Consider the following 179,165-nt stretch of genomic DNA (forward strand, 5'->3'; position numbering starts at 1 on the left):
GACGCTTCCGCGGCGCACCGAGTTGGTCCGGCGGAGTCGGTGGACCAGCTGGCTACGGCCGAGTCCGGGTGGGCGAGCCGTGCCGAGACTCCCGCGGCGCACCGAGCCCCTCCGGCCGAGCAGGCCTCGTTCGCCGAAGCGGCGAGCCGGCCCAACCGAGCCGAAACCCACGCCGCCGATCCCACCCTCCGTCCCGCGGCGGCCCCCGTCGGCGGCTGGGACACCCCGGCCGATCGCACACGGCAAGCCGCCGAAAGCGCTCTCAAGCCGCCCGCCGCGCGGAACCTCACCGATGCCGGCCTGCCCACCCGGCGACCCGGGGCGCAGCTCGCTCCCGGCGCCGTCGTTCCTCGCGCGCGCGAACAGGCCGGCGGGACCTTCCGCGACGCCGCCGCCGTGCGCAGCAGTCTTTCGCGGCACTACCAAGGCATGCGCGCCGCCCGGATGGAAAGCGCCGCGCGTGCCGAACAATCCGGAAAGGACGAAGTGGATCCGCGATGACGGAACTGCACCCCCGGCGCTCCGCCACCCAGCAGGCGGCCCGCTCCCTCAGCGGGACGCTCCCCGCGCCGCCCGAACGGTCCGCGACGCTGAACTGGCTGGTCCACGGGTTCGTCCAGGACGTCTCGGGGGTCGCGCACGCCGTGCTCGTCTCCGCCGACGGCCTGCTCGTGGCGGCCGACGACACCCTGCCCCGGGAACGCGGCGACCAGCTCGCGGCCATCGCGGCCGGCCTGTCCAGCCTGTCCCTCGGCACCGCCGAGCTGTTCACCGCCGGCCGCGTCGTGCAGTCGGTGATCGAGATGGAGCAGGGGTTCCTGCTGCTGATGAGCGTCGGCGACGGCTCGAACCTCGTCGTGCTCGCCTCGACCGGCTGCGACATCGGGCTGGTCGGCTACGAGATGACGATGCTGGTCGAGCGGGTGGGGCAGAAGGTCGACGTGCCCGCGCGCGAGATACCGGTGGCCCAGGACCACCGGTGACCGACGATCCGCCCGGGGACGAGCCGCGCCGCAGCCCGGCGCTGGCCCGCCCCTACGCGTGGACCGACGGCCGGACCGCCCCGGCCGTCGAAATCGCCGTCGAAGCCCTGGTCGAGACCACCGCCGACGGCCGGGCCGAGGCCGTCTACCAGACGTCGAGCGCGCTGGCGGAGGTCCTCGAGCTGTGCGTCCGGCCGCGGTCGCTGATGGAGATCGCCGCCCTGCTGGCCCTGCCGCTCGGCGTGGTCCGCGTGCTCGTGTCGGACCTGATGCAGGACTACCTGGTGATCGTCCGCGACACGCTGTCGGACACGGCCACCTGGGACGAGCGCCACGACCTGATGGAACGCGTGCTGCACGGGCTGCGCGACCTGTAGAGAGGACTTCGCCATGGAGCATTTCGCGCTGGGGCACTGGCTGCTCGTGCTCGCGTACCTGACGTCGGTGGTCGGCTGCGCGCTGGGGCTGGCGTGCGCGGTCCAAGCCCGCCACGCGGCCGATCCCCGCCACCGCGTGCGGTGGCTGGTGCTGGCCGCCGTGTCGATCGGCGGCGTCGGCATCTGGCTGATGCACTTCGTGGCCATGCTCGGCTTCAGCACCCCGGGGATGCCGGTCCGCTACGACATCTTCCGCACGGTCCTGTCGGCGATCCTGTCGGTGGCGGCGGTGTTCGCGGGGCTCGTGGTGGTGGGCGGCCGCGCGAAGTTCGGCTGGTGGCGCCTGGCCCTCGGCGGTGTCATCACCGGCCTGGCGGTGAATGTCATGCACTACACGGGGATGTCGGCGCTGCGGGTGAAGGGCGACTTCGGCTACGACGGCGGCCTGGTGGCCCTCTCGGTGGTGATCGCGGTGGTGGCGGCGACCGCCGCGCTGTGGTTCGCCGTCTTCCTCGACCGCCTTTCGCTGCGGCTGCTGGCCGGCTTCGTGATGGGCGCGGCGGTGACGGGCATGCACTACACGGGCATGGCGGCGGTCCGGATGACGATGGACATGAGCGCCCCGGACCCGGCGGGCGCGGAGGTGTTCTCCTTCCTGTTCCCGGTCTTCGTGCTGGCGGCGATCGCGATGGCCGTGCCGCTGTGCGCGGTCCTGATGGCGCCGGCGGTCCCGGCGGAGACCGCCGAGACCGCCGTGGAAGACGCCGTCACGGTGTGAGCCGGCCCGCGGAGAACGTCCGCGGGCCGGCGATCTCACCTCCTCACAGGCTGCACAGCAGCGAGCAGGCCTTGGCCGACGACCAGTCCGTTGTGGACGGAGGTGTGCCCGGCGGGACGTTCACCGGTACGTAGGTCACCTTCGCCTTGTTGGTGATCGGGAACAGGTTCAGCAGCGCGTACGTGGCGCAGTACACCTGCTTCGTCTGGCCCGCCGCCAGTGCGAACGGCCCCGTCTGGCAGGTCGGCTCCACGGTGTCCACGACCTGCGCGGACGTGATCCCCACCGGACCCTGGTTCGTCACCGTGATCCGCCAGTACGCCGACGCCGCGAGCACCCCGAGCAGGCCCACCGGGGCCTGTTTCGCCCACGGACCGGCGCCGCCCGGGCCGCACTGGGCCGGGTGGATCGCCGTGCAGATCTCCTTTTCCACGGTCACCTTCGGGGTGCACGACGCGCCGGGAGCGACCGGGAGCGTCACCGTGTTGGAGCTGAACGAACCCGTCGAATCCGTGCCCGTCGCCGTGTTCGCCACCGACGTCACCGTGCAGTCCGCCGAGATCGTCGTGCGGAAGCACACCTGGGGTGCGTCGCCGGCGAAGTCGACCACCAGCGAACCGCTGAAGCCCGCCGCGCTGTGCAGCACCAGGGTCGTCGTCACGGTGATCGACGGGTGTGCCGCCACCGAGACGCCGGTGAGGTCGACCGAGCCGTCCGGGGCGAAGCCCGGGGTCGGCACCACCGCGCCGCCGGAGTCGACGACCGTCACCCGCGACGCCGCGAAGTCGACGTTCGCCGGGTCGACGCCCGTCAGCCGCGCGGACGTGTAGCCCTGGACGTGACTTCCGCCGTCACAGTAGAAATCACCCGGCCGCAGGGTTACCTGCCCGCCGGAGCGGACACACGGCGTGGCCCCGGTGATCGGGTCCATGGAGAACAGCACGCCCGCGTCGCCGAGGCCGATCAGGCAGCCCGACGGCGGGTCGTACGCGTAGCCGTAGTCCCGCGTCGCGCCGCCGTTCACCGAGGGGTGGGTGATCCGCGCGGGCAGCCCTGCGCACGCCGCCCCCGTCGTCCAGTCGTGGCACACCGCCGCACCCGCGATACCGCCGTTCCAGACCGGGAGGTAGCTGCGCAGGTGGCCGCTGGGGTCGGTGACGACCTCCGGGTTGAAGACGTACGTCCCGTTCGGCAGCGCGGCCGCGCCCGGTGGCGGGGCCAGCGCCGAGCCGTCGAGGGCGTAGCACGTCGTGACGTTGGTGCCGCCGGTCGTCGACGAGCACACCCCCACCGGGGCACCGGTCGTGCCGAACGCCGTGTAGGCGTTGTAGGTGAAGTTCCCCGCCGGTCCGGTCGGCCGCCAGGTGGCCCAGCCGGCGCACGCCGTGGCCGTCGCCGGGTCGAAGCAGCCCAGCGACGGCACCTGCGCGGTGCCGGGGTTCGACGACGACGCGAACACCTTGCCCGCCACGACGTCCAGCGCGCCGTAGACGTACGGGTTGCCGCTGATGGGCGGCGCGATCGGCGCGTACGGCTGGCCGCCGCAGGCGCTCTGCGTCGCGATGGTCCAGCAGGTCACCGCGCCGCTGCTGACCAGCCCGTACACGTTGCCGCCGGTTTCCACGAACCCGGTGATGCCGGTCACCGCGGGCGAACCGCCGATGGTGGCCAGCGGCCAGTACCCGCAGTTGGCCGAGGCGGCCATGTCGAGGCAGGCGACGCCGACGGAAGCCGCCGTGACGGCGGGGTAGTAGACCTTCGCGGGCGACGCGGGATCGCGGACGTACTGCTCGACCATGGTGGTGGCGATGTCCCCGGCCCCCAGCGTGCCGAGCGGGCCGGGCGCGGTGTTGAGCACCTTCGGCCACGGGCCGCCCGGGCACCGCGTGCCGGTGGCGAGCTCGGTGCAGACCACCTTCGGCGACGTGGCCCCCAGGTGGTGGTAGATGTTCCAGGCCTGCAGCGAGCCGCTCGGCGTGCGGTACAGGATCGGCGAAAAGCCGTCGCCGCCGGTCGCGGTGGTGACCGCCTGCACGGGCGGGGTGAGGGCGCCGGTCAGCTGGGTCGCGTCGGGGCCGACGGCGGGGTTCGTCGCGCGGACGGCGGTCACGCCGGACGCCGGTTCGGCGCCGGTGAACGTGCTGCCGTCGGTGGACCACTCCGGCGTCCAGCCGGGCGGGACGTGCAGCGAGCCGGACTGGTAGGCCTGGCCGGCGCCGACGGCGTCGGTGATGGCGGCGGCGCCGGTCGTGGTCGCGTGGTCTTCGTAGCCGACGACCCAGTTCGCGGTCGCGCCGTGGGCGGCCGGGGAACCGGTGCCCTGCACGGACTTCGTCAGCGCCGAGACCGCCGGGGCGGGGTCGGCGGCCGCGGGCAGCGGGACGACGGCGGCCGTCGCGAGCGCCAGGGGCAGGACCGCCCCCAGCATGCGTCTTCGCATGGTTGGTCCTCGATTCCGGAAAGGGGTGAAATGCGTCAGGAAACGTTTTCCTGGCCGAAGGAAAATCCTATGCCGCTTCGGCAGTGCGGTTGAAGCACTCTCACCCGGGCGCCGAAAAAGCGATGCGAACAGCGCAATTGCTGGGCCGTATGCCGTGGTGGGCACCTGCCGTGACGAGGGAGTTTCGGCGTGGTTGTCACCCGAACGCCGTCCGGCGTTCACTCGTTCGGGTAACGAGGGTCGGCTAAGAAACCCCGTTTTCCGACGGGTCGAAGATTTATTAACCGGATTCGGCGTCGAACCGGAGTTTCGACGTGATGCGGTAACGGTCGCCGCGGTAGACCGAGCGGGTCAGCTCGACTACCCGGCCCGTGGTGTCCCGGGTGAGCCGTTCGATGTGCAGGATCGGGGCGTACACCGCGATTTCGAGGAGCTCGGCCTGGCCGGGGTCGGTGACCGCGGGTTCGATCGTCTGCACCGCGTCCTGCACGGCGATGCCGAAGCGTTCCCGCAGCAGCCGGTAGAAGTTGCCCGCCTCCAGGTCGGCCGGGCGCAGGCCGGGGACCAGGGAAGCGGGCAGCGCCAGGCCTTCGATCGCGATCGGTTCGTCGTCGACGTACCGGACGCGCGTGACGCGCAGCACCGGCGTGCCCGGCTCGAGCTCCAGCTCCCCGGCCAGGGACCGCGGGGCGGGGGAGACCGCGAACGCGACCACCCGGCTGGTCCAGTGGCCTTCCGCCGGCGGCACCGCGAGCCCGGTCGCCAGTTCCTGGGTGACCTTGTGCGGGCTGGTGAACGTGCCCCGGCCGCGCTGGCGCACCAGCAGCCCGGTGCGGGTCAGCTCGTCGATGGCGGCCCGGACGGTCGGGCGCGAGACGCCCAGCTCGGCGGCGAGGTCCCGTTCGGAGGCGAGCCCGGTGCCGGGGCCGGCGTTCTCGATCACCTTCAGCAGGTGCCGCCGGACGCGGTCGCGCTTCACGGTGGGCGGCCGGTCGGCCGGGTCACCGGCTTCGTTGCGAGGGTTCCGGGTGGCGGAGCTCCCGGCCTGGGGCGGAGCCCCGGATGTCACAGCTTCGTTGCGGGGGTTCCGGGCGGTGGAGCCTCCGGCGTGGGGCGAGGCTCCGGATGTCACAGCTTCGTTGCGGGGGTTCCGGGTGGCGGAGCTCCCGGCCTGGGGCGAGGCTCCGGCTGGCCCGGCTTCTTTTCGGGGGTTCTGTGTAGCGGAGCCCCCGACCCGGGGCGAAGCCCCCGATGGCCCGGCTTCTTTCCGGGGGCTCCGGGCGGTGGAGCCCCCGGCCTGGGGCGCATCCCCGGATGGCACAGCGGTCAAGGCACCGTCTTCCCGGATACTCCGAGCGCGCCGGCGAACCGGACGCGCTCCTTCGGCAGGGCACCCAGCGCACGCAGCCGGTCGAGGTGGCCGGCCAGGCGCTGGCGGAAATCAGCATAACCGCGGCTCGGCGGCGACCACGCCCGCTCGGCCAGGGCGCACAGCCGCGGGAACGCCAGGTGCCGCACGTGCTCGGGCGTCGGTGCGTGCTCGGTCCACAGCTGGGCCTGGGTGCCGAGCACCCCGGGCGTCGTCCCGTCGCTGACCGGCAGCCCGCCCGCCAGGGGATCGAAGCGGTAGACGTCCTCCAGCGTCGTCACGGGCTCGCGCGGTGGCTCGCCGGGGTCCTCGCTCTGCCGGTAGTCGAAGTACGTCGACGTGTGCGGCGCCATCACGACCTGGTGGCCGCGGGCGACGGCGAGCGCGCCGTGGGCGGGGTCGCGCCACGCGGTGACGATCAGCTCCGCGGGCAGCCGTCCCGCGGCGTGGCCGGTCTCGTCCCAGCACACCGCCCGGCGGCCCAGCTCCGCGACGATGTCGTGCAGCCGGCCGAGGAACCACGGGTGGAGTTCGGCGGGACGCACCCCGAGGGCCGCCGCGGTGGCCTGTGCGTCCGGGCTGGTTTCCCACTGCGTGGTCGGGCATTCGTCGCCGCCGATGTGCAGGTACGGCGCCGGGAACACGCCGGCGACCTGCGTGAGGACGTCCCGGCAGAAGGCGAAGGCCTCGTCGTGGACGCCGAGGATGTCCGGGCTGATGCCCCATTCCGTCCACACCGGCAGGGCCACCGAAGGCCGGTTGCCCAGCGAAGGGTAGGCGGCCAGCGCCGCGCGCACGTGCCCGGGCAGGTCGATCTCCGGCACGATCCGCACGCCGCGTTCGGCGGCGAAGGCGACCAGGTCGCGCAGCTCCCGCTGGGTGTAGAACCCGCCGTGGGGGACGCCGTCGAAGACGCCGCTGCCCGCGGGCCCGACCATCGATTCGGCCCGCCAGGCCCCGACCTCGGTGAGCCGGGGCCGGCCGCCGATCTCGATCCGCCAGCCCTGGTCGTCGGTGAGGTGCAGGTGCAGGACGTTGAACTTGTGCAGCGCCAGGAGGTCGACGAACTCGCGCAGGAACGAAAGCGGCATGAAGTGCCGGGCGACGTCGAGCAGCACGCCGCGCCACGGCAGGCGGGGCGCGTCGCGGATCGTCAGGCACGGCAACCGCGGGTGCAGCTGGCGGATCGTCTGCACCCCGGCGAGCAGGCCCGCCTCCGTGGACGCGGTGAGCAGCGCGCGGCCGGGGGTGACCTCCAGGGTGTACTCCTCCGGCCCGAGTCCCGGTTTCCGCGCGAGCCGGATGACGGGGCCGTCGGGGACCAGCGGGAGCCCGGTGTACGCGGCGAGCAGCCGGGCCGGGCCGTGGGTGCCGGGACCCGCGAGGATCCCGGTGGGCACGCAGGAACCGGCGCGGCGGATCAGCCGTGCGGGGCGGGGGATGAGCATCAGCCCTTCACCGCGCCCGCGGTCATGCCCTCGACCAGGTGGCGCTGCACGAGCGCGAAGAAGATGACGACGGGCAGCGCGAACAGCGTCGACGCGGCGATGAGGCCGCCGTAGTCGGTGCCCGTGCTGGTGCTGAACGAAACCAGCCAGACCGGCAGCGTGTAGCCCGAGCTGTCCTTCATGATCACGTAGGCGAAGAGGAAGTCGTTCCACGCGGTGATGAAGGCGAACACGCTGGTCGCGATCAGCCCGGGCAGCACGAGCGGCAGCAGGACCGAACGCATGACCCGCGCGCGCGTCGCGCCGTCGACCATCGCCGCCTCCTCCAGTTCGACCGGGATGCCGTGCAGGAAGCCGCGCAGCGTCCAGATCGTGAACGGCAGCACGAGCGCCACGTAGGTCAGGATCAGCCCGGGCAGCGTGTCGAGCAGGTGCGCGCTCTTGAGGCCGAGGAACAGCGGGATGACCAGCGCGGGCACCGGCACCATCTGCAGCACCAGCACGCCGACGAGGAAGCTGCGGCGCCCGAAGAACCGGAAGCGCGTCAACGCCGTCGCGGCCAGGAAAGCGACCACAATGGACAGCAGGACGACCGCGGCGACGACCACGACGCTGTTGGCGAGGTCCTGGACGAACCCGGGCTTGGCCAGCGCGCCGGCGAAGTTGCCCAGCGTGACGTCGACGGGCAGGAACTCCGGCGTGGGCTGGAGGATCTTGCCCGCCGGCTTGAACGCCGTGAGCACCATCCAGTAGACCGGGAAGATCCACACGAGGCAGAACACCGCCGCGATCGCGTTGCGGCCGAACCGCCGGATCACAGGTCCTCCCCGGACCGGACGAGCCGCCGCACGTACGCGGCGGTCAGGCCGACCAGCAGCACGACCGAGACGACGGCGATCGCCGCGCCCTGGCCGAAGTCGTTGCGGCTGAAGGCACGCGTGAAGGTCCAGATGCCGAGCGTCGTGGTGCCGCCGCCCGGGCCGCCCTGGGTGAGGATCCAGATCTGGTTGAACACGGTGAAGTCCCAGATGATCGAGAGGATGGTGACCAGGCCGAGGATCGGCTGCAGGAACGGGACGGTGATCGTGCGGTGCACCCGCCACGGCCCGGCGCCGTCGAGTGCCGCGGCTTCGTAGTAGGAGCGCGGGATCTGCGAAAGTCCGGCGTGCAGGGTGAGCGCGGCGAACGGGACCGACTGCCACACGACCAGCAGCCAGACGAGGGTGAACGCCGACGCCGGGGTCGTGGTCCAGTCGTGCTGGGTGAGGTCCCCGAACCCGAGCCGGGTCAGCAGCCAGTTCACCACGCCGTAGCCGGGCTGGAAGAGCCACTGCCAGACCAGGGTGGACGCCACGTTCGGCAGGGCCCACGCCGCGATCAGGCAGAGGGTGACCGCCGTGCGCATCCGGCGGCCCAGGCCGCGCAGCAGCAACGCGACGCCGGACGCGATCACCAGCGTGCCGGCCACCAGCGCGGCGCAGAGCCCGAGGCTGCGCCCGAGGACCGGGAGCAGCTCGGGATCGGCGAGGACGCCGGCGTAGTTGTCCCAGCCGGCGAAGCGGGTCGTGCCGGTGAACAGCGACCGCAGCCCGTAGTCCTGCAGCGAAATGACGACCAGCCGGACGAGCGGGTAGCCGAGCACGAGCCCGAGCAGCGCGGCCGCGGGCAGGAGCAGGCCGTAGGGCAGCAGGGAGCGGCGGCGGGGCGCCGCCGTTCTTTCCCGGGTGGGTGCCTTCTCGAGCAGCACGGGGACTCCTTCGCGGAACAGGGGCGGGGTGGCCCGGCGGGGACGGCGGTCGGCCGGGCCACCCCGCCGGTCAGCGGGCGCCCAGCGCCTCGGTCAGGTGGGCGTCGAACTCCCGGGCCGCGTCGGCGATCGGCCGGCGTCCGGTGGCGATGTCGGCGAAGAACGTGTTGATGGACTTGTCGCTCTCGATGGTCGCCCAGCCGGGGGCGGCCGGAGTGGCGACGCTGGTCTTCGCCGCGGTGGCGAACGCGACGTCGATCGGCGGCAGCGCCGGCGTGATCCGGTCGATCAGCTCGGTCGAGATCGGTGTCCAGCCGTCGATGCCGGCGATGGCGTCCCGCTGCACGGCGGGGTCCGTCGCCGCTTTCAGGTAGGCCAGCGCGAGGTCGGAGTTGCGGCTCTTGGCGGCGACGACGAGGTCCGAGCCGCCGAGGAACACCGGCTGCGTCTTCCCGGGCGTGCCGCTCGGGAACGGGAACGTGCCCAGCCGGTCCTTCAGCTCCGGCTTGTTCTTGAGCACGGTGTTGACGCTCGTGTCGAGGATGGCCGCGGCCCCGCCGGCGGAGAAGATCGCGGCCTGGTCGGGGGCCTTGGTGTCGACGTTGCGGGACGCGGGGGAGGAGTAGGCGTTCTGGAAGTCCTTCCACGCCTGCAGGCCCTTGAGCGCTTCGGGGCTTTCCAGCGCACCGGTCCACTTCCCGTCCTTCTGCGTGGCCAGCTGCCCGCCGGCGTCCCAGACGAACTGCAGCGCGCCGAACCAGTACCGGCCGGGGAAGTGGAAGGCCGAGTAGTCCGGCGCCGGGTGCTTCGCCTTGATCTTGTCCAGGGCGGCGGTGAGCTCCGGCAGGGTCTTCGGCGGGTCGGTGACGCCGGCGTCGGCCCAGACCTGCTTGTCGTAGATCACCGCGCGGTTGCCGGCGAACAGCGGCGCGCCGTAGAGGTGTCCGTCCACAGTGGCCGGTCCGGCCAGGCCGGGCAGCCAGGTCTGGCCCGCGGCGAGCTCGCCGTGGTGCGGGGTGAGGTCGGTCAGCGCGCCGTTGGCGGCGAACAGCGGGACGTCGGTGTTGCCGATTTCGATGACGTCCGGCGTGCTGTCCTGGGCCAGTGCGGTGCTGATCTTCGTGTTGATGTTGTCCCATTCCTGGATCTGCACGGTGACGTGAGCGCCGGTGGCCTTCTCGAACGCGGCGCCGATCGCCGCGGCGGCCTTGTCGCTGAGGTCGCCGTTCATCAGCCAGACGGTCAGCGCGCCGCCGCGGGCGGCGGGAGCGGGGGTGTCGGTGCCGCAGGCGGTGGCGGTCGCGGCGGCGACGGCCAGTACGGCGGCGAGGATGCGTCTGCGCACGGGGAGCTCCTGGGTTCTCAGCAGTGGCCGAGGTCGCGCCACTGGGCGGTGAGGCCGGGCTCCGAACCCTGCGTCCACCAGTTCGCCTGCCAGAGGTGGGCGTTGTGCTTCACCCGCTGGCCCTCGAGGTACACGGTGCCCCAGTCCCATTCCGCCGCCGACGAACAGTTCGCGGGCTGGGTCGGCGTGGTGGGGGTCGTCGGTGTGGTGGGCGTGGTCGGCGTCGTGGTCGCCGGCGGGGTGGTCGGGGTCGTGCAGCCATTGACACTGTCCACATGGGACGTTCCGGCGGAGCGGTACTGCCCGGCCTGGGCGACGGCGTCGGCCGGGGAGACGACCTGGTTGCCGGCGTAGTAGGTCCAGTCGACCTGTTCGGTGTAGGCGCTGGTGCCGCTCGTGTGGCCGGCGGTGTCGATGAACCACATGTTGTAGTTGATCGACATCGGCGTGCGCGGGTACACCGGGTCGCCCTGCGCGTCGGTGGTGTGGTCCGCGGTGAGCACGCCGTCGATGTAGTACTTCACGTGCCCGCCGGAGACCTGCGTGACGATGTCGTGCCAGCCGGCGAAGCTGCGGTTCTGCGCGGTGGACGTGCGCAGGCCGTCCCACGTGGGGTTGTTCCAGTAGGTGTACCAGCTGGTCTGGTAGTTCGCGGTCGAGCCGCCCCAGCCGCCGTTGGGCAGGTACTCCGAGAAGTCCAGTTCGCTGTAGAGCGGGTCGCGGTCGTACCGCAGCGGGGAAATCGTGAAGTAGGTTTCGTTGACGTGGTCGCCGTCGGGGCCGCTGTCCGGCGCGTCGGTGAAGCGGACGCGGCTGGCGTACGTGCCTTCGAAGAAGCGCAGCTGGTTCTGGTACAGCTCCGCGTGGGTCGTGCCGGCGGCGCTGCCGTCGGTGGTGGCGGTGAGCTGGGCGACGCGCTCGCCGTTCACGGCCGGGAAGCTGATGTTGCTCGTGAGCCAGCGCGCGCCCGGGACCCCGGGGCTGCCGACGTCGTTGCGCGTGGTCCACCCGGCGCTGCCGAAGGCCCCGTCGGTGGGTGAGGCGTAGTGGAAGTCGTCGAAGAGCACACCGCAGCCGGCGGCGGCGGATGCCGGGCTGGCGTCGGCCCCGCCGGAGAGGACGAGGGCGGCCGTGGCCGCGGTGGCGAGGCTCGTCAGGGCTGCGGTGGTGGTCCGGATGCTGCTGCGGGACATGGGTCTCCTCCTGGGGATGCCGTACCGCGGGGAGCGCCGATTGGTCTAGACGAATCAGGTGGCCAGTACCTTCCTCCCTGACCATTGGTAAAGTCAAGGAGGCGGCAAAACTTACCTTTGGTAATTTTCCGCGGTCGTCAGCGAACCCAGTGGCGGTAGGCGCCGAGGTCCACGTTGCCGCCGCACACGACGGTCACCACGTGCCGCCCGGCGAAGCGGTCCCGGTCTTCGAGGATCGCCGCGATGCCCAGCGCGGCCGAGGGTTCGGCCACCAGGCCGGCGTGTTCGAGGAGCAGCCGCATCCCGGCGATGATCGACGCGTCGGTGACGAGGACGGCGTCGTGCGCGACGACGAGGAGGTCGGCCAGGACCTCCGGGATCGGCCGCCGCCCGGCGACGCCGTCGGCGATCGTGTTCGTCGGGCCGGTGGTGACGACGCGCCGGGCGTGCCAGGAGCGCGTCATCGCCGGAGCGCCCGCCGGCTGGACGCCGAGCACCTCGGTGCCGGGCGCCAGGGCCCGCACCACGTGCCCCACGCCGGTCGCGAGCGCCCCGCCGCCGAGGGCGAGCAGGACCGCGTCGAACGACGTGGCGGCGTCCACCAGCTCCAGGCCGATGGTCGCCGCGCCCTCGCAGGTTTCGAGGTCCAGGCTGTCTTCGACCAGCCGGATGCCCTCGCGGCGGGCGATGGCCGCCGCGCGCTCGCGGGCCAGTTCGTGGTCCCCGTCCACCAGTTCGAGCCGGGCGCCCAGCGCGCGGATGCGGTCGAGCTTGGCCGCCGTCGCGTGCCGGGACGCCACGACGGTGACGTCGAGCCCCCGGCCGCGCCCGGACCACGCGAGGGCCTGGCCGAGGTTGCCCGCGCTGGCGCACACCACCGCTCCCGCGAGCCCGCTTGCCACCACTTCGGTGCCGCGGCCCTTGAAACTCCGCACCGGATTCGCCGTCTCGAGCTTGATGCTCACCGCACACCCGAGCACCGGTTCCAGCGCCTCGCAGCGGTACAGCGGCGTGTCCAGGAAGACCGGATCGATCACCTCGCGGGCCGCCCGGATCCGGGCGAGGTCGAGGCGCGTTTCCGGCACGGCCGCAGCCTAGTGCGCGGGCTGGAACAGCTCCACGAGGTTTCCGGCCGGATCGGCCAGGAGGATCTGGCGCCCGCCGGGGCCGGACACCACTTCGGTGCGGAACGCCACTCCCGCGCCGGTCAGCCGGGCGATCTCCGCGTCGAGGTCGTCGAGCACCAGGTGGATGCGGTTGCGGCCGGCGGCGGAAGCGTCCGCGGGGGTGGCGCGCGCGCCGGAACTCGCCGGGCCGGACAGCAGCAGCCGCAGCGGGCCGCGGACGACGTCGGCGAACGCGGGCGCCGCACTCATCCGCACGGTGAAGCCCAGGTGCGTGGTGTAGAAGTCGAGGGCCGCCTGGACGTCGTCGACGACGTACCGGACGCCGGCGTACTGCTCGCTCATGGCCGGACCTCCTTGCCGGGCACGAGTTCCGGCAGCAGGTGCCGGACGCGTGTGTCGAGCTCCGCGGCCGTCTCCGAAAAGGAGCCCGGCTCGGGGATGCTCCAGTGGCGGCGCCGCGGGTGGTGCGGGAACTCGGGGCAGACCTCGCGGACCTTGTCGCACACCGTGATGACGTGGTCGAACCGCTGCCCGGCGACCGCGTCCAGGTGCCGCGGCCGCTGCCCGCCGACGTCGATGCCGAACTCCGCGAGCGCCCGGATCGCGCCGGGGTGCAGGGCGGCCTTCGGGTGGCTGCCCGCGCTGGTCACCGTCACCTCCCCGGCGCGCCGCCGTCTCAGCAGGGCTTCGGCGATCGGGGACCGGGCGCTGTTGCCGGTGCACAGGAACAGCACCGCCACCCGCCCCGGCGGCGGCGAGACTTCGGGGCGCAGCACGGGATCCAGTGTGGGATCGAGGGTGGGATGCAGGGCCGCGCCGGTCTCGGCGAGCGCGCCCGCGCAGCGGTCGAGATCGAGGTGGTAGTAGCTGTCCCGGCCGTCGAAGCTGCTCCGGGTGGCCGTGACGAGCCCGCCGTCCCGCAGCAGCCGCAGGTGGTAGGAGACCAGGTTCTGCGGCTCGCCGACGCGCTCCACCAGCTCCCGGACCCGCAGGTCGCCGCCGGCGAGCGCGGTCAGCAGCGACCACCGCAGCGGGTGGGCGGCGAGGCGGACGAACACGGGCGGCTCGGAGGCCATCCCCGGACAATACATCAACTGGATTTGATGGAAAAGCTCGTTGAGCGGATGAAGGAGCTCGGCGTTTTCGGGCTCGCCGTCCCCGAAGCCTGGGGCGGCACGCCGGTTTCGGCCCGGTGCTACGCCGAGGTCACCGAGGAGCTGGCGTGCGGGTGGATGAGCCTCGCCGGCGCGATTCCACGTGTCGCGGGATCTCCCGAAGCCGGGGTACAAAGGCGTCGAAAGCTGCGAACTGTCCTTTGCGGACTTCCGGGTGCCGGCCGGGCCGCGCCGGCGGATTCGCTGCGGTACGCCCAGGAACGCGAGACGTTCGGCAAGCCGATCTGGCAGCACCAGCCGGTCGGCAACCTCCTCGCCGACATGGCCACGAAGCTGGAGGCGGCCCGCCGGCCGGTCCACCACGCCGCCCGCCGCTACGACTCCGGTGAGCGCGCGGACCTCGAGGCGGGCATGGCGAAGCTCTTCGCCTCCGAGACGGCGATGGAGATCGCCCTGAACGCGGTCCGCGTCCACGGGGGCTACGGCTGTTCCACGGAGTTCGACGTCGAACGGTACTTCCGCGACGCGCCGCTGATGATCGTCGGCGAGGGCACCAACGAAATCCAGCGCACGGTGATCACCCGGCACCTGATCCGGCGCCACCGCCTCGGCTGAGCGGCGGAGCGAGCGTGGTGGGTCCGTGCCGACTTGGGGGGAGGGGAAGGCACGGCCCCACCACGCTCTGCCGGGCGACGCGAGGTGGCGCCGCGTTGCCCGGCTGGTCCGAAGTGCCCTGGCGGGTCCGGTTTTGTGCCGAGTGGACCGTCCAGGGCGGATTGCCGCACTGGGGACGCCAAGTACCGACGTGCACCCATTGCCGGCCCCAGGCGTGGGACATCAGGACCGTGGGCCGCCGGCACCGGGGACAGGTCTGCGGCGCCGAATCGATGGACACCTCGTCCTCCTCCGGGCGGTGGGTGGTCGCGAGGAAGAGGATCGTCCACAGGGGACGCCGAGCGGACCGGGGAAACTACCCGGATGGCTACGCGGGTTGCCCGGGCTGCCCCACCAGCCACGAAGCCACCTGGGTGCGCGAGGTGAGACCGAGCTTCACCAGGATGTTCTCGACGTGCCCTTCCACGGTCCGTCCGCTGAGGACCAGGGCGGCCGCGATCTCCTTGTTGCTCATCCCGCGCGCCACCAGCTCGGCGATCTCCCGCTGCCGCCGGGTCAGCCCGCCGGGTTCGGCTGTTTTGTCCGCCGCCCGCGTGGTGGGCCGCTCCCGCAGCGCGTACCGGACGACCTCGTCGAGGCCGGAGCCGGCGGCTTCGGCGAACGCCGCGTCGAAGGCTTCGTCGCCGAGCGCCGTGCGGGCCGGCGCGGCGCACCGCTCGTCGATCCCCTGGTACGGACTCATCTCGCCGACGCGGGCGCCGCTGAGGCGCCAGACCGCGTCGGCGCCGCCGAGCAGCCGGGCCACCCGCTCGTGCTCGCCTTCGGCGGAGTGGCACCACGCGAGCGCCTCGACGAGGAACGCGAGCAGCGTCCGGTCGGACAACCGCAGGGCGATGGCTTCGTGCAGCAGATCCGCGGCCTGCCGCGGCTCGTCCGCGTGCCAGCGGTGGAGCGCGACAGCCCACAGCGCGTAGCCGCGGGACCACTGGGCCTCGTGCCGCTCGGAGAGGGCGAGCGCCTCCTCCGCGGCGGCCGCGCCCCGCGGATCGCCGAGGAAGAACCGCGCGGCGGCCAGCAGGATCAGCGTGTCGAACACCAGCAGCGCGTCCCCGGCCGACCGGTACCCGGCCAGGGCCCGCTCCAGCAGTTCGGCCCCACCGGCCAGGTCGCCGGTGAAGAAGGTGGACATGCCGGCGCACTCCGCGTGGCCGGCGCGGAGCCGTTCGTCGTCGAACTCGCCGGCGAGTTCGCCCAGCTCCGCCAGGAGCTCCGCGTGCGGCGCGCCGGTCTGGATGGCCAGGAACGCCATCGCGTACAGCCCCCGCGCCCGGACCAGGGTGCGCTCGCCGCACAGTTCGAGGCCGCGCCGCAGGTAGCCGCAGCCCTCCGGGACGAGGCCGCCGCCGTACCAGAAGTTCCACAGCGACGCGGCGATGTCCAGCGCCTGGCTCGCCGGCCCGGGGCCGGACAAGCAGTGCTCCAGCACGGCCCGGAGGTTGGCGTGCTCGCGGCGCAGCCGGCCGAGCCACTCCGACTGCCGCGGGCCGAACCCCTCGGCCCGGTAGCGCCGCGCGAGGTCCGCGTAGTACCCGGCCAGCCGGGCCCGAACGCCGGCCTCGTCGCCGCCGGTGGCCAGCCGGGCGGCCCCGTATTCGCGGACGGTCTCCAGCATCCGGTACCAGGCGTGCCGCCCGAAGGTGCCGTTCTGGCGGCTGAGGACCGATTTGTCCACCAGGCCGGTCACGACGTCCAGCGCGCTGCCGCCGCCGTTCCCGGTGGGGGAGCAGACGTGCTCGGCGGCGTCGAGGTCGAAGCCGCCGGGGAACACCGAAGCCTGCGCCCACAGCCGCTGTTCCGCGGGGGTGCACAGCTCGAAGCTCCAGTCGATCGCCGCTTCGAGGGTCCGGCGGCGGGGCTGCACGGCGGCGGGCCGCGAAGTGAGCAGGCCGAGCCGGTCGTCGAGCCGCTCGAGGACCTGGTCGACCGCCAGCACGCGCACGCGGACGGCGGCCAGCTCGATGGCCAGCGGGATGCCCTCCAGCCGGCGGCAGATCCGGCGCACCGTCCCGCGGTTGTCCGGGGTGAGCTCGAAGCCGGGCGAGACGGCGGCCGCCCGATCGGCGAACAGCGTGACCGCTTCGACCGGGCCGCCGCCGGTGTCCTCGTCGCCGGGGACGGGCAGCGGCTCGACGTGCAATAGGTGCTCGCCCTCCACGTGCAGCGTGTGCCGGCTGGTGGCGACGACCCGGAGCCCGGCGGAGACCGCGAGCAGTTTCGCGACCAGCGTCGCGCACTCGTCGGCGACGTGTTCGCAGTTGTCCAGCACCAGCAGCAGCTGCTTGTCCTCGAGGTACTCGGCGAGCCCGGCGGCCTGGTCGCTCGTGCCGCGCAGGCCGAAGGCGGTCGCCACGGTGTTCGGCACCAGGTGCGGGTCACCCACGTCGGCCAGCTCGACCAGCCACACGCCGTCCGGGAACGCCCGCCGCACGTCGGCGGCGACCCGCAGCGCCAGCCGCGTCTTGCCGACCCCGCCGGCACCGGTCAGCGTGACCAGCCGGGCCGTGGCCAGCAGCCGTTTCGCTTCCCCGAGCTCGTGGCGCCGGCCGACGAAGCTGGTCAGCTCGGCCGGCAGGTTGCCGGCGCTTCGGCGGGAACGGGCACCCATGCGCCAGAGTCTAGGTCCGCTCCCTCGTGTCGTCCCTCCGATCACGCGTGATGCCCCGCCAATCACGCGTGCCGCCCCTTCGATCACGCGAGACACCCGAACCGACGAGTTTCGTCGTAGATATTGTTAACAATCTCATCGACGATTAGGGTGCCGGTATCGAGACCCGAAGCGACGAGGACCCACCTTGATCATCGACTGCCACGGCCACTACACCACCGCCCCGCCCGCTCTCGCGGGGTGGCGCGAGCGGCAGATCGCCGCGCTGGACGGCTCCGGTGCCCCGCCGGCCGCGGCCGGCCCGCGGATCAGTGACGACGAACTGCGCGAGACGATCGAGCCGAACCAGTTGCGGCTGATGGACGAACGCGGCATCGACCTGACGATCTTCTCGCCCCGAGCGTCCTTCATGGCCCACCACGTCGGCGGGTTCGAGACGTCGGCGGCGTGGGCGGCGATCTGCAACGAGCTCTGCCACCGCGTCAGCACGCTCTACCCGGAGCGGTTCGCCCCGGCCGCGATGCTGCCGCAGTCCCCGGGCGTCGACCCCGCGACCTGCCTCCCGGAGCTGACCCGCTGCGTCGAGGAGTACGGCGCCGTGGCGCTCAACCTCAACCCCGACCCGAGCGGCGGCCACTGGACGGCCCCGCCGCTCACCGACCGGTCGTGGTACCCCGTCTACGAGAAGATGGTGGAGTACGACGTCCCGGCGATGGTGCACGTCAGCACCAGCGTCAACCCCGCCTTCCACACCACCGGCGCGCACTACCTCAACGCCGACACGACCGCGTTCATGCAGCTCGTGCAGGGCGACCTGTTCACCGACTTCCCCACGCTGCGGCTGATCATCCCGCACGGCGGCGGCGCGGTGCCCTACCACTGGGGCCGGTTCCGCGGCCTGGCCATGGCGCTCGGCAAGCCGGAGCTGGAAGAGCACGTGCTGAACAACGTCTTCTTCGACACCTGCGTCTACCACCAGCCGGGCTCGGACCTGCTCTTCGACGTCATCCCGGCGCGCAACATCCTCTTCGCGTCGGAGATGATCGGCGCGGTCCGCAGCGTCGACCCGCGGACCGGGCACCACTTCGACGACACCCGCCGGTACGCCGAAGCCGCTCTGTCCGAAGAGGACTGGGCGGCCATCCGGGAGCACAACGCCCGCGCCGTCTACCCGCGGCTGGACGCGCTCCTGAAGGGGCAGGGCCGGTGACCGCGCCCAAGACGCCCGGCTGGCTGGACTGGTGCCCCGCACCGTCCACACCGGACTTCCGGCTGCCGCCCGGGGCGGTGGACGCCCACTGCCACGTGTTCGGCCCGCAGGCGCAATTCCCCTTCGCGTCCGGGCGGAAGTACACGCCGTGCGACGCGGGCAAGGACGCCCTGTTCGCCCTGCGAGACCACCTCGGCGTCGCCCGGAACGTCATCGTGCAGGCCACCTGCCACGGCGCGGACAACTCGGCGATGGTCGACGCCGTCCGGGCGTCGGGCGGCCGGGCGCGCGGGGTCGCGACCGTCCGGCCCGACGTCGGTGCCGCCGAACTGCGGGAGCTGCACGCGGCGGGGGTGCGGGGGGTGCGGTTCAACTTCGTCAAGCGGCTGGTCGACGCCTCGCCCCGCGAAGACCTGAGCGCGATCGCGAAGAAGATCGCCCCGCTCGGCTGGCACATCGTGCTCTACTTCGAGGCCGCCGACCTGCCCGAGCTGGAAACCTTCTTCGGCGGCTTGCCCGCGCCGCTGGTGATCGACCACCTCGGCCGCCCCGACGTGACCCAGCCGGTGGACGGCCCGGAGTTCCGCCGGTTCCTCGACTTCGCCGGGACCCACGACGTCTGGGTGAAGGTGAGCTGCCCCGAGCGGCTCACCGTGACCGGGCCCCCGGCGCTGGCGGGCGAGCGCCACGCCTACACCGACGTCGTGCCGTTCGCCCGCCGCGTCGTCGAGGAGTTCCCGGACCGGGTGCTGTGGGGCACCGACTGGCCGCACCCGAACCTGAAGCACCACATGCCCGACGACGGCCTGCTCGTCGACCACGTCCGCCACCTCGCGGACACCCCCGGACGGCAGCGGCAGCTGCTCGTCGACAACCCGATGCGCCTCTACTGGCCCGGCGAAACCGCCTGAACCCCCGAAGGGCATGCAATGCAGCACGCCAACGCGCTCAACCGGCTGAACCGCCTGCCGATTTCCCGGTTCCACAAGGTCACCCTGTTCGCCGTCTCGTTCGCCTACTTCTTCGAGTTCGCCGACATCAACAGCTTCGCCACCACCGCGCCCAAGCTGATCAAGCTGTGGGGCGTCACGGTCAACCAGGTCGCGTACGTGACTTCGCTGTCGTTCGTCGGCATGTTCTTCGGCTCGATCATCGCGAGCACGATCGCCGACCGCTGGGGCCGGAAGAACGCGCTCGTGCTGACGACCGTCTGGTTCGGCGTCTTCTCGTTCGCGGCGGTGTTCTCGTGGGACATCGTGTCGCTCGGCGTGTTCCGGGTCCTGACCTCGGCGGGCCTGTCCGCGATGACCGTGGTCGCGGTGATCTACGTCAACGAGCTGTACCCCGCGGCGAACCGGGGCAAGTACCAGGCCTACGCGATCGTGATCGGCATCTGCGGCACGCCGGTGACCAACCTGATCGCCAGCGTCGTGGTGCCCCTCGGCGACTGGGCGTGGCGGCTGGTCTACCTGTGGGGCGCGCTCGGGGTCCTGCTGGTGCTGTTCACCCGGCGGCTCAAGGAGTCGCCCCGCTGGTACGAAAGCCGCGGCGAGCACGGACGCGCCGACGCGGTGCTGCGGGAGATCGAGGCCCAGGTGGCGGCCGAGAAGGGCCCGCTGCCGGAGCCGGCGCCGCCGGTGGGAGAGGCGCCGGTGGCGAAGGCGCCGCTGAGGTTGTTGCTGCGCAAGAAGTACCTGCTGCCGACGCTGCTGCTCACCGTCCTGTGGGTGACGCAGACGATCGGGTTCTTCGGCTATTCGAGCTGGGCGCCGACGCTGCTGGCCAAGGAGGGCTTCAGCGTCGAGAAGTCCGTGTTCTACGTGGCGCTCACGACGGTCGGCGCGCCGCTGGGCTCGTACCTGGCGGCCCTGGTCACCGACCGCTTCGAACGCAAGTGGTGCCTGGTCGCGTTCGGCACGGTGATCGCGCTGTGCGGGCTGCTCTACGGGCTGACGTTCAACCCGGTCCTGATCGTGGTGTTCGGCTTCCTGGTCAACATGTTCGAGCGCGGCTACACGGCGCTGGGGTACGCGTATTCGCCGGAGCTGTTCGACACGCGCGGCCGCTCACTGGGCACCGGCGTGTCGTACGGCTTGGGCCGGCTCTCGAACGCGGCGGGCCCGCTCATCGTGGCCGGGCTGTACAACGGCAGCGGCTACCGGAGCGTGTTCTTCTTCATCGCGGGCACGTGGCTGGCCGGCGCGCTGGTGCTGGCGGCGTTCGGGCCGCGGACCCGGCAGGCGCGGCTCGACGGCGTCACCGCGGCGACGGCCGGCGCGTCAACGATCCGGTGAATCGGCGAGGTGCGCCAGCTGCTCACGCGCCGCGGCGGCGATGTCGGCCCGGACGCCGAGCTCGCCGAGCATCTCGGCGGCCGCCGCCATCTCGGCGGTGCGGCGGACGGCGTGCCGGTACGAGCCGTCGACCAGCCTGTCCACAGTGGACGCGTCCGCGGCGGTGAGCTCGGCGACGACGATCTGCCGCAGCCAGTCTTCGCAGCCGGCGGCGCGGGCGGCCTGCAGCGCCTCGACCACGGCGGCGGACATCCCCTTGAAGAAGACGCTGCGCAGCAGCTTGCGTTCGGCGGCGAGCCCGGCCTCGCCGGCCATCGTCTCGACGGCCGCGCCGAGCGGGTTCAGCGCCGCGGCGACCACGTCGGCGGCGGGCCCGGTGGCCAGCATCGGCACCCGCAGCCCCCGGCCGGGGACCGGGGCCATGATCGCCACGTCGGCGAAGGGAATCCGGTGCTCGGCGGCGAGGGCGGCGAGTTCGCGCTTGGTGCCGGGCGAAGCGGTGTTCAGGTCGGCCCAGGCGGCGCTCTCGGGCAGCCCGTCCAGGCCGGCTTCTAACGCCCGCCGGGCGGCCGACGCGCTGTTGACGCTCAGGACGAGGTCCGCGCCCCGGGCGGCGTCGGCCTCCGAGCCGGTGGGCACGACCCCGCCGGTCGCGGAAACCGCCGGGTCGTAGCCGCGCACGACGGCGCCGGCCGCCACCAGGTCGCGGGCCAGTGCGCCGCCCGCTTCGCCCAGGCCGAGGACGGCGATGGTTCCGGTCACAGCAAACTCCTCCTCGCCAGCTACGATCGAGTACACGATGTGCTCGACAAAATTGTCAACAAATGGAGCCGAGGCTATGACGGAGAGTGCGCCGGACCCGCAGCCGGGGGAGCGGTCCGCGGTGGCGGCCATCCGCGACGCCATCGTCCGCGGCGAGTTCGTGCCCAACCAGCGGCTGGTCGAGGCGGACCTGTCGGACCGGTTCGGGGCGAGCCGGGCGACGGTTCGGGCGGCGCTCATCGAGCTGACCAACGAGGGGCTCATCGAACGCGTGCAGAACCGCGGCGCCCGCGTGCGCGCGGTGTCGCTCGAGGAGGCTGTCGAGATCTCCGAAGTGCGCATGATGCTGGAGTCGCTGTGCGCGGCGAAGGCGGCGGAGCGCGTTTCGGACGCCGAGGTGGGCGAGCTGCGCGAACTGGGCGAGCGGATGCGGGCGGCCGTGGCGGGCGGGGACGTCGTCGGGTACTCGGGTCTCAACCAGCGGCTGCACCGCCGCATCCGCGAGATCAGCGGCCAGCGGACGGCCGCGCAGGTGCTGGAACGGCTTCGCGGGCAGAGCGTCCGGCACCAGTTCCGGCTGGCGATGCGCCCAGGCCGGCCGCAGGTCTCGCTCCCGGAGCACCTGGCGATCATCGACGCGATCTGCGCCCACCGGCCGGAGCAGGCGGCCGAGGCCGCCCGGGCCCATCTCGGCAGCGTGATCGAGGCGCTGAAGGCGGCCGACGCCGAGGTCTCGCCGCTTCACCCCTGACCTGCGGCGATCGAGGCCTCCTCAACCTGTGCGCCAAGATTGTTGACAATTTCGTCGCCCGAATCGTACGGTGAGGGCATGAACCCGGTCATCGTCACCGATCCGCCGCGCGCCGACCTCGACGAGGTGACGCGGCTGGCCGACTACGGCGTCGCCACCGTGCACGAGGCTCTCGGCCGCTCCGGCCTGCTTTCCGCCGGCCTCCGGCCGATCCAGGACGGCGCCCGCGTCGGCGGCACCGCCGTCACCGCCCTGTGCTGGCCCGGCGACAACCTGATGATCCACGCCGCCGTCGAGCAGTGCCGCGAAGGCGACCTCCTCGTCGTCACCACCACCTCGCCGTGCGGGGACGGCCTCTTCGGCGAGCTCTTCGCCACCGCGCTGCGCCGCCGCGGGGTGCGCGGGCTGGTCACCACCACCGGCGTCCGCGACGTCGCCGAGCTGCGCGCGCTCGGCTTTCCCGTCTGGTCGGCCGCGGTGAGCGCGCAGGGCACGGTCAAGGCGACCGCGGGCGCGGTCAACGTCCCCGTCGTCGTCGGCGGACAGCTCGTCCGCCCCGGTGACGCCGTCCTGGCCGACGACGACGGCGTCCTGCGCGTCCGCCGCGAAGACGTCCGAAGTGGACTCGAGAAGGCGCAAGCCAGGCTGGACAAGGAAGCCGCCGCCCGGGAAGCCTTCGCGAACGGCCAGCTCGGCCTGGACCGCTACGGCCTGCGCGAAAAACTCGAAGCGCTCGGCGTCCGGTACCTGACGGCCGAGGAGTACGCGAAGGAGCAGGCATGACCGGCGTGCGCTGCATGCTCATGCGCGGGGGCACGTCGAAGGGCGCCTACTTCCTCGCCGAAGACCTCCCGGCCGACCCGGCCGCCCGCGACGACCTGCTGCTGCGGATCATGGGCACGCCCGACCCGCGCCAGATCGACGGCCTCGGCGGCGCGCAGCCGGTCACCAGCAAGGTCGCCATCGTTTCGCCGGCGACCGACGACGGCCACGACGTCGACTACCTGTTCCTGCAGCTCGGCGTGGAGGAGGCGACCGTCTCCGATCGCCAGACGTGCGGCAACCTCCTCGCCGGCGTCGGGCAGTTCGCCGTCGAGCGCGGGCTCGTCCCCGCCGGGCCGGAGCGCACCACCGTCCGCGTGCGGCTGCTCAACACCGGCTCCATCGCGATCGCCGGCTTCCCCACCCCCGGCGGCGAAGTCGACTACCGCGGTGGCACGGCCATCTCCGGTGTGCCGGGCACCGCCGCCCCGGTCGAGCTCGACTTCACCGGCACCGAAGGGTCGACGTGCGGCAGCCTGCTGCCCACCGGCCACGTCCGCGACGACATCGGCGGCATCGCCGTCACCTGCGTGGACAACGGGATGCCGGTCGTTGTCGCGCGCGCCGAAGACCTCGGTGACGGGCCGGGCCTGAGCGAGCGGATCGACGCGCTGCGCATCGAGGCCGGGAAGCTGATGGGCCTCGGCGACGTCCGCGGCTCGTCCGTCCCGAAGACCACGCTGGTCGCCGCGCCTCGCGACGGCGGCGCCATCGCCACCCGTACCTTCATCCCGGTCAAGCCGCACCCGTCGATCGGGGTGCTCGGCGGCGTCAGCGTCGTGACGGCGTTGCTGCTCGACGGCGCCGTCGGCGCCGAGCTCCTCCGGAAGCCGCCGGCCGGCGAGCCGATCGAGATCGAGCACCCGAGCGGCAAGCTCGCCGTCGGCATCGAATTCGACACGACGGTCACCCCGCCCCGGATCCGCCGGTCCACAGTGGTCCGCACGGCCCGGAAGCTGTTCGACGGCACCGTTTTCCCCCGGTCCTGAGGAGTTCGGAACCCGAGCGCGGTCAGCGCGACTGCCAGCGGAAGAACCCGGCGCCCTGCGCGTAGGCGAGGTGCCCGCCGAGGGCGCCGCCGGCGCTCGTCACCGCCAGGCCGAGCGCGCCGAGAACCCGGCCGCGGGCCACCCGGCCGCGCGTGCGGGCGGTGTAGGAGGCGCCGAAGAGGGCGATCGCGACGGCGTTGCCCGTTGCGTGGGCGAGACCGACCCGGCGCTGCCGTTCATCGAGGTCGGCGTAGTCGAACAGGCCGAGGAGCACCGCCGCGGGCGCGGTCAGCAGACCGGTCGCGACCAGCCGGCGGGCGGCCTCCTCCTGGCCGGGCAGCAGGTCGAACACAGCCGAGCACACCCACGCGCCGATCGGCACGGTGACGGCGAGAGGGTGCAGCGGATGGCCCAGCCAGCGCCCGCGCAGCAGCCGGCCCGGGACGCTCGTGGCGGCCCGGCGCAACCGGTACGCAAGCGCGGTGGCGGGCACATCGAGCACTTCGGCATCCTCGACGGCCATCAGCGCCCGATGCGGCGGGGCAGGGGTCTCACGGTCGGCTCTCTGCATGCCGTCCCGGCTACCCGGCTGGGCGCGGTCCAACCGCCTGGGTGCGGGGTGGTCGGTTTGCTTGGGTCGGGTGTGGTCGGCCGAGCGGTCCGGCCGCCTCTGCCGGGCGGGGTCCTGCCGCCGCCGTGTGGCATGGTGGGTTCGCGCTCGTCGGGTGGGACCTGATCGGGTGGCCCAGCCGCCGCCCAGCCGGCCCTCTGCCCGCCGCAGTCCAACCGCCCCGCGCGGCGCGGTCGATTCGCCGGCTCCGCGTGCGGCCCGGCCGGGCGGCCCACCGCGACCACCGCCATGGTTCAGCCGGCCCACCGCCCCACCGGCCGTCGTTCAGCCGGCCGGGCGACCCAAACCGCCCCCACCCCGCCTCCGTCGATGGTGGCGGCCCCCGCCACGCGCTACCGTGAGCGTCTTGGGCAACGCTCTGCGTGACACAGTGAGGGCCGGCCCTGGGGGTGGGGATGGGTGTGACGCGGTCCGCGTTCGCGGTACGCGGCTTCCGGCTGCTCTGGCTCGCGGGCCTGCTCTCGGTCGCGGGTGACCAGCTGGCCCGGGTCGCCTTGTCGATACTCGTCTTCCAGCGCACCGGTTCCGCCGCACTGAGCGCCGCCACCTACGCCCTGTCGATGCTGCCCGCCCTCGTGTCCGGCGCGCTGCTGTCGTGGCTGGCCGACCGGTACCCGCGGCGCCGCGTCATGGTGGCCTGCGACGGGATCCGGGCGGGGCTGGTCGCCGTGATGGCCGTGCCCGCCGTGCCCTTGCCGCTGATGGCCGGGCTGCTCGTGCTCGTGCAACTGGCCGAAGCGCCGTTCTCCGCCGCCCAAGGCGCCGTCCTGCCCGAGCTGCTGGGCAGCCGGTACGAGGCGGGACAAACGGTTCACCAGGTCACCACGCAGCTGTGCCTGGTCCTCGGGTTCGCCGCGGCCGCGTTCGTGGTCACCGGGGTCGGCGCGCACGCCGCCCTGGCCGTCGACGCCGCCACCTTCGCCGCCTCCGGCCTGCTGATCCGGGCCGGGCTCGGGCGCCACCCGCCGCCCGCCGCCGCGGGACACGAGGCGACGTGGTGGCGGCGGATCGCCGCCGGCGCGGTGGCCGTCAGCCGGGATCGGACCCTGGGGACGCTCGTGTGGCTGGGCTGGCTGGCGTTGTTCACCGTCGTCCCCGAGGGGCTCGCCGTCCCGTTCGCGCAGCAGGCCGGGGTGGGCGGCGAATGGATCGGGGTGCTGCTCGCCGCGGAGCCGGCGGGCGCGGTCGTCGGCGCGCTGCTGCTGCGACGGGTCGCCCGGCCGGTGCGGGTGCGCGCGCTGGGCGTGCTGGCGGTCGGGACGGCGGCGCCGCTGGTGGCCTTCTGGGGCCGGCCGACCCTGGGCACGGCGCTGGCGCTGCTGTTCGTCTCCGGGCTGTGCTCGGCCTACCAGGTCACCGCGGGCGCGACGTTCGTCCAGCTGTCCCCGCCGCGGGTGCGCGGGCGGACCCTCGGGTTCGCCCGCACCGGCATGATCGCCGGGCAGGGGCTCGGGATCGTGGCCGGCGGCGTCCTCGCCCAGCTGGTCGGGCCGGCCGCGGCGATCGCCTGGGCGGGAACCGCGGGAGCGCTCGTCGCGCTCGCCGCGGCCGCGGCCTGGGCGCGCCGCCGGCCGGACGCCGTTTCGGCCGCCCTCCCGGCCGAGGCCTGAGTTCGTCACCAGCCTTTGTCGCTCATCGCGGGCTCCTTCCCGGTGGCAGGGGAGTGGGACTCGGTTCACCAGCCCTTGTCGCTCATCGGCTCGCCTTTCCGTGCGGTTCCTCCGGTGCCGGATACCCGGGAATCGTCTCAGCCGCCCGGTCGGGTCGCGATGGAGGGAAACACCTGACATCCGGCCGTGACGCGACTACCCTGGGCGATCGGGGCATCACCGGCGCGGGGGAGGCGCTGCGATGGGGGAAAACGTGGTCACCGGCGGGGGCCGGTCGCCATCGGGGTGGAAGCTGTGGTCGTTGCCGGGGCGGGTGCGGTTCCTCGTCCTGGGCGTGGACCTGCTGGCGTTCGGCGTGCTGGTGCTTTCGGCCCGCGCGGCGCCGACACCGGAGCAGTGGGTGACGGCGGGCTGGCTCGCGGCGGCAGCGTTGCCGCACCTGCACGCCTCCCACCTGATCGAACGGCGGCGGCGCGATCGCGAGGGCACGCCGTACGTCGACCTCTGCAGCGTCTGGATCTTCGCCGGGGCCATCGCGGTACCCCTGGTGCTCGAGCTGGTGCTGGTGGCGGTGATCTACGCCCACCGCTGGGTGCTGGTCAACCGGTTCGACGCGGTCCGGCCGCCGCACCGCACCGTGTACACCGCCGCCACGCTCGCGCTGGCCGCGGCCGCCGCGGCCACCGTGCTGCGCTGGAGCGGCGTCCATGAGCACCTCGCCGGCGGCGCGCGGCCCGGCTGGGCCGACCTGGCCGCCGTGGTCGCCGCGGCGGCGGTGCAGTGGGCGGTCAACACCGGGCTCGTCGGCACGGCCATCGCCTGGACGGTCGCCGTCGAGCACCCGCGCCGGCTGATCGGCAGCGCGTCGGACAACCTGCTGGAGGTCAGCCAGCTCGCGCTGGGCGTGTTCGTCGCGCTCGCCCTCCTCTGGTGGCCGCCGGCCGCGCTGCTGATGATCATCCCGACGTTCGCGCTGCACCAGTGCGTCCAGCTCGACCAGCTCAGGCTCGCCGCCCGCACCGACCAGCGCACCGGGCTGCTCAACGCGATCGCCTGGCACCAGCAGGCCGAGCTCGCGCTCGAGCGCACCCGCGGCCGGATCGGGGTGCTGATGATCGACCTCGACTGGTTCAAGCGCATCAACGACACCCACGGCCACCCGGTCGGCGACGACGTCCTCGCCGAGGTGGCCACCGTGCTCACCCGGACCGTCCGGCGCGGGGACACGGTCGGCCGGTACGGCGGGGAGGAGTTCGCGGTCCTGCTGCCCGACGTCGACGAGGCCGAGGTCCGCGCGATCGCCGAGCGGATCCGCGTCCGGATCCGGGCGCTGCGCATCACCGCGCCGACGGGCGAGGCGGTGACGCTGTCGGCGACGATCGGCGCGGCGCTGGACCCGTCCACGGCGCCGGGCGCCGGCCTCGACGAGATGATCCGCGCGGCCGACGACGCGCTGTACGCGGGCAAGAAGGCCGGCCGCGATCGGGTGGCGGTCGCCGGCTGCTGACACGCTCAGCTCGATTCGCGCACTTCCAGGTGGTGCGGCGCGACGATCGACCGTGGGGGTTCCGGGTCGGCCGCCTGCCGGGCCAGCCGGTCGAGGGCGAGTTCGGCGATCCGGTCCTTGTCCGGCGACACGGTCGTCAGGGCCGGCACGCTGTAGCGGCCGTCTTCGATGTCGTCGAACCCCACCAGGGCCACGGATTCGGGCACCGCGACACCACGGTCGGCGGCGGCCCGCACCGCGCCGAGCGCCAGTTCGTCGGTGAAGCAGAAGACGGCGTCGGGCGGCCGGGGCAGCTCCAGCAGGCCCAGCATCGCCCGGTGACCGTCGGCCCGGTGCAGGCGCCGCACCGGGACCTCGAGCTCCGGCTCGGCGGGCAGGCCCGCCTCGGCCAATGCCTGCCGGTAACCGGCGAGACGCTGCCGCGCGGTGGCGTTCAGCGAGCGCGGCTGGATGCCCAGCGCCGCGACGCGGCGGCGGCCCGAGGCCAGCAGGTGCCGGGTGGCCTCGCGCGCGGCGGCGACGTTGTCGATCGCGACGTGGTCGACGCCGGCGGTGCCGTCGTGCTCGCCGAGCAGCACCAGCGGGACGGTGTCGGTGCGCGCGGCCAGTTCCGCGGGGGCCACCGCCCACGGGCTGAACAGTACCCCGTCGACCAGCTGGCTGCGGCGGCCGTGCAGCAGCTCCTTCTCGCGCTCGGCGTCCCCGTCGGTCTGGTCGATGAGCACGGTCAGGCCCCGGGCACCGGCGATCCGGACCGTCCGCGCGGCGAGCTCGGCGAAGTACGGCGAGTCGATCTCGGGGATCACCAGCGCCACCAGCCCAGTCCGGCCGCGCCGCAGGGTGCGCGCGGCCAGGTTGGGCCGGTAGCCGAGCGCGTCGATGCTCGCCTGCACGCGTTCCCGGGTCGCCGGGGCCACGTACCGGAACCCGTTGACCACGTTGGACACCGTGCGCACCGAGACACCGGCGTGCTCGGCCACGTCGCGCAGTTTCGGGTTCACCGGCGCAGCGTACCTCTTGCAACGTGGCATGCCACGTTGCAAACTGAGCTGCCACGCCGTCGTGCTCGTCAGGAGGCCCGGATGACCGCGCACCAGACCGCCCCCGCCCCGCTGCCCGCCGCCGAACTCGCGGCGCTGACCGAGCGCCTCGGCTCGGACGGCATCATCGGCCTGCCCGGGGCGTTCCCCCGTGACTGGGTGCGGCGGCTCGGCGAAGACATCGACACGGCGTTCGCCGAGGCCCGCGCCCGCCCGGGCGGGGCCGTCGGCCGCGGGCCGAACCGCTTCTACGTCGAGATCCACCCGGAGCAGCTGCGCGGGTTCACCGAACTGGCCGGCCACCCGTGGATCACCGCCGTCGCCGAGGCGGTGCTGGGCCCGGCGTACCGGATCGTCGAAGTGGGCTTCGACGTCCCGCTCGAAGGCGCGGTGGACCAGCCCTGGCACCGGGACTTCCCGATGCCCGCCGAAACCGCGCGCGAAGGGCGGCTGACGTCGCTGGCGGTGAACGTGACCGCCGTCGACACCGAGCCGGACATGGGACCGTTCGAGATCGCGCCCGGCACCCACCGGGACGACGGCAGCGCGTTCGACCACGGCATGTTCCCGCCCCGGGAGGCCTGGCCGCGGTACCGCGAACTCGCGACCCGCAAGTTCCCGCGGATGGGCGACATTTCGATCCGGTCGTCCCTCACGGTCCACCGCGGCACCGCGAACCACTCCGCGAAGTCCCGCCCGGTTCTGGTGCTGGGCCTGGACGCGCCGGGGGCGGGCAACGACGCCCGCCACGACACGGCGGTCACCCGGGAATTCTGGGCGTCCCTGCCGGAATCCGTGCGCGCCCACCTGCACTGCCCGGTCGTCGACGTCCTGCGGCCGATCACCCAGAAGCACACGATCGAGGGCCTCGTGATGGGAGCTTGATGTTTGGCCGCCCCGGACGCGGGCACCTGGTGGCCATGGCTGATGCGGGAATCACCGAAATGACGGGCCGGGCCGGCGTCGTCGCGGCGCTGCGCCGCGTGCTGCTCGCCTTCGGGGTCGGCGGTGCGCTGGCGTGCCTCGCCTGGATGGCGTTGTGGCTGGCGATGCACGTCTAGAGCTGCCGGCTCCGGCCACGCGCGGTGCGTCGTGGCCGGAGCCTGGTCTCACTGGCAGGCTTCGCAGTCCGGGTCGTCGATGCGGCAGGCGGCGCCGTCGGTGAGCGGGAAGTCGAAGTCCTCCAGTTCGGGCACGGCGACGGACTCTTCCGGGGTGGTGGTGGCGGACATGGGCCCTCCCTTGTGGACGAACGGGTTCTCCTGGGTGTAGCGCCGAAGATCGCCGCGCATTCCGTGACGCGCACCACACCGGCGACGCCGCGGCCGCCGGGCGCGGCCGACGTCCCCGCACCTCGGAATCGTGTTTTGTGTCCGCGACGGCCCTCGTGGGTAGTCCTTCCCCGGACGATCACGGATTCGGCGGAAGGTGGCTGTCGTGCCGCAGTGGGTGGAGGCGGGGCTGTGGGGCCTCGTCGGCGGGGTCGCGCTGGTGCTCGGCGCCGCCGTGGCCTGGTGGGTGCGGGTGTCGCGGCGGGTCGTCGCCGGGATCATGGCCTTCGGGGCCGGGGTGCTCATCTCCGCGCTCGCGTTCGACCTCGTCGACGAAGCGCAGCGGGCCGGCGGGCTCTGGCCGACCGCCGGCGGCTTCCTCGGCGGCGCCGCCGTGTACGTCCTGATCAACGTGCTCCTCGCCCGGCGGGGTGCCCGGCACCGCAAGCGTTCCGGGGATCAGCAACCGTCCGAACAGGACACCGCGGGCAGCGGGGCCGCCATCGCCGTCGGTGCCCTGCTCGACGGGATCCCGGAATCCGTCGTGCTCGGCGTGTCACTGCTCGGTGGCGGGGGAGTCGGGGTCACCGTGCTCGCCGCCGTGTTCATTTCGAACGTCCCCGAAGGCCTGTCCAGCGCCGCCGGCATGAAGGCCGCCGGCCGCGGCGCCCGGTACGTCTTCGGCGTCTGGAGCGGTATCGCGATCGCCAGCGGGCTCGCGGCCCTGGTCGGCAACCTCCTGCTGCGGACCGCGTCCCCCGCGACCGTCGCCGCCATCACGGCGGTGGCCGCGGGCGCGATCCTCGCCATGATCGCCGACACCATGATCCCCGAGGCGTTCGAACGCACCGAGCTCTACACCGGCCTGCTCGCCACCATCGGCTTCCTCACCGCGTTCGTCATCGAGCACGCCGGCTGAGGGCGACCGCGACCACGACGCCCGCCGCGGTGAACAACGCGGTGGCCAGGGGACTCAGGAACTTCGACAGGCTCGGTGCGCTGCTCGGCCCGGCCAGCCACGCCGTCAGCGCGGCGGCGTAGACGGCGGCGAGGGCGGCGGCCCACCGGCGCCGCGCCCGCCGCCGCAGCGCACCGACCAGCACGACGGCGATGGGCACGCCCGACAGCAGCGCGAACTGGCCGGCCACCAGGACCGGGACGGACCAGGCCGCGACGAGGACGGCCTTCGAGGTGCGGGGCGGGGCGGTGATGGTCATCGACTTCCTCTCCTGGGGAAACGAAGCTCAGCGGGCTTCGGCGGTGGTCTTGAGGGCGGCGAGCCAGGCGTCGAGCCCGGGGGCCAGGTAGCGGATGGCGGTGGCGGGATCGGCCTCGATCTGCTCGCCCGTCCAGCTCTCCTCGGTGCGGACGAGCACGCCGCCCCGCACCGGCGTGAACGTCCAGACGTGCACGCCGCGGTCGATGCGCAGGCCGTCGCCGATCGCCGGGCCGGTCCAGCGGACGCACCGGCCCGGCTGCAGCTGCCCGACCGTCGAGGTGATGACCAGGGTGGTCGCCGGGGTCGTCGGGGTGGGCGGCGCCGGCGTGGTCCAGCGGAACCGCGAACCCGGCCGCAGCGGCCCGGCGTCGAGCCGCCGCGCGGTGGTGACGGCCGGCTGCCAGGCGGGCCAGCCCGCCACGTGGGTGTGCAGCTTCCAGACCGCGGCGGCCGGCGCCTTGATCAGCGTTTCGGTCCGGTAGTGGAGCTGCGCGGCCGGATCGATGCCCACGCCGCGGCAGCTCAGGGCCGTCGCCGGGGCGGCTCCGGCCGGGGCGGCGGTACCCACCAGCCCCGCGGTGACCGAAAGGGCGAGCAGGGTGGAGCGGAGCCGGGTGCCGATCACGGTGTCCTCCGGGTGGTTAGCGCTTGTTTGGATAGTTAGAAGCTATAACCAGCACCGCGTGAGTGTCAATAGGAAAAGTGATAGCCTCTAACGGTGATCAGCGAGAGCCCGCGAGAGCGTTATCGAGCCCAGGTGCGCGAGGAGATCAAGCGCCACGCGTGGGAGCAGATCGCCGCGGCCGGGGTGCCCGCGCTGTCGCTCAACGCGATCGCGAAGCAGCTGGGCATGAGCGGGCCCGCGCTGTACCGGTACTTCGCGAGCCGGGACGAGCTGATCACCGCCCTGATCCGGGACGCCTACCGCAGCCTCGCCGACACCGTCCGGGCCGCCCGCGACGCCGGGGCCGGCCTGCCCGGGCTGGCGGACACCATCCGCGACTGGGCGCGCGGCGATCCGCAGCGGTACTTCCTGATCTACGGCACGCCCGTGCCCGGCTACCACGCGCCGGGCGACACCACGGCGATCTCGTTCGAGGTCATGGCGGTGCTGATCGAAGCCTGCGCCGACGAGCCGGGCGAAGAGCCGGCGGGCGAGCCGCCGACGCCGTTCGACGCGCACCTCGAGACCCACCGCGAGTGGGCGGGCGGCCACCCCGCGCCGGCCGCCGCCCTGCACCGCGCGCTGTCCTTCTGGATCCGCCTGCACGGGGTGCTGTCCCTCGAGCTGGCGGGCCACTTCGCCGGCATGAAGTTCGACCCGGACCTGCTGATCACCGAGGAACTGGCCGCGCTGCGGGAGCGCTGACCGCCAGGGTCAGCCCGTTTGTTCGCGGATCCAGTCCGTCACGACGTCCACCCGGGCGATCGTCTCGGCACCGGGCTGCGGGCACGGCGGCCCGGTGTTGACGATGGCCACCAGCGTCCCGGTGCGGTCGTCGTCCGACACGAAGAACGGGCCGCCCGAGTCCTCGGGGCACGGGCCGTTTTCGACCGTGCGCTTGCCGACCGGCTGGGCCTCCAGGGTGGCCTGGCCGATGCCCGACACCGTGAACCGCCCGCGTTTGAGGTGATCGGACGGGCCCAGCACGGTCGCCGAGAGCGAACCCCACCCGGCGAACTCGAGCTGCTTCCCCACCGACGGCCGGCTCGTGGCCAGCGCCACCGGGACGATGTCGTCGATCGGGCGGCCGAGCTTGGCCACCGCCAGGTCGTTCACCGGCGACTGCCGGACGTCGACGACCTCGGTCGTGTACCCGCCGGGATCGGTGTCCTTCAGCCGGCCGACGGTGACGGTCATGGTGTACGGCGGCCGCCCGCCGATCCGGGCGTCCTTCAGGTCGTGGAAGCAGTGCCCGGCGGTGACGATCCACTGCGGCGCGACCAGCGCCCCGCTGCAGGCGCCGTTGCGCACCCCGCCGCCTGGGACGGGGATGTCGTCGGACGTCAGCTTCGCGTTGAACGGCAGGGTCGGGTTCGGTGCCGGCCGGGCGGACGTGGGCGCCGGCGCCGGGACCGGAGCCACGGCCGCGGTGTCGGGCAGGCTGTGCCCGCCGGCCGCCGCGGCCAGGATCGGGCCCGCGACCGTCACCCCGGTCGCGGCGTGGGCGAACGCGAGGCCGGCGCCGGTCAGCACCGCGACCGCCACCGCTCGTGCCCGGAACTGCCGTCGTCGATCCGAAGAGGTCCTCACACTTCAATGCACGGGTGGGAGCCCGGAATGGTTGCGAGAACCGGGCGGTACTTGCATCCGCGCCGGTCAGGCGCGTCGGCGGCGGGCCGGCTTCTTCGCCGCGATCGCCGGCCACAGCACCGAGACGACCGCTTCGGGGATTTCGTCCCGGCTCTCGCCGCGGTAGAAGGCGGCGAAGTAGCTGCCGAAGCACAGCGTCGCGATGGTGTGCTTGTCGATGTCGCCGGCGACCTCGCCGCTCTCCTGCAGCCGGGTCAGCATGTTTTCGACGAGCGTGACCCGCGGTTCGACGGCGTGCTCCCGGAGGATCCCGAGCAGCTCCGGTGTGCGGATCGCTTCGCCGGCGAAGTTGCCCATGAGCACCATCGCGTCCGGGTTGAAGTACGCGGGATCGAGCCGCCGGACGGCTTCGGTGAACGCCTCGCGCGGGGCCATTCCGGTCAGGTCGACGGTGTAGGAGTCGCGCTGCTTGCGGAAACCGTAGTCGAGCGCGTCGACGACGAGGTCGAACTTGGTGCGCCACCGCCGGTACAGCGTCGGACGGCTGACTCCCGCGTCCGTCGCGATGTCGCCGATGGTCATGAGGGAGTAGCCGTCGCGGACGAGGCGCTCGCGGGTGGCCAGGATGATCGCTTCGTCGAGCGCGGCGTCGCGGGGACGCCCGCCCGGCCGCGGCGCTTCCGGGTTCGTCTCGCGTGCCGGCGCCATGGGAAGAGCCTAATCGATCCGTTACGGCACGTCGTCGTAACGGACGGCCCGCCGGGACCCGGTGCGAGTCCCGGCGGGCCGGGCGGTCAGGGGCGCTGGCCCACCTCGTCGACGTAGGTCTTCACCGTCACCGCGCTGTCGGTCGTACCCAGGAACTGGTACGTGGTGGCGTCGAAGACCAGCACGATCGGCTTCGCTTTGGGGCCCGAACCGGGGGACACCGGGAATTCGATCCCGACGCCCGGGCGGCCGGCGCCGTCGGTGACGTGGTCCAGGGCCTTCAGGCCCGGCACCCTGGCCGCCGCCTCGAACAGCGCCGCGTAGGACGCCGGCTGGAGGACCTGCTCGTAGGCGAGGCCGTAGACGGCCTTGCCGATGTAGCCGGCCCGGCCTACGCGATCCTCCTCCTTGCCGTAGAGGTAGGCCAGCATCGCGTCGGCCGTCGTCGGCAGGTCCGTCCGGTAGACCGACCTGGGTGTGCAGTCCTCGAGCGTCCCCTCGAAGCGGGGGTCGTTCGTGCCGTACATCGGCGCCTTGCCGTTGCGGCAGCCCCCTTCCTTGATGCTGCCGATCAGGCTGTCACGGGTGCCGTCGACCGAGAGCCAGACCTCGCGGTTGGGGGGAATGGTGTATTCGGTCTTCACGTACAGGAACTGGTCGGGCCGGGGTGGCTTGGCCGGCTCCTTCAGCGCGGTGTTCGCCGCTGCGGTCAGCACCTTGACCGGGTCGGCGTGCGCCACGCCCGCCCCGACGCCGACCTGGTCGGCGGGGGTCAGGGCGACGACGGCGGTGATCGCCGCGGCCAGGCCGATCGAGGCGCCGGCGAGCCAGAACCAGCGGCGCGGCCGGTGCCGCCGCTCGCCGCGCGCGGCGGCCAGCAGCCGCTCGCGGGCCGGCGCGAGGTGCTCCGCCGGCGCGAAGCCGACGGTTTCCGCGCGGGTGCGGATCAGGTCCAGTTCATCCATGACCCGAGGTCTCCTTCACGAGGTCGAAGGCGCCGAGCTCGGCGCGGACGCGGCCGCGAGCCCGGTTGAGGCGGGATTTGACGGTGCCGACGGGAATGCCGAGTGCATCGGCGACGTCCTGGTAGGCCAGGCCTTCCGCGGCGACGAGCAGCAGGACGTCCCGCTCGCGGGGACGCAGGGCGGCCAGGGCCCGGTCGAGCCGCGTGGCGAGGGCCTGCGCGGTGACCTGGTCGGCGACCCGGTCGGCGTGCCCTTCGTCGGCGGCCGGCGGTCCGACGGCCAGCCGGAGCTTCAGCTCGCGCACTTCCGCCCGCCGCTGCCGGGAAATGAGGTTCGTGGCGATGCCGTAGAGCCACGGCCGGGCGTCGGACCGGGCCGGGTCGAACTTCGCCCGCTTGTCGAAGGCGATCAGGAACGTGTCGGCCAGGACGTCGTCGGCGGTCGCCGGGCCGAGGGGCCGGGCCACGTAGCGGTGGATGTGCCGCGAGTGGCGGTCGAAGATGACCGCGAACAGGCTCGGCTCGTGCCGCGACCGCGCGATCACGCTCGCGTCGTCGTCGGCATCGGTGTCTTCCGGGGTCATCGCCCGCCTTTCGATCCAGCCAGTGTCATGAGCTGTTCTCAGGCGGCGTGCGCCGGGTTCCGGAATCGGCGGGGATCAGCGAAGGAAGTGACGCAGGTCACTCAGGGGCAGCCGTCGGCGGCCTCTCCGGCCGCGAGCATGCGGCGGTTCGCCTCGCTCAAGCCGTCGGCCAGCGCGTGCAGCTGATCCGGGGTGAGGACGTCGATCAGCAGTTCGCGGACCAGCCCGACGTGTCCGGGCGCGGCCTGCTCGAGCAAGGTCATGCCGTCGTCGGTGAGCACGGCGTAGACCGCCCGCGGATCGCTTTCGCACGCGCGGCGGCGCACCAGGCCGGCCCGTTCCAGCTGGCCGATCTGGTAGGTGAGCCCGCTCTTGGAGTTCGAGACCGCGCAGGCGAGCTCGGCCATCCGCAGTTCGCGGTCGGGGGCCGCGCTGAGCCGAGCGAGGATCACGTACTGGAGGTGGGAGATTCCGGAATCCTGCTTGAGCTGCTGGTCCAGCCGCCGGTTGAGCAGCTCGTAGGTGCCGAGGAACGCGTTCCAGGCGCGCTTCTCCTCGGCGTTCAGCCACCGTGGACGACCCATGTCACAACGGTACCTGTTGTTCAAATTCGAACTCAAGGGGTACGGTCGGCTCAGAGTTCAAATTTGAACGAGCAACCTGGAGTCACCATGATCCCCGCCGCCACCGTCCGCACCCGCGTGCGGGTCCCGCTGCGCTTCGCCGACGGCTTCTCCGCTTCGGCCGACGTCGTCACCTTCGACGGCTTGGCGGACGGCGCCGAGCACCTCGCCCTGGTCTTCGGCGACCCGGTCCGGCCGCTGGTGCGCCTGCACTCGGAGTGTCTGACCGGCGACGTGTTCGGGTCCGCCCGCTGTGACTGCGGGCCGCAGCTGCGCGAGGCGGTGGAACGGATCGACGCGGCCGGCGGGGTCCTGCTCTACCTGCGTCAGGAGGGCCGGGGCATCGGTTTCTACGCCAAGCTGGACGCCTACGCCCTGCAGGACGCCGGGCTCGACACCTACCAGGCGAACACCGCGCTGGGCCTGCCCGAGGACGCCCGCGACTACACCGCGGCGGCCCAGATGCTCGCCACGCTGGGCCGCACCGAGGTGGACCTGCTCACCAACAACCCCGACAAGGTCCGGCAGCTGCGCGAGCGGGGCGTCACGGTCGCCGGGACGGTGCCCACCGGCGTCCACGCCACCCCGGACAACCTGCGGTACCTCGACGCCAAGGTCCGGCACACGAACCACACCCTGGCCCTGCCCGAACTGGCCGGCTGAGGGGGCGCCTCAGCGCCGGGAAGCCACGGTCGCCAGCTGCTCGGTGAGCTCGGCCAGCAGCTCGGTGGCCGCGTCGCCGAGCGCGGCCAGGTCGGCCAGGGTCGTTTCCTCCGTCGTCACGGGCACAGGTCCTCCTCCAGGGCGTCGGCGAACGCGGTGTGCACCCGGAGGTACTCGTCGCGGCCGACCGCCGTGTCGGCCCATTCGTGCCAGCGGATGTGCGCTTGGGCGACGTCGACCTGCGCGGCCGCCGCCACCGTGGCGGGGGACGTGCCGGCGAGGATCGCGTGGTGCATGAGCGACGGCGACGAGCGCCGGGCGAGCTCGGCCAAGGAGGCGAGGCGGGCGAGCTCCGCGAGCGTGTCGGACGTGACCGGCCGAGGGCGCGGCCGGGGGACCGGACGCGTGTTCCCGAGGTGGTCGGTCAAGACGCTGGTCATCAAATGACTCCCGAGGCGGAAACAGCTGAAGCAACCCGAACGGTGGACGTTTACCCCGGGCAGGCCGGGGTAAACGCCCGCACTCGTGATCTCCGTCTCACCGCATCGGGTGTCAGCTTGCCCGGACCGCTCCGCAGTGCCACGGGATCCGCTGCGGCCGCACGCTTTCCAGCGTCGGGACGACCGGGGCGATCGTGCCGTCGCGGCGGAACGTCAGCTTGTCGATCGTCGTCTCGCGGTGGGTGCCGTCGCCGCCCGGGATGCCGAAGCGGTGGTACGCGAGGTACCAGTCGTCGGTGCCCGGGACCTGCAGCATCGAGCTGTGCCCGGTGCCGAGGACACCCAGGTGGGCGTCCTTGCTCAGGAGCACGCCGCGGTTGGTGAACGGCCCGGCCGGGCTCGGCGCCGTGGCGTAGCCGACGCGGTAGTCCGGGCTGCGGGTGTCGTCGATGGACCAGCTGAGGTAGTACGTGCCCTTCCGCTCCACCATGAACAGCCCCTCGCGGAAGTCGGCCAGGCCGTCCAGCCGGGTGATCTTCGCCGGGTCGTAGGACACCATGTCGTCGTTCAGCGGGACGACGTAGGCGTTGCCGTTGCCCCAGTACAGGTACGGCTTTCCGGTGTGGTCGAGGAACACCGCCGGGTCGATCGCCTGGCCGCCGTCGGGGTTCTTGGCGATCAGCGGCTTGCCGGAGTCGACGAACGGGCCGGTCGGCGAGTCGCTCACCGCGACGCCGATCTTGGCCTCGGCGCAGAAGTAGAAGTAGTACTTCCCGCCGCGCTTCGCGATCGTCGGCGCCCAGGCGTTCTTGTCGGCCCAGCTGACGTCCTTGCCCAGGTCGAGGATGACGCCCTCGTCCTTCCAGTCGACGAGGTTCTTCGACGACCACGCCGAGAACTTCGTCCCGCTCCAGCCGTCGAACCCGTCGGTGGTCGGGTAGAGGTAGTAGGTGTCGCCGAACGCGACGATGTTCGGGTCGGCGTTGAAGCCGGGCAGGACGGGGCTGTGCACCTCGTGCGCCTCGACCGTCCACACGCGACGCTCGCCGCCGGCGCCGGTCACCGTGAACTGCTTCGGCGAGCCGAGGTCGACCGGCTTGTCCGGCTTGATGGTCGCGCCCGGCGCCAGCTCGAACTTCGGCGCGAGCCGGCGCAGGTCGGTGCCGGGCTTGACCGGCAGCACGACCGTCCCGGCGCCGGCGTCGATGACGGCCGGCGTCTTGAGCGCGTCGAGCTGCACCGAGCGGATCGCGGTGCTGTTCGACGGGAGCGTGGCGACGTCGAGCCCGGACAGCGCCCGGTTGTAGAGCCGCACGTCCTTCATCTTGCCGGTGAAGGTCTTGTCGCCGGCGTACACCGAGCGGCCGAGGTAGTTCGCCGCCGTGACGCCGCCGCCGAGGTCCGACGGCTTGATGGTGGCGTTCGCGTTGCGGCCCACTTCGACGCCGTCCAGGTAGAGCACCTCGACGCCGTTGCCGATGGTTAGCGTCACGTTCTTCCACACCCCTCGCGGCAGCCCGCCGCCGGAGTCCGCCCCCTGCTCGGTGGTCCAGTTGCCGGTCGCGATGGCGCCGCGGAAGCCACCGCTCGCCGTCCCGCCGGTGGTGAAGAGGTAGCCGTTGCCGGTGCCGTCCTTCGCCGTGTTGCCCAGGCCCCACAGGAAGTACGGCGTCTGCTGGTTCGGGTCGACCAGGACGTCGGCCGACACGGTCGCCGCGGCGGCGCCGGTGAGCAGGTTGTCCGGCAGCTGCACGTGGCCGTTCTTGCCGCCGAAGGCCAGCGCGCCGCCGGCCCAGGAGACGTCACCGGCGAGGGCGCCGTCGTACCCGTGCCCGGTGGTGTCGGTCGCGACCGTGCCCGACTTCGCGTCGAGCGGCCAGTGCGCGACCAAGCCCTTCGCGTCGGCCTTCACCGGTGCCGGGGGAGCACTCAGCCGGTCCATCTCGGCCTGGGTGACCGGCAGGACGGTGCCGTGGCGCGGCGAAGCGGGCAGGTGCGCGCCGGCCGACATCGTCCACTGGCCCGAATTCAGGTCGGTGGTCTCGAACGGGACGTAGCCGCGGCCGCCGAACTCGTCGATGAACAGGTACCACTTGTTCTCGGTGTTGGACTTGAACCCGGTCGGCCCTTCACCCGCGGACAGGCCGGGGCTGGTCGCGGTGGCCTTGCCGAGGCAGTCGGCGACGAAGCCGTAGTGCGGGTCGAGCAGGTCGGTGGCCTTCTCCTCGGTGATGAACTTGCTGCACGGCGTCGAGGAGGTGTTGTTGCGCTCGTCCTTGGTGAACCGGTAGTAGGTGTCCTGGTTCTTGATGACCGTCGAGTCGATCACCGAGTAGCCCGGGTCGATCCACACCTGCGGCGCGCTGAAGGTGCGGAAGTCGCGCGTGGTCGCGTACAGCATCCGGTTGTAGGTGTCCCCGGTGTGGTTCGGGTCGTTTTCCGCGTAGAGCTTCGACGCCCAGTAGACGACGTACGTCCCGCGTTTAACGTCCCAGAAGGCTTCCGGGGCCCACGTGTTGCCCGCGGTCGGCGGGGACACCTGGACGCTGCGCTGGCGCGACCAGTGCGCCAGGTCGGTCGACTCCCAGACCATGATCGACCGGCTGCCGGTGCGCTGGGCGGCGTCCCAGCCACGGCCGGCGTAGATCCGCAGGTCGGTGGCGAGCAGGTAGAACTTGTCGCCGTCGGGGGAGCGCAGGATGAACGGGTCGCGCACGCCCAGCTCGCCGAGGCTCGACTTGAGCACCGGCTGGCCGTTGTTGAGCTCGCTCCAGTTCAGCGGGTCGTTGCCCTTGCTGAGCGCGGAGTAGATCTGCTCGCCGTTGGAGGAGCCTTCGCCGGTGAAGTAGAAGAAGCTGTAGCCCGCCAGCGGTTGCGGGGCCGGCTTGGGGACCACGGTGGCGGTGAACCGCCGTGTGGAGCTCTCGCGGCCTTGGCTGACCTTCGCGGTCAGGACGACCTTCGCGGGGGCCGCCCCGGTCGCCGGCCGGGTGACCTCACCGGTCGGCGTGATCACCGACGGCGCGGACGACGTCCAGGTGACGCTCGTGCCGTCCGGGCCGCTCGCCGGCAGCGTGAGATTGCCGCGGACGTCGTCGAGGTCGGGCACGGAAAGCGTGCTCGCGGCGGCGCGGACGCCGGTGCCGGTGCCGGGGGACGGCGTCGCGCCGGCGCCGGCGCTGCCGAGGGGGACGAGTGCGGCCGCGACGGCCAGCACGACGCCGAAACGGCGCGGGGAGAACAACTTCATCGTTGTCGGTTCCTTCGGGGCACGTCGGGGACCAGAGCATGTTAACGTTAACATGCTCCGGGGTACGCTGACTCTAGGTCGGTGTGGTCCGGTGGTCAAGAGCCGGACGGCTGCTGCCCCAGCTGTTCGGCGATCGCCGTCCGTGGATACGGCGTCTTCCGGCTCTCGGTGTGGAGCGCGAAGTAGAAGTCGTTGACGATCGCGGCCAGCGGGGCGTACCGCTGGAGCAGCGAAGCCTGGTGCGGCACTTCCCCGGCGGCGCACGCGCGGACGAAGTCGTTGCGGGTGCGGGCATCCGGCCACGCGCGCAGCCCGCGGACGTGCCGGTTGACCAGGTGGGTCAGCACGTAGGCCCGGTCGTGGCCGTCGTGCTCGGCGAGGAACTCCGCTTCGGCGTCCGAAAGGTCGAACTCCGGGGCCACGGTCAGGCCGAAGTCCGTGAGGTGGAGCCGTTCGCCGTCGGTGACAATGTTGGCGAAGTGCGCGTCGAAGTGCTGGACGCCGCGCGAGGCCAGGAATCCGGTGATGTGCCGCAGCTCTTCCTCGAGCGGCAGGTCGTCGCCCGGCCATTCCGCCAGGCTGTGCGGCAGGTACTCGAGGAACAGCACGAGGTCGGTGGTGGCGCCGGTAAGCGCTTCCAGCCTTCGTCGCACGCCGGGGTCGCCGTGCCAGAACGCGACGTCGGCCTCGATGTCGGCCCGCGGTCGGGGCAGGCCGGGCCCGACCCGCCAGTGGTGCAGGAGCGGGAAGTTCGCACATTCCCCGCCGAGGACCCATGCGGTCGTCATGAGGTGCGCTTCCAGTTCGCGCCAGGCCCCGCCGCCCGCGGAGCCGACCCCGTAGTGCGACCACGGCGGAAGCCCGTAGAGGTCGGCCGTCGAGCGCGGGTTCGCCAGTTCGACGTCGGTGAGCGGGACCCGCTTGACGAACACGGGTTCGCCGCCGGCCCGCAGCAGCCAGGACGACCCGCCGATGCCGGTACCGAGCGGGCGGGCCGCGGCGAGGACGTCGTCGCCGGCTTCCGTCAGGGCGGCGGCGATCTTCTCGTGGCGAGCGAGCCGGGGCCTCATGCGCGCACCAGCGGCAGGTAGACCTCGTCGATGATCTCGACGAGCACGTCGTCGTCCACTGTGGTCAGTCCGCGGGTGAGGTATTCGTTGCGCAGCAGGACAAGTGCTACGGTGGCGACGCGCGGGTGCAGCGCGCCCGGCCGGGCCTCGCCCCGGGCCACCGCGCAGCCCACGAGCGTGACCCAGGCGGCGGCGCCCCCTTCGGCGGCCTGTTCGTGCAGCTGTTCGCGCAGTTCCGGTTCGTCGCCCACGCCGGTGAGGAGGCCCCGGAGGGCGCGCGCGGCCGGTGAGGTCTGGCCGCAGTTGATCGCCCGCAACAGGGTCAGCGCGTCTTCGCGGAGGTCGCCGGTGTCGGGCGGCTTGAGCGTTTCCTCGGCCAGGTGGCGGTAGGCGGCGACGCCGAGCGCGGCGCGGTTCGGCCAGCGGCGGTAGATCGCGTTCTTGTTGGTGCCGGCGCGCTGGGCGACGCCTTCCATGGTCAGGCCGGGGTAGCCGGATTCGGCGAGTTCGGCCGCCGCCGCGCGCAGGATCGCCTCTTCCAGTTCGGTACCCCGGCGCCGGGACTTCGGTGCGGCCACGAGCGTCAGCCTAGCCTATTAGGGTACGGTACGGTCCGTACCCTAACGACGGGAGTGAGCATGCGGGCCAAAGGCATCGGCTACGACACCGGCTTGGAGCTGGCCGGGCGGTTCAACCGGCCGTTCGAGCCGGACCTCGTGCGGCGGGAGCTGACGATCATCCGCGACGACCTGCACTGCACCGCGGTGCGGCTGATCGGCACCGACCTGGACCGGATCGAGTTCGCCGCTCGCGAGGCGGCCGCGCTGGGGCTGGAGGTGTGGTTTTCGCCGTTCCCGTGGGACCGCACCCCGGACGAGGTCCTGGGCCTCCTCGCCGACGGTGCGGCCCGGGCCGAACGCCTCCGCGAGGCGGGCGCCGCGATCGTGTTCGTCACCGGTGCCGAGCTGAGCCTGTTCTGCCACGGCTTCCTGCCGGGCGACAGCCTCACCGAGCGCCTGGAAAACGTGCTGGCCTCGCGGGAACTGCTCGTCGGGCTGCCGGACCGGGTGAATGCGTTCCTGGCCCGCGCGGCCGAAGCGGTCCGGGCCCGGTTCGGCGGCCGTGTCACGTACGCGGCGATTCCCTTGGAGCGCGTCGATTGGGCGCCGTTCGACATCGTGTCGGTGGACGCGCACCGCTCGAAGGAGGTCGAGCACCTCTACCGCGAGGGCGTCCGGAGCCTGGTCGCGGCCGGCAAGCCGGTGGCGATCACGGAGTTCGGCGTGACGCCGTACCGGGGCGCGGCCGACCTGGGGGCCCGGTGCGGCGAAATCCTCGAGTACGAAGGCGACGTCCCGGTCCGGCTGAAGGGCGACTACGTCCGGGACGAACAGGAGCAGGCCCGGTACCTGCGCGAACTGGTGGAGATCTTCGCGGCGGAGGGTGTCGACGCGGCGTTCGCCTGCACGTTCGTGTGCTACGGGCTGGTGCACCGGGCCGATCCCCGGACCGACCTGGACATGGCGAGCTGGGGCGTGGTGAAGGTGCTGGAGAACGGGACCGGCGAGACGTACCCGGACGTGCCCTGGGAACCGAAGGCGGCGTTCGGCGCCCTGGCCGACTGCTACGCCTGAGCCAGGAACTCCACCATCGCCGTCGGTTCCGGGCCGGTCACCGACCCGGGAGGATCACTCGGTGCCCGTGCCCGGCGAGCACCCCGCCGGGCCGAGCCGACCCGATAGCGATCTGATGAATTCCTGGCGAACCCGGGCGGCAACTGGGGAGACGTTGACAGAAAGCGCTGTCTCTTCTAGCTTCATAGCGCAAGACATCGGATGTCCAGCCCGGTTTCCGGGCCCGTCCGCCGACCGATGTGCACCCCTGCCGAACTCCTGGTCAGGAAGGACACACCGACGATGCCCGAATTCCCCCGCCGGACGGCGCTGCGCTCGCTCGCCGTCTCGGCTCTCGCCGTCCCGCTCATCCTGGGCACGGCCCTCCCCGCGCACGCGGCCCCGCTGTGGCACCCGGACCCCGCCACCGACGGCCTGAAGGCCTTCGAAGGCATCGAGGCCGACCGCGGCAACCACCACCCCGACCGCAAGTACGTCGTCGTCGAGGGTGACCACTACCGCTTCAACATCTGGAAGGACGACCGCGACACCACCGGCGGCGGCGACCGCCAGCGCACCGAGACCAAAGGCATGGTGCAGAACGGCACCACGCTGAAGATGCACAACGGCGAGACGTGGACCCTCTCCTACGAGATGTACATCCCCGCGTCCCTGCACGGCACCAGCAAGTTCACCCACATCTTCCAGACGAAGACGCCCTCGACCAACGGCGGCCCGTGGGTGACGCTCGACCTGACCCGCAGCGGCAGCAAGGAAATGCTCAACGCCCGCGCGTACGCCAACTCGGGTTCGCCGAGCATCGCGGCCACCGACCTGTCGCCGCTGCGGGACAAGTGGATCACCATCGAGTGGACGTTCACGCCGGGCTCGAAGGGCAAGGCGGGCTGCGTCATCCGCAACGGCACCGGGTCCGGCGCGCCGGTCGCCGCGCAGGGCAGCATGAGCAACGTGAACATCCCCGACCAGGGCGACTACGTCCGCCCCAAGTGGGGGATCTACCGGTCGGTCCAGAGCGCGTCGTCCGACATCCTCGACACCTACCTGCTGTTCCGGAACTACACGGCGGCCCGCAAGTAGGTGCGCGTTCGCGCGACCAGGGTGACACTGGCGGCATGAAGGTCGTCGGCGGGCAGCGCGGGGAGTACCGCTCGCCGACGACCGCACCGGCCACGCTGCGGCGCGGTCCGCTGCTGGTCACGGCCGTGTTCGCGGCTCTCGGCGGTGCGGTGATCCCGGCGGCCGCGCTGCCCGCGCTGTGGCGGGTCTGGCAGCTGTACGCGATGCTGTTCGGCGCGGTGGCCGCCGTCGGGATCGCCGCCGCCGTGGCCGCACTGGGCCGGCCGACCCGCAAGACCGCCCACTTCGGCGCGCTCGCGGCGTCCGGAGCGCTGGCCCTGTGGGTGGTCAGCCGTCCACTCGGGCTGCTGACGCGGTTCGACCCCTGGCAGCCGGCCGACACGGTCGCCGGCTTCACCGATTACGTGGCCGCGGGGCTGCAGGTCATCGCCGTGCTGGGGTTCCTCTTCGTGGCCCGGCGGCGGGCGCACCCGTGGCCGTCCGCGGCGCGGCGGGCGACGGCCTGGGTGGCGCTGTTCCCGGTGCTCGTGGCGGTGCTCGCGACCGGCGTGGCGGGCGCCGTCGCGGCCGCCGACAGCAGTACCGGGCCTGCCCCTTCGACGCTGCTCGACGCCGGCCCGGGCACGGTCGAATACTGCCGCCCGGACGGGGTCCCGCTGGCGATGGACGTCTACCGGCGGAGTGCGGGCGGCCCGCCGGCCCCGGTGGTGCTCTTCCTGCACGGCGGCGGGCTGGTCCTGGGCAACCGCAAGCCCACCGGCCCCGGGGCGCTGCTCGCCGGCTCCCGGTTCGGGCCGCTGCGGGACGAGCTGACGGCCCGCGGGTTCGCGGTCGCCGTGATCGACTTCCGGCTGGCGCCCGCGGCGCCCTGGCCGGCCGCGCTCGCCGACGCCCGGTGCGCGGTCCGGTTCCTCAAGGCCAACGCCGCCGCACTGGCCGTCGACCCGGCCCGGATCGCGGTGGCGGGCACCGGCACGGGCGGCACCCTGGCGTCGCTGCTCGGCGTCGCGCGTGGTCAGGACACCGGGCAGTACCGCGGCCAGGACAGCACGGTCCGCGCGGTGGCGGCCCTGTCGGCCTCGGCCGCGTTCGACCTCACCGGCCTGGATCCGCTCACCCGCGCGTCGGTGCTCATGGCGCTGGGCCGCTCGCCGGCGGCGCTGCGCGCGGCGAGCCCGCTGACCTACGCCGGCCCGGGCGCCCCGCCGTTCCTGCTCGGCAACGGCGGCCGGAACGCGGCCGAGTTCGCCGCCCGCCTGCGCGCGGCGGGGGTGCCGGTGACCGAGGGTGCGGTCTCCGAACGCGCGGTCGCGGAGTTCCTCGCCGCGGCCGTGGGTTGAGGGTTGCGCTGGAGCGCACTCCAGGTCCTAGCGTGGGGCCCACACCGACCACCACAGGAGCGCGTTTCATGGAACTCGGCTTCCACCTGCCCATCTTCGACATCGACGGCGGGACGTCCGCCATCGCCGGCGAGCTCGCCCGCGTGGGCACCGCGGCGGAGGAAGCGGGGGCGACCTGGCTGTCCTTCATGGACCACTACTTCCAGATCGAGCCGACCGGCCTGCCCGCCGAGTCGAACATGCTGGAGGGCTACACCACCCTCGGCTACCTCGCCGCGCACACGTCCCGGATCGACCTCGGCCTGCTGGTCACCGGCGTGACCTACCGGCACCCCGGGCTGCTGGCGAAGATCGTCACCACGCTCGACGTCCTCTCGGGCGGCCGGGCCGTCCTCGGCATCGGGGCGGCCTGGTACGAGCGCGAGCACCGGGGGATGGGCGTGCCGTTCCCGCCGATCGCCGAACGGTTCGAGCGGCTGGAGGAGACGCTGCGCATCTGCGGGCAGATGTGGGACCCGGCGGACAACGGCCCGTTCGAGGGCAAGTACTACCAGCTGGCCGAGACGCTGTGCTCGCCGCAGCCGATCCACCGCCCGAAGGTCCTCGTCGGCGGCGGCGGGGAACGCAAGACGCTGCGGCTGGTCGCCCAGTACGGCGACGCGTGCAACCTCTTCGGCTCCTCGCCCGAAGACGTCGCGCACAAGCTCGACGTGCTGCGCCGCCACTGCGACGACGTCGGGCGTGACTACGACACGATCCGCAAGACGATCCTGGCCAACAACCCGCGCCCGACGCCGGAAACCCGCGACGAGTTCGTCCGCTCGATGGAGGGCTACGCGAAACTCGGCGTGCAGAGGGCGATCGTCACCCCGACATCGGGTTCGCCCGCCGCGTGGATCGAGGGCATGGCCCCGGCGGTGCCGAAGCTGGCGGAACTCGGCTAGCCGGTCAGGATCCGCGCGGTGACCAGGTCCGGCCGCTGCAGCGGCAGGGCGTGCGTCGCGCGCGGCACGATTTCGACGTCGAACAGCGGGTTGAGCGCTTTCACCCGCTGTTCGACCTCGCGCGCGGAGTGGATCACGCTGCGCTCGCCCAGCACCAGCCGGACGGGGACGGTCACCGCGCGCAGCTGGTCGTCGGTGAACAGGTACTCCGGCGGGTGGTGCGCGCGGTACTTCAGGCCGCCGAACAGCAGCGGCCGGAGGGTGCGCCGCACCGCCGCGCGGGGGCGGGGGTCGAACCAGGTCGCGACCTCCCGTGCGCTCCAGAAGAAGAAGCGCCGGCCGATCGGCGCGAAGCCGGGCGGCTCGATGGCGACCACGCCGGCGATCCGGCCGGGGGCGCGGGCGGCCAGGGTGAGCGCAAGCCACCCGCCCCGCGAAACCCCGGCCAGCAGGAACTTTCCGGGCCCGAGCCCATCGAGGACGTCGGCCAGCCAGTCCGCGCACTCCGCGGCGGTGGGCATCGGCCGCGTCTGCCGCGAGCGCCCCGGTTCGCCGAGGGTGTCGACGGCGAAGACGCGGTGCCGCTCGGCCAGCTCGGCGACGTGCGGGTACCAGGACAGCGACGTTCCCATGAGGCCCGGCAGCAGCACGAGCGGTGGCCCGGCCGCGCCGCTCGCCCGGACGCGGGTCGGGCCATAACGCGTGCCGATGTCCAGGTCCCGCACCGGAACGGGCCAGCGTACGGCTATTTCGTCGTACGCGGCCAGATATCGCTCTTCGCTGCGGGCGTTCTTGAACTTGCCGATCATGAACCCTCCCCAGGTTTCATGGTGCGGACACGGTAACACACTCACGCTGCTCGCGTTTTGTCCATAGTGGACAGTTGAACTCCCGGTGAACCGCTCCGCCGTTTTGTTCGTGTGCCCTGGTGAGGTGGCGACCCGAGAGGAGGGGCTGATGCCCCACGTGCGCACGACAGGACGACACCGCAAACCCGCGACGATCGGACTAGCGGCACTGGTGGGCGTAGCCGGCGCAACGGCGGCGGCGATCGCGTTGACCAGCCCGGCGAGCAACGCGGCGACGGAGCAGTGCAGCGGCCTGGACACGGCGTTGCAGAACAACCTGACGTACATCGCGAGCCAGCGCACGGCCCCGGACGCCCGGTCGAAGGCCCGAATCGCGGACAGCCAGGCGGCGGCCGACCGGCTCGGCCAGCAGCGCAAGGCGGCGGGCTGCGCAAACCAGGTGGCGGCGAACGAAGTGGCGGCCCAGTGCGCGGCCATCGCGGCGGCCGGCGAGAACGCGATGGCGGAAGCCGCGGACAAGGCGGCCGGGAACAAGGCGGCCGGTCAGGACAAGGCGGCCGCCGGAAGCGGCAAGGCCCAGCACAAGGGCATGGCGGCGGGCAACGGTGCCGCTGACGAGAACGGGATGGCGGCGGGCAACGGTACCGCCGACGAGAACGGGGTGGCGGCGGAGAACGGCGCCGCCGACGAGAACGGCATGGCGGCCGGAAACGGCATGGCCGACCAGAACGGCATGGCGGCACAGAAGGGCGCGGCGGCCGGTAAGAAGGGCGCGGGCAAGAAGGCCGACGAGAACGGCATGGCCGGGCAGAAGGCCGCTGAGCAGGATGCTGCTGCCGTCCAGGCCTGTGAGGTGGTCCAGAAGTGCCTGGCCCAGGCCGCCGGTGCGGCCGATGCCAACGCCATGGCGAACCAGAACGGCAAGGCCGAGGAAAACGGCGCAGCCGCCCAGAACGGCATGGCGGATCACAACGGCATGGCTGCCCAGAATGGTATGGCCGATCAGAACGGCATGGCCGGCCAGAATGGCATGGCCGATCAGAACGGGATGGCCGCTCAGCAGGGCGCGGCCGATGAGAACGGCATGGCGGCGGAAAACGGCGCGGCCGACCAGAACGGCATGGCGGCGGAAAACGGCGCCGACGGCAAGGCCGCCAAGAAGGAAGCCGCCGGTCAGAAGGATGCGGCGAAGCAGAACGGCATGGCCGGTGAGCAGCAGGATGCCGGCCGGATCGTGCTCTCCGCGCAGGACTGCGCGGGCATCCTGACCTGCGTCGGCCAGGCCGCCGATCCCGCTGCCGCCGCGCAGCAGCAGGGGATGGCCGCCGAAGAGAGCCAGAAGGCCGAGAACCAGAAGGCTCAGGACCAGAAGGCCCAGGACCAGAAGGCCCAGGAAAAGCAGAAGGCCAAGAACGACAAGGCCGGCACCAAGGCCGACGAAAAGGCCGCTGCCGCCGGCGCGGCCGCGGTCAAATGCGTCGCCGCCGCGGTGACCGCGGCCGGGAAGGCGCCCGCGGGACGTTGAGCAGCACCGGACCCGGACCGGCGGCCTCACGCGCCCCGGTCCGGGCCCGGACCCGCGAAGCACCCCGACCGGCGAAAACCACCTCCTGCGAAACACCCGAACCGGTGACCGGCGGGAACTCCGGCCCGTCGCCAGTCGTTGACCGGACGGAGCGCAGTACTCTGGCGCTCGGAAAACGTCCGACGACAGCACGAGGCTTCAGTGACCACCGACCCGGCGGCCGAGGACCTGCGCGAGGCGGCCGACGAGCTCGCCGTCGCCGGGCAGCTCCCGCGATTCCTGCTGATGTACAAGTTCGCCATCGAAGAGCTGATGACGAAGCTGCGGATCCTCAGCGAGGAGTTCGACTTCGTCCACCAGCACGACCCGATCGAGCACATCACGAGCCGGGTGAAGCGGCCCGAAGCCATCAAAGAAAAGGTGCGCCGCCGCGGCCTGGGCGGCGACTGGGTCTCCGCCGCCGCCGCGCTCGACGACATCGCCGGCATTCGCGTCGTCTGCCCGTTCGTTTCCGACGTCTACGAGGTCGCGCGCATGCTCACCGCGCAGGACGACGTCGAACTGCTGCGCACCAAGGACTACATCACCCGCCCGAAGGCGAACGGCTACCGCAGCCTGCACCTCATCGTCCGCATCCCGGTCTTCCTGTCCGACCGGGTGGAAAAGGTCAAGGTCGAGGTGCAGCTGCGCACCATCGCCATGGACTTCTGGGCGGCGGTGGAGCACAAGCTCTCCTACAAGTACCGCGACAGCGTCCCGCCGGACTTCGCGGGCGAGCTCGCGGCGGCGGCCCGGACGGCCGCCGACCTCGACAGCCGGATGGCCGCTCTGCACGAACGGATCCGCTAGGGCTCGCCCAGGGCGTCGAGCATGATCCGCAGCCCGAATTCGAACTCCGCTTCGTGGTCGCACACCGCCAGGTAGGGCGCGGCCACGGACACCGCGGGCAGCCCGGACGCCGAAAGGTCCGCGAGCCGCTGGACGCTGCCGCCGAACGTCGGCGCGGCCTCGACCTCGCGCATCAGCGTGCCGGTGAGGAACGCCAGCACGGCCCGCAGCCCGTGCACCGCGCGGTCCGGCGGGTAGCCCGCCGCGAGCAGCGGGCCGAGCACCGCCTCCACCGGGGCCAGCGCCGTCATCGACGCGAGCCGGCGGGTCAGCACGAGCGGCGCCGCCCGCGGGTGATCGAGCATCGCGGCCCGGAAGCCGTGCGCCAGCGCCGACATCGTCCCCCGCAGGTCCGCATCCGGTGGCGGCGCGGGGATGGTGGCGAGCAGGAGCTCGGCGATCCCGTCCAGCAGCGCGTCCTTGCCGTCGACGTGGTTGTACAGGCTCATCGGGTCGACGCCGAGCCGGTGCGCCAGCTTGCGCATGCTCACCTCGGCCAAGCCCGCTTCGTCGACCAGGGCGAGCCCGGCGAGCAGGATCCGTTCGCGCGTCAAGACACCCTTCGGTGGCCGGCCACGCCGGCCGGTCACGGGGCGAGCACCGCGGGCAGGTTCTCGTAGCCCCGCAGGATGCGCGTCGTCCGCCGGCGGCCGCCGGGCAGCACGCGCAGGCCGGGGAACCGGTCGAAGATCGTGCGCAGGCCGATCTCGCCTTCCATGCGCGCCAGCGACGCACCCAGGCAGTGGTGGCGGCCGGCGCCGAACGACACGTGGTCGCGCGCGCCGGCCCGGGTGACGTCGAAGACGGCCGGATCGGTGAACACGCCGGGGTCGCGGTTGGCGCCCGCCAGCACAGTCGTGACCAGCGCCCCGCGGGGCAGCGGCACCCCGGCGACCTCGGTCGCGCGGGTGGCCAGCCGGCCGGTCAGCAGGACCGGCGGGTCGTACCGCAGCACCTCCTCGACGGCGTTGCCCCACAGCTCCGGCCGTTCGCGCAGCACGGCGAGCTGCCCGGGGTCGCCCGCGAGCAGCGCGATGCCGCTGCCGAGCAGGTTGACGGTCGTCTCGAAGCCGGCCGCCAGCACCAGGCCCGCGGTGGACTTCAGCTCCGTCTCGGTGAGGCCGACACCGTCGTCACGGGCCGCGACGAGCTTGCTGAACAGGTCTTTCCCGGGATTCCGGCGCAGGTGGGCGAGGTGCTCGCCGAGCCAGGTGTCGAACTCGGCCAGCGCCGTTTCGACGTGGCGGAACGTCCGCCAGCCGAGCCCGAGGTCGAGGCTGGGCGCCGCCGCCGCGCCCAAGGACAGCACCTTGCCGAGGTCGGACGGCGGCACGCCGAGGATCTCGCTGATGACCGTCACCGGCAGCAGGCCGCAGTAGGACTCGACGAGGTCGAGCGGGGCGCCGGGGTCCAGCCCGTCGAGCAGGCCGTCCGCGATCTCCTGCACCCGCCCGCGCAGCTGCTCGACCGCGCGCACGGTGAACACGCCGGTGACCAGCTTGCGGTAGCGGGTGTGCTCGGGCGGGTTGACGGCCAGCAGCGACGGCGGCCGCACCGGGTGCAGGTGCTCGCCGGCCGACCACTCGACCAGGCGGCCGAGCGCCGAGCCGTCCGAGCCGATGATGCCGACGCGGAAGTCCTCGCTGGCGAACACCTCCCGGACCGCGGCGTGCGTGGTGGTCATCCAGCCGAAGCGGGTGCGGGCGAGGGGGCCGGTGTCGCGGATCTCCTCGAACAGGCCGGTCAGGTCGCGGCCGTCGGCCGCGGCGACCACCATCCGCCCCTGGAGGTCCCCGCGCCGGGCCTCGCGGCGCAGCACGGTCCGGGGGAGCGCGTGGCCGAGGCCCCAGCGGACGACGGGTTTCGCGCGGGCCAGGGCTCCTTCGAGCACGGCTTCCCCCTTCGGTCGGCGTGCCTACAGTGTAGGTTATTGCCGCCCGCGCGCGGGGTCATCGCGATTGTCCGGACCTCTGCCCGACCGGCGCCAGGAGCACCCCCAGCGCGAGCAGTTCCGTCAGCGCCATCCCGCGTTCCACCAGGCCCAGCGGGATGAGCGTCCACCAGCGGCCGCCTTCCGCCGCGGCGACCACCACCGCGCCCAGGATCACCGCGAACCAGCCCAGCGACACGATCGCCAGCACACGCGCCGACCAACGGCGGAACGGCGCCGCCGGGAACGCCGTGCGCGCCGCGACCAGGACCGCCAGCGGCAGCGCCACGAACGCCACCACGCTGGCGATCCGGTGCAGCGTGCCGCCGAAGTCCGCGCGGGAGACCGTCGCCCAGTCCGGCTTGGGGAACGCCACGATGACCAGCAGCCCGACTGTCCACAGTGTTCCCAGGATGGCCGCGGGCACCGGGAGCCGCCGCTGGCCGCGCAGAACCGCCAGGCCGGCCGCCGAACCGAGGGCGACCAGGATCACCGCGAGGTCGAAGACCCACTTGTGATCGGACAACCCGTATTCGCTGATCGTGCGGCGGGTGACGCTGATCCGGTCGGTGGGCGGGATGACCTGCAGCAGCAGCACCAGGCCGGCGCCGAGCACCATGGCCGCGATACCCGTCAGCGAGACCGCGGCCGACAATCGTCGCGCAGGGACGGTGACCATGGACGCACAGTAGCCGACCAGGGGTTGAGCTCCCGGTGAAAGGCGCCGCCGCGTTGAACGTTGTACGACTTACGGCGGTGTCCGCGGCCGGATTTCCTCCATTATGGTCCTCCGCTACCGGTACGTCCGTGCGTGCCGGCCTCGGTCAAGGAGGTCGCTTCCTGTGGGGAATTCACCAAGACGGCTGGTGATGCTGGCTTCGGCCGTCGCGCTGGCCGGAACGTTCGTCGTATTGCCGTCCGGCACCGCGGGCGCGGCGCAGAACATCCTGCGCGCCGACAAGTCGGTCGCCCGCTCGTGCTTCGCGAAAGTGCTGCCCAAGGGCACCTCGGGCACCGATCGCCGCGAGCTGACGTCCACCGTGGACGGTCTCGTCCAGGCGCGGCTCAAGCCGGCGCAGGGCGCGGAGGGTGACTGGGACGTCGCCGTCTTCGACAAGGCCACCGGCGCGGTGGTCGCCGCTTCGGCGGCGTTGCGCACCCACGAACTCGCCGAGAGCTTCGTGAAGAAGGGGCAGGAACTCGTCGTCCAGGGCTGCCGTTACGGCGGCTCGGCCGGCCAGGCCCAGCTGGGTGTCGACTTCCTGGCGCTGACACCGCAGGGCACGCCGACCGGTACGGCCGCGGCGGCCCAGCGCGCGGAGCTCGTCCGCGTCGAGACGCCGACGCGCGCCGACAAGAACAAGCTGACCGGGCTCGGCCTCGACGTCACGGAGAAGGGTGACGCGACCGGGGTCGAGGTCGTCCTCGCCGGCGACGCCGACCGCAAAACGCTGAAGGACAGCGGCTTCAAGTCGAAGGTCATCGAGGCGGACCTGTCGGCCAAGTCCGTCCAGGACGCGAAGACCGACCGCCTGTACGCCGCGAAGACGGACGCTTCGGCGCTGCCGTCCGGGCGCACGAGCTACCGGCACCTCTACGAGTACAACTTCGAGATGAAGGAACTCGCGCGCAAGAACCCGAACCTGGTTTCGGCGTTCACCATGCCGGAGTCGACCTGGGAAGGCCGGGACGTCGTCGGCGTCGAAATCGCCACGGACGTCAAGAACCTGACCGACGGCAAGCCGGTGAACTTCACCATGGGCGTGCACCACGCCCGGGAGTGGCCGGCCGGCGAGCACGTGATGGAGTGGGCGTACGAGCTGGTCAACGGCTACGCGCACGACGCCGCCATCCGGTCCCTGGTGGGCAAGACGCGCAACATCGTCGTGCCGATCATCAACCCGGACGGTTTCGAGATCTCCCGCGAGGCCGAGCCCAAGGGCGACTTCACCCGGTTCGACTACGAGATGAAGCGCAAGAACTGCAACGTCAACGACTCGCCGCCGCAGTACGCGACCGGCGTCTGCAAGGCGAACCCGGGCGGCCGCCTGCGCGGCACCGACCCCAACCGCAACTACGGCGGCTTCTGGGGCGGCAACGGCGCCGAGGTGGCCTGGAGCGGCGACACCTTCCGCGGGTCCGCGCCGTTCAGCGAGCCCGAGGTGCGGAACGTGCGCTCCATCGTGTCCTCGCGCCAGGTGACGAACCTGCTGACGATGCACACCGTGGCCGCGCTGGTGCTGCGCCCGCCGGGCGTGGCGGACGTCCGCCCGCCGCTGGAGGAGCCGCAGTACAAGGCCCTCGGCGACAAGCTGGCCTCGCGCAACGGCTACACGAGCGAGCCGAGCTGGGCGCTCTACGACACGACCGGCACCACCGAGGACTGGTCGTACTGGGCCACCGGCGGCTGGGGCTTCACCATCGAGGTCGGCGGCAACGGCTTCCACGGCCCGTACGCCGACAACGTCGTGGCCGAGTACGAGGGCCTGGCCCCCGCGACCGGCGCCGGCAAGGGCGGCAACCGGCAGGCGTTCCTGGACATGCTGGGCAACGCGGCCGACCCGCAGCAGCACTCGACGCTGATCGGCTCGGCGCCGAAGAACTACCAGCTCAAGCTGCACAAGACGTTCCAGACGCCGACGTCGCCGGTGATCCAGCCCGACGGCTCCACCAAGCCGCCGATCTACATCACCGACGACCTGAACTCGAAGTTCACCGCCACCGGCGGGCGCTTCGCGTGGTCGGTCAACCCGTCGACGCGGCCGTACGTGGCCGGCCGGTACGGGCGCGACCCGCAGGGCCCGGCGCAGCAGGGCTTCGCGGTCACCAACCCGGCCGGGGTGCCGCCGATCAACCAGAACTACCCGGTGGACCCGGCGGGTGACTCGTTCACCTTCCACGTCGACGGCCTGCCGAAGGTCGACAACGGGAAGTTCAGCGTCAACATCAACTGGGCGAACACCACGACCGACTGGGACCTGTACATCTACGACTCGGCGGGCAACCTGGTCAGCTCGTCGGCGAACGGCGGCACGACGTCCGAGCACGCCGTGCTGTTCGACCCGCCGGCGGGCGACTACAAGGCCGTGGTGGTCAACTACGACCAGACCAACCCGGCCGCGGTCGACGACTGGGCCGGCGACGTGTCGTTCTCGTCGCCGATCCCGCCGACCTACGGGACGAAGGAGGCCTACCAGCTGACCTGCTCGGCCCCGAACGGCAAGCTCGTCGGCGTGGCGGACGTCTTCGCCGACCGCGGCCAGACGGTCGACGTCGGCGAGGTCTGCACCCGCTCCGCGCACGCACAGAAGCAGCGCGCTTCGGGCGGCGTCCGGTAGTTCGGTTCGGTTGTCGTTTCGGTTCGTTTCGTGAAGGCCTCCTCGCTCGCGCGGGGAGGCCTTCACGGCGTTAGGGCGAGGGTGAGGCCCAGGACGACGAGAACGCTGCCCACGACGCGGTTGAGGGCCGGTTCGGCGCGGGCGTACCACCGCTGGGTGACGGGGGAGGAGAACAGCAGGGCCACACTCAGGTGCCACCCGGCCGAGGCGGCGACGATCAGAGCGACGGCGGCGGCCCGCACGGCGGCGGGTTCGGTGGGCGGCAGGGTCGCGGTGAGAACGCTGCCGAAGAACGCGGCGGCCTTGGGGTTGGTGAGGTTGCTGACGACGCCGCGGCGGAAGGCACTGCCGCGGCGGGCCGGTGCACTTTCCTGGTTCGGTGGGGTGGGCGCCACCTCGTCCTGGTGCGGTGGCGCCACGGGATCGCTGGGACCGCCTGGCGCGCTGGGGCTGCCGCGGCTGCCGGGATCGTGGACCGCGCCGGACCCGCGGGCCTGCCACCACAGCCGCACACCCAGCCACGCCAGATAGCCGCCGCACGCCACGCGCAGGGCTGTCGCCAACCACGGCGTGCGGGCGAGCACCCCACCGAGTCCGAAGACGGCGACCGCGGCCAGCAGCCCGCCCGCGGCGACCACCCCGAGCGCGATCGCCACCGCCGCCCGGCGCGTCCCGGTGGCGGCGGTGTGCGCGATGAGGACGAAGTTGGGGCCGGGGGTGATCGCGGCCGGGAGGTAGGCCAGCAGGACGGTGCCGAGGGTCGCGGCGGGACTCACGCCGCGGGGCCGCCGTCGCCGGGGTGAAGCCGAAGGCGAGCACGCCAAGCCCCCGGAACTGTCGGTGCCCTCCGGTAGCGTGGAAATCGGGGGCTGCTCATGCCGCCCGACCGCCGCCGACCACCTGGTCGCGCATCGTCCGCAGCGTCTCGTGGTCCACTGTGGACGGATCGGCGGCCAGCCATTCGCCGATCTCGTGCAGGAACTCTTCCGGTGTCATCGGGGCGACCGCCAGCTCGCCCGGATCCGCCGTGGTCAGGTCGCCGCTGCGGCTCGGGTAGACGATCATCGCGCCGCGCAGCGCCACCCCCGGGAGCAGCTCGCGGTAGGCCGCCAGGCTCTCGGTCAACCGGCTGCCGCCGCCGCGGAACGGGCGGCCGTTGCGCAGCAGCCGGCCGTCCTCCGCCGTCTCGTAGTGGCCCGGCAGCCACAGCTTCGACTCGATCAGCACCAGCCGCTTCCCGCACAGCACCGCGTGGTCGACGTCGGCGAACACCGAGCCCGGCCAGGCGAGCCCGTGGAAGATGCGGGCGCCCGGCAGCCGGGTCAGGTACCCCTCGAGCAGGTCCGCGGTGAGCCGCTCGGCCAGCTCGTCGCGCTCGGTGCCGGGCGCGCCGAACACCGTGCGGCCGCCGAACTCCTCGGCGAACGCCTCGCGCGCCTTCGCGTCCCGCAGGTACCCGCGCGCGAGCCGCTGGACCAGCAACGCCGTGCCGGCGGTGAGCAGCAGCCAGACGATGAGCACCGGCGTGCTGAACCCGACGCCGGTGACCAGCGGCAGCAGCACGAGCACCATCCCGGCCACCGCGACGACCACCGGTGCGTGCCCCGGCTCGCGGCGGCGGCCGTGCCGCATGCGGGTGTCCTCGCCGGCGAAGTGCCACCAGCTCAGGTCCTCGGCGTCCAGCTCGGGCAGGTCGGGGACGAAGCCGGGCTCGTCGCCGAACCGCCGCCGGGGACGCGGCCGCACCGGCACCGGCACCACGGTCGCGCCGCCGGAGTCGTAGCGGGCGCGGGCCTTCGGGTCGCTCAGGACGTCGTAGGCCTCGCGGAGCAGCCGGAACGTGCCGACCGTGCCGCCGCCGTCCGGGTGCATGGTCTTGGCCAGCCGGCGGTAGGCCGCCTTGACGTCGGCCGCCGTGGCGTCGCGGCGGAGGCCGAGCACCTCGTAGTAGTCGACGTCGGGCACGCGGGTGGTCACCTCCGATGGCTGCGCGAAGACTTTATGGGGTCCGGTCGCGGGGCCTGTCACCGCCTCGGCGGCGCGCCGGAGTGATTGTCCTCGCTGCAGGTCAGGGCGGTGTGGGCGGTTTTGCCGGTGACGGCCCGGAAACGGCCCCTCCGGGGTGGTGCGGCCGGCGGGTCCGGTGACGGGGTCCCGCATGGCGGCGACGCCTTCGTCTTCGGTGGTCAGGCAGTGTCCATTGAGGACTGTTTGTCACCCGGAAGTGTTGCCGGGTCCGAGAAAGCGGGGTCTGCCGTGACTTTTCGTAGTTGGAGTCCACTCGAATGGCCGTGAACATGTGTTCGAATCCTCGGCTAGTCTTGAGTCATGTCCTCGACACCCCTCAGACGTGACGGGCCCACCGCCACCCCACCTCGGCAGCGGGCCCGTCACCCCCGTCAGCGCTCGCGCAGCAGGTACCGCTGCAGCTTGCCGCTGGCATTGCGCGGCAGTGCGTCGAGGAAGCGCACCCGGCGCGGGTACTTGTACGGCGCGGCAACGGCTTTGGCGTGCTCCTGCAGGGCGTGCACGACGTCCGGGCCCGGGGCGACGCCGGGCCGGAGCACGACGAAGGCCGTCACGACGGCGCCCCGATCCGGGTCGGGTGTGCCGACGACCGCGCACTCCTCGACGTCCGGGTGCGTCAGGAGCACCTCTTCGACCTCGGGAGCCGCGATGTTGTAACCGGAAGAGACGATCATGTCGTCGCTGCGCGCCACGAAGCGGAAGTAGCCGTCCGGCTCGCGGACGTAGGTGTCGCCCGTGATGTTCCAGCCGTCGCGGACGTAGCCGGTCTGCCGGGGATCGCCGAGGTAGCGGCAGCCGGTGGGGCCCTGGACGGCGAGCAGCCCGGGTGTGCCGTCCGGGACGGGCCGGCCGTCGGCGTCCAGGACGGCGGCGTGGAAGCCGGGGACGACCTTGCCGGTGCAGCCGGGGCGGACGTCGTCGCCGGCGGCGGAGATGAACACGTGCAGCATCTCCGTGCTGCCGATGCCGTCGATCAACGGTGACCCGACGACCTCGCGGTACCGCTCGGCCACGGCGGCGGGCAGTGCTTCCCCGGCGGAGACGGCGCGGCGGACCCCGGCCAGCAGGGGCCCGTCGCCGGCGCCGAGGATCGCGCGGTAGGCGGTCGGGGCGGTGAACAGCACCGTCACCGCCTGCTCGGCGACGATCGACGCCAGCTCCTTGGGCGTCGCGCGTTCCAGCAGGAGCACCGACGCGCCGGCGTGCAGCGGGAACACCAGGAGGCCGCCCAGGCCGAAGGTGAAGGCCAGGGGCGGGGTGCCGCAGAAGACGTCGTCCGGGGTGGGCCGGAGGACGTGCCGGGAGAACGTGTCGGCGATGGCGAGCAGGTCGCGGTGGAAGTGCATGGTGGCCTTCGGCGTCCCGGTCGTGCCGGAGGTGAAGGCGAGCAGGGCGACGTCGTCGGCGGCCGTCGGCACGTCGGCGAAGGTCGCCGGGTACCGGGCGCAGCGTTCGGCCAGTCCGGCGCGCCCCGTGCCGCCGGACCCCGTGCGGTAGGGCACCACGGGCAGCGTGAGCGGCAGCTCGCCGAGCAGGCGCTCGTCGCACAGGGCCACCGTGGGCTGTGCCCGGTCGGTGATCTTGTCCAGCTCACCGCGGCGCAGCATCGGCATGGTCGTGACGGCGACGGCTCCGGCCTTCAGGACGCCGAGCCAGCACGCCGCGAGCCACGGCGTGTTGGCGCCGCGCAGCAGCACGCGGTTGCCGGGCACGACACCGAGCTCGGCCGTGAGGACGTGCGCGATCCGGTTGGCGCGGGCGAGGACGTCGCCGTAGGTCCACGTCTCGTGCGGGGTGCGCAGGCAGGGGCGGTCCGGGCCGAGGCGGGCGGCGGTCTCGTCGAGCAACGCCGTCGCGGCGTTGAGGCGGTCCGGGTAGTGCAGCTCCGGCAGGTCGAACACCAGCCGCGGCCACTGGTCGCCGGGTGGCAGGCGGTCGCGGCAGAACGAGTCCGTGTGAGCGCTGGGAGAAAGCCTCATCGCCGCTCCTCGGTCTCGGCCGGCCCGCCACCAGGAACGTAGCACTCGTTGCGACCGTCGAGAAGACGCAATGTCGTATCGATGACGACGGCGACCAACCAGCAATTCGCCCCGGGTTCAGCCGGCGACGAGCTTGTCGAGTTCGGCGATGATCGCCGGGTAGGCGTCGGGGCAGCGGTCGACAAGCTTTTCGGCGACGTAGGCCCAGTCATCCTCGGTCAGCTGCTTCGCCAGCGCCTGCACCGGGGAGAGGCCCTGGGTGTCGATCATGGGGAAACGGCCGGGAACCACGAAGGTCGCCGTCTCGTACCGCCGGTCCTCCGTGATCGATGTCCACGTCGAAGCGTCCCGGCTGACCTGGGTCAGGCTCCGGATCCTGGTGGAACAGAGCTTCAGCACGCGTTCCACCTGGCCGGCCAGCAGCTTGGAGTCGCCGTCGAGGTCTTTCTCGATCGCTTGGGCGACGCCTCGAAGGCGGCCGAGCAAGGCGAGTGTGCGGGCGCGGTCGCCCCAGCCGGCCGTGACCGCGACCATCCCGAGCAAGCCGTTCATCGTTTCGTCGGCCTCGGCGAGCGCGCCGACGAGACGCCCGGCCTCGCTCAGCAACTCCCCGTCGCGCGTCTCCTGCGCCACCAGCAGGACTGCGCTCGCGCGGTCCCGAGGGTCCTCCGCGTTCCGTGCGACGGCTCGCGCGCGTTCCGGGAGGCCGGCGGACAGAGCCGCCCGGATCACGTCCAGCCGCGGCCGCAACTGCAGTGCCGGGTCGGCGATGCGGGACAGCGCCTGCTCGGCACGGTCGAGTTCGCCCGCCGCCACCGCGCCTTCGGTGATGGCCGCCCAGGCGGCCGCTCGTGCCCTGGAGTCGGTCATCCGGGCGGTTTGGTGCTCCGCACGGTCAAAGTCCCCGTGGTCGGCCATGGCCATGATCCAGAGCACGGAAATGCGCTGGTCTCTCTCGCCGACGAGTCCGCGAGCGACGTGCTCGGTCAGTTGGAGGACTTCGGCGCCTTCCTCCGCATTGCCGGTCCGGATGAGGGCTGCGGCCACGGCGAAGACCGCGTCGGAGTCATCGCCCCTCTCGGCGTACTCCCGTGTGATCGTCAAAGCGAGCTGTGGGTTCCCGGTCGCCGCGATCGCCGGGGCCACGGCGATCAGTGCCTTCCCGCGCCATACCGGGTCCGGCACCTTTTGGGCGATGTCGAGCGCCTCGGCCGCCAGGCGGGTCGTCGCGGCCCAGTCGTTCTTGCCGATCGACGAAGCGAGGTCCGCCAGCCTGGCGGACAGCAGCAGGGGCTCCGAGGTCATCCGAGCGATGGCTTCGGCACGGTGGCGGTCCCGCCGGGCCGTGATCCGGATGACCGCCCGCAGCCACTCCTCACGATTTTCCGCCTGCTCCACGGTGTCCAGGATCCGCAGTGCCCGCTCGTCGTCGCCGGTCCGGGCGATGTCGGCCGCCAGCGGGCCCGGAAAGGTGGACCGGCCGGCGAGGCGGTCCGCCGACAGCGTGGTTTCCACCTCCTCCACAAGCTCCTCGGCGCGGTCCCGCCGGCCGAGTTCGGCGGAGGCCACCGCCATCGCACCCAGTGCCTCGGCGCCTCCGTGCCGCGCATCGCCTGCGAACAGCTTCTCGGCTTCGGCCAGGAGGGCGCACGCCCTGTCCGGTGCTTCGGCGGCGGCATCGCCGGCCAGCAGCGCGAGTGCTTCCACGTGTTCGGCAAGGTCTTTCACAAGTGCTGCCACGCGGCGGGCGCGGTCGTGATCACCGGCCCGGCCCGCCGCGACGGCGAGCGACAGCACCGGACCGGCGCCGAAGAACTGGTTGAGCGCGGCTGCGTGTTCCTCCGCCCGGTCCAGCAGGCTCGCTACCTGGCGGGGGTGTCCGTCGGCGCGGCAAACCGCCGCGAGGGCGACCAAGGCTGCGATGCGGTCGAACGGATGCCGGATGGCTTCGAGCATGGCTTCCGCCCGGTCCGTCCGGCCGAGCTTGGCCCAGGCCGACGGCACGGCCGGTGGCACCCTGCTGTTACCCCGGAGCAGGTGCACGCGGTGGACCGCGAGCCGGGCCAGGGCGACCAGGTCCGGGCGATCCGAGGCGAGGATCAGGTTCTGCGTTGCGGTGATCTCCCCCAGCGCGGCGCCGTCGCCGCCCGCACGGACCAGGGCCAGGCGGTGACGATGGGGGTCCGTGGCGCAGGCCAGCATGCGAGGCAGGTCCGCTTCCACCCGGAGCAGCGCGAAGTACCCGCGAAGGAGGTAGTCCGGCGTGTCCGGTGGCCACCCTCGCGCCGCGTAGCTGTCGGCCCAGTCGTGCAGGTGCTGCCGGTAGCCCGCGAGCCGGGGACCCAGCATCTCCCGGGCGGAGAGCAGGAGCTGCTCGTGGGCCAGGACGTGGACGTAGTCGGTGAGCCCGCCGCGCTCCGGTGGGCGGCAGGCGAAGCTGCGCCCGGTCGAGGTGTGCAGGCAGTCGTCCACTTCGTAGGCCATCGCGCCGGTCAGAGCGGTCAGGTCCGGCAGGGTGAGGCCGCCGGCCGCCGCGGTGAGCAGGCCCAGGACGTCCTGCTCGGCCGGGGAACCGCGGAGGAGACGTTTCAGGTCGCGTTCTTTCGCACCGCGCACGGTCCGGGCCTTTGCGGACGGGGCGAGCGGGCGGATGATCGCCGGCTCGCGCAGGGGATGGTCGTCGGGGACGTCGGCGGGGAGGGGTCTGCTGCTGCGGCCGGAAACGATCACACGCATCCCCGCCGGTGGCTGCGCCGGGAGCAGGGCCGCGATGCTGTGGGCGTCGTGGCTGCCGTCCAGGCCGCGGTCCTCGTCCAGCCCGTCCACCACGAGCGCGAACTGCATACCGCGTCGGCGGCAGTCTCCGGCGGTTTCGGCGAGCAGACCCCGCCACTGCGCCTCGCGGGTGGCATCGGTCGACGGCGGCAGTGGCGTTCCCCGCAGCGCGCAGAGCTGCTCGAGCAGGTTGTCGACGAACGCGCGGCGATCGCTCTGGTCCGGCTGGCTGCCGGTGATGAAGAACGCGACGAGCCGGACCCCGGGCGGGGGAGCCAGCACGAAGGCCGCCAGCAGCGCCGACTTTCCCGACCAGGCTTCGGCCCGCCACCAGGCATACGTGCTTTCGGTGGCGGGATCGGTGCAGAACCGGGCCAGCTCGGCGAGTTCTTCGCTGCGATCGACCAGGCGCCGGGGCGCGAAGGACTCGACGCGGCTGAGGTAGTAGCTGTGCACCGGTGCGGATCCGCCGACGTGCACGTCACCCCGTACCGTCCCGATCTGGAACACCGGTCCGGTGAACCGGCCCGAAGCGGAGTTCTCCGTCACCGGGCCATCATCCCGGGGTGCACCGGCCCGGCGCCCGGCCTGCGCTGCGTGCCCTGCGGAGTTGTCCCCGAACTGTCCCGTTTTCCCGGCCACGCGCGAGTCACCCCGTCGTGGGCGCGCGGGATCACCGCGTCGCGGGCCGCCGCCCAGTAGCTTCTCGATCATGGTCGAGACGCCCGAACCGCCTCCCACGCTGGCCGATCCGCGCGCGCTGCTGGTGGGCTACCTCGACCACAGTGCCGCCGTCATCCTGCGCAAGCTCGACGGCCTCTCCGAACGTGACCTGCGCCGGAGCGTGCTGCCGTCGGGCTGGACGCCGCTGGGCATGGTCAAGCACCTCGCCTGCACCGAACGCTTCTGGATCCGGTACCTGTTCGCCGGCGAGGACGTCGACTTCTCCTGGCCCCGCACCGCCGAGCAGGAGTGGTTCGTCGCGCCGGCGGAACCGTCGGCGGACATCACCGCCTTCTTCCTGGCGGAGCACGAAAACTGTGCCCGGCTCGCCGCGGTCACCCCGCTGGACGGCCGGGCCGTCCGCACGACCCGCCGCGGCGGCGCCGAAGAGCACCCCACGTTCGCGTGGATCCTGTGCCACCTCCTCCAGAACTTCGCCCGGCACGCCGGGCACGTGGACGTCGGCCGCGAGCTGATCGACGGCGTGACCGGCAAATAGCGCGTCAGGCGGGCGGTGCGACCGTCGCGTCCTGGTTCGCGCGGCGCAGCGCGTCGGCGACGAAGCCGGTGGCCTTCAGCTCCTCGACCAGGTCGTGCAGGAACGCGATCGTCTCCGGGCGGCGGTCCGGGGTGGTGCAGACCGCCTGCCGGATCTCCATGAAGCGTCCCGGAAGCACGCGGGTCCCGGGGTGGGCGGCGACGTAGGCGGTCAGCGGCTGCCGGATTCCGGCGGCGACCTCGAGGCCTTGGTTCTCGAACGCCGTGACACCGTCCTCGCCGCGCACGAGGGTGGCCTGCTGGACGGTCCGGGTCAGGTACAGGTCGTACGCGGACCCTTGCTTGACGCCGATCCGGACGTCGGGCCGGTCGACGTCGGCCGGCGTGGTGAAGGGCGAGCCGTCCGGCACGACGTACACGCCTTCGATCACGACGTACGGCGCGGTGAACGCCACCTCGGCCGCGCGGGCGGGCTCGATCGCCAGGAAGCCCAGGTCGGCCGCGCCCGAGGTCAGCGCCTCGAGCGACTTGCGGGCCGCGTCGAAACAGGCGAACTCGACCGGGACGGCCAGCCGTGCCGCCACCTCGCGCGCGAGGTCGACCGTGACCCCGCCCGGTTGCGCCGGCGTGCCGTGCGCGAGCACGGGGTTGCCGAGGTTGATCGCGGCGCGCAGCGGGCCGGTGGGCGCGAGGTCGCGGGCGACGGCGGAAAGATCTCCCATGACCGGCGAGGCTAGCGGCGGGACTCCGCGTGCGCCCCGCGATTGTCGCTCACGCCACCGGCGGCTCGTCCGCGGTGGTCAAGGCGAACATCGTCTCCTGGTGGTAGACCTCGCCGGGGCGCAGCACCGTGCTGGGGAAGTCCGGCCGGTTGGGGGAGTCCGGGAAGTGCTGGGCCTCCAGCGCGAAGCCGGCGCCGCGGTGGTACGGGCGGCCGCCGGTGCCGGTGAGGGCCGCGGTGAGGTAGTTGCCCGAGTAGAACTGCAGGCCCGGCTCGGTCGTCCACATGGTGAGCAGGCGCCCGGACGCCGGATCCCACGCGCGGGCGGCGAACGGCGCGCCGTCGTCGAGCACCCAGTTGTGGTCGTAACCCTGGCCGATCACCAGCTGGGGGTCGGGTTCGCCGACGCGGGCCCCGATCGGCGCCCCCCGGCGGAAGTCGAAGGGCGTGCCGTCGACCGGCACCGGGTCGCCGGCCGGGATCAGGTCGTCCCCGGTCGGGCAGAACCGGCTCGCGGCGATCTCCAGCCGGTGCTCGTGGACGTCGCCCGCCCCTTCGCCGGCCAGGTTCCAGTAGGTGTGGTTGGTCAGGTTGACCACCGTCGGCGCGTCGGTGGTGGCGCGGTAGGTGATGCGCAGCCGGTCGCGCGCGTCGACGCGGTAGGTGACCTCGGCGGTGAGCCGGCCGGGGTAGCCCTGGTCGCCGTCCGGGCTGACCAGCGTGAGCCGCAGGGCGACGCCGTCGCCGTCGCGAATCTCGGCCGCCGCCCAGACCCGCGTGTCGAAGCCGGCCGGGCCGCCGTGGAGGCTGTTCTTGCCGTTGTTGAGGGGCACCCGGTACTGGACGCCGTCGAGGGTGAAGGTGCCACCGGCGATCCGGTTGGCGAACCGGCCGATCACCGCGCCCAGGAACACCCGGTCCGCTTCGGGCCGGTTGTTGGCGACGTAGGCGTCGAGCTCGGCGAAGCCGAGGACGACGTTGCCGGGGTGGCCGTCACGGTCCGGCGCCTCCAGCGACTGGAGCACGCCGCCGTAGTCGAGCACGCGCACGACCGGCCCGCCGGGCCGCCCCAGCGTGTACCGGTGGACGTCGGTTCCGCCGGCCTGGCCGAACAACTCCCGGGTGAGCTCGGGTGCGGTCATCGGTGCGTCCTCCAACCGACTGTTAGCGCTAACAGCCTGGATCGACCTTAGATTCGCGGCCGCGCACGGTCAAGGACCGAGGCTGCCTCCAGGGCAGTGAAGGCGGCCTGGGCCCGTCGGTGTTGGCCCGTCAGTGTCGGCCCCTCAGTGTCGGCCCCTCAGTGTTCGCCGGTCGATGGCCGGGTGCCCAGCAGCCGGTGGGCGCACAGCGCCATCTGGATCTCCAGGCGCTTCGCCGGATCCGCCAGCCGGTCGCCGAACAGCTCGCTCAGCTGGCTCACGCGGTAGCGGACCGTCTGGGGGTGGATCCGCAGGGCCTGGGCGATCTCCGGCGTGCTCCCGTTGTGCTCCAGCCAGCTCAGCAACGTTTCGGCCAGCCGGGTCTGCTGCTTCACCGTCAGGCCCGCGAAGGGGGCGAGCGCTTTCGCCGACAGCTCGTCCAGCAGGAAGCGGTCGAGCAGCAGCCAGTGCGTCGCCAGGTGGTCGGCCGTGTGCGTGACCGGGCCGTCGCCGGCCAGGCCGCGGCGGAGGAGGTCGAGCGTGCGGCGCGCCCACAGCAGTGACGTCGCCGCGTCGGCCGGGCGGACCCGGGGGCCGATCGCCGCGCGCCAGCCCGGGAGCCGGCCTTCGAGGCCCCGCAGGTCGCGGTCCGGGTTCGGGGTCAGCAGGCACGGCTCGGGGCCGTCCAGATCGAGCAGCACGTCGCCGGCCAGCTGCGGGGACGGCGGCGGGTGCTGCTCGGTCCGCGGCTCGAGCGCCACGACCGTGACCCACTCCGGCACCGTCCACTGCGCCGCCTTGGCCATGGTCGCCAGCGTGGCCGGGGACGTGGGCGGGGTGGCCAGCAGCAGTTCGAACAGCCGGCGCCGCCGTCGTTCGAGCGTGCCGCTCGCCATCGCCTGCGCCAAGGTGTACCCCTCGACCGAGTACGAGGAAATCTCGTCCACGTAGGCGAAAACGGCTTCCGCGCCGACGCACAGCACGGCCGCCGGGAACCGGTGCGCCTGCCCCAGCTCGGCTATGTAGTGCCACGCCGCGCGGCCACCCGCGCGGTAGGCGGCCTGCAGGGAATTGAGGCTGCCGCCGTCGTGGTGCACGCGCTTGCCGACCTCCACGAACAGCTTCGCGCCATTGTCCTGTGTGGACGCCAGGTCCTCGATGCTGTCGATGCAGCCGAGCACCGCCTGCTCGATCGCGAGCACGATCATCTTGCCGAACTCGCCCTCGAGGGGCTTGGCGTACTCGGGGACGGCCCGCTGGACCTCCTCGAGGATCCGCCGGGCGAGCTGGTCGGCGTGCGGCCGGAACCGCCGCCCCAGTTCGGCCGGCAGCGAGCACCACAGCTGCCGCGCGCGGCCGGTGCCCCGCGGGTGCGGAATCGCCGCCTGCGTGATCGTCCGGGTCATGGCTCACACCCCTTGCCGCGCTTCGTGGAGAATCCGCGCCGTGCTCGGCGCGGACGTCATGTACTCACACGGGATCGGACTTGGCAACCGCCGCCCCTGCGCCCGGAGCGGGTTCTGTCACGCCGGGCCCAACGGTCACACCGGAGTTTGTCACCTCCCGGACAAAGTGGGAACACTAACCGCGGCAAAGGTTTCCGGAATTCGATTTGTGAACCGAGACGGTATCTTCGCGCCCCTTCCCGTTGTTAGCGTGATCAACCGGCACGCGGGAGGAGAACACCGATGACGGCGCTCGTTTCCTGGTGCTTCCGCCGGGCCGGCGTCGTGATCGTGCTGTGGCTGGTGGCGCTGGGCGGGCTGGTGGCCGCCGCGGCGCACACCGGCGCGGCCTTCCGCGACACGGTGGACCTGCCCGCCGCGGACAGCACGGCGGCGGCGAACCTGCTGCGCGCTTTCGGTGCCGGTAACGCCGGGGAAAGCGTCGTCGTCCGTTCGGAGGACGGCCCGGCCGACAGCGGCACGGGCCGCGTCCGGCTCGACGCGCTCGCCGCCCGGCTGGCGGCGGTGCCGCACGTCGTGTCCGTCGATCCGCCGCCCGGCCGGCTGTCCGCCGACCGGCGGATCGCGGTGCTCACCGTGCGGTTCGACGCCCCGGCCGCCGACCTCGGGCCGGGGACGGCCGACGCGCTGGCCGCCACCGTCCGTGACACCGAGGGCCTCACCGCCGGCGTTTCCGGCGAGCTCGCCGCGATGACGGCCGCCGCCCCCGGCCTGGGCAACGCCGGGATCGGCCTGCTCGCCGCGGCCGTCGTGCTGCTGGTCGCCTTCGGCTCGCTGACCTGCGTCCTGCTCCCGGTCCTCACCGCGGCGGTTTCGGTCGGCTGCGCCCTGGCCGCGGTGACGCTGGTGTCGCACGTCATGACCATGCCGAAGATCAGCACCGAGATCGCCGCGCTGCTCGGGCTCGGCGTCGGCGTCGACTACGCGCTGTTCGTCCTGACCCGCTACCGGCAGGGCCGCCGGGACGGTGCCGGGCCCGCGGCGGCGCTGGCCGTCGCGGCCGCGACCTCCGGCCGCAGCGTGGTCTTCGCCGGCGTCACCGTGTGCGTCTCGCTCGCCGGGATGCTCACCGTCGGCCTGCCGTTCCTGGACGGGATCGCGGTCGCCGCCGCGGTCTCGGTGCTGCTCACCGCGTTCGCCGCCCTCACCCTGCTGCCGGCGCTGCTGCGGCTCCTGGGCCGCCGGATGCGCCTGCGCCCGGACGGCAGCGCGGCCTGGTGGGCCCGGCTCGCGGGGTCGGTGACCGCGCGTCCCGGCCCGTACACCCTGGCGGCCCTGCTGGTCGTGGCCGTGCTCGCGCTCCCGATGGCCGGCCTGCGGCTCGGCGTGCCGGGCGCCGCGTCCGACCCACCCGGCAGCGTCACGCGGACCGCGGCCGAGCTGCTCGAAGAAGGCTTCGGCCCGGGCGCCGACGCGCCGTTGCTGGTGGTCGGGACCGGCGGCGGCGACGCGGTGGGCGCGCTGCGGGAAGCGCTGCTCGCGAGCGCGGACGTCGGCCCGCCCACCGCGCTGCCCGGGGGAGCGTGGCTGCTGACGGTGCTCCCGCGGACGGGCGCGAGCGATCCGGCCACCGGCGAGCTGCTCGCGTCGACGCGGGTGATGGCCCGGGTCATCGGCGGCCCGGACGCGCACGTCGGCGGGGTCGTCGCGGCCCGGGCCGACTTCGCGAAAGCGATCACCGCGCGGCTGCCGCTGTTCCTCGCCGCCGTCGTCGGGATTTCGGTCCTGCTGCTGGCCTGGGTGTTCCGCAGCGTGCTGATCCCGCTCACCGCGGCGGTGATGAACCTGCTGACCGCGGCCGCGACGACCGGCGCGGTCGTGTTCGCCTTCGGCGGCCCGATCGAGCCCTACCTGCCCGTGTTCCTGTTCGCCGGGCTGTTCGGCCTGTCGATGGACTACGAGGTCTTCCTCATCGCCCGGATCCAGGAGGCGTGGCGCCGCCACGGCGATCCGCGGGCCGCCATCGTCGACGGCGTCGCGGCGACCGGCCGGACCATCACCGCGGCCGCGGTGATCATGGCGCTGGTGTTCGTCTCGTTCGCCTTCGTGGACGCCCGGGTGGTGCGCGAAGCGGGGGTCGGGCTGACCGTCGCCGTGCTCCTGGACGCCGTCGTGGTCCGGTGCGTGCTCGTCCCCGCGGTGATGGCCCGGCTCGGGGCGGCGAACTGGTGGTTCCCGCGCCGGAAGGCCGCGGCCGGCGGCGAACTGGTGGGGAGCACGCGATGACCCGGCGGACGCTGGTCGTGCTCGCGCTCGGCGCGTTCGTCACGACGCTGGACAACACGATCGTCGCCGCGGGCGCGCCGTCCATCGCCCGCGACCTCGCCCTCGACGTCGGGACACTGGAGTGGATCGCGCTCGGGTACATGCTCCCGTTCGCCGGGCTCCTGCCGGTGGCGGGGGCGCTGATCGACCGCTGGGGCCGCCGCCCGGCCCTGACCGGTGCCCTCCTCGCGTTCGGGCTCGGCGCGGCGGCAGGCGGCCTGGCGGGTTCGGCGTGGCTGCTGGTCGCCGCCCGGGTGCTCCAGGGGCTGGCGGCCGCGTTCCTGGTGCCGGGCCTGCTGAGCCTGCTGCGGACCAACCTCGACGCGCGCGGCCGGACGCTCGGCGCGGCGGTCTGGACCGCCTGCCTGGCGGCCGCGCTGGCCCTCGGCCCCGCGCTCGGCGGTGTCCTGAGCGAATACTGCGGCTGGGCCTGGATCTTCTTCGTCAACCTCCCGTTCGTGGCCGCGATGCTGGGCCTGCTGCCGGGGGCCGTGCCGCCCGGCCGCGGGGGCGGGACCCGCGCGCCACCGGCGTCGGCGATGATCCTGGTGACGGCGAGCCTGGTGCTGCTCACCACCGCGCTGGCCGAACCCCGGCTCCGGATCCCGCTGCTCGCCGCGGGGACCGTGTGCGGGGTGGCGTTCCTCGTGCGGGAACGGCGGGCGGCCGAGAGGCTGGTCCCGCCGGCGCTGACCGGCAACCGGGTGTTCCTCGGCTCGCTCGGCCTGCAGCTGCTGTGGGGACTGGGGATCTCCGGGATCTTCTTCTTCACGCCGTTGCTGCACCAGGAGTTCCTGGGGCTCGGCCCGGCCGGCGCCGGGCTGCCCCTGGTACTGGTCGCGGTGGCGGTCGTCGCCGCGACGCCGCTGGTGCCGGCGGCCGTCGCCCGCCACGGTCCACTTCGGACGGTGGCGGCGGGGCTGGCCGTGGTCGGTGCGGGGCTGCTCGCCCTCGCCGCGGTGAACCACGTCCCCGCGCTGTGGCCGCGCGTGCCCGGCCTGGTCCTGATCGGGGCGGGCTCGGCCTTCACCGTCCCGATGACGTCGCACGCGCTGGAGGTGGTGGAGCGGCGGTATTCCGGCACGGCGTCGGGATTGCTCACCGCGGGCCGGGAATTGTCGAGCGCGCTCGGCGTGGCGCTGATCGGCGCCGTGCTGACGTCGGTGCGCGCGGCGCGGCTCGAAGCGGGCGTCCCCGCCGGGGCGGCACTGGCCGGCGGGTACACCGCGGGCCTGCTCGTCGCGGCCGGGCTGACGTTCGCCGGCGCGCTGCTGGCCGTGCGCGTGCCCGGCACCCGGCCCGCCGAGACCTCGTCGCCGCGTGACAAACGTGCGGTGCCCTGACCCGTTTCCCCGTGAGTATCGGTGATCGAATCGTTGACAACCGCACCGGCGCGGTTATTCACTGCGCCGGTAAACGCTCTCTGCGAGGATGCATGGAAACCATTTCCCGGCCGGTTCCCGTCACCGGTGCGCCCGTCGACGGCGGCGAGTCCTTCGCGACCCTGCTGGGTCACTGGGCGCGCCGCCTCGGCGACCGGATCGCCGTGACCCACCTCGACCACCGCGACGGCGGCGACGGCCGGGCGGTCACGCTCACCTGGCGCGAGCTCGACCAGCGGGTCGAGGCGGTCGCGGCCCGGCTGTCCGAAGTGGCCGGTCCGGGGGAGCGGGCGGCGGTGCTGGCCGGGCAATCCGCCGGCTACGTCGTCGCGTTCCTCGGTGCGCTGCGGGCGGGTCTGGTCGCCGTGCCGCTGTTCACGCCCGGCCTGCCCGGGCACGCGGGCCGGCTGGCCGCGGCGCTCGCCGACTGCGGCCCGCGGGTCGTGCTGACCACCGCCGGGGAGGGCGAGGCGGTCACCCGGTTCCTCGCCGGTTGCGCGGTCGACCCGGCGGTGGTGGACGTCGACGCCGTGCCGCCGGTCGAGTCCGGGCCGCGCGACTGGCCCGAGCCCGATCCCGACGCCCCGGCGTACCTGCAGTACACGTCCGGCTCGACGCGTTCGCCCGCCGGGGTCGTGCTGACCCACCGGAACGTGCTCGCCAACGCGCGTCAAGCATGCGCCGCCTACGGCGCCGAGAGCGGGACCACGTCGACGGTCAGCTGGCTGCCGCTGTTCCACGACATGGGCCTGATCCTCGGCATCGGCGCGCCGATGGCCGGCGGGCTGGAGGCGGTCCTGATGGACCCGCTGGCGTTCCTCGAACGGCCCGCGCGCTGGCTGCGCGCCCTCTCGGCCAGTCCCGGCGCGATCAGCGCGGCCCCCAACTTCGCCTACGCCTACTGCGCTTCCCGCGTCACCGAGGACGAGAAGCTCTACCTCGAGCTGAGCCGGGTCGTCTCGCTGATCAACGGTGCCGAACCGGTGCTGCCGGCCACGATCGCCAAGTTCCACGACGCCTTCGCCGGCTGCGGGCTGCGGCCGGAGGTGCACCGCTCGTCCTACGGCCTGGCCGAGGCCACCGTGCTGGTTTCCGTGACGGACGCGGGAAAACCGCCCCGGCAGGTCACGTTCGACCGGGCCCGGCTCGCCGCCGGGTCCGCCGTGCCGGCCGCTGCGGGTGCGGCGGCCACGACGCTCGTCTCGTGCGGCCGGCCGGTCGGCCAGCGGGTGCGGATCGCCGACCGGGTGACCGGGGAGCCCGCCGGGCCGGGCGAGGTCGGCGAAATCCGGGTCAGCGGCCCGAACGTCGGCCGCGGCTACTGGGGCCGGGCCGAAGCGTCGGCGGCCACCTTCGGCCTGCCCCCGCTCGATCCGGACACCGGTGCGGGCTGGCTGGCCACCGGCGACCTCGGTGTGGTGTTCGACGGCGAGCTGTTCGTGACGGGCCGGCTGAAGGACCTGGTCGTCGTCGACGGCCGCAACCACTACCCGCAGGACATCGAGCAGACCGCCGAGGAAAACCGGGCCGTCCGGCCGCACTCGGCCGCGGCCTTCGCGATCGACGGCGACGACGGGGAAGCCGCGGTCGTCGTCCTGGAACGGGCGAAGGACACCGAAGCCGACGTCACCGAGGCGGCCGCGGCCATCCGGGCGGCGGTTTCGGCCGGGCACGGGCTGCGCCTGCACGACGTCGTCTTCCTGGCGCCGGGCGAGGTGCCCCGCACCTCCAGCGGCAAGATCAGCCGGGCCCGCTGCCGACAGTCCTATCTGGACGGTGCGTTCACCGCCCGGCGGCTCGGATGAGCGCGCCGGACGCCGCGGCGATCCGCGCCTGGCTGCTCGCGCGCCTCGGTGACGTGGACGTCGACCGGCCGCTGCACGAAACCGGACTGTCCTCGAGGGACGCGGCGAGCCTGGCGGCCGACCTGGGCGCGTTCACCGGACGCCCGCTGTCGCCGACCCTGGTGTGGCAGTACCCGACGATCACCGAGATCGCCGACCACCTGTCCACTGTGGATTCCGAGGTGGCGTACGTGCCGCTCCCGGAGGACAGCGAGCCGATCGCGGTCGTCGGCCTCGGCTGCCGGCTGCCCGGCGGGATCGAATCCCCGGAAGCGTTCTGGCGCTTCCTCGACTCCGGCGGCGACGGCATCGGTGACGTGCCCGAGGGCCGCTGGGAGACGTTCGCCCCGGTGGAAGACCTCGCCGGCGTGCCGTCGCGCGGCGGGTTCCTCGACGACGTCGCCGGCTTCGACGCGGCGTTCTTCGGCATCACCCCGCGGGAAGCCGAGGCGATGGACCCGCAGCAGCGCATCCTCCTCGAGGTCGTCTGGGCGGCGCTGGAGCACGCGGGGATCCCGCCGGCCACGCTGCGCGGCAGCCGGACCGGGGTGTTCGTCGGGCTGTCGGCCACAGAGTACGGCTCGCTGACGATGACCGACGTCGCCGGCGTCGACGTCTGGTCCGGGACCGGCGCGGCGGCGAGCATCGCGGCTAACCGGCTGTCGTACCTGCTCGACCTGCGCGGGCCCAGCCTCACCCTGGACACCGCATGCTCGTCGTCGCTGGTCGCGGTGCACCAGGCGGTGCAGAGCCTGCGCCGTGGCGAGAGCGAGACCGCGCTCGCCGCCGGGGTGAACGTCCTGCTCTCGCCGGGCATCACCGCCGGTTTTCACCGGGCGGGGGTGCTGGCCGCGGACGGCCGCTGCAAGCCGTTCGACGCCGGCGCCGACGGGATCGCCCGCGGCGAAGGCTGCGGCGTGGTCGTGCTGAAGACGCTGCGCGCGGCGCGGCGGGCCGGCGATCGCGTGCTGGCGCTGATCCGCGGCAGCGCGGTGAACTCCGACGGCCGGTCCAACGGCCTGACGGCGCCCAACCCGGACGCCCAGGCGGCGTTGCTGCGCGACGCGTACGCCACGGCCGGCGTCGATCCGTCCTCTGTGGACTACGTCGAGGCGCACGGGACCGGCACGCCGCTGGGCGATCCGCTGGAGGCGGGTGCGCTGGCGGCGGTGCTCGGGGCGGGGCGTTCGCCGGGGCGTCCGCTGCTGCTGGGGTCGGTGAAGAGCAACCTGGGCCACCTCGAAGGCGCGGCCGGCATCACCGGGCTGGTGAAGGTGGTGCTGGCGATGACGCACCGGCGGCTGCCGCCGAGCCTGCACTTCCGCGAGCCGAACCCGCACATCGACTTCACCGGGTTGCGGGTGGTGGCGTCGGGGACGGACTGGCCGCGCTATGCGGGAACGGCGCGGGCCGGGGTGTCGGCGTTCGGCTTCGGCGGGACGAACGCGCACGTCGTGGTCGAGGAGTGGCCGGCGGCGGCCTTTCCGCCCCGGGCCGGGGACGGTGGGCCGCAGGTGTTCGCGCTTTCGGCGCGGTCGGCGGAGGTGCTGCGGGCACGGGCGGGTGAGCTGGCGGAGTGGCTGGCAGGCAGTGCGGTGCCGCTCGACGCGGTCGCCTCGACGCTGGCGCACCGGCGGGAGCAGCTGCCGGTGCGCGGGGCGGTGGTCGGTGAGAGCCGGGCTGACGTTGTCGAAGCGCTGCGGGGCCTGGCCGAAGGGCGCGGAATCACGGGCGGGGCCGGTGGCCCGGGCGGTGCGGCTGGTGGTGCGGGTGGGTCGGTCGGCGCGGGCGGTGGCTTGTCCGGTGGCCCGGGCGCGGCCGGTGAGCGGGGTGTCGTCTTCGTCTTTTCCGGCTACGGCTCGCAGTGGTCCGGCATGGGCCGTCTGCTGCTGCGCTCCGAACCGGCCTTCCGGGCCGAAATCGAGGCGCTCGACCCCGTCTTCCGGGCCGAAGCCGGGTTCTCGCTGCGCGAAGCCCTCGAACACGAGCTTCCCGACCTCGCCGCGACCCAGCTCGCGCTGTTCGGCGTGCAACTCGCCTTGGCCGCTCTCTGGCGGGCGCACGCGGTGACTCCCGCCGCCGTGCTCGGGCATTCCATGGGCGAGGTCGCCGCCGCCGTCGTGGCCGGGGCGCTCGATGTCGCCGATGGCCTGCGGGTCATGGCCGCCCGGGCGCGGCTACTCGCCGAACTCGACGAACGCGGGGGCGGGGCGATGGCCCTCGTCGAACTTTCGCCGGCCGAACTCGCGGAATTCCCCGACGTCACCATCGCCGTGTACGCCTCGCCGACCCAGTGCACCATCAGCGGGGCCGCGGACCGCGTCGAGGCCGTGGTCGCGCACGCCGAACACCTGGGCCGGCTCGCGAAACGGCTGCCCGTCGGGGGTGCCGGGCACTCCGCCGCCGTCGAGCCGCTGCTCGGCCCGTTCCGCGCCGCGGTCGCGGGACTGACCCCGGCCACGCCCGGAATCCCTTGCTACAGCAGCGTCCACGACGAGCCGCCCGCCTTCGACGTCGAGTACTGGGCGGCGAACCTGCGCCGGCCCGTGCGGTTCAGCCAGGCGCTGGCCGCGGCCACCGCCGACGGGCACACCGTCTTCGTCGAGATCTCACCGCACCCCGTCGCGCTGGCCGCGATCGAGCAGTCCGGCGGCCTCGGCCTGCCCTCGGCGAGCCGCCGGATCGACGAGCGGACGGCGTTCCTGACCAGCCTCGCCCGGCTGCACCTGCTCGGATGGTCCGGCCTGCTGGCCGCCCGGCCGCCGACGCCGCCGGTCGAGCTGCCCGGCCCGGTCTGGCGGCACGAATGCTTCTGGCCGCGCCGGACCGTCCGCACCGGCGGGACGCATCCGCTGCTCGGCGTGCACATCGAAGACCCCGGCGGCGGCCACCTGTGGCGGGGCGACATCGGCGTCGCCGCGGTGCCGTGGCTGGCCGGCCACACCGTCCGGGACGTCCCGGTGTTCCCGGCCACCGGTTTCCTCGAACTCGCGCTCGCCGCCGCCGGTCCGGGTGGCCGCGTCCACGACCTCGAACTGCGGGAAGTCCTGCCGCTCGGCGACCACACCGAAGTGACCACGACGCTCCGCGGCACCGAGCTGAGTGTCCACACGAGATCCGGGCGGTGGGTCCGGCACGCCACCGCCCGGATCGGCACCGGCGGCACACCGTCGGCACCGTTCGGGGAAACCGCCGGGGAGCCGGTCGACGTCTACCGGGCGCTGGCCGAGCTGGGGCAGTCCTACGGCCCGGCCTTCCGCGGCCTGCGCCGGGTGACGGCCGCGCCCGGCCGCGCGTCGGCGTCGATCGCGCAGCCGGAAGCCGACCATCCCGCCTACGTGCTGCACCCGGCGCTCGCCGACGCCTGCCTGCACGCGCTGGCCGCGGCCGTCGGCGACGCGGACGCCCTCTACCTGCCGCTCAGCGTGGCCGAGGTGGTGGTCGCCGGCGACCCGCGCCGGGGCGTGCGGGTGGACGCCGTCCTGCGGGAGTCCGGCGACGGCGTGCTCGGCAGCGTCCAGCTCGTCGACGCCGGCGACGTCGTCCTGGTCGAATTCCGCGACGTCTACTGCCGCCCCTACCGCGACGCGGCCCTGACGCGGCTGCTGTTCGAGGCGGCCTGGCAGCCGGCGCCGCTGCCCGTCGCACCGGAATTGTCGGTGCCGGCCGGTAGTGTGGAAAACGGGGGGCGCCCCCGCGGGCCACGGCGGGCGCACCGCTGGATCGTGCTGTCGGACGACAACCGGGCGTTCGACGGCGAGGACGGCGAGGACGTCCGGACCGCCCGCCTCGGCGACCGGCCCGAGCTGGCGAAACTGCTGCGCGACGGAGAACCGACCGCCGTCGTCGCCCTGCTCGGCGGCTCGGCCGAGCCCGATCCGGCGCGCGGGGCGAAGCTGGTCGAGACGCTGGCCGGCGTCGTCGCCGAACTGGCCGAACTGCCCGTGGCGCCCAGGTTGTGGCTGGTGAGCGCCGGAGCGCACGCCGTCGAGCCCGGCGAGCGGGGCGATCCCGAAATGGCCGCGCTGCGCGGACTCGTGCGCGTGCTGGCCTTCGAGCACCCCGAGCTGCGGGTGAGCCAGGTCGACGGCGGAGCGGATCGGCTGCGGGACGAGATCCGCGCGGACGGCCCGGACGACGAAATCGCCTGGCGCGGCGGCGTGCGGTACACGCGGCGCCTGATCCGGCCCGCCGTCGGTGACCCGGTCCGCGAGCCGGTCCGCGACGGCGCGTACATCGTCACCGGCGGCCTCGGCGGCCTGGGACTGGCCGCGGCGAAGTGGCTGGCCGCGCGGGGCGCGACGCGGCTGGTGCTGAACAGCCGGCACGCCGCCGACCCCGGGCTCGGCGGACTGGGCGTCGACATCCGGGTGGTGCCGGGCGACATCGCGGCCCCGGGCACGGCCGAGACCCTGGTCGCGGTGGCCGTCGAAGGGGGCGTGCCGCTTCGCGGGGTGCTGCATGCCGCCGGCGTCCTGGCCGACGGCGCCGCGATCAGCCTCGACGCCGACGCGCTCGAAGCCGTCTGGCGGCCGAAGGCGCTGGGCGCGTGGCGGCTGCACGAAGCGACGGCCGGCCACGACCTCGACTGGTGGCTGGTGTACTCGTCGGCGGCCGCGCTGTTCGGATCGCCGGGCCAGGCCGCGTACGCGACGGCGAACGCGTGGGCCGACGCGCTGGTCGCGTGGCGCCGCGCCCAGGGCCTCCCGGCCGCGACGATCGGCTGGGGCGCGTGGGGCGAGGTGGGCGCGGCGGCCGGTTTGGCCAACCCGGTGCTCGAGCCGCTCGGCACCGAGGAAGCGTTGTCGGCGCTGGACTTCCTGCTGGCCCGCGACCGCGCGGCGACCGGTGTGGCGCGGGTGGCCCCGGGGACCGTGCTGGAGCTCTTTCCCCGGCTGGGGGAGCGGCCGTTCTTCACGCTGTTCGGACCGCGGGCCGCATCGTCCACATGGGACGGTTTGGACGCGCTGCGCGGCTCCTCACCGGAGGCCGCCCACGCGGCGATCGCTTCCCACTTGGCGGGGCTGGTCGCGGACCTGCTGGGGTTGCCGGAGATCGACCGGACGGTACCGCTCACCCGGCTGGGGCTGGATTCGCTGTCGGCGATGCGGGCGCGCGGTGCGGTCGAACGGGACTTCGGGCTGCCGTTGCCGATTCCGCTGCTGCTGCGAGGGGCGAGTTTGGCGGAGCTTGCCGGGAATTTGGCCGAGCAGGCGGGTTTCGGGCCTGGGGCGCCAGTGGGCGCCGGGTTGGCGGACTCGGCCGGACCTGCTGCGCTGGCGGATGTCGGTCCCCAGGACCTCGCCGGACCCGCTACGCCGACGGATGCCGGTCCCCGCCACCTCCCCGGCCGCGCAAACCCTGCTGCACCAGCCGTCACCGGGCCGCGGGATCCCGCCGAACGCTGGGTGGCCCGGCACTGGCAGACCGTCCTCGGCGCCGAACCCAGCGTCCACGAGCACTTCGGCGGCGACCTCGCGCAGGCTCAGCAGCTGCGGGCGATCTTCGCCGAGCACCTCACCGCCGTCCCCGGCCATGACCGGCTCTTCGCCACCCCCACCGTCGCCGGGATGGCCGATCTCCTGCGGGCCGAGCTCGAAGGGCACGGTGGCGGCCCCGTGCGGCTGCTGCGCGATGGCGTTACCGGGCCGCCCGTCTTCCTCTTCCACCCGGCCGGCGGCACCGCGAGCGTCTACCGCGAACTCGCCCGGCTGCTCCCCGAAGGCCCGCCGGTCCACGCGTTCGAACGCCTCGACGAACAGCACACCGTCGAAGGCAAAGCCGCCCGGTACGCCGAGCTGATCCGGGACATCCAGCCCGCCGGCCCCTATCGGCTGGGTGGCTGGTCGTTCGGCGGCTGTCTCGCCTACGAGACCGCACGTCACCTGAAGAACGCCGAACTCGTCTTCCTCATCGACACCATCCTGCCGCTGCCCGCCTCGGGCACCGCGGCCGACGCACTGCTCGACCGCTTCGACCGGTTCGCCGGCCACATCTCGCGGACCTACGGCGTGCCCTTCGACGTTCCCCGCGAAGAGCTGGCGCGGCTGGACGAGGACGCGCAGATCCGCTGGGTCATGGCCAAGCTCGCCGAGCAGGTGCCGGACATGGGTACCGGCGTCCTCAAGCACCAGTACGAGTCCTATGTGGACGCGCGGGTGGCCGAGCGGTACACGCCGGAGCGCTATGACGGCCGGGTGGTCCTGCTGCGCGCTCAGGACCCGCACCCGCTCACCACCGCGCTGGACCCGCGGTACCTGCGCACCGACGACGCCCTCGGCTGGGACGCCCACTGCGGCGCCCTCGAAGTCGTGCGGGTGCCCGGCGATCACGTGTCGATGATCGATCCGCCGCACGTGGCCGTGCTGGCCGAACGGCTCGGGGCGGTGGTGCGGTGATGGACGAGCTGACCCCGACCACCGCCTTCCGGATCGCCGATCTCGCCGCCCGGCAGGACGAAGCCGTGCGGATCGCCGAAAAGCGGGCCGTCGACCGGCAGCACGCCAAGGGGAAGCTGACCGCGCGCGAACGGATCGGGCTGCTGCTGGACCCCGGGTCCTTCGTGGAGGTCGACCAGTTCGCGCGGCACCGGTGCGCGGAGTTCGGGATGGACGCGAACCGGCCGTGGGGTGACGGTGTCGTCACCGGGCACGGCACCGTCGACGGCCGCCAGATCTGCGTGTTCTCGCAGGATTTCAGCGTCTTCGGCGGCAGTCTCGGCGAGGTCTCCGGGGAAAAGGTCCTCAAACTGATGGACCTGGCCATGACCATCGGCTGCCCGGTCGTCGGGATCAACGACTCCGGCGGCGCCCGGATCCAGGAAGGCGTCGTCTCGCTGGCGTACTACGCCGAACTCGGCCGCCGCAACGCCCACGCGTCCGGGGTCGTCCCGCAGATCTCGATGATCATGGGCCCGTGCGCCGGCGGCGCGGTCTACGCGCCGGCCATCACCGACTTCACCGTGATGGTCGACGACACCTCGCACATGTTCGTCACCGGCCCGGACGTCGTGCACGCCGTCACCGGTGAGCGCGTCACCGCGCAGGAACTCGGCGGGGCCGCCGTGCAGAGCGAGGTCGCCGGCAACGCCCACCACCGGGCCGCCGACGAACAGGACGCCGTCGACTGGGTGCAGACGCTGCTCGGGTACCTGCCCGCGAACAACCTCGACCCCGGGCCCGCGTACGCCGACGAAACCAGCCCCGGGCTCACCGCCGCCGACCTCGAGCTCGACCGGCTGGTGCCCGACTCGCCGCACCAGACCTACGACATGGCCGAGCTGATCCTCCGGCTGGTCGACGACGGTGAGTTCACCGAAGTGCACAGCGCCTTCGCCCCCAACATGATCTGCGCCTTCGCGCGGGTGCAGGGCCACACGGTCGGCGTCGTGGCGAACCAGCCGCGGCACCAGGCCGGCGTGCTCGACATCGACGCGTCGGAGAAGGCCGCGCGGTTCGTGCGCTTCTGCGACGCCTTCTCGATCCCGCTGCTGACCCTGGCCGACGTGCCCGGCTACCTGCCGGGCACCGAGCAGGAACGCGGCGGGATCATCCGCCGCGGCGCCAAGCTGATCTACGCCTATTCCGAGGCGACCGTGCCGAAGGTGACCGTGGTGGTCCGCAAGGCCTACGGCGGCGGCTACGCGGTGATGGGCTCCAAGCACCTCGGCGCCGACGTCGTGCTGGCCTGGCCCACCGCCGAGATCGCGGTGATGGGCGCCGAAGGCGCGGTGCAGGTGCTCTACCGGCGCGAGCTGGCCGCCCTGCCGCCCGAGGAGCGGGACGCCGCCCGCCGCCGGTTCACCGACGAGTACCGCAAGCGCCACGGCGGCCCGTACCTGGCCGCCGAGCGCGGGTACGTCGATCAAGTCGTCACGCCGTCGCAGACCCGCCTCCAGGTGGCGCGGGCCCTGCGGATGCTGCGCACCAAACGCCAGAGCCTGCCGGCCCGGAAACACGGGAACATCCCCCTCTGAGGAGTCCACATGAAGCGGATCGCCTTGCTGGCGCTGTCCGTCGTCCTCCTGATCGCCGGTGCCGGCGTGGCGCCCGCCCAGGCGAGCCCGGCCGTGGCCGACGACGGCGCGAAGGTCGTCCAGGAGACCTGGGTGGACGCCCGGACCGTCGACCTGCAGATCAGCTCGCCGGCCCTGGGCACCACCGGCATGGTGCGGCTGATCGTGCCGTCCGGCTGGGCCGCGCAGCCCACCCGGACCTGGCCCGTGCTGTACCTGCTGCACGGCTGCTGCGAGCCGGTCGACTACCGCTCGTGGGACCAGTTCACCGACGTCAAGGCGTTCACCGCGGCCAAGGACGCCCTGGTCGTGATGCCGACCGACGGGGCGGCGGGGATGTACACGAAGTGGTGGAACTTCGGCCTCTGGAACACCCCCGACTGGGACACCTTCCACACCGCCGAAGTGCGCCAGATCGTCGAGCGCGGCTACCGCGGCGGCACGCGCCGCGCGGTCGCCGGGCTGTCGATCGGCGGGTACGGCGCGATGGCGTACGCGTTCAAGCACCCGGGGATGTTCGGCGCGGCCGCGTCCTACAGCGGGGTGCCGAACACGCTCTACCCGGGGCTGCCGGTCTGGATCATCGGCATCCTGGCGCGTGCCGGGGTCTACAACTACCTCAACCTCTGGGGCGACGCGTTCGGCCTGCCGGCGATCTGGTCGGCGAACAACCCCTACGACCACGTCGACCAGCTGCGCGGCACCGCGCTCTACGTCTCCTGCGGCAACGGGCAGACCGGGCCGCTCGATCCGCCGAACCAGGCGGACTTCCTGGAGTCGACGGCGGAGATGTCGTCCCGCAGCTTCACCGACCGCCTGCGGACCGCCGGCATCCCGGTGACCGTCGACTACTACGGGGCCGGCACCCACAGCTGGCCGTACTGGCAGCGGGCCCTGCACCAGTCCTGGCCGGTCCTGGCCGGCGCACTCGGCCTCCCGGCCTGAGCGCATTCCCTTTCCCCGATGGAGGTTGTGGTGAAGCATGCCCGATGTCGCGCCGTGCTTTCGGCGCTCCTGACCTGCTGCCTGGTGGCGCTGGGCGTCGCGGCCGCGAGCCCGCCCGCCGGCGCGGCACCCCTGCTGCCCGGACCGTTCGACGACTCCTTCTACACCCCGCCGTCGCCACTGCCGGCCGGGAAACCGGGTGACGTCATCCGGTGGCGTCCGGCGGTGCCGCTGCTGAACGCGCTCAACGCCGACGCCTGGCAGGTCATGTACCTGTCGACCAACGCGCTGGGGAACCGGAACGCGGTCACCGGGACGATCCTCGTGCCGAAGGGCGTGGACCCGGCCAAGGCGCCGATCGTCGGCTACGCGGTCGGCACGCAGGGCCCGGCGTTCAAGTGCACGGCGTCCAAGGCGATGGAACGCGGCACGCTGTACGACCAGCCCGCCATCAACGACTCGCTCTCCAGCGGCTACGCGGTCGCGGTGACCGACTACGAGGGCTACTCGCCGGCAACCGTGCCCACCTACATCACCGGGCAGTCCATGGGGCCCGCGGTGATCGACTCGGTGCGGGCGGCGCAGGACCTGCCGGCCACCCGGCTTTCCCGGGGCGCCAAGGTGATCTTCCAGGGCTACTCGCAGGGCGGCGGTGGATCGATGTGGGCCGGGGAGAAACAGCCCACCTACGCCCCCGAACTGAACGCCGTCGGCGTCGTCGCGGGCGGGGTGCCGGCCGACCTGACCGAAGTCGCGAAGGGCCTCGACGGCTACCTCGGCTTCGGGTTCCTGGCCTTCGCCGCGGTCGGGCTCGATGCCGCGTACCCGGAGCTGAGGCTGGATTCCTTCCTCAACGACACCGGTCGCGAGCAGCTGGCCGACGCGAAGAAGAACGCGTGCACGGCGGAACTGCTGCTGAACTACTCCTTCAAGAAGATCAGCGACTTCACGACGTCGAACCCCCTGGGGACACCGCAGTGGCAGGCGCGGCTGGCGCAGAACAAGCTCGGCGCCCACCCGCCGCGGGTGCCGGTGTTCCAGTACCACGCGAGCACCGACGAGATCGTCAACACCCCGCAGGCGGAGGCGCTGCACCGGGCGTACTGCGCGGCCGGGGTGCGGGAGCAGTGGACCACCTACCTCGCCGAACACGCCACCGGAATCCTGGCCGGCAACGCCGACGCGCACCAGTGGATCGTGAAACGGTTCAACGGCGAAACGGCCCCTTCGAACTGCTGAGGAAATCCGGGAAGGCCGCCTCGCAAATCCGAGGTGGCCTTCCCGGGTATTTCGTGGAATCAGACCTTGCCCGCGACGAACCCGGCCGCGTCGCCGGCCTGGTTGCCGTAGCTGAGGTGGGCCAGGATGTTGGTGCCGCCGAACTGGCAGATCGGGTCGCCGAGGGCGCAGTAGTCCTTGGTGCGGCTCTGGTAGGTGCCGGTGACCGAACGGCCGATCGCGCGGATCGGGTTGCCGAACAACACGATGGCCGCGATCCGCGGCGCCAGGTCCGCGGGGATGGTGGCGGCGATCGGGCCGCCGACGACGGCGCCGTCGCTGCTGATGCCGATCGAGTTGTCGACGACGTTGGCGCCCTGGGAGTAGCCGACGAGGACGAACCGCTGGGACGGGCAGGCCGCGGCCTGCGACCGCACGTGGTTGACCAGGTCGGTGTTGCCGCGCTGCACCGAAGCCGGTTCGCCGAGGTCGGCCGGGTAGTCGACGCGGTAGCTGCTCACCGACCGCGGGCGCAGCCGGCTCTGCACGGCCGAGAAGACCGGGTCGCCGACGATGAGACCCAGCGTGCCGGGTTCGCCCGTGCCGCGAGCCACCGGGACGTCGATGTCGGTGCACGGCGCCGCCGAAGCGACCGGCGCGGCGGCCACGGTGAGCCCGGCGACGGCGAAGCCCACCGCGGCGGCGGCGGAAAGCAGGCGTTTCTGGGGGACGCGAATCATGGCTGATCACACCTCGTTGTGGGAAAAGGGGTCGGCAAGCGCTTTCCGTTGGGGGACGGAAATGCATGCGGCGCTTGCGGTGATCGCAGCGTCGCAGTGGTTGCCGAACCCGGCAAGAGGTGATTTCCCGGTGCGCCGGGAATTGTTCAGCCGGTGACAAAAGGTCCGGTGTGGACGCTCAGATGGCGCACTGCCCGGCCGGGTGCGGGGCGTCGAGGCGCTCCAAAAGCGCGGGGTCCAGCCCGCGCAGCGCGGCCATCACGAACCCGGTGGCCAGCTCGCCCGCGGCGATCGGGTCGAGCCCGGGGGAGTGGGACACGTGCATCGCGGCCCGCCCGACCAGGCCGACCATCATCGCCCCGAGCAGGTCCGCGCCGGGGCCGACCGGGCGCCCGTGGGCGAGCAGGTGGTCCCGGACCTGGCCGACCACGTGGGTGGCGATGGAATCGGCGAGCGCGCGGCGCTCGTTCGACATCTCGTCGACGGCCGAGTCGAACAGCAGCCGGAAACTCTCCGGGTGGGCGCCGGCGTAGGCGAACATGGCCATCACCGACAGCCGGACGCGCTCCTCCAGGGGGCGGTTGTTCGCCGTTTCGTACGCGCTGATCACCCAGGCCCGCAACGCGGCGACCTCGCGCCGGACGGTGGTGCGGAACAGGGCCGCCTTGTCGCCGAAATGCGCGTAGAGGGTGGGCTTGGTGGAGTCGGCGCGGTCCGCGATCAGGCCCATGGTGGCCTGGGCGTACCCCCGCTCGGCGAACACCGCGCGGGCGGCGTCGAGCAGCTCGTCGTCGGTGGGCCGGGCGGCCGGGCTGCGGCGAGCGCTGGATCGATCAGGAGGACTCTGCCGGCTCATGGAGGTGTACTGTAACGGCTCCTTGCTTTACTGTCCGGTAAAGCACGCTCCGTGAGATCCGGGGCTTCGCCCCGGGCCGGGGTCCGCCACCCGGACCCCCGAAAGAGTTGCGATCGCCGTCCCCCGGTGGAGGAACCCTGGTGTCCCGCGACAGTGCCCGTCAACCCGTCCCCGCTCCCCGGGACGCCGGCGACGAGGTTCTCCGGCGCAAAGAGCTCGCCGCGCTGATGCGTCCGGCGCTTCCGGCGCTGGTGGAGGGAATCGTCCGGGAGGTGCTGCGGGCCGTCCCCATCTACGCCCGGCCGGGCGACGGGACCTACGGCCGCAAGACCCGGCACGGCGTCGAGTGCGCCGTCGCGCTCTTCGTCGACCTCGTCGAGGATCCACAGGCCTCGCGCGACCGGCTGTACGAGACGTGCCGCCGGCTCGGCGCGGGCGAGGCCCGCGAAGGCCGCACCCTCGACGACCTGCAGGCGGCCTACCGGGTGGGCACCCGGGTCGGCTGGCGCTGGATCATGCGGCTGGGCCGGCGGCACCGGCTGTCCTCCGCGGTCATGGCGCAGCTGGCCGAGATGCTGTTCGGCTACGCGGACGAGCTCGCCCGGATGTCGAGCCGGGGGCACCGCGAGGCGTGGGCGGAACTCGAGGGCACCCGGGCGGGCCTGCGGCGGCGGCTGCTGCGGCTGCTGACCGGCCCCGGTGCGATCCCGGACGCGGTCCTCGCCGAACTCGCGTCGGCGGCGGGCTGGCCGGTGCCTCGCGAGGTGGCGGCGGTGGCCGCCGAGACGACGGTGAGCACCTCCTGGGGCTCCGACGTCCTCGCCGACCTCGACTCCCCGCAGCCGCACCTGCTGGTGCCCGCCCCGGTCGACGCGCGGACCCTGACGCGGCTCGGCACCCGGGTCGCGGTCGGGCCGCCGACGGACCTCGGCGCGGCGGCGCACTCCCTGCGCTGGGCGCGCACCGCGCTGCGGCTGGTGGCGGACGGCGCGCTCCCGGACGCGCCCGTGACCTGGTGCACCGACCACCTGACGGACCTGTGGCTGCTGTCGGACTCGCCGCTGGCCGAGCAGGTCGCCCGGCAGGAGCTGGCCCCGCTCGGGCAGTTCCCGGAGCGGACCCGCCGCCGGCTGGGCGAGACCCTGCTGTCCTGGCTGCAGAACGGCGGCAACTCCGAGAAGATCGCGGTCGACCTTTCGGTGCACCCGCAGACCGTCCGCTACCGCGTGCGTCAGCTCAAGCAGGCCTTCGGGGAGCGCCTCGACGACCCGGACGCGCGGTTCGCCATGCAGGCCGCGCTGCGCGCGTCGGGCCTGCGGGTCACCCGGAACGAGTTCTCCTCTCCCGACGAGTAGGCGGCTTCCCGGCTCGGCTCCCGACCTTGTCCCCAGCGAGAACATGTTCTAGTTTTGGGGACGGAAGGTGGTGCGCCGGTGAAAACGGAGCTGGGCTTGGCCGGGACGGTGGTCCTGGTCACCGGGGGCGTCCGCGGCGTGGGCCGGGGGATCGCCGACGTGTTCCTCGCCCACGGGGCCCGGGTCGTGGTCTGCGCCCGGCGGGAGGCACCCACCGAGGCGGAGTTCGCCGCGTGCGACGTCCGCGACGAGACGCAGGTGGCCGCCCTGGTCGAGGGGATCGTCGAGCGGCACGGCCGCCTGGACGTGGTGGTGAACAACGCCGGCGGGGCGCCGTACGTGCCGGCCGCGGAGGCGTCGCCGAGGCTGCACGAGAAGATCGTGCGGCTGAACCTGCTGGCCCCGCTGCTGGTCGCGCAGCACGCCAACGCGGTGATGCAGCGCCAGGACGCCGGCGGTTCCATCGTGATGATCTCCAGCGTGAGCGGCACGCGCCCGTCGCCCGGAACGGCGGCCTACGGCGCCGCGAAGGCCGGGCTGGACAACCTGACCGCGAGCCTGGCGGTCGAGTGGGCGCCGAAGGTGCGCGTGAACGCCCTGGACGTCGGGATGGTGCGGACCGAGCAGGCGCACCTGCACTACGGCAGTGAAGCGGCGGTCGAGGCGGTCGGGAAGACCGTCCCGCTCGGCCGGCTCGCCGAGCCGGCCGAAATCGGGCACTGCGCCGCGTTCCTGGCCTCCGGCCTGGCTTCCTACGTGTCCGGCGCGACCTTGCGCGTGCACGGCGGGGGTGAGGTCCCGGCGTTCCTCGCCGCGGCCGACGTCAACCATCGGGAGGATTCGTGAGCGGGTTGTGCCAGGACCGCGTGGTCGTGGTGACCGGCGCCGGCCGGGGCATCGGACGGGCGCACGCGCTGGCGTTCGCGGCCGAGGGCGCGCCGGTGGTGGTGAACGACGTCGACGGGGACGCGGCCGCCGGGGTCGTCGCCGAGATCGCGGCACTCGGCGGGAAGGCGGTGGCCGACACCTCGGACGTGGCCGACTGGGCCGGGGCCCGCGAGCTGATCGGCGCCGCGCTGGCGAACTTCAGCCGCTTGGACGTGCTGGTCAACAACGCCGGGTTCGTCCGGGACCGGATGCTGGTGAACCTCGCCGAGGACGAGTGGGACGCGGTGGTCCGGGTGCACCTGAAGGGGCATTTCGCGCCGTTGCGGCACGCCGCGGACCATTGGCGGGCCGAGGCGAAGGCCGGGCGGACGCCGAGCGCGCGCGTGATCAACACCAGTTCGGGCGCGGGGCTCCTCGGCAGCGTCGGGCAGGGCAACTACTCGGCGGCGAAGGCGGGGATCGCCGGGCTGACCGTGGTGGCGGCGGCCGAGCTGGCGCGGTACGGGGTGACGGTGAACGCGATCGCGCCGGCCGCGCGGACCCGGATGACCGAAGCGGTGTTCGCGTCGATGGCGCGTCCGGACGAAGGTTTCGACGCGATGGCGCCGGAGAACGTTTCGCCGCTGGTCGTGTGGCTGGGCAGCGCGGAGTCCGGGCACGTCACCGGCCGGGTCTTCGAGGTCGAGGGCGGGAAGGTTTCCCTGGCGCAGGCGTGGCGGCACGGCCCGGCCGTGGACAAGGGCGAGCGGTGGGACCCGGCCGAACTCGGTCCGGTCGTCAAAGAACTGCTCGAGCAGGCGCCCGAGCCCGAACCCGTCTACGGAGCGAGCTGATGGGGATCCTGACCAAGCGTGACGGCCACGTCGAGGTCGTCACGGTCGACTTCCCGCCGGTGAACGCCCTGCCCGTGCGGGCCTGGTTCGACCTCGCCGACGCCCTCACGCAGGCGGGTCGCGACGCGGGAGTGCACGTCGTGATCCTCCGTGCGGAAGGTCGCGGCTTCAATGCCGGGGTCGACATCAAGGAGATCCAGCGCAGCGCCGGTTACGACGCCCTGGTCGGCGCCAATCGAGGGTGCTACGCGGCTTTCGGCGCGGTCTACGACTGCGCGGTGCCGGTGGTGGCGGCGGTGCACGGCTTCTGCCTGGGCGGCGGGATCGGCCTGGTCGGCAACGCCGACGTGATCATCGCTTCGGACGACGCGACCTTCGGGGTCCCGGAAGTCGAGCGCGGCGCGCTCGGCGCGGCGACGCACCTGGCGCGGCTGGTGCCGCAGCACCTGATGCGCACGCTGTACTTCACCGCCCGCAAGATCACCGCGGCCGAACTGCTCGCCCACGGCTCGGTGTACCGGGTCGTGCCGCGCGCGGAGCTGGACGAGGCCGCCCTCGACGTCGCCCGGGACATCGCGAAGAAGGACCCGCGGGTGATCCGGGCGGCGAAGGAGGCCCTGAACGGCATCGACACCCAGCAGGTGCACCGCAGCTACCGCTTCGAGCAGGGCTTCACCTTCGAACTGAACCTGCTCGGCGCGTCCGACGAAGCCCGCGAGGAGTTCTTGAATGGCCGATAAGCGCACGACCGCCGACGAGGTGGCGGCCGAGCTGAAGGACGGCATGACCATCGGGATCGGCGGCTGGGGTTCCCGGCGCAAGCCGATGGCGCTCGTGCGGGCGATCCTGCGCACCCCGGTCAAGGACCTGACCGTCGTCTCCTACGGCGGCCCGGACGTCGGCCTGCTCTGCGCCGCGGGCAAGGTGAAGCGGGTCGTGTTCGGGTTCGTCACCCTGGATTCGATCCCGTACGACCCGTGGTTCGGCCGCGCCCGCGAGACCGGCGCGATCGAGGTCACCGAGTACGACGAGGGCATGTTCGGCACCGCGCTGTCGGCGGCGATGCAGCGGCTGCCGTTCCTGCCGACCCGCGCCGGGCTCGGCTCCGAAGTCATGCGCGCCAACCCCGGTCTGCGCACCGTGCGCTCGCCCTACGACGACGCCGAAGAGCTCGTCGCCGTGCCCGCGCAGCGGCTCGATGTCGCGCTCGTGCACCTCAACCGGGCCGACGCCCGGGGCAACGCCCAGTACCTCGGCCCCGACCCCTACTTCGACGACCTGTTCGCCTTGGCCGCGGACAGGTGCTTCGTGTCGGTGGAAAAGGTGGTGGAGACGGCCGAGCTGACCGCGGGCGGGTCGGTGCAGTCGCTGCTGCTGACCCGCGGTGCCGTCGACGGCGTCGTGGCGGCGCCGCGCGGAGCGCACTTCACCACGGCGGTGCCCGACTACGGCCGGGACGAGCGGTTCCAGCGCCATTACGCGGCCTGCGCCAAGGACCTCGACGCCTGGCCGGGCTTCGTGGACCGGTTCCTCTCCGGCGGCGACGAGCAGTATCTGTCCGAAGTGGACAAGTTCGAGGCGGAGGCGGCATGAACGTGACCCGGGCCGAGATCGCCGTGGTGGCGGTGGCCGAGCTGTTCCGCGGCGACGGCGAGATCGTGGCCAGCCCGATGGGCTTCATCCCGCAGCTCGGCGCGAAGCTCGCGCGGCTGACGTTCGAGCCGGACCTGCTGATGTCCGACGGCGAGGCGTACCTGATGACGACCGGCGGCGTCGTCGAAGGCTGGCAGCCCTTCCGCCGGATGCTGGACACGATCGTGCCGCACGGGCGCCGGCACGTCGTGATGGGCGCGAACCAGATCGACCGGTACGGCAACCAGAACATCTCCGCCATCGGCGACCACGCCCGCCCGAAGAAGCAGCTGCTCGGAGTGCGGGGCGCGCCGGGCAACACCGTCAACCACCGCACCAGCTACTGGGTGCCCCGCCACTCCACCCGCGTGTTCGTGGATGCGGTCGACGTGGTGTCGGGCGTGGGATACGACAGTGCCGCGAAGGCGGGGCCGTCGGCCGAGAAGTACCACGACGTGCACCGGGTCGTTTCGAACCTGGGTGTGTTCGACTTCGCCACGCCCGACCACGCGATGCGGGCGGTGTCGCTGCACCCGGGCGTCACCCCTGACGAGGTCACCGCCACGACCACCTTCGCGGTCGATCTGTCCACAGTGGAGACGAGCCGGGAGCCCACCGCGGAAGAGCTGCGCCTGATCCGGGAAGTGCTGGACCCGAAGAGCCTGCGGGACAAGGAAGTCCCGGCGTGAAGACGGCCCTGACCCGGCTGGTGGGGGTCGAGCACCCGATCGTCCAGACCGGGATGGGCTGGGTCGCCGGCCCCCGGCTGGTTTCGGCCACCGCGGAAGCCGGGGCGCTGGGCATCCTGGCGTCGGCCACGATGACGTACGGCGAGCTGGAAGCGGCGATCGCCGAGGTCAAGAAGCGGACGGAGAAGCCGTTCGGCGTGAACCTCCGCGCCGACGCGGCCGACGCCGGCGAACGCGTCGACCTGCTGATCCGCGAAGGCGTGAAGGTCGCTTCGTTCGCGCTCGCCCCGCGGAAGGAGATGATCGCGAAACTGCGGGACCACGGGATCGTCGTCATCCCGTCGGTCGGTGCCGCCCGGCACGCCGAGAAGGTCGCCGCCTGGGGGGCGGACGCCGTCATCGTCCAGGGCGGCGAAGGCGGCGGGCACACCGGGGGCGTGGCCACCACCCTGCTGCTGCCCTCGGTCCTGGACACCGTCGACATCCCGGTCGTCGCCGCCGGCGGCTTCTTCGACGGCCGCGGGCTCGCCGCCGCGCTCGCCTACGGCGCGGCCGGCGTCGCGATGGGCACCCGGTTCCTGCTGAGCGAGGAGAGCACGGTCCCCGGCGAAGTCAAGCGCCTCTACCTCGAGCAGGGCCTCACCGGGACCGTCGTCACCAAGCGTGTCGACGGCCTCCCGCACCGGGTGCTGCGCACCGACCTCGTCGAGCGGCTCGAACGCACCGGCCGGATCCGCGGCCTGGCGCAAGCGGCCCGCAACGCGCTGCGGTTCCGGAATATCACCGGACTGTCCCCGGTTGCCATGGTCAAAGAAGGCCTGGCGATGAAGCACGGCAACGATCTGACGTGGAGCCAGCTGGTCATGGCGGCCAACACCCCGATGCTGCTGCGGGCGGGGCTGGTCGAAGGCCGGACGGACGCCGGAGTGCTAGCGTCGGGACAGGTGGTGGGCATGATCCACGACCTGCCCACGGTGGCGCAGATCGTCGAAGGCGCAGTGGCCGAGGCGGGTGAGATCCTGCGGCGGCTCGGCCGGCGAACGGGAGGATGAGAGAGCGGTGTTGAAGGTCGGATACAAGGCTTCGGCGGAGCAGTTCGGGCCGAGGGACTTGGTCGAGTACGCCGTCCGCGCCGAAGAGGTCGGTCTTGATTCGGTGTGGGTGTCCGATCACTTCCTGCCGTGGCGGCACGAAGGCGGCCACGCTCCGTGGGCGCTGGCGTGGATGCCGGCGGTGGCCGAGCGGACGAAGCGGGTGCAGATCGGCACGAGCGTGCTGACCCCGACGTTCCGGTACAACCCGGCGGTGATCGCCCAGGCGTTCGCGACGATGGCGCTGCTGTCGAACGGCCGCGTCATCCTCGGGGTCGGCACCGGCGAGGCGCTGAACGAGATCGCGGTGTCGGGGCGGGAGTGGCCGGAGTTCAAGGAGCGTTTCGCCCGGCTGCGCGAGTCGATCAAGTTGATCCGGGAGCTGTGGACCAGCGACAACGTCAACTTCAAGGGCGACTACTACCAGCTGGTGGACGCCAAGATCTACGACCGGCCGGAGCAGCCGGTGCCGGTGTACATCGCCGCCGGTGGCCCGGTCGTCGCCAAGTACGCGGGCCGGGCGGGGGACGGGTTCATCTGCACGTCCGGCAAGGGCATGGAGCTCTACACCGACAAGCTGATGCCGGCGGTCAAGGAAGGCGCGGAGGCGGCCGAAAAGACCGTCGAGGACGTCGACCGGACGATCGAGATCAAGCTGTCGTATGACCGCGACCACGAGAAGGCGCTGGAAAACACGCGGTTCTGGGCGCCGCTTTCGCTGTCGGCGGAGCAGAAGCACACGGTGTCCTCGGCCGAGGAGATGGAACGGCTGGCCGACGAGCTGCCGATCGAGCAGGTCGCCAAGCGGTGGATCGTGGCGTCGGACCCGGACGAGGCCGTGGCGCAGATCAAGCCCTACCTCGACGCGGGCCTCAACCACCTCGTCTTCCACGGCCCGGGCCACGACCAGGAACGCTTCCTGGCCCAGTTCTCCGAGGACGTGCTGCCGAAGCTGCGCACCCTCGGCTGATCATCGGCGCAAGTGGTCGTGAGTGGTAATGAGGGTTCTAACCCTCATTACCACTCACGACAGCCGCTCGATGATGGTGACGTTGGCGGTGCCGCCGCCTTCGCACATCGTCTGCAGGCCGTAGCGTCCGCCTCGGCGCTCCAGCTCGTGCAGGAGCGTGGCGAGGAGCTTGGTGCCGGTGGCCCCGATCGGGTGGCCGAGGGCGATCCCGCCCCCGTTCACGTTGACCCGGCCGGGGTCCGCGCCGGTTTCGTCCAGCCAGGCCAGGACGACGCTCGCGAAGGCCTCGTTGACCTCGAACAGGTCGATGTCCTCGATCTTCAGCCCGGCGTTGCGCAGCGCGTGCGCGGTCGCCGGGATCGGGCCGGTCAGCATCCACACCGGGTCCGCGGCGCGCACCGACAGGTGGTGGATGCGGGCCCGCGGTGTCAGGCCGTGGTCCTTGACGAACGTCTCCGACGCCAGGATGGCCGCGCTCGCGCCGTCGGAGATCTGGCTGGCCACCGCCGCCGTCAGCCGTGAACCCTCGCTCAACGACTTCAAGCCGCGCATCCGCTCCAGTGACGTGTCCCGGCGTGGGCCTTCGTCGTGGCGGAAGCCGTCGACCGGGGCGATCTCGGCGTCGAACCGGCCTTCGTCGATCGCGGCCAGCGCTCGCCGGTGGCTGCGCAGCGCGTATTCCTCCATGGCCTCGCGGCTGATGTCCCAGTGCTCGGCGATCATGTCGGCGCTGCGGAACTGCGACACCTCGGCGCTGCCGTAGCGCTCCTGCCAGCCCTTCGAACCGGAGAACGGGTCGTCGAAGCCGTACTCGCGCCCGGCCAGCATCGCCGCGCTGATCGGGATGCGGCTCATGTTCTGCACGCCCCCGGCCAGCACCAGGTCCTGGGTGCCGGACATGACGGCCTGCGCGGCGAAGTGCACGGCCTGCTGGCTCGACCCGCACTGCCGGTCGATCGTCACGCCGGGCACGTGGTCGCCGAACCCGGCGGCGAGCCACGCGGTGCGCGCGATGTTGCCCGACTGCGGGCCCAGGGTGTCGGTGCAGCCGAGGATGACGTCGTCGACCAGGTCCGGATCGACGCCGGCGCGCGCGACGGCGGCCTTGATGACGTGCGCGCCGAGGTCGGCCGGGTGCCACCCGGACAGTGCGCCGCCGCGCCGGCCGACGGGGGTGCGGACCGCGTCGAGGAGGAAGGCTTCGGGCACGGGGGCTCCTAGGGGTGCTGGCTGGAGACGGAGACGACTTCGCCGGTGAGGTAGCTCGCGTAGTCGCTGGCGAGGAAGACCATGACGTTGGCGACCTCCCACGGTTCGGCGGCGCGGCCGAACGCTTCGCGCTTGGTGAGGTCTTCGAGGAGTTCGTCGCTGGTGACCTTGGCGAGGAAGGGGTGCATGGCGAGGCTGGGGGCGACGGCGTTGATCCGGACGCCGTGTTCGGCGGCGTCGAGGGCCGAGCACCGGGTGAGGGCCATGACGCCGGCTTTGGCGGCGGCGTAGTGGGCTTGGCCGGCTTGGGCGCGCCAGCCGATCACCGAGGCGTTGTTGACGATCGCCCCGCCACCGCCTTGGGCGACGAACTGCTTGAGGGCCGCGCGGGTGCAGCGGAACGTGCCGGTGAGGGTGATGTCGAGGACGCGCGACCACTCCTCGTCGGCCATCTCCAGCACGGACTTCGTGCCGCCGAGGCCCGCGTTGTTGACCATGACGTCGACGCGTCCGAAGTGGTCGGCCGCGCCGTCGATGAGGGCTTGGACGTGCTCTTCGCGGGTGACGTCGCAGGGGAGGGCGTGGACCTTGCCCAGTTCGGCCAGCTCGGCCGCCTTTTCGGCGAGGCGGCGTTCGTGCCAGTCGCTGATGACCACGCTCGCGCCTTCTTCCAGGCAGCGTTTCGCCACCGCGGAGCCGATCCCGGTGCCCGCCGCCGCGGTGACCACGACGACCTTCCCCCGCAGCAGGTCGTGGCCGGGTGGGTACTGGGGGATCACGGGCGGGCCTCCCGGGGCAGGCCGAGGACGCGCTCGGCGATGATGGTGCGTTCGATTTCGTCGGAGCCGCCGTAGATGGTGTCGGCGCGGGTGAACAGGAACAGCCGCTGCCACTCGTCGAGTTCGGCCCCGTCGGAGGCGAGGGACCGGGCGCCGCGGGCCCGCATGGCGAGTTCGCCGAGGCCGCGGTGCCACTGGGCCCACAAGAGCTTGCCGACGGCGACTTCCGGCCCGGCGGCCTCGCCGAGGGTGCGCAGGGCGTGGGCGCGCAGCACCCGCAAGCCGATGCGGGCGCGGGCGAGGTCGGCGCGCAGGAGCGGATCGTCGTAGGTGCCGAGGCGTTTCGCTTCGGCGGTGATGTCGTCGAGTTCGCGGCGGAAGCCGATCTGCTGGCCCAGCGTGGAAACGCCGCGTTCGAAACCGAGGGTGGCCATCGCGATCTTCCACCCGTCGCCCGGGTCACCGACGACGTGATCCGCGGGGGTGCGGGCGTCGTCGAAGAAGACTTCGTTGAACTCCGAGGTGCCGGTGAGCTGCTGGATCGGGCGGATGGTGACGCCGTCCTGGCGCAGCGGGACCAGCAGGTAGGACAGGCCGTGGTGGCGCTGTGAACCGGGTTCGGTCCGGGCGACGACGAAGCACCAGCCGGCCACGTGGGCGAGGGAAGTCCAGATCTTCTGGCCGTTGATCACCCACTCGCCGTCGCGCAGCACCGCGGTGGTGGAGACGGCGGCGAGGTCGGAGCCGGCGCCGGGTTCGGAGTAGCCCTGGCACCACAGTTCCTCGACGGCCACGATCCTGGGCAGGAACCGGGCCTGCTGGTCCGGGGTGCCGAAGGCGATCAACGTCGGGCCGAGCAGTTGTTCGCCGATGTGGTTGACCCGGGCGGGTGCGCCGGAGGCGGCGTATTCCTCGTGGAAGGCGACCTGCTCCGCCAGGGACAAGCCCCGGCCGCCGTGCTCGACCGGCCAGCCCACGCAGGTCCAGCCCGCCGCAGCGAGGTGACGTTCCCAGGCGAGGCGCAGGTCGAACTCCTCGTGTTCCCGCCCCGGGCCGCCGAGGCCGCGCAGGCGGGCGAACTCGCCGGTCAGGTTGCCGGCGAGCCAGTCCGCGACCTCACGGCGGAATCGCGACGGTTCCACGCACGCCTCCTTGCTGCCGGGCCGGTCCGGCACCTAGGGTAATGAGAACACGTTCTACTTTGTCGGTCCAGAGGAGGCTGTGGTGGGACAGACCACGATCCCGGCCGTCGTCCGCGATGCCGCCGCGAAGTTCGGATCCGCGGAAGCACTGGTCGACGGCTCGGTGCGGATCGGCTACGACCAGCTTCTGGAACGTGTTCAAACGGTCGCGCGGGCGTTCGCCGCGTGCGGCGTCCAGGCGGGCGACCGGGTCGCGGTCGCCCTGCCCAACACCTGCCACTGGGTCTTCGCGGCGCTCGGCGCCCTCTACGCGGGCGCGGCCCTGATCCCGGTCAACACCCGCTTCACCGCCACCGAAACGGTCGACCTGCTCGTCCGCGGCCGGGCCACGGCGCTCGTGGTGGCCGCCGACTTCCTCGGCACCGACCGCCACGCCGCGATCCGGGAGACCGGTGCCGCGCTGCCGGACCTCGGCACGGTCGTCCGGGTGCCGCTGCAGGAGCCGCACCGGCCGGTCGAGGGGACGCTGGGCTGGGACGAGTTCCTGGCCGGGGCCGAGCGGGTCTCGCCGGCCGAAGCCGAGGCACGGGCGGACGCCGTCGGCCCGGACGACGTCAGCGACATCCTCTTCACCTCCGGCACCAGCGGCCGCTCCAAGGGCGTGCTGTCGGCCCACCGCCAGACGGTCGAGGTCGCCGCGGCGTGGGCGGACTGCGGCCAGGTCACCGCGGACGACCGGTACCTGGTGATCAACCCGTTCTTCCACAGCTTCGGCTACAAGGCCGGCATCGTGGTGGGCCTGCTGACCGGCGCGACGATCGTCCCGCAGGCGGTGTTCGACGTCCGCGCGGCGCTGAAGGCGATCGAGCGGGAGCGGATCTCCGTGGTGCCGGGCGCGCCGACGGTCTTCCAATCGCTGCTGCACGAGCCGCGCAAGGGCGATCTGTCGTCGCTGCGGCTCGCGGTCACCGGGGCGGCCACCGTGCCCGCGTCGCTCGTGCGCCGGATGCGGGCCGAGCTCGGGTTCGAGACCGTGCTGACCGCCTACGGCCTGACCGAAGCCGTCGTGGTGACGATGTGCCGCCCGGGCGATTCCGCGGAGCTCGTGGCGAGCACGTCGGGCCGGGCGACCGCGGGCTTCGAAGTGGCGATCCAGGGTTCGCCGGGGGAGATCGTGGTGCGCGGGCCGAACGTGATGCTCGGGTACCTCGACGACCCGGAGGCGACGGCGAAGGCCGTCGACGAGCGGGGCTGGCTGCACACCGGTGACGTCGGCGAGCTCGACGCCGCCGGCAACCTCACCATCACCGGCCGGCTCAAGGACATGTACATCTGCGGCGGCTTCAACGTCTACCCGGCCGAGGTCGAACACGCCCTGACCGAGCTGGCCGGCGTCCGCGACGTCGCCGTCGTCGGCGTCCCGGACGAGCGGCTCGGCGAGGTCGGCAAGGCGTTCGTCGTCGGAGCCGGGCTGACCGGGGAGGCGGTCATCGCCTTCTGCCGCGAGCGGCTCGCCAACTACAAGACCCCGCGGTTCGTCGAGTTCCTGGGCGAACTGCCCCGCAACGCTTCCGGCAAGGTGCTGAAGCGGCTGCTGACCGAGGAGACGGCATGAGTGAATCGGTGGTCCGCTGCGAACGGCGCGGGCCGGTCGCGGTCGTGACGATGAACCGGCCGGAGTACCGCAACGCCCAGAACTCGGCCATGACCTACGCCCTCGACGACGCCTTCACCGACGCGGTGAACGATCCCGAGGTCAAGGTGATCGTCTTGGCCGGGGAGGGAAAGCACTTCTCGGCGGGGCACGACATCGGCAGCCCGGGCCGGGACGCGGACCAGTCGTTCGAGCGGCGGGCGGTGGTGTGGTGGGACCACACCGACCGGGCCGGCGGTGACCAGCGGTTCGCCCGCGAGTCCGAGGTCTACCTCGGGATGTGCCGCCGGTGGCGGGAGATCCCGAAGCCGATGATCGCCAGTGTTCAGGGCGCGTGCATCGCGGGTGGCCTGATGCTGGCCTGGGTGTGCGACCTGATCGTGGCTTCCGATGACGCCTTTTTCGCCGATCCGGTGGTGCGGATGGGGATCCCGGGGGTCGAGTACTTCGCGCACCCGTGGGTGCTCGGTCCCCGCGCGGCCAAGGAAGTGCTCTTCACCGGCGAGCGGTTCACCGTCCAGCAGGCCAAGGAGTGGGGCATGGTCACCCGGATCGTGCCGCGCGCCGAGCTGGAGCAGCGCACGCTGGAGCTGGCCGAGAAGATCGCCGGGATGCCGTCGTTCGGGTTGGCGCTGGCGAAGAAGGCGGTCAACCAGGCCGAAGACCTGATGGGGCTGCGGTCCGGCATGGACTCGGTCTTCGGGCTGCACCACTTCGCGCACGCCCACAACGCGGAGACCTCCGAAGACGCCCTCGGGGGGCAGTCCGCGCGGTCGATGCGCGACGCGAACAAGGAGGCGTGATGGACCTCGACATCGACGAGGCTTCGGCGGCCTTCCGGGACGAGGCCCGGGCGTGGCTCGCCTCGCACGTCCGTTCGCTGCCGTCGATGGACACCGCGGAAGGCTTCGAAGCCCACCGCGCGTGGGAAGCCGAACTCGCCGAGGCGCGCTGGTCGGTCGTGTCGTGGCCGGCGGAGTACCACGGCCGGGACGCGTCGATGCTGCAGTGGCTGTTGTTCGAGGAGGAGTACCACGCCTCGGGGGCGCCGGGACGGGTGTCGCAGAACGGGATCTTCATGCTGGGCCCGACGTTGTTCGCCCACGGCACGCAGGAGCAGCGCGACCGGATCCTGCCCGCCATGGCGACCGGCGAGCAGGTGTGGGCGCAGGCGTGGTCGGAGCCCGAGGCGGGCAGCGACATCGCCGCGTTGCGCAGCACGGCGGTCCGCACCGGCGGTGGCTGGCTGCTGTCGGGGCAGAAGACGTGGAGTTCCCGAGCCACCTTCGCCGATCGTGCGTTCGGCCTGTTCCGGACCGACCCCGAAGCCCGGCGCCACCACGGCCTGACCTACTTCATGGCCGATCTGAAGGCCGAGGGGGTCACCGTGCGGCCGATTCCGCAGCTGGACGGTGAGCCCGGGTTCGCGGAGATCTTCTTCGACGACGTGTTCGTGCCCGACGCGGACGTGATCGGGGAGGTCGGGCAGGGCTGGCGGGTGGCGATGACGACGGCGAACAACGAGCGCGGGCTGTCGCTGCGCAGCCCGGGCCGGTTCCTCGCCGCGGCCGATCGCCTGGTGGACCTCTGGCGGTCCCACGACGCCGCGGAGTCCACAAAGGACCGGGTGGCGGACGCGTGGATCGGGGCCCGCGCCTACCAGCTCTACACCTTCGGGACCGTGAGCCGCCTGGCCGAGGGCGGCGAGCTGGGGCCGGAGTCGAGTGTGAACAAGCTGTTCTGGTCGCACCTCGACGTCGAACTCCACGAAACCGCGCTCGACGTCCTGGGCCCGGAAGCGGAGACGAACGCGGAATGGGTCGACGGCTACCTGTTCTCCCTCGCCGGCCCGATCTACGGCGGCACCGACCAGATCCAGCGCAACACGATCGCCGAACGGCTGCTGAAGCTCCCGAGGGAGGCCCGCCGATGAGGTTCCTGCTCTCGCCGGAGCAACGGCAGTTCGCCGCGACGCTGCACGAGCTGCTGGGCGGGGCGGACACCGCGGCCGCCGCCCGGGCGTGGGCGGCGGGGGAGCACGACCGCGGCCTCAAGCTCTGGCACGCGCTCGCCGACGTCGGCGTCTTCGCGCTGCTGGTCGACGAGGAGCACGGCGGTCTCGGCGCCGGCCCGGTCGACCTGGTGGTCGCCTGCGAAGCGCTCGGCTACCACGCCGTCCCCGGCCCGCTCGCCGAGTCGGCCGCGGTCGCGCCGGCGCTGCTGACCGGGCACCGGCTCACCTCGCTCGCCGAGGGCGACCTCGTGGCCACCGTCGTCGCGCCGCCGGAAGTGCCGCTGGCCCTCGATGCCGACATCGCGGGCGTGGTCCTCGACCTGACCGGTGCGCACCTCACCGGCGCCGGGGCCGAGCCCGTTCGCTCGATCGATCCGCCGCGGCGGTTGTTCCGGGTCCCGGCCGCGGCCGGCCGCTCGGACGGCACCGCGTTCGACCGCGGTGTCCTCGCCGTGGCCGCCCAGCTCCTGGGGGCGGCCCAGTGGCTCCTCGACACCTCGGTGGCGTACGCCAAGCAACGCAAGCAGTACGGCCGGGCCATCGGCGAGTACCAGGCGATCAAGCACCTCCTCGCCGACGTCGTCACCCGGCTGGAACTGGCCCGGCCCCTGCTCTACGGCGCGGCCGTGGCCGGGGAGACCTTCGCCCGCGACGTCTCGGCGGCGAAGGTCATGGCCGGGGACGCCGCGCTCCTCGCGGCGCGCACCGCCCTGCAGGTGCACGGCGCCATCGGCTACACGGCCGAGCACGACCTCGGCCTCCGGCTGACGAAGGTGCGGGTCCTCGCCGGGGCCTGGGGGACCGGGTCGTTCCACCGCGCGCGGGTCCTCCGATGACGGACCCGATGGAGACCGAGGAAGCCCGGGCGCTGCGGGACGCCGTCCGGGCCCTGCTGACGCGCCGGTCGGGGCCGGAGGCGGTGCGGGCCGCGCTGGAGTCGCCGCTGGGCTACGACGACAAGCTGTGGTCGACGCTCTGCGAACAGATCGGCGTCGCCGCCCTGGCGATCCCGGAGCGCTACGGCGGCGCGGGCGCCGGGCTCGCCGAGGTGTGCGTCGTGCTCGCGGAACTCGGCCGGACGCTCACCCCCGCGCCGATGCTCGGCTCGGCGGTGCTGTCGGCTCAGGCCCTGCTCCTGACCGGCAACGACGCAGTGTGCGAACGGCTGCTGCCGGGCATCGCCGCGGGCACGACCCTGGCCGCGCTGGCCTGGTCCGGCGCGGACGGCCGGTGGACACCGGCCCTGAGCGCGTCGGACGCCGGCCTCGACGGCCGCGCCTGCTACGTCCTGGACGGCGACCTCGCCGACGTCCTGCTCGCCGTGGCCCGCACGGACGACGGAACCGGCCTGTTCGAGGTGCCCCTCGACGGGGTCCGCCGGGAGCGGGTCACCAGCCTGGACCCGGGCCGCCGCCTCGCGGTCGTCGAATGCGCTGCGGCACCCGCCCGCCGCCTCGACACCGGCGGGTTCGCCGAGCCACTACGGCAGCTGCGCGCCACGGCGACGGTCGCCGTCGCGGCGGAGCAGGTCGGCGCGGCCGCGCGGGCGTTGGAGCTGACGGTCGAGTACACGAAGCAACGCCGCCAGTTCGGCCGCCCGATCGGGTCGTTCCAGGCGCTGAAGCACCGGATGGCCGACGTGCACGTCCACATCGAAGCGGCGCGTTCGGCGCTCTACGCGGCCCTGGTGGACGGCGACGCCGAAGCCGTCGCGACCGCGAAGGTGGTGTGCAGTGAGGCGTTCGAGCACGCGGCCGCGGAGATGATCCAGCTGCACGGCGGGATTGCCATCACCTGGGAGCACGATGCCCACCTGTACTTCAAGCGGGCGCACGGGACCGCTCTGCTATTCGGTGATGCGGGCTCGTGGCTCACCCGCTGAGCCGGGCAGTCGGCGAGGTGCCCGACGACCGCGTTCGCCCGGGACCGCCTGCTTTTCGGTGATCCAGGCCCGCGGGCTCAGCCGGTGAGCCGGGCAGCGGAACCGGGTAGTTCGCCGTTCGCCTCGTCCAGCCCACGCACGACCAGCCGGCAGGCCGGGCACCCGGCGACGTGCTCGGCGACCGCGTTCGCCCTCCGCGGCGGCAGGGCGCCGCGGACCCAGGCGCCCATCCGGCGGCGGGGTTCGCGGCAGCTCGGCTCGTCCGGCTCGGGCACCTGGACCTGCAGGTAGGCCTGCCGCAGCCCCTCGCGCGCCCGCATGGCCAGCGCCGCGACGCTGTTCGGCGACAGGCCGAGCGAGGGCGCCACCTCCGTCGGGGTGCCGCCCTCGGCCTCGGTCCGCCACAGCACCGTGCGCCAGCGGCCGGGCAGTGTGCAGTAGGCCGACCACACCAGCCGGGCGTTCGACCGGTGGAGGGCGAGTTCGTCGGCGCCCCCGGCGGGGGCTTCGGGGAGCGTGGCCCGCAGCTCCACCCGGCTGCGCTGCTTGCTCCACCGCGCCACCAGGTTGCGCAGGGTCACCACGAGGTAGGGCCGCAGGTCCCCGTGCGGCCCGCCGCCGGCGCGCACCACGGTCAGCACCCGGGCGAACGTCTCGGCCACGAGGTCGTCGCGCTCGGCGGGCTGCCGCGCCCACGCTCCCGCGGTCCGCCACAGCGGCTCGGCGTGCCGGCGGAAGAGCCGCCCGGCGGCCTCGAGATCCCCGGCCCGCAGGGCGGCGAGCAGCACGGAGTCCGGCTCGTCGTCGGCTGGTTCCATGGCGGTCTCCCCGGGGTCAGGCACGCTCCATGCCCCTGGGTACCCCAAGTGAAGGGGACATTCATGTCCGTAATCGCCGGTCGGCCCGATCGGGTGGTTAAGCTCGGCCGGCGATTATCGGGCACTTCACGAGGGCAGGCCGGGGTGGACGACCGAAGGTGGCAGCGGGATCGGCCGGTCCTCGCCCGTCTCCGTGACGAGTGGACCGCGGCGCTGACCCGCGCCGGGATTTCCGCCGAGACGCTCGCCATCGAGTTCGAACCCGCGGCCGACCCCGGGCCCGGCATCCTCTGGAACTGGTGGGTCGAGTTCTCGCTCGGCGACGTCACCTTCGACGCGATGATCGCGGACGGACTCGACACGATGGCGTTCGAGGACGAGACCGGCTACTTCGACGACGACGTGGCGCCGGGCGACGTGCCGGCCTACCTCGCCGGCCGGGTCCGGGGCCTCAAACCGCGAAGACCTGGGCGTCGTCGGCGAAGGCCTTGAACTCCAGGGCGTTGCCGGCCGGGTCGAGCAGGAACATCGTCCACTGCTCACCGGCCTGGCCCGCGAAGCGGACGTACGGCTCGATCACGAACTCCGTGCCCGCCGCCCGCAGCCGGTCGGCCAGGGCCTGGAACCGCGGCACGGTGAGGATCAGCCCGAAGTGCGGCACCGGCACGTCGTGCCCGTCGACCGGGTTGTGGACGCGCTCCGGCCCGGCCGGGGCCAGGTGCGTGACGAACTGGTGGCCGTGCAGGTTCCAGTCGACCCACGTGTCCGCGCTGCGGCCCTGCTCGAGGCCGAGGACTTCGCCGTAGAACCGCCGGGCGGCGGCCAGGTCGTCCACCGGCATCGCCAGGTGGAACCGGGGGATGGTCGGGGTCATCGGGCTCCCTTCGTCGAGACTCATGTCCAAATGTTAACATCAAGACATGAGTGGTTCGCTGGTTCCCGCCCGGCGCCGCGGGCTGGCCGACGAGGTCGCGGACCGGATCCGTGACGCGATCTTCGACGGCGTCTACGTCCCCGGCAGCCAGCTGCGCGAAGTGGAGCTGGCCCAAGCGCTGGGCGTCAGCCGGGGGCCGGTGCGGGAGGCGTTGCTCAGGCTGGAGCAGGAAGGTCTCGTCCGCAGCGAGTGGCACCGCGGCGCCACGGTCACCACGCTGTCCGCCGAGGACGTCGCCGAGCTGGACAGCCTGCGGGCGGCCCTCGAGCACCTCGCCGTCGAGCTGGTGGTCGAGCGCGCCGCCGACGATGCCCTCGCCGCGCTCGAAGCCGTGGTGCGGCGCATGGAACGAGCGCACGACGAGCACGAAATGGTCCGGTGCGACCTGGAGTTCCACGACGCGGTCTACGCGGCCACCGGCCACCGGCGGCTGCTCGAGGCCTGGCAGGCGATCCGCTCGCAGGTGCACCTGTTCCTGCTCACCCGGATCGGCGTCGCCACCGGCGGCTACCTCGCGGGCATCCCGGCGGAACACCGGGAGCTCGTCTCCGCCCTGAGCGCCCGAGACCGCGAGACGGCGCTCGCGCTGTTCGCCGAGCACCGCCGCCACGCCTTCGAAATCCTCAATGGACGGACGACCCAGGGCGTCAGAGCACCAGGTCCGCCGCCGACTTGATCTCCTGGGCTTCGCTCGTCGACTCCAAGCCGGCGAGGGGATCGGCGGCCTCCAGGTCGCCGAACGACAGCCCGGTCAGCTCGGCGATCCGGCGGACCGGCACCTGGTACGTGCGATAAGCGCCGTAGTCGAACTCGACCGCCGCCTCCAGCCCGTGGATGAGCTCCTCCTGGCTCAGCAGGTACGCCGTCGCCGAGAGGGCGCCGCCGGACTTGACCATCGCGACGACCTTCCAGAACTGGCGCGGCAGCTGCACCCCGCGGTACTGGTCGTCGTCCGCGGCCAGTACCGGGCCGGTCACCACGCTCACCTTGAGGTCGAAGTTGTCCGCGTTGGTCAGCACGTAGTCCTCGAGCCCGGCCCAGGTCGTCTTGTTCTGGTTGAAGTCCTTGTGCTGCGGCGAGCAGTTCGTGAAGTGGAACGTGTCGTCGTTGCCCAGCTGCGCGATCGCCTCGGTCGTGCCCCACGCCGGGTCGAGGCGGCGGACCAGGTGCCCGCGGTCCAGGGGGTTGTCCCGGTAGATCTCCTCGCCGATCTGCTCGGTCACGGCCACGCGCGGGTCGAGCGACCAGTGGTCGGCTTCGCGCCGCAGCGACCGGCTGGTGCGCCCGTCGATGTTGACCGCGGTGAACATCGCCAGCCGCCGTTCGCGGTGCATGACGACGCTGAAGTGGTGGTACGGCAGGACGTGCTTCGGCTCGCCGGTGGCCTGCCGGTTGAGCGCGGCCAGCGGGAGGAGCGCGTCGGACAGGCCGGGCAGCGGCACGGTGTGCCCGGGCAGGAAGGCCGGGTCGTACCCTTCGCGGTTCGAATAGTCGGGATCGATCCGCCCGGTGGCCGCTTCGGCGCGCAGCCGGATGTCGAACGGCATCGAGAGCGACAGGACCGGTGCGGCGCCGTCGGCGGCCGGCCGCGCGCGCTCGGGGCGGGTGGCCAGCCGGTCGAGCAGCGCCTGCTGCGCCGGCGCGAACTGCCGGCCCCGCAGGAACTTCAGCAGCTTGCTGACCCGGATGCCTTCGTTGAGGAAACCGCCGTACTCGGCGTGGCCCGTCGCCGGGACGCTCGCGTGGTGCAGCGCCACGATCTCCCACTGGTCGTTGAACACCGGCGAGCCGGACGACCCGGGTTCGGTGTCGGTTTCGTAGTGCAGGAATTCCTCGAGGACGTCGACGACCCGGTTTTCCCGCAGCGCGACCTGTTTCTTGCCGCCACCGGGGTGCTGCACGATGGTGACGAAGTCGCCGACGATCGCCTTGCCCTCGCTGGCGATCAGCCGGTTGAAGCCGAAGGGGCGCAGCTCGTCCGCGGTCGCCTTCACCGCGACCAGCGCGAAATCCAGTTCCCGGTCGGCGGCGAAGAACCGGTCCGGGTCGAGGGTGAAGGCCCGCACCGGCCGGGGCAGGCCGTCGATGCCGTCCTGGTAGTCGAACTCGATGACGCTGAACCCGGCGGCCTCGGCGTCCGGCAGCACGTGGTGGTTGGTCAGCAGCAGCTCCGGCGACACCAGCGATCCCGTGCCGTAGCCGACGAGCCGGCCCTGGGCGTTGCGGATGTTCACCCGGCCGACGGCGCCCGACGCCGCGACCCCGCCTTCGAGGTAGCCCACGCCGACCAGGTCGTTCGTGAGGACGATGCGTTCGAGGATTGCGCCGGCGGCCGTCATCGCCGCCGGGTCCCCGGCCGCGATCGCCGCCGGGCTCACCGGCCGGATGTCGGGGTAGTAGCGGCCGAGCCGGTCGATCCGGGTGGCCACGCGGCTCGGCTCGTCGGCCTCGGCGATGCCGCCGGGCTTGCGCAGCAACGCGATCTTGGCCTGCCGCGGCCCGGTGCGCTCGGCGGCCCGCGCCGCCGCGGCCTCTTCCTGTTCGGACTGCGGGTCCGTTTTGACGTCCACGATGCCTCCCGGCGGGCGGGGTCGGAAACACCGCGTTAGTCGCGCTCCCGGAGGGCGCGTTACACGATTTCCGGCGCGTCACCGGGAATTCTTTTTCACTCCACCTCGCGGTGTTTTCCCGCGATCGAAGCTATTCCCGAAAATCCCGCACCGGAAGCACGATCGCCGACGCGTGCGCGGGGTCGTGGTGGACCTCCTGGTCCGCGGCGCGCAGCGTCACCGCGGTGGCGTGGGGTTCGCCGGTGCCGGGATTGCGGGCGTAGCGCGGGAAAGCACCGCTGGAGACCTGGACCCGGATGCGGTGCCCGCGCCGGAACCGGTGCGCCGTCGGCCACAGCCGGACCGTGACGGCGGCCGGTTCGGCCGCGTCGCGCAGGCTGGTGAGGCCGTCGCAGACGTTGACCGAGCGCCCGTTTGGATCGACGTCGCAGAGCCGGACGAAGACGTCGGCGAACCGCAGGCTCGAGCGGAACCAGATCTCCGCGTGCACGTCCCCGATCACTTCGACGTCTTCGCCGAGCACGTCCGTGGTGTAGGTGAGGACGTCGGCGCGGGCTTCGAGCGCCGCGTTGTCCACCCGGCCGGCGTCGGGGTCCATGCGGACGCCACCGGCCGCGGGCGTCGGGTCCGCCGGGTCGTAGCGGTAGCGGTCCGGTGCCGACTCGCCGGGCGCGCCCGTGGCCAGCGTGCCTCCGGCCTGCAGGTGGAACCGTTGCGGCGCATAGCCTTCCGGTGGCCACGAAGCGAAGTCGCGCCAGGCTTCCTCGCCCATGACGAACAGCCGGACCGGCGCCCGCTGCGGCGGTTCCTCGCCGCGCGCGAGCGCGAGCCCGAACTCACACGTTTCCCGGAGGGAGACGCCCGCGCCGGCGAGCAGGTCGCCCGCGTGGGTCCACGGCCCGATCGTGAGCCGCGGCCGCCGTCCGGCGTCCTGCAGGGTCCGGAAGTCGCGGAGCTGGCCGGGCAGGAAGATGTCGTACCAGCCGCCGACCGAGCTGACCGGAACGGTGACGTCGGCGACGCGGTCCCGGTGGTCGAGCGCCGCCCACCGGGGGCTCGTCCCGGGGTGGGCGAGGACGTCCTGGATGTAGTCCGAGCGGTGGCCGATGGCGACGACGTCGGCCTGGGCGAGCGGCAGCGTGGACAGCGCCTGCCGCACTTTCTTCGCCTGCCTGCGTTGCCGGAGCGGCGCGAAGCGGCGCTCCTGGGTGGCGACCTGGACACCCCAGCCGAACGGCGTCTCCAGCGAAAGGCCGTCCTCCCGCAGGAATTCCAGCGTCAGCCCGGACTCGGTGATGTGCGGGACCATCGCCTTGACCTGCGGCGGCAGGCGATCGGCCACGGCCCACTGCACGTACCCCAGGTAGCTGGGGCCGGTGAGCACGATCGCGTCGCCGAACCAAGGCTGCCGCACGACCCAGTCCAGCGTCGCGAGGCCGTCCTCGCGCTCCTGCCGCAGCGGATCGAAGGCACCGCCGGAACCGAAGCCGCCGCGGGTGCTCTGGATCAGCACCTGGAAACCGCGCTCGGCCAGCGGGCGGGCCAGGATCGCCCCGAACACGCCCCGGCGGCCGTAGGGGCTGCGCAGCACCGCGGTCGGCAGGCCGGCACCCCCGGTGCGCGGCGCCCAGTGGTCCGCCAGCAATTCGGCGCCGTCGGGCATCGGGACGCGCACGTCCCGCTGGACGGTGAGGCGCCGGGTGGCCGGCGCGGGCAGCTTCAGCAGGCGTTCGACAAGACGGCTGATCATCGGCCGGCCTCCTTCGTGATCATCGCGGTGACGACCGAGCGCATTCGCGCCAGCCGGCCGGCGAACTCTTCCGGGTCGAGCGGGTCCGGCCCGTCGACGACCCACGTGTTGACGAACGCCCCCGCGCCCCCGGTCAGGAAGGTGGCCAGGTCGTCGATCCCGGCGGCGTCGAGGTGACCGCCGAGTGCGTGGCCGAGGTGCTCCCGGTTGAGCGGGAGGAACAGGCCGGTCAGCGCCTTGTTGAGGGCGTACGCGGACGCCCCGGTCAGCAGGGCGCGGTAGAAGCGCCGGTGGGCGGCGAAGTGCCGGCCCAGCGCCAGGAACGATCCGTGCTCGTCGGTGGCGGACGCCAAGCTGTCGAGGTCACCGAGCAGTTCGCGCCGCACGAGGTCGAGCGCCGCCTCCAGCAGGAGGGTGTCGCGGTCGCCGAACTGCTGGTACAGCACCTGGCGGCTGACGTCCGCGGCCTCGGCGATCTCGGACACCGGGACGCCCGTGGAGTCGCGTTCGGACACGAGCTCGACCGCGGCCCGCATCAGCGCCGCGCGCGACCGGCGCACCCGCCGGTCCTTCACGGGGGCTTCGATCGTCCAGTCACCGGGCACAGCGTCGATAATGGACAGGTGTCAAGAAAATAGCAAGTGTTCGGTAATCCGGCGTCCGCCGGGGATGCGAGGATGCGGCCATGTCTTCGACCATGCGGGCCTTCGTGCTCACCGGGCCGGGCGAGTGCTCGGTGCAGGAGGTCCCGGCGCCGCGGGCCGTCGCGGGCGAGGTCGTCGTCGACGTCGACCGGGCGGGCGTCTGCGGCACCGACGTCGAGTTCTTCACCGGCGAGATGACCTACCTCCACCAAGGACATTCGGCGTACCCGATGCGGCTCGGCCACGAGTGGGCGGGCACGGTCACCGAGGTGGGGGCGGGCGTGGACCCGGTCTGGCTCGGCCGCCGGGTCATGGGCGACACCATGCTCGGCGACCGGACGTGCCGCCGCTGCCGCCGGGGGCAGCAGCACACCTGCGAGCGGCGCCAGGAGGTCGGCATCCGCGGCGGCCGGGCCGGCGCGCTGGCCGAGCGGCTCGCCGTGCCCGCCTGGTCGCTGCACGCTCTCCCGGACACGGTGGACGCCGTGCTCGGGGCCCTCGTCGAACCGGGCGGCAACGCCCTGCGCGCGGCCCGCGCGGCCGGCGTCGGCGCGGGCGACCGGGCGCTGGTGCTGGGACCGGGCACGATCGGGCTGCTCACGGCGATGTTCCTGCGCGCGGCGGGCGCCGAAGTGCACGTGCTGGGCGTCGGTTCCCCCGAATTTCCCCGCAGCCTCGGCTTCGCGGACACCTGGACCCGGGAAACGCTGCCGGACCTGCCCTTCGACGCGGTCGTCGACGCGACCGGCGCCGCCGCCGCACCCGCGCTGGCGGTGGAGCTGGTCGAGCCCGCGGGCCGGGTCGTCTACATCGGACTGTCCGGGCAGCCCAGCCGGCTCGACACCCGCGAGCTGGTGCTGAAGGACGTCACGGCGGTCGGCGTCCTGTCCGCGTCGCCGGGCCTGGCCGAGACGATCGCCGCGTACGCGAGCGGCGCCGTCGACCCGCGGCCGCTCGTCGCGGCGACCGTGGGCCTGGGTGAGGTCGGGGCCGTGCTGGCGGGGGAGCGGATCGGCGGCGCGGGACCGAAGGTCCACATCGACCCGCGCCGCTGAGGCGCTCAGAGCTGCTTGAAGTCAGAGCTGTTCGAAAAACGCCAGCAGCGCGGTGTTACCTCGTCCGGCCGTTCCATCTGGACCCAGTGCCCGGCGCCCGGGACGCCGACGACGCCGCGCAGGTCGGGCGCGGCTTCGGCGATGCGGGCGGTGTCGGTGAAGCGTGGCCGGTTCGGCGAAGCGATCGAGGAAGCCCTCGCCCTCCCGGACGACCGGCGCTTCCGCGCTCCCGCCGAGCAGTTTGCGGAACGTCGTGCGCGGGTCCGCGCCCAATTCGGCCTCGGCGACGCCGGGCCGCTGGAAGTAGATCTGGTAGAAGCCGTCGCCGAACCGCTCACGCAGCAGGCTCAACGGCGGCGCGGGCGCAATCGGTGCCGCCGTAGCCACGCTGGTCCGGCGACACGACGTGGTAGCCGGCGTCGGCCAGCGGCCCCATCTGATGGCGCCACGAGTGCGACGTCTCCGGCCGTGCAGCAGCAGCACCAGCGGGCCGGTGCCCTGCTCGGCGATCTGCATGAGATCGCGGAACCGTTGGTGTGACGGGGTTTTCAGGCGGGCGGCCGGGGTTCGGCGAGCGTCGTGGGCCGGGTGCGGCCGCGCAGGGTGACGTCCCCGGTCGCCGTCCACCGGGCGGCCTCGTCCGCGGCCGCGGACTCGACCGCCGTCCACGAGGCGAGCAGGCGGCCGGACGCGTTCTTGGCCAGTTCGGTCAGCCGGGCGGCTTCGTTGACCGGGTCGCCGATCACCGTGTACTCGAAGCGGCGCGGGTCGCCGACGTTGCCCGCGACCGCGTCGCCGGTCGCCACGCCGATGCCGGCCGGCCCGTCCGGCACCTCGGCGGCCAGCCGGGCCGCGATGGCGCGGCCGGCGGCCAGCGCGCAGGTGGCGTGGTCGCCGAGCGGCGCGGGTGCCCCGAACACGGCCAGCGCGGCGTCGCCGACGAACTTGTTGACCAGGCCGTGGTGCCGGTCGACCTCGTCGACCACCACCGCGAAGAACCGGTTGAGCAGGCCGACGACCTCCTCCGGCGGGCGGCTCGCGGCCAGCGTCGTCGACCCGACGAGGTCGACGAACAGCACCGAGACCGTGCGGACCGTGCCGCCCAGCCCGGTCGACGTGCGCATGGCCTCGACCGCGACCTCGTGGCCGACGTGCTTGCCGAACAGGTCGCGCAGCCGTTCGCGTTCGGCCAGCCCGGCCGTCATGTCGTTGAACCCGGCCTGCAGCAGGCCCAGCTCGGTGCCGTCGTAGACCGGGATTTCGACGCTGAAGTCCCCGGCGCGGACGCGCCCGAGCGCGTCGCGGACCGAGGAGATCGGGTTGACCACCGAGCGGGCGGTGAACACGGTGACCAGCAGCCCGAAGCACAGCACGACCAGCCCGAGCGCGATCACCGACACGGCGAGCTTCGTGGTCGAGACGTCGCCGCGCACCCAGGCCAGCACCGCGGTGACGACCAGCCCGGCCACCGGCACCCCGGTGCCCAGGCACCAGAACAGCAGCATCCGCCGGTTGACGCCGCCGCTGACCGGCCGCGGCGGCGCGGTGCCCGCCAGCGCCAGTGCCACGTACGGCCGCAACGCGAATTCGCCGAAGAGGTAGGCGATCGCGCAGACGACGACCGCGGCGAACGCGACCACGAGGAACTCGGTGAGCACGACCTCCGGCTGCACGAGCGCCGCGAGCCCGCCGAAGAGCAGCGTCGCGATGCCCCACAGCACGGCCTGCACGAAGGTCAGCCGCAACGGGACACGCAGGCTCGCGGCGCGCTCGGCGTCGGTCGGACGTCGTCCGTCGGCCGCCCAGCGCAGGGTCCGGAGGGCGCCGCGGGTGCCCCACAGCGTGCCGGCGACGACCGCCGAAACGACGTACACGGGTACTGCGACCGCCGTGACGCGGACCAGCTCGCCGGACATTCCGGGCGCCGGCATGAGCAGCGCCGCGAGCCCGACGACGACCAGCGCGCCGATCACGTTGGTGGCGATCAAAGCGGCCGTGAGCAGGCCTTGGACGCGCCGGCGCAGGGCCGTGGCGTGCTGGTCCAGCGGTCCGAGCAGGCCGGAGCCGAACGGCTCCGCCGGGGCGCGTCCTGGGTTCACCAGCTGAGTGTACGGTCGTTCACTGAAGTGACCGGAGACGGGTCCGCGAGTATGTGTTACGGTTGGTAACAGTGAACTTCGGTAACACCTGACGAGGAGGTCGGTCGTGACGAGCATCAGCGAATCGGGCGTGTCGGATCGGGAGACCGTCGCGCGGCGGCTGCTCGACTCGTCGGAGCAGCTGTCCTACGACCCCGTCAAGGAGGTCGACTGGGAGACGCCGCTGGACACCGGCTACCACGGCGCGAGTCCGGAGTGGAGCACGCTCTACGGCACCTCCTACTGGGCCGACCTGACTCCGGAGCAGCAGCGCGAGCTGACCCGCCAGGAGGCGGCGTCGGTGGCCAGCACCGGCATCTGGTTCGAAATGATCCTCCAGCAGATGATGCTGCGCGACTTCTACGCCAAGGACCCGACCGACCCGGCCTTCCAGTGGGCGCTGACCGAGATCGCCGACGAGTGCCGCCACTCGATCATGTTCGCCCGCGGCGCGGCGAAACTGGGGGCGCCCGCCTACCGGCCGCGCCGGTTCGTCGTCGAACTGGGCCGGGCCTTCAAGGCCACCGCGAGCGGGGAGGCCGCCTACGCGGCGATCCTCGTGGCCGAAGAGGTCCTCGACGTCATGCAGCGCGACTGGATGCGCGATGAGCGCGTGGTCCCGTTCGTGCGCACCATCAACAACATCCACGTCGTCGAGGAGTCGCGGCACATGAAGTTCGCCCGCGAGGAGACCCGCGAGCGGCTGAAGAGTGCCGGGTGGCTGCGGCGGCAGGTCAACGCCCTGGTCGTCGCGATCGCGTCCTACTTCATCGTGACGAGCATGGTGAACGGCAAGGTCTACGAGAACGCGGGGCTGGACGGCAAGCGCGCGCGGCGCGAGGCGAAGGCCAACGAGCACCACAAGTCGATGCTGCGCTCCAGCTGTTCCGGGCTGATGGAGTTCCTGCACTCGGCCGGGCTGCTGACCAAGCCCTCGCTGTGGTTCTACAAGCGGGCGAACCTGATCTGACATGGCGTTCGCGATCACCCAGACCTGCTGCACCGACGCGACCTGCGTGTCGGTCTGCCCGGTCAACTGCATCCACCCGACGCCGGACGAGCCGGACTTCGGGACGACCGACCTGCTCTACATCGACCCGGCCACCTGCATCGACTGCGGCGCCTGCGCCGACGCCTGCCCGGTCGACGCGATCTTCCCGGCCGGCGACCTGACCGGGCCGCTGCGGGCGTACGAGGAAATCAACGCGGAGTACTACGCGGGCCGGGACGCCCTGGCGGACGTTTCGGTGGCGCCGAACTTCCACCGGTGGTCCCCGCCTTCCTTCGGGCGGGTGCTGCCGAGCGACTTCGCGCCCTTGGACGTCGCCGTCGTCGGCACCGGCCCGGCGGGGATGTACGCGGTGGAAGACCTGCTGCTGCACACGAACGCCCGCGTGACCCTCATCGACCGCCTGCCCGTGGCCGGTGGGCTGATCCGCTACGGCGTCGCACCCGACCACCCGTCGACGAAGAAGATCGGCGAGACGTTCGCGCGGTTCCACGACCACCCGCGGCTGCGCCTGCGCCTCGGCGAGCCGGCCGGCCCCGGCCTGGCCGATCGCCACGACGCGGTGATCTACGCGGTCGGGGCGACCGAGGCCCGGCGCCTCGGCGTCCCGGGCGAAGACCTGCCCGGCAGCCTTCCGGCGGCGGCGGTCGTGGGCTGGTACAACGGCCACCCGGACGTCGAGCCGGACGCCGTCGACCTCTCGGCGGAGCGCGTGGTCGTCGTGGGCACCGGCAACGTCGCCCTGGACATCGCCCGCATCCTGACGGCCGAACCGGACGCGCTCGCGGCAACGTCGATCGCGCCGGAAGCGCTGGCCCGCCTGCGCTCGGCCAAGGTCCGCGAGGTGGTGGTGCTGGCCCGCCGCGGCCCGGAAGCGGCGGCCTACACGCGCCCGGAGCTGCTGGCCCTGGCGGCCCGCGGCGGATTGGTGGTGGACGCGCACGACCCCCGCATCGCGGCGGCGATCGAAGGCGACTCGGCGGGCGGGGAGGCGGCGTGGTTGCGGGGCGTGCCGCGCGAGAAAGTCGACTGGTCGACACCGCCCCCGGACGGCCGCCGCATCGTGCTGCGCTTCCACTCGGCACCGGTGGCGTTCGGGGGCGACACCGAGGTCCGCGCGGTGGTGACGTCGGGCCCGGAGGGTGAGGTCGAGATCCCGGCGGGCCGCGTGGTCCGGGCGGCGGGCTTCCGCGGAGTTGCGGTGCCGGGCCTGCCGTTCGACGAGGAGGTGGGGATCGTCCCGAACGAGGCGGGCCGGGTCACCGGGCGGCCAGGGGTGTACGTGGCGGGGTGGATCAAGCGCGGACCGTCGGGCGGGATCGGCGCGAACAAGGCCTGCGCACGCGAGACGGTGGGGACGTTGCTGGAAGACGCCGTAGCCGGGCGGCTCCCGGTGCGGCGCAAGGGATCGAGGTTGTTCGGCCGCGCCTGAGCCGGCCGCGGGTGCGGCGCAGGGAGAGTGAGCGAGGCGGCGGGCCGGGCGGCCTCGCGGTTCGGGCTGCCCGGGCCCGGGAGCGGGGCTAGACTGAACCCGAATCAAAGTCTGATTCAGGTTGGAGGCCGTATGACCGGCCCGGAGCCCGTCGAAGCGGGTGTCCGCCTGCGGCGGGTGCCCCGCCAGGCCCGTTCGCGGCAGAAGCTGGCCCAGGTCCTCGCGGCCGCCGACCGGCTGCTCGCCGCGGACGGCGTCGAGGCGCTGACCACCACCCGCGTCGCCGCCGAGGCCGGTGTCTCGGTGGGCGCGCTGTACCAGTACCTGCCGGACCGCGACGCCATCACCGAAGCACTGGGCGAGGTGTACCTCGCCCGCCTCGAAGACCTCATGACGTCGTTCGCCGAGCGAGCGGCCGAGGAGACCTGGGCGGATCCCGTCGGCCTGCTCGTCGACGCCTTCGCCGGGCTCTACCGCGCCGAGCCCGGGTTCCGCGCGCTGTGGTTCGGCCGCGGCCTCACCGACGGAACCCGGGAAGCCGACCTCGCGCACAAGCGCGTGATGGCCACCGGCGTGCACCGCATCCTCGTCGCGCAGCACCTCCTGCGCGACGACTACGAGGCGGCGGTGGCGTGCCGCACGGCGTTCATCGCCGCCGACGCGGTGATCCAGGAAGCCTTCCGCCGCGACGGTTCCCCCGAGCTCCTGGAGCCGGTCAAGACGATGCTGCGGGCGTACCTCGGGCAGCAGCCCCGCCCGTAGTTCCCGTGGTGGCGACCAGGAATTCCTCGCCCCGCACGATCTGGAGCCCGTCGGTGCGGCCCGCGAAGTACCGCGCGTCCAGCTCGGCGCCCGAAACATGGACGACGTCGCGGAACCCCGCCTCGCGGGCCATCGTCAGCATTTCCGCGGGGAAAACGAGCTGACGAACGGCGTCCCCGCTGCCGCGGCCTTGCTCGCGGTGGCTTGGTGGCGGGCGCGTTCGCCCTCGTCGAGCAGTCCGGCCGGCAGCATGAACGTCATCGCGAGCGTGGAGCCCGGGGCGAACCCGGCGATCCGGCGCAGCGTGGCCGCGTTCGCCTCCCGGGTGAGGTACATGCTGACGCCGGTCGACGCCACCACCGCCGGTTCGTCCGGCGCGAAGCCCGCGGCCGTGAGCCGCTCCCACCACGACGCCGTCTCGAAGTCGACCGGCACGAAGTGCAGCCAGTCCGGCACGGCCAGGCCGAGTTCGGCCAGCCGGGCGCGCTTCCAGGCCTGGGGGCCCGGCTGGTCCACTTCGAACACCCGCAGCCGGGCCGCGACTTCCGGGCGCCGCTGGGCGAAGGTGTCGAGCCCGGCCCCGAGGATCACGTACTGGCCGACACCCCGGCCGGCCCGCTCGGTGACCAGATCTTCGACGAACCGGGCCCGGGCCACCATGCCGGCCCGGTAGCGGCCGGCGGTCGCCGGGTCCATGTCGTCGCGGTGCCGCCAGCCCTCGCCCGGGTCCGCCAGCCTCAGGCCGAGTTCGTCGGCGAAGACGTGCGGCGGCGGATCGACGGCGACGTGCAGGGCCCGCCACAGGGCCGTGCGCACCGCCGTGCTGTCCGGCGCGGCCACGTCAGGCCGCGCCCGGCGCCGACAACGTCCACGTCCGCCCGTCGGGGTCGCGGACGGACATTTCCCGTGTCCCGTAATGGGTTTCCTCGAACGGGGTGACCACCTCGACGATGTCGCCGGCTTCGAACTTGTCCGCGTCGGGGACCTTGAACACGATCTGCGTCCGCGGCTCCTGGCTCTCGGGCACCTCGGCGATGAACAGCCAGGGGCCGTCGCCGTTGCGCAGCTGCCCGGAGTTGTGGTCGGTCGCGAAGTCGATCTCGTAGCCCAGCGCCTGGAAGAACTTGGCCGCCTTGCCCCAGTTGTGCGTCTCCAGGTACATCGCCTCGATGCCCTCGGTCGTCATGTCAGTGCTCCTCTTCGGGATCGGTCGCGAGGTAGGCGCGCAGTGCTTCGGCGACGAGCGCCGAGAGCGACTGCTCCGTCTCGACGGCTCGGTGCTTGACCTGCCGGATCAGGCCGATCGGCAGGTACACGTTGAACTGCTTGACGTCGTCATCACCCACTCACCGAGGCTAGCATGCTAGCAAGCTAACTCCGCAAGTCCCTCCGGCCGCCCCTTGACGTGCCGTCGCGAGACGTCAACAATTCAGACGCAGCGCGGAATGTTAGCGCTAACAATTTTTCGACGACGAAGTCGGAGCCATGTCATGAAGCTGCGCCTCGGATGGTCCGCGCTCGTGCTGTTCGCCGGAATCACCCCCGGATTCGGGGTCGCCTCGGCGAGCACGACCGCCGCGGAGGTGGCCGTCCCGCCGCCGGCGATGGGCTGGGCGTCGTGGAACACCTTCGCCACCAAGATCGACTACACGACCATCAAGGCGCAGGCCGACGCGCTCGTCTCGGCCGGGCTGAAGGACGCCGGCTACAGCTACGTCGACATCGACGAAGGCTGGTGGCAGGGCACCCGCGACAACGCCGGGAACATCACCGTGGACACCGCCGAGTGGCCCGGCGGGATGAAGGCGATCGCGGACTACCTGCACGGCAAGGGACTCAAGGCCGGGATCTACACCGACGCCGGCCGCGACGGCTGCGGCTACTACTTCCCGACCGGCCGGCCCGCGGCGCCCGGGAGCGGCAGCGAAGGCCACTACCTGCAGGACATGCTGCAGTTCCAGCGCTGGGGCTTCGACTTCGTCAAGGTCGACTGGTGCGGCGGCGACGCCGAGGGGCTCGACCCGAAGAGCACCTACCAGGCGATCAGCGACGCCGACAAGGCCGCCACCGCGCAGACCGGGCGCTCCCTCACGCTTTCGATCTGCGACTGGGGCAAGAAGAACCCGTGGAACTGGGGTGCCGGGACGGCCCCGATGTGGCGCACCAGCACGGACATCATCTACTACGGCCAAACGGCGAACCTCGGCCAGGTGCTGACCAACTTCGACCAGGCGCAGCACCCCGTTTCGCAGCACACCGGGTACGTCAACGACCCGGACATGCTGACCGTGGGCATGCCCGGCCTCACCGACGCGCAGGCCCGCACGGAGATGAGCCTGTGGTCGGTTTCGGGCGCACCGCTGCTGGCGGGCAACAACCTCGCGACGATGAGCGCGGCCACGAAGGCGATCCTGGCGAACCGGGAGGTCATCGCCGTCGACCAGGACCCGCGCGGCCTGCAGGGTGTCAAGGTCGCCGAGGACGCGGCCGGGCTCCAGGTCCACTCGAAGGTCCTCAGTGGATCCGGCAAGCGCGCGGTGGTCCTGCTGAACCGGACGTCTTCGGCGGCGACGATGAACGTCCGCTGGGCCGACCTCGGCCTGACGCCGGCCACCGCGCACGTCCGGAACGTCTGGGGCGCCACCGACGCGGGGAATTTCGCCACCGGCTACGGCGTGAACGTCCCGGCCGGCGACTCGGTGCTGCTGACCGTCCAGGGCGCCGACGCGGCGTCGGCGAGCTACCCGGCGAGCGGCTCCCGGTTCACCGGCGTCACCGCCGCGGCGACCGGGCTCGCCGTCGCGACCTTCACCTACAGCGCGACCGGCACCCAGACGGCGACGCTCGCCGTGAACGGCCAGCAGCCGACCGTCCTCGCCTTCCCGGCCACCGGCGGAACGCCGAAGACCGTCTCCGCCGTCGTGTCCCTGGGCAAGGGCAACACCAACACCCTGACGTTCTCCGGGACTCCGCCGCAACTCTCGGACGTCGCCATCCTGCCGCTGCCGGGCAGCACCGGCGTCCAGCTCGCCGGTGGCCAGTCCGGACGGTGCGTCGACGTCGACGACAACGGCATCACCAACGGGATCCAGGCCCAGCTGTGGGACTGCGCCGCCGGTCCGAACCAGACCTGGGCGCCGGTGCGCGGCCAGCTCGTCGTCAACGGCACCAAGTGCCTCGACGCCTACGACAGCGGGACGGCCGACGGCACCTCCGTGGTCGTCTGGGACTGCAACGGCCAGCGCAACCAGCAGTGGACGGTCAACGCGAACGGGACCGTCACGAACGCGGTGTCCGGGCTGTGCCTGGACGCGAGCGGCGCGGCCACCGCGAACGCCACGAAGATCATCCTCTGGACCTGCGGCGGCGGCGCCAACCAGCAGTGGACCCGCCGTTGATCGCCGCATTGTGCCCTCACCTCGGCTGGATCACCTGCGGTTGAGGTACCGGTCGCAGAATGCGCCGAGGGTCGCACCCCCTCGGGATGATCACCGAGGCCGACCCGGACAGGGCTGTGGCCCGGGCACCGGGCCCGGGCCACAGCTCACCTGATCAGAAGCCGTAGACGGTTTCGTAGACCCGCTCGGCGTTGGCCGCGACGAGGCCGTTGGCCCACAGCGAGTTGACCCGGCTGCGCTCGGCGCTGTTGGGCACCGCGTTCGTGCAGGACGGGCCGGGGCCGCCACCCGACATCAGCTCGGAGCACGGGCCCGAGTAGTGGTCGGGCAGCCCGAGGGCGTGCCCGGTCTCGTGCGCCGCGATGCGGGTCGGGTTGTACTGGCGGGCCTGGGTGTAGTCGATGAAGATGGTGCCGCTGCCGTGCCCGTTGGTCGAGGCGTAGGAGCCGCGGGGGTCGTTGCCCTCGGTGTAGCGCAGGCTGGCGCCGGAGTTGCGCTCGACGAGCCGGACGTTGGTGACGCTGCGGTTCCAGTTGGCGGCACCGGCGTTGATCACCGAACGGAACGTCGGTGCGCTGGCGGTGCTGTAGTAGACCGTGGTGACGGCGGCCTGCTGCTCGGTGGCGGCCGACGCGGTACCCGCGGCGAGCGGGGTCACGGTCAAGGCGAGCGCGACAGCGCCGGCCAGGGCGAACTTCCTCGACATCGGAAGACTCCTCGTGGGGGGACGGGGATTTGCCGGAATTGCGCGCGCTGTCGAGAATTTACCCGGAAGACACCTTCACCGGAGCCGACTAACGTAGGGCTCGGAAAGTGGTGATTTCCCAACACCAAAGTCGGGTTGACAGCGGCCGGTCAGGCGCTCCGGGTCAGGGCGAGGAGCTGCTGCTCCAGCTTCCGCGCGGCGGCCACGTCGATGCCCGCACCCCACAGCGGCGCCGTGCTCGCGCCGTCGGCCGCCGCGACCACCAGGGTGACGACGTCGGCCGGGAGGCCGTCTTCGCGGAGTTCGCGCTCCCACCGCTCCGCGTCCGCGCGGGCGATCCCGGCGACCTCGGGGATCGAGATCAGCTGGGCGATCAGGGCGATGGTCTCGCGGACCGCGACCTCGTCGTAGGAGGTGTCCAGCGACGCCCGGACGTACGCGCGCGTCAGCCGCCCCGGGGCGGTGTCGGCCGGGTCGAGCGCGGCCCGCACCTCGGTGCGGAACGCCTCCAGCAGGTCCTGGGCGAGCGTGCGCACCAGCACGTCCTTGGCCGGGAAGTGGTACAGCAGCCCGCCTTTCGACACGCCGGCCGCCCGGGCGATGTCGTCGAGGGAGGCCGAGACACCGCGGGTGCGGATGACCCGCGCGGCGGCGTCGAGCAGGGCCCGGCGCGTTTCCTCCGGGCCGCGCCCGGCTCTGCGAGGCATGCTCAGTCCTTTCCGGACGGAATGGACGGAATGGTACGCCAGGCGATCAGCGCGGCGACGGCGGTGACGGCGGCTGCGGCGAGGGACGTCACCTGCATGGCGCCGGTGAAGGCTTCCCGGGCGGCCCGGGCCAGTTCGGAGCCCGGATCCAGGACGCTCGCGGCCCCGGCGAGCGAGTCGCGGACCTCGCCGGGCACCGGGCCGGCCGGCAGGAACGCGCGGTAGACCAGGTTCACCACCGAGCCGAGGATCGCGATGCCCAGCGCCGCCCCGAGTTCGTAGGCCGTCTCGGAGATCGCCGACGCCGAGCCGGCCTTGTCCCGCGGGACCGCGGAGAGCACCGAGTCGACGGTCAGCGTCAGCGCCAGCCCGACGCCGAGCCCGACCGGCACCAGCGTCAGGCCCAGCCACCAGTACTGCGGCGCCCGTTCGGCGACCGCGACCAGCGCGAGGCCCAGCGCGGCGACCGCGAGGCCCGCCGCGATGGCCCGGCCCCGCCCGAGCCGCCCGGCGACCACGCCGACCGCGGCCACGACGGCGATCGACGCCAGTGTCGCGGGCATCTCCGCGAACCCCGCCTGCAGCGGCGAGAAGCCGCGGACGAGCTGCAGGTACTGCGAGAAGAAGAACAGCAGGCCCATCAGCGCGAAGACCGCGATGAAGTTCGCCAGGACCGCGCCGCTGAAGGCGCCGTTGCGGAACAGCGTGACGTCGATCAAGGGAGCCGCGGCCCGCCGCTGGCGGCGGACGAAGAGGACACCGGACACCAGCCCGAGTACGGCGGCAACGCCCATCCTGACGTCGAAACCCGTGCTGACGGCGTGCTTGACCGCGTAGACCAGCGGCACGATCGCGGCCAGCGACAGCCCGGCCGAGAGCAGGTCGAACCGGCCCGGGTCCGGATCCCGCGATTCGGGCAGCAGCCACGCGCCCGCGATCAGGAAGGCGACGACGATCGGCACGTTGATCAGGAACACCGAGCCCCACCAGTAGTGCTCGAGCAGCATCCCGCCGACCAGCGGGCCCAGCGCGATGCCGCCACCGGACCCGGCCGACCAGATGGCGATGGCGCGGGTGCGCTCGCGCGGGTCGGCGAACAGCGTCCGGATGAGCGACAGCGTCGAGGGCATGATCGTCGCGCCGGCGACCCCGAGCAGCAGCCGCGCGACGATGAGCACGCTCGCGGTGGGGGAGAAGGCGGCCAGCGCGGAGGCGAGCCCGAACGCCGCGGTCCCGAGGAGCAGCACCTTCTTGCGCCCGAACCGGTCGGCGAGGTTCCCGGCCGTGACCAGCAGCCCGGCCAGGGCAAGGGAGTAGACGTCGCCGATCCAGAGGATTTCGGTGGCGGTCGGCGCGAGTTCGCGGGTGAGCGACGGCACGGCCAGGTACAGCACGGTGCCGTCGACCGCGAGCAGGAGCACGGCGCCGACGAGCACGCCCAGCGCGGCCCAGCGGCGCCGGGGGCTCAGCGGCCGGGCGGAGGTCGGCAAGGTGGTCGTCATGGGTCTTACTATACCGTCTGGACGGTATAGTAAGCCTGGTGAGACCGCTCACGCGTAGGCTGGAGACAGCGAAGGAGGTGGGCGTGACAGCCGAGGACCTGATGATCGAGTTCGCCCTGACGCGCCTGGATCACCCCGAACTCGACTTCGAGGAGATCGCCGCGCTGGTCGTCCGCCGGGGCGGCCCGGAGCGGGAGCTGGAGTTCGCCGCCCGCAACCTCGCCGACCGCGGCGAACTGCGCGGCGCCGCCTTCCCGACGGCGGTCGAGTACGTGTTGCGGGTGGTGCTCACCCTGCGCGGACCGTCCGACTAGTCGACTGCGGCCGCGGGTGGGGTGCTGCCCTTGACGGTGGGGGTCGCGCACGCCGCGCGGGCCGTCGCTTCAGTCCACTGCGGACAGGAGCAGGATTCTGCCCGGGCGCGCAAACCCTGGCCGAGCGGACTTTCCGGCGGGGCCGTGCTTTCCGGTGTCCGGATCGCTCAGGCGTCCCCGGCCGCGCGCCGCAGGCCGCGGCGGTCGAACACCAGCTCGCGCGCCGTGCCCAGGGCCGTCGCGATCGCTCCCGCCAGGACCGCGTCCTCGCCCAGCTGGCCCGCCACGATGTCCGGCACCACCGGCGTCGTCGCGGTGAGGGCGCGGCGCATCGGTCCGGCCAGCAGGTCCGTGTTGCCGCCGATGCCGCCGCCCAGGACGATCAAGCGCGGGTCCAGGACCGCCGCCACCGCCGCGACCACGTACGCCAGCTTCTCCGCCTCCTCCTCGACCACGGCGAGAGCCCGCGGATCGCCCGCCCGGGCCAGCCGGAACACGTCCTTCGCCGAACGCGCCTTCGTCAGGCCCCGCGACCGCGCCGCGGCCAGCACCGCCTGGCCCGCCGCCGCCGTCTCCACCGGGCCGGGGCGGCGCGTCCCGGCGCCCTCGCCCGACGGCACCACGCCGAACGGCAGGTCCGCGATCTCGCCCGCCGCGCCGTGGGCGCCGCGGAACAGCTTGCCGTCCACCAGCAGGCCCATGCCGATGCCGGTGCCGACGGTCAGGCACACCAGCACGTCGACGCCCAGCGCCGCGCCGAGCGCGTGCTCGCCGACCGCGCACAGGTTCGCGTCGTTCTCCACCACCACGTCCGAGCCCGCGACGGCCAGCGCCGAGACGAGCTCGTGCAGCAGCCCGCGGCGTTCCCAGCCCGGCAGGTTGGGCGCGCGGTGCACCGTGCCCGTCGCCGGGTCGGGGACGCCGGGGGTGCCGACCACCGTCGACACGACTTCGTGCGGGTTCAGCCCGGCCGAGGCGACCGCGCGTTCGACGGATTCGCTGACCGTGCGTACCAGCGCACTCGCCGACCGGCACCGGTTGGGCTCGTCGAGCCGCGCGACGATGCTGCCTTCCAGGTCCGCGACGGCGATCCGCAGCACCCGCCGCCCGATGTCGACGCCGACGACGTGCCCCGCGTCCGGCGCGGCCTGGTAGACGACCGCCGCGCGGCCGGGGCCGGCCAGGCTGCGCCCGGTGGTCCGGACCAGTCCGTGCTGCTCGAGATCGAGCAGGGCCTGGCCCACCGTGGGTTTCGACAGCCCGGTGTCGGCGGCGATCCGGGGCCGCGTCGCCTCGCCGTGCGCGCGCAGCCGGTCCAGCACCAGGCGCTGGTTCAGCGCCCGCATGTGCGCCGGAGTCCCCACCTGCGGCCCGTTTCGTCCCACGCGTCCTCCTGAGTTGCCGCAAGTTTATCCGCGAACCCTTCCGGCTCGGGGCGTTCTATGTTAAGAAACTTTACTAACTACTAGTCGGAGGCACGTCGTGAGTTCACCCACTCGTTCCGGGGAACCGCCCGCCCTTGAACGCCGGATCGGCCCGCTGCAGGCCACCGCGATCAACATGACCCAGATGTGCGGCATCGGCCCGTTCGTCACGATCCCCACCATGGTCGCCACCATGGGTGGCCCGCAGGCGATGTTCGGCTGGATCATCGGGGCGATCGTCGCGCTGGCCGACGGGCTGATCTGGGCCGAACTCGGGGCCGCGATGCCGGGCGCCGGCGGCACGTACCTCTACCTGCGCGAAGCGTTCCAGTACCGCACCGGACGGCTGATGCCGTTCCTGTTCGTGTGGAGCGCGGTGCTGTTCATCCCGCTGATCATGTCGACCGGCATCATCGGGCTCGTCCAGTACCTCGGCTACCTGATCCCCGGTGTCACCGACGACGCGGGCACGACCCCGCTGGGCAAGATCATCGGCGTCGGCATCACCCTCCTGATCATCCTGGCGCTGTTCCGGAAGATCGGCCAGATCTCCAAGCTCACCACGGTGCTGTTCGTGGTCATGCTCGTCGCCGTGCTGACCACGATCGTCGCGGCGTTCTCGCACTTCAGCGCGGCGCAGGCGTTCGCCTTCACCCCGGGCGCGTTCAGCTTCGGCGGCCAAGGCGCGTTCTGGACCGGCCTCGGCGCCGGCCTGATCATCGCCATCTACGACTACCTCGGCTACAACACCTCCGCCTACCTCGGCGGCGAAGTGCGGGAGCCGGGCCGCACGCTGCCCCGCTCGATCATCTTCTCGATCCTCGGCATCATGGGCCTGTACTTCCTGCTCCAGGTCGGGGTACTCGGCTCGATCCCGCTGGAGCAGCTGAAGACGGCCAAGTCGGTCGCGTCGTCGGTGCTGGAGCAGGTGTGGGGCACCGGCGTCGCCAAGTCGATCACCGTGCTGATCGTGATCGCGGCGATCGCGTCCGTGTTCGCCGGGCTGCTCGGCGGCTCGCGCGTGCCGTTCGAAGCCGCGCGCGACAAGGTGTTCCTGCCGGTGTTCGGCAAGCTGCACCCGAAGCTGCACCTGCCCACCGCGGGCGTGCTCACCATGGGCGCCATCACGATCATCGGCTCGCTGTTCACGCTGACCGAGGTGATCAACGCGGCGGTCGCGACCCTGGTCATCATCCAGTCGCTGGCCCAGGTCGCCGCGATCGTCGTGCTCCGCCGCCGGCAGCCGAACCTGCGGCGGCCGTACCGGCAGTGGCTCTACCCGGTGCCGACGATCATCGCGCTCGTCGGCTGGGTCTACATCTACAAGTCGGCCGAATGGCTGTCCATCTGGCTGTCGCTCGGCTGGATCGCCATCGGCGCGATCGCCTACCTCGTCTACGCCAAGGCCGAGCGCACCTGGCCGTTCGGGCCCAAGGACATCAAGGAAGCCTTCGCCACCGAACCGGAAGGGGTTCAGGCATGACGAAGAAGCTCGCGGTGCTCGCCGCGCTGCTCCTCGTGCCCGGCGTGCTGAGCGTGGCGGGACCCGCCGCCGCGCAGGACACCCAGGCCGTCGCGAAACCGCACGGGCTCACCACGATCGGCCTGCAGGGCTGGCAGGTCCTCACCACGGCGAGCGTCAAGGACGGCGGCGACCAGGTCTCCACGCCCGGGTACGCCACCCGCGGCTGGCTGCCGGTGAAGCCGGACGACGCGGGCGCGCCCGGCACCGAGATCAACGCGCTGGTGCAGAACGGGAAGTGCCCGGACGTCTTCTACTCCGACAACATGCGCAAGTGCTTCGGGTACGTCGACAAGCTCGGCCCCGTCGTCACGAAGCCGTTCTCCGACCCGTGGTGGTACCGCACCGACTTCACCCCGGACTTCAAGACCGGCCAGCACGCGAAGCTGACCATCCCGGGCATCGTCGGCGAGGGCGACGTCTGGGTGAACGGCACGCTCGTCGCCACGAAGGACATCGTGAGCGGCGCGTTCGCCGGGCACACCTTCGACGTCTCGAAGCTGGTCAAGCCGGGCAAGAACACCCTGGCGATCAAGGTCTACCCGAACGACCCGCTGAAGATGTACACCCTCGACCAGGTCGACTGGGGCCAGATCCCGCCGGACAACGACACCGGCATCCAGTTCCCGCCCACCCTGCAGGTGGGGGACGCGCTCACCGGCGACAACGCGCACGTCGTGCAGGACAACGCGCCCGACCTGGCCAGCTCGAAGCTGACGGTCAAGGTGGACGTCACCAACGACGCGGCCACGGCGCAGACCGGCGACGTCGCCGCGACGATCACCGCGCCCTCCGGTGCGCCGATCGTCGTCAAGCAGCGCGTCACGATCCCGGCGAACACCAAGCGGACAGTCGTGTTCGCGCCGGTGAAGATCGAGAAGCCGCAGGTCTGGTACCCGTACTCGATGGGCGGCCAGCCGCTGTACACGCTGACCACCGCCGTCTCCCGGAACGGCGTCCTGTCGACGTCGTCGAAGAGCACCTTCGGCATCCGCACGGTGACCTCGCGTCTCGTCGGGAAGTCCGCGCCGCTGCCCGAGGGCGCGCGGCAGTTCACCGTCAACGGCAAGGACTTCGTGTTCCGCGGCGGCGGCTTCGCGCCGGACCTGTTCCTGCGCTACGACAAGGCCGACACCGCGCACCAGATCGCGCTGATCAAGAATCTGGGCCTGTCCGGCGTCCGGCTCGAGGGCCACGACATGCCGCAGGACTTCTACGACCAGGCGGACCGCGCGGGTCTGCTGGTGATCGGCGGGTTCCTGTGCTGCGACGCCTGGCAGCCGGACACCGCCGAGCAGCTGGGCGAGCGGGACCTGCGGATCATCCACGACTCGTCGGTGAGCATCGCGCGGCGCGAGCGCAACCACCCCAGCGTCTTCAACTACGGCTGGAGCGACAACGAGCCGTTCCCGAACCAGGAGCACGCCGTCCTCACCGCGTTCGAGCAGGAGGACTTCCAGGTCCCGGTGATCGCTTCGGCGGAGTACAAGAGCACGCCGACCCTCGGCCAGTCCGGGGAGAAGGAGGGCCCGTACGACTGGGTCCCGCCGACGTACTGGTACGACAGCTCGCACTTCGACCCCGAGGACTCCAGCCGCACCAACGCCGGCGGCGCCTGGGGCTTCGCGAGCGAGCAGAGCGCCGGGCACACGGTGCCGACGCTCGACTCGATCAAGCGCTTCCTGTCGCCGGCCGAGCAGGCCAAGCTGTGGCAGGACCCGGCGTACAACCAGTACCACACCAACTTCGAGCCGGACCACGGCGGTTACGCCTTCGGCACGCTGTACACCCTCGACCAGTCGATCGCGCAGCGGTACGGGAGGTGGAACTCGCTGAAGTCCTATGTGGACCTGGCGAACATCGCGAACTACGAGAACACCCGTTCGCAGTTCGAGGCGTTCCTGCACCACTCGACGGACAAGGCCAACCCGGCGACCGGCGTCGTCTACTGGCAGCTGAACAAGGGCTGGCCGACGCTGCTGTGGTCGCTCTACAACGACGACGGCGACCAGGCGGGCGCGTTCTTCGGCGCCCAGAAGGCGAACAAGCCGCTGCACGCGATCTACGGCTACGACAACGGGTCCGTCACCCTCGACAACCTCGGCGCGGCCACGCAGTCCGGGCTTTCGGTGCAGGCGCGGGTGCTCGACACCGCGGGCAAGGTGCTCGACGACCAGACCGCGACCGGCCTGAGCCTCGGCAGCCAGGGCGTCAAGACCGGCGTCCTGGAGCCGAAGGTGCCCGCCGAGACGAAGGCGCCGGCCCCCGCGCGGGTCTACTTCGTGGAGCTGCAGGTCTCCCGAGGCGGGAAGGTCGTCGACCGGAACGTCTACTGGCTCTCGACGCAGAAGGACGTCGTCGACTGGGCCAAGACGCTCGGCAACCCGCAGGCGACCCTGTCGCAGTACGGCAACCTGCAGGTCCTGCAGAACCTGCCGCGGTCGCAGGCCGGCGCGGTGGCGTCGACGTGCGCGAGCGGCGGCGACCTCGTCACCACGGTGACGGTCACCAACACCTCGAAGACGCCGGGTGCGGCGTTCTTCCTGCGGGCCGACGTCCGCCGCGGCACGCCGGACGGGCGTGAAGCGCCGGGCGACAACCAGCTCGCGAACGCGACCTGGGACGACAACGACATCACGCTGTGGCCGGGCCAGTCGCAGACGCTGACCGTCACGTACAAGGCGGCCGACCTGCGCGGCGCGGTGCCGGTGATCAGCGTCGACGGGCTCAACACCGGCCGGATCGTGGTGCGGGGGACGGGAGGGACCCACACGTGACGGAGGAACGGATTCTCGGGATCGACTTCGGCGGCACGAAAGTGGCGCTGGGGCTCGCCGATCGCGACGGCACCCTGCTGGCGACCCGCCGGCTGGACACCGACGCGCAGGCGGGGGCCGAGCAGGTGGTGGTGCGCGCGCTCGCCGCGGCCAGGGCCCTCCTGGCCGACGAGGGCGCGGTACCCGCCTGCATCGGCGTCGTCAGCCCGGGGATCGTGCTGCCGGACCGCATCCTGCTCGCGCCGAACGTGCCGGGGTGGGAACAGCTGCGCCTGGCCGAGCTGGTGGCCGCGGAGTTCCCCGGCGTGTCGATCGCGGTGGGCACGGACGCGAAGGCGGCCGCGCTGGCGGAATGGCGCTGGGGCGCGCTGGCCGGGGCCGACCCGGCGGTGTTCCTCTCGCTGGGCACCGGCATCGCGGCCGCGGTGCTGGTCGGCGGCCGGTTGCTGACCGGCGCCAACGGAGCTGCGGGCGAGATCGGGTACAACCTGCTCTCGCCGCAGGACACCGAGGGTTTCGCGAGCGGAGCGGCGCCGCTCGAGGAAGCCGTCGGTGGGCGTGGGCTGGGCGGCCGGGCGAGCGAACTGCTCGGCCGCCCGGTCACCGCCGGGGAGCTGTTCGCGCTGGCCAAGGAGAACGTCGAGGCCAAGGAGCTGGTGACGGCCGCGCTCGACGAGCTGTCGATGCACGTGGCCAACCTGGCGATCGCCCTCGACCCGGAGCGCATCGCGGTCGGCGGCGGGCTCGTGCGGTCGGCGGACGTGCTGCTGCCGGCGCTGGCGGACCGGCTCGCGCACGCGGTGCCGTTCCCGCCGCAGCTGGTGGCCGCCCGCTTCGACCAGGACGCGGCGCTGCTGGGCGCGGTGGCGCTGGCCTTGGGCGGTTGAAACGTCCGGGTGGTGTGCCGGTGCCCCGACCCGGCACACCACCCGGCTTCAGGCTTGGGCAGCCGCCAGCTCTTCGGTCCGCCGGAACGCGGCGGGGGAGAGCTGGAACCACACGAGGACCGCGCTGACGGCCTGGACGCCCGCGCCCATCACCCAGACGGCACGCAGGCCCCAGTGCGCCGCGACCAGGCCGCCGGCCAGCGCGCCCAGCGGCGTCAGGCCCCAGGCGAGTGCCCGGTGGCTGGTGAGCACCCGGCCCAGCAGCGGCGCCGGCGTGAAGCGCTGGCGGCTGGACTGCGAGCAGACGTTCCAGATCAGCACGGTCGCCGTCAGGGACACCAGCACGAGGCCCACCAGCGGCGGCCACGGCGGGACGAGCGCGATCAGCAGCGTCACCACGGCGCCGAAGCTCTGCGCGAACCGCATCGACCACGAGTAGCCGAGCCGGTCCACCACCTTCTGCACGAAGAACGACGACGCGACCCAGCCGACGGCGAGGCAGGCGAGCAGCAGGCCGTAGCCGACCGGGCCGACGTGCAGGACCTGCGTCGCGTAGAGCACGAACATCGAGTTGCCGGCGCTCGCGGCGAACGAGCCGAGAGCGACGTTGATCGTGATCGACCGCAGCAGCGGCGTCCGCACCAGGTGCCGCAGGCCGCCCGAGAGGTCCCGCAGCGGGTGCGTCGTCGCGGCCACCACGGACCGGGACGGGATCCGGCGGGCCAGCACGAGCGCGAGGAGCGCGCAGCCCGCGGCCAGCCAGGCGGGCGCCCCGCCGCCGACGGCGATCAGGAACCCGGTCAGCGGCGGCACGACGAACCGCACCACGCCCTGGTCGATCACGGTGAGCCGGGCGTTGGCGTGGGCGAGCTGCCCGGGCCCGACCAGTTCCGGGACGAGCGCGCCGCTGGCGCCGTCGCCGAGCACCCGCGCCGAGGTGATGACGAAGGCGACCACCAGCAGCACTGAGAGACTGAGCAGCTTGGCGGAGGCGACGGCGGCGAGCACGACGGCGGCCCCGGCCAGCACGGCGTAGGCCCAGGCCAGGACCGTGGTCCGGCGCACCCGGTCGATGAGCACCCCGGCGAACAGGGAGAGCAGCAGCCAGGGAGCTTCCCCGACGACGTTGATCAGCGAGACTTCGCGCGGATCGGTGGTGACGGACACGGCCAGCAGGGGGATCGCGGCCAGCAGCAGGCCTTCGGCGGACGAACCGGACACCGCGACGGCCTGCAGCCGCACCCACCTGGACGCCATGAGCCGAGCTTGCCGAACGGGGACGTGAATCCCAAACGATTTGGCCGCGGGCGAAGGGAGGGACGTTCCGGAGCGGGCCCGTCGAAACGGCGTGGCGCCGATCCGAGACTCATGATCGGTGGCACGCGTCGGTGAGCGTGTTCGGCGCAGGGGGAGAAGTTGGGCAGGCGAAGCACGAGCGGTCCGGTCGACCCGGCGGTCCAGGCGGCCCGCATCACCCGCCGCGGCACGGTGATCACCGCCCTGGCCACGGTCATCGCCGCGCTGATCGGCGGTCTGTTCGCGGCCTACAAGGTCGGCACCGACCAGGGGGTGGCCACCGCACCGACCCGGACGGTGACCGTCACGGCCACGAAGCCGCCGGATGCGCCGACCGGCGGGGCACCGGAGAGCGGCGTCTCGTCCCAGGTGCGGCTGGACGCCGGTACCGGCGTCGATCTCGACGCGGCCGACCCGCGCGCGGAGAAAGCCAGTGGCCCCAACGGGGAGATCGACATCTACTTCGTCGATCCCGGCATGATGGTGACCCGGTCGGCGATGTACGACTACCGCGGCGGGGAGAAACAGGCGAGCGCCGGGTGCCCCAAGGCGGTGGCCGAGGACCAGCCGACCGCCGGTGCGAATTTCGGGCTGAGCACCGGGAAGGAGTTCTGCGTGCGGACCTCCGAAGGCAGGGTCGGCTGGGTCGAGTGCAACGACCTGCATTCTTCCGGCGACCACACCGGGTACGTCGTCCTCAACTACCGGCTGTTCGCCACGACCTGAGTCAGCGGCGCACCCGGGTCGATTCGCGGACGACCAGCTCCGGGGTGAACACCACCGCCTGCCGCTCCGGTTTGGTGTCCGACGTCTCGGCCAGCAGCAGTTCCGCGGCGGTGCGGCCGAGGCGGCGGGCCGGCTGGCGGACCGACGTCAGCGGGACCGCCGCCGCGCCGGCGAACTCGATGTCGTCGTAGCCCACGATCGCCATCTCCTCCGGGACGCGGACGCCCGCGCCGACCATCGCCTGCAGCACGCCCAGGGCGAGGAGGTCGTTCGCGCAGAACACCGCCGTCGGCCGGGGGCTCGCGCCGAGCAGGCGCGCGCCGGCGTCGCGGCCGGAGGTGACGTCGAGGCCGATCGCCTCCAGCACTGTCAGTTCCGCGCCGGAGCCGGTCAGCGCGGTGCGGAGGCCCTGCTCGCGGTCGCGGCACTGGGTGAGGATGGCGGGGCCGTTGACGAACGCGATGCGCCGGTGGCCGGTCTCCAGCAGGTGCCGTCCGCCGAGCGCCCCGCCGGCGACGTCGTCGACCGACACCGAGCTCGCCTCGGACGCCGGGGCCTTGCGGTCGACGAAGACGTACGGCGTGCCGGTGCGCCGGAAGGTCCGCAGGGCCTCGCCGGACGTCGCGACCGGGCTCAGCAGCACCCCGCGGACCCGCTGCTCGGCGAACATCGCCAGGTACGACGCTTCCAGCTCGGACCGCTGCCCGCTGTTGCAGGTGATGATGTTGAGGCCTTCGGCGTGCGCGGCCTGCTCGGCACCGCGGGCGACGTCGACGAAGAAGGGGTTTCCGAGATCGAGCACGAGCAGTCCCATGACGCGGCTGCGCCCGGCACGCAGCTGCCGGGCGGACTCGTCCCGGACGTACCCGAGCTCCTCGATCACCGAAAGCACGCGGTTGCGCGTCGCGGCCGCGACGACGTGCGGCCGGTTGACCACATTGGACACCGTGCCGATGGAGACGCCCGCCCGCTTCGCGACGTCCTTGATGCCGACCACCGGACCCCCTCGCTGAGAAGAGGTGAGCCTAGCATGATCTGAAACGTTTCAGACGGCGATTACCGACGTTGGTCGGATGATCGCGCCGCTAGGCTTCCGGGCGGGTATGCCTGCCACTGGGAGGAGTCCGGGTGCGGATCTTCACGATCGTCCTGTCGCTGGTGCTGGCGTGGGTGTTCACCGGGGCGGTCGCCTCGGCTTCGCCGATCGTGGAAGGCGATACCGACAACCCGGTCACCGCCGCGCCGGGGGTCACGCGGCCGGACTCGCCGCACTGCAGCGTCACGCTCGCCGACGGCTTCCGCTCGAACGCCGCCGACGGCAGCCCGCAGTTCTACGAAGGCACCCTCGCGCCGCCGAAGGCGTGTCCCGGGCCGTGGGCGAAGGTCGTCATGGACCAGACCGTCACCGTCAGCGGGCGGCAGTACGACCGGATCGGCGACCTGCGGATCGGCGGCACCGAGGTCTGGTGGGGGACCACCGAGGAGCCCAGCGGCGAGGGCCGCCGCGCGATCACCTACCACTTCGACGAGGACCTGACGCCGTACTCCGCGCTGCTGCGCACCCCGCAGCCGTTCCACGGCGGCATCGAAAACTACAACTCGCCGATCTACACCGGCGTCTACGCCCAGACCGTGACGCTCACCTACTACCAGGCGGACCGGAAGCACCCCGCGCCCGCGACGCCCGACCACGTCGCCGGGTTCGGGCACGCCGACGCGACGCCCGCCGCGCCCACCGTGCACTTCAGCGCGCAGGGCCTGCCGCGCAACATCACCCGCGCCTACCTCGAGGTCACGCTCGAAGGCCACGCCTGCGACGAACAGTGGTTCGACGACGTCCCCGACGCCGTGGCCGCGAAGTACCCGGCGGCCGGCCTCTGCGGGAAGGGGCCCTACCGCGAGGCGAACTTCGCGATCGACGGCGTGGCCGCGGGGAGCGCGTTCACGTTCCCGCACATCTACTCCGGCGGGATCGTGCCGCAGCTGTGGCGGCCGGTCGTCGCGATCGACACCTTCAGCCTGCACGCCGAGACCTACGACGTCACGCCGTTCGCGGGCCGGCTCGTCGACGGCGGCACCCACGACCTCTCCTTCTCCTTCCCGGACATCGGCGGCGAATTCACCGTCGTCCCGACGCTCCTGCTCTACACCGACAAAACCGCGACGCAGACGTCCGGCGCCCTCACGCAGCACGACGTCGCGGCCGCGCCGGCCCGGCAGGAGACGGTCAAGGACATCTCCGGCGGCGTGAACGTCACGGTCACCGCGAAGCGCCACGACGTCACGGCGGGCTACGTCGACACCTCCGCCGGCCGGGTGTACACCCGGGTCGAGCGCACCCGCGACTACCGCAACAGCGACGACGTCACCGGCGGCGGCTTCACCCAGCATGTGGTGCAGGCCGACGCCGGGCAGCAGACATCGGTGTCCACAGTGGACGGCCGGGTGCGGTCGGCGGACCGGCACACCTGGTCCTACCCGCTGACGACCGACGCGACGGCGAACATCACCGACGACCAGAACCTGAGCATCTCGGGCTCGGTGGACATGACGAAGATCCTCGCCGACCTGACCGGCGACGGCCGCACCTGGCGACCGGCGCGCGCGTCCCGCGAATGGCTGGCCTCGTCCGGCGTGCTGGCCCGCACGAACGGCGTCAACACCGAGGCCGACGGCCGGTCGAAGACGCTGTTCACCGGAACCGACGACACCGGGCGGCCGTACTTCCACTACGTCGCCAGCGAGCACGGGCTGATCACCGAGAACCGGATTGTCGGTGGCCGCGGATAGGGTGCGGCTCGTGACCGAACCCGCCTTCGTGACCGAGACCCGGACCGCCTACGACACCGTCGCCGACTCGTACGCCGAGGAGCTGCGGGACCTGCTGGACGCCAGTCCGTGGGACCGGGCGATGCTCGGCACGTTCGCCGAGCTCGTCGGGAGCGGCGGGCCGGTCGGGGACCTCGGCTGCGGCCCGGGCCGGCTGACCGGCTACCTGGCCTCGCTCGGGCTGGACGTGTTCGGCGTGGACCTCTCGCCCGGGATGGTCGACGCGGCCCGCCGGGCGCACCCCGGGCTGCGCTTCGAAGTCGGCTCGATGGCCGCCCTCGACCTCGGCGACGGCGACCTGGCCGGGGCGGTGGCGTGGTATTCGCTGATCCACACCCCGCCGGAGGAGCTGCCGGCGGTGGTGGCGGAGCTGGCGCGGGTGCTGGCGCCGGGCGGACGGCTGCTGACCGGGTTCCAGGTCGGCGACGGGCGCCGCCGCATCACCCAGGGCTACGGCCACGACGTCGCCTTCGACGCCTACCGGTTGCAGCCGGACTTCGTGGCCGGGCTGTGCGTCGCCGCCGGGCTGGTCGTGGAAGCGCGGCTGGTGCGTGAGCCGCACGGTCCGTACGAGAAGACGCCGCAGGCCTACCTGCTGGCCCGCAAGCCGGGGTGAATCGCGTCTCGCTCCCCGTCACCCGATCGGGCTAGTACGGTACTGTCGGTCGCATGGGGAGTCTCCGCTCACGGGTCCTGGGCTGGGTCGGCCGACGGTATCTCGCCCGGCAGTCGAAAAAGGGCTTCGACCTCGAAAAGATGTCGGCCATCCTGCCGGACTCGGCCCTGCTGCCGCTGCGGCGCGACGGCCTCGACCCGGTCCCCGCGATGGCCGCGCAGCGGAGCGAGGCGCCGATCGGGAAGCTCGACCTGCCGTTCGGGATGAACGCCTGGCTCGTCACCGGCTACGACGAGGCGAAGGCCGTGCTCGGCAAGGCGACCGGTTTTTCCAGCGACTTCGGCAACCTCGTCGGCAGCGCGGGCGTGACCGCCGACCAGAACCCGGGCGGGCTCGGCTTCGCGGACCCGCCGGTGCACACCAGGCTGCGGAAGCTGCTGACGCCGGAGTTCACCATGCGCCGGCTGAACAGGCTGGCGCCGCGGATCGACGAGATCGTCGCCGGCCAGCTCGACGCGATGGCCGCCACCGACGGCCCGGTCGACCTGTGGCAGGCGTTCGCGCTGCCGATCCCGTCGCTGACCATCTGCGAACTGCTCGGGGTGTCCTATGAGGACCGCGAGGACTTCCAGCGGCTGAGCACCGCCCGCTTCGACCTCTTCGGCGGCGCGGGCGCCTCGCTCGGCGCGATGTCGGAGTCGCTGACGTACCTGCTCGACATCGTCAAGAAGCAGCGCGAACAGCCGGGCGACGGCCTGCTCGGCATGCTGATCAAGGAACACGGCGACGAGATCGACGACCGCGAGCTGGCCGGCCTGGCCGACGGCGTGCTCACCGGCGGCCTGGAGACCACGGCGAGCATGCTGGCGCTCGGCGCGCTGGTGCTGCTGCGCGACGACAAGGCGAGGGACGCCGTCCGCGGCGACGACGAGTCCGTGCACCGGTTCGTCGAGGAGCTGCTGCGCTACCTGACGGTGGTGCAGATGGCGTTCCCCCGGTTCGCCAAGGAGGACATGGAGATCGGCGGCGTCCACATCGCCGAGGGCGACATCGTGCTGGTGTCGCTGTCCGCGGCGGACCGCGACCCGAAGCTGGGCCCGGACATGGAGACGTTCGACGCGACCCGCGACCCGACATCGCACCTGGCGTTCAGCTACGGAATCCACCGCTGCATCGGCGCGGAGCTGGCCCGGATGGAGCTGCGCACGGCCTACCCGGCGCTGATCCGCCGCTTCCCGAACCTGCGGCTGGCGGTGCCGGAGGAGGACCTCTCCTTCCGTCAGGTGTCCATTGTGTACGGTCTGGACGAGCTGCCCGTCCTGGTGGACTGACCGGCTTCCACCCGCCGCCCGCGCCGGCGATCAACCTCGGCGGGCCGGCCGTGGCCGGGTGAACGGCGGCGTCCATCCTTTGCGGATTTTCACCGCACCCCGCGCGGCCGGAACTGGACGCTGATCCGCGGCCCGGCCGCCCGGTTCGTCTTCGGCACGGCGTGTTCCCACGTGCGCTGGCACGAACCGCCCATCACGATCAGGTCGCCGTGGCCCAGTGCGTAGCGGTGGGACTCGCCACCGCCGCGGGGGCGGAGGGCCAGCTGGCGTGCCGTGCCGACCGAGAGGATCGCGACCATCGTGTCCTCGGTGCTGCCGCGGCCGATCGTGTCGCCGTGCCACGCGACGCTGTCGCGGCCGTCGCGGTAGTAGCACAGGCCCGCGGTGCGGAACGGCTCGCCGAGTTCGCCGGCGTAGTGCTCGCTCAGCGCGGTGCGGGCCTCCGCCAGCACCGGGTGGGGGAGTGGCGCCGCTTCGCGGTAGAAGCACAGCAGCCGCGGGACGTCGACGAAGCGGTCGTACATCCGGCGCCGCTCCGCCTGCCACGGGACGCCGGTGACGAGGTCGGCGAACACCTCGTCGGCGCCGGCGAGCCAGCCCGGCTGCACGTCGACCCAGGCACCGGCGCCCAGTTCGGTGCGGCGAGGTGCGAGGTCGTGCAGCGTGACGGGGCCGGATTCGCCGAACAGCGATGCCTGCAGGGCCGGGGTCGTCATGGGTCCGACCGTACACGATGTTCGAACAGGTGTTCTACCCGAGCATCGCGAAAACCGGCCGGACCCCCGGCGGCCCGTCAGTGCGTGACGTCGTAGACCAGCTTCTGGACGCCGTTGCCGTAGGCCTCGCTCGCGACGAGCTTCAGGTTCTGCTTGTCCTTGTCGGTCTCGCTGAACAGGCGCTTGCCCGCACCGAGCAGGACGGGGAAGACCAGCAGGTGGTAGCGGTCGATCAGGCCCGCGTCGGCCAGGGCGCGGTTGAGGGTGGCGCTGCCGGCGACGATGATCGGGCCGCCCTCGGTCTCCTTCAGGGCCGCGACCTCGTCCAGCGAACGCAGGATCGTCGTCTCGCCCCAGTTGTCCACCAGGTCCGCCTCGGCGAGGGTGGCCGACACGACGTACTTCGGCATCGCGTTGTACCCGGCGAACTCCTCGGTCATGCCCGGCCAGACCGGCGCGAACGCCTCGTAGCTGACCCGGCCCAGCAGCAGCGCCGTGGCTTCCTCCTGCTCGCTGCCCTTGATCGCGTAGGCGGCCGGGTCGAACTCGATGTCCTTGAACGTCCAGCCCGAGTTGCGGTAGCCCGGTTCGCCGCCGGGGGCTTCGACGACGCCGTCGAGCGAAACGAACGAGCTGGAGATCAGGGTGCGCATGGTGGTGCTCCTCGGTGGTCGATCGGGCTTCTGCAAGTCTGTCGAACGGGGGAAGCCGGATTCGACACCGGGGCGGCCGAAAACTTCCGACACGTCCCGGCGCGGAAAAGTGGGGTCTTGCCCGCCGTGGTCCGGACTCGTACAGTCGTGTCCACGCCGACCAAAGGTCTGAACCTGTTGTCGGTGACCGCCGCCTCGAGTGACACAGGAGGTTGACGGTGCGCAGACTTCACGGTGCGGGCGTGCTCGCGGCGGTCGTGACGGGGCTCGCGGTGTTCACCCCGGCGGCGGACGCCCAGGTCGGGACGGGTCCGTGGATCGCCGATTCGCCGAGCTTCTCGGAGCAGGAGCGGGGATGCGGCGACATCTCCGGGCTGACCTTCAAGCTCACCTGCTCGACCGGCAGCGGTGACCAGCGCGCGGAACGCCGCTACACCACCTACTCCGGCGGCACCCACCAGTTCGAGGGTTCGTTCAAGATCACCAGCATGGGCGGCAGCCGGATCAGCCTGAAGCAGACGTTCCGGGACGGCTCCAGCGCCGGGCCGTTCTTCCTGCTGGCGGTGGAGAAGGGCGGCCGCCTCTACGCCGTGCACGGCGGCGAGACGATCGCCACCGGCGCGACCGTGGGCACCAGCGTCCGGGTGAACACGATCAACCAGGTCGGCAGCACGCACAAGGTGTACATCAACGGTTCGCAGAAGGACTCGGTGTCCAGCCCGGGCGGCAGCTACTACGACAAGTTCGGCAGCTACCGCACCGCGAGCGGCAAGGGGCCGATCACGGTGGAGTGGAGCGGCATCAAGTTCTGGCACAAGTAGGCGAAATAGGGGCTGACCTGCTGTTATGTAGTTGGTGATCTGGTCAGGCCGTCTCGGGATCTTCAGGCCGTGCCGCACTCGTGTGGCGCGGCTTGAAGATCGCCGGCTCCGCCGGCCGAGGTGGGTACCATGGGATTGTGAACTGGGGCACGCTGGTTGCCACCGCGTTCGGTGCGATCCTGGGCACCGGAAGCACCCTGGCAGTGGATCGCTCCCGTTGGCGGCGGGATCACCGCTCGCGCGAGTACGCCGCGCGGCGCGAGCTCTACGGTCAGTACCTCGCGTCCCTGTCACTGGCCGCTCACCAGCTACGCGATTTGCGCCGCCACGGAACACTCACCGGGGATGAACGCATGCGAAGGGTCGGCGAGGCCCTCAGCGAGTCCGGGGCGTACCAGCTGCGCTACCAGATGCTGATCACCGCACCGGATGCGCTTGAAGGCCCGATCGAGGAGGCATTCGGTTCGATCCGCCGCCTGCGTGATCGCTTCGACGAGCCCGACGTGGGCACCGATCCACAATGGGACAGCTCGCTCGACGCCGTGAGCGGAGCTATCGGCGCCCTCAAACGCGCTATGCGGGACGACCTGGCGACATCGCCTTGACCCACCGGCCCGCGCCGCCGGACCTCGGGCCCTAGGCCGGCTGCGGCCGCCGGCGCTGTACCCATCGGCTGATCATCGACGGGAAGAACAGCAACAGCAGCGCGTAATAGCCGAGGCCGGGCTCGATGAACGCCACGACCACCGCGAGTGCGAAGACCACCGTGCTCAGCACGAAGTTGCCCACCGCCTCGCCGGACATCGGCTCGGTGCCCGCGCGGACCCGCGGGTCACGCCGGACGATCAGGACCAGTGCCGTGTGGCAGAGGCTGCCCGCCAGGAGGGTGCCCAGGTAGAACACCGCCGTGAAGCGGTCCGGCGGGTAGGCGCCGATGAGCTGGGTGGGGAACGGCAGCAGCGCGATGGTCAGCAGCCAGCAGAAGTTGACGACCACCAGCGGGCCGCTGTAGGCGCGCACGTGCTCGAACGTGCGGTGGTGGGTGAACCAGGACCGGCCGATGACGGCGAAGCTGAGCACGAAGCTGAAGATCTTCGCCCAGTTCCGGGTCACCGCCTCGCTCGCGGGCGCGTGCTCCGCGACCAGCTCCGGCACCAGCTCCGTGAGCGGCAGGACCAGCAGTGTCAGGGCGATCGCGACGACGGCGTCGGTGAAGAACACCAGCCGCTCGGATGATCTCTCGGATTCCACGCCGACATCCAACCACCGGGCCGGCCGCCGGCGAAGTTCACGCCGGGGGCGCCGCCCAGGCCTCGGGGTCGTCCCACGCGGACAGCCGTCGTGTGCTGGTGAAGCGGCGGTGGGCGCCGGTCAGGGGGTCGTCGAAGTCGAGGACCTTGGCCAGCAGCTGCAGGGGTTTCGTGAAGTCGCCCAAGGGTTTCTCGTGCAGCCGCGGGTAGAAGTCGTCGCCGAGGATCGGGATGCCGAGGCCGCTCAGGTGCACGCGCAGCTGGTGGGTGCGGCCGGTGGCCGGGACCAGGCGGTACCGGCCGAGTCCGGCCCGGTGCTCGAGCAGGTCCACGTACGTCTCGGCGTTCGGTTCGCCCGGGACCTCCTGGGCGGCGAGCACCCCGCGTTCCTTGACGATCCGGCTCCGGACGGTCCTCGGCAGGGTCAGCGCCGGGTCGTACGGCGCGATCGCCTCGTACTCCTTGTGCACCCGGCGGTCGCGGAACAGCGTCTGGTACTTGCCGCGCGACTCCGGGGTGATCACGAACATCACCAGCCCCGCGGTGACGCGGTCCAGGCGGTGCGCGGGGGACAGCTGCGGCAGGTCGAGCTCCCGGCGCAGCCGCACGAGCGCCGTCTCCAGGATGTGCTGCCCGCGCGGGATGGTCGCCAGGAAGTGCGGCTTGTCGGCGACGAGCAGGTGCTCGTCGCGGTGCACGACGTCGATGGCGAAGGGCACCGGCACCTCGTCGGGCAGGTCGCGGTGGAACCAGATGAACGAGCCGGGCGCGTACGGGGTGTCGACGCCGAGCGGGCCGTCGGTGCCGTGGATGCGCTCCTCGCGCAGCATCTCCTCGATGCGATCCGGTGCGACGCGCGGCAACCGGTCGACCAGGTGCGCCAGCAGGGTCGGCCACTCGCCGTCGGGCAGTTTCAGCCGGGCGGGCTCGAGCCCGTGGCGCGGCGGGATCGGCGGGCGGAGCTTGCGTCTCATCGTCCCCCGACTGTAACTAACCCTCCGACGGCGTCCGGTACCGCGCGAGGTAGCGGGCGGTCACCTCGGCGTTCTTCGCTTCGGCGGCCTCCGCGCGGAGGCGGCGGCCGGTGTGGTGCGGGAAGCCCTGCCGGCCGAGCCGGTGCTCGATGCTCTCTTCCATGTACGCGCACGAGTAGAAGTACGCGACCAGGGCGGCCATCAGGACCAGCGAGAGCCGCAGCCAGATCGAGCCGGGCAGCAGCAGCCACACCGCGCACAGCGGCACGATGCCGATCGACCGCTGGAGCACGAACCGGGCCCGCCAGTGTTTCGACGTCGCATCGTGCAACGCCCAGTCGTTGTAGCGCGCGGGGAGCCGCACACCGACGGCGTAACCCAGCCAGCGGAGCACACTCGGTCGTTCCATGCCTTCGAGTGTACACTAATACTTAGTGCACTAATCATTAGCGCGACCGACGACACAGGAGGATCAGGACATGATCGACCTGGGTGAGGACCCCCTGAAGCTGGACCGGCAGGTGTGCTTCGCGCTGTCGGTGGCTTCGCGCAGCGTGATCGCGATCTACCGGCCGCTGCTCGAGCCGTACGGCCTGACCCACCCGCAGTACCTGGTGATGCTCGCCCTGTGGGAGCGGTCGCCGCGCTCGGTGAAGGACCTCGGCGCGGCCCTGCGGCACGAACCCGCGACGCTGTCGCCGCTGCTCAAGCGGCTGGAGGCACTCGGGTACGTGACGCGCACCCGCAGCCGCTCGGACGAACGCCGGCTGACGGTCGAGCTGACCGGGCCGGGCCGGGCGCTGCGGGCCGAGGCGGAGAAGATCCCGTACCAGGTGGTCGAGACCCTCGGCATGGACGTCTCCGAGCTGGAATCCCTGCACGGCGTGCTGACCCGGGTGATCGACGCGACCGCCTGAGGAATTCCCGGCCGTGCCGCGCGTTGCTCCCGGAGAGAGCCTTCCGGGAGGAACCGTTGCTGAAGATCAGGTTGGGCGTCGCCCCCGCGGCCGGCACCGGGCCGGCGGAGTTCGCCGGGCTGGCGGAGCGGCTGGAGGACGCCGGCGTCGACTCGCTGTGGCTGTCCGAGCTGGTCTACTCGCCCGAGGTCGACCCGATGATCGGCATGGCGCACGCGCTGGCGCGGACGTCGAAGCTCAAGGTCGGCACCGGCGTCGCGATCCTGCCGGGCCGGCACCCGGTGCTGGTCGCCAAGCAGCTGCTGACGCTGGCCGGGCTGGCGCCGAAGCGGGTCCTGCCGGTGTTCGGCCTCCGTCCGGCCCGCGCCGCGGAAACCGGCCTGTTCCCGGTGCCGCCGGACCGCCGCGCCGCGGTGTTCGACGAGTCGCTCGCGCTGCTGCGCCGGCTGCTGGAGGAGGACGAAGTCTCGTTCGACGGCGAGTTCTTCCAGGCCGACGGCGTCCGCCTCGGTCCGCGGCCCGCCAAACGCCTGGACGTCTGGCTGGGCGGAGCGGCCCCGGCGGCCCTGCGCCGGACGGGCCGCCTCGCGGACGGCTGGCTCGGCAGTTTCCACACGCCGGCCCAGGCACGCGACGCCCGCATCGCCATCCAGCGGGCCGCGGCGGAGGCGGGCCGCGAGATCGAGGAGGACCACTTCGGCCTCAGCCTGGTCGTGGCGGACCGGGGGATCCCCGGCGAGCTCGCGGCGGTGGCGGAACGCCGCAGCCCCGGCGTGCCGGTGACGGACCTGGTGGCGACGAGCTGGCCGGAGGCCCGGCGGCTGGTGGAGCAGCACATCGAAGCCGGGCTGTCGAAGTTCGTGCTGCGGCCCGGCCACGCCGATTTCGACGGCTTCCTGGAGAAGTTCCAGGCGGAGCTGGTGCCGCTGCAGAACTAGCCGTGGTGGAGGTTGCCGTGCACCTGGCCGACCTGGATCGCGGTTCCGTGCGTGGTGCCGCTGATGATGTTCGTGGTGCCGCCCGGTGCCGGTGCCTCGATGGCGGCCTTCGCCTCGGCCAGGTCCTCGGCGTAGTCGCCGCCGGCGCCGTGGCGCAGCAGGTCGCCGCTCGGGTTCGGGATGTAGAGGTAGACCGTGCCGCGGTACTCCTTGATCCGGACGTCGGCCGGGACGACCTTGGTCGCGGGCAGCTGGGCGTATTCGCCGGCCAGGACGTCCTCGAAGATCCGCTGGGAGAGCGCCACCGCGAGGAACGTCTGGTCGGGGTCCGAGCGCTCCAGCACCGCGCGCACCGGATCGGCGTCGAGCAGCCGGTGGGTGGTGATCACGGCGCTGCCGATGGCGGCCGCCGAGGTGGTGCCCGGCTCCGGTTCGAGGATCGGGCCGACGTTCAGGCTGGCGCGCATCCGCAGGCGGACCGACCGCGCGGCCGCCCGCAGGCGCGTGTCGCGCTCGGCGAGCACGGCTTGGAGTTCGTCGAAGAACCGGGTCACCACGGCGGGCAGGAACCGGGGGTCGAAGCCGAGTCCGTAGCCGTCGCCGGTGCCGTGCGGGAAGAGTGCCGTTTCCCAGACTTCGCGCAGTCCGGCGCGGGTGAACGCCTGGGACAGCACGTCGGGGATGGCGGCGGACACCATCGCCTGGGTGGCGGCGGAGTTGCTGCCGAATCCCTTGGTGTCGACGACCAGCAGGGCGCGGTAGGGCGGGAGTTCGGCGAGCACGGTGAGGCCTTCCTGGTCGTGGCCGTGGCCACCCGATTCTGACGGACCGCGGGCCCGCGGTTCTCGTACGTTCGAAGTAATTCCCCCGGTTTTCCGCGCCGCCGCGAGCGGGTGGCGGGGTTGCTGTGCGCGGAACACCCCTGGGCGAATTGCCCGGTACCTATCTTTTGTCCTGTCCGACGAAAGTCGGTACCGCGGCGGCCCGGCGCGGGATCACCCTCGACCCACCGGATCACCGGTGCCGGGCCGGCCCGTCCGGCTCGTCCCGGCGCGGCCACCCCTCGCGCCGGCTTCGCCCCGCGACCGCGAAAGTGAGTTACCGGCATGCGCAGAACGTCCCCGGGACACCACCTCCTCGCCCGCTCCGCCACCACCCTCCTGGCCGCCGCCGCGGCGATCGGCTTCTTCAGCCCCGTCTCCGTCTCCGCCGCCACCATCGACGGCTACTCGGCCACCGTGCAGCGCGAAGCGGTCGCTTCCCTCGCCGCGGAGGCCGGGATCGGCGAGTCCGCCGCCGTTGCCCTGCTGCGCACGCAGGCGGCGAGCGTCGGCACCCTGCAGCGCGTCACCGCTTCCCTCGGGTCGCGCGCCGCCGACGGCTACCTCGACGCCGCCGCCGAGCCCGTCGTCAACGTGCTGGACCAGGCCGCCGCCCAGCGGGCCGAGCAGGCCGGCGCGCGGGCCCGGCTGGTCCGGCACTCCAGCGCCGCGCTGGCGAGCGCGCAGGACACGCTGCAAGCGCTGCCGGCCGTGACGCACACCTCGATCGGGCTCGACCCGAAGGCCAACCAGGTCGTGCTGACCGTGGCCGACGCCGCCAAGGACACCGAAGCCCTGCTGAAGGCGGCCGCGTCGCTCGGTGACCGGGTCCGCGTGGAGCGGGTCGCGGGTGAGCTGCACACCGCGATCTACAACGGCGAAGCCATCACCGGCGGCGGCACCCGCTGCTCGGCGGGCTTCAACACCAGCCGCGGCGGCCAGAACTACCTCATCGACGCCGGCCACTGCACCCGCGCGGTGGCGCAGTGGAACATCGGCCCGTCGCAGGGCTCGAGCTTCCCGACCAACGACTACGGGCTCATCCGCAACACCACCGGCAGCGCGCCCGGCGCGGTCACCCTGTGGAACGGCACCACCCAGCGGATCAGCTCCGCCGGCACCGCGACCGTCGGGCAGCGGATCAGCAAGAGCGGCAGCACCACGCACCTGACCTCGGGTTCGGTGCAGCGGACCAACGTGACGGTGAACTACGCCGAAGGCTCGGTGTACCAGCTGATCCAGACCGACGCGCTGGTCAACCCCGGCGACTCCGGCGGGTGCCTGTTCGCCGGCAGCGTCGGCCTGGGCATCACCTCCGGCAAGGGCGGCGGGAGCTCGTACTTCCAGCCGGTCGGCGAGGCGCTGAGCGCCTACGGCGTCACCCTGAACTGAGCCGCCGCCGGTGGGGGCACCACGTCCGGTGCCCCCACCGGTGCGTCAGTCGCGGCGGTGGAAGATGAGCCGGTAGCCGGCCAGGATGATCAGGGCGCCCAGGACGGCCAGGCCCCAGGTGCGCAGGTCGAAGAACGTGCCGAGCTCGGTGTGGAACAGCGTCTTGCCCACCCAGCCGCCGACGAACGCACCCGCGATGCCCAGCAGGATCGTGATGATGCAGCCGCCCGGGTCCTTGCCCGGCATGAGGGCTTTCGCGATCACCCCGGCGATGAGACCCAGCACGATCCAGGCGATGATGCCCACGGGGGTTGTCCTCTCGTCCGCTGCCGTTTGACGGCACAGGCTCTTGACGGCACAGGATGGCAGCAACCGGCCCCCGGGGCCCGCCGGGCCGCGCCGACGTGATCCGGATCTCACCCGATCAGCCCCGCGGGAACGGACCCCACCCCGTGACGGCGAACGCGCCGCCGCGGCGTTCGACCTCCAGCGCGCTGTGCCCGCCGAAGTGCGCGGGCACGAGCAGGACGTGCTCGTCGGCGGCCCAGCCCAGCAGGCGCTGCCGGGTGGCGCGGGCCTGGACCGGGTCCTCGCAGAAGCAGCTGTTGTGCCCGGGTTCCGCGAGCTGTACGGGTGAGTGCAGGACGTCGCCGGCGAACAGCGCGCGATCGCCGCCGGAGGCCAGTTTCACCACGCTGGAGCCGGGGGTGTGGCCGGGGGCGGCTTCGAGCCGGAGGTTCGCGTCGATCGTGTGGGTGTCCTCCCACAACCGGACCTGCCCCGCCTCGAACACCGGCTGGATGCTGTCTTCGAAGGCGTGTTCGTTCACGCCCCCGGCGACGGCCGGGTTGCGCGCCGGGTCCCAGTGCTCGAAGTCCGCGCGGGGCATCAGGTGCGTCGCGTTCGGGAACGTCGGCACCCACGTGCCGCCGTCGAGGCGCGTGTTCCACCCGATGTGGTCGAGGTGCAGGTGGGTGTGCACGACCAGGTCGACGTCATCCGGGCGGACCCCGGCTTCGCGGAGCCGGTCCAGGTAGTCCAGCCGGAGGTGGTCCCAGGCGGGGACGGCCGGGCGGTGCTTGTCGTTGCCCACGGCGGTGTCGATCAGGATCGTGCGGCCTTCGCTGCGCAGCAGCCAGGTCTGCATCGACGACACGACCAGGTCGTCCGCGGTGAGGAAGTCCGGTTCCAGCTCGTGGCGGTGCTTCTGCCACACCGATTCCGGCAGGTCCGGGAAGAAGTCCCGGGCCGGCATGATCGGGCCGTGCTGCTCTTCGACACGGGTGACGGTGACGTCCCCGAGCTTGATTTCGGTCATTTTTCCTTCTCGGTGGGGTTTTCCGGGCACGTCGAAGCCGGCCTCCCTCGCGGGTGCCTTCGGACGGGACCGGGTTTTTCAGCCGCGCGCCGGCAAGGTGCCGCGCGCGGTGGCCGTGGTGTGCGTCAGCAGGGTCATCGCCGCGTGCGAGGCGGAGCCGGGCTCGGTGGTGGCGACGACGACGTGCTGCTCCTGCTCGGTGAGCAGCGCCTGGTGCGTGACCGTCATCGGGCCCACCAGGGGGTGGTGCATCTCGTGGACCGCATTGCCGCCGGCCTTGACGCGCTGGTCCGCCCACCACGCGGCGAACTCCGTGCTGCGGACGGAAAGTTCGCCGACGAGGGCGGCCAGCCCGGGGGCGGCCAGGTGCCGCCCGGACGCCATCCGCAGCGTCGCCACCACCGCGCGGGCCTTGGCGGGCCAGTCGGCGTACAGCTCGCGGGTGTGCGGGTCGAGGAACACCAGCCGCGCCATGTTCGGGCGCTGACCGGGCCGCTCGGGCGCTTCCGGCGCCAGGTGCCCGGCGAACAGCGCGTGGCCGGCGGCGTTCCACGCCAGGACGTCGCTGAACCGGCCGAGCACGACCACCGGCACGTCGCCCAGGGTGGCCAGCAGCTGCCGGACGGCCGGGGTGACGCGCTCCGGCGCCGGACGCGGCGTGGACGGCCGCCGGGCGCCGGTGGCCAGCTCGTGGAGGTGCCGTCGTTCGGCGTCGTCGAGCCGGAGGGCCCGGGCCAGCGCGTCCAGGACCTCCGGCGAAGCGTTGGCCGCCTGGCCCTGTTCGAGCCGCGAGTAGTAGGGCGCGCTCACCCCGGCGAGCTGGGCGAGCTCTTCGCGGCGCAGGCCGGGCACCCGCCGCCGGTCGCCGTAGGTGGCCAGGCCGACGTCCTCGGGCCGCAGGTGGGAACGGCGGGTCTTGAGGAACTCGCCGAGGCGTCGTCTGGCTTCCATGCGGCCAGTATGCGCAGCGGCGGGGTGGCACAACCACACCCTCGCGGGGTCAGGCAGGGCGCCGGAAAAAGGGCCCGCCCGGGAACTGTCCCGGACGGGCCGTGCGTGCTCGGGCCGGCTCAGCCACCGCCGTAGGTGGCCTGGGTGACCGCGAAGACGTTGCGGTTGCCCGCGCCTTCCTGCAGCGACCACAGCAGGTCGGCGCTGGTGTCGTCTTCCCAGTACGAGAGGCTCTCGCCGCTGCCCACCCAGGAGAACGTCTGCGCGGCGGCCGCCGGCTTCCAGTAGTAGAGCTGCTTCGAACCGGAGGAGTTGAACCACCAGCGGCCGTTGTGCGAGGCCACGCCGTTGAGCTTGTACCAGGGCAGCTGCAACGCCTGGCTCGCCGTCGTCGTCGCGGCGAAGGTGCCGGTGGACGCGAACGGGTAGCGGATCGCCCGCGGCGCCCGGTTCGGGTAGTCCGTGCAGCCGGACGGGCAGGTGTACTCGGTCATCACGATCGACTTGCTGACGCGGTCGAGGGAGATCGACGACCACGCGAGGTTGGTGCCCGACGTCGTCTTCGAGGCGATCGTGCCGACCTGCGGCAGGACGTAGGCGTAGTTGTGGGCGTAGTACGTGGTGCCGCTCTGGTGGCCGATCTGGTCGGCGGTGCCGCCGCTGTTCGTCTTGAGGATCTTGCGCATGTCGAACACGCGCATGCCCTTCCCGGTGTCGGCGACGTAGAGGTAGTCGCCGTACCAGGACAGGCCGCCGGCGTGGATCGGGATGTCCTTGAAGTCCGGCGCGTCCGCGGTCCCGGTCGGCTCGACCAGCAGGATCTTGCGGTAGGCGTTCGGGTAGTCGGCGTCCCAGTCGACCAGGGTGATCCGGCTGCGGGACTGGTCGCCGTCGCAGCCGTCCTTGGAGTACCAGCTGACCGCGACGAGCTGGTGCCCGTCGTAGTTGCCGCCGTTCGCCGTCCCCACGGCGTCGCGGCTGGTGGCGATGCCCTGCGGGTAGCTGGCGCAGTCGGAGTTGTCGCCGCTGTCGAACCGGAACCCGGTCGAGAGCCCGGCGACGGAGAACGAAGACGGCAACGCGGTGCGGTCGTGGTTCGCGTTCTCCATCACGGTGTGGACGGCCGCGGTGCCCACTGCCGAGACCAGAGCGCTGTTCACCGCGTCGAACTGGTTGTAGTTGGCGGTCAGGGTGTACTGGCCGGCGGCCAGGGTGGCCGGCGCGGCCGCGGCGGCGGCCGACGGGGTGGCGAGCACGCCCACGGCCACCCCCGCGGCGAGCGCGGCGTAGGTGAATCGACGGTGCAATGACATGGGAGCCATGGTCGGACGCGGCCGTACAAGAGCCGTACAACCGGTCCACATCGGACACTTCAGGCCGGTGGCGCGGCCGCCCGCCGGTCGAGCACCTTCAGCGCCTGCTCGCACCACCGCAGGTTCTCCCGCTCGAACGACAACCCCCGCATCAGCGTCAGGTAGGGGCCGACCCGCTCGGCTCCGGCGAGGTAGTCGTCTTCGAAGCGGCCGTCCAGCAGGCGCGCGCGAAGCCGTTCGTAACCCGCGATCTTGGCTTCCGCCCGGGCCAGCCGTTCCGCCAGCGCGCCCCGGACCGCCGTCTCGTCGCCCGCGTCCACGGCCTGCACCTGCACCAGCAGCTCGTCGCGGATCACCCCCGGGCGGGGCGGCCGGGCCGTGAACTCGTGCAGCGACCGGTGCCCGGCCTCGGTCAGCGAGAACAGCCGCTTGTCCGGACGGCGCTCCTGGTGGACCACCCGCGCCCGCACCAGGCCGTCGGCCGCCATGCGGTCGAGTTCCCGGTAGAGCTGCTGCGGGGTGGCCGCCCAGAAGTTCGCCACCGAGGCGTCGAACCCCTTCGCCAGGTCGTAGCCCGACGCCTCGCCTTCGAGCAGCGCCGCCATCAGCGCGTGCCGCAGTGCCATACTCAACTAGTTGAGTGCTTCGCGCTGGATCTGCTCGAACTGCGCCGCCATTGCCTCCGCGAGCGCCTGTGCCGCCGACAGCGGCCGGACCATCACCGTGAACTCGTCGATCAGGCCTTCTTCGTCGAGGTGCAGGAAGTCGCAGCCCTCGACCCGCACGTCCCCGATCCGGGCCTCGAAGACGAGGGCGTGGTCCCGGCCGTCCCCGCCGGTCAGCTCACGCACGTACCGGAAGTCCTCGAAGACGCGGAGCACGCCGCGCAGGATGGCGGCGGTGATCGCCTTGCCCGGGTACGGCCGGAACGCCACCGGGCTGCGGAACACGACGTTCTCCGCCAGCGTCGCGGCCATGGCGTCGGGATCACGTGCCTCGACGGCCTTGCGGAAGCTGCTCATGCCTCACCTCGAATACTCAATTTGTTGACTATTTGACGGGAGCGTACCTCTTCGCCTTCCGTGACGGCTCGGCAACGCACAGCTTCACCACAGGCCTGCCACAGCCGCCCTCGCCACGCTGGCCAAGGCCGGGTCAGGCGGAAGTCAACCGGCCATTACCCACCGGACGAGGGAAAGGACAGGCATGGGAAACGATCACGAGGGGCAACGCGTCAGCCGGCGCCGGATGCTCGCCGGCGTGAGCTCGGTCGGCTTGGGCGCGCTCGTCGCGGCGTGCGCCGGTAAGAGCACGGTCACGACGTCCAGCGGGGAGACGGTCGCGCTGCAGGCGGTCACCGACGCCGACCTCACCGCCCTGTTCACCGGCGCGCGGACGTGCACCCTCACCGCGTCCACCACACAGGGGCCGTACTACTTCGACGCCGACAAGATCCGCAGTGACATCCGCGAGGACAAGCAGGGCACGAAGCTGCGCCTCGCCCTGCAGGTTCAGGACAGCGAGACGTGCCAGCCGATCCCGCACGCGGTGGTCGAGATCTGGCACTGCGACGCGGGTGGCCTGTACTCCGGCGCGGAAGCGGCCTCCGGCGGCGGGGGCGGCACCCCGCCGACCGGGACGCCGCCGACCGGGACGCCGCCGACCGGCTCGCCGCCGCCGGGCGGCGGTGGTGGCGGGGACACCGACCTCGTCCCCACCGACGACAAGCGGTACCTGCGCGGCGCCCAGGTCACCAACCAGCGCGGGATCGTCGAGTTCACGACGATCTGGCCGGGCTGGTACCGAGGCCGGACCGTCCACGTCCACGTGATGGTGCACGTCGGCAACGAGAAGACGCTCACCACGCAGTTGATGTTCGACGAAACGCTGAACACGCGGGTTTTCGCCACCGAGCCCTACGCGCAGCACACCGGCCGCGACACCTTCAACGACGGTGACTCGATCTACCAGCCGAGCATGCTGCTGAAGGTGACCCGGGCCCGCGACGGGTACGTCGGCTGCATCGTGCTCAACGCCGACCCGGACCACGACGGGGTGTAGCCGTCAGGGCTGGGCGAGCCACTCGGCGAGCGTGGTCTCCGCCAGCCGCGCCCCGGGTCCCGGCAGGAGGTCCTCCGGCCCCGGCACCGCGCCGAAGTACGGCGCCGCCGGGTCGGTGACCACCTGCCGCGGGTCGGAGCGCGCGGTCAGCACCGTGCGCACCCACTCGTCGAGCCCGAAGACCTCCGGCCCGGCGATCTCGGTGATGCCGCCGATCGGGGCCCCGGTGGCGACCCGGCCCACGGCCGCGGACACCTCGGCGGCCGCCATCGGCTGCACGCCGGCGGCGGGCAGCCGGACGACGCCGTCGGTGGCCGAGCCGTCCGCGATGCCGGCGGCGAACTCGAAGAACTGGGTCGCGCGCACGATCGAGAACGGCAGCCCCGAAGCGGTGATCAGCTCCTCCTGCGCGACCTTGGCCCGGAAGTACCCGACGTCCGGCTGCCGGTCCGTGCCCACCACCGACAGGGCGACGTAGTGCCCGACGCCGGCTTCTTCGGCCGCGTCCACGAGGTGGCCGGTCGAGGTCCGGAAGAAGGCCATGACGTCGTCGTCGGCGAACGACGGCGAGTTCGAGACGTCCACCACGACGTCCGCGCCCTGGAGCGCCTCCTTCAGCCCTTCACCGGTGAGGGTGTTCACCCCGGTGCTGGGCGCGGCGGGGACCGCTTCGTGGCCGTGCCCGGCCAGCCCGGTCACCACGTTCCTGCCGATCAGCCCGGTCCCGCCGATGACGACGACCTTCATGTCCGCTCCTTCCGCCCGGCGCCGCCCGGTGGCCCCGGGACGGCTGCACATCCCCAGGGACGAGACTGCGCGCCGGTCCGTGACAACGCAGGTCACTTCGCTCGAACGGACGAGGGCGAGGGGCCGCCGTATAACGGCCTACACGGTGGCGCGACGCGGCTCGTACTGCGCTCGCAGCGCCTTCTTGTCCGGCTTGCCCAGCCCGGTCATCGGCAGGGACGCCGCCACGATCACCTGCTTGGGCACGTGCACCGGGCCCTTGCGCTCCCGCACCGCCGCCTGGATCTCGCCCGTGAGGCGCTCGAGGTCGTGGTCGGCGTCCTCGCGCAGGACCACGACCGCCGTCACCGCCTCGCCCCACTTGTCGTCCGGGGTGCCGATCACGCCGACCTGCGCCACCGCCGGGTGCTCGGCCACCACGTCCTCCACCTCGCGGGGGAACACGTTGAACCCGCCGGTGACGATCATGTCCTTGACCCGGTCGACGATGAACCAGAAGCCGTCCTCGTCCTCGCGGGCGACGTCGCCGGTGTGCAGCCAGCCGTCGCGGAACGTCTCCGCCGTCACCTCCGGCAGGTTCCAGTAGCCGCCGGCGAGCAGCGGGCCGGCCACGCAGATCTCGCCCGGCTCGCCCGGCGCCACCGGGGCACCGTCCGCGTCGAGCAGCGCGGTGCGCAGGAAGGCCGACGGGCGGCCGCAGGACGCCAGGCGCGCGTCGTCGTGATCGCCCTTGGCGAGGTAGCTGATCGCCATCGGGGCCTCGGACTGGCCGTAATACTGGGCGAAGATCGGCCCGAACCGGTCGATCGCCTCGCGCAGGCGAACCGGGTTGATCGACGCCGCGCCGTAGTAGACCGTCTGCAGCGAAGACAGGTCGCGGGTGCGCGAGTCCGGGTGGTCCATCAGCGCGTAGAGCATCGTGGGCACCAGCATGGTCGCGGTGATCTTCTGCTCTTCGATGATCCGCAGGACCTCGGCGGGGTCGAACTTGGGCACCACGATCAGCGAGCCGCCCTTGAGCAGCGTCGGGGCGAAGAACGCCGCGCCGGCGTGCGACAGCGGGGTGCAGATCAGGAACTTCGGTGCCTCGGGCCACTCCCACTCGGCCAGCTGGATCTGCGTCATCGTGGTCATCGCCTGCGCGGTGCCCATGACGCCCTTGGGCTTGCCGGTCGTCCCGCCGGTGTAGGTGATCGAGACGACCTGGTCCGGCGGGAGTGCGACGGGCACGAGCGGGTGCGGGTCGAACGCCGCGGCGGCCGCCGTCAGGTCCTTGCCGACGTGGGCCAGCTTCTCCGGGACCGGGCCGATGGTGAGGACCTGGGTCAGGCCCGGGACCTTCTCGAGCAGTCCGAGGGCGCGGTCGGCGAAGGCGGGGACCGGGTCGATGACGAGCGTGGTGATACCGGCGTCGGCGAGGATGTAGGCGTGGTCGTCGAGCGACCCCAGCGGGTGCAGCGCGGTGCGCCGCGAGCCCTGCAGCTGGCCGGCGGCGATGATGAGCAGGACCTCCGGCCGGTTCAGCGACAGCAGCGCGACCGGCGCGCCGGTGCCGGCCCCGAGCGCCTCGAAGGCCTGGGCGTACTGGCTGACCTGCTCGGCGGTCCGGCCTCCGGTCATCGTGGTCTCGCCCAGCACCATGACCGGCTTGTCCCGGTGGCGTTTCAGGGCGGAGACGACCAGGTGGCCGAGGTGGTTCGGATACCGCATCGCCTGTTCGTCCATCCCGGCCCCTTCGCACGGTCGACTGCGCCCGGTCGAAGGCACACAGTCAAACTAGAACATGTTACTGTTTTCGACACCATACGCGGATGGGTGCCGGTTTGTCAGCTGGCGAGACCGGTGGAACGGGTTCCAGCGGGCCCGGCCGCCGGCCGGGCCCGCTGGATTCCTTTGTGGACGGTTACGGCACCGGCGCGGCCTGCGCCCGGGCCACGGCCTCGTCGCGGTCGGGCTGCAGCAGGTAGCCCGCCCGCAGGGCCCGGTCCGCCGCCGCGGTGAACTTCGCGACGTAGGTGGTGTGGTCCGGGTACAGCTGCCGGATCCGGGCCGGCGTCAGCGGCGTGGTCGTGCCCAGCAGCAGGCACGCGCCCGGCACGTTGCCGCCGCTGTTGTTGGGGGAGTAGGACGCCACCGGGACGTCGAGGTCGGGCAGCCGGACGCCGCCGAGGGCGTTCTGGTCGCCGTCTCGCAGGATGACGAGGTTGAGCAGCATGGCGATCGGCGTCGCGGTGGGCGGGGCCGCGCCGCCGCGCGCCCAGCGGTCGAGGTAGCGGAACGCGGCGTTTTCCGCGTAGCGGAACGTCATGCTGTTGACCGGCTTGTCGCACGTTGTCGGGGCGCCGTCGTTGATCGACCTGTCCCGGGCGTTGGCCGCGTTGTAGAGGTTCAGGCCGTACTGGTCGGCGTGTGCGGTGCCGGCGACCTCCCAGGTGCGGACCCGGGCGGTGTCCTGCCGGACCGAGGCCGACGCGATGACATCGGTCTCGGACTGCAGGATGAACACCGGGATGCCGAGATCGGTGCGGATCCGGGCCGACAGCGGGCCGACGACGCCGTCGCCGATCGGTGCGGCGAGAGCGGCCCGGCCGTGGATCATCAAGCCGTCGTAGCCGCGCCGCACCGGTTGGATCGCGTTGGCATAGGTGGTCAGCCTCAGTGCGGACTGCGAGTGCCCGGTGCCCAGCACCACCGTCGCCGCCCGGCCGCCCAGGAGCTGCGGGTTCGCCCGCACCGCCTGCGCGGCCTGCGAGAAGACGTCGTAGGAAAGCGCGTCGCCGCTGAGGTTCACCGCGCCGTACCGCCCGGGGTCGAGGCTCTTGAGCTTGTCGGCACCGGCTTTCTGGGTCGTCACGCCGACGTAGGCGTGGCCCTCGCGGACGAAGTGCTCGTAGGACTGCGAGAAGTCCACGGGGATGTCGACGCCGAAGCTGACGTTGAGCCATTCGACCACGACGGTGCCGGTGAACCGCGCGGCGTCCCGCGGCCGCACCACGACCAGCCGGGTGGTGTACGGGTTGCCGGTGGTGGCCACCCGGGTGGCCCAGCGGCCGTCTTCGGTCCACAGCCCCACCTGGTCGAACGTGTCGGCCTGGCCGGACAGAAGGTACTCCTCCTCGACGTACCCGCGGGCGGCGAGGTCCAGGACGCCTTGGGCGCCGCTGACCGGCCAGCCCCGCCCGGCGTTCGCGGGCACCGCCGTGACGGTGGGGGTGGCGGCGGATGGCCCGGCTTGGGCGGTCCCGGTGAGCAGGACGGACGGCAGGAGCACGATCAGCAGCACGAGCAGCGCTCTGCGCATGGGGAAACCCTTCTGGTGGTGGCGGTGCCGGAGCGGCTCCCGGCTCCGGTACCGTCCACATCGGACACTGAGTGGTGGCGGCCCGGCCGCCGCCTTTGTCTTCTACTCGCGGGTAATCGCGGGGGCAACGCTGTGTTCGCGAAGCGGCGGGAAGCCACCCCTGAACGCTCAGGGATGTGACAAGTCGACGGCGTGGGCGCTCGGCAACGGCCAATTCACGGAAAGTGCTTTCGCGGCCGCAACCTTGCGCAGGTGTCACTCGTTGCGCGACTATCTCGGGACGTTCTGCACGTGCATCCGCACGGCGAGGGGGAGTGGTGACCGAAGTGGCGCCGGCGGTGGCCGGGACGACGGACGTCCCGAGCGACGCGGCCTTGATCGCGGCGGTCCGCGGTGGCGACATCGCGGCGTACGGCGAGCTCTACGACCGGCACCTCCCCGCTGCCCGCCGGGTGGCGGCCGCGATCGCCGCCGACCTGGCGGAGCGCGACGACCTCATCGCCGAGGGGTTCACCCGAGTACTGCGGATTCTGCGTTCCGGCGAGGGGCCGGACGAGGATTTCCGGCCGTACCTGCTGACGACCATCCGGAACACGATGATCAGCTGGCGCCGGCGCGACTCGGCCGTCTCGCTGGTGGCCGAGGTCCCGGATGTGACGCCGGGTGCGGGGAGTGACGAGCCGGTCGGTGACCGGATGCACGCCAACGTCGCCGCGGACGCGTTCGCGAGCCTGCCCGAGCGGTGGCGGACCGTGCTGTGGCGGACCGAGATCGTCGGAGAGTCGCCCGCGCAGATCGCCGAGGACCTCGGGATGACGCCGAACGGCGTGGCCGCGCTGGCCTACCGCGCCCGGGAGGGCCTGCGCCAGGCCTACCTGGACCAGCACGTTCCCGAGGCGCGCCGGCGCACCTGCAAGAACGTCTCCGCCCAGCTGGCCCGGTGGGTGCGCGACGGCATCTCCGACCACAAGGCGCACCGGATCACCGCCCACCTGGATCGCTGCGCGGACTGCCGGAAACTGGCCGCCGGCCTGCAGGAGCTCAACGAGGAACTTCCTGCCTCCGTCGCCCCGCTCATCCTGGGTATCCCGGTCGTGACGCATTGGCTCACCGCCACCGGGTCCGGTGCCGCTTCGACCGGCGCGTCCGTCCTGTCATGGGCGACCGCGGCGAAGGTGGCCGTCGCGGGCGCGGCCCTGGTCACCACGGTGACGATCGGCGCGAGCACGTCGAGTGACGCCCCGCCGCCGCTGTCCGGCGGCGAAGGCACGACGACCCAGCCCGTGCGGACCGGGCCGCAGACCGGCTCCCGCGCCGACGTCCCACCGGGCGGTGTCACGTCGCCGTCGGACGCGCAGGTCACGACCGTGCCCGGGGCCTCCGGTGTGGAGCCGACGGGCGCCCAGCCCGCGGGGGAGTCGACGGGAGCCGCGGCTTCCGGGGACCCGGCGGCGGGCACCGGGAACGGCAACAACGGCAACGGGAACGGGAACAACGGCAACGGCGTCGGGAACAACCCGGACAAGCAAGCCGCGAAGGAGTCCAAGCAGGCGGCCAAGTCCTCGTCGAAGGCCGCGAAGGAATCCGCCAAGGAGTCGAGGAAGGCCGAGAAGACGAAGAACCCCGGGGAATGACCCGGCGGCGCCGCGCGACGCCGGGCCATCCCGGTCAGCAGGGCTGCAGCAGCCAGCAGAGCCGGTAGTTCGCCTGGTAGGTCGCCCCCGCCGGCGGCGCGACGACGTTCTGCGTCCGCGCCCCGCCGTGCGCCCAGCTGGTGAAGGCGTACTTCATGTTCAGCGGGGGCAGGTTCTGCGGGCTGTTCGCGCTGATCGAGTTGGTCGAGCCGGCGATCACCGTCCGGGAGAACGGCGTGCGCTGCTGGGTCCCGCCGACGGTGAGCATCGCCTGGCTGGGGCTCGAGGTGAAGTTCAGCGTCACCGTCTTCGGCTGGAGGTCGACCGTCGTGGACCCGGTGCGGCCCGTCGAGTCCGTCGCGGTCAGCGTCAGCTGCAGGTACGACGGGTATTCGTGGTCCGGCGTGACGAACGACCCCGCGGCGACGCCGGGGAAGTCCTGGACGTTGTGGGTGTGGCAGGTGCCGTTGGCCGCGCAGTGCCGGATGGCGAGCCGCCAGGACAGCGCCGCGGGCGGCAGCTCGCCGTCCTGGGCGTCGACGGCGCGCCCGGAGAACGGCACGGTCTGCCCGACCGACCAGGTCAGCGTGGCGGCCGGGGTGTCGATGACCGGCACCGGGTCGAGCCCGGGCGGGGTCCCGACGGTCACCCGGACCGTCGTGGTCGCCGACGCGCCGTGGGAGTCGGTCACCCGCAGCCCGGCGTCGACCGCCGCGGCGGTGGTGTAGGTCCAGGTGGGTCGCGGGGCCGCGGAGTCGTCGTAGGCGCCGTCCGCGTCGAGGTCCCACGCGTAGGAGAGCGTGTCGCCGGCGTCGGGGTCGGTGGAGCCGGTGCCGTCGAACTGGACGGTCAGGGGCGCCGCCCCGCTGGACGGCGTCGCGGTGGCCGCGGCGACCGGCGGCCGGTTGGTGCCACCGGCGTAGCTCACCCGGCGCAGTTCACCGCTGCCCAGCGCGACGTAGAAGAGGTCGCCGCCGGGTCCGGTGAGCACCTGCACCGGCGTGCTGACGCCGGTCACGAAGGGCACCAGCTTGGTGGGACTGGGCTGGCCGGCGACGGTCTGCATCGCCCAGATGCAGCCGCGGGAGGAGTCGGCGAAGAACAGCGCGCCGGCGTACTCGGCCGGGTAGGTGCTGCCCGATTCGAAGGCGATCCCGCTGATCGAGGAGCCGCCGGTGGGACACGGGTCGGTGGCGACGACCTTGGCGCTGTGGTTGTAGGTGTAGAACGGCGCGGTCTGGCCGCCGGCGGAGTACAGCGATGCGCAGCGGTCGAGGTTCGCGCCGTCGTAGCCGGCCTGGCGTGCGGTGCCTTCGAAACAGGGCCAGCCGAAGTTCTCGGCCACGGCGTCGCCGGCGTTCGGGACGCGGTTGATCTCTTCCCAGGTGTTCCAGCCGACGTCACCGGCCCACAGTTCGCTCGTGCCGGGGCGGAACCCGAACCGGAACTGGTTGCGCGAGCCGTAGGCGATGACGCGCCGGGCGTTGGCGTCGGTGCTGCTCGCGAACGGGTTGCCGGGCAGGCCGTCGCCGGTGTCGGGGTCGATGCGCAGGAGCGCGCCGTTGAGCAGCACGGGCTGCCCGGCCGCGCGGCGCGGGGACTGCGACCGCAGCGCGCCGCCTTCGGCCGACGGCGGGCTCAGGTTCGTGCCGGCCGGCGAGGGCGGGTCGGCGCAGGGGTTGCCGACCTGGCCGTAGTCGGCGAAGTTGAAGCTGGCGCCGTCGCCGCCGCCCGCGTACAAGGCGCCGTCGGGGCCGAAGGCCAGTGCGCCGACCGAATGGCTGGGGAACTGCTGGCACCAGCCGGTGACCAGCGGTTTCTCGCTGACCGCCGTCCCGTCCGAGCCCATCGTCAGCCGGGAGACGCGGCCGGTCACGACGCAGCCCTGGTCGGTCGCGCCCGGCGGGGTCGGGCAGGTGTCGCCCCACTTCGGCGCGGTCCCGCCCGGCAGGGCGTCGAGGGTGTAGGAGACGTAGACGTACGGCCGGGCCGGGAAGGCCGGGTCGACCGCCAGCCCGAGCAGGCCGCGGTCCCAGAAGTCCTGGGTCGGTGTGCGAAGGTCGGCGAACACGGTCGCCGTCGGGTCGGCGAGGGAGTCGAACACCTTGAGCAGGCCGCTCTTCTCCGCGATGAACACCCGCCCGTCGGGGGCGAACGCGGCGGCGGTCGGCGAGCTGAGGCCGCCGATGGCGACCGTGTCGGTGAAGCCGGCGGGCACGGCGGCGGCCGGGGCCGCGGCGGCGACGGCCACCGCGAGGGCACCGGCGAGGGGCACGACCACCCCCGCCGCCAGTGCGCGCCTTGATCTTCGCGGAATCGGGGAACGACGAATACCCATCACGAACTCCTCGTGCGGCGGGGACCGGACTGGCGCGAACGCCGTCCGTTATGGCGCGGGAAGCCCGAATGTTGTTACGCCACAGACAAGAATGTGCACGAACAGCTCAATCCCGTTGGGGGTCAATGACTTACCGGCACTCGCGCGGCCGCCGCGGTGCCGCCATGCTGGTGACGTCCGGGGAACGAGGAGGTCATCCGTGGTGGCGCTGCCGACGACGATGCACGCCTGGCGCGTCCTGCGGCCGGGCCCGGTGGCGGCCGGGCCCGTGGACCTGGTGCGGACGCCGGTGCCGCGGGCGGGCGCGGGGGAGCTGCTGGTCCGGGTGCTGGTGTGCGGGGTGTGCCGGACGGACCTGCACGTCGCCGAGGGTGATCTGCCGGTGCACCGGCCGGGGGTGACGCCGGGGCACGAGGTCGTCGGCGAGGTGGCCGGGCTCGGTGCCGGCGTCACGGGCTTCGCGCCCGGGGACCGGGTGGGCATCGCGTGGCTGCGCGCGACCTGCGGGCGGTGCCGGTACTGCCTGCGGGGGCGCGAAAACCTGTGCCCGGAGTCGCGGTACACCGGCTGGGACGCCGACGGCGGGTACGCGGAGTTCGCGGTCGTCCCCGCGGCGTACGCGTTGCCGCTGCCCGGCGGCTACCGCGACGACGAGCTGGCGCCGCTGCTCTGCGCCGGACTGATCGGGTACCGCGCGCTCGCGCGGGCGGACCTGCCCGAAGGCGGCCGGCTGGGCGTCTACGGGTTCGGCGGGAGCGCGCACCTGACCGCCCAGGTGGCGATCGCGCGGGGCGCCACGGTGCACGTGCTGACGCGCAGCGCGGCCGCTCGTGAGCTGGCCCGGGCGCTCGGTGCGGCGTCGGCGGGGGACGCGGCCTCGCCGCCTCCGGAACCGCTGGACTCGGCGATCCTCTTCGCGCCGGTCGGTGACCTGGTGCTTCCCGCGCTGGCCGCGCTCGACCGCGGCGGCACGCTGGCCATCGCGGGCATCCACCTGTCCGACGTTCCGCCGCTGGACTACCAGCGGCACCTCTTCCAGGAACGTCAGGTGCGCAGCGTCACCGCGAACACCCGGGCCGACGCCCGGGAATTCCTGGCTTTCGCCGGCCGCCACCACTTGGAGGTCAGCACGGTGCCCTACGCGCTGGACGCGGCGGACCGGGCCTTGACCGACCTGGCCGCGGACCGGGTGAACGGCGCGGCGGTGCTGCGAGCAATCTGATGACGATGGTAACCCCAACTTGGTATCACTGATGCTAACTTGGTTAGTATCAGCGTGAACATCGAGAAGGGGTGCACCATGATCGTCATCACCGGGGGAACCGGAAAGCTCGGATCGCGGATCGTCGACCGGCTGCTCGAGCGGGTGCCGGCCGCCGAGATCGGGGTCAGCGTCCGGGAGCCGGAGCGGGCGGCCGGCCTCGCCGCCCGGGGCGTCCGCGTCCGGCGGGGCGATTTCGCCGACCCGGGCTCGCTCGCCGAGGCGTTCGAGGGGGCGGCGCAGGTCCTCGTCGTTTCGACGGACGAGATGGGCGAGCGGGCCGTCGAGCACCACGTCGCGGCGATCGAAGCCGCGCGCTCGGCGGGGGCGAAGCGCGTCCTCTACACCAGTCATCAGGCGGCGGCGGACGATTCGCTGTTCGCGCCCATGGCCGACCACGCCGCCACCGAGCGCCGGGCCGGCGAAGGGCCGTTCACCGCGCTCCGGAACGGTTTCTACGCCAGTACGGTGCCGCTGCTGCTGGGCGGGGCACTCGAAACCGGTGAACTGGCCGCGCCGGCCGACGGACCGGTGTCCTGGACGGCGCACGCCGACCTCGCCGAAGCCGCGGCGATCATCCTCGCCGGCGAGGGCCGGTTCGACGGGCCGACACCGCCGCTGACCGCACCGGTGGCCCTCGACCTCGGCGACGTCGCCGCCCTGCTCACCGAGATCAGCGGCCGGCCCGTGCGGCGAGTGGTGGTCGCCGACGAGGCGTGGGTGGCCACGCTGACCGGACGCGGCGTCCCGGCGGCGCAGGCGGAGTTGTTGCTCGGCATGTTCCGGGCCGCTCGGCGGGGCGAGTTCGCCGCTGCGGGGCGGGAGCTGGAAGACCTGCTCGGCCGGCCGGTGACGCCGCTTCGGGCGGTGCTGGTTGAGGCGCTCGAGCGGTAACCGGGGCAGCGGCGGCACGGCGCGGGATCCACAGTGGACGGACCCGCGCCCGGCGGGGGTACAAGAGGCGTACAACGCCGGTGTATGCGTTTTGGACGGCCGTCCGGCGTACTCCTCCCCATGCGAACTCCGAAACTGCTCCTGCTCGCGCTGGCCGTGGCGGCCGGCGCACTGGCCCTGCCCGGGACGGCGAGCGCCGCCTACAGCGACCCGCTGACGACGACGGCCAAGCAGAACCTGGTGTGGCACGCCACGCCGGCCGCCGCGCTGACCGCGCTGGACGGCGCGCTGCCGAACGTCAGCCTCAACACCGTCGTCAACGACACCAGCTATGACATGACCGGCTGCACCGCGGTGGAGAAGGCCGCGCTGCCCAAGGCACCGGTGGCCACCAAGTCGCTGTGCTGGGACGCCGACCGCGCCGGGACGACGACGTGGAGCCCCCAGGGCATCACGACCTCCGGCGACGCCGACGACGACGGGAAGTGGGGCGACGACAAGGTCATCCTGTCCGGCTGGCACGGCACCGACGCGCTCGGCCGCTACAACGACGCGCGGATCCAGGCGATCAACTACAACGACCCGGCCAAGGCGTCGTACCGGATGATGTACCTGGGCGTGCCGAACAGCACCGGCACCAGCTTCTCCGCGGCCCAGGCCCACATGGGCGGGATGGCCTGGTACGGCGACAAGATCTACGTGACGGCCGAAGGCAGCACTTCGACCGCCATCCGCGTCTTCAGCACCAAGCACATCCTGCAGATGACCGACACGACGTCGAACGCGATCGGCAAGACCTCGGGCGGGTACGCCGCCTACACCTACAAGTACGCGATGATGCAGGTCGGCTACTACACCTACGCGGGTGGCACCTGCAGCATGGCGTCCGACACCGGGGTGCCGTGCTTCTCGTCGATGTCGCTGGACCGCAGCACCACCCCGGCCAGCGTAGTGACGACGGAGTACTTCTCCGACCAGACCCTCCACGGCCGTCTCTACCGCTACCCGATGGGCACGGACTACCTGCTGGCGGCGTCGTCGGGCACGGTGGCCGCGAGCGAGGCACTGCGCAGCTCGGTCGGCAACATGCAGGGCGTGCTGTCGAACAACGGCAAGTGGTACGTGGCGCACAGCTCGGCGACGATCAACGGCCAGCTCTGGAGCCAGACCACGGCGAAGAGCAGCTCGGCGACGTGCGCCACCGGCACCACGGCCTGCTGGGCGGTCCACCCGGAGGCCTTGACCTACGACTGGTCGACCGGCCTGGTGTGGTCCCAGTCGGAGTGGTCGACGGCCGACTGCACGGCGAAGGACCAGACCTGCGGCCGTTCGGTCTTCGCGGTGCCGCTGTCTTCGCTGCCCGCGTGAGCTGAACCAAGACGCCAGCAAGGACGCTCCGAGCGCCGTGATCAGGTAGACGACCTGGCGCCCGGAGCGTTCCTCGCGCGATCAGACCGTTCTCGCGCAGGACTTTCAGGTGCTGCGACACGGAAGCCGTGCCCCGCCGGATTCCCGCTGACCGGCGCTGCGCACGGCGGCGGCGGTCAGGCGCCGGGGTGGCCGCAGGCGTAGACGTTCGCCGAGGCCAGCGTCACGCAGGCGGGACAGGTGTTGACCGGCCGCTCCCGGCGGCCGAAGTAGGGGTGGCGGGCGCCGCACAACGCCTGGAGCACGTCCCCGGGCCGGGGATCCGGGTGGCACCGGGGACAGTAGGCGTGCGCGGCGCGTTCGACGTCGGCGGTCATGTCACCCGGGTACCCGGGTGACATGACCGCCAACCCGCCGCCACGCCCACACGGACCGGCCGCCGGTGAAGCACCAGATCGCGATGACCGGGTCGCAGATCGCGCAGCCGAACGACGAGCCGTGGGCGAACGGCAGGATCGGCTGGCCCTTGAGGTGGTGGACGATGTCCCAGCCGGTGTGCAGCAGCCAGCCGACGCCGATGAACGTCCACGAGTCGAGCCCGCGGAACGCGACGTAGGTCAGCAGCGCGCAGAACACCAGCTCCCACGGCCCGAGCGCGCCGCCGGAAAGGTAGGCCGCTCCCGCCCCGCCCACCATGACGGCGTTGAACCGCTGCCGGTGCCGCTCCGGGATCAGGGAGTTGAGCATGACGTAGGCGAGGCCGATGAGGATCGGCGCCAGGATCTCGATCACGGGGTTCGACGTTAGGAATCGGTGGTCTCGGCCGACAGTGGCCCGGAAGTCAGGGGGCGCCGAGATCTGGCCACCGGTTCTAACTCAATCGATTGACTTAAAATGAGGTACGCTGCGGCCATGACCCGACCGAGCCCGCGCGCTCCCGCGAGAAGCCGTCGCGGTGCGGTGCGGCCGTGACCGTGCCGTGGTCCGCGGTGGCGCCCGAGCTGCGCGGCCGGGTCCGGTGGGTGCCGCGCTTGCCGCTGGAGCGGGCCTGGGTGCGGCGCCTGGTGCGGGCGGCGAGCGCGCGGACGCGGCCGCCGTCACTGCCGGACGTCACCGTCGAGCTGCGCCCCGGCCTGCGCGTGTACCGGCCGCGGGCGCCCCGGTCGGGCCGCACGCTGCTGTGGATCCACGGCGGCGGCCTGGTCATCGGCGGGGCGGCCCAGGACGACCGGTTCTGCGCGGGGACGGCGGCCGGGCTCGGCATCACCGTCGTGTCGGCCGAATACCGCCTCGCGCCGGAACACCCGTACCCGGCGGCGCTCGAGGACTGTCTCGCCGCCTGGACGTGGCTGCGGGGCCACGTCGCCGCCGAGCAGGTGGTCGTCGGCGGCCAGAGCGCCGGCGGCGGGCTCGCCGCGGCGCTCGTGCAGCGCTTGCACGACGAGGGCGAGCGACCGCGTGCGCAGTGGCTGTTCTGCCCGATGCTCGACGACCGCACCGCCGCCCGCCGCGGACTCGACACCGCCGGGCACCGCGTCTGGGACAACCGCCTCAACCGCTTCGGCTGGCGGGCCTACCTCGGGACCGAACCGGGCGCGCCGGTCGTGCCGCTGTACGCGGTCCCCGCGCGGCGGGACGACGTCACCGGGCTGCCGGAGACCTGGATCGGCGTCGGCGACATCGACCTGTTCCACGACGAAGCCGCCGAATACGCGCGGCGCCTACGCGCGGCGGGTGTCGCCACCACGTTCCACGTCGTGCCCCGAGGGCCGCACGGGTTCGAGGCCTGGGCGCCGTCGAGCGAGCTCAGCCGCCGCTACCTGGCCGCGGCGCGGGCGTGGCTGGGCCGGCTCCGGTGATCGCATCCGTAAGGTGGAGCCCGGCAGGGCGGCTGGGTGACCGGGTGGGTGGATGAACGTCAAGGCGGATCGCGCGAGTGCCACGCGGGAGAGCATCCTCGTCACCGCGGAGCGGCTGTTCGCCGAGCACGGCGTGCACGCGGTGTCCAACCGGCACATCAGCGAGGCGGCCGGGCAGGGCAACAACGCCGCCGTCAACTACCACTTCGGCACCAAGGTGGACCTGGTCCGCGCCATCGCCCGCAAGCACTTCAGCCGGATCGAGCGGCTGCGCGAGGAGCTCGTCGACGCCATCGACGGCGACGGTGAGCTGCGGGACTGGGTGGCGTGCCTGGTCCGCCCGAGCACGAGCTACCTGCACGAACTGGGGGCGCCGACGTGGTTCGCGCGGTTCAGCGCCCAGGTGATGACCGACCCGGCGCTGCGGGCGATCATCGCGGAGGAGTCGCTGTCCTCGCCGGCGCTGGCCCGCGCGGTCGAGGGCCTGAACCGCTGCCTCGACGGCCTCCCGCCCGACGTCCGCGCCGAGCGCGGCGACATGGCCCGCCAGCTGATGATCCACATGACGGCCGAGCGCGAGCGGGCCCTGGCCGAGGGCACGCCCACCCCCCGCGCGAGCTGGAACGACGCGGGGACCGGCTTGATCGACGCCGTCACCGGCCTGCTGCTCGCCCCGGTGACCCCGGCTTCCTGACCCGCCCGGACGACACGAGTACCTGGACGGACGACTCGCGTGTCTGGAGGGTCGGCTCGCGTACCTGGACGGTCGGTTCGTCCGTGCGGATGGATCGGGGCGCCGGAGTTCGTCGGCTCGGACGAACGGCTGCGCCGCCGATCCTCCTAACGTCACCTCGATCGGGTGGTGACGAGGAGGCGGCGGGTGCGGACACTCTTGCGGGGCGGCCGGGTCGTCGATCCGGGGACCGGGTTCGACGGCGTCGCCGACGTGCTGCTGGCCGGTGGCGTCGTCGAGGCGGTCGGGGCCGGGCTGACGGCGCCGGATGCGACCGAGGTCGACGTCAGCGGGCTCGTCGTCGGGCCCGGGTTCGTCGATCTGCACAGCCACGTCCACTCCGTCGCCGGGCAGCGGCTGCAGGCGATGGACGGCGTCACCACCGCGCTCGACCTCGAAGCCGGCCTGATGCCGGTCGAGCGGGCCTACGCCGAAGCCGCCGCGGCCGGGCGGCCCCTGCACTACGGCTTCTCCGCCTCCTGGGGCGCGGCCCGGGCGCAGGTCCTCGCCGGGATCGAGCCCGACGCGAACATCGACAGCGGCTTGGCCGTCCTGGGCAACCCCGCTTGGCAACGCTCTTCGTCGCCGGCGGAACTGACCGCCTGGCTGTCCCTTTTGGACACCGAGCTCGCGGCCGGTGCCCTCGGGATCGGCGTGCTCATGGGGTACGCGCCGCAGACCGCGCCCGGCGAGTTCCTGGCCGTCGCCCACCTCGCCGCGCAGGCCGGGGTGCCGACCTACACCCACGTGCGCGAGCTGGTCGAGGTCGACCCCGCGATCCCGGTCGACGGCTCGGCCGAGATCGCCGCCGCCGCGGGGGAGACCGGCGCCGCGATGCACCACTGCCACGTCAACAGCACCTCCGGCCACCACATCGACCGCGTCCTCGCCACCCTCGAGGACGCCCGCCGCGCGGGCTCCCGCGTCACCGTCGAGGCCTACCCCTACGGCGCGGGCAGCACGGCGGTCGGGGCCGCCTTCATCGAGCCGGACCGTCTGCGGCTCAAGGGACTCCGGCCGTCCAGTGTGGTCATCCTCGAAACCGGGGAACGCGTGCGCGACGAAGCCCGCCTGCGGCAGCTGCGGCGGGACGACCCGGGCGCGCCGTGCCTGCTGGAGTTCCTCGACGAAGAGGACCCCCGCGAACGCGCGCTGCTGCACCGGGCCCTGGCCTTCCCCGACGCCGTCGTCGCCAGTGACGCGATGCCCGTGTCGTGGCCGGACGGCCGCGGCGAAAGCACCGAGTGGCCGCTGCCGCCCGGCGGCCGGACGCACCCGCGCACCGCGGGCACCTTCGCCAAGACCCTGCGGCTGATGGTCCGCGAAGCGGGCGCCTGGAGCTGGCTCGAGGCGTTCCGGCGCTGCTCGTACCTGCCCGCGCGGCTGCTCGACGACGTCGCGCCCGCCGCCCGCCGCAAGGGCCACCTGGCCACCGGAGCAGACGCCGACCTCGTCGTCCTCGACCCGGACCGCATCACCGACACCGCCACCTACGCCGACCCGACCCGGCCCTCGCACGGCGTCCGGCACCTGTACGTCGCCGGAGTTCCGGTGGTTCGCGAAGGAAAGCTGGACCGGGAAGCGCTGCCCGGCAAGCCGCTGCGGGGTGAGCCGAAGTGATCGACGACATCGAGACGCTCGTCCGGTGCGAGTCGCCTTCGGCCGACCACGAAGCCGTCGCGCGCAGCGCCGAGGTCGTCGCCGGGATCGGCCGCCGCCTGCTCGGCGTCGAGCCCGAACGGATCGTCACCGACGGCCGCACGCACCTTCGCTGGCGGTTCGGCGACGGCCCGCCCCGGGTCCTGCTGCTCGGCCACCACGACACCGTGTGGCCGCTGGGCTCCCTGCGCACGCACCCCTTCGAAGTCCGCGACGGGATCCTGCGCGGACCCGGCTGCTTCGACATGAAGGCCGGGGTCGTGATGGCCCTGCACGCCGCCGCCGCGCTGCCCGGCCGCGACGGTCTTTCGATCCTCGTCACCGGCGACGAAGAAATCGGCTCGCCGCTGTCCCGCACCTTGATCGAAGAGGAAGCCAAGAGCTGCGACGCGGTCTTCGTGCTCGAAGCCTCGGCCGACGGTGGCGCGCTGAAGACGCGCCGCAAAGGTGTTTCCCTCTACCAGGTCGAGGTCGAAGGCCGTGCCGCGCACGCCGGGCTCGAACCGGAAAAGGGTGTCAACGCGGGGGTCGAGGTCGCCCACCAGATCCTCGCGATCGCCGCGCTCGCCGACGCGGACCTGGGCACCACCGTCGTGCCGACCGCGCTGACGGCCGGGACCACGACGAACACCGTGCCCGCCAAGGCGAGCGTCGCGGTCGACGTGCGGGTGTGGGACGCGGCCGAACAAGAGCGCGTCGACCGCGCCATCAGAAACCTCGCACCGGTGCACGAAGAGGCCCGGATCCACATCGTCGGCGGCATCAACCGCGCACCGCTGGACGCGGGAGCGTCTTCGGAGCTGTTCGTGCTCGCGAACGAACTCGCGGCCGGGACCCTCACCCAGGCCGCGGTCGGCGGCGCGTCGGACGGCAATTTCACGGCGGGACTGGGCATTCCGACGCTCGACGGACTCGGCGCGGTGGGCGGGGGAGCGCACGCCGACGACGAACACGTCGTCGTCGCGGAGCTGGCCCGGCGGACCGCGCTGCTCGCCGCGCTCACCGAAACCGTGCTGGCGCAACGCAGTTCGTCCGATCCGACGAACGCGCACGAAGAATCCGGTGCGGGACAACGGTGACCGGCGGCGAGCGTCCGGAAAGGATGGTGGGCGTGACAGAAGTCGTGACGAACACAGCCCCGCCGCTGCGGGACGAGGCCGCCGCCGCCGCGGCCGGTGCCGCCCTCGCCTCGGGCGTCCGGATCCGGACCCTGGCCGAGGTCGCCGACCTGGCCGCGGTGTCGCGGCTCTTCGAATCGATCTGGCGGCCCGCACCGGGAAACCCCCTGGTCACCGCCGAACTGCTGCGGGCGATGGCTTCGGCGGGCAACTACGTCGCCGGGGCCTTCGACGGACCCGAGCTGCTCGGCGCCTGCTTCGGGTTCTTCGGTGAACCCGCGAAGGGAGGACTGCACAGCCACATCGCCGGGGTCGCGACTCCCGGGCACGGCCGCGGCATCGGCTTCGCGCTGAAGCTGCACCAGCGCGCGTGGGCGCTGCGCCAGGGGGTCGCGGAGATCTCCTGGACGTTCGACCCGCTGGTGCGCCGCAACGCCCACTTCAACCTGACCAAGCTCGCCGCCCGCCCGGCGCACTACCTGCCGGACTTCTACGGCCCGATGCAGGACGGCATCAACGGCACCGGCGACACCGACCGCCTGATGGTCGCCTGGGACCTGGCGAGCCCGCCGGTGCGGACGGCCGCCGCCGGCCGGCCGGACCGGGTGGACGCGGCGGCGCTGCGGGCCCGGGGAGCCGCCGTCGCGCTGGCGGCCGGCCCGGACGGCGGCCCGGTCACCGGTGCCGCGGACGCGCCGGTGGTGCTGGTCGCCGTCCCGCCGGACATCGAGGCGCTCCGGCGCACCGACCCGGACCAGGGCCGGGCGTGGCGCGTCGCGCTGCGGGAGGTGCTGGGCGGCCTGCTCGCCGGCGGCGCCTCGGTCACCGGATTCGATCGTGCCGGCTGGTACGTGCTCAGCAAGGAGCCTTCGTCGTGAAACTCACCGGTGTGGAACTCCTCCGCGTGCGGATGCCGTTGGTGGCCCCGTTCCGGACGTCGTTCGGGACGCAGTCCGCACGCGAACTGCTGCTCCTGCGCGTGGTGACGTCCGAGGGCGAAGGCTGGGGCGAGTGCGGGGCGATGGCCGGCCCGCTCTACTCCCCGGAGTACATCGACGGCGTCGAGCACGTGCTGCAGGCCTTCCTCGTGCCCGCGCTCCTCGCCGCCGGAGAACTCACGGCGCACAAGGTCACGCCGCTGCTGGCGAAGTTCAAGGGCCACCGGATGGCCAAGGCCGCGCTGGAAATGGCCGTGCTCGACGCCGAGCTGCGCGCGCACGGCCTGTCCTTCGGCACGGCGCTCGGGTCCACAGCGGACTCCGTGCCGTGCGGGGTGTCGGTCGGGATCATGGACTCGATCCCGCAGCTGGTGGACGTCGTCGGCGGCTACCTCGACGCCGGGTACCTCCGCATCAAGCTGAAGATCGAGCCCGGCTGGGACGTCGAGCCGGTGCGCGCGGTCCGCGAACGCTTCGGCGACGACCTCCTGCTGCAGGTCGACGCGAACACCGCGTACACGCTCTCGGACGTCCCGCAGCTGCAACGGCTCGACCCGTTCGGGCTGCTGCTGATCGAGCAGCCCCTGGAAGAGGAGGACGTGCTCGGCCACGCCGAGCTGGCCCGGCACCTCCGGACACCGATCTGCCTGGACGAGACCGTCGTGTCGGCGGCCGCGGCCGCGGCCGCGATCCGGCTCGGCGCCTGCCGGATCGTCAACATCAAGCCCAGCCGGGTCGGCGGCTACCTGGAAGCGCGGCGGGTGCACGACGTCTGCGCCGCGCACGGCATCCCGGTCTGGTGCGGCGGGATGCTCGAAACCGGGCTCGGCCGGGCCGCCAACGTCGCGCTGGCGTCGCTGCCCGGGTTCACCCTGCCCGGCGACACCTCGGCGTCGGACCGGTTCTACCGCACCGACATCACCGAGCCGTTCGTGCTCGAGGCCGGACGGCTGCCGGTGCCGTCCGGGCCCGGTCTCGGCGTCACGCCGATCCCGGAGCGGCTGGCCGAGGTGACCACCGCGAAGTCCTGGCTCGCCTAGCGAAACGAGAGGTCCCCATGCCGAAACTCCCCGAACTCTCCGCCTGGCTGGAATCCCGGCTCCCCGCCCTGCTGGCCGAGCACCACGTCCCCGGCGCGGCCGTCGCCGTGTACGCCGGCGGCGAGATCATCGACCACGCCGCCGGGGTGCTCAACACGGGCACCAGCGTCGAAGCGGACGTCGATTCGCTGTTCCAGATCGGGTCGATCACCAAGGTCTGGACGACCACCCTGGCCATGCAGCTCGTCGACGACGGCGTTCTCGACCTCGAGGAGCCGGTCCGGAAGTACCTGCCGGAGTTCGTCCTCGCCGACGACGACGCGGCCGCGCGGATCACCGTCCGGCAGCTGATGTGCCACACCGCCGGGTTCGAGGGGGACATCTTCACCGACACCGGCCGCGGCGACGACTGCGTCGAGAAGTACGTCGCCACCTTGGGCGACGTGCCCCAGCTGTTCGCCCCCGGCGAGATGTTCTCCTACAACAACGCCGCGTTCTGCGTGCTCGGCCGGATCGTGGAAGTCCTGCGCGGCAAGCCCTACGGCGAATGCCTCCAGGATCACCTGTTCACCCCGCTCGGCCTGACGCACGCGGCGCCGAGCCCGTACGAGGCGATCCGGTTCCGGGCCGCGCTGGGCCACCTGACGCCGTCGCCCGGCGCCGACCCGGAACCCGCCGGCACCTGGGCGCTGGCGCCGTCCAACGCCCCCGCCGGCTCGATGCTCGCCATGCGGCCGCGCGACCTGGTCACGTTCGCCGCGATGCACCTGAAGGACGGCGAAGGCCTTGACGGCACCCGGGTGCTGAGCACCGGCAGCGCCCGCGCCATGCGGGAACGCCTGGTGGAGCTGCCCGACCTGGGTATCTTCGGCGACGCGTGGGGCCTCGGCTGGTCGCTGTTCGACTCGCCCGGCGGCAAGGTGGTCGGCCACGACGGCGGCACGATCGGCCAGTCCGCGTTCCTGCGCGCGGCCCCGGAGCACGGCGTCGCGGTCGCCCTGCTGACCAACGGCGGCGACCCGATCGCCGTCTACACCGAGGTGATCGGGCACGTCCTGCGCGAGCTGACCGGCATCCAACTGGCCGCGCCGCCGGTGCCCGACCCGGCCGCGCCGCGCTTCGACGCCTCGCGGTACGTCGGCGAGTACTCGTCGTCGGTGGCGGACATCGTGGTCAGCCAGGACGACGACGGCCGCGTCTGGGTCGAGCGCGTCCCGAAGGGGATCTTCGCGGAGCTGGCCAAGCCGGAGAAGATCGAGCTGGTCGCGCTGAACGGCGACACGCTGATCCTGGCCGAGCCGATGCAGGGCATGTACGTGCCGCACGCCTTCGTCGGGGACGACGGCACCGGCCGCGCGCTGTACCTGCACACCGGCCGGGCCGATCGGCGGGTGACCGCGTGAGCGGCGTCGAGGCGGAGATCGCCGGCATCTTCGCCTCGGTGGGCGCGCACGGCTTCCTGCACGCGCGGGAAATCGGCGGCGGACCCGAGGTCGCCGTCGGTGCGGACGACCCGGTGGTGCTGGCGTCGGTGTTCAAGATCCCGGTCGCCGTCGCCTACGCCCGCGAAGTGGCCGCGGGGCGGCTCGACGAGACCGCCCGGACCCGCGTCGGCTCGCGCTACCGCATCGGCGGCATCGGCACCGCGGGCTGCGCCGACGACGTCGAAATGAGCTGGCGGGACCTCGCGCTGTTCATGCTGACGATGAGCGACAACGCCGCCACCGACGTCGTCTACCACCGGATCGGGCCGCCGGCCGTCGACCGCGTCCTCGCCGACCTGGGCCTGCACCGCACCCGGCTGATCGGCTGCTGCGAGGACCTGTTCGCCTCCGTCCTCGCCGACGTCGGGGCGCCCGAAGACGCCGACATCGACGCCGTGTTCGCCGGCGCGACCGCCGAGCAAACGTGGAAGCTCGCGGTGCTGGACCCCGCGCGCACGACGTCGTCCACCCCGCGCGAGATCTCCGAGCTGCTCGACGCGGTGTGGACCGACCGCGCCGGGGAGCCCGCGGCGTGCGAGCGGGTCCGCTCGATGATGGCGCGGCAGATCTGGCCCCACCGGCTCTCGTCCGGCTTCGGCTCGGACGTCGCGATCGCGGCCAAGACCGGCACGCTGCCCGCGGTCCGCAACGAGGCCGGCGTGGTGTCCTTCCCGGACGGCCGCAGCTTCGCCGTCGCGGTCTTCACCCGCGCGAACTCCCTGGCCGAACGGCAACCCGCCATCGACGCGGCGATCGGCCGGGCCGGCCGGCTCGCCGTGGACCACCTGCGGAAGGAAACCCCATGATCCAGACCCATTTCTTGCGGGGGTCCGGGTGGCGGAGCCCCCGGCCCGGGGCGAAGCCCCGGTTCGGCGCACGACCGGTGGTGGTCCTGCTCGGCGCGCTCGCCCTCGCGGCCACGGCCTGCGGGGGACCGGGTGACGCCGGTGCGTCCGGCGGCAACCTGGCCGACGGCAAGACGTTCACCCTCGGGATCGCCTCCGACCCGGGCAACCTGGACCCGCACATGTCGGTGCTGGCCGTGACCGGGCAGGTCGACCGGTTCCTCTACGACTCCCTGGTCGAACTCACCCCCGACGGCAAGCCGCTGCCCGCGCTGGCCGAAAAGTGGGACGCCACGACGACCACCGCGTCGTTCACCCTGCGCCCCGGGATCACCTGTGCCGGCGGCACTCCGCTGACCGCCGCCGACGTCGCCGCGAACATCGGGTTCGTCGGCGACCCGGCGAACAAGTCGCCGTTCGCCGGCCTGACGATCGCGCCGGGCACGAAGGCCACCGCCGACGAAGGGACCCGGACGATCACCGTCGCCAGCGGCGCGCCCGACGCGTTCCTGCTCCGCAACGTCGGCGCCCTGCCGATCGTCTGCGGCAACGGCCTGGCCGACCGGAAGCTCCTGGCCAAGGGCGGCAGCGGCACCGGCATGTTCGCCGTCTCCGAGATCGTGCCGAACGACCACTACACGTTCACCCGCCGCAAGGACTACACCTGGGGGCCGGGGGACTGGAAGGCCCAGCAGGCCGGCCTGCCCGACAAGGTCGTCGCCCGGGTCGTCCCGAACACCTCGACCGCGACGAACCTGCTGCTCTCCGGTGAGCTGAACGCCAGCCAGATCAACGGGCCGGACCGCCAGCGCCTGGAAGCGCGGAAGCTCTTCCACGCGGACTTCCTCGCCCCGCTCGGGGAGATCTTCTACAACCAGGCCGCCGGGCGCCCCGGCCAGGACGAGTCCGTGCGGCGCGCGCTGACCCAGGCGCTCGACCTCGCCCAGCTCGGCAAGGTGCTGACCAACGGCACCGGCAAGCCGTCGCAGAGCCTGGTCACCGCCGAGCCGAAGGCGTGCTCGGGCGACACCGTCACCGGCCACCTGCCCACGCACGACCCGGCGGCGGCCGCGTCCGCTTTGGACAGTGCGGGCTGGAAGGCCGGCCCGGACGGCGTGCGCGTCAAGGGCGGCAAGCGGCTGGCGCTCACCGTCCTCTACGGCACCCAGCTCGGCCCGACGATGGCACCCACCGCCGAACTGGCCCAGCAGACGTGGAAGTCCCTCGGCGCCGACGTCACGCTCAAGGCCGTCGACAGCCCGGGGCTGTCCCAGGTGCTGTTCGGCACCGGCGAGTGGGAGGTCTCGCTCGGCCCGGTCGGGCTCACCCTGCCGAGTCAGCTGGTGCCGTTCGTGTCCGGCCCGGCGGCGCCGGACGGGACCAACTTCGGCCACATCGCCAACCCGGAGTACGAGCAGGGCGTGAAGCAGGCGGCCGCGATGAGCGGCGAGGCCAGCTGCCCGGCCTGGCAGGCCGCGGAGACCGCGTTGGTCAAGCGCGTCGACGTGGTGCCCTACATCGACTCCGTGGTGCCGTACTACGCGAGCGGTTCGCGGTTCGACGTCAGCCAGGGCAGCGTCACGCCGTCGTCGATCCGGATGTACGCGCGATGACCACCGCGGCGGCGCCGGCCCGCCTGCGCGGCGGACCGTGGCCGGCGTTCGCCGCCCGGCGGCTGACCCGGTTCGCCGTCTCGCTGTGGGCGCTGGTCACCGCGGCCTTCCTGATGATCCACCTGGTGCCGGGCGATCCGGTGCGCGCCGCGCTCGGGATGACCGCCCCGGCCGACCTGGTGCGGGCGAAACGGCTGGAACTCGGCCTGGACGACCCGCTGTGGGTGCAGTACGGGCACTACCTGCGCGGCCTGCTCACCGGCGACCTCGGGACGTCGATGGCGAGCGGCCAGCAGGTCACCCAGGTGATCGGCGACCGGCTGCCGGCGACCCTGCAGCTGGCGATCCCGTCCTTCGCCGTCGTGGTGGCCGTCGCGATCCCGGTCGGCGTCGTCTTCGCGGTGCTGACCCGCGGCGGCCGCCGCCGGGGCGGCGAGCTGGCGTTCACGTCGGTGAGCGTCTTCCTCGCGGCCGTGCCGGAATTCCTGGTGGCGGTCGCGCTGGTGGCGCTGTTCGCGGTCGGCCTCGGCTGGTTCCCGGTGGCCGGCGGCGACGACGCGAGCGCGTACGTGCTGCCGGTCGCCGCCCTGGCGACCGGGCCGGCGGCGGTGCTCGCCCGGATGGTCCGGGTGGAGCTGCTGTCCGTGCTGGGCGCCGACTTCGTCCGCACGGCGCGGGCGAAGCGGCTGCCCGCGCGGCTGGTCTACGTCCGGCACGCGCTGCCGAACGCGCTGACCGCGACCCTGACGCTGGGCGGGCTGATGCTGACCGGGCTGGTCGCGGGCACGGTGCTGGTGGAGAACGTGTTCGCCTGGCCCGGCCTCGGCTCGACGATCGTGCAGTCGATCCTGCAGAAGGACTACCCGCTGGTCCAGGGGATCGTGCTGGTCTACGGCGTCGGCGTGCTGCTGGTGAACCTGCTGGTCGACGTCGTGCTCGGGCTGCTCGACCCGCGCTCGGCCATTCGGGAGGCGTGAGATGGCTCGACGCGGTTCGGTGTGGACGGCGGCCCTGCGCACGCCGGTGGGCGCGTGCTCGGCGGTGCTGCTGGCCCTGGTCGTCGTCCTGTCGGTGCTGGCGCCGCTGCTGTGGGGTGACGGCGCGGCCGCGATCGACACCGACGCGATCGGCCAGGGCCCGTCCGGGGCGCACCCGTTCGGCACCGACTCCCTCGGCCGCGACCTGCTGCTGCGCACCCTGGTGGCGACCCGGCTCTCGGTCGGGCTCGCCGTGCTCGCCACCGCGATCGGCGCCGGCACCGGCGTCGTCCTCGGGACGCTGCCGTCGGTGCTGCCCCGCCGGGTGGGCCGGCTGCTCACGGCGGTCGTCGACATCGCCGTCGCGTTCCCCGGGCTGCTGCTGGCCCTGTTCCTCGCGGTGATCTTCGGCGTCGGCACGCACGGCGCGGTGCTAGCGATCGGCTTCGCGATGGCGCCGGCGTTCGCGCGGCTCGTGCAGACGCTCTCGGCGTCGGTCAGCGGGCGCGACTTCGTGGCCGCGGCCCGGATCGCCGGCGTGGGCCGGGCCCGGCTGCTGGCCCGGCACGTGCTGCCGAACATCGGCGAGCCGCTCGTCGTCAACGCGACCATCGGGGCCGGCTCGGCACTGCTCGCCTTCGCCGGGCTGTCGTTCCTCGGGATCGGCGTGCAGGCACCGGACTACGACTGGGGACGGCTGCTGCGCGAAGGCCTGGACGGCATCTACGTCAACCCCGCGGCCGCGCTCGCCCCCGCCGCGGCGGTGGTGCTCGCCGGGCTGGCGTTCAACCTGGTCGGCGAGACGGTCGCCGCGGTGGTCGGGGTCCGGACCCGCGCGAGGAGGCGCGGTGCACCGCCACGGCCGGCGGCGCGGCCCGCCCTCGCGCAGCCGCCCGCGGACGCGGTGCTCGTGGTGGAGAACCTCCGGGTGGCGTTCCCCGGCCCGGACGGCTGGACGGTCCCGGTGCGGGGAGTCAGCTTCTCCGTCCGCGCCGGCGAAGCGATCGGCGTGGTCGGCGAGTCCGGTTCCGGCAAGAGCCTGACCGCGCTGGCCGTGTCCCGCCTGGTCGAAGCGCCCGGCGTGGTCACCGCCGACCGGCTCGAGTTCGCCGGGACACCGCTGGCGGAGGCGTCGGACCGCGAGCTCGGCACGGCGCTGGCCATGGTGTTCCAGGACCCGATGACGTCGTTCAACCCGGCCCGCCGCGTCGGCGGCCAGCTGGCCGAGGTGTCCGAGCAGCACCACGGCCTGTCGCGGCGTGCGGCGTTCGCCCGCGCGGTGGACCGGCTGGCCGCGGTGCGCGTCCCGGCCGCCGAGCGGCGCGCCCGGCAGTACCCGCACGAGTTCTCCGGCGGCATGCGGCAGCGGGCGATGATCGGGATGGGCCTGATGGGCCGGCCGAAGCTGATCGTGGCCGACGAGCCGACCACCGCCCTCGACGTCACCGTGCAGCGGCAGGTGCTGCGCCTGCTGGCCCGCACGCGGGAAACCGAGGGTGCGGCGATCCTGCTGATCAGCCACGACATCGCCGTGGTTTCCCAGACGTGCGAACGGATGCTGGTGATGTACGCCGGCCGGATCGTCGAGGACCTGCCGACCGGGAGCCCGGCCCGGCACCCGTACACGCGGGCGCTGCTGGCCACCACGGTCGACCTGGAAACCGACCGCGACCGGCCCCTGGAAGTCATCCCCGGCCGCCCGCCGGAACCCGACCAGGTGCCCGAAGGCTGCGCGTTCGCCGCCCGGTGCCCGCTGGCTTCGGAGCGCTGCCGCACCGAAGACCCGGTGCTCGAACCGGCCGCGGACGGCCACCGGGTCGCCTGCTGGCACCCGCAGGTCACCGCCCTTTCCGGACAGTCCCATGAGGAGGGTGCGGCATGAGAGAGCCTGCGAACGAATCATTCAACACTGCGTCCGCCGCTCAGGCCACGCCGAGCGCCGGCGAGGCGTGCGCATGAGCGCGCTCGAGTTCGACGGCGTGAGCGTCCGCTACGGCAAGCTGACCGCGGTCGACGGCGTCAGCCTGACCGTCCCTTCAGGACAGGTCGTCGGCCTGGTCGGCGAGTCCGGCTCCGGCAAGTCGACCCTCGCCCGGGCGGCCGCGGGGCTCGCGCCGGTCAGCGCGGGCCGGGTGCTGCTCGACGGCGTCGACGTGCGGCGGCTGCCCCGGCGGCGTCCGCTGCAGATGGTGTTCCAGGACCCGTATTCGTCGCTGGACCCGCGGATGGCGATCGGCGAGTCGATCACCGAGGCGATGCCGCCGGGCACGTCCCGGGCCGAGCGGCGGGCCGAGGTCGACCGGCTGCTCGAACTGGTGAACCTCGACCCGGGCAGTGCCGCGGCGCTGCCCGGCCGGCTCTCCGGCGGGCAACGGCAGCGCGTCGCGCTCGCCCGGGCGCTGGCCGGGCGGCCGAAGGTGCTGGTCGCCGACGAGATCACCTCCGCACTCGACGTCTCGGTGCAGGGCGCCGTGCTCAACCTGGTCCGGGACGTGCAGCGGCGGCTGGCGCTGTCGATGCTGTTCATCTCGCACAACCTCGCCGTGGTGCGGTACGTCAGCGACGTCGTCGCGGTGATGTACCTCGGCCGGATCGTCGAGGCCGGGCCCGCCGAGCAGGTCCTCACCGAGCCGAAGCACCCCTACACGCGGGACCTGCTGGCCGCCGCGCCCTCGGCGCACCGGCGCCTGCTCGACGACACCGGTGCCGGCGCGCTCGCCGACACCGAACCCGCCGACCCGCACCACCCGCCGGCCGGCTGCCGCTACCACCCGCGCTGCCCGATCGGGCCGCTCGTGCACGCCGACCGCACCCTCTGCCTCACCGCCGACCCGGCCGACGAGGCGGCGGCCCGGCCCCACTCCGCGGCGTGCCACTACGCCGCGAGCCATCCCACGAGGAGATCCGCATGACCCGACGTCCGGGCACCGACGACCTGTACGCCCTCGAGTTCCCCGAGCACCCGGCGATCTCGCCCGACGGCAGCCGGATCGCGTACGTGCTGCGCACCGCCGACCGCGACCGGGACGAGGACACCCGCTCGCTGTGGGTGGTCTCGACCGAATCCGGCGAGCCGCGCCGGCTCACCCGGGGCCCGGCCGACCTCGAGCCGGCGTGGTCACCCGACGGCACGCGGCTCGCGTTCCTGCGCGCCCAGGACGGCCCGGCGCAGCTGTGGCTGCTCCCCGCGGACGGCGGCGAGGCTGAGCGGGTCACCACGCTCCCGCTGGGCGCGGGAACCCCGGTCTGGCGGCCGGACGGCGCCGAGATCGCCTTCGCCGCCCCCGTCGACCTCGCCGCGGACGAGGGCGAGGACGACGTGGCGCGGACCCGCCGCGCGGGTGCCCCGGTGGTCGCCGACCGGCTCGACTTCAAGGCCGACGGCGCCGGGCTGCTGCGGACCCTGCGCAAGCACGTCCACGTCCTCGACGTCGCCACCGGCGAGGTCCGGCAGGTGACGGCGGGGGACTGGCACGCGGGCGACCCCGCGTGGTCGCCGGACGGCGAGCGGCTGGCCTTCCCGGCGGGACCGGAGGCGGACAGCGACCTCACCTTCCGCTCCGGCGCGTACGTCGTCGAGCCCGGTGACCGCGCGAGCGAACCGCGGCTGATCGGCTCGGCCGAGGGCATGTGCGGCGCGGTCACCTGGACCGCCGACGGCGCCGCGCTGCTCGCCGTCGGCCGCCGCGACACCGCGCCCGGGCACCTCGGGCTGCTGCAGATCCCGCTGGACGGCGGCGAAACCACCGACCTGGCCGCCCCGCTCGACCGGAACGTCATGCCCGGCGGGGCCGGCTACCCCGGCGCGCTCCCGCAGCTTTCCGGCGCCACCGTGCTGTTCTGCGCCCGCGACCGCGGGTACACGCAGCTGTACGCGGTCGACGCCGAAGGGGGTGAGCCGCGGCTCGTCGCCGGCGGAGCCGGGACCGCCGTGACGGGGATGACCGTCGCCGAGGGCACCGCGGCGATCGTGCTGGCCACCGCGACGTCCTACGGCCAGATCGCGACGGTCGCCGTCACCGGGGGAGTGGTGGACGTCCGCACCGCGCACGGGCCCGGCGAGCTCGAGCCGTTCGTCTCGGAGGAGCGGGAGTTCACGATCTCCGACGGCACGGTCGTGGCCGGCTGGCTGCTGCGCGACCCCGCCCGCACCGGCCCGCGGCCGCTGCTGCTGGACATCCACGGCGGCCCGCACAACGCGTGGAACGGCACCGCCGACGCCGTGCACCTCTACCACCAGGAGCTCGTCGCGCGCGGCTGGGCGGTGCTGCTGCTCAACCCGCGCGGCAGCGACGGCTACGGCGAAGCGTTCTACACCGCCGCGGTCGGCGCCTGGGGCGTGGCCGACGCCCGCGACTTCCTCGAGCCGCTGGACGACCTGGTCGCCGAGGGCGTGGCCGACGCGCGCCGGCTCGCCGTGGCCGGCTACAGCTACGGCGGCTACATGACCTGCTACCTGACCAGCCGCGACGACCGGTTCGCCGCGGCGGTCGCGGGCGGGGTCGTCAGCGACGTGGTCAGCATGGCCGGCACGTCCGACAGCGGCCACTACCTCGGCGTCTCCGAACTCGGCGCGATCCCGTCGGAGAACCGGGCGCACTACACCGCGCTTTCTCCCTTGTCCCAGGTGGAAAAGGTCCGCACGCCGACCCTGGTGGTGCACGGCGCCGCCGACGACCGGTGCCCGGCCGGGCAGGCCGAGCAGTGGTTCACCGCGCTGCGCGAGCAGGGCGTGCCGACCCGCCTGGTGCTCTACCCCGGCGCGTCCCACCTGTTCATCCTCGACGGGAAGCCGTCGCACCGGCGGGACTTCAACCGCCGGATCGCCGACTGGGTGGAGCAGCACGCGGGGGAGCCGGGCAAGCCGGCGCGGGTGCCGCTCGACGCCGCGCACTGGCGGCGGCGCCTGGCCGCGCTCGCGCGCAAGCACCGCGTGCCGGGTGCCTCCCTGGGCATCCTCCGCGGCGACGACCAGGTGCTCGCGAGCCACGGCGTGCTGAACACCGCCACCGGCGTCGAGGTCACCGACGAGTCGGTGTTCCAGATCGGCTCGATCACCAAGGTGTGGACGGCCACGGTGGCGATGCAGCTGGTCGACGAGGGCCTGCTGAAGCTCGACGCGCCGATCGCCGACGTGCTGCCCGAGCTGCGGCTGGCCGACCCCGACGTCACCAAGCAGGTGACGCTGCGGCACCTGCTCACCCACACGAGCGGCATCGACGGCGACGTCTTCACCGACACCGGCCGCGGCGACGACTGCATCGAGAAGTTCGTCGGCCTGCTGGAGGAGGTCGCGCAGAACCACCCGCTCGGGGCGACGCTGTCCTACTGCAACTCCGGGTTCGTGCTGGTGGGCCGGGTGATCGAGCAGCTCACCGGCCTGACCTGGGACGCGGCGCTGCGCGAGCGGCTGTTCATCCCCCTCGGCCTGACCCGCACGGGCACGCTGCCGGAAGAGGCGCTGCTGCACCGCGCGGCGATGGGCCACGTCGCGGCCGGTGACGGCGAGCCGCGGCCGGCCCCGGCGTGGGGCCTGCCGCGCTCGGCGGGCCCGGCCGGCCTGATCACCGCGCCGGCGGCGGACGTCCTGGCGTTCGCCCGGATGCACCTGGCCGGCGGCCTCGACGTGCTGTCCGGGGCGTCGGCGGCGGCGATGACCGAGTGGCAGGCGGACATGCCCGACAAGCACACCCTCGGCGACTCGTGGGGCCTCGGCTGGATCCGCTTCGACTGGGACGGCCACCGCGTCATCGGCCACGACGGCAACACGATCGGGCAGTCGGCGTTCCTCCGGCTCCTGCCGGAGCACGGGCTGGCCGTCACGCTGCTCACCAACGGCGGCAACACGCGCGACCTCTACGAAGAGCTCTACCGCGAGATCTTCGCCGAGCTGGCGGGGGTGGCGATGCCCCGCCCGATCTCGCCGGCCGCCACCCCGCCGTCCGTGGACTTCGCGGAGTTCCTCGGGGTCTACGAGCGCGCGTCGATGCGGATCGAGGTCTTCGAGGGCGATTCGGGCCTGCGGATGCGGCAGACGATCACCGGCCCGATCGCCGCGCTGGTCCCGGAGCCGACGACGGAACACGACCTGCTCCCGATCGGCGGTCCTCAGTTCGCCTTCCGCGAGCCGGGCGCGCGGTCCTGGATCTCGGCGACGTTCTACACGCTGCCGACGGGGGAGCGGTACCTGCACTGCGGTGTCCGCGCGACCCCGCAGGTCGAGGCCGGGTAGCCCGGTTCTCTCCGGACTCCCGCTTCCGCTCGCAGGCCTGCCCCCGGCCTTCGCCGAGCGGAAGCGGGACCTTCGCTCAGTGCTCCGAAGGAGACACAGTGGACGATGCAGCCGGACCGCGCCGGATCAGCCAGCTGCCCGCGAAGGCGACCAGCCCGATGACTCCGGCGAGGATGAACGCCGCCCGCAGCCCCGAGCCGTCCGGGCTGGCCGCCGTCGTGTCGTGGCTGCCCAGCGTCGCCACGCTGATGAACACCGCGGTGCCGAGCGCGCCCGCGACCTGCTGCAGCGTCGAGAGGATCGCGCTGCCGTGCGAATACAGGTGTTCGGGCAGCGAGCCGAGCGACTCGGTGAACAGCGGCGTCATCATCAGCCCGAGCCCGGCCATCATCAGCACGTGGATCCCGATCACCGCGATCAGCGGCGAATCCGGCCCCAGCACCGCGAACAGCCACAGCGAAGCGGCCATCGCCGCCGCGCCGGGGATGACGAGCGGGCGGCCGCCGACCTTGTCGAACAGCGCGCCGACCGGGCGGCCCAGCAGCCCCAGCACCAGCCCGCCGGGCAGCACGGCCAGCCCGCTGACGAACGTGCTCGTGTGCAGCACCGTCTGCAGGTACAGCGGCAGCATGATCGCCGCGGCGCCGATCAGGCACATGAACAGCAACGCGGTCAGCACCAGCGAGACGACGAAGCTGCGGTGGGTGAACGGCCGCAGGTCCAGCAGGGCGCGGTCCCGGCGCTGCAGCCGCAGCTGCCGCCAGGTGAACACCGCCAGGGAGACGACCCCGACGACGATCGGCACCCAGCTCGGCACCGGCGGCTCGGCCCCGGCCTGCTCCCCGCTCGACGACAAGCCGTACAACACCCCGCCGAACCCGATCGCGGACAGCAGCACCGACGGCAGGTCCAGCGGCACCTGACGGCGTTCCCCGTCGAGCCGCAGCATGAGCGCCCCCGCCACCAGCGCGGCGACCGCCAGCGGCAGCACGATCCAGAACATCCAGCGCCAGCCCAGCGACGACAGCACCGCACCGCCGATGGTCGGCCCGATCGCCGGCGCGACCGCGATGACGATCGTGATCGTGCCCATCGTCGCGCCGCGCCGCTCCGGCGGCACCAGCCGCATCACGGTCGTCATCAGCAGCGGCAGCATCACCGCCGTGCCGCACGCCTGCACCACGCGCCCGGCCATCAGCAGCCCGAACCCGGGCGCGAGCGCGCTCAGCAGCGTGCCCAGGCTGAACGCCGACAGCGAGAACAGGAACACCTGCCGCGGCGAGAACCGCTCCAGCAGGAACCCGGTCGTGGGGATGACGACCGCCATCGTCAGCAGGAACCCGCTGGTCAGCCACTGCACGGTGGTCGTCGGCACGTGCAGGTCGACGGTCAGGTCGCGCAACGCGACGCTCAGGATCGTCTCGTTGAGGATCATCACGAACGCGGAAAGCACGAGAACCCCGATGAGGAGTCCCGAGCGCGCCGGGGGGCGGTTCACGTCGGCGGGCGGGGTGGACACGGTTTCGGTCATCGGGGTGGGACTCTCCTGGTCGGCCGGGACGGTCGTGGCGAGCACGGACGTCCCTCGCAGTGTGCCCGTTTCGGACCTCTCCTGTCAGGCGGTTTTCGGTACACCGGACCCCCCGCACGCCCCCGCGAGGCGTCCGATATGCTTGTCTCAACACGGAGTTCCGCAGCGCGCGATTAGCTCAGCGGGAGAGCGCTTCCCTGACACGGAAGAGGTCACTGGTTCAATCCCAGTATCGCGC

The 179,165-nt window shown here is 72.7% G+C and carries 159 protein-coding genes, 1 tRNA gene and 2 pseudogenes; 85 read left to right on the forward strand and 77 right to left on the reverse strand.

All coding sequences use genetic code 11. The annotated features are described in order from the left end of the window. From C2L58_RS03400 to C2L58_RS03415, 4 genes and pseudogenes are all read left to right on the forward strand, one after another. Positions 1 to 501 (forward strand): annotated as a pseudogene (locus tag C2L58_RS03400) (histidine kinase); the annotation flags it as partial. Further along, entirely contained in the window at positions 498 to 983 is a 486-nt protein-coding gene (locus C2L58_RS03405) for a roadblock/LC7 domain-containing protein (protein ID WP_103335741.1), read from the forward strand. The pseudogene C2L58_RS03400 and the gene C2L58_RS03405, both read left to right, overlap by 4 nt. Beyond that, positions 980 to 1,360, forward strand: coding sequence for a DUF742 domain-containing protein (locus C2L58_RS03410; RefSeq protein WP_103335743.1), 381 nt, complete (start codon positions 980 to 982; stop codon positions 1,358 to 1,360). The genes C2L58_RS03405 and C2L58_RS03410 overlap by 4 nt, the downstream gene beginning before the upstream one ends. A gap of 13 nt (positions 1,361 to 1,373) precedes the next feature. Next, positions 1,374 to 2,138 carry an MHYT domain-containing protein gene (locus tag C2L58_RS03415; protein WP_103335744.1) on the forward strand — a complete coding sequence of 255 codons (765 nt, stop codon included), beginning with the start codon at positions 1,374 to 1,376 and terminating at the stop codon, positions 2,136 to 2,138. Between the two features lie 43 nt (positions 2,139 to 2,181). Here the strand turns inward: C2L58_RS03415 and C2L58_RS03420 are convergent, their stop codons facing one another. The 10 genes from C2L58_RS03420 to C2L58_RS03465 form a co-directional block, all read right to left on the reverse strand. Continuing rightward, entirely contained in the window at positions 2,182 to 4,578 is a 2,397-nt protein-coding gene (locus tag C2L58_RS03420; protein ID WP_103335746.1) for a DUF7617 domain-containing protein, read from the reverse strand. A gap of 280 nt (positions 4,579 to 4,858) precedes the next feature. After that, positions 4,859 to 5,557, reverse strand: a complete 699-nt coding sequence (locus C2L58_RS03425) for a GntR family transcriptional regulator (protein ID WP_103335748.1) — start codon at positions 5,555 to 5,557, stop codon at positions 4,859 to 4,861. A 347-nt stretch (positions 5,558 to 5,904) separates the two neighbouring features. Next, entirely contained in the window at positions 5,905 to 7,395 is a 1,491-nt protein-coding gene (locus tag C2L58_RS03430) for a beta-N-acetylhexosaminidase (protein WP_103335749.1), read from the reverse strand. Then, a complete protein-coding gene (locus C2L58_RS03435) occupies positions 7,395 to 8,213 on the reverse strand; it encodes a carbohydrate ABC transporter permease (RefSeq protein WP_103335751.1) in 819 nt (272 codons plus the stop codon). Before C2L58_RS03435 ends, C2L58_RS03430 begins: the two co-directional genes overlap by 1 nt. Next, entirely contained in the window at positions 8,210 to 9,142 is a 933-nt protein-coding gene (locus tag C2L58_RS03440) for a carbohydrate ABC transporter permease (RefSeq protein ID WP_103335752.1), read from the reverse strand. The genes C2L58_RS03435 and C2L58_RS03440 overlap by 4 nt, the downstream gene beginning before the upstream one ends. Positions 9,143 to 9,212: 70 nt before the next feature. Then, complete coding sequence (locus C2L58_RS03445) at positions 9,213 to 10,487, reverse strand: extracellular solute-binding protein (protein WP_233225527.1); 1,275 nt, start codon at positions 10,485 to 10,487, stop codon at positions 9,213 to 9,215. A gap of 17 nt (positions 10,488 to 10,504) precedes the next feature. Further along, positions 10,505 to 11,680, reverse strand: coding sequence for a carbohydrate-binding protein (locus tag C2L58_RS03450; RefSeq protein ID WP_103335755.1), 1,176 nt, complete (start codon positions 11,678 to 11,680; stop codon positions 10,505 to 10,507). Positions 11,681 to 11,817: 137 nt separating this feature from the next. After that, on the reverse strand, positions 11,818 to 12,765 hold the full coding sequence (locus C2L58_RS03455; RefSeq protein ID WP_103335757.1) for a threonine ammonia-lyase: 948 nt from the start codon (positions 12,763 to 12,765) through the stop codon (positions 11,818 to 11,820). 9 nt (positions 12,766 to 12,774) lie between these two features. Then, positions 12,775 to 13,149 carry a VOC family protein gene (locus C2L58_RS03460; protein WP_103335759.1) on the reverse strand — a complete coding sequence of 125 codons (375 nt, stop codon included), beginning with the start codon at positions 13,147 to 13,149 and terminating at the stop codon, positions 12,775 to 12,777. Then, positions 13,146 to 13,883, reverse strand: coding sequence for an arsenate reductase/protein-tyrosine-phosphatase family protein (locus C2L58_RS03465; protein WP_103335760.1), 738 nt, complete (start codon positions 13,881 to 13,883; stop codon positions 13,146 to 13,148). Before C2L58_RS03465 ends, C2L58_RS03460 begins: the two co-directional genes overlap by 4 nt. 27 nt (positions 13,884 to 13,910) lie before the next feature. Here C2L58_RS03465 and C2L58_RS03470 point away from each other — a divergent pair, with 27 nt between their 5' ends. Further along, a complete protein-coding gene (locus tag C2L58_RS03470) occupies positions 13,911 to 14,537 on the forward strand; it encodes an acyl-CoA dehydrogenase family protein (RefSeq protein ID WP_255410489.1) in 627 nt (208 codons plus the stop codon). 367 nt (positions 14,538 to 14,904) lie between these two features. On the opposite strand, the gene C2L58_RS03475 is transcribed toward C2L58_RS03470, so the two are convergent. Beyond that, on the reverse strand, positions 14,905 to 17,202 hold the full coding sequence (locus tag C2L58_RS03475; protein WP_103335762.1) for an ATP-binding protein: 2,298 nt from the start codon (positions 17,200 to 17,202) through the stop codon (positions 14,905 to 14,907). A gap of 187 nt (positions 17,203 to 17,389) precedes the next feature. On the opposite strand from C2L58_RS03475, the gene C2L58_RS03480 reads away from it, so the two are divergent. Genes C2L58_RS03480 through C2L58_RS03490 form a run of 3 tightly spaced genes read left to right on the forward strand, consistent with a single transcriptional unit; the run spans position 17,390 to position 20,706 of the window. Beyond that, entirely contained in the window at positions 17,390 to 18,412 is a 1,023-nt protein-coding gene (locus C2L58_RS03480) for an amidohydrolase family protein (RefSeq protein WP_103335764.1), read from the forward strand. Then, positions 18,409 to 19,323 (forward strand): amidohydrolase family protein, encoded by a 915-nt coding sequence (locus tag C2L58_RS03485; RefSeq protein ID WP_103335765.1) that lies wholly within the window; start codon positions 18,409 to 18,411, stop codon positions 19,321 to 19,323. Before C2L58_RS03480 ends, C2L58_RS03485 begins: the two co-directional genes overlap by 4 nt. An 18-nt stretch (positions 19,324 to 19,341) precedes the next feature. After that, the gene (locus C2L58_RS03490) at positions 19,342 to 20,706 is read left to right on the forward strand and encodes an MFS transporter (RefSeq protein ID WP_103335767.1); all 1,365 of its coding nucleotides are present in this window, start codon (positions 19,342 to 19,344) and stop codon (positions 20,704 to 20,706) included. Here the strand turns inward: C2L58_RS03490 and C2L58_RS03495 are convergent. After that, a complete protein-coding gene (locus tag C2L58_RS03495; RefSeq protein WP_103335770.1) occupies positions 20,692 to 21,468 on the reverse strand; it encodes an NAD(P)-dependent oxidoreductase in 777 nt (258 codons plus the stop codon). The two genes, C2L58_RS03490 and C2L58_RS03495, sit on opposite strands and share 15 nt — an antisense overlap. 76 nt (positions 21,469 to 21,544) lie before the next feature. On the opposite strand from C2L58_RS03495, the gene C2L58_RS03500 reads away from it, so the two are divergent. The 3 genes from C2L58_RS03500 (at position 21,545) to C2L58_RS03510 (ending at position 24,030) form a co-directional block, all read left to right on the forward strand. Then, positions 21,545 to 22,219 (forward strand): GntR family transcriptional regulator, encoded by a 675-nt coding sequence (locus tag C2L58_RS03500; RefSeq protein WP_103335773.1) that lies wholly within the window; start codon positions 21,545 to 21,547, stop codon positions 22,217 to 22,219. A 78-nt stretch (positions 22,220 to 22,297) separates the two neighbouring features. Next, positions 22,298 to 23,002, forward strand: a complete 705-nt coding sequence (locus C2L58_RS03505) for a 4-carboxy-4-hydroxy-2-oxoadipate aldolase/oxaloacetate decarboxylase (protein ID WP_103335774.1) — start codon at positions 22,298 to 22,300, stop codon at positions 23,000 to 23,002. Continuing rightward, positions 22,999 to 24,030: a 4-oxalomesaconate tautomerase gene (locus C2L58_RS03510; RefSeq protein WP_103335776.1), complete on the forward strand. Its 1,032-nt coding sequence runs from the start codon at positions 22,999 to 23,001 to the stop codon at positions 24,028 to 24,030. The genes C2L58_RS03505 and C2L58_RS03510 overlap by 4 nt, the downstream gene beginning before the upstream one ends. A gap of 22 nt (positions 24,031 to 24,052) precedes the next feature. On the opposite strand, the gene C2L58_RS03515 is transcribed toward C2L58_RS03510, so the two are convergent. Next, positions 24,053 to 24,601: a DUF2231 domain-containing protein gene (locus C2L58_RS03515; RefSeq protein WP_103335777.1), complete on the reverse strand. Its 549-nt coding sequence runs from the start codon at positions 24,599 to 24,601 to the stop codon at positions 24,053 to 24,055. Positions 24,602 to 25,056: 455 nt separating this feature from the next. Between C2L58_RS03515 and C2L58_RS03520 the strand changes: the two genes are divergently transcribed. Together C2L58_RS03520 and C2L58_RS03525 are read left to right on the forward strand one after the other, a co-directional pair. Continuing rightward, positions 25,057 to 26,271 (forward strand): MFS transporter, encoded by a 1,215-nt coding sequence (locus C2L58_RS03520; RefSeq protein WP_103335779.1) that lies wholly within the window; start codon positions 25,057 to 25,059, stop codon positions 26,269 to 26,271. Positions 26,272 to 26,512: 241 nt separating this feature from the next. Continuing rightward, a complete protein-coding gene (locus tag C2L58_RS03525) occupies positions 26,513 to 27,778 on the forward strand; it encodes a GGDEF domain-containing protein (RefSeq protein ID WP_233225529.1) in 1,266 nt (421 codons plus the stop codon). Positions 27,779 to 27,783: 5 nt separating this feature from the next. Here the strand turns inward: C2L58_RS03525 and C2L58_RS03530 are convergent, their stop codons facing one another. After that, on the reverse strand, positions 27,784 to 28,779 hold the full coding sequence (locus tag C2L58_RS03530) for a LacI family DNA-binding transcriptional regulator (RefSeq protein WP_103335781.1): 996 nt from the start codon (positions 28,777 to 28,779) through the stop codon (positions 27,784 to 27,786). A gap of 81 nt (positions 28,780 to 28,860) precedes the next feature. Between C2L58_RS03530 and C2L58_RS03535 the strand changes: the two genes are divergently transcribed. Both C2L58_RS03535 and C2L58_RS49725 read left to right on the forward strand, forming a co-directional pair. Continuing rightward, on the forward strand, positions 28,861 to 29,703 hold the full coding sequence (locus C2L58_RS03535) for a phytanoyl-CoA dioxygenase family protein (RefSeq protein ID WP_103335783.1): 843 nt from the start codon (positions 28,861 to 28,863) through the stop codon (positions 29,701 to 29,703). Between the two features lie 35 nt (positions 29,704 to 29,738). Next, positions 29,739 to 29,879 (forward strand): hypothetical protein, encoded by a 141-nt coding sequence (locus tag C2L58_RS49725; RefSeq protein WP_199191080.1) that lies wholly within the window; start codon positions 29,739 to 29,741, stop codon positions 29,877 to 29,879. A 48-nt stretch (positions 29,880 to 29,927) separates the two neighbouring features. On the opposite strand, the gene C2L58_RS51240 is transcribed toward C2L58_RS49725, so the two are convergent. After that, positions 29,928 to 30,050 carry a hypothetical protein gene (locus C2L58_RS51240; protein WP_255410490.1) on the reverse strand — a complete coding sequence of 41 codons (123 nt, stop codon included), beginning with the start codon at positions 30,048 to 30,050 and terminating at the stop codon, positions 29,928 to 29,930. A 205-nt stretch (positions 30,051 to 30,255) separates the two neighbouring features. Here C2L58_RS51240 and C2L58_RS03540 point away from each other — a divergent pair, with 205 nt between their 5' ends. Beyond that, positions 30,256 to 31,008 (forward strand): ZIP family metal transporter, encoded by a 753-nt coding sequence (locus C2L58_RS03540; RefSeq protein ID WP_103335785.1) that lies wholly within the window; start codon positions 30,256 to 30,258, stop codon positions 31,006 to 31,008. Here the strand turns inward: C2L58_RS03540 and C2L58_RS03545 are convergent. Beyond that, positions 30,989 to 31,306: a hypothetical protein gene (locus C2L58_RS03545; RefSeq protein ID WP_103335786.1), complete on the reverse strand. Its 318-nt coding sequence runs from the start codon at positions 31,304 to 31,306 to the stop codon at positions 30,989 to 30,991. The genes C2L58_RS03540 and C2L58_RS03545 overlap by 20 nt on opposite strands. A gap of 27 nt (positions 31,307 to 31,333) precedes the next feature. Continuing rightward, complete coding sequence (locus tag C2L58_RS03550) at positions 31,334 to 31,933, reverse strand: SRPBCC family protein (protein ID WP_103335788.1); 600 nt, start codon at positions 31,931 to 31,933, stop codon at positions 31,334 to 31,336. A gap of 93 nt (positions 31,934 to 32,026) precedes the next feature. On the opposite strand from C2L58_RS03550, the gene C2L58_RS03555 reads away from it, so the two are divergent. Beyond that, complete coding sequence (locus C2L58_RS03555) at positions 32,027 to 32,677, forward strand: TetR/AcrR family transcriptional regulator (RefSeq protein WP_103335789.1); 651 nt, start codon at positions 32,027 to 32,029, stop codon at positions 32,675 to 32,677. 9 nt (positions 32,678 to 32,686) lie between these two features. Here C2L58_RS03555 and C2L58_RS03560 read toward each other — a convergent pair whose 3' ends face one another. The 5 genes from C2L58_RS03560 to C2L58_RS03580 all read right to left on the reverse strand — a co-directional run bounded on the left by C2L58_RS03560 (position 32,687) and on the right by C2L58_RS03580 (position 36,402). Further along, positions 32,687 to 33,562, reverse strand: a complete 876-nt coding sequence (locus C2L58_RS03560; protein WP_233225530.1) for a S1 family peptidase — start codon at positions 33,560 to 33,562, stop codon at positions 32,687 to 32,689. Positions 33,563 to 33,628: 66 nt separating this feature from the next. Beyond that, positions 33,629 to 34,270, reverse strand: coding sequence for a TetR/AcrR family transcriptional regulator (locus C2L58_RS03565; protein ID WP_103335793.1), 642 nt, complete (start codon positions 34,268 to 34,270; stop codon positions 33,629 to 33,631). An 86-nt stretch (positions 34,271 to 34,356) separates the two neighbouring features. After that, positions 34,357 to 35,235: a CU044_5270 family protein gene (locus tag C2L58_RS03570; protein ID WP_103335794.1), complete on the reverse strand. Its 879-nt coding sequence runs from the start codon at positions 35,233 to 35,235 to the stop codon at positions 34,357 to 34,359. Then, a complete protein-coding gene (locus tag C2L58_RS03575; RefSeq protein ID WP_103335796.1) occupies positions 35,228 to 35,818 on the reverse strand; it encodes an RNA polymerase sigma factor in 591 nt (196 codons plus the stop codon). Before C2L58_RS03575 ends, C2L58_RS03570 begins: the two co-directional genes overlap by 8 nt. A 101-nt stretch (positions 35,819 to 35,919) precedes the next feature. Next, a complete protein-coding gene (locus C2L58_RS03580; protein WP_103335797.1) occupies positions 35,920 to 36,402 on the reverse strand; it encodes a MarR family winged helix-turn-helix transcriptional regulator in 483 nt (160 codons plus the stop codon). A gap of 87 nt (positions 36,403 to 36,489) precedes the next feature. Here C2L58_RS03580 and C2L58_RS03585 point away from each other — a divergent pair, with 87 nt between their 5' ends. Further along, positions 36,490 to 37,104 carry a GTP cyclohydrolase II gene (locus tag C2L58_RS03585; RefSeq protein ID WP_103335799.1) on the forward strand — a complete coding sequence of 205 codons (615 nt, stop codon included), beginning with the start codon at positions 36,490 to 36,492 and terminating at the stop codon, positions 37,102 to 37,104. A 116-nt stretch (positions 37,105 to 37,220) separates the two neighbouring features. Here C2L58_RS03585 and C2L58_RS03590 read toward each other — a convergent pair whose 3' ends face one another. The 4 genes from C2L58_RS03590 to C2L58_RS03605 form a co-directional block, all read right to left on the reverse strand. Continuing rightward, positions 37,221 to 37,544, reverse strand: coding sequence for a hypothetical protein (locus tag C2L58_RS03590; protein WP_103335800.1), 324 nt, complete (start codon positions 37,542 to 37,544; stop codon positions 37,221 to 37,223). A gap of 112 nt (positions 37,545 to 37,656) precedes the next feature. Next, entirely contained in the window at positions 37,657 to 40,794 is a 3,138-nt protein-coding gene (locus C2L58_RS03595; protein WP_103335802.1) for a family 43 glycosylhydrolase, read from the reverse strand. Between the two features lie 95 nt (positions 40,795 to 40,889). Beyond that, positions 40,890 to 41,864 (reverse strand): hypothetical protein, encoded by a 975-nt coding sequence (locus tag C2L58_RS03600; RefSeq protein WP_103335804.1) that lies wholly within the window; start codon positions 41,862 to 41,864, stop codon positions 40,890 to 40,892. Then, positions 41,861 to 42,442 (reverse strand): TetR/AcrR family transcriptional regulator, encoded by a 582-nt coding sequence (locus C2L58_RS03605; protein WP_103335806.1) that lies wholly within the window; start codon positions 42,440 to 42,442, stop codon positions 41,861 to 41,863. Before C2L58_RS03605 ends, C2L58_RS03600 begins: the two co-directional genes overlap by 4 nt. 60 nt (positions 42,443 to 42,502) lie before the next feature. Here C2L58_RS03605 and C2L58_RS03610 point away from each other — a divergent pair, with 60 nt between their 5' ends. The 4 genes from C2L58_RS03610 (at position 42,503) to C2L58_RS03625 (ending at position 46,859) form a co-directional block, all read left to right on the forward strand. After that, positions 42,503 to 43,498, forward strand: a complete 996-nt coding sequence (locus C2L58_RS03610) for a hypothetical protein (protein ID WP_103335808.1) — start codon at positions 42,503 to 42,505, stop codon at positions 43,496 to 43,498. 282 nt (positions 43,499 to 43,780) lie between these two features. Further along, complete coding sequence (locus tag C2L58_RS03615; RefSeq protein ID WP_103335810.1) at positions 43,781 to 44,575, forward strand: hypothetical protein; 795 nt, start codon at positions 43,781 to 43,783, stop codon at positions 44,573 to 44,575. Between the two features lie 35 nt (positions 44,576 to 44,610). Next, positions 44,611 to 45,915: an alpha/beta hydrolase gene (locus C2L58_RS03620; protein ID WP_103335811.1), complete on the forward strand. Its 1,305-nt coding sequence runs from the start codon at positions 44,611 to 44,613 to the stop codon at positions 45,913 to 45,915. 68 nt (positions 45,916 to 45,983) lie between these two features. Next, positions 45,984 to 46,859, forward strand: coding sequence for an LLM class F420-dependent oxidoreductase (locus C2L58_RS03625; RefSeq protein WP_103335813.1), 876 nt, complete (start codon positions 45,984 to 45,986; stop codon positions 46,857 to 46,859). On the opposite strand, the gene C2L58_RS03630 is transcribed toward C2L58_RS03625, so the two are convergent. Continuing rightward, a complete protein-coding gene (locus C2L58_RS03630) occupies positions 46,856 to 47,668 on the reverse strand; it encodes an alpha/beta fold hydrolase (RefSeq protein ID WP_103335814.1) in 813 nt (270 codons plus the stop codon). The genes C2L58_RS03625 and C2L58_RS03630 overlap by 4 nt on opposite strands. Positions 47,669 to 47,816: 148 nt before the next feature. On the opposite strand from C2L58_RS03630, the gene C2L58_RS03635 reads away from it, so the two are divergent. Together C2L58_RS03635 and C2L58_RS03640 are read left to right on the forward strand one after the other, a co-directional pair. Further along, positions 47,817 to 49,193, forward strand: a complete 1,377-nt coding sequence (locus C2L58_RS03635; RefSeq protein WP_103335816.1) for a hypothetical protein — start codon at positions 47,817 to 47,819, stop codon at positions 49,191 to 49,193. 201 nt (positions 49,194 to 49,394) lie between these two features. Further along, a complete protein-coding gene (locus C2L58_RS03640) occupies positions 49,395 to 50,042 on the forward strand; it encodes a GTP pyrophosphokinase (protein ID WP_103335817.1) in 648 nt (215 codons plus the stop codon). Here the strand turns inward: C2L58_RS03640 and C2L58_RS03645 are convergent. Genes C2L58_RS03645 through C2L58_RS03655 form a run of 3 tightly spaced genes read right to left on the reverse strand, consistent with a single transcriptional unit; the run spans position 50,039 to position 52,690 of the window. Then, a complete protein-coding gene (locus C2L58_RS03645; protein ID WP_103335819.1) occupies positions 50,039 to 50,635 on the reverse strand; it encodes a TetR/AcrR family transcriptional regulator C-terminal domain-containing protein in 597 nt (198 codons plus the stop codon). The genes C2L58_RS03640 and C2L58_RS03645 overlap by 4 nt on opposite strands. 32 nt (positions 50,636 to 50,667) lie before the next feature. Beyond that, on the reverse strand, positions 50,668 to 51,972 hold the full coding sequence (locus C2L58_RS03650) for a cytochrome P450 (protein WP_103335820.1): 1,305 nt from the start codon (positions 51,970 to 51,972) through the stop codon (positions 50,668 to 50,670). A 58-nt stretch (positions 51,973 to 52,030) separates the two neighbouring features. Beyond that, complete coding sequence (locus C2L58_RS03655) at positions 52,031 to 52,690, reverse strand: DUF998 domain-containing protein (RefSeq protein WP_233225531.1); 660 nt, start codon at positions 52,688 to 52,690, stop codon at positions 52,031 to 52,033. A 190-nt stretch (positions 52,691 to 52,880) separates the two neighbouring features. On the opposite strand from C2L58_RS03655, the gene C2L58_RS03660 reads away from it, so the two are divergent. After that, positions 52,881 to 55,349: a M14 family zinc carboxypeptidase gene (locus C2L58_RS03660; protein ID WP_199191087.1), complete on the forward strand. Its 2,469-nt coding sequence runs from the start codon at positions 52,881 to 52,883 to the stop codon at positions 55,347 to 55,349. A gap of 62 nt (positions 55,350 to 55,411) precedes the next feature. Here the strand turns inward: C2L58_RS03660 and C2L58_RS03665 are convergent, their stop codons facing one another. The 4 genes from C2L58_RS03665 to C2L58_RS03680 all read right to left on the reverse strand — a co-directional run bounded on the left by C2L58_RS03665 (position 55,412) and on the right by C2L58_RS03680 (position 62,680). Beyond that, positions 55,412 to 56,125 (reverse strand): LysE family translocator, encoded by a 714-nt coding sequence (locus tag C2L58_RS03665; protein WP_103335825.1) that lies wholly within the window; start codon positions 56,123 to 56,125, stop codon positions 55,412 to 55,414. A gap of 97 nt (positions 56,126 to 56,222) precedes the next feature. Then, complete coding sequence (locus C2L58_RS03670; protein ID WP_103335973.1) at positions 56,223 to 57,314, reverse strand: J domain-containing protein; 1,092 nt, start codon at positions 57,312 to 57,314, stop codon at positions 56,223 to 56,225. Positions 57,315 to 57,748: 434 nt separating this feature from the next. Next, on the reverse strand, positions 57,749 to 59,356 hold the full coding sequence (locus C2L58_RS03675) for an AMP-binding protein (RefSeq protein ID WP_103335826.1): 1,608 nt from the start codon (positions 59,354 to 59,356) through the stop codon (positions 57,749 to 57,751). 117 nt (positions 59,357 to 59,473) lie between these two features. Beyond that, positions 59,474 to 62,680 (reverse strand): hypothetical protein, encoded by a 3,207-nt coding sequence (locus C2L58_RS03680; RefSeq protein ID WP_103335828.1) that lies wholly within the window; start codon positions 62,678 to 62,680, stop codon positions 59,474 to 59,476. Between the two features lie 163 nt (positions 62,681 to 62,843). On the opposite strand from C2L58_RS03680, the gene C2L58_RS03685 reads away from it, so the two are divergent. Then, entirely contained in the window at positions 62,844 to 63,353 is a 510-nt protein-coding gene (locus C2L58_RS03685; RefSeq protein ID WP_103335829.1) for a DinB family protein, read from the forward strand. A gap of 4 nt (positions 63,354 to 63,357) precedes the next feature. On the opposite strand, the gene C2L58_RS03690 is transcribed toward C2L58_RS03685, so the two are convergent. The 3 genes from C2L58_RS03690 to C2L58_RS03700 form a co-directional block, all read right to left on the reverse strand. Further along, positions 63,358 to 64,074 carry a transporter substrate-binding domain-containing protein gene (locus tag C2L58_RS03690; RefSeq protein WP_103335831.1) on the reverse strand — a complete coding sequence of 239 codons (717 nt, stop codon included), beginning with the start codon at positions 64,072 to 64,074 and terminating at the stop codon, positions 63,358 to 63,360. Positions 64,075 to 64,123: 49 nt separating this feature from the next. Beyond that, positions 64,124 to 65,215 (reverse strand): aldose epimerase family protein, encoded by a 1,092-nt coding sequence (locus tag C2L58_RS03695; RefSeq protein WP_103335832.1) that lies wholly within the window; start codon positions 65,213 to 65,215, stop codon positions 64,124 to 64,126. A 158-nt stretch (positions 65,216 to 65,373) separates the two neighbouring features. Continuing rightward, positions 65,374 to 66,621 (reverse strand): helix-turn-helix domain-containing protein, encoded by a 1,248-nt coding sequence (locus C2L58_RS03700; protein ID WP_103335834.1) that lies wholly within the window; start codon positions 66,619 to 66,621, stop codon positions 65,374 to 65,376. Between the two features lie 282 nt (positions 66,622 to 66,903). Between C2L58_RS03700 and C2L58_RS03705 the strand changes: the two genes are divergently transcribed. From C2L58_RS03705 to C2L58_RS03735, 7 genes are all read left to right on the forward strand, one after another. Next, positions 66,904 to 68,907, forward strand: coding sequence for an MMPL family transporter (locus C2L58_RS03705; RefSeq protein ID WP_103335835.1), 2,004 nt, complete (start codon positions 66,904 to 66,906; stop codon positions 68,905 to 68,907). Continuing rightward, entirely contained in the window at positions 68,904 to 70,289 is a 1,386-nt protein-coding gene (locus tag C2L58_RS03710) for an MFS transporter (protein ID WP_103335837.1), read from the forward strand. Before C2L58_RS03705 ends, C2L58_RS03710 begins: the two co-directional genes overlap by 4 nt. A gap of 92 nt (positions 70,290 to 70,381) precedes the next feature. Further along, positions 70,382 to 72,133, forward strand: coding sequence for a fatty acyl-AMP ligase (locus tag C2L58_RS03715; RefSeq protein WP_103335838.1), 1,752 nt, complete (start codon positions 70,382 to 70,384; stop codon positions 72,131 to 72,133). Continuing rightward, positions 72,130 to 78,570 (forward strand): type I polyketide synthase, encoded by a 6,441-nt coding sequence (locus C2L58_RS03720; RefSeq protein ID WP_103335840.1) that lies wholly within the window; start codon positions 72,130 to 72,132, stop codon positions 78,568 to 78,570. Before C2L58_RS03715 ends, C2L58_RS03720 begins: the two co-directional genes overlap by 4 nt. Further along, positions 78,570 to 80,147, forward strand: a complete 1,578-nt coding sequence (locus tag C2L58_RS03725) for an acyl-CoA carboxylase subunit beta (protein WP_103335842.1) — start codon at positions 78,570 to 78,572, stop codon at positions 80,145 to 80,147. Before C2L58_RS03720 ends, C2L58_RS03725 begins: the two co-directional genes overlap by 1 nt. 9 nt (positions 80,148 to 80,156) lie before the next feature. Next, positions 80,157 to 81,131, forward strand: coding sequence for an alpha/beta hydrolase (locus C2L58_RS03730; RefSeq protein ID WP_103335843.1), 975 nt, complete (start codon positions 80,157 to 80,159; stop codon positions 81,129 to 81,131). 54 nt (positions 81,132 to 81,185) lie between these two features. Beyond that, the gene (locus C2L58_RS03735; RefSeq protein WP_199191088.1) at positions 81,186 to 82,370 is read left to right on the forward strand and encodes a lipase family protein; all 1,185 of its coding nucleotides are present in this window, start codon (positions 81,186 to 81,188) and stop codon (positions 82,368 to 82,370) included. Between the two features lie 59 nt (positions 82,371 to 82,429). On the opposite strand, the gene C2L58_RS03740 is transcribed toward C2L58_RS03735, so the two are convergent. Together C2L58_RS03740 and C2L58_RS03745 are read right to left on the reverse strand one after the other, a co-directional pair. Then, positions 82,430 to 83,089, reverse strand: a complete 660-nt coding sequence (locus C2L58_RS03740; RefSeq protein WP_103335847.1) for a cutinase family protein — start codon at positions 83,087 to 83,089, stop codon at positions 82,430 to 82,432. 178 nt (positions 83,090 to 83,267) lie between these two features. Further along, entirely contained in the window at positions 83,268 to 83,945 is a 678-nt protein-coding gene (locus C2L58_RS03745; protein ID WP_103335849.1) for a TetR/AcrR family transcriptional regulator, read from the reverse strand. 140 nt (positions 83,946 to 84,085) lie between these two features. Between C2L58_RS03745 and C2L58_RS03750 the strand changes: the two genes are divergently transcribed. The 8 genes from C2L58_RS03750 (at position 84,086) to fgd (ending at position 91,403) form a co-directional block, all read left to right on the forward strand. Further along, a complete protein-coding gene (locus C2L58_RS03750; protein ID WP_233225533.1) occupies positions 84,086 to 85,300 on the forward strand; it encodes a PucR family transcriptional regulator in 1,215 nt (404 codons plus the stop codon). A gap of 78 nt (positions 85,301 to 85,378) precedes the next feature. After that, entirely contained in the window at positions 85,379 to 86,146 is a 768-nt protein-coding gene (locus C2L58_RS03755; RefSeq protein ID WP_103335850.1) for an SDR family oxidoreductase, read from the forward strand. Next, positions 86,143 to 87,021: an SDR family oxidoreductase gene (locus C2L58_RS03760; protein WP_103335852.1), complete on the forward strand. Its 879-nt coding sequence runs from the start codon at positions 86,143 to 86,145 to the stop codon at positions 87,019 to 87,021. The genes C2L58_RS03755 and C2L58_RS03760 overlap by 4 nt, the downstream gene beginning before the upstream one ends. After that, on the forward strand, positions 87,021 to 87,761 hold the full coding sequence (locus tag C2L58_RS03765; RefSeq protein WP_103335854.1) for an enoyl-CoA hydratase family protein: 741 nt from the start codon (positions 87,021 to 87,023) through the stop codon (positions 87,759 to 87,761). Before C2L58_RS03760 ends, C2L58_RS03765 begins: the two co-directional genes overlap by 1 nt. After that, positions 87,751 to 88,614, forward strand: coding sequence for a CoA transferase subunit A (locus C2L58_RS03770; protein WP_103335855.1), 864 nt, complete (start codon positions 87,751 to 87,753; stop codon positions 88,612 to 88,614). Before C2L58_RS03765 ends, C2L58_RS03770 begins: the two co-directional genes overlap by 11 nt. After that, positions 88,611 to 89,342, forward strand: coding sequence for a CoA-transferase subunit beta (locus C2L58_RS03775; RefSeq protein WP_103335857.1), 732 nt, complete (start codon positions 88,611 to 88,613; stop codon positions 89,340 to 89,342). The genes C2L58_RS03770 and C2L58_RS03775 overlap by 4 nt, the downstream gene beginning before the upstream one ends. Continuing rightward, positions 89,339 to 90,394: an NAD(P)H-dependent flavin oxidoreductase gene (locus C2L58_RS03780; protein WP_103335858.1), complete on the forward strand. Its 1,056-nt coding sequence runs from the start codon at positions 89,339 to 89,341 to the stop codon at positions 90,392 to 90,394. Before C2L58_RS03775 ends, C2L58_RS03780 begins: the two co-directional genes overlap by 4 nt. Positions 90,395 to 90,401: 7 nt before the next feature. Further along, positions 90,402 to 91,403 (forward strand): glucose-6-phosphate dehydrogenase (coenzyme-F420), encoded by a 1,002-nt coding sequence (fgd, locus tag C2L58_RS03785; protein WP_103335860.1) that lies wholly within the window; start codon positions 90,402 to 90,404, stop codon positions 91,401 to 91,403. Positions 91,404 to 91,457: 54 nt separating this feature from the next. Here the strand turns inward: fgd and C2L58_RS03790 are convergent, their stop codons facing one another. From C2L58_RS03790 to C2L58_RS03800, 3 genes are read right to left on the reverse strand one after another with little or no spacing between them, the layout of a single operon-like run. Then, positions 91,458 to 92,612, reverse strand: a complete 1,155-nt coding sequence (locus tag C2L58_RS03790) for an acetyl-CoA C-acetyltransferase (protein WP_103335861.1) — start codon at positions 92,610 to 92,612, stop codon at positions 91,458 to 91,460. Between the two features lie 8 nt (positions 92,613 to 92,620). Beyond that, positions 92,621 to 93,391 (reverse strand): SDR family oxidoreductase, encoded by a 771-nt coding sequence (locus tag C2L58_RS03795; RefSeq protein WP_103335863.1) that lies wholly within the window; start codon positions 93,389 to 93,391, stop codon positions 92,621 to 92,623. Continuing rightward, complete coding sequence (locus C2L58_RS03800; protein WP_103335864.1) at positions 93,388 to 94,533, reverse strand: acyl-CoA dehydrogenase family protein; 1,146 nt, start codon at positions 94,531 to 94,533, stop codon at positions 93,388 to 93,390. The genes C2L58_RS03795 and C2L58_RS03800 overlap by 4 nt, the downstream gene beginning before the upstream one ends. Before the next feature lie 82 nt (positions 94,534 to 94,615). Here C2L58_RS03800 and C2L58_RS03805 point away from each other — a divergent pair, with 82 nt between their 5' ends. Genes C2L58_RS03805 through C2L58_RS03825 form a run of 5 tightly spaced genes read left to right on the forward strand, consistent with a single transcriptional unit; the run spans position 94,616 to position 100,083 of the window. Further along, on the forward strand, positions 94,616 to 96,148 hold the full coding sequence (locus tag C2L58_RS03805) for a FadD3 family acyl-CoA ligase (RefSeq protein ID WP_103335866.1): 1,533 nt from the start codon (positions 94,616 to 94,618) through the stop codon (positions 96,146 to 96,148). Further along, positions 96,145 to 96,990 carry an enoyl-CoA hydratase gene (locus C2L58_RS03810; protein ID WP_103335867.1) on the forward strand — a complete coding sequence of 282 codons (846 nt, stop codon included), beginning with the start codon at positions 96,145 to 96,147 and terminating at the stop codon, positions 96,988 to 96,990. Before C2L58_RS03805 ends, C2L58_RS03810 begins: the two co-directional genes overlap by 4 nt. Beyond that, entirely contained in the window at positions 96,990 to 98,120 is a 1,131-nt protein-coding gene (locus C2L58_RS03815; protein WP_103335869.1) for an acyl-CoA dehydrogenase family protein, read from the forward strand. The genes C2L58_RS03810 and C2L58_RS03815 overlap by 1 nt, the downstream gene beginning before the upstream one ends. Further along, positions 98,117 to 99,037, forward strand: coding sequence for an acyl-CoA dehydrogenase family protein (locus C2L58_RS03820; protein WP_103335870.1), 921 nt, complete (start codon positions 98,117 to 98,119; stop codon positions 99,035 to 99,037). Before C2L58_RS03815 ends, C2L58_RS03820 begins: the two co-directional genes overlap by 4 nt. Continuing rightward, entirely contained in the window at positions 99,034 to 100,083 is a 1,050-nt protein-coding gene (locus C2L58_RS03825) for an acyl-CoA dehydrogenase family protein (RefSeq protein WP_233225534.1), read from the forward strand. The genes C2L58_RS03820 and C2L58_RS03825 overlap by 4 nt, the downstream gene beginning before the upstream one ends. A 77-nt stretch (positions 100,084 to 100,160) precedes the next feature. On the opposite strand, the gene C2L58_RS03830 is transcribed toward C2L58_RS03825, so the two are convergent. Continuing rightward, on the reverse strand, positions 100,161 to 100,901 hold the full coding sequence (locus C2L58_RS03830; protein ID WP_103335872.1) for a sigma-70 family RNA polymerase sigma factor: 741 nt from the start codon (positions 100,899 to 100,901) through the stop codon (positions 100,161 to 100,163). 144 nt (positions 100,902 to 101,045) lie between these two features. Between C2L58_RS03830 and C2L58_RS03835 the strand changes: the two genes are divergently transcribed. Further along, entirely contained in the window at positions 101,046 to 101,393 is a 348-nt protein-coding gene (locus C2L58_RS03835) for a hypothetical protein (protein ID WP_103335873.1), read from the forward strand. On the opposite strand, the gene C2L58_RS03840 is transcribed toward C2L58_RS03835, so the two are convergent. After that, positions 101,353 to 101,775, reverse strand: coding sequence for a VOC family protein (locus tag C2L58_RS03840; RefSeq protein WP_103335875.1), 423 nt, complete (start codon positions 101,773 to 101,775; stop codon positions 101,353 to 101,355). The two genes, C2L58_RS03835 and C2L58_RS03840, sit on opposite strands and share 41 nt — an antisense overlap. 46 nt (positions 101,776 to 101,821) lie before the next feature. On the opposite strand from C2L58_RS03840, the gene C2L58_RS03845 reads away from it, so the two are divergent. Continuing rightward, positions 101,822 to 102,511 carry a GntR family transcriptional regulator gene (locus tag C2L58_RS03845; protein ID WP_103335876.1) on the forward strand — a complete coding sequence of 230 codons (690 nt, stop codon included), beginning with the start codon at positions 101,822 to 101,824 and terminating at the stop codon, positions 102,509 to 102,511. On the opposite strand, the gene C2L58_RS03850 is transcribed toward C2L58_RS03845, so the two are convergent. The 3 genes from C2L58_RS03850 to C2L58_RS03860 all read right to left on the reverse strand — a co-directional run bounded on the left by C2L58_RS03850 (position 102,483) and on the right by C2L58_RS03860 (position 106,760). Further along, positions 102,483 to 104,405, reverse strand: a complete 1,923-nt coding sequence (locus C2L58_RS03850) for a DNA/RNA non-specific endonuclease (protein WP_103335878.1) — start codon at positions 104,403 to 104,405, stop codon at positions 102,483 to 102,485. The two genes, C2L58_RS03845 and C2L58_RS03850, sit on opposite strands and share 29 nt — an antisense overlap. Positions 104,406 to 104,535: 130 nt before the next feature. Then, complete coding sequence (locus tag C2L58_RS03855; protein ID WP_103335880.1) at positions 104,536 to 106,155, reverse strand: CocE/NonD family hydrolase; 1,620 nt, start codon at positions 106,153 to 106,155, stop codon at positions 104,536 to 104,538. Further along, on the reverse strand, positions 106,152 to 106,760 hold the full coding sequence (locus C2L58_RS03860) for a TetR/AcrR family transcriptional regulator (protein WP_103335881.1): 609 nt from the start codon (positions 106,758 to 106,760) through the stop codon (positions 106,152 to 106,154). The genes C2L58_RS03855 and C2L58_RS03860 overlap by 4 nt, the downstream gene beginning before the upstream one ends. 80 nt (positions 106,761 to 106,840) lie before the next feature. On the opposite strand from C2L58_RS03860, the gene C2L58_RS03865 reads away from it, so the two are divergent. Next, a complete protein-coding gene (locus C2L58_RS03865) occupies positions 106,841 to 107,854 on the forward strand; it encodes a zinc-dependent alcohol dehydrogenase (RefSeq protein ID WP_103335883.1) in 1,014 nt (337 codons plus the stop codon). A gap of 21 nt (positions 107,855 to 107,875) precedes the next feature. Here the strand turns inward: C2L58_RS03865 and C2L58_RS03870 are convergent, their stop codons facing one another. After that, on the reverse strand, positions 107,876 to 108,370 hold the full coding sequence (locus C2L58_RS03870; RefSeq protein WP_304532713.1) for a hypothetical protein: 495 nt from the start codon (positions 108,368 to 108,370) through the stop codon (positions 107,876 to 107,878). 32 nt (positions 108,371 to 108,402) lie between these two features. Beyond that, positions 108,403 to 109,953 carry an adenylate/guanylate cyclase domain-containing protein gene (locus C2L58_RS03875; RefSeq protein WP_103335884.1) on the reverse strand — a complete coding sequence of 517 codons (1,551 nt, stop codon included), beginning with the start codon at positions 109,951 to 109,953 and terminating at the stop codon, positions 108,403 to 108,405. Positions 109,954 to 110,059: 106 nt separating this feature from the next. Between C2L58_RS03875 and C2L58_RS03880 the strand changes: the two genes are divergently transcribed. The 3 genes from C2L58_RS03880 (at position 110,060) to C2L58_RS03890 (ending at position 113,195) form a co-directional block, all read left to right on the forward strand. Further along, positions 110,060 to 110,962 (forward strand): AurF N-oxygenase family protein, encoded by a 903-nt coding sequence (locus C2L58_RS03880; protein ID WP_103335886.1) that lies wholly within the window; start codon positions 110,060 to 110,062, stop codon positions 110,960 to 110,962. A gap of 1 nt (position 110,963) precedes the next feature. Beyond that, complete coding sequence (locus tag C2L58_RS03885) at positions 110,964 to 112,433, forward strand: FAD-dependent oxidoreductase (protein WP_103335887.1); 1,470 nt, start codon at positions 110,964 to 110,966, stop codon at positions 112,431 to 112,433. Positions 112,434 to 112,565: 132 nt separating this feature from the next. Then, entirely contained in the window at positions 112,566 to 113,195 is a 630-nt protein-coding gene (locus tag C2L58_RS03890; protein ID WP_103335889.1) for a TetR/AcrR family transcriptional regulator, read from the forward strand. On the opposite strand, the pseudogene C2L58_RS03895 reads toward C2L58_RS03890, so the two are convergent. The 3 genes and pseudogenes from C2L58_RS03895 to C2L58_RS03905 all read right to left on the reverse strand — a co-directional run bounded on the left by C2L58_RS03895 (position 113,149) and on the right by C2L58_RS03905 (position 114,541). Then, positions 113,149 to 114,035: pseudogene (locus C2L58_RS03895) on the reverse strand (class I SAM-dependent methyltransferase). The gene C2L58_RS03890 and the pseudogene C2L58_RS03895 sit on opposite strands and share 47 nt — an antisense overlap. Before the next feature lies 1 nt (position 114,036). After that, complete coding sequence (locus tag C2L58_RS03900) at positions 114,037 to 114,381, reverse strand: VOC family protein (protein ID WP_103335890.1); 345 nt, start codon at positions 114,379 to 114,381, stop codon at positions 114,037 to 114,039. 1 nt (position 114,382) lies between these two features. Beyond that, complete coding sequence (locus tag C2L58_RS03905) at positions 114,383 to 114,541, reverse strand: ribbon-helix-helix protein, CopG family (RefSeq protein WP_103335892.1); 159 nt, start codon at positions 114,539 to 114,541, stop codon at positions 114,383 to 114,385. A 144-nt stretch (positions 114,542 to 114,685) separates the two neighbouring features. On the opposite strand from C2L58_RS03905, the gene C2L58_RS03910 reads away from it, so the two are divergent. Then, positions 114,686 to 116,593, forward strand: a complete 1,908-nt coding sequence (locus C2L58_RS03910; protein ID WP_103335894.1) for an alpha-galactosidase — start codon at positions 114,686 to 114,688, stop codon at positions 116,591 to 116,593. Positions 116,594 to 116,747: 154 nt separating this feature from the next. Here the strand turns inward: C2L58_RS03910 and C2L58_RS03915 are convergent, their stop codons facing one another. From C2L58_RS03915 to C2L58_RS03925, 3 genes are all read right to left on the reverse strand, one after another. Next, positions 116,748 to 117,299 (reverse strand): snapalysin family zinc-dependent metalloprotease, encoded by a 552-nt coding sequence (locus tag C2L58_RS03915; RefSeq protein ID WP_103335895.1) that lies wholly within the window; start codon positions 117,297 to 117,299, stop codon positions 116,748 to 116,750. A gap of 149 nt (positions 117,300 to 117,448) precedes the next feature. Further along, entirely contained in the window at positions 117,449 to 118,006 is a 558-nt protein-coding gene (locus C2L58_RS03920) for a TetR/AcrR family transcriptional regulator (RefSeq protein ID WP_103335897.1), read from the reverse strand. Positions 118,007 to 118,008: 2 nt separating this feature from the next. Next, positions 118,009 to 119,508, reverse strand: coding sequence for an MFS transporter (locus C2L58_RS03925; RefSeq protein ID WP_103335898.1), 1,500 nt, complete (start codon positions 119,506 to 119,508; stop codon positions 118,009 to 118,011). 83 nt (positions 119,509 to 119,591) lie between these two features. Between C2L58_RS03925 and C2L58_RS03930 the strand changes: the two genes are divergently transcribed. Further along, positions 119,592 to 119,822 (forward strand): hypothetical protein, encoded by a 231-nt coding sequence (locus C2L58_RS03930; RefSeq protein ID WP_199191081.1) that lies wholly within the window; start codon positions 119,592 to 119,594, stop codon positions 119,820 to 119,822. 167 nt (positions 119,823 to 119,989) lie between these two features. On the opposite strand, the gene C2L58_RS03935 is transcribed toward C2L58_RS03930, so the two are convergent. Then, entirely contained in the window at positions 119,990 to 121,168 is a 1,179-nt protein-coding gene (locus C2L58_RS03935) for an ROK family transcriptional regulator (RefSeq protein WP_199191089.1), read from the reverse strand. 136 nt (positions 121,169 to 121,304) lie between these two features. Here C2L58_RS03935 and C2L58_RS03940 point away from each other — a divergent pair, with 136 nt between their 5' ends. From C2L58_RS03940 to C2L58_RS03950, 3 genes are read left to right on the forward strand one after another with little or no spacing between them, the layout of a single operon-like run. Then, positions 121,305 to 122,729: an APC family permease gene (locus C2L58_RS03940; RefSeq protein ID WP_103335902.1), complete on the forward strand. Its 1,425-nt coding sequence runs from the start codon at positions 121,305 to 121,307 to the stop codon at positions 122,727 to 122,729. Then, positions 122,726 to 125,545 (forward strand): glycosyl hydrolase 2 galactose-binding domain-containing protein, encoded by a 2,820-nt coding sequence (locus C2L58_RS03945; RefSeq protein WP_103335903.1) that lies wholly within the window; start codon positions 122,726 to 122,728, stop codon positions 125,543 to 125,545. The genes C2L58_RS03940 and C2L58_RS03945 overlap by 4 nt, the downstream gene beginning before the upstream one ends. Continuing rightward, positions 125,542 to 126,432, forward strand: a complete 891-nt coding sequence (locus C2L58_RS03950) for an ROK family protein (RefSeq protein WP_103335905.1) — start codon at positions 125,542 to 125,544, stop codon at positions 126,430 to 126,432. The genes C2L58_RS03945 and C2L58_RS03950 overlap by 4 nt, the downstream gene beginning before the upstream one ends. A 48-nt stretch (positions 126,433 to 126,480) precedes the next feature. Here C2L58_RS03950 and C2L58_RS03955 read toward each other — a convergent pair whose 3' ends face one another. Next, positions 126,481 to 127,689 (reverse strand): MFS transporter, encoded by a 1,209-nt coding sequence (locus C2L58_RS03955; protein ID WP_103335907.1) that lies wholly within the window; start codon positions 127,687 to 127,689, stop codon positions 126,481 to 126,483. Positions 127,690 to 127,848: 159 nt separating this feature from the next. Here C2L58_RS03955 and C2L58_RS03960 point away from each other — a divergent pair, with 159 nt between their 5' ends. Next, positions 127,849 to 128,454, forward strand: a complete 606-nt coding sequence (locus tag C2L58_RS03960; protein WP_103335909.1) for a hypothetical protein — start codon at positions 127,849 to 127,851, stop codon at positions 128,452 to 128,454. A 1-nt stretch (position 128,455) separates the two neighbouring features. Here C2L58_RS03960 and C2L58_RS03965 read toward each other — a convergent pair whose 3' ends face one another. Continuing rightward, positions 128,456 to 129,451, reverse strand: coding sequence for a LacI family DNA-binding transcriptional regulator (locus tag C2L58_RS03965; protein WP_103335910.1), 996 nt, complete (start codon positions 129,449 to 129,451; stop codon positions 128,456 to 128,458). A 131-nt stretch (positions 129,452 to 129,582) separates the two neighbouring features. Between C2L58_RS03965 and C2L58_RS03970 the strand changes: the two genes are divergently transcribed. The 3 genes from C2L58_RS03970 to C2L58_RS03980 are packed head-to-tail and all read left to right on the forward strand — an operon-like array spanning position 129,583 to position 133,230. After that, positions 129,583 to 131,244 carry a peptide-N4-asparagine amidase gene (locus C2L58_RS03970; protein ID WP_103335912.1) on the forward strand — a complete coding sequence of 554 codons (1,662 nt, stop codon included), beginning with the start codon at positions 129,583 to 129,585 and terminating at the stop codon, positions 131,242 to 131,244. Position 131,245: 1 nt separating this feature from the next. Next, positions 131,246 to 131,899: a class I SAM-dependent DNA methyltransferase gene (locus tag C2L58_RS03975; protein ID WP_103335913.1), complete on the forward strand. Its 654-nt coding sequence runs from the start codon at positions 131,246 to 131,248 to the stop codon at positions 131,897 to 131,899. A 53-nt stretch (positions 131,900 to 131,952) separates the two neighbouring features. Then, positions 131,953 to 133,230 carry a cytochrome P450 gene (locus tag C2L58_RS03980; protein ID WP_199191083.1) on the forward strand — a complete coding sequence of 426 codons (1,278 nt, stop codon included), beginning with the start codon at positions 131,953 to 131,955 and terminating at the stop codon, positions 133,228 to 133,230. A gap of 89 nt (positions 133,231 to 133,319) precedes the next feature. Here the strand turns inward: C2L58_RS03980 and C2L58_RS03985 are convergent, their stop codons facing one another. Together C2L58_RS03985 and C2L58_RS03990 are read right to left on the reverse strand one after the other, a co-directional pair. After that, complete coding sequence (locus C2L58_RS03985) at positions 133,320 to 133,946, reverse strand: alpha-ketoglutarate-dependent dioxygenase AlkB (protein ID WP_103335915.1); 627 nt, start codon at positions 133,944 to 133,946, stop codon at positions 133,320 to 133,322. 77 nt (positions 133,947 to 134,023) lie between these two features. Then, positions 134,024 to 134,599, reverse strand: coding sequence for a dihydrofolate reductase family protein (locus tag C2L58_RS03990; RefSeq protein WP_103335917.1), 576 nt, complete (start codon positions 134,597 to 134,599; stop codon positions 134,024 to 134,026). A gap of 242 nt (positions 134,600 to 134,841) precedes the next feature. Between C2L58_RS03990 and C2L58_RS03995 the strand changes: the two genes are divergently transcribed. Both C2L58_RS03995 and C2L58_RS04000 read left to right on the forward strand, forming a co-directional pair. Further along, a complete protein-coding gene (locus tag C2L58_RS03995; protein WP_199191090.1) occupies positions 134,842 to 135,420 on the forward strand; it encodes a hypothetical protein in 579 nt (192 codons plus the stop codon). A gap of 137 nt (positions 135,421 to 135,557) precedes the next feature. Further along, the gene (locus C2L58_RS04000) at positions 135,558 to 136,025 is read left to right on the forward strand and encodes a hypothetical protein (protein ID WP_146073522.1); all 468 of its coding nucleotides are present in this window, start codon (positions 135,558 to 135,560) and stop codon (positions 136,023 to 136,025) included. 31 nt (positions 136,026 to 136,056) lie between these two features. Here C2L58_RS04000 and C2L58_RS04005 read toward each other — a convergent pair whose 3' ends face one another. The 3 genes from C2L58_RS04005 to C2L58_RS04015 are packed head-to-tail and all read right to left on the reverse strand — an operon-like array spanning position 136,057 to position 138,053. Continuing rightward, the gene (locus tag C2L58_RS04005; RefSeq protein WP_103335923.1) at positions 136,057 to 136,671 is read right to left on the reverse strand and encodes a TMEM175 family protein; all 615 of its coding nucleotides are present in this window, start codon (positions 136,669 to 136,671) and stop codon (positions 136,057 to 136,059) included. A 37-nt stretch (positions 136,672 to 136,708) separates the two neighbouring features. Then, positions 136,709 to 137,644, reverse strand: coding sequence for an RluA family pseudouridine synthase (locus tag C2L58_RS04010; protein WP_103335925.1), 936 nt, complete (start codon positions 137,642 to 137,644; stop codon positions 136,709 to 136,711). Between the two features lie 16 nt (positions 137,645 to 137,660). Continuing rightward, positions 137,661 to 138,053 carry a DUF5313 domain-containing protein gene (locus tag C2L58_RS04015; protein ID WP_233225536.1) on the reverse strand — a complete coding sequence of 131 codons (393 nt, stop codon included), beginning with the start codon at positions 138,051 to 138,053 and terminating at the stop codon, positions 137,661 to 137,663. Between the two features lie 70 nt (positions 138,054 to 138,123). Between C2L58_RS04015 and C2L58_RS04020 the strand changes: the two genes are divergently transcribed. Together C2L58_RS04020 and C2L58_RS04025 are read left to right on the forward strand one after the other, a co-directional pair. Next, a complete protein-coding gene (locus C2L58_RS04020) occupies positions 138,124 to 138,561 on the forward strand; it encodes a MarR family winged helix-turn-helix transcriptional regulator (RefSeq protein WP_103335928.1) in 438 nt (145 codons plus the stop codon). A gap of 56 nt (positions 138,562 to 138,617) precedes the next feature. Further along, complete coding sequence (locus C2L58_RS04025) at positions 138,618 to 139,499, forward strand: TIGR03854 family LLM class F420-dependent oxidoreductase (RefSeq protein ID WP_103335930.1); 882 nt, start codon at positions 138,618 to 138,620, stop codon at positions 139,497 to 139,499. Here C2L58_RS04025 and C2L58_RS04030 read toward each other — a convergent pair. Further along, entirely contained in the window at positions 139,496 to 140,281 is a 786-nt protein-coding gene (locus C2L58_RS04030) for a hypothetical protein (RefSeq protein ID WP_103335931.1), read from the reverse strand. The genes C2L58_RS04025 and C2L58_RS04030 overlap by 4 nt on opposite strands. Before the next feature lie 324 nt (positions 140,282 to 140,605). Here C2L58_RS04030 and C2L58_RS04035 point away from each other — a divergent pair, with 324 nt between their 5' ends. Continuing rightward, positions 140,606 to 141,712, forward strand: a complete 1,107-nt coding sequence (locus C2L58_RS04035) for a S1 family peptidase (protein WP_103335933.1) — start codon at positions 140,606 to 140,608, stop codon at positions 141,710 to 141,712. Positions 141,713 to 141,757: 45 nt separating this feature from the next. Here C2L58_RS04035 and C2L58_RS04040 read toward each other — a convergent pair whose 3' ends face one another. The 6 genes from C2L58_RS04040 to C2L58_RS04065 form a co-directional block, all read right to left on the reverse strand. Continuing rightward, positions 141,758 to 142,018, reverse strand: coding sequence for a GlsB/YeaQ/YmgE family stress response membrane protein (locus C2L58_RS04040; RefSeq protein WP_103335934.1), 261 nt, complete (start codon positions 142,016 to 142,018; stop codon positions 141,758 to 141,760). Between the two features lie 118 nt (positions 142,019 to 142,136). After that, positions 142,137 to 143,030, reverse strand: coding sequence for an MBL fold metallo-hydrolase (locus C2L58_RS04045; protein ID WP_103335936.1), 894 nt, complete (start codon positions 143,028 to 143,030; stop codon positions 142,137 to 142,139). A 78-nt stretch (positions 143,031 to 143,108) separates the two neighbouring features. Next, complete coding sequence (locus C2L58_RS04050; RefSeq protein ID WP_103335937.1) at positions 143,109 to 143,981, reverse strand: helix-turn-helix domain-containing protein; 873 nt, start codon at positions 143,979 to 143,981, stop codon at positions 143,109 to 143,111. Positions 143,982 to 144,100: 119 nt separating this feature from the next. Further along, the gene (locus tag C2L58_RS04055) at positions 144,101 to 145,294 is read right to left on the reverse strand and encodes a hypothetical protein (RefSeq protein ID WP_103335939.1); all 1,194 of its coding nucleotides are present in this window, start codon (positions 145,292 to 145,294) and stop codon (positions 144,101 to 144,103) included. 59 nt (positions 145,295 to 145,353) lie between these two features. After that, positions 145,354 to 145,920: a PadR family transcriptional regulator gene (locus tag C2L58_RS04060; protein WP_199191084.1), complete on the reverse strand. Its 567-nt coding sequence runs from the start codon at positions 145,918 to 145,920 to the stop codon at positions 145,354 to 145,356. Between the two features lie 6 nt (positions 145,921 to 145,926). Beyond that, on the reverse strand, positions 145,927 to 146,316 hold the full coding sequence (locus C2L58_RS04065; protein ID WP_103335940.1) for a nuclear transport factor 2 family protein: 390 nt from the start codon (positions 146,314 to 146,316) through the stop codon (positions 145,927 to 145,929). Between the two features lie 184 nt (positions 146,317 to 146,500). Between C2L58_RS04065 and C2L58_RS04070 the strand changes: the two genes are divergently transcribed. Beyond that, positions 146,501 to 147,355, forward strand: a complete 855-nt coding sequence (locus C2L58_RS04070; RefSeq protein WP_103335942.1) for a protocatechuate dioxygenase — start codon at positions 146,501 to 146,503, stop codon at positions 147,353 to 147,355. Between the two features lie 3 nt (positions 147,356 to 147,358). On the opposite strand, the gene C2L58_RS04075 is transcribed toward C2L58_RS04070, so the two are convergent. From C2L58_RS04075 to C2L58_RS04085, 3 genes are all read right to left on the reverse strand, one after another. Then, positions 147,359 to 148,102, reverse strand: a complete 744-nt coding sequence (locus tag C2L58_RS04075) for an SDR family oxidoreductase (protein ID WP_103335943.1) — start codon at positions 148,100 to 148,102, stop codon at positions 147,359 to 147,361. 138 nt (positions 148,103 to 148,240) lie between these two features. Continuing rightward, the gene (gene fadD8, locus C2L58_RS04080) at positions 148,241 to 149,827 is read right to left on the reverse strand and encodes a fatty-acid--CoA ligase FadD8 (protein WP_103335944.1); all 1,587 of its coding nucleotides are present in this window, start codon (positions 149,825 to 149,827) and stop codon (positions 148,241 to 148,243) included. 178 nt (positions 149,828 to 150,005) lie between these two features. Next, entirely contained in the window at positions 150,006 to 151,403 is a 1,398-nt protein-coding gene (locus tag C2L58_RS04085; protein ID WP_199191085.1) for an alpha/beta hydrolase domain-containing protein, read from the reverse strand. 317 nt (positions 151,404 to 151,720) lie between these two features. Here C2L58_RS04085 and C2L58_RS04090 point away from each other — a divergent pair, with 317 nt between their 5' ends. Then, positions 151,721 to 153,037, forward strand: coding sequence for a sigma-70 family RNA polymerase sigma factor (locus tag C2L58_RS04090; protein WP_233225537.1), 1,317 nt, complete (start codon positions 151,721 to 151,723; stop codon positions 153,035 to 153,037). A gap of 34 nt (positions 153,038 to 153,071) precedes the next feature. On the opposite strand, the gene C2L58_RS04095 is transcribed toward C2L58_RS04090, so the two are convergent. After that, entirely contained in the window at positions 153,072 to 155,318 is a 2,247-nt protein-coding gene (locus C2L58_RS04095) for a PQQ-dependent sugar dehydrogenase (protein ID WP_103335946.1), read from the reverse strand. Positions 155,319 to 155,595: 277 nt separating this feature from the next. Between C2L58_RS04095 and C2L58_RS04100 the strand changes: the two genes are divergently transcribed. The 3 genes from C2L58_RS04100 (at position 155,596) to C2L58_RS04110 (ending at position 158,898) form a co-directional block, all read left to right on the forward strand. Further along, positions 155,596 to 156,597 (forward strand): zinc-binding alcohol dehydrogenase family protein, encoded by a 1,002-nt coding sequence (locus tag C2L58_RS04100; protein ID WP_199191091.1) that lies wholly within the window; start codon positions 155,596 to 155,598, stop codon positions 156,595 to 156,597. A gap of 54 nt (positions 156,598 to 156,651) precedes the next feature. Beyond that, positions 156,652 to 157,530, forward strand: coding sequence for an NmrA family NAD(P)-binding protein (locus C2L58_RS04105; protein WP_441296288.1), 879 nt, complete (start codon positions 156,652 to 156,654; stop codon positions 157,528 to 157,530). 120 nt (positions 157,531 to 157,650) lie between these two features. Next, on the forward strand, positions 157,651 to 158,898 hold the full coding sequence (locus C2L58_RS04110; protein WP_233225539.1) for a hypothetical protein: 1,248 nt from the start codon (positions 157,651 to 157,653) through the stop codon (positions 158,896 to 158,898). Between the two features lie 176 nt (positions 158,899 to 159,074). On the opposite strand, the gene C2L58_RS04115 is transcribed toward C2L58_RS04110, so the two are convergent. Both C2L58_RS04115 and C2L58_RS04120 read right to left on the reverse strand, forming a co-directional pair. Continuing rightward, entirely contained in the window at positions 159,075 to 159,275 is a 201-nt protein-coding gene (locus C2L58_RS04115; RefSeq protein WP_103335950.1) for a hypothetical protein, read from the reverse strand. Position 159,276: 1 nt separating this feature from the next. Then, a complete protein-coding gene (locus C2L58_RS04120; protein WP_103335951.1) occupies positions 159,277 to 159,690 on the reverse strand; it encodes a DUF6010 family protein in 414 nt (137 codons plus the stop codon). Positions 159,691 to 159,866: 176 nt separating this feature from the next. Here C2L58_RS04120 and C2L58_RS04125 point away from each other — a divergent pair, with 176 nt between their 5' ends. The 13 genes from C2L58_RS04125 to C2L58_RS04185 all read left to right on the forward strand — a co-directional run bounded on the left by C2L58_RS04125 (position 159,867) and on the right by C2L58_RS04185 (position 177,396). Next, on the forward strand, positions 159,867 to 160,757 hold the full coding sequence (locus tag C2L58_RS04125) for an alpha/beta hydrolase (RefSeq protein ID WP_103335953.1): 891 nt from the start codon (positions 159,867 to 159,869) through the stop codon (positions 160,755 to 160,757). 52 nt (positions 160,758 to 160,809) lie between these two features. Next, positions 160,810 to 161,451 carry a TetR/AcrR family transcriptional regulator gene (locus tag C2L58_RS04130; RefSeq protein WP_103335954.1) on the forward strand — a complete coding sequence of 214 codons (642 nt, stop codon included), beginning with the start codon at positions 160,810 to 160,812 and terminating at the stop codon, positions 161,449 to 161,451. A gap of 186 nt (positions 161,452 to 161,637) precedes the next feature. Then, complete coding sequence (locus C2L58_RS04135; RefSeq protein WP_103335956.1) at positions 161,638 to 163,110, forward strand: amidohydrolase family protein; 1,473 nt, start codon at positions 161,638 to 161,640, stop codon at positions 163,108 to 163,110. Continuing rightward, complete coding sequence (locus tag C2L58_RS04140) at positions 163,107 to 164,228, forward strand: M20 family metallopeptidase (RefSeq protein ID WP_103335958.1); 1,122 nt, start codon at positions 163,107 to 163,109, stop codon at positions 164,226 to 164,228. The genes C2L58_RS04135 and C2L58_RS04140 overlap by 4 nt, the downstream gene beginning before the upstream one ends. A 23-nt stretch (positions 164,229 to 164,251) precedes the next feature. Further along, positions 164,252 to 165,145 (forward strand): GNAT family N-acetyltransferase, encoded by an 894-nt coding sequence (locus C2L58_RS04145; RefSeq protein ID WP_199191086.1) that lies wholly within the window; start codon positions 164,252 to 164,254, stop codon positions 165,143 to 165,145. Continuing rightward, positions 165,142 to 166,245 carry an o-succinylbenzoate synthase gene (gene menC / locus C2L58_RS04150; protein ID WP_103335959.1) on the forward strand — a complete coding sequence of 368 codons (1,104 nt, stop codon included), beginning with the start codon at positions 165,142 to 165,144 and terminating at the stop codon, positions 166,243 to 166,245. Before C2L58_RS04145 ends, menC begins: the two co-directional genes overlap by 4 nt. A gap of 17 nt (positions 166,246 to 166,262) precedes the next feature. Continuing rightward, positions 166,263 to 167,648, forward strand: coding sequence for a serine hydrolase domain-containing protein (locus C2L58_RS04155; RefSeq protein ID WP_103335961.1), 1,386 nt, complete (start codon positions 166,263 to 166,265; stop codon positions 167,646 to 167,648). Continuing rightward, positions 167,645 to 168,535, forward strand: a complete 891-nt coding sequence (locus tag C2L58_RS04160; RefSeq protein WP_103335962.1) for a serine hydrolase — start codon at positions 167,645 to 167,647, stop codon at positions 168,533 to 168,535. Before C2L58_RS04155 ends, C2L58_RS04160 begins: the two co-directional genes overlap by 4 nt. Further along, a complete protein-coding gene (locus C2L58_RS04165) occupies positions 168,532 to 170,187 on the forward strand; it encodes an ABC transporter substrate-binding protein (protein ID WP_233225540.1) in 1,656 nt (551 codons plus the stop codon). The genes C2L58_RS04160 and C2L58_RS04165 overlap by 4 nt, the downstream gene beginning before the upstream one ends. After that, positions 170,184 to 171,164, forward strand: coding sequence for an ABC transporter permease (locus C2L58_RS04170; RefSeq protein ID WP_103335965.1), 981 nt, complete (start codon positions 170,184 to 170,186; stop codon positions 171,162 to 171,164). Before C2L58_RS04165 ends, C2L58_RS04170 begins: the two co-directional genes overlap by 4 nt. A gap of 1 nt (position 171,165) precedes the next feature. Further along, complete coding sequence (locus C2L58_RS04175; RefSeq protein ID WP_103335967.1) at positions 171,166 to 173,046, forward strand: dipeptide/oligopeptide/nickel ABC transporter permease/ATP-binding protein; 1,881 nt, start codon at positions 171,166 to 171,168, stop codon at positions 173,044 to 173,046. Positions 173,047 to 173,119: 73 nt separating this feature from the next. Beyond that, positions 173,120 to 174,076 (forward strand): ABC transporter ATP-binding protein, encoded by a 957-nt coding sequence (locus tag C2L58_RS04180; RefSeq protein WP_103335969.1) that lies wholly within the window; start codon positions 173,120 to 173,122, stop codon positions 174,074 to 174,076. Then, the gene (locus C2L58_RS04185) at positions 174,073 to 177,396 is read left to right on the forward strand and encodes a serine hydrolase (protein WP_103335970.1); all 3,324 of its coding nucleotides are present in this window, start codon (positions 174,073 to 174,075) and stop codon (positions 177,394 to 177,396) included. Before C2L58_RS04180 ends, C2L58_RS04185 begins: the two co-directional genes overlap by 4 nt. Positions 177,397 to 177,472: 76 nt before the next feature. Here the strand turns inward: C2L58_RS04185 and C2L58_RS04190 are convergent, their stop codons facing one another. Next, on the reverse strand, positions 177,473 to 178,927 hold the full coding sequence (locus C2L58_RS04190; protein ID WP_103335988.1) for a DHA2 family efflux MFS transporter permease subunit: 1,455 nt from the start codon (positions 178,925 to 178,927) through the stop codon (positions 177,473 to 177,475). A 167-nt stretch (positions 178,928 to 179,094) separates the two neighbouring features. On the opposite strand from C2L58_RS04190, the gene C2L58_RS04195 reads away from it, so the two are divergent. Beyond that, a tRNA-Val gene (locus tag C2L58_RS04195) sits at positions 179,095 to 179,165 on the forward strand.

It is taken from the genome of Amycolatopsis sp. CA-126428 (genome assembly GCF_002904335.1).
Classification (GTDB): Bacteria; Actinomycetota; Actinomycetes; order Mycobacteriales; family Pseudonocardiaceae; genus Amycolatopsis.

Coding starts and splice junctions, on each gene's coding strand:
- C2L58_RS03405 (WP_103335741.1), top strand. CDS start 498: ATGACGGAACTGCACCCCCGGCGCTCCGCCACCCAGCAGGCGGCCCGC.
- C2L58_RS03415 (WP_103335744.1), top strand. CDS start 1,374: ATGGAGCATTTCGCGCTGGGGCACTGGCTGCTCGTGCTCGCGTACCTG.
- C2L58_RS03420 (WP_103335746.1), bottom strand. CDS start 4,578: ATGCGAAGACGCATGCTGGGGGCGGTCCTGCCCCTGGCGCTCGCGACG.
- C2L58_RS03430 (WP_103335749.1), bottom strand. CDS start 7,395: ATGCTCATCCCCCGCCCCGCACGGCTGATCCGCCGCGCCGGTTCCTGC.
- C2L58_RS03450 (WP_103335755.1), bottom strand. CDS start 11,680: ATGTCCCGCAGCAGCATCCGGACCACCACCGCAGCCCTGACGAGCCTC.
- C2L58_RS03460 (WP_103335759.1), bottom strand. CDS start 13,149: ATGAGCGAGCAGTACGCCGGCGTCCGGTACGTCGTCGACGACGTCCAG.
- C2L58_RS03465 (WP_103335760.1), bottom strand. CDS start 13,883: ATGGCCTCCGAGCCGCCCGTGTTCGTCCGCCTCGCCGCCCACCCGCTG.
- C2L58_RS03470 (WP_255410489.1), top strand. CDS start 13,911: ATGGAAAAGCTCGTTGAGCGGATGAAGGAGCTCGGCGTTTTCGGGCTC.
- C2L58_RS03475 (WP_103335762.1), bottom strand. CDS start 17,202: ATGGGTGCCCGTTCCCGCCGAAGCGCCGGCAACCTGCCGGCCGAGCTG.
- C2L58_RS03490 (WP_103335767.1), top strand. CDS start 19,342: ATGCAGCACGCCAACGCGCTCAACCGGCTGAACCGCCTGCCGATTTCC.
- C2L58_RS03500 (WP_103335773.1), top strand. CDS start 21,545: ATGACGGAGAGTGCGCCGGACCCGCAGCCGGGGGAGCGGTCCGCGGTG.
- C2L58_RS03505 (WP_103335774.1), top strand. CDS start 22,298: ATGAACCCGGTCATCGTCACCGATCCGCCGCGCGCCGACCTCGACGAG.
- C2L58_RS03510 (WP_103335776.1), top strand. CDS start 22,999: ATGACCGGCGTGCGCTGCATGCTCATGCGCGGGGGCACGTCGAAGGGC.
- C2L58_RS03515 (WP_103335777.1), bottom strand. CDS start 24,601: ATGCAGAGAGCCGACCGTGAGACCCCTGCCCCGCCGCATCGGGCGCTG.
- C2L58_RS03520 (WP_103335779.1), top strand. CDS start 25,057: ATGGGTGTGACGCGGTCCGCGTTCGCGGTACGCGGCTTCCGGCTGCTC.
- C2L58_RS03525 (WP_233225529.1), top strand. CDS start 26,513: ATGGGGGAAAACGTGGTCACCGGCGGGGGCCGGTCGCCATCGGGGTGG.
- C2L58_RS03535 (WP_103335783.1), top strand. CDS start 28,861: ATGACCGCGCACCAGACCGCCCCCGCCCCGCTGCCCGCCGCCGAACTC.
- C2L58_RS49725 (WP_199191080.1), top strand. CDS start 29,739: ATGGCTGATGCGGGAATCACCGAAATGACGGGCCGGGCCGGCGTCGTC.
- C2L58_RS51240 (WP_255410490.1), bottom strand. CDS start 30,050: ATGTCCGCCACCACCACCCCGGAAGAGTCCGTCGCCGTGCCCGAACTG.
- C2L58_RS03545 (WP_103335786.1), bottom strand. CDS start 31,306: ATGACCATCACCGCCCCGCCCCGCACCTCGAAGGCCGTCCTCGTCGCG.
- C2L58_RS03565 (WP_103335793.1), bottom strand. CDS start 34,270: ATGGCGCCGGCACGCGAGACGAACCCGGAAGCGCCGCGGCCGGGCGGG.
- C2L58_RS03570 (WP_103335794.1), bottom strand. CDS start 35,235: ATGGATGAACTGGACCTGATCCGCACCCGCGCGGAAACCGTCGGCTTC.
- C2L58_RS03575 (WP_103335796.1), bottom strand. CDS start 35,818: ATGACCCCGGAAGACACCGATGCCGACGACGACGCGAGCGTGATCGCG.
- C2L58_RS03580 (WP_103335797.1), bottom strand. CDS start 36,402: ATGGGTCGTCCACGGTGGCTGAACGCCGAGGAGAAGCGCGCCTGGAAC.
- C2L58_RS03585 (WP_103335799.1), top strand. CDS start 36,490: ATGATCCCCGCCGCCACCGTCCGCACCCGCGTGCGGGTCCCGCTGCGC.
- C2L58_RS03590 (WP_103335800.1), bottom strand. CDS start 37,544: ATGACCAGCGTCTTGACCGACCACCTCGGGAACACGCGTCCGGTCCCC.
- C2L58_RS03595 (WP_103335802.1), bottom strand. CDS start 40,794: ATGAAGTTGTTCTCCCCGCGCCGTTTCGGCGTCGTGCTGGCCGTCGCG.
- C2L58_RS03600 (WP_103335804.1), bottom strand. CDS start 41,864: ATGAGGCCCCGGCTCGCTCGCCACGAGAAGATCGCCGCCGCCCTGACG.
- C2L58_RS03610 (WP_103335808.1), top strand. CDS start 42,503: ATGCGGGCCAAAGGCATCGGCTACGACACCGGCTTGGAGCTGGCCGGG.
- C2L58_RS03615 (WP_103335810.1), top strand. CDS start 43,781: ATGCCCGAATTCCCCCGCCGGACGGCGCTGCGCTCGCTCGCCGTCTCG.
- C2L58_RS03620 (WP_103335811.1), top strand. CDS start 44,611: ATGAAGGTCGTCGGCGGGCAGCGCGGGGAGTACCGCTCGCCGACGACC.
- C2L58_RS03625 (WP_103335813.1), top strand. CDS start 45,984: ATGGAACTCGGCTTCCACCTGCCCATCTTCGACATCGACGGCGGGACG.
- C2L58_RS03630 (WP_103335814.1), bottom strand. CDS start 47,668: ATGATCGGCAAGTTCAAGAACGCCCGCAGCGAAGAGCGATATCTGGCC.
- C2L58_RS03635 (WP_103335816.1), top strand. CDS start 47,817: ATGCCCCACGTGCGCACGACAGGACGACACCGCAAACCCGCGACGATC.
- C2L58_RS03655 (WP_233225531.1), bottom strand. CDS start 52,690: ATGGTCACCGTCCCTGCGCGACGATTGTCGGCCGCGGTCTCGCTGACG.
- C2L58_RS03660 (WP_199191087.1), top strand. CDS start 52,881: ATGCTGGCTTCGGCCGTCGCGCTGGCCGGAACGTTCGTCGTATTGCCG.
- C2L58_RS03675 (WP_103335826.1), bottom strand. CDS start 59,356: ATGAGGCTTTCTCCCAGCGCTCACACGGACTCGTTCTGCCGCGACCGC.
- C2L58_RS03685 (WP_103335829.1), top strand. CDS start 62,844: ATGGTCGAGACGCCCGAACCGCCTCCCACGCTGGCCGATCCGCGCGCG.
- C2L58_RS03690 (WP_103335831.1), bottom strand. CDS start 64,074: ATGGGAGATCTTTCCGCCGTCGCCCGCGACCTCGCGCCCACCGGCCCG.
- C2L58_RS03695 (WP_103335832.1), bottom strand. CDS start 65,215: ATGACCGCACCCGAGCTCACCCGGGAGTTGTTCGGCCAGGCCGGCGGA.
- C2L58_RS03700 (WP_103335834.1), bottom strand. CDS start 66,621: ATGACCCGGACGATCACGCAGGCGGCGATTCCGCACCCGCGGGGCACC.
- C2L58_RS03705 (WP_103335835.1), top strand. CDS start 66,904: ATGACGGCGCTCGTTTCCTGGTGCTTCCGCCGGGCCGGCGTCGTGATC.
- C2L58_RS03710 (WP_103335837.1), top strand. CDS start 68,904: ATGACCCGGCGGACGCTGGTCGTGCTCGCGCTCGGCGCGTTCGTCACG.
- C2L58_RS03715 (WP_103335838.1), top strand. CDS start 70,382: ATGGAAACCATTTCCCGGCCGGTTCCCGTCACCGGTGCGCCCGTCGAC.
- C2L58_RS03720 (WP_103335840.1), top strand. CDS start 72,130: ATGAGCGCGCCGGACGCCGCGGCGATCCGCGCCTGGCTGCTCGCGCGC.
- C2L58_RS03725 (WP_103335842.1), top strand. CDS start 78,570: ATGGACGAGCTGACCCCGACCACCGCCTTCCGGATCGCCGATCTCGCC.
- C2L58_RS03730 (WP_103335843.1), top strand. CDS start 80,157: ATGAAGCGGATCGCCTTGCTGGCGCTGTCCGTCGTCCTCCTGATCGCC.
- C2L58_RS03740 (WP_103335847.1), bottom strand. CDS start 83,089: ATGATTCGCGTCCCCCAGAAACGCCTGCTTTCCGCCGCCGCCGCGGTG.
- C2L58_RS03745 (WP_103335849.1), bottom strand. CDS start 83,945: ATGAGCCGGCAGAGTCCTCCTGATCGATCCAGCGCTCGCCGCAGCCCG.
- C2L58_RS03765 (WP_103335854.1), top strand. CDS start 87,021: ATGGGGATCCTGACCAAGCGTGACGGCCACGTCGAGGTCGTCACGGTC.
- C2L58_RS03770 (WP_103335855.1), top strand. CDS start 87,751: ATGGCCGATAAGCGCACGACCGCCGACGAGGTGGCGGCCGAGCTGAAG.
- C2L58_RS03775 (WP_103335857.1), top strand. CDS start 88,611: ATGAACGTGACCCGGGCCGAGATCGCCGTGGTGGCGGTGGCCGAGCTG.
- C2L58_RS03810 (WP_103335867.1), top strand. CDS start 96,145: ATGAGTGAATCGGTGGTCCGCTGCGAACGGCGCGGGCCGGTCGCGGTC.
- C2L58_RS03815 (WP_103335869.1), top strand. CDS start 96,990: ATGGACCTCGACATCGACGAGGCTTCGGCGGCCTTCCGGGACGAGGCC.
- C2L58_RS03820 (WP_103335870.1), top strand. CDS start 98,117: ATGAGGTTCCTGCTCTCGCCGGAGCAACGGCAGTTCGCCGCGACGCTG.
- C2L58_RS03825 (WP_233225534.1), top strand. CDS start 99,034: ATGACGGACCCGATGGAGACCGAGGAAGCCCGGGCGCTGCGGGACGCC.
- C2L58_RS03830 (WP_103335872.1), bottom strand. CDS start 100,901: ATGGAACCAGCCGACGACGAGCCGGACTCCGTGCTGCTCGCCGCCCTG.
- C2L58_RS03840 (WP_103335875.1), bottom strand. CDS start 101,775: ATGACCCCGACCATCCCCCGGTTCCACCTGGCGATGCCGGTGGACGAC.
- C2L58_RS03845 (WP_103335876.1), top strand. CDS start 101,822: ATGAGTGGTTCGCTGGTTCCCGCCCGGCGCCGCGGGCTGGCCGACGAG.
- C2L58_RS03855 (WP_103335880.1), bottom strand. CDS start 106,155: ATGATCAGCCGTCTTGTCGAACGCCTGCTGAAGCTGCCCGCGCCGGCC.
- C2L58_RS03865 (WP_103335883.1), top strand. CDS start 106,841: ATGTCTTCGACCATGCGGGCCTTCGTGCTCACCGGGCCGGGCGAGTGC.
- C2L58_RS03870 (WP_304532713.1), bottom strand. CDS start 108,370: ATGCAGATCGCCGAGCAGGGCACCGGCCCGCTGGTGCTGCTGCTGCAC.
- C2L58_RS03885 (WP_103335887.1), top strand. CDS start 110,964: ATGGCGTTCGCGATCACCCAGACCTGCTGCACCGACGCGACCTGCGTG.
- C2L58_RS03890 (WP_103335889.1), top strand. CDS start 112,566: ATGACCGGCCCGGAGCCCGTCGAAGCGGGTGTCCGCCTGCGGCGGGTG.
- C2L58_RS03900 (WP_103335890.1), bottom strand. CDS start 114,381: ATGACGACCGAGGGCATCGAGGCGATGTACCTGGAGACGCACAACTGG.
- C2L58_RS03910 (WP_103335894.1), top strand. CDS start 114,686: ATGAAGCTGCGCCTCGGATGGTCCGCGCTCGTGCTGTTCGCCGGAATC.
- C2L58_RS03915 (WP_103335895.1), bottom strand. CDS start 117,299: ATGTCGAGGAAGTTCGCCCTGGCCGGCGCTGTCGCGCTCGCCTTGACC.
- C2L58_RS03920 (WP_103335897.1), bottom strand. CDS start 118,006: ATGCCTCGCAGAGCCGGGCGCGGCCCGGAGGAAACGCGCCGGGCCCTG.
- C2L58_RS03925 (WP_103335898.1), bottom strand. CDS start 119,508: ATGACGACCACCTTGCCGACCTCCGCCCGGCCGCTGAGCCCCCGGCGC.
- C2L58_RS03935 (WP_199191089.1), bottom strand. CDS start 121,168: ATGCGGGCGCTGAACCAGCGCCTGGTGCTGGACCGGCTGCGCGCGCAC.
- C2L58_RS03945 (WP_103335903.1), top strand. CDS start 122,726: ATGACGAAGAAGCTCGCGGTGCTCGCCGCGCTGCTCCTCGTGCCCGGC.
- C2L58_RS03955 (WP_103335907.1), bottom strand. CDS start 127,689: ATGGCGTCCAGGTGGGTGCGGCTGCAGGCCGTCGCGGTGTCCGGTTCG.
- C2L58_RS03980 (WP_199191083.1), top strand. CDS start 131,953: ATGGGGAGTCTCCGCTCACGGGTCCTGGGCTGGGTCGGCCGACGGTAT.
- C2L58_RS03985 (WP_103335915.1), bottom strand. CDS start 133,946: ATGACGACCCCGGCCCTGCAGGCATCGCTGTTCGGCGAATCCGGCCCC.
- C2L58_RS03990 (WP_103335917.1), bottom strand. CDS start 134,599: ATGCGCACCCTGATCTCCAGCTCGTTCGTTTCGCTCGACGGCGTCGTC.
- C2L58_RS04010 (WP_103335925.1), bottom strand. CDS start 137,644: ATGAGACGCAAGCTCCGCCCGCCGATCCCGCCGCGCCACGGGCTCGAG.
- C2L58_RS04015 (WP_233225536.1), bottom strand. CDS start 138,053: ATGGAACGACCGAGTGTGCTCCGCTGGCTGGGTTACGCCGTCGGTGTG.
- C2L58_RS04020 (WP_103335928.1), top strand. CDS start 138,124: ATGATCGACCTGGGTGAGGACCCCCTGAAGCTGGACCGGCAGGTGTGC.
- C2L58_RS04035 (WP_103335933.1), top strand. CDS start 140,606: ATGCGCAGAACGTCCCCGGGACACCACCTCCTCGCCCGCTCCGCCACC.
- C2L58_RS04045 (WP_103335936.1), bottom strand. CDS start 143,030: ATGACCGAAATCAAGCTCGGGGACGTCACCGTCACCCGTGTCGAAGAG.
- C2L58_RS04050 (WP_103335937.1), bottom strand. CDS start 143,981: ATGGAAGCCAGACGACGCCTCGGCGAGTTCCTCAAGACCCGCCGTTCC.
- C2L58_RS04055 (WP_103335939.1), bottom strand. CDS start 145,294: ATGTCATTGCACCGTCGATTCACCTACGCCGCGCTCGCCGCGGGGGTG.
- C2L58_RS04060 (WP_199191084.1), bottom strand. CDS start 145,920: ATGGCACTGCGGCACGCGCTGATGGCGGCGCTGCTCGAAGGCGAGGCG.
- C2L58_RS04065 (WP_103335940.1), bottom strand. CDS start 146,316: ATGAGCAGCTTCCGCAAGGCCGTCGAGGCACGTGATCCCGACGCCATG.
- C2L58_RS04070 (WP_103335942.1), top strand. CDS start 146,501: ATGGGAAACGATCACGAGGGGCAACGCGTCAGCCGGCGCCGGATGCTC.
- C2L58_RS04075 (WP_103335943.1), bottom strand. CDS start 148,102: ATGAAGGTCGTCGTCATCGGCGGGACCGGGCTGATCGGCAGGAACGTG.
- fadD8 (WP_103335944.1), bottom strand. CDS start 149,827: ATGGACGAACAGGCGATGCGGTATCCGAACCACCTCGGCCACCTGGTC.
- C2L58_RS04085 (WP_199191085.1), bottom strand. CDS start 151,403: ATGCGCAGAGCGCTGCTCGTGCTGCTGATCGTGCTCCTGCCGTCCGTC.
- C2L58_RS04100 (WP_199191091.1), top strand. CDS start 155,596: ATGCACGCCTGGCGCGTCCTGCGGCCGGGCCCGGTGGCGGCCGGGCCC.
- C2L58_RS04110 (WP_233225539.1), top strand. CDS start 157,651: ATGCGAACTCCGAAACTGCTCCTGCTCGCGCTGGCCGTGGCGGCCGGC.
- C2L58_RS04115 (WP_103335950.1), bottom strand. CDS start 159,275: ATGACCGCCGACGTCGAACGCGCCGCGCACGCCTACTGTCCCCGGTGC.
- C2L58_RS04130 (WP_103335954.1), top strand. CDS start 160,810: ATGAACGTCAAGGCGGATCGCGCGAGTGCCACGCGGGAGAGCATCCTC.
- C2L58_RS04145 (WP_199191086.1), top strand. CDS start 164,252: ATGGTGGGCGTGACAGAAGTCGTGACGAACACAGCCCCGCCGCTGCGG.
- C2L58_RS04155 (WP_103335961.1), top strand. CDS start 166,263: ATGCCGAAACTCCCCGAACTCTCCGCCTGGCTGGAATCCCGGCTCCCC.
- C2L58_RS04165 (WP_233225540.1), top strand. CDS start 168,532: ATGATCCAGACCCATTTCTTGCGGGGGTCCGGGTGGCGGAGCCCCCGG.
- C2L58_RS04170 (WP_103335965.1), top strand. CDS start 170,184: ATGACCACCGCGGCGGCGCCGGCCCGCCTGCGCGGCGGACCGTGGCCG.
- C2L58_RS04175 (WP_103335967.1), top strand. CDS start 171,166: ATGGCTCGACGCGGTTCGGTGTGGACGGCGGCCCTGCGCACGCCGGTG.
- C2L58_RS04180 (WP_103335969.1), top strand. CDS start 173,120: ATGAGCGCGCTCGAGTTCGACGGCGTGAGCGTCCGCTACGGCAAGCTG.
- C2L58_RS04185 (WP_103335970.1), top strand. CDS start 174,073: ATGACCCGACGTCCGGGCACCGACGACCTGTACGCCCTCGAGTTCCCC.
- C2L58_RS04190 (WP_103335988.1), bottom strand. CDS start 178,927: ATGACCGAAACCGTGTCCACCCCGCCCGCCGACGTGAACCGCCCCCCG.